The following is a 225029-nucleotide window of genomic DNA, read 5'->3' on the forward strand; positions in this document are numbered from 1 at the left end:
GAGGGCGCGAGGGCGCGAGGGCGCGAGGGCGCGAGGGCGCGAGGGCGCGAGGGCGCGAGGGCGCGAGGGCGCGAGGGCGCGAGGGCGTGAAGGCGCGCCGCGGTCGCGGCGGCGCGGGTCAGCCGCCGGCGGTGAAGGCGTCGAGGGCGAGGCGGAGCTCGCCGACGTGGTCGGCGAGGTCGTGGAGGGCGCCCGGCACGTCGGCCGCGGACTCGTCGGGCCGCAGGTGCGCGACGTCGTCCTCGACCCGCCTGAGGCGCTCGTCGAGGGCCTTGACCAGCCGGTCGCAGCGCGCCGACGCCTCCTCGCCGTCCTCCCCGAGGGTCCGCTGCAGCAGCGCCGCCTGCCGCCGCAGCTCCAGGTTGCGGCGGTGCAGCTCGATGAACACCGACACCTTGGCGCGCAGCAGCCACGGGTCGAACGGCTTGGTCAGGAAGTCGACGGCGCCCGCCGAGTAGCCGCGGAACGCCACCTCGCCGGTGTCGCCCGCCGCGGTGAGGAAGATGATCGGGACGTCCCGGGTGCGGGCCCGGCCCTTGATGTGCGCGGCCGTCTCGAACCCGTCCATCTCCGGCATCACGACGTCGAGCAGGATCAGCGCGAACTCGCCGTCGAGGAGCTCCTTGAGCGCCGCCTGGCCGGACGTGACCGTCACGACCTCCACGGGCAGCGCGTCCAGCACGGCCGCGAGCGCGGTCAGGTTCTCCTCGCGGTCGTCGACGGCGAGGATCCTCGTGTCGTTCGGCACCGGACTCCCTTGCTCGCTGACGGCGTCGCCGCGCGGCTCCTCCGCTTCCCATCCCTGCCCGCTCCACCCTGCCACGTCGGCGCGGTGGGGCGACAGCCAATCCCCAGGAAGTGAGAATTTACGGCAGCCAGCCCGGCTTGACGATCCCGGACTCGTAGGCGAACACGACGAGCTGCGCCCGGTCGCGCGCGCCGAGCTTCACCATCGTGCGGCTGACGTGCGTCTTCGCCGTCGCGGGACTGACGACGAGCCGCGCGGCGATCTCCTCGTTCGTCAGCCCCTCACCGACGAGGGCCATGACCTCGCGCTCCCGGTCGGTGAGCGCGTTCAGGCGCGGCGACGGCGCCGGCTCCTTGGCGCGCGCCGCGAACTCGGCGATCAGCCGCCGGGTGACGCTCGGCGACAGCAGCGCGTCGCCCGCCGCGACCGCCCGCACGGCGTGGATCAGCTCCACCGGCTCGGTGTCCTTCACCAGGAACCCGCTCGCGCCGCCGCGCAGCGCCTCGAACACGTACTCGTCGAGCTCGAACGTGGTCAGGATGACGATGCGGACGCCGTCCAGCCGCTCGTCCTCGGCGATCCGCCGCGTGGCGGCGAGCCCGTCGAGGCCGGGCATCCGGATGTCCATGAGGATCACGTCGGGGCGCAGCCGCTTCGCCTGCGCGACGGCCTCCTCGCCGTCGCTCGCCTCGCCGACGACCTCGATGTCGGTCTGCGCGTCCAGCAGCGCCCGGAATCCGGCGCGGACGAGGATCTGGTCGTCGGCCAGCAGCACCTTGATCACGGGGCGTCCCTCTCGTCCGGCGCGTCGCGGGGCAGCGCGGCGCGGACCGCGAACCCGCCGCCCGGCCGCGGACCCGCCTCGAACGTACCGCCCAGCGCCGCGGCCCGCTCCCGCATCCCGCGGATGCCGCTGCCCGCCGGACGGTCGTCCAGCAGCGACACCCCGCGCCCGTCGTCCTCGACCCGCACCTCGATCTCCTGCTCACGGTAGGCGATGCGGACCCGCGCCGTCACCGGGCCGGGCCCCGCGTGCCGCGTCACGTTCGTCAGGGCCTCCTGGACGATCCGGAACGCGGCCAGGCTCGTCCCGGCGTGCAGCGCGCCCCGGTCGCCGGTGACCTCCGCGTCGACGGTGAGCCCCGCCGACTCGGCCCGCGCCAGCAGCTCGTCCAGCCGGTCGAGCCCGGCCGTCGGCGAGCGCGGCGCCGTCTCGCCCTGCGCCCGCAGCGCCCCGATCACCGACCGCATCTCGGTCAGCGCCTCCTTGCTGGCCTCCTTGATCGCCGCGAGCGCCGTCCGCGCCTGGCCCGGATCGTCGTCGATCAGGTGCAGCGCGACGCCCGCCTGCACGTTGATCATCGAGATGTTGTGGGCCAGCACGTCGTGCAGCTCGCGGGCCATCCGCAGCCGCTCCTCGCTCGCCTGCCGGCGCTCCTCCTCGGCGCGCGTCCGCGCGCTCTCGGCCGCCCGCTGCGCGCGCATCCGCACCAGCTCGCCGCCGATCAGCACCACCAGCGCCCACCCGACGAAGATCGTCATGCCGCCGGCGGTCGGCTCCTCCACCGGGAACGCCGGGCCGGGCGCGCCGCGCTCCGCGAGCGGGACGCCGATGAGCGCGGTGAGCGTGAAGAACCCGGCCAGCCCGACCGCCGTCCCCGCCCACGCGGCGCGCCGGTGCCCCGCCATGACCGCGCCGAACGCCGCCACGCCCAGCGCCGTCGGCGCGGGCCCGTAGGTGTGGGCGCGCAGGAAGTACAGGGCCGTGACCGCGCCGACCGCCGCCAGCGTGAACACCGGGTACCGCCGCCGGAACAGCAGCAGCGCGGGCCCGCCGACGAGCAGCGCGAACCCGAGCGGGTCGAGCGGCGTGCTGCCGATGTCCATCGAGCCGTCCGCCCAGGGCGGCCCCTGGTCGCTCCACGGGCCGCGGTCCCGCGTCCCGTCCGACGGCCCGTGCTGCGCCCCGATCGACCCTGCGACCTGGAAGAACGCCAGGAACAGGGGCACGACCCACACCGGCCACCCGCTCGGCCGCGGCCACTGCCCCCGAACCGGCGCGTGCGGCTGAGTGCTCATGCCTGAACAGTAGGTCAGCGGCCCCGCCGCCACGTCGCCCCCCGGGAGACACCCCGCCTACGCCCCGGGACGTACCGCGCGCCCGCTCGAGCGCGGGCGAGGCCGGTCGCGCTCCCCGTCCGCCAGGCCATGGCGGCGGCCGTGCAGAGCAGGGGAGCGGCCGGGAGCAGATAGCGGTAGTCGAAGTCCGTGATGGCGGGCGGGACCGCCAGGAGCGCGACTCCGGTCGTCCACAGGAGCCCCGCTTCGAGGGACGTCCCGCGGCGCCGCAGCAGACCCGCCGCACCGGCGGCGGTGACGAGCCCGAGAACCGTACCGGGCATGCGGACGTGGCTCTGGTACCAGCGCAGCGGCGCGGCGTACGGTTCGACGACCCGCGTCCCCGCGGGGCCGTGCTTGTAGCGCCGGGCGGCGCCGGACGCGGTTCCGCCGCCGATGAGCGGGAAGCCGGCGTCGGGCCGCGACGCGCTCGGGAAATGGTAGAAGGACTCCGTCCAGGGGTGCGGGTAGCCGGACCTCGACCATGAGAAGCCGCGGACGAACACGTCGTAGAGGACCGTCTCCGCGTAGTCGCCCGGCTGGTTCGCGATGGCCCACAGCGCGAACCGCCTCGCGGTCGCGTCGGTCCGCTCCGGAAACGGCCGGCCGTGCCGCCAGCCGGTCGGCGAGCCCTCCTGCCAGATCTGCGTGGACAACGCCGCCCGCCGCCCCGGAGGTTCGCGGGGGCACATGGGGGCGAGTCGCGGAGGCGGCGGGTGCGCGGCGCAGTCGGCGAAGGCGGCGGTGCGTCCCCAGAGGTAGACGCCGCCGGCCCCGGCGAGTTCGAACCGTCCCGTGGCCGAGTGGTGCCACAGCACGGACCGCCGACGGCGGGGAACGCGATCTGCTCGAACGCCTGGTGCAGAACCTCGTCGACAACGGCCTGCGCCACAACCGGGCCGGCGGCGAACTCTGGGTGACCACCCGCAGGCGCGACGACCGCATCGAGCTGCTGGTCGCCAACACGGGCCTGCCGGTGCCCGCCTACGAGGTCCAGAACATCTTCGACCCGTTCCGCCGCCTGCACGGCGACCGCCTCGGCTCCGACCGCGGCAGCGGGCTCGGCCTGTCGATCGTGCGCGCCATCGCCGAAGCCCACGGCGGCCGGGTGGCCGCCTCCCCCCGCGCGGAAGGCGGCCTGACGGTGACCGTGGAACTACCCGCCCACGGGGACTGACCCGTGATCCACTCGCCGGTCCCGACGCCGGCGAGGCCGTGGCTGCGGGTGAGGCCCCGGGAGACACCCCGCCTCCGCCCCCGGACGGGTCAGGACGGCATGGGCTCCGCCGGCGGGGCCGGATCCGCGGCGGAGCCGGTGCGGGGGACGGCGAGGAACTCGATGACGGCGGCGGCCGCGTCGCGGTAGGCGTCGCCGAACCAGATGAGATGGCTCGGCGCCGTGCAGGGGACGAGCCGGGCGTCCGGGATGGCGCCGGCCAGGGACCGGGCGTGCGCGTAGGGCACCGACCCGTCGTCGCGCGAGGCGATCACCAGGGCCGGGCAGCGGAGCCGGGCCGCCTGGGAGGCCCTGCGGCCGACGCCGTCCGGGGCGGACATGACGTGCACGTCGTTGGCGAACCCCGAGCCCGAGCGCATCCGGCCGAACAGCCCCGCCAGAGCGGCCCGGCCGGGGCCGTCCAGTTCGCCGAGCACATCGGCGGCGCGGCGGGTCGTCAGGTCGGAAAGCAGCCCGCGGAGGACGAGGCCGGGGGCGCGCCGGGCGAGCGCGTGCACCAGGGACCAGGTGACGGCCTCGGTCCGGGGGTGGAAGACCGCTCCGGCGGCCAGGCGGGAGCGGCGGTCGGGCCACGGCAGCAGGCCGACGGCGCTCTCCAGGACGAGGCGCTCGACCAGGTCGGGGTGGCGGTCGGCCAGCGCGAGGGCGAAGGGCCCGCCCGCCGACTGGCCCACCACGGCCGCCAGGGAGCCGATGCCGAGCCGCGCGCACAGGTCGGCGAGGACGTCGGCGAACCGGTCGGGCGTCGTCCCGGTGGCCAGCGGCGTACGGCCGTAGCCGGGACGGGAGACGGCGAGGACCGTGTGCCCGGCGTCGGCGAACGCGGCCTCGCCCAGCGCGATCCCGGCGCGCATGTGCCCGCCGTGCAGCATCAGTACGGTGCGGGGCCCGCGTTCCTCCAGCCGGTACTCCACCCTTCCGGCGTCCAGGTCGATGAGTCGGGTCGGGCGTTCGGTCATGGCGCGGTCCTCGTCCAGTGGCCTGCAAGTGCCTGGATCAACGGATATCGCGTCGCCGAGGTGCCGACGGGGGCGGGGTCAGCCCGCGATCCACTCGCCGGTCTCGACCCTGACGAGGCCGTGGCGGGCGGCTTCGATGACGGCTTCGCGCTGCGAGTGGACGCCGAGCTTGCTGAGGACGCTCTGGACGTGGCTGCGGGCGGTGCTGCGGGTGACGCCCATGGCCTTCGCGAGGGCCTGGGTGGACTCGCCGCGGGCGAGGCGGGTGAGGACCTCCCGCTCGCGGGGAGTGAGGAACCGGGCGACGCGTTCGGCGTCGCCGCGGCGGCGCGCGTTCGGGCGGCCGAGGCCCTGGTCGACGACGGTCTCGCCGGCGGCGACGCGGCGCAGGACGTCGAGGACGTCGCCGGCCTGCTGCCCCTTGTGCGCGAAGCCGCGGACGCCCGCGGCGATGCCCGCGTCCAGGACCGGGCGTTCGAGGAAGCCGGTCAGGACGACGAAGCGGGTGTGCGGCGCGGCGGTGCGCAGGCGCGGCATCCAGTCGAGCGCGGTGCCGGACGGGAACCGCAGGTCGATGAGGCAGACGTCGGCCCCGCCGGCGCGCAGCAGCGGCAGCGCGTCGGCGGGGGAGTACGCCACGCCGACGACGGTGTGCCCGGCGTCGGCGAGGACGAGCGACAGCGAGTCGGCGAAGACGGCGTGGTCGTCGCAGATCAGCACTCTCATGGGTGGGGCCGCCAGTCGTCCGGGTCGGGGGCGGCGGGCAGCAGCATGCGGACGCGGGCGCCGCCCATCTCGCAGGTGCGGATCTCGAGGCTGCCGCCGTATCCGGAGATGAGGTCGTGGACGATGCCGAGGCCGAGGGACGCGAGGCCGCGGGACGCGGTGCCGCGGGAGCCGCCGGCGCCGAAGCCGGGGCCGTCGTCGTCGATCTGGACGGTCACCCAGTGCTGGTCGGCCGAGACGTGCACGTCGACGCGGCTCCGGGCGACGCGGCACGCGTTGTCGAGGACGTTGCGGACGGCGCGCCACAGGGCGACGGGGTCCATGTGGGCCCACGCCTCGCCGCCGTGGTAGCAGACCTCGTGGGAGGTGGCGAGCTTGATGCCGGTGACGACCTCGGCGGTGAGCTCGTCGACGCGGATGCGCTCGGGGCCGGGGAGGCGGTCGTCGTCGTCCCCGTCGAGCCGGCGCAGGAGGTGGTCGAGCCAGCGGGTCTCGCCGAGCAGCTGCTCGACGCGGGCCCGGCTGGCGTCGCCGATGTCGTCGGCCACGGCGACGGCCGAGGCCAGCATGATGATCGTCCCCAGTTCGTGCCGGATGTCGTGCCGCAGGCGCCGCCGCCGCAGCGCGTCGCCCTCGGCGGACGACGCCGCGCACGGGCGCGCGGAGCGGGCGGCGAAGTCCCGCACCTGCGCGCCGGTGAGCGTGGCGACGCCCGCGGGCGCGTCCATCGGAATTCCCCGAGACCGCCCGTCGCTCATGAAGGACCCCCGTCCGTTATCACCAGCACCGTATCGACGGTCACCCGGTGTACGCGCGGTGTCCAGTTATTTGGCCGCAACCGTCCCCTGGCTGACCGGTAGTGGTCATGCACATCTGTCGGTAAACGCGGCTGATTGGATCGGCGTCTCGGGCAAGATTGTCGGTTACCCGTATGACATTTCCGTCATGCCTACGGCGTAGCCGTATTGCGCATTACGCCGGGTGCGGGCGGGCGGCGGCGGGGGGACAGTCGCGGTATGCCGACGGTCACTTTTCTCGGACATGCGGGCGTGTCGCTGGACGCCCGGGCGTTCCGCCTGCTCGCGGACCCCTGGCTCGCACCGACGGGGGCGTTTCTCGGGGCCTGGCACCAGTATCCGAGAAACGATCACCTGGACGCCGACCGGTTCCTGGACGCCGACTGGGTCGCGGTCTCGCACGAGCATCTAGATCATTTCGACCCGTGGGTCATCCGCCGGCTGCCGGCGCGGACCCGAATCCTCATTCCGCGCTACCCCGGTCCCGCGTTCCGTGAACGGATGGCGGCCGTCGCGGGTGACCGAACGGTAATAGAGATAGAACCGTGGGAGACATTTCCACTCGACTCCCATGGGTCCTGGATGACGGTCATTCCGGAACTATCACCGATGTGCCATGACGCCGCTTTCCTGTTCGTCGTGGACGGACGGTCGGTGCTGCACGGCAACGACGCGCGGCTCACCGCGGCGCAGGCGCGCCGGGCGAAGCACATGGCGGGGGGCCGGCTGGACGTCATGGCCCTGCAGGCGTCCGGGGCGTCCTGGCATCCGATCTGCTACGAGTACCCGGCCGCCGAGATGGCGGAGATCTCGATGAGCAAGCGGGTGTCGAAGCTGCGGTCGGTGCAGCGGCTCGTCCGGCAGGCCGCGCCGGAGCTGGCCGTCCCGTTCGCCGGCCCGCCCTGCTTCCTGGACGCCGAGGTCGCGCCGCTGAACTGGGTGCTGGAGCAGAAGGACGGCGCGTTCTGCGACCCGGAGGCGGCGGCGGTGTGGCTGCGCGAGCACCTGCCGGGCCAGCGGTTCGACTGCTTCAAGCCGGGCGACTCCCTCGACCTCGACACCGGCGGGATCGTCCGGGACCCGGTGTCGGCCGGGTTCTCGTTCGCCGACGGCGCCCGCGCCGAGTACCTGGAGCGGTACGCGGCCGACCGCGCGCCGCACATCGCGCGGGTGTTCGCCGCGAACCCCGAGCCGGAGCCGGGCCTGTTCGACCGGTTCGCCGCCCACTTCAAGTACCTGGGCGGGCTCAGCGACTACTTCCTGCGGCAGATCGCGATGGTGGTGCGGTTCGAGGTCACCGGCCCGAACGGCGGGACGTGGGACGTGGACCTGTCCCCGGACGGGGTGTCGGTCGCCGAGGCCGCCGCGGACGTCCGCCCGCACTACCGGATCACGACGGCGGGCCGCTGGGTCGAGTCGGTCCTGGCCGGCCGGATGGCGTGGGAGGACCTGCTGATCTCGTTCCGGCTCAGCCTCTACCGGGACCCGGACGTCTACAACGACCACCTCGTGGGGCTGCTCAAGCACGCGAACGCGCCCGCCCTCCAGGCCGTCGAGGCGTACGAGACGGGGCGCGACTGGAGCGAGCGGATCACCGTGGAGTGGGACGGCGGCCGCTACGACATCCCCCGGTACTGCCCGCACGCGGGCGAGGACCTGGCGGTCGGCGCGATCGTCCGGGACGGGCGGGTCCACTGCCTCGCGCACAACTTCGCGTTCGACCTGGCGACCGGCGTGTGCGTCAACGCCCGCGCCGCGAACCTGACCAGCCGCCGCATCGGCTGACGTCCCGGGCACGCGCGCCCCGGACCCCCTTCCGTCCCGGGGCCCGCGTCGAGGGCCGGGCCCGGATGCTCGCCCGCGTGAGCGTCCGGGCTCGGCTTTGCCACTATTGTGGTGCTTTCGGTGATCGTTTGGGGGTTGATAGGGTGCGCGGCCTTAACCGCACCAGGCTCGGCCTGCTCATCGTCGGTCTCGTGTTCGTCGTCGGCCTCATGGAGTGGGCGGCCGTGACCATCGGCTCGGTCGAGGTCCCGCTGCCGAGCAACGCGCCGGAGGGCGCGGTGACCGACACCAACGGCGCCCCGGACGCCGCCCCCTAGCGGACGTTCGGGCTACGGGCGCCCGGTGTTGCGGGCCCGGACGATGCTCTGCAGGTCGGGATGCCCGCCGCCGGACGCGTCCACGAGGGTGGGGCACGCCCACTCCTCCTGCGGGCCCCACGTGTAGGTGATCTCCAGCGCGGGCGCGGGGACGAGCCGGTCCCAGCGGCGCAGCAGGGCGCGGAACTGGTCCTCGGTGGGCAGCCAGTACTGCTTGTCGCCGGACGAGCACTCCTGCCCGAACGCCTGCAGGACGGGCGCGACGCGGTCGCGCGGGATGCCCGCGCGGTCCGCCATCCGGACCATCCGGTCGATCGCCCCGATGTCGCACGTCCGCTTCGGCTCGACGGCCCCCCGGCACGGGTACGGGTCGAGGCCGACGATGTCGACGTTCACCTTCCCCGGCGTCACCGGCCCCATCGGCCAGTCGGTGAGCGAGATGAACGAGACCTGCCCGGGCGCGTGCTCCTCCAGGAAGTCGGCGCGCCGCTCGATCTCCGCGGCGACCCGCGGGCACGCGCCGGTGTTCGGCTCGTCCGACAGGTACCAGCCGTAGACGCGCGGGTCCCGCCCGTACGTCCGGACGGCCCGCGTGAACGCGTCGAAGTCGAGGGTGAAGTCGTCGCAGTGGAAGTTGCCGACCCACATCAGCGCCTGCATGCCGTGCGGGATCCCGGCGACGAGCGACGGGTCCGGCCGGATGTCCACCAGGTCGTAGCCGAGCTCCCGCAGCCGCGGGTAGTCGGCCGGTTCGGTGTTGAGCGCGATGCGGCGGGTCGGGTCGGGGTCGGCGGGGGACGTGCCGGGCGCCGCGGGCGGCCCCGTGTACGGGTCGTAGCGGTCCGCCGCCCGCACCGCCAGCAGCAGGCCGGCCGTCCCGAGCGCGACCGCGGCCACGGCCGCCCCGATCTTGTACCGCAGGTCCATTCCCTCTCCCCCGAGAGCGTCGAGCGGCGGTTCAGGCGGCCGGGCCCGGCTTCTCCGCGGCCCCGGCCGGCCGCGCCGGGTCGGCGAACGGCGTCGCGAGCGGCCCGGGCTCCGCGAGCGGCTCCGGCGCCCGGTCGTCCGGCGCCCGGTCGTCCGGCGCCCGGTCGTCCGGCGGCGGGACGGCGCGCGGGCGCCCGCCCTCCGGGGCCTCCCCGACGGCGCCGTCCGCGCCGACCCGCAGCGGCGGCAGCGTGAAGCCGAGGATGTGCCGGACGGTGTCCCACAGCGCCCGGAACGTCGCCCGCATCGACGGGTCCCGCAGGTAGACGGCGTCGATCGCGACCCGCGCGGGCACGATCTTCCGGATGTAGCCGCCGAGGTCGACCTCCTCGCCGGGCGGGAGCACGTCGAAGTCGCGGAACCGCACCTCCGACAGGCCCGTCAGGCCCGGCCGGTGGTCGAAGATCCACCGGCAGTGCGGGTCGTAGTGCACGGCGAGGTCGTAGGTCTCCGGGCGCGGCCCGACCAGCGTCATCTGCCCGCGCAGGACGTTCACGAGCTGCGGCAGCTCGTCCAGCGACCACTGCCGCAGCAGCTTCCCGACCCGGGTCAGCCGCGGGTCGCAGGTCGCGGTCACGGTGAGCCCGCCGACGCCCTGCCGCATCGTCCGGAACTTGTACATCGTGAACGGCCGCCCGCCCTGGCCCACGCGGGTCTGCCGGAACACCCCCGGCCCCCGGCTCGACAGCCGGACGAGCAGGTAGATCAGCAGCAGCGGAACGCTGAGGAGCAGCAGCCCGGCGAGCGCCCCCGCGACGTCCAGCACCCGGCGGGACCGGGACGGCGGGACGCCGTCGGACGGGTCGACGGGACTGCTCGGCAGGTCGGTGCGGTCCTCGGACATGGAGTCACCCCTTCTCTCCGGCGGCCCGCCGGTCCCGGACGTCCCGGTCCCTGACGCGCCGGAACCAGAGCAGCAGCGCGGCGGTGGTCGCGACGAAGGACACGGACGTGGCGATCGCGGCGCCCGTGGCTCCGTGCGACGGGATCAGCAGCACCCCGAGCACCACCACGACGGCGAGGCCGATGGCCTGCCCGGTGGACGCGGCGCCGGGCCGTCCGACCCCGTACAGGTAGGCCATGACCAGGCCGGTCACGCCGAACGTGACGACGCCCGCGAGGCGGATGTAGGTGGGGACCACCGCGTCGTCGAACACGTCGCCGAACACCCACGGCAGCGCCGTCCCCGCGACCAGCGCGAGCGGCAGCGCGGCCAGCGCGGACACGCCGAGCGCGGGCAGGACGAGCCGGGCGGTGCGCCGTGCGGCGGTCGCCCTGTCGTCCTTGGCGAAGTCGGGATAGAGGACGTAGTTCACGGCGAGTCCCGGGAGCTGCACCAGCTCGGCGAACTTGCTCGCGACCGTGTAGACGCCGAGGACGCTCGGCCCGGCGATCGCGCCGAGCAGCGCCATGTCGAACCGGAGTTGCAGCAGGTCGATGAGCTGCCCGACGTACCCGCGCAGCCCGTACCCGGCGATGCGGCGGCCGAGCCGCGCGTCCGGGCGGCCCCAGCCCGCGAAGAACCCGCCGCGGGCGAGCCGCCGGACGATCCACGCGGCGGCGGCGACGTCGGCGAGCACCAGCCCGGTGATCAGCGCGCCGGGCCCGTACCAGCCGATCAGGATGACCCCGTAGATCGGCAGGAACACGAACTCCTCGACGGCGATGGCGAGGCTCGCACCGGCCTGGTCGCCGGTGCCCTGCAGCAGGCCCTTCCCGACCGACACGAACGTCTGCGTGAACGCGGGCGCGGCGGCGGCGAGCGTGATCCAGAACCCGAACGACTGGAAGAACACCAGGTGGATCGCCGGGCTGAGCAGCAGCCAGCCGGCGCCCGCGACGACCGCGCCGAGCACCGTCAGCGCGGCGAGCGTCGGGCGGACGCGGCGCTGGTCCTCGGCGTCGCGCGCCAAGAAGTACGGTGCGGCGCCCGGCAGGCCCGCCGAGGACAGCTGGCACAGCAGCCCCGGCAGGATCCGGACGAGCGTGAACGCGCCGACCAGCGCGGGGCCGCCGATCCGCGCGACCATCACGGTCGCGACGCCGAGCGACGCGAGCGCCCCGACCCGGCCCGCCATGTTGCCCGCGACGAGCGCGACGAGCCGCCGCCGCAGCCGTCCGGCGTCCGCCCCGGCCGCGTCCCGCGGGGCGGGGTCGGGCGGGACGGCCGGTCCGGGCGTGCGGGTGTCGGTCATCGGCCGCCCCCGGTCGCGGCGAGCGGACGGTCCGCCGACTCCCGGCGCCCGAACAGGTGCAGGGCCGCGATCAGCCCGAACACCGCCCAGCCGTGCCGGTAGTGCAGGGTCTCGTAGAACATCCCGGAGATCAGGAAGACGGCGACGAGCGCGCCGAACAGCTCCGGGTGCGGGACGATCCGGGCGTACTCCCCGGTCAGCGCGCCGCGCCGCGCGATCCGCGCGCACGCCAGCAGCAGCGCGAACACGAGGGCGACCAGGGCGACGCCGCCGAGGAAGCCGCGTTCGAGCGTCGAGGCGATGTAGTCGTTGTGCGCCTCGCGGACGTACGTCTCCTGCCGGTCCCGCATCGCGTTCTCGGTCTCGCCGGGCCCGATGCCCCACGGGTGCGGCTGCTCGGCGATCATGTCGGCGGTGGTGGCGAACACGGTGCTGCGCGTCGCGGTGCTGGAGTCGGTCGTCCGGCCGATCGAGTCGCGCAGCACCGGGTGGACGGCGCTGATCCGGTGCAGGTAGGGCTGGATGTCGACGGTCGCGACGACCGCGGCGCCGGTGCCGCCGACGAGCGCGGCGAGGGCGCCGGTGGCGACCGCCCGGTACGCGCGGCCCTCGCGGAACAGCCGGAACAGGTGCCCGAGGACGAGCGCGACGAGCAGCGACAGCAGGCCGCCGTTGGAGCCGGTGAGCAGCTCGGCGGCCAGCAGGACGCCCAGCACCGCGTACCGGCGCCGCGCCGGGCGCGGCGTCCGCGTGGCCCGGACGATGAAGAAGACGCAGATGAACCAGTTCGACGCGTAGTTCGCGTCGCCGAACGTGAACATGGCGCGCATGCCGTCCGGCTGCTTGCCCGACAGCGCGTCGACGCCGAGGACGAACCCGCCGATCATCACGAGCGCGTAGCACGTCCCGAAGCCGACGAACGCGCGGACGGCGACCCGCAGCAGGCCCGGGTCGCGGCTGAGGTTCGCCACGCACACGCCCCAGAACAGGACGAACAGGTCCTTGGCGAGGGTCAGCAGCCCGGCCTGGTTCACGTACGCCGCGACGCCGCCCGCGATGATCGTCAGCAGGGTCGGCAGCAGGAACGGCCACCGCACCGGCACCTTCCGGGTGCCCGCCCACAGCAGCGTCGCGACCGTCAGGACGACGAGCATCAGGTCGGGCAGCCCGGTGTTGCCGGGGCCCGGCGGCAGCCCCGCCGGCATCAGCATCGGCAGCGACGCGATCCCGAGGGACAGCAGCACCGCCTCCGGCCGCCACCGGTTCCGCAGCGGCGCCGGGCCCGCGCCGCCGCCGGGGCCCGCGCCGCGCCCGTCCGGCCCGTCCGGCGCCGCCTCGACCGGCGGCCTGTCGGTGATCGTCGTCATGGGCGCCGCGAGCCCCCTCGGTACGTCTCGTCCAGCACTGTCCCGAGATGCGCGGGGGAGAACCAGTCGCCGACCCGGTCGCGGGCCCGCGCCGCCATCCGGGCGGCGGCGACCGGATCGTCCAGCAGCACCGCGGCCGCCGCCGCCAGCCCCGCCGGGTCCTCCGGCCGGACGAGCATCCCGGTCTCCCCGGCGAGCACCAGGTCCTGGTTGGACGGGACGGCCGTCGCGACCAGCGGGATCCCCGCGCCGATCGCCTCGACCAGCACGCACGGCAGCCCCTCCCAGCGGGACGCCATCGCCATCACGTCGAACGCGGGCAGCACCGCGGCGACGTCGTCGCGGTGCCCGAGCCAGCGCATCCGCTCGCCGATCCCGAGCCGGTCGGTCAGCCGCGCCAGCTCGCCCGCCATCGGCCCGCCGCCGACCCACAGCCCGAACACGTCGCCCGGCAGCCGCGCGATCGCCTTCGCGAAGACCTCCGGGCCCTTCTGGAACGTCAGCCGCCCCACCGACCCGACGACCTTCACCCCGAGCGGCAGGTCGAGGCGCCGCCGCGCCTGCGCCCGCGACCCCGGCGCCGCCGCGTACGCCGCGACGTCCACCGCCGGCCACGACAGCCGCACCCGCTCCGGCGTCGTGAGCCCCAGCCGCAGCGCCGTCGTCACCGTCTCGGACCCGATCGCGAGGAACGCGTCCGTCCGCTTCGCCGCGATCCGCTCCAGACCTATATACGCGCGGCGCCGCGCCCACGACTGGAACTCGTTGAACGGGAACCCGTGCCAGGTGTGCACGATGCGCGGCACGCCCGCCCGCGCCGCCGCGACCCGCCCGATGACGCCGCCCTTCGCGCTGTGCGTGTGGACGACGTCGTACCGGCCGTCGCGCAGCACCGCCTCCAGCGTGCGCAGCGCCGCCAGGTCGTCGCGCGGCGAGATCTGCGGGACCAGCGGCCCCACCTGCACGATCTCCATCCCCGCCGTGTGCGCGCGCGGGGTCAGGTCGCCCGCCGCCGCGTGCGCGACCGCGTCGTCCCCGTACCGCACCGCCGCGCGCCCGCCGCCGGACGCCTCGCTGTCGATGCCGACGCCGCCGGTGACGATCGCGCGCTCGTAGGCGCCGTCCGGCAGCGCCAGCATCCCGTTCAGCGCGACCTGCCCGGCGCCCCCGTTGAACCGGGTGATCACCGTGGCCACGCGCAGCTTCCGGTCCTTGCTCACGGGCACCTCACAGCCGAGGAGGGTCGGTACTCCGGCAGCAGCCGCCGCAGCAGCAGCCGCACGCGGCGCGCGTCGCCCGCGCCCGCCGCCGCCTCCAGCGCGTCCAGCAGCGCGGGGAGCCCGGCCGGAGGCGGCGCCGGCCGGGTCGCCCAGATCTTCGGGTGCACGGTGCGGATCCGGCGCTCGGAGTCGGCGAACGCCTTCTCCGCGAGCTTCTCGCCGGGGCCGAGGCCGCTGAACCGGATCGTCACCTCCGGCAGCCGCAGCTGCTCGGCGTACCGGTGCACCAGGTCCACGACCGGGACGGGGCGGCCGACGTCCAGCGCGAACGTCTCCGCCTCCTCCGCCAGCGCCGCCGCCTCCAGCAGCAGCCCCGCCGCCTCCTCCACCGTCATGAAGTTCCGCGTCGCCGCCGGATGCGGGACGGTCACCGCCTCGCCCGCCGAGATCCGCCGGGCCAGCCGGCGCAGCGGCGGCCCGCCGTCCAGCACGCTGCCGACGCGGACCGCCGCGAAGCACGTCCGGGTGCCCGTCGCCGCGTGCGGCAGCAGCTCCGCCAGCCGCAGCGTCGCGCCCAGCACCGACGTCGGGTCCGCGGCCAGCTCCGACGACACCAGCACCAGCCGCTCCACCCCGTGCCGCACCGCGCTGTCGACCGTGTGCCGGGTGCCGAGGACGTTCTCCGCGACGCCCCCGCACGGGTCCCGTTCGACCGCCGCCAGGTCCCGCCGCCCGGCCGTGTGGAACAGCAGCTCCGGGCCCGCCATCGCGACCACCCGGTCGACGCGGGCCGCGTCCCGCACGTCGGCGCGCGCGATCGTCACCGCCCCGTCCGGCAGCCCGGTGAACTCGCGGCCGAGCCGCTCCAGCCCGCCGCCGTCGGTGTCGACCAGGCACAGCGCCGCCGGACCGTACCGCCCGACCCGCCGGCACAGCGCCGCCCCGACCGGCCCGCACGCCCCGGTCACCAGCACCCGCCGGCCCCGCACCAGCCGCCGCCCGCGCGGGCCCGCCAGCACCACCTCGTCCCGGCCGAGCAGCAGCGCCATCGGGCTGGCCGGTCCCGGGACGGCGGGGACCGGACGGCGGCGCGGCAGGTAGCGACGCACGGTCAGCCCCGGGCCCGCAGCGCCTCGGTCAGCGCGGACACCACCCGGTCCACCTGGTCGGCCGTCAGCCCCGGGTACAGCGGCAGCGACAGCAGCTCCCCGGCGATCCGCTCCGTCACCGGCACCGACGCGCACTCCTCCGCGCCCAGGATCTCCTGGTAGGCGGTCATCTGGTGCGCCGGGATGAAGTGGACGGACGTCGCGACGCCGGCCTCCTCCAGTTCGGCGCTCACCGCGTCCCGGTCGGGCACCCGCACCTGGTACAGGTGCCACGCGTGCGTGATCCCGTCGAGGTCCCGCTGCGGCAGCGTCAGCCCCGGCAGCCCCGCGAGGGCCGCGTCGTACGCGGCGACGATCTCCGCGCGGCGCCGCTGCCAGCCCGGCAGCGCCGCGAGCTGCGCCCGCCCGATCGCCGCCTGGACGTCCGTCATGTTCGCCTTCAGCCCCACGGCCTTCACGTCGTAGCGCCAGCTCCCGCCCGGCAGGTAGCGGCGCCACGAGTCCTTCGACATGCCGTGCAGCCGCATCGCCCGCACCCGGTCGGCGAACTCCGGGTCGTCCGACGCGACCGCCCCGCCCTCGCCGATCGGCATGTTCTTCGTCGCGTAGAAGCTGAAGCACGCCGCGAACGACGCCGAACCCACCGGCGCGCCGCCGCGCGCCGCGCCCGGCCCGTGCGCGGCGTCCTCGACGACCCGCGTCCGGTCCAGCCCCGCCGCCTCGGCGAGCGCCGCGACGTCCACGGGGTAGCCGCCCTGGTTCTGCACGACCATCGCCGCCGCGCCCGCCCGCGACGCCGCCGCCGCGACCGTCCGCGCGCTCGGGACGAGCGTGTCCTCGTCCACGTCCACCAGCACCGGCCGGTGGCCCGCGTGCAGGATCGCGTTGATCGCCCCGCAGAATGTCAGGCTGGGCGTCAGCACCGCCGAACCGGGCGGCAGCCCGAGTGCCCGCAGGCTCAGCTCCAGCGCCGTCGTGCACGACGCCACCGCCACCACGTGCGGCGCGCCCAGGTAGTCGGCGAACTCCTGCTCGAACTGGGCCGTCTGCGGGCCCGTGGTGATCCACCCCGAGTCGAGGACCTTGACGACGGCGTCGGAGACCTCTCCGGCCAGCGACGGAACGGTGAAGGGAACGGAACTCATCTGCCCTACCTCTTGATCTTCCGGGTACCGACGACCCCCAGCAGCGGCCACCCCGACGCCGCCACCAGGTCACGCACCGCCTCCAGCCCCGACACCGCGGTGACCGGACCGACCACGACGACGACACCGGCGGACGCGTCCGCCCCCGGGTCGACGTCCTCGAACGCGTGCACGTGGCAGGGCTCCCGCGACGGCACCGGCGTCCGCCGCGCGACCTCGCCCGCCTTCTTCGCCATCACCGCGGTGCCCGCCCGCACCACCGACGTGCTCGTCTTCTTCGCCGCGGGCCCGCTGCTGTTCGCCGCCGGCCCGTCCCCGCCGTCGTCCGGCCGCTCCTCCTCCGGCTCCTCCGTCCGCGCGTCGACGAGCTTCGTCTCGTCCCCGTACACCGCGGACGCGACCGTCGACACCAGCTCGGCGGGCAGCGGGCCGGGCGCCCCGACCAGCGTGATCTGCGCGACGCCCTCCCGGCGCGCCGCGAGCCGCGTGCACCGGCCGAGGTCCGCCAGCTCCGCCGGGCCCCGGTCCGCCCAGCCCAGCAGCGGGACGCCCAGCCGCCGCGCCACCCGGCGCTGCCCCGGCACCGTCGGCCGCAGCATCTCCCACACCACCGCGACCAGGATCGCCAGCACCAGCCCGACCAGCCCCGCGATCGCCGCCAGCATCACCATCGGGTCCGACTCCGGCGCGAGCACCGCCGGCTGCACCACCGACGCCGAACCCGCCGCCGTCAGCTGCGACGTCAGCTCCGTCCGGCTCGACCGCAGGTCCGTCAGCTCCGCCTGGACGCGCTCCCGCTCGTTCATCGCCCCGACGTCGGGCACCGTCCCCGACGCCCGCCGCGCCAGCGGGGCGAGCTTCTCCTCCAGGTCCCGGATCCGGTCGTTGATCTCGTCGATCTGCTCCGTCAGCGCACCCCGGTTCGACTCGTTGATCTGCTCGACCACCGCGTCGCCGACGGCGTCCGCCAGCTTCCGCGCCGCCTCCGGGTCGGCGTCCTCGACCGCCAGCTCCACGATCGTGGCCGTGCCGAGGCCCGTCACCTCGATCTTCTTCGCCAGCTCCCGCGGGTCGCGGTCGATCTTCTGCTCCTTCAGCACCGCCGTCAGCAGGTTCCGGCTCGTCGCGTAGGCCGTCACCTGGCTGACCACGATGCTGACGCCCGCGTCCCCGACGGCCGCGTCGGTCACGCTGCCGCTCGCCTCGATCCGGGTCTGCGCGACCGCGGGCGGCTCCCGCCCGTTCATCACGAACCCCACGACCAGCACGGGGACAACGGTCAGGACCAGCAGGAGCGCCCAGTAGCGGCGCCCCACCCGCGCGGCGACCTCGTCGAGTTCCACGATCTTCCCTCCGCCCTCGTCAGGCCGAGCGTAAGAACGTCGTAACCGCGCGAAATCGCCCAAAAGACGACCCCGGCCTACGCCGTTTGCATCAGTCCCGCGGCCGCATCCCCGCCCGCATCGCGAGCGTGATCGCCTCCAGCGCCGAATGCATCCCGAGCTTGGCCAGCAGGTTCTGCGTGTGCGTCCGCACCGTGTTCGCCGACAGCCCCAGCCGGTCCGCGATCTCCGCGCGGCCCAGGCCGTCCACCATGCACTGCAGGACCTCCCGCTCCCGCGGCGTCAGCTCCGGCAGCCGCTCCTCCTCCGCCCCGCCCACGAGCCGGCGCAGCACCTCGCCCAGCACCTCCGGCGGCACCCACCCGCCGCGCCGCGCCGCCGACCGGATCACCCGCGCCACCAGCTCCGCGCTCTCCGTCTTCGACAGCCACCCCACCGCGCCCCGCCGCACCGCCTGCACCAGCACGTCGAGCTCGCTCATCGCCGTCAGCACCACCACCCGCACGTCCGGATGCGACTCCCGCAGCCGGTCCAGCACGTCCAGGCCGCTCTCCGCGCCGAGCGTCATGTCCAGCACCACCACCTGCGGGCGCTCGGTCGCGGCCAGCGCCAGCGCCCGCCGGGCGTCGGCGGCGATCGGCAGGATCACCAGGTCGGGCTCCCGCCCCAGCCGGGCGGCGAGCGCCTCGGCGAACAGCGTGTGGTCGTCCACGATGAGGACGCGGATGGGTCGCATCTCCCGACCATGCCGCGTCCGGCGCCCGTCCGGATCCCGCAAACGCTGTACTCGCCCCGCCTCGCGCGCCCGGAGGAACCGTGCGCGGACGCCCGCCGCCCCGCCCCGGTTGACGCCCGTCCGAACTCGGACACCGGCGTTGACCGCCCCCGTGACGCTGCGGATTCTGTGCGTGTCCAGGCACTGGCTTCAGGGGATGCCACATGAAAGTCCTGATCACCGGGGGAGCCGGCTTCATCGGCAGCACGATCGCGTCGGTCTTCGCCGAGCACGGCATCACGCCCGTCGTGCTCGACAGCCTCGTCACGGGGCGGCCGGAGTTCACCGCGGGGAAGATCTTCTACCAGGGCGACATCGGCGACGGGGACCTCATCGACGCGATCTTCCGCGAGCACCCCGACGTCATCGCCACCGTGCACTGCGCGGCGCTCATCGTCGTGCCCGACTCCATGCGGGACCCGCAGCGCTACTACCGGGTCAACCTCGCCAAGACCCTCGACCTCGCGGGGCACCTGCTCCGCAACGGCGCCGACCGGATGATCTTCGCCTCGACCGCGGGGATGTACCGGCCCGAACCCGACCTCTCGGTCACGGAGACCTCGGCCCTCGACCCGCAGAACCCCTACACCCGCTCGAAGATGATGGCCGAACTGCTCCTCCAGGACCTCTGCAGGGCCCACGGCCTCCGCGTCATCTCCCTCCGCTACCTCAACCCCATCGGCGCGGACCCCCAGCTCCGCTCCGGCCTGCAGAGCAGCAAACCCACCCACGCCCTCGGCAAGATGATCGAGTCCTACGAGCTCGGCGTCCCCTTCAAGATCACGGGCGTGGACTGGGAGACCCGCGACGGCACCGCCGTCCGCGACTACATCCACGTCTGGGACATCGCCCGCGCCTTCTACGAGGCCGCGACCCGCTTCGACGCGGTCGTCCCGCCCAAGTCCGACCACCCCGGCTACGAGGTCGTCAACCTCGGCACCGGCGGCGGCACCACCGTCCGCGAGCTCGTCACCGCCTTCCGCGAGGTCGTCGGCGACGCGTTCCGCGCCGAGGACGCGCCCGCGCGCCCCGGCGACGTCGTCGGCGCGTTCGTCCGTCCGGAGAAGGCGTGGGACCTGCTCCGCTGGAAGCCCGAGTACACGATCGAGGACGCGATCCGCCACTCCCTCAAGTGGGCCGAGCGCCGCCGGACCCTCGCCCCCTGACCGCGTGCGGCCCGTCCGGCGGAGCCGGACGGGCTCACAGCCGCGCGAACCGCCGCACCAGCAGGACACCCGCGACGGCCCCGGCGCCGACCAGCACGATCCACCGCGCGGTCTGCTCGGCGGGCGACAGCGGGATGAGCGGATGCGGCGCGCGGAACCAGAGCATCTCCGCAGCCGCCCCGGCGGGGACGACGAGCCCCGCGAGGAGCCCGAGCGGCCCCGGCCGTCCGACACACGCCCCGAGCGCGCCGAGCGGGGGCCCGAACACGGCGGCGGCGACGCCCCAGAACACCAGCGCGCCCGCGTGCCAGCCGAACGGCTCCTGGCGGAGCACCGGATCGAGCACGTAGTACGCCGCCGTGGCCGCGAAGAGCGCGCCCGTCCCGGCCGCGGCCCCGAGCGGCGCCCGCCGGGCGTACCACCCGGCGGCCAGGGCGAGCGCGGCCCACGACCACCCCACGCCCAGCAGCCGGCTCGCGACCTGAAGCACCGGCGCCGCCACCGTCCCGGCGAGCGGCTCCCCGATGCCGGTGTAGGGACTCGACAGCGCGTTCAGCAGCGACGTGACCGCCCCGAACACCGCCCCGACCGCCACGGCGACGACAACTTTGATCATGAAAGAACTATCCCAAATCCCCCATCCCTCTCCCGCGCCCGCGGTGCACGAGGCGCTGCCCGTCCGGCCCGACGGCGAGCCCGAAGTCCTCGACCCCCGGCCGTCCGTGCCCGATCCACCAGGCGTGGGCTTCCTCGACGCGCGTCCAGACGTCCGAGGGCCCGCCGTGCTCCACGTGCGCCGGGACGCGCTCCGACGCCTTCGCCCACGAGCCGTCCGGCGCCGTGATCTGCGCGCCGCCGGCCTCGGAGTAGGCGTTGATCCCCGGTAGCCGCTGCCAGATCAGCAACGACAGGCCCGGCGTGCGCAGCGCACCCGCGCCGACCTCGCTCGTCCGGCTCCGCACGGACGTCGCGTCGATGTGGACGGGCTCCGGCGCGCCGGGCCGCGACACGTCCGGACGCGCGGACATGAAGCCCCACGTACAGCTCACGAGCGGCCCACTCGCCGTCCCGTCCGCGCCCACGGTGAGGAGCGCCAGCGCGCCCGCCCAGGTCATGCCCCGTGGACGGACGTCGGCGAGGACGACCCCGCCCGGACGAACCTGCTCGATCCAGGCACGCGGGACGCGCTCGAAGGCGACGGTCGCGATGACCCGGTCGTACGGAGCCCGCCCCGGGCACCCGAGCGCACCATCGCGCGCCTCGAGACGAGGGACGTACCCCGCACCGGCAAGCCGTCCCCGAGCGGCCTCGACCAGCTCCGGGTCGATGTCGACCGACGTGACGTTCTCCGCTCCGAGCCGCTCGGACAGCAAAGCGGCGTTGTACCCGGTCCCGGTGCCGATCTCGAGGACGGTCATGCCGTCCGAGACGTCCAGAAGCTCCAGCATCCGCAGCATCAGGCTCGGCCGCGTGGTCGAACTCGTGGACCATGCGAACCCGTCGTGCTCCTTGCGCTGCGTCACCAGCGTGTCGTCGCTGTAGACCGCGTCGAGCCACCGAAGATCACCGGCGCGCACGACTCCGGCCTCATCGTCGTGGAACGCGGGCACGAAGACGTGCCGAGGCACCGCCGCGACGGCTTCGCGCCATGCGGAGTCGGTGATCGCGCCTTGCCGCGCGAGCCCATCGGCGAGGGCGGCCGCGCGGCCGCGCCAACCATCGAGGTCGTCGGTCATACGGCCGCTCCGAGAAGGGTGTCGGCGACGGCCTCCGCGATGGGAGCCCCTGTCTCGTCCTCCAGCCAGGCCCACTGGGAGCCCGGCCCGCACTCGAGGAACCACCATGCACCGTCCTCGGTCACGGCGAATGCCATCAGCTTCGCCCAGATCAACGCCCAGACCCCGGCTCGCTGGAAGCAGCGGAACAGCCGGTAGACCGACTGCCAGTGCCCGTAGCGTTCGGGCACGTCACGCCACGGTGCGCCGACCCGGGTCCGCCACCGGACGCCGTTCACCAGCTGCCGGCGCGACCATTTGGGCGGACGGCCACGTCCGCGCCCGTCCGGCAGCAGCGGCTCCAGGACCCGCCATTGCCGGTCGGTCAGGTCTTTGCGGGCTCCGATCGGTACGCTGGGCACGAGGTCTCCGGTGGTGATGGTCTTCTTGGTCGTTGATCCATCTACCGGAGACCTCACTCGTCTCCAGGCGCGACATGCCGCCCGAACCAGGACTTTCTAAACAGGACCTAACAGGACCGAGTCGCGCTCGCGCGTGAGCCGGACCCGCACCTTCCGATCCGGCGTACACCGCAGCGCGTTGGTGACGAGCTCGCTGGCAACAAGCTGCACGTCGTCCACGATGCCGAGCAGCCCCCACTCCGTGAGCCGAAACTCCACGAGCGTCCGCACCTGCCCAGGCGTCGTCCGAGTGACGACACAGGTCAGGTCCAAGTTCGCAGCGGCAGCGAGTCTGATGTCCATTACGTGCGCCCTTGTCTGGCTCGACCTTAGGAACTTCTCCGACCCCGTGGTCGAGCCGGTCGTGGTGATCCATGCCTGTAGGCGACGGCGGTCGTCGTAGGTTGGACGAGCGTCATCGGAGATTCCGGATCGCGTACCTGTGGTGCTCGCACGCCCTGTGGCTAGGGGGATAGCGGGTCTCGCTTCCGACATGCCGGGTACGTCTGTAGGGTGCGAGCGACGATCTCGGACGGTATTTGCTTCAACAAATCTCGTCCGAGCTTCATCGTCTCCATAGCCTGCAGGTCTGTCAATAAGCTTCAACAAATAGATGCGATGGGGTGGACACGTGGGGGCAGCTCGGTACAACGAGATCGCCGACGACCTGCTGCGCCGGATCGACGAAGGTGAGTGGCAGGCGGGCGAGACGCTGCCGCAGATGGAGAAGCTGGCGAAGCACTACGACGCGAGCCGGAACGTGGTGGCCCGTGCGGTCGGCAAGCTCGCGCAGGAGGGGCGGTTGGTGTCGGTGCCTCGGCGGGGCACGGTCGTCCGGCCGAAGCATCGGAAGACGGTCATGCGTACCGACTTGGTCAGGCGGAACACCCGGCACCTGAAGGACGGGCGGGAGTTCGCTGCGGGCTACAGCTTCCCGGCGGCCATGGGCAACGAGCTGTGGGTGCACCATATCGAGCCGGAGGTCGGTGAGGCGCCGATCGAGGACCCGCGGTTCGCGCACATGCTGAACGTGCCGGTCGGGACGACGGTCATGAGGCGTCTGCGCGTGACGGGGCCGGAGGGGGAGCCAGCCTTCCAGATTTCGACGACGTGGATCCACCCCAGGATCAGCAGAGAGGTGCCAGAGGTCGCGGAGCCGTTCGGGACGGGTCCGGGTGCGTGGGTCGACGCGATCGAGGCCGCGGGGCACGGGCCTCTGGAATGGCTGGAGAGGCGTCGGGTGCGGATGCCGACGGCAAGCGAGACCAAGTCGCTGCTGATTCCGGCCGAGCTTCCCGTCTGGGAGATCGCTCGCATCAGCTACAGCGCGAAGGACGAGAAGGCCGTTGAGGTGACTCAGGTCGTCATCCCGGGCGACCGTATGGAGGAGGTGTCGCGTCTGCGGCGGGACGAGTCCGCGCTGTGGCCGCACGCCGACGCCGGCCCCGACGGCCGTCCGGTGGCCCCTGCCGGGTAACGCTCGCCCTCAGACGAGAACCGGTGGACGGGAACGGACGAACACTCCCTTCCCGTGCTCCGCGACAGTCAGCCCTTCGCTTTGGAGTATCTGAAGAGCGTTTCGCACTGTCATGCGAGCTACTTCATAATGTGCGATCAAGTTGCTCTCGGAAGGAAGTTTTGCTCCGGGCGGGAACCCGTTGCTTTCGATTGCCACCCGAAGATGGTCCGCAATCTGCTTGAATACCGGCCGGTCGCTGAGTGGGTCCACTTCCGGAAGTTCAAGGCCAGCCACGTGAGGCAACTCCTCAACTCGTACGTACATGTACTACGGTGAGTGTAGCCACAGGCGGGAGAGCAATAGCGTTCGCGAGTAGCTGGCCAGTGGTTCCTTAGACTCGTACCAGGGGGCACGACATGCTGGACGGTCGTCACTCGGTCAGTGTTGCCGGGGTCGTCGTGGACGAGCGGGGCCGTGCGCTACTCATGCAGCGAAGAGACAACGGGCACTGGGAGGCTCCCGGCGGGATCCTCGAGCAGGGCGAAAGCATTGTCGCTGGAGTGCAGCGAGAAGTGCTGGAGGAAACGGGCCTGCTGGTGACGCCGGTCGGGCTTACCGGAGTGTACAAGAATATAGTTCGCAGTATTGTTGCACTGGTCTTCCGCTGCACGGTCGACGGTGGCGTGCTGACCCCGTCCGAGGAGAGCAAGGCATTCTATTGGGCCACCGTCGAGGAAGTTCGAACGCTGGCAAATGAAGCGTTTGCGGTCAGGGTAGTGGACGCCATGGCCCATCATGCGACCGTCCCCATTCGGCATCATGATGGCGTCCGGATCATCGGGTGACGGACGGGCAACGGGAACGAGTACTCATCGCGTTCGGTGAGGGCACGTCGTCGCACGCGTACTTCGTCGAGCCAATCCGCTGGCTCGAACGCCTTGCGGCGGGGGCCGTCCCCGGAGCCCTTGCTGAGCAAGGGCGTCCAGGTACGCCCGTTCGGAGACCCTCGGTCAGGCCCATGCGTCGAGGCTTCGGCAGCCCTCCGTGGTTTTCCCCTTGATCTTGCAGGCTATGACATTGAGATACATGTCCTCCGGCAGGTTCCCGCTCTTCCAGGACGTGCAGTACGGCGAATTGCGGCCCTGGGTGGTCGCGCTGCGAATGACCTGGCCTTCGTTGGTGACCAGCCAGCCGATGACCCCCCAGCCGTCGGCCTCGGTGTCGCAGACCCTCAATGCGTCGCCGGGGATGAGTGGGGTGGGGTCGGAATTGAAGTGCGCGTACCCTGCGCTGCCGCACCAGGTCATATCGCAGAGGCGCACGTGTACCACCGCATCCTGGCTGGCGTGCGCTGGGGACGCGGTAATGGTCATTGCCGCGGCCGCCGTTCCCGCCGCCACCAATATGGTGGAAATCTTTTTCATGCCCATGCTCCCGTCTGCTGGCGCCCGCTCCGGCTATTTGCGGTGACTTTCGCTGTCAGGGTGCCACACGGCGGTCAATGGTTATTGATCCTGGGTCCACAGCCGCATGACGATCCGTGAACCTGTCCCGTCCCGTCCATCGGTCGCCCCGGGGCGGGCGGCGGGAGAAGGAGCGTGCGGCCGGTGAGATCCGGCTCGACGCCCTGTACGGGGCGGACGGCCTCCGGTCGCCGCACATCGACGCGTCCGTCCTCTGCCGCTGGGAGTCGGGTGACCGGCGCCCGAGCGACGAGCGGACCGAGTACTTCTGCCGCCTGTACCTGAGCAATTATCTGACGGGAGAAGTCGCCGCCTACATTTCACTGAGTGCGATGGACATGAGCGCTACAGCGCACGAGAGTCCGCCGAGTAGAACGACCCCGGACGCCGCCAAAGCGAGCCCTGGTCGCAGCATGCGGCGCGCCACCAGGTAGGCCGCCCCGCACGCCAGAAACGCGGCCACCGCGAGGTAGAGCACGAATATGGACGCCAATCCCACGAGCACGGCGGCGCCCACCGCGGCCGCCACCCTGGCCCCACCTCGAAGGTCGCGACCGACGAGCAGGTAAGTGACGACCCCGGCGAAGCCGGCGCACCCGGCCAGCACTGCGACAATGGTCAGGTCACCGGCATTCATACGTTTTCCTTCGCTCCGGAAACATGATGGCATCACGTACGACTCGCTCCCACCCCGAAAAGTTCGCTCACCAATTCGCGTTGATGGAACGAGGCCCGTGCCAAGGCCGTGACGCTCCCGCACAGGGGACATGCGGTGCGCTCGTCGCCGGGCGGCTAGTCAGCCGGTGGGGCGGAGGGCGATCAGGGCGATGTCGTCGGTGCCGTCGGCGCCGAGGCGGATGAGGAGTTCGTCGCAGAAGACGCCGAGGGGGGCGCGGGCGAGGGCGCCGACGTGCTCGCGGAGGCGGTCGAGGGAGGCGCCGATGGATTCGTCGCGGCGCTCGATGAGGCCGTCGGTGTACAGCAGGAGGGTCGAGTGCGGGGGGAGCGGGGTGCGGGCCGCGGGGCGGGGCAGGTCGACGCCGGTGCCGAGCATGAGGCCGGAGCCGTCGTCGAGGTAGCGGGTGGCGCCGTCGGCGGTGGTCAGCAGCGGCGGGGGGTGGCCCGCGGAGGAGTGGAGGAGCTCGCAGTCCGCGCCGGAGCCCTTGACGACCCCGTAGATGCAGGTGGCGGTGGCCTCCTCGGCGAGGAGGCGGTTCGCGACGTCGAGGTGGTGCAGGACCGCCTCGGGCGGCTCCTGGCAGACGACGGCGGCGCCGCGCAGCATGCTGCTCAGCCGGCTCATGGTGGCGGTGGCGTTGATGTCGTGGCCCGCGACGTCGCCGATGGCGATGGCGAGGGCGCCGTTCGGGAGGACGAAGCCGTCGTACCAGTCGCCGCCGGCCTGCGCGGTGATGGTGGACGACGCGTAGCGCGCGGCGAGCTGGAGGTGCGCGGGGGACGGCAGCGGCGGGAGCAGGGTGCGCTGCAGGCTGTCGGCGATCCGGCGGGCGTGGTCGTACAGGCGCGCGTTCTCCACGCCGAGGGCGATCCCGTGGGCGAGGTCCTGGACGAACGCCAGGTCGTCCTGCGTGGGCGGGCCGGGCGGGACGCGGCCGAGGGTGATGGCGCCGAGGACGTCGCGGCGGGCCCGCAGCGGGGTGATGACGGCGTTGTCCGCGCCGAGCTGGTCGAACAGTTCGGCGTACCGGATGTCGAGGGGGCCGTCGCCCTCGACGGCGGCGCCGGTGAGCAGGAGGGGGCCCGCGCCGCGCAGCGCGCGGGCGAGGGGGCCGCGGGCGGCCTGGGTGAGCGGGGGGAAGCGGCCCTCGTAGACGGCGGGGGACGGCAGGTCCGGGTCGTGGTGGACGACGATGACGCGTTCGACCTCGCCTTGCTCGTCGAGGAGGTCGATCGCGCACCAGTCGACCAGCCGCCGGGTGAGCGCGCGGCCGACCTGGCGGAGGCCCTGGGTGAGGTCCTGGGCGCTGCTCAGCGCGCGTTCGCAGTCGGTGAGGAGGGACAGCCGTTCGAGGGGGGACAGGTCCATGCTCGGACGGCGGCCCCGGCGTACGGGCTCGCGGGGGCCTTCCGGCCAGCGGGTCTCGCCGGGTTCGGGGGCCTCGGGCAGGGGCGCGGCGGTCCGGGGGAAGAGCTGGGCGACGAAGACGGTGTGCCCGTCGTCCTTCTCCTGGCCCTGGATGAGGAGGCGGACGGGGACGGTGCGGCCGTCGCGGTGCAGGGCCGGGAGGGGCACGGCCCGGCCGAGGATGCGGGGGCGCCCGGTGAGCAGCAGCGACGTGAACGCGGCGACGTGCCGGTCGCGGAGGTGCTCGGGGATGAGGACGGTGAGGCGGCGGCCGAGGAGCTCGTCGGCGTCCCAGCCGAGGAGGTCCGCGGCGGCCTCGTTGACGGCGGTGATCCGGTGCCGGTCGTCGGTGGCGACGGTCGGGAGCAGGCTCTGCCGGATCTGGTCGGCGTCCCACGGCATGGGGGTGGGGTCGCGGGCCGCGACGGTCCACGCGGTGGGCGGCCGGTCCTCGTCGAGCCGGCCGATGAGTTCGTCGAGCAGCCAGTGCCTCAGGTCGGCGCTCTGGGGGAGCGGCGGGCGGCTGAGCAGGGCCTCGGTCCGGGTGGCGTCGTCGGCCCGGTCGAGGACGTCGCGGAGGGCGGCGAGCGCCGGCGCGGCGTCCGCGGGGACGGACAGGTCGAGCGTGCGGATGTCGGCGTCGGGGTCCCGGTCCGCCGCGGCGAGCCAGGCGCTGAGCATGTTGTTGGCGTCGTGGGCGGTGCGGAGGGCGTCCGGGGCGACGCCGAGGGGGTCGCCGGCGGCCGCGGAGAGCAGGAGTTCGCGCAGGACCGCGTGGCGGTGCTGCCGGGCGGCCATGCACAGCTCCCACGGCACGTCGACGAGCGTCACGGTGCGCCGGGCGCCGCCGGGCGGGTCGGGAGGCCCCCAGGAGGACGGCGCGGGCGCGCGGGGGCCGCCGACCTCGAACCACACCGTCTTGCCGTGCTCGTCGGTGTCGACGCCGTACCGGTCCGTCAGCCGCTCGATCAGGTACAGGCCGCGGCCGGTGTCGGTGTAGGGGTGGCGGCGCCACGGGACGAGCCCGCGGTGCGGCGCGCGGTCGGTGACGCGCGCGTGGACGGCGGCGCCGGTGCGGAGCGACACCTCGATCTCGGTGCGCGCGTGGAGCACCGCGTTGGTCACCAGCTCGTCGACCGCGAGCACGGCCGAGTCCACCGTGTCGGGGGCGGCCACGCCGGTGAGGCGGTCGCGGACGAACCGCCGGGCGAGCGCGGGGCTGTCCGGCCGCGGCGGGAGCAGCCGCCGTGTCGCCTCCATGGTGTCGGCATCGCTCATAGGCCCGATTCCTGCCCGGCGACGCGGGGGTCATGCGCGGGAACCCGCCGCGGACGTGCGGCGTCCCAGGGGCGGACGGCCGCGTGCGGCGTGGGGTTCGTGCCGAGGAGCGCATCATCGAAACCGCGGTGAAGGTCGCCGGGCTGGTGGTCTCCGGGCTGCTGGTGTGGTTCTTCTTCAGCATCGTCTACGAGGTGTCCGCCCACAACGGACGGTCCATCGGCGCGGTGTACGGACGGGCGGGGGAGCCGGGCACGCTGACCGTGACCGGCGACAGGCCCGCCGGGGGGCGGGGGAGCGGGCGGCGGTGCGTCGGGACGTTCGTGCCCGCGGGCGGCGGTCCGGCGGTGACGGAGATCCCCGTGGCCGTGGGCCGGGGGCGCTGCGAGGCGGGGCGCACGGAGCGGGCGCGGTTCGTCCCCGGCTACGACAGCCTGCTGCGGACCGAGCCGGACAAGGCGTACGGGCGGACGGCGGGCGCGGGCGGCCTGATCGTCGCGCTCGTGTTCGTCGACCTCTTCTGCGGGCTGCTCGGCCTCATGTTCGCGATCTACACGTTCGCGTTCGGTGGTTCGCTGGTCACCGGGCTGCGGCGGCGGGTCGGTTCGTCCCGCTGAAGGCCGGGCCCTACGGCTCGATGTCGAGGCCCGCCGCCTCGGCGAACGCCTCCAGCTGCTCGAGGTAGTGCGCCAGGGACTCGTGCCGGACCGTGAGGTTGATGTGGGTCGCGCCCGCCTCCGCGGCCTCGGCGATGACCTCGCCGACCCGGCCCGGGGCGCCGGCGGGGTCGAGGCGTTCGCCGGGGGTCAGGACGACGTCGAACCGCTCGGGCGCCTCGTGCCGGTCGAGCATCCGGCGCATCTCCTCGGGGGCGGGGCCGCCGAACGACCGCGGCGCCGGGCACCAGCCGTCCCCGAGGGTGACGGCGCGGCGCAGGGCCCGGTCGCTGTGGCCGCCGACCCACAGCGGGACGCGCGGCTGCGCGGCGTGCGGGTCGACGACCATGTCGCGGAACGCGTAGTAGGGGCCCTCGTACGACACGGTCCGGCCCGACAGGGCGGCCCGCAGGGCGCGGAGGGCGTCGTCGGCGCGCGGCCCGCGGTCGTCGAAGGGGGCGCCGAGCAGGTCGAACTCCTCCCGCAGGTTCCCGACGCCGAACGCGAGGGTCAGCCGCCCGCCGCTGAGGTGGTCGAGGGTCCCGTACCGCTTGGCGATCTCCAGCGGGTGGTAGAAGGGCAGGACGAGCACGTAGGGGAGGAAGCGGATCCGGCGCGTCCGGCCCGCCAGGAAGGCGAACGTCGCCAGGGGGTCGTAGAAGCGTTCGCCGCGCGGCAGCCCCGGGGGGACGGCCACGTGGTCGGGGCACGTCAGGAACGTGTAGCCGAGCCGGTCGGCGGCCTGCGCGACCCGGAGCAGTTCGGCCGTCCCCGCCTCGGCCTCCCAGGCCGGGCGCCGGCCGGAGAGCGCCACGATGGGCGAGCTGATTCCCACTTTCACGCGTCCGTCTCCGTTCCGTGCAGTTTCCGCTGGAGCCGGATCAGGGGGTCGTCGCCGTCCCTGGATCCGGCCGGTCCCGGGGCTTCGCGGGGCATCAGGCGTCCGGCGTCGGAGCGGGTCCACTCCCGGACGGCCCACCGCTCGGCGATCGCCCACCGGCCGTCCCGCAGGGCCATGTGGTCGACGAACCGGACGCCGCTGGTGAAGTTGGCGCGCGGGTCGTCGGCGGGTTCGCCCCAGTGCACCGACGTCCCGTACGTCTCGCTGATCGCGGTGTCGCCGAGCAGCTCGACGAGGTGGTTGGCGACGATGTGCATCGTGCCGCCGCGCCGGGCGCGCAGCCGGGGCTCGACCCAGGCGAGGTACTCGTCCACGGTGCCGTCGAAGCCGGTGTGGTGGTCGATCGCGTCCGGGTGGTAGGCCGACCGGACGAGCGCGAAGTCGAGCCGGTCGATGCCCCGGCAGTAGCGCAGGACGACGTCGTGGATCTGCCGGCGGTCGGACGCTTCGTCCCGTGGGGGGCCCATGGTGGGCGAGCGTGCAGCACGCGGCGTCCGTCCGGCGGCCGGGTCCCGCTGGACGGGACGGGCGGGGCGCCCGGCGCCCGTCCTGTGGGGGCGATGTTGCGCTGATCACACACCGTGTTAGCGAAAAGTACCGAGGGAACCCCTTATAGAAACCTGTGCGCAGGGCTAACGTTCGCCCTGAATGTCACGTTCGTGGCTGGTTGTCACGGAATGGAGTCTTCGGCATGCCGAACGTGACAACGGTACGTGTCCGACGAGTCGCTCAGAGTCCTATCGGGGGCCGTGCGCACAGGGAGGCAGACCGATTCAGCGTCAAGATTTCGGCGAGAACCCGACCGAGGTCCGCGACACCAACCACTACGAGAAGGAGTACGTCCACGGCTTCGTGGAGAAGTGGGACGAACTCATCGACTGGAGGAGGCGCTACGAGAGCGAGGGCACCTTCTTCATCGACCAGCTGAAGGCGCGCGGCGTCAAGCGGGTGCTGGACGTCGCCACGGGCACCGGGTTCCACTCGGTGCGGCTCGTGCAGGAGGGCTTCGACACCGTCAGCGCCGACGGCAGCCAGGAGATGCTGCGGAAGGCGTTCGAGAACGGCTTCACCTACGGCCAGTACGTCCTCAAGGTGGTGCAGGCGGACTGGCGCTACCTGAACCGGGACGTGCACGGCGAGTTCGACGCCGTCATCTGCCTGGGCAACTCCTTCACCCACCTGTTCTCGGAACGCGACAGGCGCAAGGCGCTCGCGGAGTTCTACGCGATGCTCAAGCACGACGGCGTACTGATCATCGACCAGCGCAACTACGACTCGATCCTGGACGACGGGTTCAGCAGCACGCACTCGTACTACTACTGCGGCGAGGAGGTCACGGCCGAACCCGAGTACGTCGACGAGGGGCTCGCGCGGTTCCGGTACCGCTTCCCGGACGGGAGCGACTACGCCCTCAACATGTTCCCGCTGCGGAAGAACTACATGCGGCGCCTCATGCGCGAGGTCGGCTTCCAGCGGATCGACACGTTCGGGGACTTCCAGAAGACCTACCACGAGGCCGACCCCGACTTCTTCATTCACGTGGCGGAGAAAATGTACCGGGAAGACGACGTGAGCGGCTCCTACTCGACCGCGGTGAGCACCGCGCGGGACTACTACAACTCCGACGACGCCGACGCCTTCTACCACTCGGTGTGGGGCGGGCGGCACATCCACGTCGGCGTCTACGAGGACGGCGACACCATCGACGCGGCGAGCGCCCGGACGGTCGAGCGGATGGCGGCGGGCCTGCGGCTGGCACCGGACGTCCACGTCCTGGACGTCGGCGCCGGGTTCGGCGGCTCGGCCCGGTACCTCGCCGGCACGTACGGCTGCAAGGTCACGTGCCTGAACCTGAGCGAGGTCGAGAACGCGCGCAACCGCGCGGCGAACAAGGAGGAGGGCCTCGACGACCTGATCGACGTGGTCGACGGCTCGTTCGAGGAGCTGCCGTTCCACGACAACGCCTTCCACGTCGTGTGGTCGCAGGACGCGCTGCTGCACGGCGGCGACCGCATCCGGGCGCTGGAGGAGATCGTCCGGGTCCTCAAGCCGGGCGGCGAGTTCGTCTTCACCGACCCGATGGCGGCCGACGACTGCTCGCGCGACGCGCTGCGTCCCATCCTGGACCGGCTCCACCTCGACACGATGGGCTCGCCCGGCTTCTACCGCCGGGAACTGGCCCGGCTCGGCCTGTCGGTCGAGTTCGACGACCTCACGCCGCACCTCGCCACGCACTACGCGCGGGTGCTGCGGGAGACCGAGGCGCGGGAGGCGGAGATCTCCCGGAAGATCAGCGCGGACTACCTCGACCACATGAAGACCGGCCTGCGGAACTGGGTCGACGGCGGCGCGCACGGCCGCCTGAAGTGGGGCGTCTTCCGCTGCGGGAACTGACCGCCGGACGCCGGACGACGGCCGGGCGGCGCGCGGGCGCCGTCCGGCCGCGGCCGTTCCCGGTCCGGTCGGCCGCGGAGTTCCGCTGGTGGGGGGCGGTGCGGGGCCCGGTCCGCGGTGCGGACCGGAGGCCGGTGATCGCGGCGGAACGTGATCTGCGGAACAATGGGGGCGATCTCGGCGAGGAGGCGTTGTGAGCGCGGAAGTGCGGTTCACCGTCACGCGGACGCTGACCAAGGACCAGCAGGCGCGGCGCGAGCGGCTGATCGACGCGGCGTGGACCCTGGCGGTGGAGGGCGGCTACCCGGCCGTCACCATGCACGACGTCGCGGACCGCGCGGGCGTCGCGCGCGCCACCGTCTACCGCTACTTCGCCACCAAGGACCACCTGCTCACCGAGGTCGCCGCGACCTGGGCGCACCGGGTCACCGACGACATCGACGCGCTCGCGGTCGGGGACACCCCGGTCGAGCGGCTCACCGCCCTGCTGGAGCGGATCGTGCACGTCGCGGCCGACAACGTCACCCTGACGTCGGCGATCATCCAGGCGGTGACGGCGGACGACTCCAGCGTCGACGACTCCCGCAACGTCGTGTTCCTGTTCCTGCGGGACCGGCTGTCGGCGGCCATCGGCGACCCGGTGCCGCAGCGCGAGGACGTCGAGATCGTGCTCGGGCACGTGCTGCTCGCCGCGCTGGTCAGCGTCGCGTCGCTGCACCGCCCCGCGGACGAGGTCGCGGCGATCGTCCGCACGTCCGGACGGCTCGTGCTCGCGGGCGCCCTCGCCGCCGGGGAGCGGCCCGCCGAGGCGAACGGGACGGGCGGCCTGTAGCGCGCGGCCGGTAGCGCGCGGCCGGTCGCGGGCGGCCGGTTGCGCGCGGCGGATAGCGCGTGCGGACCGATCGGCGCGGCCGTACCGGGCTTCGCGGCCGGACCGATTGTCACCGGAGTGACAACCGCCGCGGCGCATTGCGTTCCCGGCGGTACAGCCCCTTGCGCGTGTGGTCGGTAGCTTCCGGAGCGTCCCCTGGACACCGCGGGGGCGGGAGGTGGAACCGTGACCACGACCCTTCAGGAGCGTTCGCCGCTCAAGCCGTGGGCGGGCGTGCCCAGCGAGCTCTCCGAGGTCTTCCGGCCGCACCTGGACGGCCTGGCCGAGGAGATGATCGAGGAGATCCTGGCCGGGGTCCCCGAGTACTCCCGCCCGCAGGACGAGGAGTACGCGCGGCTCGTCCGGCTCGCCGTGGAGGGCGCGCTGCGCCAGTTCGTCGACCTGATCATGGACCCGGACAGCTCGTGGGAGCAGGTCGCGGCCGTCTACCGGGAGATCGGCTGGGCGGAGGCCCGGGAGGGGCGCAGCCTCGACATCCTGCAGACGTCGATGCGGCTCGGCGCGCGCGTCGCGTGGCGGCGGCTGGCGGTGGAGTCCGAGCAGCACAACATGTCGCGGCACACCCTCGCCAGCCTCGCCGAGGCGATCTTCGCGTTCCTGGACGAGATCGCCCGCGCGGCCACCGAGGGCTACACCAAGGCCCGCGAGCAGGAGGCCGGCGAGCTGGAGCACCGCCGCCGCCGGCTGCTCGACATGCTGCTGGCCGAACCGCCCGCGTCGTCCCGGGCGGTCGCCGACCTGGCGCGGCTCGCGCAGTGGCGGGTGCCGCGCACGGTCGCCGCGGTCGTCCTGTACGAGCGGGGGCGGCACCCGTTCTCGCACCCGTCGCTGCCGCCGGACGTCCTGTCCGACGTGAACCGGCGCGAGCCGTGCCTGCTGGTGCCGGACCCCGAGGGGCCGGGGCGGGGCCGGATGCTGGAGTCGGCGCTGCGCGACTGGGTGGCCGCGATGGGCCCGACGGTCCGCACCGAGGACGCCGCGAAGTCGCTGCGCTGGGCGCGGGAGGCGCTGCCGCTCGCGCGCCGCGGCATCCTGCCGTCCGACCGGCTGATCCGGTGCGCCGACCACATGCCGGCGCTGGTGGTGTTCAAGGACGAGGAACTGGTGCGGGCCGTCGCGGACCTGCGGCTCGCGCCGCTGCGGTCCGTCCGGCCCCGGCATCGCGAGCGGCTGATGCGGACGCTGCTGTCGTGCCTGCAGAACGGGTTCAACGCGACCGAGGTCGCCGCCCGCCTGCACGTCCACCCGCAGACCGTCCGGTACCGGCTGCACCAGCTCGAGGAGCTGTTCGGCGACCGCCTGTACGAGCCGGAGGCGCGGCTGGAGATGGAGATGGCGCTGACCGTCTGGCTCACCGCCCCGTCTCCATCAAGCGATTGACCAAGGCGCGCCGGAGGTCTACGGTCGGCGCATGACCAGCGACTCCGGCCGGGAGCGCATCCTCGACGTCGCCACCCGGCTGTTCGCCGCGCACGGCTACGACGGCACGTCCACCCGGCTCATCGCCGAGGCGGCCGGGCTCAACATCGCCACGGTCGCCTACCACGTCGGCGGCAAGCGCGACCTGTACCTGGCCGTCATGGAACGCGCCCACCGCGCCGAACGCGCCGCCCTGGAGGCGGCCGTCGCCGACCTCCTCGGCGACCCGCCGCCCGGCGGCCCGGGCGGGGCGGCGCTGCTCGCGCTCGTCGACCGGTACATCGACTTCTGCGCGGCGAACCCCGCGGTACCGGCGCTGTGGATGCACCGCTGGCTGTCGGACGCCGCCGACGTCGCGCACCTCGAGAACCTCTACGTCCGGCCGCTCATGGACCTCGTCGTGAGCGCCGTCCGCCCGTTCGCCGACGACGGCGCGGACGTCGAGTACGCCGTCTGGACGGTCATCTGGGCGACGCACGGGTTCGCGCGCGGCGGCGCCCTCGACGCGGACGGCCGCCGCCGCGGCATGGACGACCCCGCCGAACTCGCGCGGTTCCGCGCCCACCTGCACCGGCTCGTCACCGCCTCCCTGGGGCTCCCCGAGGGCGCGCGGTGAGCGCCCCGGCGACGACGGCGGCCCCGGCCCCGCTGACACGCGCGCGCCTGTTCGGCTACGGCGTCGGGTCGGTCGGCACGGGCGTGTTCTCGGCCGTCCCCGGGCTGCTCCTGCTCTACTACCTCACCGACGTCCTCGGCGTCGGCGCGGCCGTCGCGGGCGCCGTCCTCGTCCTGCCGAAGGCGTGGGACGTCCTGCTGAACCCCGTCGTCGGCGCCGCCAGCGACCGCGAAGCCGTCCGGACGGGGCGCCGCACCCGGCTGCTCCTCGCCGGCGCGTGCACCCTGCCCGTCCTGTTCGCCGCGATGTTCGCCGTCCCGGTGGACTCGCCCGGGTTCGCCGCCGCCTGGACGGGCCTCGCGTTCCTCCTCGCCGCGAGCGCCTTCGCCTGCTTCCAGGTCCCGTACGTCGCGCTGCCCGCCGAGATCTCGGCCGACCCCGCCGAACGCGGCCGCGCGATGGCCTGGCGCGTCGTCTGCCTCACCCTCGGCATCCTCGTCGCGGGCGGCGTCGCCCCCGCCGTCACCGACGCGGCGGGCGGCGGCCGCGCCGGGCACGCCCTGATGGGGCTCGCCGTCGGCGCCGTCATGGCCGCCGCCCTGCTCGGCAGCGCCCTCGCCACCCGCTGGATCCCGTCCAGCCCTGGCCCGCACGCGCTCGGCCTCCGCGCCGCGCTCCGCACCGCCCGCGGCAACCGCCCGTTCTTCGCCCTGCTCGCCGCGTACGTCCTGCACACCCTCGCGGTCGCGATCATGCTCGCGGGCGCCCCCTACGTCGCGGCCTACCGGCTGGACGACTACGCCCTCACCTCCGCGATGTTCGTCTGCATGGTCGCGCCGAGCGCGTTCGCGGTGCCGATGTGGCGGGCGCTCGCGCGCCGGTACGGGGCCGTGCCCTGCTACGCCGCCGCGCTCACCGCGTTCGCCGCCCTCGTCGCCGCGCTCTTCCCGCTGATCGCGTCGACGGCCGCGGTGCTCGCGCTCAGCGCCGCCGTCGGCGTCTGCTACGCGGCGACGCAGTTCCTGCCGCTCGCGCTGCTGCCCGAGACCGTCCACGCCGACGCCGGACGCACCGGGCACGCCCAGTCGGGCGCGTTCACCGGCCTGTGGACGGCCGCCGAGACCGGCGCGCTCGCCCTCGGCCCCGGCGTGTTCGCGCTGATCCTCGCCGCCTGCTCGTTCCGCTCGTCCGACTTCGACACCCCGGCCGTCCAGCCGGACACCGCGCTCACCGGCGTCGCCGCCGGGTTCACGCTCGTCCCCGCCGCCCTGCTCCTGCTCAGCGTCCCCCCGCTGCTCGCCTACCGGCGGCTCGCCGCCGCCCACGCACCGAGGACCCCCGATGCCCCTGCCTGAGGACGGCCGCCCCGCCGCCGACCTGCTCGACCGGCTCGCCGCCCTCCGCGGCGCCGACCTGCCCGTCCGCGGCGGCAAGGTCACCGCGTACGTCTACGACACAGGACGCGACGCCGTCCACGACCTCGCCGCCGCCGCCTACGCGGAGATGCTCGAAGTCAACTGCCTCGACCCGACCGCGTTCCCCAGCATCGTCGCCCTCGAACGCGAGGTCGTCGGCGCCGTCGCCGACCGGCTCGGCGGCGGCACCGGCGTGTTCACCAGCGGCGGCACCGAATCGATCATGCTCGCGGTGAAGGCCGCGCGCGACGCCCGCCCCGTCGCGGGACGGCCGCAGATCGTCCTGCCGGTCACCGCGCATCCCGCCTTCCACAAGGCCGCGCACTACCTCGGCATGGAGGCCGTGGCCGTCCCCGTGGACGACGGGTTCCGCGCCGACCCCGCGGCCGTCGCCGCCGCGATCACCCCGCGCACCGTCCTCGCCGTCGCGTCCGCGCCGTCCTACCCGCAGGGCGTCATGGACCCCGTCCCCGAGATCGCGGAGATCGCCGCGTCCGCCGGCGTCCTCTGCCACGTGGACGCCTGCGTCGGCGGCTGGGTGCTGCCGTGGCTGCGCGACACCGGACGCCCCGTCCCGCCGTTCGACCTCTCCGTCCCGGGCGTCACCTCGCTGTCGTGCGACCTGCACAAGTACGGCTACGCGCCCAAGGGCGCGTCCGTCGTCCTGTTCGCCGACCCGGCGCTGCGCCGCCGCGCCTACTTCGCGTCCGCCGAATGGCCCGGCTACACGGTCATCAACTCCGGCGTCCAGTCCAGCAAGAGCGCGGGCCCGCTCGCCGCCGCCTGGGCCACCCTCCACGCCGTCGGCGCCGCCGGCTACCGCGACCTCGCCGCCCGCGCGATGGACGCCGCCGAACGCCTCGCCGCCGGGCTCCCCGACGGGCTGCGGGTGCTCGGCGCGCCGGTCGTCCCGCTCGTCGCCGTCGCCTCCACCGACCCCGCGCTCGACGTGTTCGTCCTCGCCGACGAGGCCCGCGCCCGCGGCTGGTTCTTCCAGCCGCAGCTCTCGTACCGCGGCATCCCCGCCAACCTGCACTTCACCATCACCGGGGTGTCCGACACCGGCGCGCTCCTCGACGCCCTCGCCGCGTCCGCGGAAGCCGCCCGCGCCGCCGGACCGCCGCCCGTCCCCGACGGGCTCGCCGAAACCGTCGCCGGCCTCGACCTCGACGCCCTCACCGACGCCGGGTTCGCCGAACTGCTCGCGTCCGTCGGCGCCGAACCGTCCGGCGGGATGGCCGTCGTCAACACCGTCCTCGACGCGCTCCCCCCGGACACCCGGGAGGCCCTCCTGATCCGCTACCTGTCGGCGCTGTACGCCTGACCGGACGCGCCGTCCGCAATAGGGCCGATCGGGCATACCGCTGTGGCATCATGCGGGCGGGTAAGCAGTCCGTCGTGCCGTCGTGATCCGCCCTGCGCGCGGGGCATGGAAGGGTGTCCATGGCCGCATCTCCGCTCCGCGCCGACGACCCGGCCGCGCTCGGGCCCTACCGGCTGACCGGACGCCTCGGCGAAGGCGGCCAGGGAGTGGTGTACCTCGGCGAGGACGAGTCCGGGCAGCGCGTCGCCGTCAAAGTGCTCAAGACGTCCGACCCGGCGGCCCGCACCCGGTTCCTCCGCGAGATGGAGGCCGCCCGCCGCGTCGCCCCCTTCTGCACCGCCGCGGTGCTCGACTCCTCCACCCGCGGCGACCGGCCCTACGTCGTCAGCGAGTACATCGACGGCCCCTCACTGGCGCAGCGGGTGCAGGACCACGGCCCGCTGCACGGCGGCGCGCTCGTCCGGCTCGCCGTCAACACCGCCAGCGCGCTCGCCGCGATCCACTCCGCCGGGATCGTCCACCGCGACCTGAAACCGGCCAACGTGCTCCTCGGCCCGGACGGCCCCCGCGTCGTCGACTTCGGCATCGCGCGCGCCATCGACGCCGACACCAACACCCAGATGGTCGGCACCCCCGCCTACTTCGCGCCCGAATGGATCGACGGGCAGCCGCCGACCGAGCGGTCCGACGTCTTCGCCTGGGCGGGCACCGTCGTCTACGCCGCCACCGGCACGCCGCCGTTCGACTCCGGCCCCTCCTTCGCCGCGCTGATGAACCGCATCGCCAACGCGGAGCCGCGGCTCGACGGGGTGCCCGCCGCGCTGCGCCCCGTCATCGCCCGCTGCCTCGCCAAGGACCCCGCCCGGCGGCCCACCGCCCGCGAGCTGATCGACCTGCTCGTCAGCCCCGACGGCGACGCCCGTCCGTCGGCGGGCGACGCCCGTCCGCCGGCCGGGTTCGCCCACCCCGCCCCGCCGACCGGTGCGGCGCCCGTGCCGCCGCCGGGCCCGTCGTTCGTCCCGCCGCCGCGTCCGCCGTCCCCGCCGTCCACCGTCGAGCAGGAGCGGCCGCGCGCCTGGCGCCACCCGGGCGTGCTCGCGTCCGTCGGCGCCGTCGCGGTCGCGGCGGCCCTCACGATGGCGTTCGTCGCCGCGGTCGCCTGGCGGGCGGCGGGCAACGAGGAGGACGGCGCGTCCGGGGCGCGCGGCGCGTCGGTCACCGCGACCGACGCCTACGACAGCCCGCCGGCGTCCCCGACCGACGCGTACGACAGCCCGCCGCCGTCCCGGAACCTCATCTACGAGAGCGACTTCGTCCACGAGGCGACACTCCCCGAGAACCGCCGCAGATGGATGGAGAACGAGGAGATCCGGTACGTCCCCGCCGGCTACCGGTACGGCATCGCCGCCGAATCCGGATCGACGGTGGAGGCGAAGCACGCGCCCCTCGCGGACATGCTCGTCACGGCCCGGGGCGGCTTCCAGGGAGCGGCCCCCGGCGCCTCCGAGGTCGGCGTCACGTGCCGCAACGACGCCGACGCGTCCTCCACCGTCGGCTACGGATTCATGATGTCGCGCGACGGCAGGACGGAGATCGACCGGTACGGCACGGAGACCACGTCGCTCGGCTCCGCGCGCGTCCAGCCGAAGGACCGCGCCGACCACGAACTCAAGGCGCTGTGCAAGACCGTCGAAGGCGGCGTGCGGCTCGTCTTCTGGGTGGACGGCGTCAAGACCCTCGACGTCGTGGACCCCGACCCCCTCCCCGCCGGGGTCTCCGGACTCACCGTCGAGACCGACGGCGCCGCCTTCGCCGCGCTCTTCACCCGCTTCTCCGTCCACCGCGCCTGACGGCCCGGCTACCCCAGCCTCGTCAGCCGGTCCAGCAGCGCCGGGCCGCCGTAGGCGTCCCCGAACCGCAGCGGCACCCGCGCCGCGCCCGCCGTCAGCGCGCCCGTCTCCTCGCCCGCCGCGGCCTCCGCGGGCGGATCGCCCTCGGCGGCGACGCCCACCGTCAGCCCCGGCCACCCCACGACCGTCACCGCGGACGCCGCCCGCACCGGCGTCGTCCCGCCGAGCCCGTCGTCGACCACCGCGACCCGCTCGCCCGCCTGCGCCAGCGTCGCCGACGTCAACGCGCCCTCGGCCGCCCGCACCAGCTCACCGGCCGCCGACACCGCCCCCGCCGCGCTCGCCGTCCGCTGCCCCATCACCGCACCGACGATCAGCGTCGGGACCCCCGCCACGTCCTTGCGCGCCGCGAACACGAAGTTCCCGCCCGCCGCGTCCGTGAACCCCGTCTTGCCCCCGACGACCCCGAACTGCCCGAGCAGGAAGTTCCCGTTCGGCCGCGCCGCGCCGCCGTCCGCGGGCTCGAACGTCCGCTGGTTCACGATCTCCGCGAACGCCGGGAGGGCCATCGCGGCCCGCAGCAGCTTCACCTGGTCCGCCGCGGTGCTCACCGTCCCCGAGTCGTAGCCGCTGGGGTCGGTGTACGTCGTGTTCGCCATCCCCAGCTCGCGAGCCGCCGCGTTCATCTTCGCCACGAACGCCTGCACGCTGCCCGCGTCCCACTTCGCCAGCTCGTGCGCCACATCGTTCGCGGAGACGACCATCAGCGCCTCGAGCGCCTTCCGCTGCGTCAGCCGCTGCCCCTGCGTGATCCCCAGCAGCGACTCGCCCCGCTGCCGCCGCATCGGCATCTCCGCGACCCCCTCCGGCGACACCGCCAGCGTGGGCCCCGGCTCACCCGGCCGCAGCGGATGGTCCCGCAGGTACACGTACGCCGTCATCACCTTCGCGACGCTCGCCGTCGGCGCGGGCACCGCGTTCCCGGACGCCCCCATCGTCCCGAGCCCCTCGACGAACACCGCCGACTGCCCCGACCCCGGCCACGGCAACCGCGGCGCCGCGCCCGGGAACGTGTGCTCCGCCGCGATCGTCAGCCGCAGCTCCGGCTCCGGCACCGGCCGCAGCAGCTGCGCCGTCACGACCGCCAGCACTGCCACGAGCACCGCGACCAGCACCCACGGCCACGCGCGCCGCCCCGACCGCTCGTCCTCCGGCGCCCCCGCGACCTGCGGCACGTCCTGCCGCGTGACGTCCCCGACCGGCTCGTACCCGACGAACCGGACGAGCCCGCCCTCGCCCTCGGACACCTCCCCGCGGTACGCCTCCGGCACGGGCAGGTCCACGACCGTCCGCGCGGCCTCCGCCCTCCGCCCCGGCGGCGCCTCGAACCGCACCACCGCAGCCCCGGCCCCCTCCGCCGCGCCCCGCGCCACCTGCTCGACTTCGCGAGACGCCGTGCCGCTACCAGGCGCGCTCCCCGAGCCCCGCCCGGTGCCGTCCCCCGGCTCGGTAGCCCCGCCACGCCGTGCGGCCGCCGCGCCGTCGGCGGGTTCGGCCGTGTCGGGGGTGCGCCGCTCGGGTCCGCTGGGTGCCGTGCCGCTGCTGGGGGTGCTGGCCGCGCGCTGCTTGGCGTCGTCCGCGCGCTTCGGCGGTCCGTCATGCCGTGCGGCCGCCGCGTCGTCGCCGGGCTTGGACGTAACGTAGCCGCGCTGCCCGCCCTCGTCCGTCCGCCGCGTTGGGGCCTCGCGTTGTGCGGGGGCCGCGTCGTCGTCCGTCCAGTCGCTGGGCGCCGCCGTCCCGTCGGCGGGCTCGGCTGTGTCGGGGGTGCGTCGTGCGGGTCCGCTGGGTGCCGTGCCGCCTTCGGGCGTGCTGGCCGCGCGCTGCTTGGTCTCGTGCGCCTGCTTTGGCGGACCGTCGGACCGTGCGTCCGCCGCGTCGTTGTCGGGTTTGGACGTGTCGGTGGTGCGTTGCCCGGTTTGGTCCGGCCCCTGTGCCGGGGTCTCGCGTTGTGCGGGGGCCGCGTTGTCGTCCGTCCGGCCGCTGGGCGTCGCCGTCCCGTCGGCGGGTTCGGCCGTGTCGGGGGTGCGTCGTTCGGGTGTGCTGGCCGTGCGCTGCTTGGTGTCGTCCGCGTGCTTCGGCGGTCCGTCATGCTGTGCGGCCGCCGCGTTGTCGTCGGGCTGGTCGTTGGTGGGGCCGGACGTGTCGTGGGTGCGTCGTTCGGGTGCGCTGGGTGCCGTGGCGCTGCCGGGCGTGCTGGCCGCGCGCTGCCTGGCCTCGTCCGCTCGCTCCGGCGGGCTGTCGGGCTGTGCGGCTCCCGTGTCGTCGCCGGGCTCGTCGTTGGCCGGTGCCGTTTCGTCGGTGGGGGCGGACGGGGCGGGGGTGCTCTGCTCGGGCTCGCTCGGTGCCTGCGGGGCCGCCTTGGGCTTTGCGGTCTCGTCCGACTGCTTTGGCTGGTCGTCGGTCGGTGCGGTGTCGTTGGTGGGCTCGGACGGCTCGGGGGTGGGGGCGACCTCTTCTTGGCGTTCGGCTTCCTGGTCGTTGGGCTGCTCGGGGGCGGTCTTTGCCCGGGACTCCTCGGGCGGGGCGGGGAGGCGTTCGGCTCGGGTGGGCGCGGCGCCGGGGCGGCGGACGGCCATGTCGTCGCGGGTCTTCGTGACGTCCGGGACGCGGAACTCGGCCGTGGGCGTGCGGGCGGGCGCGCGGTCGGCCGGTTCGTCGGTCTTGGGCGCGTCCGGGGTGTCGGTCACGAGCCGCTCCTCCTTGAGTTGTGTTCCGGCGTGCGGGCGGAGCGGACGATCGCCGATGCCCCCGTGTAGTCATGAGGATGCCCGGACGAGCCGGAAGGTTCGGACGCGTTACGGATTAGTGATCGAGAACCGTGAACTCCTTTGCGGGGGTGCGGAGAGACGTCGTCGACAGAGCCCCCGCACGGGAAGGCCGGCATACATGTCATGGTTGCCGCGATGACCGCACCTCCAGCGGTTCAGAAGATCGACAGCGAGCTCATCGAGTCTTCGCTCACCGAGCCGGAATCGTTCGCTCTCCTCTTCGACCGCTACTCCGCGATGCTCTACCGGTACGTGTCCCGGCGGCTCGGGCCGCAGGCCGCCGAGGACGTGGTGGGGGAGACGTTCCTGGCCGCGTTCGGCAAGCGGCACCGCTACGACCTGTCGCGGCCGGACGCGCGCCCCTGGCTGTTCGGGATCGCGACGAAGCTGGTCGCGCGGCACCACCGGGCGGAGGCGGCGCGGTACCGGGCGCTGCGGCGGGCGCCGCTGGACGGGCCCGCGGAGGGGCCCGCGGAGCGGGTCGCGGACGGGGTGACGGCGCTGGCGGCGCGGCCGGCGCTGGCGGCGGCGCTGGCCGCGCTGCCGCGCCGGGACCGGGACGTCCTGCTGCTGGTGGCGTGGGGCGATCTCGAGTACGGGCAGGTCGCGCAGGCGCTGGGGGTGCCGGTGGGGACGGTGCGGTCGCGGCTGTTCCGGGCGCGGCGCAAGGTCCGCGCGGCGCTCGGCGACACCAACCCGATGCACGAGGAGGAGTGACCGTGGACGACATGGAGCTGATCCGCGGCCTCGGCCGGGATCTGGAGCACGAGCCGCCGGCGTCGCTGGTGCGGCAGCGGGAGCGGCTGCTGCGGGCCGGGGAGCGGCGGCGGCCGGTCCGGTGGGCGCTGCTCGGCGTGGTGGCGGCGGTGACGGCGGCGGCGGTGCTGGTGCCGGTGCTGTTCCTGCGGGGCGGCGACTCGGCGGCCCCGGCGGCGGAGCCGCCGGGGGCCGGGAAGGGCGCGTTCAACGTCCTGCTGGTCGGGTCGGACGGGCGGGGCGACGGGCGCCCGGCGAGGTCGGACACGCTGATGCTGCTGCACGTGCCGGAGGGGCGCGGCTCGGCGCGGGTCGTGAGCTTCCCGCGCGACATGCTGGTGGATCTCCCGCAGTGCGCCGGGGGCGCGCGGGGGCTGATCAACACGGCGTTCGGCGCCGGGGGCGCGGCGTGCAGCCGGCGGACGGTCGAGGAGCTGGCGGGCGTCCGGATCGACCGGACCGCGACGGTCGGGTTCGACGGGTTCCGGACGGTCGTGGACGCGCTCGGCGGCGTCGAGATGGTGATCCCGCGGGCGGTCGAGGACCCGAAGGCGGGGCTGTCGCTGCGGGCGGGCAGGCAGAAGCTGGGCGGACGGGACGCGCTCGCGTACGTCCGGTCCCGGTACAGCTTCGGGGACGGCTCGGACCTGCAGCGGATCGAGCGGCAGCAGGCGTTCCTGAAGGCGATGGCGGGGCAGGTGGCGGAGCTGCGGAAGGACCCGGTGCGGCTCGCGCGGTTCCTGGCGGCGGTCGCGGGCGCGGTCGAGACGGAGCCGGGAATGGACGTCCGGGGCCTGGTGGGGCTCGCGGACAGCATGGCCGGGATCGGGGCGGACGACGTCGTGTTCGGCACAGTCCCGGTGGCGGCGGCGCCCGGCGATCCGGCCCGGGTGGTCGCGGACGGGGAGCGGGCGGAGCGGCTGTTCGCCCAGCTCAGGCCCGATGAGTGAGCCCGGTTCTTGCGGGTAGGGGCCGAATCGTCCCGGATACGCGCGAGGTTCGAGGAGTAGAGGGATGGCCAGGAAGATTCGCGACATCATGACCGGTTCGCCGACCTCGGTGTCGCCGGAGCTCGACATCGTCACCGTGGCCCGTGCGATGCGCGACGAGGACATCGGCGCCGTGCTGGTCGCGGAGGGCGACGAGATGAAGGGCCTCGTCACCGACCGCGACCTGGTGGTCCGGGGGCTCGCCGCGGGCGGCGACCCGCGGGAGATGAAGATCGGCGGGCTGGCGAGCAGCGCCACGGCGACGATCGGCCCGGACGACTCGGTCGACAAGGCCGCGCAGATCATGCGGGAGCGGGCGGTCCGGCGGCTGCCCGTCGTCGAGGACGGCCGGCCGGTGGGCATCGTGTCCATCGGCGACCTGGCCGTGGAGAAGGACACCGACTCGGCGCTCGCCGACATCAGCGCGGCGCGGCCGAACACCTGAGGCCGGGGAGTCGCGCGCCCGGCGGGAGGCGGAAGGCCACCGCCGGGCGCGTCCCTGTTCAGGGGAGGGCCGCGAGCAGGCGGTCCAGGTCGTCCTCGGTGTTGTAGTAGTGAACGGACGCCCGGACGGCGGAGGGGACGGCGGCCGGGTCGTAGCCGTGCGCGGCGGGGCTGGTGACGTTCACGTTGACCCCGCGCTCCCGGGCGGCCCGCATGATGGCGTCCGGTTCATGCCCGTCCACGGTGAAGGTCACGATCCCTGACCGGTGCGTTCCCCGGTCCAGGACGGACGTGCCGGGGCGGGCGGCCAGCTCGCCGCGGAGCGCCGCCGCGAGCGCGACGACGCGCTTCTCGATCTCGTCCGGGCCGAGCGCGGCCGCGTAGTCGGCGGCGGCGGCGAGCCCGACCTGCCCGGCGACGAACCGCTCCCAGGTCTCGAAGCGGCGGGCGTCCGGGCGGGGCTCGTAGTCGGGGGCGCGCCACTCGGCGGCCCGGAGGTCGAGGAACGGGGGCTCCAGCGCGGTGACGATCTCCCGCCGGACGTACAGGAAGCCGGTGCCGCGGGGGCCGCGCAGGAACTTGCGGCCGGTCGCCGACAGCATGTCGCACCCGATCTCGCGGACGTCCACGGCGAGCTGCCCCACCGACTGGCAGGCGTCCAGCAGGTAGAGGACGCCGTGCTCGCCGCACAGCCGCCCCACTTCGGCGGCCGGGTTGACCAGCCCGTTGTGGGTGGGGACGTGGTTGAGCGACACGAGCCGGACGCCGCCCTTCGCCAGTTCGGCTTCGAGGGCCTCCAGGGAGATCGCGCCGTCCGGGCCGTCGGGGACGACCTCGACCCGCGCGCCCTTCGCGGCGGCGACCTGCCGGTAGGCGATCGCGTTGCTGGAGTACTCGCCGGCGGTGGTGAGGATGCGGTCGCCTTCGGCGAACGGGATCGCGTAGAACGCCATGTCCCAGGCGCGGGTGGCGTTCTCCACGTACGCGATCTCGTCCGCGCGCGCGCCGATGAGGCCGGAGACGGCGCCGTAGAAGTGCTCGATGGCGGCGGCCTCGCGCTCCGCGGCCTCGTAGCCGCCGATCGCGGCCTCCAGTGCGAGGTGTCCGTTCACCGCCTCGATCACCGGGCGCGGCGGCAGCGCGGCGCCGGCGTTGTTGAGATGCGTCACCTCCGCGCAGCCCGGTGTGTCGGCCCGCAGCGTCGCGACGTCCATGAACCGTCCCTCCGCGAAATGTCGGACCTCCGCGCGACACTGGACGCGGCGGCCGAGCTTGACCTCAACCTTTGTCGAGGTCTGATGATGTTCCGCAACGGAGCATCTCAGACGACGGGATAACACATGGACATGGAAGTCACTGCGTGGATGTCGCTGCACCACGCGGCCCACGCCGAGGACCGCAGGCCCTTCAACCGGGCGACGCTGCGCCGCATCGCCGCGTTCGCCGGCCCCCACCGTCGCACCCTCACCGCTTTCCTGCTGCTCAGCGTGGTCCTCGCGGTCCTCGCGGTGGCGACGCCCGTGCTCGCCGGGCGGGTCGTGGACGCGATCACCGAACAGGCGGGCACGTCCACCGTGGTGTGGCTCGCGGTGCTGATCGCCGTGCTGGCCGTCGCCGAGGGCGCCCTCGGGCTCGCCAACCGGTGGCTGTCGGCCCGCATCGGCGAGGGCCTCATCCTCGATCTGCGCACCTCGGTTTTCGACCACGTCCAGCGGATGCCGGTCGCGTTCTTCACCCGCACCCGGACGGGCGCGCTGGTCAGCCGACTCAACAACGACGTCATCGGCGCGCAGCGCGCGTTCAGCGACACGCTGTCGGGCGTCGTCAGCAACCTGGTGATGGTCGCGCTGACGTTCGGGGTGATGGTCGGGATCTCGTGGCAGATCACGCTGCTCGCGCTGGTGCTGCTGCCGCTGTTCCTGCTGCCCGCGCGCCGGATGGGCTCCCGCCTCGCCCGGCTGGAGCGCGAGGCCGTCGCGCACGACTCGGCGATGAGCACCCAGATGACCGAGCGGTTCTCCGCCCCCGGCGCCACCCTGATCAAGCTGTTCGGACGGCCGTCGCGGGAGTCCGCCGAGTTCGCCGCGCGGGCCCGCCGCGTCCGCGACATCGGCGTCCGCACCGCGATGGTGCAGCACGTGTTCATCACCGCCCTGACGATGGTGTCCGCGCTGGCCCTCGCGCTCGTCTACGGGCTGGGCGGCTACCTGTCGCTGCGGGGGAGCCTGGACGCCGGCGCCGTCGTCGCCCTCGCGCTGCTGCTGACCCGCCTGTACGCGCCGCTGACCGCCCTCGCCAGCGCCCGCGTCGAGGTGATGAGCGCGCTGGTCAGCTTCGAGCGGGTCTTCGAGGTGCTGGACCTGAAGCCGCTCGTCGCCGAGAAGCCCGCCGCGCGGGACGTCCCCGACGGGCCCGCCGCGATCGAGTTCGACGACGTCCGGTTCTCCTACCCGTCGCCCGACAAGGTGTCGCTCGCCTCGCTGGAGGAGGTCGCGACCCTCGACACCCGCGGCGGCGAGGAGGTCCTGCACGGCGTCTCGTTCAAGGCCGAACCGGGGCAGATGGTCGCGCTCGTCGGCTCGTCCGGCGCCGGCAAGTCCACGATCGCGCAGCTCCTCCCGCGCCTGTACGACGTCGACTCGGGCGCCGTCCGGCTCGGCGGCGTCGACGTCCGCGACCTGTCGTTCGCCGCGATCCGCGCGACGCTCGGCATGGTCACCCAGGACGGCCACCTGTTCCACGAGTCGATCCGGGAGAACCTGCTGCTCGCCCGCCCGGAGGCCACCGAGGACGACCTGTGGGACGTCCTGCGCCGCGCCCGGCTCGACGCGCTGATCGAGGGCCTGCCGGACGGGCTCGACACGATCGTCGGCGAGCGCGGCTACCGGCTGTCGGGCGGCGAGCGGCAGCGGCTCACCATCGCGCGGCTGCTGCTGGCCCGGCAGCGGGTCGTGATCCTCGACGAGGCGACCGCCCACCTCGACTCCACGTCCGAGGCCGCCGTGCAGGAGGCCCTCGCCGAGGCGCTGGACGGCCGCACCGCCGTGGTCATCGCGCACCGGCTGTCGACCGTCCGCGCCGCCGACCTGATCCTCGTGGTCGAGGGCGGCACGATCGTCGAGCGCGGCACCCACGACGAGCTGCTCGCCGCCGACGGACGCTACGCCGACCTCTACCGCACCCAGTTCAGCGACGACGCCCCGCCGACCCTGGAGCCCGTCGCCTGACCGGCGCGCGAGGGCCCGGACGGGACGGGCGGCGGCGAGACGTCTCGCCGCCGCCCGTCCCCGTCCCGTCCGGCGGCCTGCCGGGGGTGACGGTGAACGGCTTGCAGAAGCCGTGGGTGAAGCGGGCCGGCAGGGCGAACACCTGCCCGCCGCGGGCGGGTGCCGCAGTGGCGGCTGCGGTTATCGATATGCCCGGGACCGGGAGGGTATCGGCGGTGCGATGAGTTCCGCGCCGCCGGACGATCCGTATACGCGTGGACGAACGAAGGGAGACGGACATGCGGGACGCGGTGCGCCAGACGCTGGACGGGCACGTCGCGGCGGGGCTCGTGCCGGGCCTGGTCGCGCTCGTCCGGCGGGGCGGGGAGACGGGCGCGGTCGTGCTCGGCTCGACGGCGGTGGACGGCGGCGCGCCGATGCGGCGGGACGCGCTGTTCCGCGTCGCGTCGCTCACCAAACCGGTCGTCGCGGCGGCCGCGATGATGCTCGTCGAGGACGGCCGGCTGCGGCTCGACGACCCGGTGGACGGGCTGCTCCCCGAGCTGGCGGCGCCGCGCGTGCTGCGCCGCCCCGGCGGGCCGCTGGACGACACCGTCCCGGCAGAGCGCGCGATCACCGTCCGCGACCTGCTGACCTTCCGGCTGGGGACCGGGGCGGTGCCCGAGGACGCGCCGATCGGGCGGGCGATGGCGGCGGCGGGCGTCGCACCGGGGCCGGACGTGTCGCCGCTGCCGCCGGACACGTGGCTCGCGCGGCTCGCGGCGCTGCCGCTCGTCCACCAGCCGGGCGCCCGATGGCTGTACCACACCGGCTCCGACGTGCTCGGGGTGCTGATCGCCCGGGCGTCGGGGCGTCCGCTGGGCGACGTCCTGCGGGAGCGGATCTTCGAGCCGCTCGGGATGCGCGACACCGCGTTCCACGTCGCACCCGGCGACGCCGCCCGGCTCGTGCCGTCCTACCGGCCGGACGGCGCCGGCGGCCTGGCCGTGCGCGACGACCCGCGCGACCGCCCGCCCGGGTTCCCGTCCGGCGGCGGCGGGCTGGTGGGCACCGCCGACGACTTCCTCGCCTTCTTCGGGACGCTGCTCGGCGGGGGCGGCCCGATCCTGTCCCGGGAGTCGGTCCGGCTGATGACGTCCGACCGGATCACCGCCGCGCAGCGGGCGGCCGCCGCGCCGCTGCTCACGACCGGCTGGGGCTTCGGCGTCGGGGTCGACGTCCGCGACGACCCGCCGGAGTCCCGCCCCGGACGGTTCGGCTGGATGGGCGGCCTCGGGACGACCGCGTTCGCCGACCCGTCCGCGGACCTGGCGGGCGTGCTGTTCACGCAGGTCGCGGTGTGGACGCCCGGAGTGGGCGAGCTGATGACCGAGTTCTGGCGGTCGCCGTACGCTGAGTGACCGCCGCCCGGCCGGGCATGATGGCGGAGCGTCATGGGACCGACCGGACCGGTTCCGGCCGAGGAGGACTGCGATGGCACGGCAGGGGTGGCCGCGGCTGCGGGTGGCGGACTGGCACGAGACCCGCGACACGCTCCACATGTGGACGCAGATCGTGGGGAAGGTGCGGCTGGTGCACGCGCCGCTCGTGAACCACTGGTGGAACGTGACGCTGTACGTGAGCCCGCGCGGGCTGACGACGTCCGCGGTCCCGTACGGGACCGGCGCGTTCGACGTCGAGTTCGACTTCGTCGAGCACCGGCTGCGGCTGCGCGCCGACGACGGGACGGACGAGGGGTTCGCGCTCGCGCCGATGACGGTCGCGGAGTTCCACGAGCGGACGATGCGCGCCCTCGGCCGCCTCGGCGTCGAGGCGGCCATCCAGGGGCACCCGAACGAGGTGGACCCGGCGATCCCGTTCGCGGAGGACGACCGGCACGCGTCCTACGATCCGGACGCGGCGCACCTGTTCTGGCGCCAGCTCCTCCAGGCGTCGCGGGTGATGGGCGAGTTCCGGTCGCGGTTCGCGGGGAAGGTCAGCCCGGTGCACTTCTTCTGGGGCGCGATGGACCTCGCGTGCACCCGCTTCTCCGGGCGGACCGCGCCCGAGCATCCCGGCGGCGCCCCGAACTGCGGCGACTGGGTGATGGTCGAGGGGTACTCGCGGGAGCTGAGCAGCTGCGGGTTCTGGCCGGGCGGCGGCGAGGAGGGCGCGTTCTACGCCTACGCCTACCCGGAGCCGCACGGGTTCTCGGCCCGTCCCGTGCGGCCGGCCGCCGCCTTCTACAGCACGGAGAACGGGCAGTACCTGCTCCCGTACGAGGCGGTCGCCGATGACCCCGACCCCGACCGGGCGCTGCTGGACTTCCTCCAGGACACCTACGAGGCCGCCGCCGACCCGGCCGGCTGGGACCGGGAGACGCTGGAGGTCGACCCGGCCCGCTGGGCCCACAAGACGCGGGCCTGAGGGGGCCGCGAACGGCCGCCCGCCCTCACGTCCGCCAGTGGCCGACCAGCTCCGCGTAGAGCGGGCTGAGGCCGAGAAGGGTGCGGTGCGTGCCGGCGATCGGGCCCGAGGCGTCGAGCAGCAGGACCCGGTGGGCCCGCTCCGCGGAGCTGATCCGGTGGGCGATGACGATGAGGGTCCGGCCGCGGCCGGCCAGTGCCCGCTCGGCGCGGGCCTCGGCGGCGGGGGGCAGGTGGCACGTCGCCTCGTCGAGGATGAGGACGGGCGCGGCGGACAGGTACGCGCGGGCGAGCGTGACGAGCTGGCGCTCCCCGTGCGACAGCGTCCCGCCGCCGGGCGGGACGGCGGCGTCGTAGCCGCCGAACCGGCGCAGCGTCTCCTCCAGTCCCACGGCGGCGGCGGCCTCGTCGAGCCGGGCGGTGGTGGCGTCCGGGCGGAGGTAGGCGAGGTTCTCCCGCAGGGTCCCGGCGAAGATGTAGCTCTCCTGCGGGACGAGCGCCACGGCGGCCCGGAGCAGGTCCCCGTCGAGGTCGGGCAGCGGCACCTTGCCGAGCGTGACGGTGCCCCGCTGGGGACGGACGAGACCGGTGAGGACGTTCGCGAGCGTCGACTTGCCCGTGCCGCTGGGACCGACGACGGCCAGGTGGGTGCCCTCGGGGACGTGCAGGCTCAGGCCGGTGAGGACGGGTGCGGCCCGCGGCGAGTAGGCGAACGTGACGTCCTCCAGTTCGATGTCGGCCGAGGCGGGGACGAGCGCCGGTCTGGACGGGCGGACCGCACCCGTGCCCCCGCCCGTAACCGCGCCTGTACCCGTGCCCGCACCCGCGCCCGTCTCGGCGAGGCGGCCGAGGATCACCGCGAGGCTGAGCAGCAGGGTGCCGCCCGCGTCGACCAGCAGGACGATGCCCGGCTGCAGCCCGGTGACGAGGTAGCCCGCCGCGCCCGCCACCTCCCCGGTCGTGAGCCGCCCGCCGTCGATCAGGGCGGGGGACAGCGCGAGCAGCACGAGGAGCGGCAGGTGCACGCCGAGCGCCAGCACCGGGAGCCGGACGAGCCGGGAGCGGGCGAACGCGCGCAGCGCCGCCGCCTGCGCGTCGACGGACGCGCCGACCGCCGCGGCCGCACGGTCCTCGGCGGCGCACGCGACGACGTCCCGCACCCCCTCGACGATGGCGGCACCGGACTGCCCGATCCGTTCGGCGTGCCGCACGACGTCCCGGTACCGGCGGACCTGGACGCCCAGGAACGCGGCGAACACGCCCAGGGCGAGGGCGACCGACAGGGCGATGGCCAGGGCGAGCGGCGGGGACAGCAGCGCGAGCCCGATCAGTGCGGCGAGCCCGGCCGTGAGCAGCTGCCGGACGTTGCGCAGCGCGGTGCCGAGCAGCGCCCGGACGGCCTCGGCCTGCTCGGCGACCTGCGCGACGCCCGTGCCGCCCGCCGCGTCGTCCGCCGTGCCGCCCGTCCGGGCCAGGGAGGCGGTGACGACGTCGGTGACCAGGGAGTCGCGGAGCGGCTCGACGGTGGCGGCCAGCCGGGGGTAGACGCGCCGGGTCGCCTCGGCGCCGCACAGGTACAGGACCGCCAGCACCGCGAGCCAGGCCAGACCGGTGCCGGGGCGCCCGGCGAGGAACCCGCGGTCGATGGCGCGGGCGAGCAGCAGGCCCGCGGCGAACACGGGCACGCCCTCGACGGCGGACCACGCGGCGAGCCGGCGCAGCGCCGGCCCCCGCCCGCGCAGGTGGCGGCGCAGCAGCCGGGCCGCGGGCGGGACGTTCACGCGCCGACTCACGCGCCGGCCCGCGGGGCGGCGCCGAACACGGCCCGGTACTCGGGGTCCGGCCACAGGTCGGCGTGGGGCGCGAGCGCGCGGATCCGGCCGCCGTCGAGCCAGGCGACCAGGTCCGCGCGGGCCGCGGTGGCGGGCCGGCGCGCCACCACCAGGCTGGTGCGGCGGGCCAGCAGCCGCCGGAGCGCCCGGGTCACCTTCACCTCCGTGGCGGTGTCGAGGCTGCTGGTGGCGTCGTCGAGGACGAGGACCCGGGCGTCGGCCAGCGCCGCGCGGGCGAGCCCGAGGCGCTGCAGTTCGCCGCCCGACAGCGGCGCCCGGTCGAGCGGGGTGTCGTAGCCGTCCGGCAGCGCCCGGACGAAGTCGTCGGCGGCGGCCGTCCGGGCGGCCCGGCGGACCTCCGCGCGGGTGGCCCCGGGACGCGCGTAGGCGATCATGTCGTGCACCGTCGATCCGAGCAGCGCCGGACGCTCGAAGGCGTAGGCGACGGCCCGGCGCAGCTCCGGCGGCGCGACGGCGGCGACCGGGACGCCGTCGAGCTCGACGCGTCCCTCCTGGGGGTCGAGGAGCCGCCCGGCCAGCGACACCAGCACGCTCTTGCCCGTCCCCGACGCGCCGACGACGGCGACGCCGGCCCCGGCCGGGACCGCCAGGTCGAGCCGGTCGAGGACGGTGCGGTCGCCGATCCGGACGGTCACGCCGCGCAGGTCGAGCCGTCCGGGGCCGTCCGGCAGCGCGACCGGGCGCGGCGGCGGCGCGACGGCCGGGGCGGTGTCGAGCACCTCCTGGACCCGTCCGGCGCTCACCTCGCAGTTCAGCAGCGCGACGAAGGTGTCGAAGAGCGCGACGGCGCCGACGGCCAGGGCGGTGTAGGACACCGCCGCGACGAGCCCGCCGGGGGTGATCGCGCCGGTGGCGAGCCGCAGCCCGGCGACGCCGACGACCACGACCTGCAGCAGCGGCGCCAGCAGCGACAGCCGCCAGCCGACCCGGCCCTGCGCGGCCCAGGTGCGGTGCCCCGCCTCGCGCAGCAGCGGGAGCGGCCGCAGGACCCGGGCGGCCTCGCGGGCCGCGGTGCCGCAGGCGCGGATCGTCCGGATCCCCTGGTGCGCGTCCAGCAGCCGGGTCGCGATCGACGCCTGGTGGCGCTGGTAGTCCGCGAACGGCTCGCCCGCCTGGGCGACGAAGGCGCGCAGCACCACGACGGCCGGCGGCACGCCGAGCGCGAACGCCGCCGCGAGCGTCCAGTCGATGAGGGCCAGCGCGAGCACGGCGCCCGCGGTCGTCGCCAGGGTCGCCGCGACCGACACGAGCTGGACGGGGAACGCGGCGGGTCCGCTCGCGCTCTCGGTGAGCCGGGCCAGCACGTCTCCGGTGGGGAAGCGGCGGCGGCCGGGCACCCCGAGTTCCAGGACCCGCCCGATCAGGCGGTGCCGGAGCCACGCGGTGATGCGGCTGCCGCAGTAGGAGCCCGCCAGGTCCTCCCCGGCGTCGGCCAGGGCGGCGACGGCGAGGACGGACGCCAGCCGGGCCAGGGGGGCGCCCAGCGGTTCGCCGGTGTGGACGGCGTCGATCGCCTGGGCGAGCATGGCGGGCGTCGCGAGCGTCGCCAGGACGCGCAGCAGGGTGCACAGCACCAGCAGGCCGAGCAGGGCGCGCGTGCGGCCCAGCGCCGCGCGCAGCAGCCGCCGCCCTCCGGCGCGCAGCACGGCGGGGGAAGGGTGCGCTTCGGCGGCGGGTGCGGCCTCGTCGCCGCCGGCGGGCTCGGTCCGGACCACGCGGGTCGGCTCCCTTCCCTCCCGGCGGGGATTGGTTACAGTGGCGAGTGGGTCCGGTCACGGATCGGCCGGTTCAGCCGACCGATCCGTGACCGGTGTCTACGGGCCGGGGTCAAGCTCTGGTCCCGAACCGTGTCCGGGTGATCGGTGCTACGCGCAGGAGACGCCGACGCACACGGTGTTCAGCAGCGTCAGCAGACCGGCGCACGTGCACGTGCCGCCGAGCTGGACGCCGTCGATCTCGATCGGGTCGGTCTCGGGCAGGTCCTGCAGCTCCGCCACCAGGTCACCGTCGAAGATGTCCATCTGTTCTCACCTCCTCTCCTTTGCCGGAACCAAGGTCCGCCCCGCGCCGAGGCAGAAGCGGACCACAGCCGTCCGCAGGTCCGCGGGCCATGCCTGGACGACCGTTGTGTGGTCGCCGTCGACTTCGCGGTAGTCGAAGTCGGGCCCTTCGGTCCTGCCGAGTTCGAGGAGGCGCCGGCGCAGCGCGCGCGACTGCCCGACCGGGACGACCTCGTCCCGGGTGCCGTGCGCCACGAGCAGCGGCGCGGTGAGCGCGCCGCACAGGGCCAGGACGTCGCGCCGCGCGTCCCGTCCGGGGCCGCCCGGCCGGTGCAGGCGCGCCACCCGGTCCCGGACCGGGGCGGCGGCGTCGCGGTACAGGCTCGCGGCGGAGGTGAACGGCGCCAGCGCGACGCACGCCGCCCACAGGCCGGGGCTGCGGCAGGCCGCCAGCAGCGCCAGCCAGGCCCCGTAGCTGACGCCCAGGAGGATCGGGTCCCGCGCTCCGCCGGGGACGGCGCGGCGGCGGTCGGCGATGCCGCGGCCCAGGTGGACGACGTCCTCCAGGTCGGGGCCGCCCCAGTCGCCGACGACCGCCCGCAGATGCCGCTCGCCGTAGCCGGTGCTGCCCCGGTGGTTGGGCGCGACGACGGCGACGCCCGCGGCGGCGAGATGCTGGAACAGCGGGTCGAACTCCAGCCGCCACGCCGCCAGCGGACCGCCGTGCAGGGCGAGGACCACGCGGTCGCTCTCGTGCCAGCGGGGGCCGCCGTAGACGATCGCCTCGATGGGCCCCGCCGGGCCCGGCAGCTCGACCGGCTCGGCGCCCGCCCAGCGCGTCGCGGTGCCGGCCGGCCCGCGCGCGAGCGACCAGCCGGCGCGGTGCACGGTCGCGAGCGTCGGCGGCCGGTGCGGCGCCGAGAAGCGCAGGTGGATCCGCCCGCCGGTCCAGCAGGCGGGCGGCGACAGGACGCCCCGCGGCCCGGCCACCGGTTCGACGCGGTCGTCCGCCGCGGTGTGGATCAGGAGGCGGGACGCGGCCCCGGCGTCCTCGCGGACCAGCAGGCGCTCGCCGCCGAGGTCGAGGGCCAGCGGGACGCGGGCGCGGCCGGGCCGGTTGAGGGCCGCGGGGAACCGCACCCGGCCGCCGCCCGGCGACCACAGCCCGATCCCGGGGACCGCGCGCCCGGGGCCGCCGGTCGTCACGACCAGCCGCCCGGAGGGGCGGTCGCAGGCGACGATGCGGTCGGTCGACGTGCCGGAGACCGTCCAGACCCGGCGCCAGGCGCGGTCCCGCAGGTCCACGACGATCCCGTCCGTCCCGTGCCCGGCGCCGGCGTGGTCGAGCGCGAGCGTGCGCCCGTCGTCGAGCCAGACGCCGCCCGACAGCACGCCCGGGATCCGCACCACCGGCTCCGGCGGCGCCCCGGAGTCCGGCAGGACCCAGACGCGGGAGTGCCGCTCGTCCTCGACGGCCACGAGGACCAGGGTCTGCGGCGACCCCGGGCCGGCCAGCGGGTATCCGGCGAGCATCGGGGTGATCCGCCACGACCGGGCGGGGGCCGCGGTGCCGCCGCCCGGACGCACCGCGGTCACCGTCCCGTGGCCCGCGGGCGCCCCGTCGGCGCCGACCGCGGGCCGCGCCACCAGGACGCCGCCGTCGTCGAGCGGGATCGGGCGGCTGGACCGGTCGACGGCCGCGTCGGCGGCGGCGACCGTCCGGCAGGACGGCGCCGGGGTGGTCAGGTCCCAGCGCTCCAGGGCCACGCGGTCCTGGACGGCGCTCAGGCAGGCGGCCCACCGGCCGTCGCCCGAGAACGCGAAGCCGAACCGGGACGGGACGGCGGGAAGGGCGGGGACGGCGCTCATGACGCCCCGCTCGCGGCGGTCGCCCCGGTCGCCCCGCGCCGCTCGCCCGCGGCGGCGGCGTCGACCGTCCAGAGGCGCGGCGACCCGTACCGCAGCCGCAGCAGGAAGCCGAGCATCCCGCTCATGCCGTCGCCCCAGGTCACCGAGACCTCGCCCTGCTCGTCGGGGAGGACGAACCGGCCGTCGCGGTGCGCGCGCGACGCGACGATCGTCCGGCCGAGCCGCCACGCGGCCGCCCGGTGCCGGTCATCGCCGGTCAGGTCGGCCATGTCGAGCAGGAAGTCGCCGTTGCCCGACAGCCCGTGGCACTGGCCGAGCACCGAGCGCCAGGCGTGGTCGGTCACGGCCCGGGCGGAGAGGCCGGCGGCCTCCCGGAAGCACGCCTCGCCGGTGGCCGCGCCGAGCCGGAGCAGGAAGCCGCCGATGCCCGACGCGCCGTGGCACCAGTACGGGGCGGTCGGCGCGTCGCCGGTCCCGGCGCCCCACATCGCCGCGCCCCGCTCGATGACCACCGCGTCCAGGAGCTCCTCCCCGACGCGGCGGGCGAGCGCCCGGCAGTCGTCGCGCCCGGTCGCCTCCGCGCAGGCGAGCAGGAAGTAGCCGACGCCCGCGATGCCGTGCGCGAACCCGTGGTAGGACCGGCCCGCCAGCTTGGAGTCGACGTCGGCGGGAGTGCTCCACGCGAGCCGCCCGGCGCGCTCCTGGACCGTCCCGAGGAGCGCGTCGGCGGCGGCGTCCGCGCGCCGGGCGAACCGCTCCGCACCGGTGCGGGCCCACAGGTGCAGGGCGGTCAGGCCGAGACCGGCCGTCCCGTGGGTGACGTCGGGGCTGGCGACCGCGGCCGGAAGCCCGTCGGCCACGGCGACGGCGGCGTCGGCCAGGCGCTCGTCGCCGAGCGCGAGACCCGCGTCCAGCAGCGACCACGCGACCCCGGCGGTGCCGAAGTACAGGCCGGGCGGACGGCTCGTCCCGTCCGCCAGCCGCGCGCGGATCCACCGGGACGCCGCGCCGATCGCGTCCGGAAGGCGCGGATCGGCGGTCAGCTCCCAGTACCGGACGAGGGCGCCCAGGCATCCGGCGGCACCGTGCTGCAGGGTGCAGGGGTCGGGCGCGCCGTGGACGCACGACACCGGCCACAGCGCGTGCGGCGCGTCCGGGGCCATGGACGCGAGCAGCTCGCCGACGATCCCGTCGATGACGCGGTCGACCGTCTCCCGCGGCCACGGGGCCTCGGCGGCGTCGCGGGGCGGGGCCCCGCGCGGGGCCGGGTCCGCGAGCGCGTCGCGCGCCCGGTCCGTCGTCCAGCGGCGCTCCGGGGCGTCCGCCATCAGCCCGGTGAGCATCGCCCTCAGGTGCCCGGGGAGGTCCAGGCCCTGGGTCCGGGCCGCCAGCCACTCCTCCAGCCGGTCCCCCGGCGGCCTGCTCTCCGGCTCCTCGTCCAGGAGGTAGGGCGGGCTGCCGGTGAACAGGTAGCAGAGCGTCGCTCCGAGGCTGTAGTGGTCGGCCGACGCGTGCGGCGGCGCGCCGGCCAGCTGCTCGGGGGCGCCGAACGCGGGCGTGCCCGCCCGCAGCGGGCCGTCCTCCCCGTCGGCCACCGCGAGTTCGAGGTCGATGAGCACGGGGGCGCCGTCCGGGCGGACCATGACGTTGTTGGGGTTGAAGTCGCGGACGAGGAGGCCGGCGGCGTGCGCGCCGGCCATCAGGTCGACGAGTCGCCGCGCCATGTCCGCCGCGGCCGCGAGGTGGCCGCCCCAGCCCGCCTCGACGATCCGGTCGGCCGTCCACTCCCGCAGCGGGACGCCCTCGACCATCTCCTGCGCGAGGAACAGGTGCCCGCCCTGTGGGAACAGGTCGATGAGGCGCGGGGCCAGCCCGCGGCCGTCCAGCCGCTCCAGCGCCCGGGCCTCGGCGCGCAGCCGGTCCCGGGTGTCGCGCCCCGCCAGGTCGGCGGCGACGTGCGGGCGCGCCTCCTTGACCACGACGGGGTCGCCGGTGCGGCGGTCCACCGCGCGATAAACGCCGCCCTTGTTGGAGTGGCGGATCGCCTCCCGCACCCCGAACCGTTCTCCGAGCACTATTTCGCCGGATTCACGTGTCCGCCGGGTGCCGTTCAGGCCGTTGTCGGGGAAGGGAGATGTCACCCAGGAGGGAGGCGTATACGTGCCGACCCGCCGGTCTTCCACCGGCTTCCCGTCCGGGTCGAGGATCGTCCATGTGTAGAAGCCGTCGTTGGTGAGCCGCCGCTCTTCGACGAACGCGCCATAGCGGTAATGGACGAGACTGCCCGGCGCGTACGGCCGGTCGGAGAGGATCCGCGGCCCCGCGAGCCCTTTCGTCGCCTCGTGCAGGTCGCCCGCGAGGCGTACGGCCTCCGCGTCGCTTTCGGGATAAATCGTAATAAATTTCCCCGCATGCCCGCGGGAGGTGTTGCGCGCGTTCAGCGCGGCGACGAAGTCGACGCTCGCGGCGAACTTGAACGCCGAGCCGGCCTCCAGCAGCACCCGCAGCGCCCGTCCGAGCACCTCGTCCGCGGACGCCGGCGTGGCGGAGACGTGCAGCTTCCAGCCCTGCGGGCGCCGCGGCGCCTCCTCCGGGGCGACCGAGCACCAGATTCCGGAGCGGCCGACCCGCCACCGTCCCGGCGCGGCCGCGACGGCGCGCGTGAGGGTGTCGACCAGAGGGGTCTCTTCGGCATCCGCGGCCGTCACGGCCGTGAAAATGCTGAATGTGAAATCCGCCATGGAGATCTCCGCCGCCCACATCTGCCGGTGAATCACTTGCCGGAAGATCGAAACTGCTTCGATCTGTCGGTCCACCTCGAGCAGGCACAATGTAACCACGGACCGTGTGCGGAATCTACAGATCATTTTCTGCCGCCATGTCCACATCAGGACTGGCGCCGATGTTGACGCGAACCTAGATCTTGACATCCGAGTAAGATCAACTCGACAAGCGTCGACTCGGAGATGAGGGCGATGAGCTCGCCTTTCTCCGTGCGATCAGGGATGGCGTGTCCGGCGGCTCCGGCGTCGAGCCGGTTCGCTCGCTACTCGAGATTCTGAGATTTGTCCATATATGCGCAGAAAGTGTGTTGAGTGGCACGAAGGACATGGTCGTGTCGATCGAGCGGATCGACCGCGCGCGTCACCTCGCCCGGGGGCGCGCCGCCGGGGCGGAGCGCGGCGTCCCGCCCTCCGGCGTCAGCGGATCATGCGGGCGAGTTCCACGCGGGAGCGGATGCCGAGGCGGGTGAAGACGTTGCGCAGGTGGTGGTCGATCGTGCGGGGGCTCAGCAGCAGGCGGGCGGCGATCTCCCGGTTGGTGGCGCCCTCGGCGACGAGCCGGGCGATGTGCGCCTGCTGCGGGGTGAGGTCGCCGAAGCCGCCCGCCTGGACGGGACGCGGCGGGCGGGCCGGCGTTCCCGGGACGGCCGGGGGCTCGGCGGGCGGCGGGACGGGCAGCGGCGCCACGGTCTCGCCGGCGGCGCGCAGCTCGGCGCGGGCCCGGTCGGTCCAGGGGCGGGCGTCGTAGCGTTCGAAGATCCGCAGGGCGGTGCGCAGGTGCTCGCGGGCGGCGCGGGGCCGGCGGGCGCGGCGCAGCCGGTGCCCGTACAGCAGCTCGGTGCGGCCCTGCTCGAACACGGCGCCCGCGGTCTCGTGCAGGCGCAGGGCCGACTCGAAGTGGTCGGCGGCGTCGGCGGGGGCGTCGGCGAGGAGCGCGCGGCAGCGGTGCGCGAGCGCCCGGTGGACGGGCGACCCGGTGGCCTCCGACCAGCGCCGGAAGGCGTCGGCGGCGGCCGCGGCGCGGGCCCGGTCGCCGCCGCGGGCGAGCGCCTCGACGAGGTGCGGGGCCGCCGCCAGGGACGCGCGGGGGTGCGCGACGCCCGCGCCGCCGGGCAGCCGCAGCCGCGCGACCGCGTCCGCCGGCCGGTCGGCGGCGAGGTCGAGGCAGGCGCGCGCCCACGTGCCGAGCGCGGCGGCGCGGACGAGCCCGCGGCGCCCCGCGGACTCGGCGAGCCGGTCGAGGTGCCGTCCCGCCGCGCCGGCGTCGCCGTCGAACGCCGCGCCGAGCGCGAGGGTCGCGAGCTGCTCGGCGGCGTGCCCGTGCAGCCGGGTGGCCCGCGCGAGGCGGAGCCCGTCGTGGCCCGCGGCGACCGGCGCGGGCGGGCGGCCCAGCAGGACCTCGCAGCGGGCGGCGACGGCCAGCGCGTGCGACTCCAGCGGGACGACCCCGGCCCGCCGGGCGGCCGCGACGGCGGCGGACGCGAGCGCGGGCGCGAGGCCCGCGTCGCCGAGCGCGAGCGCGGACCGCGCGGCCCACGCCAGCGCGGCCGGGTCGGTGACGGACGAGCCGAGCCGGGTGGCGCGCGCGAGGCGTTCGGCGGCCTCGGCGTACCGGCCGGCGTGCAGGGCGGCGGTGCCGGCGAGGTGGTCGAGGACGAGCCGGGTGCGGGCGTCGCACCACGGCTCGTCCGGGACGGCCAGGGACGCGGCGCGCTCGGCGATCTCGGCGAGGGCGCGCACGTCGCCGGCGGCGTCGGCGGCCTCGGCGGCCCACCCGAGGGTCTCGACGGCGAGGCACGCGTCGGCGCCGGCGAACCGCTCGGCGGCGTCCCGCAGCAGGGGGACGGCGGCGGCCGGGTCCCCGGCGGCGGCGGCGATCTCGCCGCGCAGCCGGTCCGCGCGGGCCAGCCGGGTCCCCTCGCAGCGGAACGCGGCGAGCCGCCGCAGCATGGCGCGGGCGCGGCGGGGGGGGCCGCTGGCCCACGCGTCGGCGGCGGCGGACAGCAGCCGGTCGGGGGGGGGGGCGGGGGCGGGGTCAGCGCCGACGCCCGCCGCCACATCCGCCACGAGTCGGCGTACCGGCCGGACGCCTGGGACGCGACGGCGGCGCGGGCGAGTTCGGCGGCGGCGCCGTCGTCCGGGCCGCCCGTCACCGCCGCCCGGTGCCAGATCCGCCCGGTGTACTGCCAGTCGTGGACGAGGACCTCGGCGAGCAGCGCGTGCGCGGCGGTGCGCTCGGCGCGGGTCGCGTCCGCCCACAGCGACGACCGGACGAGCCGGTCCCGGACGGTGACCGCGTCCGTCTCGAACCGCAGCAGCCCCGACTCGCGGGCGGCCTCGACGTCGGACGCGCCGATCCCGGCGGCGCCCGCCGCCCGGTCGAGCGTGCCCGCGCCGACCCACTCGTCCGCGACGACGAGCAGCACGAGGCGCCGCGCCCCCGGCGGGAGCCGCAGGTAGCGGCTCCGGTGCAGCGCCCGCAGCGGGCTGCCGGGCGGCAGCGCCCGCGGCGGCGCGGCGGCACCGGACAGCTGGCCGGGGGTGAGCGCGGCGGCGAGGTCGCGGATCGCGCGGGGGCGGCCGTCGGCCAGGTCGGCGACCGCGTCGGCGAGGGGCCCGCCGACCGCGTCGCCGATCGCGTCGCGCAGCACCCGCAGGCTCGCGTCCTCGTCGAGCGGCCCCAGCCGCAGCAGGGGGATCCCGGCGAGCCGGTCCGCGACCCCGCGGTCGTCGCGGGCGGCGAGCAGCACCGCGACCGGCACGTCCTGCACGCGGCGCGCCGCGAACGCCAGCGCGTCCAGCGACACCTCGTCGAGCCACTGCACGTCGTCGACCCGGCACAGCAGCGGCCCGTCCCGGGACGCGAGGGCGAGCAGCTCGCACAGCGCGGCGTAGAGCGCGAACGGCTCGGCGCGGCCCGGCGCGCCCCGCACGACGGCGAGCGCCGCGCGGTGCTCGTCCGGGAGCCGCTCCAGGTCGTCCGCCAGCGGGCGCAGCAGCCGGTGCAGTCCCGCGTACGGGACGGCCGACTCGCGGGCGACGCCGGACGCGCCGATCGTCCGGACGTCCGGTCCGGCGCGGCGCGCGGCCTCGTCGAGCAGCGCGGTCCGGCCGAGGCCGGCGTCCGCGACGACCGCGAGGGCGCCGCCGCGCCCGTCGCGGGCGCGGGCGAGCAGGTCCCCGATGGCGGCCAGCTCGGGTACGCGTCCGTGCAACGGCTCTCGTCCCTGTGACACTGTCATGCCGGTTCTCCCTCTGGGCGGGGGCCCATAGGTCAACATGGAGTGACGGGACGGGTCCAGAGCGGCGTTCTGTTACAGGGCGCGGGCGCAATCCGGCGAGCTTCGCATTGTGCAATGGCACAGTCCGCGCGCACCATTGTGGTTTCGCGTGCGTTACGGATGGGACCATGATGCCCCCCCGTTCGGTCCTGGAGGTGACTCCCATGACGGCGGACGCCGACGGAGCCATCCTGCGCAAGGCCGTGCTCCGTATGGAGGACCGGCTGCCCGAGCTCGCCGACCGGCTCGCCGCCGAGATCCTCTCCGGCGAGGACGGCCGCGACCGCCCCGAAGCCGTCATCGGCGACATGTGGGAGGTGTGCCACACCGGGCTGGGGCACGGCTTCGAGGCCATCCTGGAGCCCGGCGGCGGCCGCGCCGACCTCGACTGGGCGCGCCGGCTCGGCGAGCGCCGCGCCCGGCAGGGCGAGCCGCTGGAGCACGTGCTGCGCGGCTACCGGCTCGCCGGGCGCGTGTTCTGGGAGGCGGTCGTGGAGGCCGTGGGCCGCCACGACCCCGAGCACATCCCGGCGCTCGTCCGGCAGGCCACCCGCACCTGGGACACCATCGACCAGCAGTCGGACGCCGCCGCCGACGCCTACCACCGCACCGAGTTCGCGCTGGCCCGCCGCAGCGAGGAGCGCGTTCACGCCATCGTGGACGCGCTGCTCGACGGGCAGGGCGCCGACGGCGGGCTGCTCGGCACCGCCACGACCGTCCTCGGCCTGCCGGTGAACGGCCGCTACGCCGTCGCGATGGTGCGCGCGGACGGCGGGTTCACCGGCGACGTGGACCCGCGGCCCCGCGAGACCGGCGGCATGCGGTTCCTGTGGCGGATGCGCGCGGACGCGCAGGTGGCGCTGGTCGCGCTCGGCGCCGCCGGCCTCGACGACCTGGTCGGCGCGCTGGCGCCCTGCACGCGCGGGCACGCCGGGGTCAGCCCCGTCGCGGAGAGCCTCGCCGACCTCGGCACCGCCCGCTGGCTCGCCGAGCTGGCGCTGCGCACCTGCCACGGGCCCGGACCGCAGATCGCGCGGCTGGACCGGCGGCTCCCGGACGCGCTGGTGCTGTCCCAGCCGCGCCTCGCGGGGCGGCTCGGGGAGGTCGCGCTCGGCGGCCTCGAGAACGTGGACCCCGCGTACCGGGAGGTGCTGCTCGGCACCCTCGACACCTGGCTCGACTGCGGCGGTTCCGCGGCCCGCGCCGCCGAGCGGCTGTTCTGCCACCGCAACACCGTCCTCAACCGGCTCCGCAAGATCGAGCAGCTCACGCGGCGGCGGCTCGCCCGCCCCGCCGACCTGGTGGAGCTCGTGCTCGCGCTCAGCGCCGTCCGCCTGCACGGCGCCGGGACGGACGCCGCCCCGGGCGCGGGCCCGTCGGGCCCGTCGGGCCCGCCCGGCCTCACCGCCCCGCCCGGGACGCACAGGGCGGGGCCGCCCGCGCGGGGAGGCGGGCGGCCCCTGAGGTAGGTCGGGGAGCGGTCGGGTCACATGGGGCAGGTGCTGCGGTACTCGGAGATGTCCGAGAACAGGCCCGTGTCGGGGCCGGGGCAGAGGAACTGCGTGTACCGGGTGTCGTTGTCGACGTAGCGCTTGAGCCACGCGATGCTGTACTTCGCGATCGGGGTGTTCGAGGTGTTCGGCGCGAAGTGCGAGGCGCCGTCGAGCTCGACGTACGCCTTCTCCGGCGGGAGGCTCTCGTAGAACGGCTCGGAGTGCGAGGACACCGAGGCGATCGTGTCGTTCTCGGCGCCGACGACGAGGGTCGGCACCCGGCTGTCGGACCAGTTCTTGCGCAGGTTCCAGCCGGTCAGCGGGATGGCGGCCTTCAGCGACGGCCGGTCCACCGACGCCTCCAGCGTGCCGCCGCCGCCCATCGAGTGGCCCATCACGGCGAGCCGGTCCGGGTCGATCAGGTCGGCGACGTCGCTGTCCTCGACCAGGTAGTCGAGGGCGGCGAGGAGCTGGTCGCCGCGGCTGTCGGGCTGGTCGAGGCGGGTGTTGGTGTCGATCGTCATGACGACGAAGCCGCGCGAGGCGAGCCGCGGCCCGTACCAGGCCATGCTGCTCTGGCCGGCGGTGAAGCCGGGCGCGATGGCGACCGCGCCGAACGTCTCGTCGGTGTCCTCGGGGTAGTAGATCGTGCCGCCGCCGAAGCCGCGGACGGCCAGGCTGGACACGCTGTCCTCGCCGACGTCGTAGGAGCCGCGCAGCGCCTCGATGCTCTGCTCCGTGGGGTCGGGCCCGCGCTCGTAGGGGTTCTCCTGAGCGAGCGCGGTCTGGGGAACGGCGCAGAGGCCGGCGGCGAGTGCGGCGCCCGCCAGCATCTGCACCGCACGTCTGGTTGCCTTCACGTCGATTCGCTCCTGTTCCGGGGGGGGAGGAGCCCGAACGGCTCCCGGATGACGATCATTGTCCGCACCCGCCCGCCGTCCCCACATCGGCGAAATCACCCGTCGTCCGCCCCCGTGCGCCCGGCGTGCGCGGCCGTCCCCCCCGGCGTGACGTCCCGTGGAGGGACGCTCTCAACCGGTCACGGTGGCTCTGGCCAGGCGGAAGAAATCGAACGGGTGCAGCGCGTCGGCGCGGTCCCACGTCTCCGGGGGGACGGCGTCCGCGAGGCGGACGTTCGCGACGACGTCCAGCCCGTGCCCGCGCAGCAGCCCGTCGACCTCGGCGGGCGCGAGCGTCGTCCGGTACGGCTCGCCGGCGTCCCCGACGACCCGCTCCGCGATCTCCGCGTACGCGCGGCCCCCGGCGTCCCGCAGTCCGGGCGGCAGCGCGTAGTCCATGACCAGCTCGGATCCGGCGGCGAGCGCGCCGACCCCGGCGAGGACGGCCGCGATCGCCTCCCGCGTCAGGAAGTAGCTCACCCCGAGCCAGCTCACCAGCGCGGGGCGCGCGGCGTCGAACCCGGCGTCGCGCAGCCGCGCGAACACGCCGTCCGTCCCGGTGTCCGTCCCGGCGGCGGCCTCGAAATCGGCGGGGACGAAGACCAGTCCGTCCGGGACGGGAATGCCGCCGTCCCGGACGAGGCCCTTCTTCCATTCCTGGGTCGCCGGAGCGTCGACCTCGAACACGCGCACGCCGGGAGCGGCCCGCAGCCCGTAGGTGTCGAGCCCGGCGCCCAGCACGACGTACTGCGGGAACCCGGCCGCCCGCTCCTCGGCGTACCGGGCGCGGACGGCGGTGACGGTGCGGGTCCCGGCGAGGACGAGGTGCTCGCCGTGCGTCCGGTGGTACCCGACGGCCTCGTCGGCGAGGCCGCCGAGCAGCCGCCGGACGAGCGGGTCCGCGAAGATGAGCGGCGGTGCGTCCACGATCGCGTGCGCCGTGCGCGCCGCCGCGGCGGAGAGCGCCGTCCGGCTCGGCCGTGCTTCGTTCATCGACCATTCCTCCTTCGTCGGGAAGGAGCCTAACGGCCGATTTCTCGATCATAACAGGGCGAAATAAATTATCGATATACGGAGCATTTAGATCAGTTTCCGATGCGCCGGGACGGAAGGGCGGCGCGAAGGGCGCCTTCGGCGGCGCGCAGGGCGCTGTTCATCGAGATCTCGCCGCGCATGCCGGGCGCCGCGACCATGTCGCCCGCGAGGAAGACGCCGTCGCCGCGGTCGATCGCGGGACGGTCCCGCCAGGTGCGGCCCGGCAGGTCGAGCGCGCCCGTGCGGCCCCGGGCCGTCGCGGTGCGCGACCAGGTCGTCCGCTCCCGGCGGCCGGGGACGGCGGCGTCGGCGAGGGCGTCGAGGCGGCGCAGCGCGTCGGCGCGGCGCTCGCCCGCGCGGACCGGCACCCCGAGTTGGAACAGCGACTCGCCCGCCGGGGCCGTACTCGGGTCCTGCATGGAGTACGACTCGTGAAAGCCGCCCTCGTCCAGGTCGAACACGATGAACGCGTCGCGGCGGTCGTCGCGGACGGCGAGGTCGAGCATCGCGTAGTGGCCGCTCTCCCAGGTCAGCGACGGGTCGCCGAGCAGGGCGCGGGCGGCCGCCAGCTCGGTCGCGACGATCGTGGGGGTGCCCGGCGGGTCCGTGACGCGGGAGCCGAGCTCGATGCGGACGCCCAGCTCGCGGGCGTGCGCGGCGAGCCGGTCCAGGACCGCCTGCCAGCCGCCGACCGGCCAGCGGACGGCCGGCCGCTTCGGCGCGAACACGCGGCCGATCAGCTCCCAGACGAACGCGGCCGACAGCCGTCCGGTGTCGCCGTCGTAGGTGACGACGGAGATCGCGCTCGCGGCCTGCTCGGCGGTGCGCTCGCCGAACCGCTCGGACGCCCACGAGCGGAAGTCGCGGTCCGCGGGCGCCCGCAGGAAGGGCGTCCGCGCGGCCATCCGCAGGAACCCGGCGGGCGGGACGCGCCGCAGCCGCCCGTCCGCGCGGAAGAAGGTGTGGGTCATCATGCGCGGGCTGTACCTGCCGAGGGGGCCGGCGAGCCCGCGGTCGGTGAGCCACGTCCAGTGCGGTCCGTCGGCGTAGAAGACGTGCGCGCCCTCGTGCGCGACGTAGGGCGCGGCCGTCGCGCGGCCCCGGCCGCCCAAGGTGCGGTGCGCCTCGTGCAGGGTGACGGACGCGCCGCCCTCCGCGCACGCGACGGCGGCGACGAGCCCGGCCAGCCCGCCCCCGACCACGGTGATCTCGTTGTTCATCTGGACCTCCGCCGTGCGGTCGTCCGGGTTCTCCGGACGTCGCCCGAACGACGGGACGGGCGGCGCTGCCGTGACATCGCCCGGATGTGGGCCCGGTCACACGCTCTCGACACGCTCGTCGAGGCGAGTAAGGCGTCTTGTCGTATATGTCGGGCAAATGCCGTCAAATGCAATTCTGCTGCCGGGTTCTTCGTGGAATTTTCCCGACCGACCCTTCATGCAAAGCATTCTCCTGCATCATGGTGGCCACCTCCCACCGAGGGCCGCACACGGCGGGTCCTCTTCCGGTCCGGTCCCATCAGCCGCCTCGAAAAAGGACATGATGGATGGCATTTCACGCAGACCGTTCCCGCATTGAACGCGCCGCGCTCGACCGCGCGCTCCAGGTCTGGCTCGCCGCGGTCCTCATCGCCGGCGCGGGCTGGCTCGCGGCCGTCCTGGCCGTCGCGCCCGACGACCGCGCGCTGGTCGCCGCGGGCGGCGGCGCGCTCGCCCTGGCGCTGTGCGTCGCCGTCGCGGCCGCCGCCCACTTCGCCGGCCTCGCCCGCCGCCTCGACGGCCACCTGGCCGTCGCCGAGGGCGAGGACGAGCGGCTGGAGCGGCGCCTCCGCGAGCTGGTCGGCGGGCCGCTGCCGCTGCTCATCGCCGGGGTCCGCGACGGCGTCGCGCCCGAGTCCGTCCTCGCCGACCTGCCCGAGACCCCCGACCCCGTCCTGGCCCGGCTGCTGCGCGTCGTCGTCGAGGGCGTCGCGGAGGCCCGCGCCGACGCCGACCGCGCGCGGGCCGAGACCGCCGCGCTCGAGGCCGACGCCGCCTGGCTGACCGGCACGGTCCTCCCGGAGCTGCGCGCCCGGATGCCCGAACGGGTCGACTTCGTCCACGAGATCCTCGCCGAACTCGACCGGCCCGCCACCGGCGCGTTCGCCCGCCTCGCGCACGAGGTCGGCCTCGCGATCGCCCACCAGCGGCGCTGGCAGTGGGGCGTCACCGCGAACTGCGCGCTCACCGCCGCGCGCCTCCAGGCCGCCGTCCGGCGCGTCCTCAAGCAGCTGTACGAGATGGAGTTCCGCTACGACGAGACCGACGTGTTCTGGGAGATCATGGACCTGGACCACCAGGTCTCCCAGATGGGGCGCCTCGCCGACAGCATCGCGACGATGTGCGACGGCCGGTCCGGGCGGCGCTGGCACAAGCCGATCCCGATGGAGCGGATCGTCCGCGCCGCGATGGGGCGCTGCGACGACTTCCGCCGCGTCCGCTACATCACCGACCACGACCGCGCCGTCCACGGCCCGCACGCCGAAGGCGTCATCCAGGCGCTCGCCGAGCTCATCGACAACGCGCTGATGTTCTCGCTGGACGACACACCCGTGCACGTCTACGTCGAGAAGGAGATCACCGGCGTCGTCATCACGGTCGAGGACGCGGGCATGGGGATGCGGCACCGGGAGCTGGCGCACGCCGAGTACCTGGTCGCCCGCCCGGACGACCGGACCGCCTGGACGGGCGAGGCCGTCGGCCTCGCGGTCGTCGGGATGCTCGCGAAGAAGCACAACCTGAAGGTGAGCTTCCGGCCGTCGTCGCGCGGCGGCGTCGCCGCGGTGCTGCTCGTCCCCGCCGAGATCGTCACCCGGCCGGTGGAGCGCTGGCCGTGGTCGGACGAGGGCGCGCCGGGCACCGAGGACGAGGTGCCGAGCGACCGGCGCACCGCCGGGCTGGCGGGCATGCCGCCGATCCCGGACGGACGGACGGTCCTAGCGCGCGAGCGCGAGAAGCAGGACGTGCGGGAGCGCGAAAAGGAGCACGCGCGCGAGCGCGAGAAGCAGGACGCGCGGGAGCGCGAGAAGCGGCAGGCGCGGGAGCTGGAGAAGGCGCAGGTGCGGGAGTGCGAGCTGGCGCGGGAGCGGGAGCTCGCGCGCGGCGGCGCCGTCGCGACCGCCCCCGCACCGGCTCCCGCACCGGCCCCCGTGCCCGCCGAGCCGTCCGCCCAGGCGTCCGCCGAGCGGTCCGCCGGGGGGAGCGAGGCGCACGCGGACGAGGCGCACGCGGACGAGGCGCACGAGGTCGTCGTCTGGGGCGGCACCGAACTGCCGAAGCGCCGCCGCGGCGCCACGATCACGCCGGAGGAGTGGGCGCTGATGGGCCTGCGGGCGCCGGAGCCCGAGAAGGAGGACGAGGGGGAGGCGTTCGCCGCCTTCATGGGCCCGTCCGGCGGCAGCACCCCACTCCACGACGGCGGGCCCGACGACGGCGCGGCCGCTCGCAGCGAGATGTCCGATGAGCCCGATGGAGGGGAACGATGACACCCGAGACGCGCGGCCTCGTCTGGCTCCTGGACGCACTGAAGGACAAGGTCCGCGGGGTCCGGCACGTCCTCGTCCTGTCCAGGGACGGCCTGCGGATCAGCCACACGCACGAGCTCGACGACGACCGGGCCGACCAGCTCGCCGCGCTCGCGTCGGGGGTGCAGAGCCTGTCGCTGAGCGCGTCCGCCGAGTTCGGCGACGGCGGCGGCGTCGCGGCGGGCCGGTCGATGGTCGAGTTCCACGGCGGCGTGCTGCTGATCATCCCGGCCGGGCAGGGCGCCCATCTGGCCGTGGTGACCGAGCCGAACACCGACGTGGGGCTCGCCGGGCGGCGGATGGAGGAGCTGGCCCGGCAGATCCGCGGCGAGCTGTACGCCGCGCCGCGCCGGCCCGAGCACGGCGCGCGGGCATGAGCGCGCCACCGGACGCCGGCGATCCCGACCGGCTCTTCGCGGTCGCCCGCGGCCGCGGCCGGACCGGCGGCGACCCGCCCGGCCGGCGGCCGCCGCCCGGCCCCGGCGGCCCGCCGCCCCGCCCGCCCGGCCGCGCCGCCGAACCGGACGTCCTCGACGTCGTCGCGCTGATCGTCGCGGAGGACGACCCGGGCGGCGGCCTGTCGGCCGAGGAGGTCGCGGTCCTGCGGATGTGCCGCGGCCGCCCGGTCGCGCTGGTGGAGCTCGCCGCCCGCCTCGAGATGCCCGTGCACGTCGCGCGGGTCCTGCTGCGCGACATGCGCGACACCGGGCGGGTCACCGTCCGGCACCCGTCCACGGCCGTCGCCCCCTCGCGCGCGGCCGACCTCGAGACACTGAAGCAGGTCCTCGTTGGACTCGAACACCTTTGATCCCCCCGCCGGGGGCGTCCCGCCCGTCGAGGCGCCGCTGCGGCGCACCGCCCGGGACGCCCTGAAGATCGTGATCGTGGGCGGTTTCGGCGCCGGCAAGACCACGCTGGTCGGGTCGGTCAGCGAGATCCGGCCGCTGAGCACCGAAGAGGTCATGACGGAGGCCGGGGAGGGCGTCGACGACCTCACCGGCGTCCACGCCAAGCGCGCCACCACGGTCGCGTTCGACTTCGGCCGCATCTCGCTGGACGAGAGCCGCGTGCTGTACCTGTTCGGCATGCCCGGCCAGGAGCGGTTCCGGTTCCTGTGGGAGCGGCTGTTCACCGGCAGCCTCGGTGCGGTCGCGCTCGTCGACACGCGCCGCCTCGCCGACTCGTTCCACTGCATCGACCGGCTGGAGGCGCAGGCCATGCCGTTCGTCGTGGCGGTCAACCGGTTCCCCGGGGCGCGGCCGCCGCTGGACCGCGTCCGCGACGCGCTCCGCCTGGACGAGCGCGTCCCGCTCGTCGAGTGCGACGCGCGCGCCCGCGAGTCGTCCAAGGGCGTGCTGATCGCGCTCGTCCGGTACCTGACCCGTCTCCGCGAGGACCCCGACGTCCGGGAGGGCACGCGATGATCGAAACGTCCGGGGCCGCCGCGCCCGCGCCGGGCCCGCCCGAGGCCGCCGACCTGCTCGCCCGCAAGGCGGTCGTGCGGGTGACGGGCGCCGACGCCGCCGACCCGGCGGAGTTCTACCGGTGGCTGCACCGCGAGCACGGGCCCGTCGTCCCGGTGCTGCTGGACGGCGGCGTCCCCGCCTGGTTCGTCATCGGCTACCGGGAGCTGCACCAGGTCACCGCGAACGACGGCCGGTTCGCCCGCGACTGCCGCCGCTGGAACGCGTGGCACCTCGTCCCGGACGACTGGCCGCTGATGCCGTACGTCGGCTGGACCCCGTCGCTGATGTTCGCCGAGGGCGACGCGCACCGGCGGCGGGCGGGGGCGGTCGGCGACGCGCTCGGCGCCGTCGACCCGCCCGTCCTCGCCGGGCTGTGCGCGCGCGAGTGCGACGGGCTCGTCGACGCGTTCGCCGGGGACGGCGCGGCCGACCTCGTGGAGCAGTACTCGCACCGCGCCCCGCTGCACGTCATCGCCCGGCTGTTCGGGCTGCCCGGCGACGAGATCCCCGACCTGGTGCGGGACGTCGCCGAGTCGCTCGACGCGGACGAGCGGGCCGCCCGCGCGCACGAGCGCATCCACGCGCGGATGCGGGGGCTCGTCGGCCGCCGCGAGCGCCGCCGCGCGCAGGACGTCCCGTCCGTGCTGCTGTCGCACGCGGCCGGGCTCACCCCGGACGAGATCACCATCGACCTGCTGGTGGTGCTGGCGGCCGCGCAGCAGCCCACGGGGAACTGGATCGCGAACGCGCTGCGGCTGATCCTGGAGGACGACCGGCTCAGCTCGTCCGTGCAGGGCGGGCGGCTCAGCGTCGACCAGGCGCTCCAGCGGGTGCTGTGGGACGACACGCCGACGCAGAACTTCATCGGCCGCTGGGCCGTGCAGGGCTGCGACCTGGGCGGGCAGCGGATCGGCGCGGGCGACCTGCTGGTGCTGGGGCTGGCCGCCGCGAACCGGGACCCGCGGGCGCGGCCCGCGGGCGGCCGGCGGGAACCGGCCACCCGCGCCTACCTGTCGTTCGGGCACGGCGAGCACGGCTGCCCGTACCCGTGCCCGCGGCTCGCGCTGATGATCGCCCGGACCGCGATCGAGGTGCTGCTCGACCGGCTGCCGGGCGTCGCGCTGGCCGTCCCGCCGGACGAGCTGCGGTGGCGGCCCTCGTTCTGGATGCGGGGGCTCCGGGAGCTGCCGGTCGTCTTCGACCCGGCGGGGGTCACGCCGCCGGGGTGAAGGCCATCCGCACCGCCGCCGGGCCGCGGGTGAACAGGCCCCGCTCGACGGGCGCGAACCCGGCGGCGGGCCGCAGTTCGGGCAGCGCGTCGAGGAGCAGGTTCGCGCCGACCTCGACCTCCGTCTTGGCGAGCAGCGCGCCGACGCAGAAGTGCCGGCCGAGCGCGAACGCCAGGTGGTCGGCGGCCGCGGAGAACGCGCTGGTGGTGGACAGGTCGTCCCGGAAGATGTCGAACCGGTCGGGACGGGCGTAGCGGTCGGGGTCGCGGTTCGCGGCCCCGATCAGGCACGTGACGGTGCTGCCCGCCGGGATCGTCCCGCCGCTCACCCGCACGTCCGCCGCGGGCTGCCGCATGATCATGTGGACGGGCGGGGTGTACCGGAGCGTCTCGGCGAGCGCGCGGGGGAGCAGGCTCCGGTCGTTCCGGACGGCGGTGAGCTGGGCGGGGTGCGTGAGGAGGTTGGCGAACAGCGCGGAGATCGCCTTGTCGGTCGTCTCGCCGCCCGCCGCGAGCAGCAGGCTGACGAACGCCTTGACGTCCTCGTCGCTCATCCGCGTCCCGTCGACCTCCGCGAGGCACAGCTTCGACAGCAGGTCGTCGCCGGGTTCGGCGCGGCGCCGCGCGATGATCGGCAGCAGGTGGTCGGCGAGTTCGGCGCGCGTCCGCAGCCCGGCCTCGGCGACGTCCGGGTCCTGGGCGAGGTTGCCGAGGAACGCGATGATCGAGGTGTACCAGCGCTGGAACAGCGCGTGGTCGGCGCGGTCGAGGCCGAGCATGTCGACGATGACGTTGATCGGGAAATGCGTGCTGAACTGTCCGACCAGTTCGACCGTTCCGGCCGTCCGGAATTCGTTGATCAGTTCGCGGGCGTTCCGTTCGATGATCGGCAGGAATCGGTCGCGCAGTTCGGTGCCGCGGAACGCGGGCGCCACCAGTCCCCGGCGGACGGCGTGCTCGCGCCCGCTGAGCTGGAGGATCGTCCGTCCGTGCACCGGTTCGAGCTGCCAGTCGTAGTTCGCGGTGGTGAACGCCGGGTCGCGGAAGGCGCGCTCGACGTCGGCGTACCGCGAGATCAGGTAGCTCTGCGTGGGTTCGTGCCAGAAGAGCGGCGCTTCCTCCCGCAGTGCGCGGTACCCGGTGTAGGGATCGGCGGCGAATTCGGGCGACAGGATGTCGGGAATCATGGTCGCTCCCGGTGCGCGGTCGTGGACGTACCGAGCTTAGGAAGCGGAATTCGCGCGGTCCAGGTGAATTGCCGACATTAATGGAATTATCGATGCCGAGCGATCATTTCATCGCCGCCGTCGGAACCGGGAGGGACGGGCGGTGGCCGCCCCGCGGGCGCCCGGAGCGGGTCAGGCGCGGGCGCGGGTGCGGCCGCCCGTCAGGTTCAGCGTCTGGCCGACCATGGTCGGCACCCGGGGGTCGGCGAGGAACGCGACGGACGCGGCGACCTCCGCGGCGGTCGGGGCGGGCCCGAGCGGCGTCGGCTCGTCCGCGGGCGCGACCGCGTTCACCGCGACGCCGAACGGCGCCAGCTCCCGGCCCAGCGACTTCGCCAGCGCGATCACGCCCGCGTGCGCCGCCGAGCACGCCGTGGCGTCCGCCCGGCCGGCCATGCCCGCCTCCGACGCCAGCAGCACGATCCGCCCGCCGCCCCGCTCCGCCATCCCCGGCAGGACGGCCTGCGCGCAGGCGAACGCCCCGCCGAGCGCGGTGTCGACGACGTGCCACCAGTCGTCCAGGTCGTGCTTGGGCAGCGGCGCGGTCGTCCGGCGGGCGGCCGCCGCGACCAGCACGCCGACGTGCTCGCCCGCCGCGCGCTCCAGCCGGTCGAGGATCGCGTGCACGCCGTCCGGGTGCGTGACGTCGCCCGGCGCGGCGAAACCGCCGATCTCCGCGGCGAGCCCGCGCAGGTCGACGTCCGGGAGGTCGTTCACCGCGACCCGGTGGCCGTCCGCGGCGAGCCGCCGCGCGATCGCGGTGCCGTACCCGCCGCCCGCCCCGGTCACGAGTGCGAGCGCCATCAGATCACCGCCCCGGCGTTCGGCGACAGGACCTCGCCGGTGCACGCCGTCGCGTCCTCGAGCAGGTACGCCGCCGCGAGCGCGACCTCCCGCGGCGACGTCAGCCGCGCCGCGGGCACCGACTGCAGGTGCGCGGGCCGCCGCAGCGCCGAGTTGTCCGGGACCAGCGGCGTGTCCGTGGGGCCCGGCGCGACCGCGTTCACCCGGACGCCGAACGGCGCGACCTCGGCGGCCAGCGACCGGACGAGCCCGAGGACCGCGCCCTTCGCCGCCGCGTAATGCGCCTGCGCGTCCGCCCCGCCGACCGCCGACGCCGCCGACACCGCCACCACGGACCCGCGCCCCCGGTTCGCCATGTCGGGCGCGACCGTCCGGCACACGTTCACGACGCCGCCGAGGTGCACCCGCAGCATCCGCCGCCAGTCGTCCCAGTGCACGTCCGGCACCGGGACGATCGCGTGGTGCCCGGCCGCGCACAGCGCGGCCTCGACGGGCCCGAGCGTCCGCTCGATCCGGCCGACCGCCGCGCTCACCTGCGCGGGGTCGGACACGTCCGCCACGATCGGCAGGTCCGCGCCCGGTGCCGGGCGCAGGTCCAGCCCCGCGGTCGTCCAGCCGCGGTTCGCCAGCTCGTCCACCACGGCGCTTCCGATCCCGCCGGCCGCCCCGGTGACGAGCGCGACTCTTCGATGCATCGCACCTCCTCCAAAGCCCAAACGCCCAGAGAAACCGACAAAACACCAGGTCGCAAGGGATATGACGGAATTTTGAACCGCGGATGACCTTCGGTTTGTTTACTTACCATGTGGTAGAAATTGGTGCAGGCCATGACGAGACCCTGGAGGGGCACGTGCCGGCACCCATCCCGCTCCCGCAACATCTGACGCCCCTCGACGGCCCGCCCGGACGCTTCGGGCCGCGGCTCCGCATCGCCGTCCCGTCCGAGTCCCTGCGCCCCCTCGGCGAGACGGTCGCCGAACTCCTCGCGCGCCTCCACGGCGCCGACGCCGCCGTCACCGCCGGCACCGACGGCGACCTCCGCCTCGCCCTCGGCGCCCCCGCCGGCCCCGGCCCCATCGCCCCGCCGCAGGGCACGGACCCCCGCACCGCCGCCCTCCGCCCCGCCCGCCCGGGCGGCGGACGGGAAGCGTACGGGCTGGTCGCGGACGGCGGCGGCGGATGCACCGTCACCGCCGGGGACGCCGAGGGACTGTTCCGGGGCGCGGTGACGTTCGCGCAGCTCCTCCGGCGGGACGGCGGCGGGTTCGCCGTCCCCCCGGTGCGGATCGCGGACGGCCCCGCGTACGCGTGGCGGGGCCTGTCCCTCGACGTGGTGCGGCGGTTCTTCACCGTCGACCAGGTGAAGAAGGTCATCGACCTCCTCGCCCTCTACAAGTTCAACGTCCTGCACCTGCACCTCAGCGACAGCCAGGCGTGGCGGCTCGAGATCGGCGCGTGGCCGCGCCTCACGGACCCGGAGACCTGGCCGGGGCGGCAGACGAACGCCGACGAGGGCGTCCGGCCCTACTACACGCAGGACGACTACCGCGAGATCGTCGCGTACGCGGAGGCCCGGTTCGTCACCGTCGTGCCCGAGCTCGACATGCCGGGCCACGTGCTCGCGGCCGTCCGCGCGTACCCCGAACTGCAGGGACCGGACGAGCCGATGCACAAGCTGCTCGCCTACCTGCATCCGCGCGGCGACGCGACGTTCCGGTTCGTCGAGGACGTCCTCGGCGAGGTCGCCGCCCTCACGCCGGGGCCGTTCCTGCACCTCGGCGGCGACGAGGCGTTCGGCATGCCGGACGAGCTGTACCGCGAGTTCGTCGCGCGGGCCCTCGAGATCGGCCGCGCCACCGGCAAGCGGGTCGTCGCGTGGCAGGAGGCGGCGCGGTCGGGCGCGCTGACCCCGGCGGACGTCGTCCAGGAGTGGGTGGGCGCGGGCGACGAGTTCGACCCCGACGCGGCCCGCGAGCGGATCCCCGCCGAGTACCACGCGCTCGTCGACGCGATGGCGGCGGCGTTCGCCGAGTCGGCGCGCGACGTGCCCGCCGCCGTCGCCGCCGGGACGCCGGTGCTCGCGTCGGCCAGCAGCGTGATGTACCTCGACCGCCGGTACGCCGAGGACTCGCGGGACGCGGCGCAGACCGCGCGGCGCACGCGGGTCGGGCACGAGTCGTACCCGCCGCGCACCTGCCGCGAGCTGTTCGACTGGACGCCGGGCACGCTCCCCGAGATCCCGGACGGCGCGGCCGTCGCGGGCGTCGAGGCGGCGGTCTGGTGCGAGACCGTCGAGAGCTTCGACGACCTCGCGTTCCTCGTCCTGCCGCGGCTCCCCGGCATCGCCGAGAAGGCGTGGACGCCCGCCCGCACCGGGTGGGACGGGTACCGGGGCCGCCTCGCGCCGCATCCCGCGTGGTGGGAGGCCCTCGGCTGGCACGACCACTACCGCTCCACGACCGCCTTCCCCGGGTAGCGGACGGCCGCGCCGGGGCACCGGTCCCGCCCGGGGACGGGCGTCACGGCGCGGCGCGTTCGCGTTCGAAGCGCTCGCGGCGGGCGCGCTGCTCGGCGACGTCCGCGACCGGCGCCGCCAGCAGCAGGCTCCGCGTGTACGGGTGCCGCGGGTCGCCGGTGACCCGCGCCGCGTCGCCCGTCTCGACGATCTCGCCCCGGTGCAGGACGGCGACGCGGTGGCTCATGGACCGGACGACCGCGAGGTCGTGCGAGACGAACAGGTAGGCGACGTCCGTCCGCTCCTGGATCTCGAGGAGGAGGTCGAGGACGGTGCGCTGCGTGGTGAGGTCGAGCGCCGAGACGGGCTCGTCGCACACGATCAGCTTCGGGCCGATCGCGAGGGCGCGGGCGATCGCGACGCGCTGCCGCTGGCCGCCGGAGAACTCGCGGGGCAGCCGGGCGGCGGCGTCGGCCGGCAGGTGCACCCGGTCGAGCAGTTCGCCGACGCGGCGGCGGGCGTCGCGGCGCCCCGTGCCCTGCGCGAGCAGCGGCTCGGCGAGGGTGTCGCCGACGGCGCGGGACGGGTTCAGCGAGGTGTACGGGTCCTGGAAGACGACCTGGAGGTCGCGGGCGAGCCGCCGCCGCTGCCGGGCCGGGGCCCGCTCGATGCGCTCGCCGGCGAACGTGATCGTGCCCGACCGGACGGGCGCGAGCCCGAGGACCGCGCGTCCGATCGTCGTCTTCCCGGACCCGGAGCCGCCGACCAGGCCGAGCGTCTCGCCGGGCCGCACCTCCAGCGAGACGCCCTTCAGCACCTCGGTGCGCGGCGCCCGGAAGCCCTTGCCCGGGAACGAGACCCGCAGGTCCTCGACGGTGAGCAGTGCGTCGTCCTTCACGCCGTCTCCTTCTGGGCGGGGCGCCACGGTGCGCGGGCGGGGACGCCGTCCAGGACGGCCCCGAGCAGGCGGCGCGTGTACGGTTCGGCGGGCTCGCCCAGGACCCGCTCGACGGGCCCCGACTCGACGATGCGCCCGTCGTGCATCACGGCGACGCGGTCGCACAGGTCGGCGACGACGCCGAGGTTGTGGGTGACGAGCAGGACGCCGAGGCCCCGCTCGGCTTGCAGGCGGCGGAGCAGCCCGAGGATCTCCGCCTGCACCATGACGTCGAGGGCGGTGGTCGGCTCGTCCGCGATGAGCAGGTCCGGGTCGCACGACATCGCGCCCGCGATGAGGACGCGCTGCGCCATCCCGCCGGAGATCTCGTGCGGGTACGACCCGAACGTCCGCTCGGGGTCGGGGATCTCGACCTGCCGCAGCAGGTCGAGGGCGCGCCGCTTCGCCTCCGCCTTGGAGACGCCCAGCTTGTACCGCATCGGCTCGACGAGCTGGGCGCCGACCGTGAACGACGGGTCGAGGTTGCTCATCGGCTCCTGCGGGACGTACGCGACGACGCCGCCGCGCAGCGCCCGGTGCTCCCGCTCGGGCAGCCCGACGGTCTCGCGTCCCGCGACGGTGACGCTGCCGCCGCTGACCCGCCCGCCCTCGGGCAGGATGCCGAGGATCGAGAACGTCGTCTGCGACTTGCCCGACCCCGACTCGCCGACGAGCCCGACGATCTCGCCCGCGCGGACGTCCAGGTCGATGCCGTGCACGACCTCCTTCGTCCCGTACGAGACGGCGAGCCCCCGGACGGAGAGCAGGCCGGCCCGTTCGGCGTCGCCGTCCGCACCCGCCGGAGCCGGAGCCGGGGCCGCCGGGGTCGCGGCCGGGGCGCGGCGGCGCGGACGGGCGGTGGCGGGGCGGTCGCCGCGGTCCTCCAGCGCGTCGCGCAGCGCGCTCGCGAGCAGCACGAGCGACGCGCTGGTCAGCCCGAGCGCGAGGCCCGGCCACACGATCATGGTGGGGGCCTGCTCCATGTTCTGGAACGCCTCGTTCAGCATCGCGCCCCAGGTCGGGGTGTCGCCGCTGCCGATGCCGATGCCGAGGAACTCCAGCCCGGCCTGCAGCCCGATCGCGAGCCCGGCGACGAGCGCGACCTGGATGATGATCGGGGCGCGGACGACGATGAGCACGTGGCGGGCGACGATCCGCGGGTCGGTGAGGCCCGACACCTTCGCCGCGTCCACGTACAGCTCGCCGCGGACGCCCGCGACGATGCCGCGCACCAGCCGGAAGAAGCTCGGCGCCACCAGCACGCCGAGGACGACCATCAGCACCCACACCGTGCTGCCGAGGATCGCGCGGGACGCGAGCAGCACGACCATCGCGGGCAGCGCCATGACGAGGTCGACGGTCCAGCTCGCGGCGGCGTCGAACCGTCCGCCCCGGTACCCGGCGAGCAGGCCGGCCGGGACGCCGAGCGCGAGCGCGACGGCCAGCGCGATGACCGCGCCGCCGAGCGTGAAGCGGCCGCCGTGCAGCAGCCGCGACAGCAGGTCGCGCCCGGCGGAGTCGAACCCGAGGGGGTGGCCGGGGGCGGCGCCGCCGAACGAGTCGGCGAGGTCGGCGGTGTTCGGGTCCTGCGGGCTGAGGACGGGCGCGAGCAGCACCGCGACGACGATCGCCGCGAGCAGCGCGGCCGGGACCAGGCCGAGCGGGTTGCGCAGCAGCCGCCGCGGCGCGCCGCCCGGCCGCCGGGCGGCCGCGGCCGGGGCCTTCTCGACGGTTCCGCTCACGAGACCCTCGCCTTCGGGTTGAGCCAGCCGATCAGGACGTCCACCAGCAGGTTGATCGCGATGACGCCGACCACGGTGACCATCACGATCGCCATGATCATCGGGATGTCGCCGCGGGTGGTGTAGGTGACGGTCATGCTGCCGATGCCCGGCAGGCCGAAGATCTGCTCGACCAGCACCGCGCCGCCGAGCATCCCGACGAACTGCAGGCCGAGGACCGTCAGCGGCGGGGCCGCCGCGTTGCGCAGCACGTGCCGGAACAGGATCCGGCCGGGCGGGAGGCCGCGGGCGCGCAGCGTCCGCACGTAGTCCTGCCGGAGCACGTCGATGACGGCGCCGCGCACCTGCTGGGACACGCCCGCGACGGCCGCGACCGACAGCGACGCGACCGGCAGCGTGATCGTCGACAGCCAGCCGGACGGCGACTCGGAGAACCCGGTGTAGCCGATGGCGGGGAACCAGTCCAGCCGCACCGCGAACACCACGACGATCACGAGCGTGACCAGGAAGCCGGGCAGCGCGTACCCGACCACGCCCAGGATCTGGACGAACCGGTCGATCGCGCCGCGCCGCACGCCGGCCCACACGCCGAGCAGCAGCGACAGGACGGCGCTGACCAGCGTCACCCCGGCCATCAGGCTGAGGGTGACGGGCAGCCGAGTGGTGATGGACCGCAGGACGTCCTCGCCGGTGAACCAGGACGTGCCGAAGTCGCCGCGCAGCGCGTGCGCGAGCCAGTCGGCGTACTGGGCGGGCACGGGGCGGTCGAGGCCCAGCTCGGCGTTCTTGGCGTCCACCAGATCCTGCGCGGCGCGATTGCCGAGCAGTTGGCGGCCCACGTCGTTGTCGGGGATCGACAGCAGCAGGTAGGAGAGGGCGGAGATCACGAACAGGAGCACGACCCCCGCCGCGGTCCTGCGCAGTACGAAGCTCAGCATCTGACTCGGCTTCTGTGGTGGGGAGGGCTGGTCCGGGGGCGCCGGACGGGAGCGGGCCGTCCGGCGCCCGCGCCGTCATCCGGCCGGCGCGTAGTTGTAGATCGACGGCAGGGCCATGCCGGACTGCGGCTCGATCGTCACGCCGCCGTCCGACACGTGCAGGTACGACAGCCGGTAGAACGGGACGAACCACGCCTCCTCGACGAGGTGCCGGTTCAGTTCGTGCAGCTGCGCCTCGGCCTGCTCCGGCTGGACGGCGCCGATCCGCGGCAGCAGTTCCCGCACGGTCGCGTCGGTGGTGCCGAAGAAGTTGAACGTGCCGGGGAGCACGAGCTCGCCGATCGCGACCCAGTCGTTGGCCGACTGGCCCATGTTCATGACCATGCCGGAGTACTCGCGGTCGGTGAAGATGCGCCGGACGGCCGACTGGTCCATGTCGTCCCAGGTCAGTTCGACGCCGATCGCCTTGAAGTACGTCTGCAGGGAGGCGGCGAGCGCGTCGGGGACGATCGCGGAGATGCGCGGCAGCTTCAGGTCGAAGCCGTCCGCGTACCCGGCCTCCTTGAGGAGCCGCTTGGCCTTCGCCGGGTCGTAGGAGTAGTAGGAGTCGAGTTCCTCCTGGTAGGCGACGCTCTCGGTGCCGAACACCTGGCTCGTCGCCTCGCCGCGGCCCTGCTGGATCTTGGCGAGCATCGTCGGGCGGTCGATGGCGTGGTTGAGGGCCTGCCGCACCTTCGGCTCGGCGAGCGCGGGCGTGATCTTCCCGCCGCGGTCGAACAGCAGGATGCCCTGGAAGTCGAACTCCTGCTTCCGCGTCTCGACGCCGGGGTCCTTCTCGATGCGGGCCTGCGCGTTGGCGGTCTGCAGGACGGCCGCGTTCACCTGCCCGGTCTTGAGCCCGTTGACGATCGCGGTCTCGTTGTCGAAGTACTGGAACGTGAGCTGCTTGTAGGGCAGTTCCGTGCCCCAGTAGCCGGTGTCGGCGGTGTAGACCCACTTCGTGCCGATGGCGGTCCGGCCGGAGTCGAGGTCGTACGGGCCGGTGCCGTCCGGCTTCGTCTTCAGCGGGTCGCCCGCGTCGTCGAACTTCGCCGGGTTGGCCATGAGCCCGGCGGCGTCGCTGAGGTAGAACAGCATCGCCGGGTTCGGCTGCTTCAGGTGCAGGACGACGTGCGTCGCGTCGGTGACCTCGATCTCCTCGACGTCCGCGAGCGTCTTGGCCATCCCGCCGCCGCCCGCGGCGAACCGCTCCATGTTCGCCTTGACGGCGGCCCCGTCGAACGGCGTGCCGTCGTCGAACTTCACGTCGCCGCGCAGGGTGAGCGTCAGCTCGGTGCGGTCGCCGTTGTACTCCCACTTCGTGGCGAGCATCGGGCTGTAGGCCCCGTCCGGTTCGCGCTTGACGAGCGTGTCGTAGGCCGCCTGGAAGAACGGCATCGCGCTGCCCGCCGCGTCCTTGGGGTCGAGGCTCTGCGGCAGGGTCATGGTCGCAACGGTGAGGGAGTCGGACGAGCCGCCCCCTTCGCCGGAGCCGCCGCACGCGCTCAGCGCGGCCGCCGCCGCGGCGCAGGCCGCGAGCGCCGCGACCCCCCTCGTGATCTTCTGCATCGTTACTCCGTTCTCCGAGCACAACGGCTGTTCCACGCACGGGCGGTCGGAGCTCCCGCCGGGGTGTCGGCGAGCATACACGCGGAACTAACCACGTGGTAGGTTTTGCTCGGTCGAAGGATGCGCTGAAGGATGAACCCGCCCAGCCCGCCATCCCAGGAAGGCCCGCACCCATGAGCGAACAGACCCCGCGCCGCGCGCCCGGCGGCACGTCCGGCCGCACGTCCGGCCGCGAGGGACCGACGGGTCGCAAGGGGCCGACGGGTCGCAAGGGGCCGACGGGTCGCAAGGGGCCGACGAAGGGCGAGCGCACCCGCGCGACGATCCTCGACTCGGCGACCGAGCTGTTCTCCCGGTCCGGGTTCCACGCCGTCTCCCTGCGCGACATCGCCGCGCACGCCGGGCTCACCCACGCGGGCCTGCTGCACCACTTCCCCGGCAAGGAGGACGTGCTGATCAAGGTGCTCGGCCGCCGCGACCGCGCCGACGCCGCGCTGATGTTCGCCCCGGGCACCGACGAGCGCCCCGAGGCGCTGCTGGACGCGACCGTCCGGATCGTCCACCGCAACATGCGGACGCCCGGCATGGTCGGCCTCTACGTCAAGATCTCCGGCGAGGCCGCCGACCCCGAGCACCCCGCGCACGACTACTTCGTCCAGCGCTACCGCCTGCTCCGCGAGCGGCTCACCGCCGCGTTCGCCGAGCTGTTCGCGCAGCCCGACCCGCCCCTGCACCACGACGCGGGCATCGTCGCCGGCCAGTTCCTCGCCCTCATGGACGGCCTGCAGACGCAGTGGCTCCTGGAACCCGAGGCCGTCGACATGCACGCGTCCGTCGTCGCGTTCCTCCGCCAGCTCGGGCTCGCCCTCGAACTGTCCCCGGAGCCCGCGCCGCCGACGCCCGCGGCGTCCGCGAGGGCCGCGGCGTCCGGCTCGTCCTCGCCCGATACCGGCTCCGCCGACCCGTCCCCGCCCGCGAAGGAACCGCATGACACAGACCGACCGTGACCCCGCGCGCCTCTCCCTGGAGGAGCGGGCGTCGCTCACCTCGGGCCGCGACACCTGGCACACCGAGGCCGTGCGGGACGTCCCCGCGATCACCCTCGCGGACGGCCCGCACGGCGTCCGCCGCCAGACCCGCGGGTCCGGCGACGCGCTCGGGCTGACCGACAGCGTGCCCGCGACGTGCTTCCCCCCGGCCGTCGCGCTCGGCTCCTCCTGGGACCCCGGCCTGGCCCGGCGCGTCGGCGAGGCCCTCGCCCGCGAGGCGGCCGCGCTGGGCGCCGACGTCCTGCTCGGTCCCGGCGTCAACATCAAGCGGTCCCCGCTGTGCGGCCGCAACTTCGAGTACTTCTCCGAGGACCCGCACGTCAGCGGCGTCATGGGGGCCGCGCTCGTCGCCGGGATCCAGTCCCGCGGCATCGGCGCGTGCGTCAAGCACTTCGCGGTCAACAACCAGGAGACCGACCGCATGCGGATCAGCGCGGACGTCGACGAGCGGACGCTCCGCGAGATCTACCTGCCCGCGTTCGAGCACATCGTCCGCGAGGCGTCCCCGTACCTGGTGATGTGCTCCTACAACAAGATCAACGGCGTGTACGCGAGCGAGAACCGGTGGCTGCTCACCGAGGTCCTGCGCGAGCAGTGGGGCTTCGACGGCGTCGTCGTGTCCGACTGGGGGGCCGTCAACGACCGCGTCGCCGCGCTCGCCGCCGGCCTCGACCTCGAGATGCCGCCCACCCGCACCGACCGCGAGATCGTCGACGCCGTCCGCGCGGGCCGCCTCGACGAGGACGCCGTCACCCGCGCCGCCGACCGCGTCGCCGCCCTCGCCGACCGCGTCGGCCGGGCCGAGCGGGCCGACGGCTGGGACGTCGACGCGCACCACGAGCTCGCCCGCGAGGCCGCGCGCGGCTCGATCGTCCTGCTGAAGAACGACGGCGTCCTCCCGCTGGCCGCCGGGCGGCGCGTCGCCGTCGTCGGCGAACTCGCCCGCACCCCCCGCTACCAGGGGCACGGCAGCTCCCACGTCGTCCCCACCCGCCTCGACAACGCGTGGGACGCCCTCCGCGCGGAGACCGGCGGCACGTTCGCCGCGGGCTACCGGCTGGACGGCGAACCCGACGAGGCGCTCGCCGCCGAGGCCGTCGCCGCCGCCGCGGCCGCCGACGTCGCCGTCGTCTTCCTCGGCCTGCCCGACCAGGCCGAGTCCGAGGGCTTCGACCGCACGAGCATCGACCTGCCCGCCGTCCAGACCGCCCTGCTGCGCCGCGTCGCCGCCGCCTGCCCCGAGGTCGCCGTCGTCCTCGCCAACGGCGGCGTCGTGTCCGTCGCCGAGTGGCAGGACGCCGCCGGCGCCGTCCTGGAGGGCTGGCTGCCCGGCCAGGCGGGCGGCTCCGCCATCGCCGACCTGCTGCTCGGCGTGCACAGCCCGTCCGGACGGCTCACCGAGACGATCCCGAACCGGCTCGCCGACGTCCCGTCCCACCTGCACTTCCCCGGAGCGGACGGCCACGTCGCCTACGGCGAGGGACGGTACGTCGGCTACCGCCACTACGACACGCTCGGCCGCGACGTCGCCTACCCGTTCGGCCACGGCCTGTCCTACACGCGGTTCGCCTACTCCGGCCTCGACGTCCGCGAGACCGGGACGAACGCGTGGACCGTCGAGGCCACGGTCACGAACACCGGCGAGCGCGCGGCGCACGAGGTCGTCCAGCTGTACGTGGCGTTCGACGAGGAGATCCCGACGCGTCCCCGGCACGAGCTGCGCGGCTTCGCGAAGGTCGGGACGGCGCCGGGGGAGAGCGTCCGCGTCCGGTTCGACCTCACCGCCCGCGACATCGCGCGGTGGTCGCCGTCCCTCGGCGACTGGCGCGTCGACCCCGGCGCGTTCACGGTCGAGGTCGGTGCGTCGTCCCGCGACATCCGCCTCCGCGCCGAGCTGTCCACGCCCGGGGACGGCCGCACCGCCGGGCTGGACCGCATGTCCACGCTCGGCGAGTGGCTGGACCACCCGGTCGGCTCGCGCGTGCTGAAGTCGCGGCTGCGCCGGGCGGACGGCCTCGCCTCGGCGGGGTCGCCCGCGCTGCTGGCGCTCGCCCGGGGGATCCCGCTGGCGAAGTTCGGCACCTTCGGCATCGGCCTGACCGGCGACGTCGTGGACGAGCTCGTCGCCGCCGTCCGCGCGGAGTCCTGAGACCGGTTCCCTGAGACCGGGGGTCGGCCGCACCGCGCCGCGGCCGGCCCCCTTCGCGTCAGTCCAGGACGCCCGTGCGGGCGACCTCGCCGAGCCACCGGGCGCTCGGCTTCACCGTGCGGGCGAACGTGTCCCGGTCGACCGCGACGAGCCCGAACGTCGGCGCGTACGTCCCCCACTCGTAGTTGTCGAGCAGCGACCAGTGCAGGTACCCGCGGACGTCGGCGCCGCCGGCCATCGCGTCCCGCAGGCCCGCGAGCGCGCCCCGCGTGTACTCGATCCGCTCGGCGTCGTCCCGGGTCGCGACGCCGTTCTCCGTCACGAGGATCGGCACCCCCGGGATCCGCGCCGCCGTGTGCCGGACCGCGCCGCCGAGCGCCGCCGGGTAGAACTCCCAGCCGGTGAGGGTGCGGCGCGCGCCGTCCGGCTCGGGCAGCGCCCCGTCCCTACCGATCCGCACCCGCGTGTACGCCTGCACGCCGATGAAGTCGTCGTCCGCGGCGGCGTCGAGGAACCGGTCCTCGCGCGACAGCGCCCACGCGTCGCGCTCGGCCTCCGCGCCGCCGGCGGCCTCGAAGTTCTGGTTCGCGACCGTCCACCCCGACTTCAGCGGACCGAGTTCCTCCCGCGCGGCGCGGTGCGCCTCCGTCAGCGCGTCGGCGACGGCCGGGTCGGGCGGGGGCATCGCGCCGGCGACGTTCTCGCTGCGCTCCCCGCGCCGCACCATGGCCGCCATCATCGCGAGCATGTTCGGCTCGTTGATCGTGCACACCCACGGGACGCCGTCCAGGATCGGCCGCACCGCCCGCACGTACCGCCGGAACCGCTCGACCGCGCCGGGGTCCGTCCAGCCGCCCGCCTTCGCGAACCACAGCGGGCTCGTGAAGTGGTGCAGCGTCACGACCGGGGTCAGCCCCCGCTCCAGGCAGCCCTCGACGACGCGCCGGTAGTGCGCCAGCGCGGCCCGCGACACCCGGCCCTCGACCGGCTCGATCCGCGCCCATTCGAGCCCGAACCGGTAGGCGTTCAGGCCGAGGCCGCGGACGATGTCGAGGTCCTCGGGCCACCGGTGGTAGGAGTCGCACGCGTCGCCGCTCCGCTCCGGCAGGAAGCCGTCCGGCCGGTTTTCCAGCGCCCAGAAGTCGCTCGCGACGTTGTTCCCCTCCGTCTGGTGGGCGCTGGTCGCCGCACCCCACAGGAACCCGTCCGGAAAGCCCACGTTCGTCCTCCTCGTTCGCGCTGACGAAGAGAACTTACCACCTGGTTAGTTTTCGCTTCAGGCCCAGAAGCCGCTGCCCATCACCGACCAGACGACGTACACGGCGACCCCGGCGGACACGGCCAGCCCGAGGGCGACGCCCACCGGCCGCCACACGCCCGACTCGCGGCGCACCAGCGCCCGCCGCGCCGCGAACCCGAGCACCGCGACCCCGGCGACGCCGAGCCCGGCCGCGCTCACGCCCTTCGCCCGGACGTTCGCGCGCCCCGTCGCGTCCGCCCGCGCGAGCCCGTCGGCGCCCGGCCCGTCCAGCAGCCGCGCCGGGAACGACTCCCCGACCCGCACGCCCTCCGCGTCGTGGCTGTTCGGGAGCGACACGTGCTCCCGCACGAGCCGTCCGTCGTCCGAGCGGAACGAGCCGCCGCAGTAGGTCTTCCCCCGGCGCTCGGCGCACTGCGCCAGCGTGAACGACCCCGGCGCCCCCTCCTCCAGGGCCTTCGCCGGTTCCAGGTAGTTGCTGCCGAACATCGTCCAGGCCAGCGGCAGCAGGAGCGCGCCGCCGCCCGCGGTGATCAGTGCCCGCTTCGCCGGGTTCTCGGTCCGCTGCGGGCCGCTCACCTGATTCTTCTCGCTCATATCCGCCATATCGTCGTGACCGATTTTCCGGTCTTCGACGGCCGAGCGGCACGCTCGGTTCCGGACGGTGCGCGGATCGTGAGCGGCCCGCGCCCCCTTGATCCGCCACCCCCGCCACGGCAGCGTGTCCGGCGACGCGGCACGGGCGAGTGCGGCACGGGCGAGGAGGACGGGCGATGGCGGAGCGGTCGTGGTGGGGCTGGGGCAACGTCGCGGACGCGGTGACGGGCCGGGAAGCCGAGGCGCTGACCGGGCGGGTGGCGACGCTCCTGCCGGACGCCGACCTGACCGAGCACCGGCCGCCCGCGATCGGCGACCTCGGCGTCCCCCGCCCGCGGGTGCGCGCCCCGCGGGCGCTGGAGCACCTCGCGTCCGGCGCGCCGGCGGACCGGGCGGCGCACAGCCACGGGCAGGCGTTCCGCGACGTCGTCCGGTGCCTGCTCGGCCGCCTCGACCGCTTCGTCGACCTGGTGGTGCGGCCCCGCACCGAGCAGGACGTCGCGGACGTCCTGGACTGGGCCGCCGGCGCCGGGATCGCGGTCATCCCGTTCGGCGGCGGCACCTCGGTCGTCGGCGGCGTCGAACCCCGCGACCTGGACGACCGCCCCGGCGTCGTCTCCCTCGACCTCACCGGACTCGACCGCGTGCTCGAGGTCGACCGCACCAGCCGCGCGGCGCGCGTCCAAGCCGGGATCCTGGGGCCCGCGCTGGAAGGGGCGCTGCGCCCGGACGGGCTGACGCTGCGGCACTTCCCGCAGTCGTTCGAGTTCTCGACGCTCGGCGGCTGGCTGGCGACCCGCGCGGGCGGCCACTTCGCGACCGTCTACACCCACATCGACGACCTGGTGGAGTCGATGCGGGTCGTCACCCCGGCCGGGACCGGGGAGTCGCTGCGGCTGCCCGGCTCGGGCGCGGGCCCCTCGCCGGACCGCATGTTCCTCGGCTCGGAGGGCGCGCTCGGCGTCATCACCGAGGCGTGGATGCGGCTGCGCGAGCGCCCGCGGTGGCGGACCGGCGCGGCCGTCGAGTTCGACGACCACGACGCGGCCGTCGCCGCGACCCGCGTCATCGCCCAGTCCGGGCTGTTCCCGGCGAACTGCCGGCTGCTCGACCCCGCCGAGGCGTTCCTCAACGCGGGCTCGCGCGCGCCCGGCGGCGTCCTGGTTCTCGCGTTCGAGTCGGCCGACCACCCGGTCGACGCGCCGATGGAGCGGGCGGCGGAGATCTGCCGCGACCACGGCGGCCGCATCCCGGACGGCGCGGCGCGCGGGGCGGGCCCGGGGACGGCGGAGCGGTGGCGCTCGGCGTTCCTGCGGATGCCCTACCAGCGGGACGCGCTGGCCGCCCGGTCGATGATCGTGGAGACGTTCGAGACCGCCTGCACCTGGGACCGCTTCGACGCCCTCCGCGACGCCGTCCGCACCGCCGCCGAGCGGGCCCTCGCGTCCGTCGCCGCGACCGGCGTCGTGACCTGCCGGTTCACGCACGTCTACCCGGACGGCCCGGCCCCGTACTTCGGCGTCTACGCGTCCGGTGCCCGGGGGCGGACGGTCGAGCAGTGGGACGAGGTCAAGGCGGCCGTCTCGGACGCGATCGCGGCCCACGGCGGCACGATCACCCACCACCACGCGGTCGGCCGCGACCACCGCCCCTGGTACGACCGGCAGCGCCCCGAGCCGTTCGCCCTCGCGCTCCGCGCGGCCAAGGCGGCCCTCGACCCCGCGGGCGTCCTCAACCCCGGCGTCCTGCTCGACCCCCCGCCCCGCTGACCGCGGCGGGGCCGGGGCAGGCCGTCCGGGCGCCGGCACGGGTGGTGGGCCCGGGGCCGCGCGGTCCGGCCGGGCCGTCGACGATCTCCGGCCGGGCGGCCTCGCGCGGCGGGCGCTCGCGGTCCGCGGGCACCGCGACCCGGGACGCCCGGCGGCCGTGCCCCCTTCGGGCGGCGGTGCCGGTCTAGTGGCCCGGGGTGCGTGCAGCGGTCGTCCACAGGGTGCGGAGCTGCTCGTTGACGGCGTCCGGACGCTCCGTGTGCGGGTAGTGGGCGGCGCCGTCGATCCGGACGAGACGTGCGCCGATGCGGTCGGCGGTCACCTCGGCGCACGCTCTCAGCGGCCCGCCGCCGCGCTCCCGGTACAGGGCGGGCGCGGTCTCCCACGTGCCGCCGAGGACGAGCTTCGGGAAGGGGGCGGCGGCCAGCTCGGCGACCGGGATCGGCGCCTCCCAGCACACGCGCTCGCGCAGGGCCGCGCCGGCGGCGCGGAGGCGCGCGGGGGTCGGGTCGAGCGGCGGCATGCCGACGGACTCGGTCGCGGCCCGCAGGTACGCCTCGGGCGCCAGGTCGCGGGGGAGGGCGGCGTGCGCCGCGCGGTTGGCGCGCAGCGCCGCGGCGACGGCCGGGTGGTCGGCGGCCGCCTGGTAGCAGCCGGGCTCGATCAGGGCGAGGGACAGGACGGCGTCCGGGCGCCGCGCGGCGGCGAGCATCGCGCCGACGCCGCCGTAGGAGTGCCCGACGAGGTGGGCGCCGTCGCCGAGCAGCCCGGCGATGTCGGCGGCGTCCAGTTCGTAATCGGAGGCGAACTGGGCGGAGCCGGTGCCCGGCCCGGCGCCGTGCCCGCGCCGGTCCATGGCGAGCAGGCGGAACCCGTCGTCGGCGAGGGGGCGCTGGGCGGCGAAGCCGAACTCGGGGTCGGCGCCCCACGAGGTCGAGCCGTGCACCAGCACGGCCGGGACGCCGTCGCCCCAGACGGTCACGTGGACGGGCTCCAACGCGGCTCCTTCCTTGAACACCGTTTAATGCCGTTGAACAACGTATATGTGTCTGACCGTGTTCGGCAAGTGGGTACGCTGAGCGCCGTGTCGGTGTTCCTGCGTCCCGAGCGGCCGTCGCGCGACCGGCGGCTCAGCCGCGCCCGGATCGTCGCCCGCGCCGTCGAGGTGCTCGACGCCGAGGGCGGGCGCGGGCTGTCGATGCGGCGCGTCGCGGCCGACCTGGGCGTGACCGCCGGGTCGCTGTACTGGTACGTCGCGACGAAGGACGAGCTGATCGAACTCGCGCACGACGCGGTCCTCGGCGAGGTGCTCGCGGAGGTCCGGACGGGCGGGACGCGCGGCGGCTGGCGCGCGGAGGTCGCCGGGCTCGCGCGGGCGAACCGGGCGATGCTGCTGCGGCACCCGTGGGTGCCGGCCGGTCTCGCCGACCTGCCGGCCCTGGGGCCGAACGCGCTCGCGCTCAGCGAGGCCGGGCTCGCGGCGCTGGCCCGCGCGGGGTTCACCGGGCCGGACGGCGACGCCGCCCTCGCCGCCGTCAACGACCAGGTCGTCGGGTCGGTGGTCGCCGAGACGGCCTGGCGCGCGTCGCTGCGGCACGCCGGGGACGCGGACGAGCGGGACGTCGGCGAGCACGTCCGCCGGGTCGCGCGGGAGCACCCGCACCTCGCCGCGCGGGCGGAGGCGCCGGGCCCGGTCGACGTCGACGCCGAGTGCGAGCGCCGCTTCGCGTTCGCGCTGGACTGCCTGCTCGACGGCCTCGCCGCCCGCCGCGCCTAGCCTGCCCGCCGCCGGCGGACGGGCGGCGATCGGAAAAGCGGATCCCGCGACCGGTCGTCATTCGCGAGAGCGATGGCCGATCGCAAGAGAGGCCCTTTCCGGTCGCTGAATTGCGCTGATTGTGGGCGACCAAAACGGCGGTTACCCAGAAGTGGTCGTGGTCACGCTGTCACCTGGCGTCCCTGGCGACCATTTTGTTCCGTTTTGGACACTATTGCCGTATATCGCGTTGTATGTTCCGATATTTAGCGCACTGTCCAGATCTTGGACGGACCCGATCCGACCCCCGGCCACCCACCCCCCGCAGCACCCCGTCACCACGCATGCCCCCCGAGCGACAGCGGAGGCCCGGATGCGCAAGGAGACGCTGGAGAGCTTCGTCCTCGGCGACGTTCTCCGGTCGCAGGCGCAGATTCACCGCAGGCAGACCTTTCTCAGATTCCGGGACGGCGACATCAGCTACGGCGAGGTCGACGCGTCCGCAGACCGGCTGGCGCGGGCGCTGTCCGGCGCCGGCGTCGCGCGCGGCGACCACGTGGCGCTGATGCTCCCGAACTGCCCCGACTTCGTCCCCCTCGTGTTCGCGCTGGCCCGGCTCGGCGCCGTCGCCGTCCCGGTCAACACCGGCTACCGGGGCGAGCTGCTCCGGCACGTGCTGACCAGCTCCGACTCCCGCTGGCTGATCATCGACGGCCCGTACGCCGAGCGGCTCCCCGACCTGGCCGAGCGGCTCCCGAAGCTGGCGGGCGTGCTCGTGCGGGACGCGGCCGGAGCCGGGATCCTCCTCGACGGGCTCGGCATACCGGCCCGCGAGCTGGGCGGCCTGCCGGACGACGGGGACGGCCCGGTGCGCGTCCCGGTCGGGTTCGGCGACCTGCAAGCGATCATGTACACGTCGGGCACCACGGGCCCGTCGAAGGGCGCGATGGTGCCGCACGCGCTCGCGTTGACCTGCGCGTACGACTCGCTCGACTTCCTCGACCGGTGGGGGAAGACGATCTACTGCCCGCTGCCGCTGTTCCACGCGGCGGCGCTGTGGGACGGGATGCTGTCGGCGCTCCTCGGCGGCGGGTCGATCGCGATCGTGGAGAAGTTCAGCGCGTCCCGGTTCTGGGACGACGTGCGCCGGTTCGACGCGCGGGTGTGCATGAGCGTGTTCTCGATGATCCCGATCCTGCTGAACCGGCCGCCGTCCCCGCGCGACCGCGACCACCGGCTCGAGACGTTCTACATGGGCAAGTCGAACCTGGACGAGCCGCTGCGCGAGCGGTTCGGGGTCCGGTCGGTCGAGACGTACACGAGCACCGAGGCGGGCATCGCGACGGGCAGCCCGTACGGGGAGTGGCGGACGGGCTCGTGCGGCACGGCGCACGAGGAGCGGTTCCACGTCGCGGTCGTGGACGAGCGGGACCGGGAGGTGGGGCCGGGCGAACCGGGCGAACTCGTGCTGCGGCCGAAGCAGCCGTTCGTCCTCACGACCGGTTATTACGGCGCCTGGGAGGCGACCACCCGTTGTTTCCGGAATATGTGGTTTCACACCGGAGACCGGGTATGGCGGGACGAGGACGGCTATTTCTTCTTCCTCGACCGGATGAAGGACGCCATCCGCCGGCGCGGCGAGAACATCTCGGCCTTCGACCTGGAGTGCGAGATCAACGATCATCCGGCGGTGCTGGAGTGCGCCGCGATCGGCGTGCCCTCCGAGCTGGAGGACGAGGACATCAAGGTGTCGGTCGTGGTGCAGCCGGACCTCGGCCTCGACCCGGCCGAACTGATCGCCTACTGCGAGGAGCGGCTGCCGCGCGCGATGGTCCCCCGCTACGTCGAGTTCGTGGACGCCCTGCCGCGCACCCCGACCGACAAGGTCGCCAAGTACCGGCTGCGCGCCCAGGGCGAGGGCGGCATCACCCCCACCACGTGGGACCGGGAGGCGGACGGCCGGTGAACTGGGACGACACACCGCAGCAGGCCGCGTTCCGCGAAGAGGTCCGGACGTTCGTCAGGGAGAACTTCCCCGCCGCGTACAAGCCCGCGTGGCGCGAGGAGCAGAGCCTCGAACCCGAGGACGTCGCGGGCTACAACTGGCCGGTCGACCGTGTATCGGACGATCCGGTAAGGCGGGACGGCGCGCGCGCGTGGGCACGCGCGCTCGCGCAACGCGGATGGATCGCACCCCACTGGCCGTCCGAATTCGGCGGTGCGGGCCTGTCTCCCATGGAGGAGTTCATCCTGCACGAGGAGATGATGCGCGCGCGCGTCCCGACTGTGAACGGCATCGGCGCGTTCCTCCTCGGCCCGACGCTCCTGGTGCACGGGACGGACGAGCAGAAGGCCGCGCACCTCCCGCCCATCGCGCGCGGCGAGGCGACGTGGGCGCAGGGGTTCTCCGAGCCCGGCTCCGGCTCCGACCTCGCGTCCCTGCGCACCCGCGCGGTCCGCGACGGCGACGTGTACGTGGTGGACGGGCAGAAGGTGTGGACGTCGCTCGGCCAGTACGCCGACTGGCTGTTCGTCCTCGTCCGCACCGACCCCGGCGCCGAGCCCCGCCACCGCGGCATCACGTTCCTGCTCGTCGAGGCGGACGCGCCGGGCGTCACGATCCGCCCCATCACCGACCTGCGGGGCGCCGCGCCGTTCTGCGAGATCTTCTTCGACGGCGTCCGGGTGCCGGTCGCGAACCGCGTCGGCGAGGAGAACCGCGGCTGGTACGTCGCGATGACCGCGCTCGGCTTCGAGCGGGCCGGGATCGGCGCGACGATCAAGTACGAGCAGGCGCTCGCCGGGCTCGTCGCGTACCTGCGCTCCCGGGACGGCGCCCGGTTCGCCCGCGCGGACGCGGACCTGCGGCGGGAGATCGCCCGCCGCCACACCGAGATCCGGGTGCTGTACAACCTCGCCCGCTACACCGTGTCGCGCCAGGCCGCGGGTGAAGAACCGGGATACGAGGCGTCCGTCAACCAGCTCTTCGGAGCGGAACTCCACCAGCGCCTGGCGCGTACCGGCGCGCGAGCGTTCGGACGGTACGCCGACCTCTGGGAACGCGACGACGCGCCCATGAACGCCTACTGGACCCATATGGCCCGCGACTCGGTCGCGTCCACCTTCCTCGGCGGCACCACCGAGATCCAGCGGAACGTCATCGCCACCCGGGGCCTGAACCTGCCCCGCTGACCGACCCCCACCAGGAGGAGCGAGAAGCGCATGCCCGACACCGGATACGGCGACTACGAGACCATCGACCTGAGGCTCGACGAACGGGTGGCCTGGCTGACCCTGAACCGGCCCGACAAGCTCAACGCGCTCACCCCCGCGACGATGCACGAGCTGCGGGACGTCTTCACCCGCGTCGACGACGACGAGGACGTCTGCGTCGTCGTCCTGCGCGGCGCCGGGGAGCGCGCGTTCTGCGCCGGGATGGACCTCGCCTGGTCCGAGAAGCTGACCCCGCGCGAGCGCGTCGAGCAGGGGCGCCTCGGCGAGAAGACGTTCGCGATGATGGAGCGCACGTCCGTCCCGGTCGTCGCGGCCGTGCACGGCTACGCCGTCGGCGGCGGCCTCGAACTGGCGCTCGCCGCGGACTTCATCGTCGCGTCCGACGACGCCAAGGTCGGCCTGGTCGAGATCACCCTGTCGGCGCGGCCCCCGTACCGCCCGAAGATGACCGAGGACGGTGACCCCGACCAGCCCGAGTACGGCGGGTCGGCGCCCGGCTGGGGCGGCGTCAAGCGGCTCCCGGAGCGGATCGGCAAGGCCCGCGCGAAGGAGCTGCTGTTCACCGGCGCCCGCATCGACGCCGAGCGCGCGCTGCGGCTCGGGCTCGTCAACGACGTGTACCCGGCGGCGGAGTTCGGCGAGCGGGTCGGCGAGCTGGCGCGGCGCATCGCGGCGATGAACCGCTACAACCTGCGCCTCGTCAAGGAACTCGTCACCAGTGGTTACGACTGGATCGAACCCCACCCGAGCTAGGAGGCACCCGTGCAGATCTACCGGATCGACCACGTCGCGCAGGTGACCACCGACCTCGACGCCCAGGTCGCGCTCCTGGAGGGCCTCTTCGGTTTCCGGCGCGCGCGCACATGGGACAACCCCGCCGAGGGCGCGCGCGGCGCCCGCCTGGAAATCCCCGGCAGCCACGGCCAGGCGTGGGAGGTCGTGGAGCCCGCCGGGGACGGCTCCGCCCTGCAGACGTTCCTCGACGACCACGGCGGGCGCCCCGGCCTGCACCACGTCGGCGCCGAGGTGCCCGACCTCGAAGCCGCCCGCGCCGAACTGGAGGTCCGCGGCATCAAACCCACCGCGGGCGAGCGCGGCCGCTGGCTGGAGGCGTCCCTCAGCCCGCCCGAACGCGGACCCGGCGTCCTCTGGCGCCTCCGCGGCCCCGGCGGCCTCGCCATGTGCGGCGACACCCCGGACGCCGCGACCGGCCCCTGGGACGCACCCGGCGGACCGTCCCTCGGCATCGTCGCGCTCGACCACGTCTGCCAGGCGTACCCCGACCGCGACGAGCTCGCCCGCTGGTACCGCGACCTCGCCGGGTTCGTCCAGGTCTGGCGCACCGCCGACGACGAGCACCCCGACATGGCCGACCTCGTCCTCAACATCCCCGGCTCGGCGGTCTGCTGGGAGGTGATCATGCCGCGCGGCGCGGACTCGTTCATCGAGCGGTTCTGGGACCGCAACGGCGCCGCCGCGCACCACGTCACGTTCGAGGTCGCCGACTGGGACCGCGCCATGGACGCCTGCCGCGACCGCGACACCCCCACGTTCGGCGAGAACGAGGGCGCCACCGACGGCGCCGCGTGGCGGGACGCGTTCATCCACCCGAAGCACACCGGCGGCGTCCTCGTCCAGCTGTTCTGGGAGGAACGGCCGGGCGTGTGGGTCCGCTCCGACAAGATCCCGCCATGGACCTGACCCGCACCGAGGACCAGGAGCTCATCGCCGCGACCGCCCGCGGGCTCCTGGCCTCCCGCGGCGCGGCCGCGGGGGCGCGGGCGGTGGACGGCGACCCGGCGGGGCACTCGGCGGACCTGTGGAAGGAGATGGCCGGGCTCGGCTGGACCGGCCTGCCCTTCCCCGCGGACGCCGGCGGCGCGGGCGGCGACTTCGTCGACGCCTGCCTGCTGTTCGAGGAGCTCGGGTACGCGCTCGTCCCGAGCCCGCTCGCCGCGTCCGTCGCCGCGTGCGGCATGCCGATCGCCCGGTTCGGCACCCCGGAGCAGCGGGAGCGGTGGCTCGGCGGGATCGCCGCCGGGCGCGTCGCGACCGCCGCGCCCCTCCCGTGGGACCGGCCCGGCGAGGGACCGGTCGCCCGCCCCGACGGGGCCGGGTACGTCCTCGACGGCGTCGCGACGTTCGTCCCGTTCGCCGCGTCCGCCGAGAACGTCCTCGTCGTGGCGCGGCTGGACGGCGAACCCCGCGCGTTCTGGGCCGACGCGTCGGCCGCGACCCCGCGCCCGGCGGGGACGCTCGGTTTCGACCGCCCGTGCCACCTCGACCTCGCGGGCGTCCGCGTCGCACCGGACGGCGTCCTCGGCGCCGACCGGGCCGCCGCGGACGCGGTCTCCCTGTTCGGCGCCGCGGCGGCCTGCGCGGAGATGGTCGGCGGCGCGCAGCGGGTGCTCGACATGACGGTCGCGTACGCGGGGGAGCGGCGCCAGTTCGGCCGCCCCATCGGGACGTTCCAGGCGGTGCAGCACCACTGCTCCGACATGGCCGTCGACGTCCTCGGCTCCCGCTTCATCGCCTACGAGGCGATCTGGCGGCTGTCGGCCGGACGGGAGGCCGCCGCGGACGTCGCGACCGCCAAGGCGTGGGTGAGCGAGGCGTACGAGCGGGTGTGCGCGCTCGGCCACCAGGTGCACGGCGCGATCGGCTTCACCCGGGAGCACGACCTGCACCTGTTCTCCCGCCACGCGATGTCGGCCGCCCTCGCCCACGGCGACGCGGCCCTGCACCTCGACCGCCTCGCGACCGCCCTCGACGTCCCCTGACCCGACGGGCCCCGGCCGCCCCGGCCGGGGCCCTCGCCGGGGCGCTCGCGGGCGGGCGTCACTCGCCGGGTTCCAGCCAGGTGTGGAGGGCCCACCACCAGCGCAGGGCGTCGAGGACCGTGCCTTCCGTGCCCGGCGACGCGCCGACGACCTCCTCCAGCCGCCCCAGCCGGTACCGGACGGTGTTCGGGTGGACGTGCAGCGCCGCGGCCGTCCGGTCCAGCCGGCGCTCGTGGTCCAGGTACGCCAGCGCGGTCGCCGCGAGCTCCCGGTGGAACGAGTCGTCCGGGTTCAGCGGGCCCAGCAGCGTCCGGTTCAGCAGCCCCGCCAGCGCGGGCTGCGCCGCCAGCGCCGTCACGCCCGCGAGATCCGTCAGCTCCCGCAGCCCGCGCAGCCCCCGCGCCTCCGCCGCCTCCAGCGCGGACCCGCACAGCGCGTACATCCCGGCGGCCTCGCCGAGCCGTGCCGGCGGCGCGCACACCACGAGCACGTCCGCGTCCAGCCCGTCCGGAAGCCGCGGCGTCAGGCCCGACAACCGCCCGTCCACCAGCCCGAACACGCCGCCGCACACCGCGAGCCGCCGCTCCACCGCCCGCACCTGCACCGGGTCGGCGACGTTCGACGCCAGGCACCGGTACAGCCCGTCCGGCCGCAGCCCCGCGTGCAGGACGTCCTCCTCCGCCGGGACCTCGCCGTGCAGCAGCCGCCGCAGCACCTGGAACCGGACGTCCCGCGCCGTCCCCGCCAGCTCCAGCTCGGCCGTCCGGTACCCGTTCACCACCGCCCGCTCCAGCGCCCCCACCCGCGGTTCGAGCTCCAGCAGCGCCGTCAGCATCACCCGCTCCGGCACGCCCGCCGCCCGGCCCCGCACCACCGCGATCTGCGCCGCGCGGCTCCGTCCCGCCTGCACCCCGTGCAGCAGCGCCGTGATCGGCACCCCCTGCGCCGCGCGGTCCGCGCCCAGCCGCGCCGCCGCCGCCAGGTCGCCCTCCCGCGCGAGCACCACCGGCAGCACCAGCGCGACGTGCCGCCGCGTCTCCTCCTCCGGCAGCCGCGCCACCGGCGGCGACTGGCTCCGCGCCGCCCGGACGATCTCCTCGATCACGCTCGCGTCCGCGGCCATCCCGCGCAGCACCGAAGCGAACTCCTCGTGCACGATCACCGCCGGGGTTGTGGGCCGGTTCCAACCAACATGCACCGTGTTGTCCGCCGCGCCCTATCCGGAGCGGACGGGCGCTTGCTTTCCTATCGGCTACCGAAAAGTAACACCGCGAGGAGCGGCCATGAAGCCCCGGACGATCAGCTGCGGCCTCGCCGCCGCGGCCCTCACCGCCACACTCGCCGCCGCCCCCGCCGACGCGGCGGAGCTCCGCGAGGTGATGTTCGTCGGCAACAACTGGGACGGCACCGCCCACGTCATCGAGGCGCGCGGCGACTTCGAGGCCATCGGCCGGATCAACGTCGTCCCCGACAAGGAGGAGCGCCTCCAGGAGATCTACAGCGACCCGGTCAAGCTGGTCTTCTTCCTCGGCATCCGCATCACCGTCGGCGAGGGCCACGACCAGTACGTCGACGACATGTACTCCACCCCCGACGGCCGCTCCATGGTCGTCTCCCGCCCCAGCTTCGCCGACGTCGTCTCCATCGACCTCGAGACCGGCGACCTCAACTGGCGCTTCCCCGTCTCCGGCCACCGCGCCGACCACATGGCCGTCTCGCCCGACGGGAACTCCGTCGCCGTCTCCGCCTCGACGTCCAACACCGTGCACGTCCTCGACATCGAGACCGGCGAGCAGCTCGGCTCGTTCGCCACCGGCGACAAGCCGCACGAGAACGTCTACACGCAGGACGGCCGCTACCTCTGGAACATGTCGATCGGCGAGGTCAACAACGACCTGGACGCGCCCTGGCTCGACTTCACCAAGGGCGACCGGAAGATCACCATCGTCGACACCACCACCTTCGAGACCGTCCGCACCATCGACATGCGCGACCGCCTCGACGCCTTCGGCCGCGAGGACCTCTCCGACTCCGTCCGCCCCGTCGCGTTCACCCCCGACGAGTCGAAGCTGTACTTCCAGGTGTCGTTCTTCAACGGCTTCCTCGAGTACGACGTCGAGTCCGACACGATCACCCGCGTCAAGGAACTTCCGAAGAACCCCGAGACCAGCGACGACCGCACCACGTTCGTCAACGACTCCCGCCACCACGGCATGTCGATGAGCCCCGACGGCTCGAAGCTCTGCATCGCGGGCACGATGGACGACTACGCCACGGTCGTCGACCGCGCCACCCTGCAGGAAGGCCCCCTGGTCACCGCGTCCAAGCCCTACTGGGCCACCGTCAGCGGCGACGGGAAGTCGTGCGTCATCTCCGAGAGCGGCACCGACCAGGTCACCGCGATCAGCTTCGCCACCGGCCGCAAGATCGCGTCCGTCCCGGTCGGCGACCACCCCCAGCGCGTCCGCCTCGCCCACATCCCCGCCGACTGGACGCCCCCGGCCGGCTGATCACCGCCACCGGAGCGCGAGCCGCCTGACCGGCCACAACCACCACGGACGCGACAGCCCGAGCACGATCGCGTCCCGGATCCCCCGCCGCACCGGTTCCGCCGCCGCCCACCCCCGGACCAACCCGATCACCGCATCGGACCCGGGCCGGCGAGCTCCGCCTTGCGGAGGGTGTTGGCGGCGTGGCGCATGTGGGCGGCGTCGACGAGCCGGCCGTCGCGGCCGATGGCGCCCGTGCCGGAGTCGGACGCGCCCCGGTAGACCTCCATCGCCTCCCGGGCCTCCGCCACCTCCTCGGGGGTGGGGGAGAAGACGTCGTTGGCGATCGGCACCTGGGACGGGTGGATCGCCCACTTGCCGTCGAAGCCGAGCAGCGCGGCGTGCCCGGCGGCGCGGCGGTAGCCGTCCGGGTCGCGGTACGCCGGGTACGGGGCGTCGATCGCGTCGACGCCCGCGGCGCGGGCCGCGGTGAGGACCTGGACGCGCGCGTGGTGCCAGAAGTCGCCCGGGTAGTCGCCGAGCGGGTCGAAGTTGCCGTCGACGCGGGCGCGCAGGGACGCGGACAGGTCGCCCGCGCCGAAGATGACGGCTTCGAGGCGGGACGAGGCGCGGGCGATCTCGGCCGCGTTCGCGAGGCCCTCGGCCTCCTCGATGAGCACTTCGAGCCCGATGCGCTTGGAGAGCGCGAGCTTCTCCTCGAGCTGGGTGAGCAGGACGTCCACCCACCAGACGTCGCGGGCCGTGCGGGCCTTCGGGACGATCAGGACGTCGAGGGCGTCGCGGGCGCCGGTGACGATCTCGATGACGTCGTCGTGGCACCAGCGGGTGTCGAGCCCGTTCACCCGGACGGCGCGGGCGGTGCGCCCCCAGTCGAGGCCGGTGAGCGCCGCGACGGCGGTCGCCCGCGCGGCCTCCTTCGCGGCGGGGGCGCACGCGTCCTCCAGGTCGAGGAAGACGAGGTCGGCGCCGGACTTCGCGGCCTTCTCGCACATGTGCCCGCTGCTCGCGGGCGTCGCCAGTTCCGACCGTCTCGGCCGCATCAGATGATCCCTTCCGCTTCGAGGGCGTCGATCTCGCCGGGGGCGAGGCCGAGCAGTCCTCCGTACACGTGGTCGTTGTCGGCGCCGAGCGGGCGGCCGAGGTGCGCGACGCGTCCGGGCGTGTCGCTGAGCCGGGCGACGGGGGCCTGCACGGTGACGCGGCCGAAGTCGGGGTCGTCCACGGGCAGGAACGTACCGCGCGCCCGCAGGTGCTCGTCGGCGAGCAGGCGCGGCGCGTCGCAGACGGGCGCGGCGGTGACCTCGGCGGCCTCGAACACCGCCATGGCCTCGTCGAGCGTCCGCGTCCCGACCCACGCGGCGACCAGCCCGTCCACCTCGACGGCCCGGTCCTGCCGGCGCACCGGGTCGGCGTAGTCGGGGTGCTCGGCCAGGTCGGGACGGCCGATGGCGCGGAACACGCGGACCGCGATGCTCGGCGACGCGCTGGAGATCGCGAGCCACTCGCCGTCGGACGTCCGGTAGGCGTTGCGCGGCGCGCTGGCGTCGAGCCGGTTGCCCGCCCGGCGCTTGACGACGCCGAGCTGGTCGTAGGCGAGCGTCGAGGTCTCCAGGAGGCGGGTCAGCGGTTCGAGGAGGCTGACGTCGACGAGCTGGCCGGGGGCGTCGTGGACGTCGCGGTGGTACAGCGCCATCATCACCGCGTACGTGGCGGCGAGGCCCGCGACGCCGTCGGCGAGCATGAACGGCGGCAGCGTCGGGGGGCCGTCGGGCTGCCCGGTGAGGTGCGCGAACCCGCTCATCGCCTCGGCGAGCGTGCCGTACCCCGGACGGTCGCTCTTGGGGCCGCCGCCCCCGTAGCCGCTGATGTGCGCGTACACGATGTGCGGGTGCGCGGCGTGCACGGACGCGTAGTCGACGCCCCACCGTTCGAGGGCGCTGGGCCGGTTGCCGACGACGAGGACGTCCGCGGTGGCGAGCAGCTTGTGGAGGAGCCGCTGCCCCTCGGCGCGGCGCAGGTCGAGCGTCGCGCACTTCTTGTTCCGGCTGATGCTCTTCCACACCAGCCCGATCCCGTCGCGGCGCTCGCCCCACGTGCGCATCGGGTCGCCGGTGCCCGGCTGCTCGATCTTGACGACCTCGGCGCCGAACTCGCCGAGCGCGGTGGCGACCATCGGGCCCGCGGCGAGCGTGGCCGCCTCGACGACCCGCACGCCGGTCAGGGGGCCGGGCATCTCAGCCCTCCGCCGCGAGCGAGATCGACTTCGGCTCCAGGTAGCCGTCGAGGCCCTCGGGGCCGAGTTCGCGGCCGATGCCGCTGGCCTTCACGCCGCCGAACGGCGCCGCGGGGTCCATGCTGTACGGCTGGTTGACGCCGAACGATCCGGTGCGGACGCCCCGCGCGGCGCGCAGCCCCCGGTCGGTGTCGGCCGTCCAGACCGAGCCGGACAGCCCGTACTCGGAGTCGTTCGCGATCGCGACGGCGTCGTCGTCGCCGTCGTGGGCGATGACGGACAGGACGGGCCCGAAGATCTCCTCGCGGGCGATCCGCATCGAGTTGGCGACGTCGGCGAACAGGGTCGGGCGGACGTACCAGCCGCGGTCGAGCCCGTCCGGCACGCCGTCGCCGCCGACGACGATCCGCGCGCCCTCGGCGCGGCCCGCCGCGATGTACCCCCGGACGCGCTCCCGCCGGCGGCGCGCGACGAGCGGCCCGATTTCGGTGGCCGGGTCGGACGGGTCGCCGACGCGGAGGGACGCGACCATGTCCGCGAGGGCGTCGACGTGCTCGGCGTACCGGCCGCGGGGGACGAGCACGCGGGTCTGCGCGACGCACGCCTGCCCGCTGTTCATCAGCCCGGCGACCTTGATCCCTTCGGCGACGGCGACGGCGGCGGGGTCGGCGTCGTCCAGGACGATCGCGGCGGACTTCCCGCCGAGTTCGAGGCTCGCCCGCTTCAGCGCGGCGCCGCACGCCTGCGCGACGTCCCGTCCGGCGGCGGTGGACCCGGTGAACGACACCTTGTCGACGCCGGGGTGCGACACCAGGTGCCGCCCGACGTCCGGTCCGGCGGGCAGGATGCTCACGACGCCGGGCGGCAGGCCCGCCTCGGCGACGAGCTCGGCGAGCAGCAGCGCGTCCAGCGGCGTCTCCGGGGACGGCTTCACGACGACCGAGCACCCGGCGACGAGGGCCGGGGCGAGCTTCCCGACCAGCAGGAACTGCGGCATGTTCCACGGGACGATCCCCGCGACGACGCCGACCGGCTCCTTGCGGACGAGCACGTCCGTCCCGAACATGCCGGGCCGGGCCCGCTCCCACGCGACGGTCCCGGCGATGTCGGCGAACGCGTTCAGCAGCACCATCGGCAGCGTGGCCTGCGAGAACTTCGAGAACGTGATCGGCGCGCCCATCTCCGCCGTGATGAGCCGCGCCATCTCCTCGCGCCGCCCCTTGTAGAGGCCGGCGAGCCGCCGGACGGCCGCGGCGCGTTCGGCCGGGTCGAGCCGGGGCCAGGGGCCGTCGTCGAACGCGGCGCGGGCGGCCGCGACGGCGCGGTCGGCGTCCGCGGGGGCGGCGCCCGCGACGGACGCGATGACCTCCCCGGTGTGCGGGGAGACGACGTCGATGGCGCCGTCCGTGCTCGGTGCGGCCCACTCCCCGCCGATGAACAGCCGTTCCCGCTCGACTCCGATGCCTGCCAGCGCGGTCGCGCCGTGCTCGCCCATGTGTCCCTCTCCTATCTGCCCGCGAGGCGGGCGTTCCTACCTGCCCGCGAGGCGGGCGCCCCTACCTGCCCGCGAGGCGGGCGACGACGGGCGCGAACCGCTCCATCTCCCGCTGCTGGACGCTGATGTAGTTCGCGCCGAACGCCGCGCGGCGCTCGGTGAGCCGGTCGGCGACCTCGTCGAGCGAGCCGACCAGGACGTTCGGGTGGTCGGGCAGGCCGTCCGGCGGGACGCCCATGAGGTCGGCGACCCGCCGGACGGCCGCGTCCGGGTCGTCGGTGACCGCGGTGAAGAACGGCGACGCCTCGATCTCGAGGTCCGCGAGCCGCGCGCCCGCCGCCTCCCGGACGAGGCCGAACCGGTGCGCGGCCTCCTGCGGCGGCGTCCGTCCGGCCTCGTTGACGGCGTCGAACGGGACGTTGTTGACGCTGACGATGTCGGCCTCGCGGGCCGCGAGGGACAGCACGCGCCGCCGCGCGCCGCCGATCATGATCGGCGGCCGGGGGCGCTGCACCGGCGCGGGCAGCCCCGCGTACCCGGTCGCGACGGCGTGCGCGCCGCGCAGGTCGAGCGGCTCGCCGCCCCAGTGCGCCTTGACGAGCGCGACGACCTCCTCGAGCTTGTCGACGCGGCGTCCGGGCGGCGCGAACTCCAGGCCCATCGCCGCGTACTCCAGGGGGCTCCAGCCGGCGCCGACGCCGAACTCGAGGCGTCCGTCCGACAGCAGGTCGAGGGTCGCGGCCTCCTTCGCGAGGACGGCCGGGACGTGGTAGTCGACGCAGAACACGCGGCAGCCGACGCGCAGCGTCGTGGTCGCGGCGGCGGCGGTCGCCATCGCGGCGATCGGCGCGAGGTGCTGCGGCGGGAGCCGCGACGCGCGGGCCGCCCGTCCCGGCCCCAGGTAGTGGTCGGACACGAACAGCGTCGCGTACCCGAGGTCCTCGGCCGCGCGGGCGAGGTCGCGCCACTCCGCTCCCGAGGTCGCCTTCGTCGCCTGGACGGCGAAGCGAAAAGGATGCATATTTGGCACCGTACATCAGAAGTCTGTCGCATAACAGAGAGGACGGCGCGATGGTGAAGCGCGCGCGGTACGCGGAGTACAAGGACAGCTACCCGAACTACCGGTTCGAGCTGAGCGACGACGGCATCCTGCTCATGCAGTGCCATACGAACGGCGGCAGCCTCGTGTGGGACTGGAAGTCGCACGACGACATGGCGGACGCGTTCGCCGACGTCGCCGGCGACCGGGAGATCAAGCTGCTCATCCACACCGGGACCGGCGAGAACTACAACGCCGACTGGGGGCTGCTGCCGGACGGCGGGCTGCCGGACCCGCCGGTCTACGACGCGATGCCCGGGACCAGAGGCCTGCACAAGCTGGACGAGAAAGCCTGGTACAACCGCAACCTGCAGTGGAACGTCCTCGACGTCGACGTGCCGATGATCAGCGTCGTCAACGGCCCGTGCAACATCCACTCCGAGGTGCCGCTGATGGGCGACATCGTGCTGGCCTCGGAGGACGCCTACTTCCAGGACGTCTCGCACTTCCCGCGCGGCCAGGTGCCGGGCGACGGGCAGCACGTCATCTGGAACCACGTCGTCGGCCCGAACCGGGCGCGCTACCTGCTGCTGACCGGCAAGAAGCTGTCCGCGCGGGAGGCGCTGGAGTGGGGCGCGGTCAACGAGGTGCTGCCGAAGGACCGGGTGCTCGACCGGGCGTGGGAGCTCGCCCGCGAGCTGGTCAAGCGGCCCCCGCTCGTCCTGCGGTACACGCGGCAGCTCTTCACCCAGAACCTCAAGCGCGCCTACCTGGACGAACTGGGCCACGGGCTCGCGCGGGAGACGTACGCCCAGCAGGAGTTCTTCCCGTTCGGCGGCGGGATGGCGCCCCTCGACCGCGCGTGGGACGACCGGCCGTGGACGTGACCGCCGGCCCGCCCGGCGCGCGAAAGGAGACAGAAGTCTATTCTAAAGACAAAAAACTGATTACTATCGGCCTCATGCCAAGGCAAGGAGACGGGTGATGACGGAGCTGCAACAGCGCCTGGCCACGGGGAAGGGCAAGTTCACGCCGCTGTACGACGACCTCGACACCGGGCCGGTCGACTACGAGGACTCGATCTCGCCGGAGTTCTTCGAGGCCGAGCGGGAGGCCGTGTTCCGGCGGTCGTGGCTGTACGTCGGGCGGTCCGAGCGGCTCCCGCGCCCGGGCACGTTCTTCACCCGCGAGCTGAACGGCCTGGCGTCGATCGTCGTCGCGCGCCGCAAGGACGGCGCCGTCAACGCCTTCCACAACGTGTGCGCCCACCGCGGCAACAAGGTCGTCTGGCAGGAGCACCCGCAGGAGGAGTCGAAGGGCTCGTGCCGCGAGTTCTCCTGCAAGTACCACGGCTGGCGGTACGGGCTGGACGGCCGCGTCACGCACGTCACGAACGAGGAGGAGTTCTTCGGCCTCGACAAGGACGCGCTGCGGATGCCGCCGGTCCACTGCGAGGAGTTCGCCGGGTTCGTCTTCGTGAACCTCGCGCCCGACCCCGTCCCGCTGCGCGCCTACCTCGGCGACCGCCTCCGCGAACTCGAGGCGTACCCGTTCCACGAGATGACGCAGCACTACGGGTTCTCCGCGCCGATCCGCGGCAACTGGAAGCTCGCCGTCGACTCCGTCTGCGAGTGGTACCACCCGCCGTACGTCCACGCGCGGTTCATCGACAAGGACGTCGCCAAGGCGGAGAAGATGGTCCCGCCGCCGGACTCCTACCACTACGACCTGTTCACGCCGCACATGCTGACGTCCGTGCCCGGCCCGCCGCCGCTCCCGCCGCGCGAGCCCGGGACGGCCGGGCCCGCGGCGCGCGACCAGAAGTGGGTGTACCGCCTGTTCCGGGCGGGCCTGTTCGGTCCCGACGACGTGCCCGACCTCGGCCCGCTCCCCGGGTTCCTCAACGCCGGGAACATCAGGTCGTGGGGCAACGACCAGTTCTGGCTGTTCCCCAACCTGTCGGTGCAGATCTGGGCCCGCGGGTTCTACATCACCTACACGTACTGGCCGGAGGCCGTCGACCGGCACACCTACGACATCGACCTCTACTTCGTCCCGCCGAAGAACGCCCAGGAGCGGCTGGCGCAGGAACTCGTCGTCGACAGCACGATCGAGTTCGCCATGCAGGACGTGAACACCATCGAGGCGACGCAGCAGGGGCTGTCGACCCGCGCCAACCAGCGGTTCCACCTGAGCGACCAGGAACTGCTCATCCGCAAGTTCCACAAGACCGTCCGCGACACCGTCGCCGCCCACGGGGCCCGCGACGCGGAGGAGGGCCGATGACGACCGCGACGTCCGCCGGAGCCGGCGCCCGCACCCTGCCCGAGCGGTTCGCCGACCTCGAACGGTGGGTCGCCGACTGGGCGCGCCCCACCCGGCAGGAGCGCTACGACATGCGCCTGTCGAAGAAGTACGACGAGCTGGAGGAGTTCTACGACGCGATCGCCCCGCGCGCCGAGGAGGCCGTCGAGTACCTCAACGGCCGCGACCTCGACGACCTCGCGGACGACGACGCCCGCCTGCTGCAGCTCCTCTACTCGATGATCCTCGTCTCGTACGCGGTCAACGTGTTCATGCAGCCGCGCATCCCGGACTCGGGTGCCGCGTTCTTCGACACGACCGCCGAACCGGCCGTCTGACCGGGGCCGCTCATGTCGATCACCGAAACATCACCCGGGCCCGGCGGCGGCGGGGCGCGCGTCGCCGTCGTCACCGGCGGGGGCTCCGGCATGGGGCGGGCCATCGTGCACCGGCTCGCGCGGGACGGCCTCGCCGTCGCGGTCCTCGACATCGACGCGGCGAACGCGGAGCGGGCCGCCGCGGAGGTGCGGGAGCGCGGCGGCACGGCGCTCGCGGTCGGCGGCGCCGACGTCGCCGACCGGGCCCGCGTGGACGCGGCGGTCCGGCGCGTCCGCGCGGAGCTCGGCCCGGTGCTCGTCCTCGTGAACAACGCCGGGATCACCGCCTTCCGCGAGTTCCCGTCGATCACGGAGGAGAAGTGGCGCCGCGTCATGGCGGTGAACCTCGACGGCCCGTTCCACTGCACGCAGGCGGTGCTGCCCGACATGCTCGCCGCCGGGTGGGGCCGGATCGTGAACATCTCGTCGTCCAGCGCGCAGGGCGGGCAGGAGTACATGGCCCACTACGTGGCGTCGAAGGCGGGGCTGATCGGGCTCACCAAGTCGCTCGCGCTGGAGTTCGGCCCGCGCGGGATCACCGTCAACACGATCCCGCCCGGGTTCATCGACACGCCGATGCTGCGGGAGTCGGAGCGGCGCGGCATGTTCGGCGGCACCGTCGACGACCACGCGCGGCGCACGCCCGTCCGGCGGCCCGGCACGCCGGAGGACATCGCGGCCGCGTGCGCGTTCCTGGTGTCCGAGGAGGCGGGGTACGTCACCGGCCAGGTCATCGGCGTGAACGGCGGGCGCAACACCTGATGGACGCACCGGTGCGCCGGGCCCGCGCGGATAGCCTTCCCGCGTGATGGATGCCCAGATGGAGACCGCCGGCGGGACCGCCGCCGAAGCGGTCCTGGAGACCGGGGCCGAGACCGCCGTCGACCTGCCGCGCGTCCAGGTCGGGTCGAACCCGCAGCACCTCGTCCTCGGGCTCTTCATGGACTACTGGCCCGACCGCGAGGAGTACCTGCCGTCCGCGGCGATGGTCGAGCTGCTCACCGAGTTCGACAACACGGCGCCGAGCGCGCGCGCCGCGATCGCGCGCCTCGCCCGGCGGAACGTCCTGGAGGCGGCCAAGAAGGGGCGCCGGACGTACTACCGGCTGACGGCGACCGCGGCGGGCTCGCTCGGCCGGGTGCAGGAGCGGGTGGTGCGGTTCCGCGCCGAGGAGCGGCCGTGGGACGGGGCGTGGACGACCGTCATGTTCTCCGTGCCCGAGGAGCGGCGCGACCTGCGGCACGTCGCGCGGACGCGGCTGCGCTACCTCGGCTACGCCCCGCTCTACGACAACGTGTGGGTGTCGCCGCGCGCCGACCGCGACCAGACCGTCGAGCTGTTCGAGAGCGTCGGGGTGGCGGACGCGACGGTCCTGCGCGCGGAGGTGACGTACGCGGCGGGCGGCGGCGACCCGCTGTCGGCGTGGGACGTCGACGCGATCGGCGCCCGCTACGCGGAGTACATCGCGGCGTTCGCGCCGCTGCTGGAGCGGGTCGAGCACGGCCGGGTGGGGGCGGCGGAGGCGCTCGTGGCCCGCACGGAGGTCAAGGAGAGCTGGCGCGACCTGCTGAGCGTCGACCCCGAGCTGCCCGCGGACCTGCTGCCGCCCGGCTGGCCGGGGCGCCGGGCGCGGCGGATCTTCGCGGGCGTCTACGACGGGCTGGGGCCGCTCGCCGAGGCGCGCGTCCGGCAGCTCATCGCCAAGCACGACCCGGAGCTCGCGCGCAGGGCGCGGCACCGGACCACCGCCACGGGAACGTAGGGACGAAGGGGAGGGCGCCATGGAGTCCGGACACGAGCGGCTCGCCGGGAAGGTCGCGATCGTCACCGGGGCGGGCGCGGGGATCGGGCGGTCCATGGCGGCCCTGTTCGCCGCGCACGGCGCGCGGGTCGTGTGCGCGGACCGCAGCGGCCGGCAGGACGACGTCGCGGCCGAGATCGGTGCTGCTGCCGCCGCCGTGCACTGCGACGTGGCGCGGGCGGACGACGTCCGGGCGATGGTCGCCGCCGCGGAGGAGCGGTTCGGGCGGCTGGACGTGCTGTGCAACAACGCGGGGTTCGGCGGCCCGCGCAGGCCGGTCACCGAGCAGGACGAGAGCACGTTCGACGACGTCGTGGCGGTGAACCTCAAGGGCGTGTTCCTCGGCATGAAGTACGGCATCGCCGCGATGCTGCGGTCGGGCGGCGGCTCGGTCGTGAACACGGCCTCCGCCGCCGGCCTCGTGGGCTGGAAGAACCACTCCGTCTACGCGGCGGCCAAGGGCGGGGTCGTCCAGATGACGAAGAGCGCGGCGCTGGACCACGCGGAGGACGGCATCCGGGTGAACGCGATATGCCCGGGCCTGACGTGGACCGACCTCGCGGGGGCCTCCGCGGAGCGCCCGGCGCCGCCGCCGGACGCGAAGATGCCGCTGCAGCCGATGAACCGCTGGGGGCTGGCGTCCGAACTCGCCGCCGCCGCGCTGTTCCTCGCGTCCGACGAGTCGTCGTTCGTCACGGGCGCCGCCCTCCCGGTGGACGGCGGCTACGTGGCGCGCTGAACGATCGCCGGGAATCCCGGACGAACGGACAGCCCCCATTTTTCGGGTGTTTGGGGCTTATGGGAAATATGGGACCCGAATACGGTTCTGTATCGGTCCTTTCCTGGCCGAATCCGGTCAGGGTCCGAGAACGGCCGGGAGAGTAGGTAAATCGACCTAGACAGTCCCTCTTCGGCGCGACGAAAATCGCACTCCGGATCAGCCGTGATCGGGAGGAACGCACCGGATGGGACGCTTCGTCGGGGGAAGCCGGGGCGCGCTCCGGCAATGGCGGTACCCCCCGGAATTCCGGATCGCGGCGCCCGCGTGGCCCGCCGACGCGCTCGCCGCGCTCACCGAGTCGGCGCGCCTGGAGGCCGCCGCCGCGGAGCCGCCCCCGCCACCGCCGGCCGCCGACACCGTCACCGACACCGTCACCGACGTGCCCGCCCCGGCCGCCCCCGGGCCCGCCGGACCCGCGGAGCCCGCCGGGCTGGGCGGACGGTCGCTCGCGGACGTGGCGACGAGCCTGTGGCGGCTGCGCGCGCGCATCGAGCGGATGGACGACCCGCCGCGCGCGCTCGTCCGGCACCTGGAGTCCGCCTGGGACGCCTTCGCCGACGCGGGGGTCGAGATCAAGGACCACGCGGGCGAGCCGTTCGACCACGGGCTCGCGATGTCCGTGGCGGCCTACCAGCCCACCCCGGGGCTGCACCGGGAGCAGATCATCGAGACCGTGCGGCCGGGCGTCTACCTCGACGACCGCTCGATCCAGATGGCGGAGGTCATCGTGGGCACCCCGGAACGGACCGAGGAACCGGGCGCCGCCGGACCGGCCTCCGGAGCGATGGAGGAGACGCGCGGACGATGACCAGGACCACGATCGACTTCGGTATCGACCTCGGCACCACCAACAGCGCGATCGCGATGCTGAGCGGCGTCGGCGCGGAGGTCATCAAGAACAACGTCAGCTCCGACACGACCCCGTCGGCGGTGATGCTCGACCGGCGCGGCAGGCTCCAGGTCGGGATGCGGGCCAAGCAGCGCAGCGAGGACGACCCGGACAACACGTGCGTCGAGTTCAAGCTGCGGATGGGCACCACCGGCCGGCCCAAGGAGTTCCCCGCCGCCGGGCGCACGATGACGCCCGAGGAGATGTCGGCCGAGGTGCTGCGGTCGCTGCGGCACGACGTCGTCCAGCACCACGGCGAGGAGATCGGCGCGGCGGTCATCACCGTGCCCGCCGCCTTCGAGCTCAGCGCCTGCGACGCCACCCGGCGCGCCGCCGAACTGGCCGGGCTGCCGTACGCCCCGCTGCTGCAGGAGCCCACCGCGGCCGCGTCCGCGTACGGGTTCCAGACCGACACCGACAACGCGTTCTGGCTCGTCTACGACATCGGCGGCGGCACCTTCGACGCCGCCGTCGTCAACGTGCGCGACGGCGAGTTCACCGTCGTCAACCACTGCGGCGACAACTACCTCGGCGGCAAGCTGCTGGACTGGGCCATCGTCGAGGAAGTGCTGGTCCCGGCGGTCGCCGCGGAGTTCCGCGTCGACGACCTGCGCCGCGGCAACCCCGCGCAGCGCCGCAACATGGCCAAGCTGAAGTGGGCCGCCGAGGCCGCCAAGATCGAGCTGTCCCGGGCCGACGAGGCGGCGATCACGGTCGAGATCGCCGACGCGGCCGGCGAGCCCCGGGACTTCATCTACGACCTGGCGCGCGCCGAGGTGGAGCGGCTGATGGAGCCGCTGATCGTCCGGTCGGTCAACCTGAGCCGCAAGGCGCTGGCGGAGAGCCGCCTCGGCCCCGGGGACATCGAGAAGGTCCTGCTGGTGGGCGGCCCGACGCTGATGCCGTACCTGCGGGAGCGGCTCGCCGACCCGCGCGAGGGCCTCGGCATCGCCCTCGACCACAGCCAGGACCCGCTCACCGTCGTCGCGCGCGGCGCCGCGATCTTCGCGGGCGGGCAGCGGCTCGACGCCGTCGACGCGCCGCCGCCCCCGGCGGCGAGCGGCGAGTACGCCGTCGAGCTGGAGTACCGCCCGGTCGGACCGGACATCGAGCCGTTCGTCGGCGGCCGGGTGACCGGCGCGGACACCGCGGGCTGCTCCGTGGAGTTCGTCAACCCCGACGCCAAGCCGCCCTGGCGCAGCGGTCGGGTCCCGCTGGCGCCGGACGGCACGTTCACCGCGACGCTCTGGGCGGAGAAGGGGCGCGCGAACACGTTCCGGATCGAGCTGACGAACGCGACCGGCGACCGCCGCCCGATCGAGCCCGGCACGCTCACCTACACGGTCGGGATCGTCGAGACGCAGCCGCCGCTCACCCACTCCATCGGGATCGGCCTCGCCGACAACGAGGTCGAGTGGCTGTTCCGGAAGGGCACGCCGCTGCCGGCCCGCCGCCGCACCAAGCTGAGCACGACCGTCACCGTCAGCCGGGGCAGCGGCGACGGCATGATCCGCATCCCGGTGGTGGAGGGCGAGCACCACCGCGCCGACCGCAACCGCCGCATCGGCCGGCTGGAGGTCGACGCGGAGCAGGTCACCCGGGACGTCCCCGAGGGCAGCGACGTCGAGATGACCATCGCGATCGACGAGTCGAGGCTCGTGGTCGCGCGCGCGTACGTCCCGATCCTGGACGAGGAGTTCGAGCACGTCCTGAACCTGCGGACAGAGTCGGTGCCGGCGGCCGCCGACCTCGCCCGCGACGCCGCCGCCGAGAAGCGGCGGCTGGCCGCGGTGCGCCGCCGCGTCGACGAGTTCGGCGACGCGCGCGCCGCCGCGGTGCTCGCCCGGATCGACGCCGAGCGGATCGTCCCCGACCTCGACGCCGAGGTGGACGCCGCCCAGGTCGACCCGGACGCGGCCGCCGCCGGCGCGCGGCGGCTGCTCGACCTGCGGGCCGCGGTGGACGAGGCCGAGGACGAGCTCGAATGGCCGCAGCTCGTCCAGGAGGCCCGCGAGGCGGTCCCGGTGCTGCGGGAGATCGTCCGGGAGCGCGGCCGTCCGGGCGACCAGCCGATGCTGGACGCCGCCGAGGACGCCGTCCAGGAGGCGATCACCGCGCACGACGCCGACCTGCTGCGGCAGCGCATCGACGAGCTGCGGCTGCTCGCGATGCGGGTGCTGGACGCGTCCGGCGACCTCGCGTTCATCGCGTTCAACGAGCTGGAGACGCTCCAGCCCGAGATGCGCGACCGGGAGGAGGCCGGCCGGCTGGTGGCCGCCGGGCGGCGGGCCGCCGAGTCCGGCGACGTCGACACGCTGCGGCAGGTCAACGCGGCGCTGGGCGAGATGCTGCCGTCGCCGCCGCCCCCGCCCGACCCATTCAGCACGGTGCGGCGCGGCCGATGAGCGGCCCCGCGCGCGCACCGGACCCGGCGTCGCCGCCCGCGCCGCCGTCCGCGTCCTTCGCGGCGCGGGAGGCGGCGCTCGCCCAGGCCCGCGTCCTCGCCCGCGCCGGACGGTACGCGGAGGCCGCGGCGCTGCTCGACGGCGAGCACGGCGCGGACGTCCTCGACCTGCGGGCCCGCATGTACGCGCAGCAGGGCCGGCTGGACGACGCCGACCGCTGCTGGGCCGAGGCCGCCGCGCTGTCCCCGGGCGACGCCGGCGCCGCCCGGGGCCGCGCCCGGATCGCCGAGCTGCGCGCGCGGTCGGCCGCCACCGGCCCCGGCCGGGCGCTCACCGCGCGCGTCCTGCTCCGCGCGGGCGGCGCGGCCGCGGCGCTGCTCGCGCTCGTCCTGCTCGCCGCGCTCTGGGCGGACGACGACGCGCCCGCGGCCCTCCCGGCCGCCCCGGCGCCCGCGGCGTCGGCGCCGGCCGCGCCGCCGGCGTCCGCCGACCCGCTCACCGGGCTGGACCTGGACGTCCCCGGGGTGCGGGCGGAACGCCGCGCCGGGGAGATCGCGGTCACCTTCGACCGCGGCCTGTTCGGCGCGGGCGCGGAGCTCACCCCGGACGGACGGGCGGCGCTCGCCGCGCTCGGCGAGCGGCTGCGCCCGCACGCCGGGCGGCTCGCGGTCGCGGTCGTCGGCCACACCGACCGCACGGCCGTCCGTCCCGGCGGCGAGTACGCGAGCAACGTCGAGATCGGGATGATGCGGGCCACGGTCGCCCGGGAGGCGCTGCGCGCGTCCGCGGGGATCCCCACGGCCCGGTTCACGCTGTCGACGCTCGCCGGCCTGGACCCGCCGCACGGCGGCGACGCGGTCCCCGGCGACCCCCGCGACCGCACGGTCAGCCTGCGCGTTTCCGCAGTGGAGGGACGATGAGCACGCGGGACCGGAACGCGGCGGCGTTCTTCGCGAACGCCGGAACCGACCTGTACCGGCGCAACGCGTTCCGGGTCGCCGGCCTCTCCGTCCACGCGACGGCCCGCGACATCCGGCGCCGCGCGGAGGAGCTGCGGGTCAAGGCCCGGCTCGGCGCGGGCGCGGGCGGCGCCCCGGGACCGCTGCCGCTCCGCCCGCCGCCCGAACCGGACGCCGTCCAGGAGGCGCTGCAGCGGCTGCGCGACCCGGTCCGCCGCCTCGAGGACGAGCTGTTCTGGTTCTGGCCCGCGCACAACGCGGCCGTCGAGGGCGCCCGCGACGAGGCCCTCGACGCCCTGCGGGATGGGCGCCCGCACGACGCCGAACGGCTGTGGGCCGACCCCGCGCCCGGCCGCGCCGCCGCCGTCGCCGCGCACAACCTCGCCGTCCTCGCCCACGCCCAGGCCCTCGACGGCTACCTCGACGCCGACACCGCCGCAGACGGTCCCGGCGGCCGCGACCTGTGGAAACCGGCGCTGCGGCACTGGCGGACCGTCCTCGACACCGACGCGTTCTGGGACCTGGTCGCCGCCCGCGCCCGCGCCGCCGACGACCCGCGCCTCGGCCCCGGCACGGCCGGCGAGCTGCGTGAACGGCTGCCCGCCGTGCTGCTGCGGATCGCCGCCGAGGCCGCCGTCGGGACGTCCCTGGGCGGCGACGCGAAGGGCGGGGTCGCGCTCGCCGGGGTGATCCGCACGTCCGGGTTCGACGAGGCGGCCGTCGACACCGCGTTCCGCGCGGCGGCCGCGCCCGAGCTGAACCGGCTCCGGGCGCTCGGGGATTCCGCGCTCGACCGCGCCCGGACGTCCCCGGACACCGCCCGCGACGAGGCCGTCCACATCCTCGACCACTCCCGTGCCGCGCTGGAGGCGCTCGGCGAGATCCTCACCCCGGCCCACCCGCTGCTGGAGGGCGTCCGGGACGAGATCGCCGAACGCGTCCAGCAGTGCACGGTGCTGTACGGCAACACGACCAAGGACTGGGCGACGGCCGAGGAGATCCTCGAACGCGCCGAGCCCGTCGCCGCGACGGTGACCGTCCGGTCCCGGATCCGCGCGAACATCGAGACCGTCGGCGAGAACCGGCTCTACGCGACCTGCTGGTTCTGCCGGGAGAACCCCGCCGACGACGACGCGACGTACGAGAAGCGGATGCACGGCGACGTCCAGCAGCAGGTCGTCGGCTACTACCCGGCGCGCCAGATCCAGACCACCTGGCGGAAGCTGACCGCCCGGGTGCCGCGCTGCGCCGCCTGCGCCGCCGCGCACCGGTCCCGCGGCCGGAACGTGACGGGCTTCGGCTGCCTCGGCACCGCCGGGACGCTCGCCCTCGGCATCGCGCTGATCGTCGCGGGCGCGCCGCCCGTCCTGCCGTTCCTGCTGATCTTCGCGGCCGTCATCGGCTTCTTCGTCGTCATGGCCTCCGGGAACGTCGACGGCCTGCCGAAGAAGGCGCACGCGACGCTGGGCGACTGGCCGCCGATCAGGGAGCAGCTCGACGCGGGCTGGGCGTTCGGCGAGAAACCCCCGACCGCGGGCTGACCGGTCCGGCCGCTCAGGGGCGCCGGGCGGTCAGGACGGGGACGACGGGCGGCCCGCGACCAGATCGGCGAGCGCGGTGGCCCAGCGCTGGACGGGCCCCCGCAGCCGGGCGTCGCGGGCGGCGGCCCGCGCGAGCTTGCGCTCCCCGTACCGGCGGCGCGCCCACGGCGACTCCGGACGCGCCAGCCGGACCGCGCCCACGATCGCCACCACGCCGACGAACAGGCCGATCAGCCCCGTCCACACCTTGCCCTTGACCAGGGCGACCAGCGCGACGAACAGGTTGAACAGCAGCGTCAGCGCGACCGCCCACGCGGCCTCGCCCTCGTCGCGCTCGTCCCCGATCCCCAGCGGGCGCAGCCCCAGCAGCGCCAGCCCGCACAGCGCGATCGCGATGAACACCACCTCGACCGACAGCTGCCCCTGCCGCGTCCAGTAGACGTCCTTCAGGTGCAGCACGAGCGCGAACTCGTCCAGGACGAGCGCGGTCCCGACCCCGAACACGCCCGCGAGCACCCCGGCCGCCGCCGACGAGCCGTCCTCCACCAGCAGCCCGCCGACACCGCCCACGCACATGAACACCAGCCCGAACACCACGTGGTGGATGTGGTGGCCGCCCGGCGTGACGTTCCCCGGCCACCACCGCACCCCCGCCCGGATCATCCGCACGCTGAACCGGATGAACAGGAACGCCGCGATGAACGCCACCAGGAACACGAACAGGCGCAGCCGTCCGGTGTCGACGATCTCCCGAGTGAACCAGCCCCCCATGCCCCGGACATGCCCCGGCCCGCGCCGCCCACCCGTCGCGGCCGGGGCGTTCTCTCCGGGCCCGGGACGTTCTATCGTGGGCGGATGCCCGAACCGCAGACCCGCCGCCTGCCCCGCGGCCGCCACGCCCTGGCGCGCGAGGAGGTGCGGCGCATCCAGCGGGCCCGGCTGTGCCGGGCGATGGCCGAGGTGATGGCCGAGAAGGGGTACGTCGACACGTCCGTCGCGGACGTCCTGCAGCGGGCGACCGTGTCGCGGCAGAGCTTCTACGAGCTGTTCGACTCCAAGCTCGACTGCTTCATGGCCGCCTTCGCGGGCGCGGGCGAGATCCTGCTGGAACGGCTCGCCGCCGAGGTCGGCGTCGCCCGCGGCGCCGCGGCCGGCGGGACGCCCGCCGACCGGCTCGCGCTGTGCGAGCGCGCGGTCGGCGCCTACCTGCGGGCGCTCGCCGCCGAACTGCCCTACGCGCGGCTGTTCCTCGTCGAGGTCTACGCGGCCGGCCCCGAGGCGATCGACCGCCGCGCCCGCACCCAGGAGATCATCACCGGTGCGCTCGCCGACCTGGTGGGCGCCGAGGACGAGTCCGTCCGGTTCGCCTGCCGGACGATCGTCGCGGCGATGAGCGCGATGGTGACCCCGCCGGTCGCCGAGCAGGACGCGGACGCGCTGCTCGCGCTGGGCCCGCCGCTGATCGACCACATCCGGCTGCTGTGGTCCGCGGGCGTCCTCACCGGAGAGCCGCCCGGCTAGCGTCCGATCTGCGTCCGGTGGATCGCCGCCGGGCGGCGTCTTTGCCATGCTACGGCGATGGCCCGCAATCCCTCGATCACCGGCATTTCGTGTTATCCGCCGCGTCCCGGGGCGTCTCCTGAGGAGCTCTCGGAAGGACGGTGAAGCCCGTGCCCAAGGACGTGGCCCCGCTCGTGCGGGCGGCGCAGGACGGCGACCCCGCCGCCAGGAACGAACTGGTCGCCGAACACCTGCCGCTCCTCTACAACGTGGTCGGCTGGGCCCTCGACGGCCACGCCGACGTGGACGACGTCGTGCAGGAGTCGCTGCTGCGCGCGCTCGGCGGCCTCGACGGCCTCCGCGAGCCCGCCAGCTTCCGCTCCTGGCTCGTCTCCATCGCGATGAACCAGGTCCGCAGCCGGTGGGCGGCGCTGCGCCGCCGCGCCCCCGTCGACCCGGACGCCCTCGCGCGGCTGGCCGAACCCGCCCCGGACTTCGCGGAGACGGCCGTCCTGCGCCTCGAACTCGCCGGGCAGCGCCGCGAGGTCGCCGACGCCACCCGCTGGCTCGACCCCGGCGAGCGCGACGTCCTCGCCCTCTGGTGGCTGGAGGCGTCCGGCCACCTCGCCCGCCGCGAGCTCGCCGACGGGCTCGGCGTGACCCCCGCGCACGCCGCCGTCCGGGTGCAGCGCATGAAGGCGCAGCTCGCGACGTGCCGCGCCGTCGTCCGCGCGCTCGCACCGCCGCGCTGCGCCGACCTCCCCCTCGACCGCTGGGACGGCCGCCCGTCTCCGCTGTGGCGCAAGCGCATCGCCCGGCACCTCCGCGCGTGCCCCGCGTGCGCCGACCGGGGCCGCGACCTCCTCCCGCCCGAGGCCCTCCTCGCCGGCCTCGTCATGATCCCCCCGCCCCCGACCCCGTTCGACCTCACGTCCGCAGCGACCGCGAGCGGCGAGCCCGGCGGGTCCGGCGAGGCTGCCGGAGCCGGCGCCGGCGAGCCCGGCGGGTCCGGCATGTTCGACTCGTCCGGGGCGGAGGGGGCCGGGCGCGGGGCGGCGCGGGCCGGGTGGGCGGCGGCGGGTGCGGCGCTCGTGATCGCCGCCGCCGTGACCGTCTGGAGCCTGCGGGACGCGCCGCCTCCGGCGCCCCGCGCGCTCGACCCGGCGCCCGTGCAGCGCGCGCCGTCCCGCACGCCCGTCCCCGAGACGGCGCCCGCGACGACGCCCGCGAAGGACCACCTCGACCGGCCCGAGTCCGAGGCGCCGCCGACGGTCGAGGAGCAGGTCGTCCGGCTGGTCAACGCCGAGCGCGCCCGCGCGGGCTGCCGTCCGCTGACCGTCGCGCCCGCCCTGAGCGAGGCCGCACGCGCGCACTCGTCCGACATGGCCGCCCGCCGCGCCCTCGACCACCGCGGCGCCCGCGGCGACGGGCCCGGCGACCGGATCACCGCCGCCGGGTACCGCTGGAGCGCGTGGGCCGAGAACATCGCGCACGGCCAGCCGACGCCCGCCCGCGTCGTCGCGTCGTGGATAGGGAGCCCCGGGCACCGCGCGAACATCGTCAACTGCGACCTCCGGCAGATGGGCGTCGCGGTGTCGCAGGGGCCCGGCGGCCCCTGGTGGACGCAGGTGTTCGCGACCCCGCGCTGATCAGCGGGCGCCGAAGACCTGCGTCCAGTACGGGCCGCCCGACTCGACGACACCGACGCCGATCTCGTCGAATTTGCAGTTCAGGATGTTCGCGCGGTGCCCGGGGCTGTTCATCCACGACTTCATCACGCTCTCCGGGCCCGACTGTCCCTTCGCGATGTTCTCCCCGTACGTCGACCACCGGTAGCCCGCCGAGGTGATCCGGTCGCCCGGGCCGTCCCCGTCCGGGCTCGTGTGGTCGAAGAAGCCCCGCGCCGCCATGTCCGCCGAGTGCCCCTGCGCCGCCCGAACGAGCAGCGCGTTGCTCCGCACCGGCCCGCAGCCCGCGCCGGCGCGCGCGTCGTTCACGAGCGCCACCACCCGCGCCGCGACCGTCCCGCCCGCCGGGACCGGACGCGCGGACCGCCGGGGCTCGCTCGTCCGCGTGGGACGGGCGGGCGCGGACGTCCGCGCCCGCTCGGGCGCCCGCGACTCCCTCTGCACGGGCTCCCGCGTCTTCCGCGACGTCGGCTCCGGCGCCGTCCGCGACGGCTGCGGCGACGCGGGGGCGGTCGAGCGCGGCGCCGTCGGCGCGGGCGACGGCGTGCCCGCGTGCCCCGCGAGCGTCCTGTCCGGTTCGTCCCGCACCAGGCCCACGACCGTCCCGGCTACCGCCCCGGCCACGAGCAGCCCCGCCGCGCCCACGGCCGTCCACACGACGACCCGCTCCGACGCCCGGCGCGGCCCGCGCCCGTCCCGTTCCCTCATCGCTTCCACGTCCCTTCCGTGTACGGATCACGAGGCAGACCCGCCACGGAGGGGGCGATAACGAAAAATCCGGAAGCTCCTTCGAAGCCCGGAGTGGGGCATGGCGGGACGCGGCGTGCGGGCGGCGCGCCAAGAGGCGACCAAGGTTTCCGAGCGCAGTGTTTGCCGCGTCCTCGGCGATGTGCGAGGTATCGCGGGAATTCCCTGCCTGCGGACGGACCGATCCCCAAAGGGAAACATCAGGAAGGTCTGAAATGTCCTCGGGACTGAACACCGGCGATTCCGCCTGGCTGCTGGTGAGCACCGCGATGGTGCTCCTCATGACGCCGGGGCTCGCCTTCTTCTATGGCGGGATGGTCCGCTCCAAGAACATGCTGACGATGCTCTACATGAGCTTCATCTGCATCAGCCTGGTGACGATCCTGTGGTTCCTCTACGGGTACGGCATCGCGTTCGGCAAGGACGCGGGCGGGCTGGGGCTCATCGGGTGGGGCGACTGGCGCCTCGGCAACGTGGGCCCGGACACCCTGCAGGGCCGCATCCCGGAACAGATCTACGCGTGCTTCCAGCTCACCTTCGCGATCATCACCGTCGCGCTGATCAGCGGGTCCATCGCCGGACGGGCGCGGTTCGGCCCGTGGATCCTGTTCGTCGTCGTGTGGGTGACGCTGGTCTACCTGCCCATCGCGCACTGGGTGTTCGCGCCGTCCGGCTGGCTGAGCGAGTGGGGCGTGATGGACTTCGCGGGCGGCCTGGTCGTGGAGCTCAACTCCGGCATCTCGGGTCTCGCGATGGCGCTGGTGCTGGGCCGCGGCGTCGAGTTCCGGCGCGGCGAGGGGCCGCGGCCGGGCAACATCCCGTTCGTCATGCTGGGCCTCGGCCTGCTGTGGTTCGGCTGGTTCGGCTTCAACGCGGGCTCGGCGCTCAACGACGGGGCGCTCGCGACCCGCGCGTTCGTCAGCACGATGATCGCGGGCTGCTCGGGGATGCTGACCTGGCGGCTCCTGGAATGGCTGCGCACCCGGCACCTCACCCGGCTCGGGTCGGCCAGCGGCGCGCTCGCCGGGCTGGTCGCCATCACCCCGTCGTGCGCGTTCGTCAGCGTCGAGGGCGCGTTCCTCATCGGCGTCGTGGCGGCGGCGGTCTGCACGTACGCGGTGCAGTTGAAGCTCGTCGCCGGTTACGACGACACCCTGGACGTCGCCGGGATCCACGGGGCCGGCGGGATCGTCGGCGTCCTGTCGCTCGGCTTCCTGGCCACCGGCTGGGAGAAGGGCACGGCGGGGCTCTTCTACGGCGGCCCGGCGTCGGTGCTGGGCAAGCAGGCGGTCGCGGTGCTCGCCGTCGGGGCGTACGCGTTCGCCGTCACCTTCGTCATCGGCACGGTCATCGACCGGCTGTTCCGCATGCGCATGACCCCGGAGGAGCAGGCGGAGGGGACGGACGCGAGCTTTGCCGACGAGTGACGCCGCGCCGGGGAGGCGTGAGCACGGGCCGCTGCCCGCGTTCCTCATCCTGCTGACGGGCATCACCGGGCTGATCGACGCGGTCAGCTACCTGGAGTTCGGCAACGTCTTCGTCGCGAACGCCACCGGCAACGTCATCTTCCTGGGCTTCCGCCTCGGCGGCAGGGGAGAGGCGACGGGCGCGTTCGTCGCGACGACCATCTCGACCGTGTTCTTCTGCGTCGGCGCCGCCGTCGGCGGGCGGGTGCGCTTCGGCGGGCTCGACCACCGCGGGCTGCTGCTCGCCGCGGGCGTCACGGTGCAGGCCGCCGCCCTCGCGGTCGCGGCCCTGATCACCACGGTCCTCGGCCACACCCCCGCGCTCGAGCGGCAGGCGCTGATCCCGCTGCTGGCGGCGTCGATGGGCTGGCAGTTCGCGATCGTGCGGCGCGTCGACGTCCCCGGTCTCCGGACGATCGTGATCACCACCGCGCTCACGTCGCTGGTCGCCGACCGGGGCGGGCCCGTGAAGCAGGTCGTGGGCAAGGCGCTGTCGATCGTGGCGCTGCTGGTGGGCGCGATGGCCGGCGCCCTGCTCATCCGGCACCTCGGGGTGGCCGCCCCGCTGTGGACGGCGGCCGCGGTGCTGCTCGGCATCGGGGCCCTCGGCACGTCCCGCGCCCGTGGTCCCGGATCCGAGCGCTGGGCCTGACCCGGGGATCTTTCCGTTACTTGGCCAACTGTTGATGAATGGCCAATTTTGCGGCCGAGCCTCCAGGAAAGAGGCCACATGTCGTCACCGAACGGGCGCTAGCCCGGACAGTCGGAACCATTCATGCCATTTCGCCGCGAGGAGGGTGTCCGTGCCGTCACCGTCATCGGACGCGCCGGACACCGGGAGCCCGGAAACGTCACAGCGCTCGCTGGTCGCCGTCCAGACGATTCCGCGCGGCGTCGCCCAGGTCGACTTCCAGTCCAGCGACTGGACCGGTCTGCTGTTCATCATCGCGCTCTTCGTCGGCGGCTGGCAGTTCGGCGTCTTCGGCCTGCTCGGCACCCTCACCGCCACCGTGACCGCCTCCCTGCTCGGCGTCGACCGGAACCGCATCTCGCTCGGGCTCGAAGGGTTCAACGGGACGCTCGTCGGCGTGGCGCTGGTGCTCTACCTCGGCGTCACCTGGACCACGGTGGCCCTGGTCATCGGCTCGGCGGTCGCCGCGAGCGTGCTCACCGCCGCCATGCGGACCGTCCTCGACCCGTACGGCCTGGCGACGTTCACCGCGCCGTTCTGCGTCGTCACGACGGTGATGGTGATCGGTGCGCCGTCGTACGAGCGGGTCTGGGCGGACCACGCCAACACCGCCGCGCCCTCGGCGACCGACCCCGGAACCGCGATGACCTGGCACGACTTCTGGCGCGGCTGGTTCAACGGCGTCGGGCAGGTGTTCTTCCAGGACGAGTGGTACGTCGGCCTGATCTTCCTGGTCGGGCTCGCGGTGGCGAGCCGGCTCGTCGCGGCCGCGGCGGCCGCGGCGAGCCTGATCGGGCTGCTCGTCGGCTGGTGGCTGGGCGCCCAGGCCGCCGACCTCGGCGCCGGCCTGTACGGCTACAACGCCGTGCTGACCGGGATCGCGCTGACCGGGACGTTCGTCGCGCTGAGCCCGGTCGGCGTCGCGTACGCGGCGATCGGCGCGGCCACCGCCGCCGCGCTGACCGCCGGCATGACCGTGCTGTTCGACACGGTCGGCGGACACACCCTGACCTGGCCGTTCGTGCTGGTCACCTGGGTGTTCCTCGCGGCCGTCCCGCTGCTGTCCAGGCTGCGGCGGGCCGATTGAGCACCGACCCCGGCACCGAACCGCGCACTGGACCGCGTCTCCAGAGAGGACTCAGATGAACCTGTCACCACGAGAGATCGACAAGCTGCTCGTCTTCACGGTCGCGGAGATGGCGGAGCGGCGCCGCAAGCGCGGCCTGAAGCTCAACTACGGCGAGACGGTCGCGCTGATCAGCGCGGCGATCGTGGAGGCGGCCCGGGACGGCCGGACGGTCGCCGACTGCATGGAGCTCGGCAAGCAGGTGGTCGGACCGGACGAGGTGCTCCCGGGCGTCCGCGGGATGCTGAAGCTGATCCAGGTCGAGGCCACGTTCGACGACGGCACCAAGCTCGTCTCCTGCCACGACCCCGTGGGCGGCGGCAAGTGACCGGACCACCCGCCGGCACCGGACCGCCCACCGAACGGGACCGCGCCGTCCTGCGGGTGGGCGGGCACGAGTGCCCGCCCGGGACCGGCGGCGTGCTCGGCCCGGGCCGCGACCTCGCCCGCGCGCTCGCCGCGCACCCGCGCGCGGTCGTCGTCCCGATGACGCTCGGCCGCGATCCGGGCCTCGCGGCGGCGGCCGCGCAGACGATCGGGTGGGCGGCGCGCGGCGCGGCCCCCGGCGACCTGCTGCTCGCCGCGCCGCTCGGCACGACGACGCACCTGGTCGGCTGGCTGCGGGCGGCCGTGGCGCGGGCGCTGCCCGGCGGCGGCGACCGGGCGGCGCTGCTGGTGGCGCCGCCGGGCGGACCCGAGGACGACGCCGAGCTGTACAAGGTCGCGCGGCTGGTCTGGCGGCACCTGCGCGTCCCGTGGGTGGAGGTCGCCTTCCTCGGCGGCGAGCCCGGCGTCGCCGAGGGCGTCGACCGCTGCCGCCGGCTGGGCGCCCGCGACGTCGTGCTCGTGCCCGCGGCGCTCGTCCCGCCGCCGCGCGGCGCGGGGACGGGCGCCGCCGGGACGCCGCTCGGACCCGCCGCGCTCGCGGCGCTCGTCCGGCGGCGCGCCGCCGAGGCGGAGGCGCGGTGGCTCCGGGACGGCGACGACGGCCTCGCCGCTCCGGCGCACCACCACGACCACGACCACGACCACCACGACGACCACGACGACGACCACCACCACGGGCACGACCACCGCCGGCAGGCGCCGCCGGGGCACGCGCACGGCCCGCTGCCGGAAACCGAGGAGACCCTGAAGGAGGCGGCCGCCCATGGCCGATGACGTCTACATGTTCGCGGACGGCTCGATCGAGCTGAACGCCGGGCAGCGCAGAGAGTCCATGACCGTGCACAACACCGGCGACCGGGCGGTGCAGATCGGCTCGCACTTCCACTTCTTCGAGGTCAACCGGGCCCTGCGGTTCGACCGGGAGAGGGCGTTCGGGATGCGGCTGGACATCCCGGCGGGCACCGCCGTCCGGTTCGAGGCGGGCGACACCAAGGAGGTGCGGCTCGTCGAGTACGGCGGCGGGATGCGCATCGTCGGGTTCGGCGGACTGCTCGACGGCAGCATCCGGTCCGGGGCCGCGAAGGCCAGGGCCCTGGAGCGGATGCGCGCCCGCGGCTACCTCGACGAGCCCGAGGAGCCCGGCAAGGGCGGCGGCGCCGGCAAGAAGAAGCAGTCGAAGACCCGGACCGCCGCGGCGGGCCGCGGGTCGCGGTCGAAGAAGGGCTGACGCCGATGGCGACGACGATCTCTCGCGCGCAGTACGCGAGCATGTACGGCCCCACCGTGGGCGACCGGATCCACCTGGCCGACACGAACCTGGTCGTGGAGGTCGAGAAGGACCACACCGAGGGCCACTACGGCGACGAGGCCCAGTACGGGGGCGGGAAGACGGCCCGGGACGGCATGTCGGCCGACCCCGCCTCGCGGAACGCCACCACGGCCCTCGACACCGTGATCACCAACGCGGTGATCATCGACCCGGTGCTCGGCGTCGTCAAGGGCGACATCGGGATCAAGGACGGGCGGATCGCCGGGGTCGGCAAGGCCGGCAACCCGCACACCCAGAACGGGGTGGACCGGCGCCTCATCATCGGCGCCGGCACCGAGGTGATCTCCGGCGAGAACCTCATCGCCACCGCGGGCGCGATCGACACGCACGTCCACTTCATCGCGCCGCAGCAGGCCCAGCACGCGCTGAGCAACGGGATCACCACGCTGGTCGGCGGCGGCACCGGCCCCGCGGACGGCACCCGCGGCACCACCTGCAGCCCCGGCCCGTGGAACATCTCCCGCATCCTGCAGGCGTACGAGGACATCCCGATCAACATCGCCGTCTACGGCAAGGGCAACAACAGCCTGCCCGGACCGCTGGACGAGCAGATCCGCGCGGGCGCCGCCGGGCTGAAGGTGCACGAGGACTGGGGCTCGACCCCGGCGGCCATCGACTGCGCGCTGCGCGTCGCCGACGACCACGACGTGCAGGTCACCATCCACACCGACACCCTGAACGAGGCCGGGTTCGTCGAGGACACCATCGACGCGATCAACGGCCGGGCGATCCACACCTACCACTCCGAGGGCGCCGGCGGCGGGCACGCCCCCGACATCCTGCGGATCACCTCGGAGCCGAACGCGCTGCCCGCGTCCACGAACCCGACGCTGCCGTACACCCGCAACTCGGCGGACGAGCTGCTGGACATGACGATGGTCTGCCACCACCTCAGCTACGACGTCCCCGAGGACCTGTCGTTCGCCGAGAGCCGCGTCCGCGCCGAGACGATCGCCGCCGAGACCGTCCTGCACGACCTCGGCGTCATCAGCATCATCGGCTCCGACTCGCAGGCGATGGGACGGGTCGGCGAGTCCTTCACCCGCGCGTTCCAGGTCGCCCACCACTGCAAGGACAAGCGCGGCCCGCTGCCCGAGGACTCCGCCCGCAACGACAACCACCGGGTGCTGCGCTACCTGGCGAAGCTCACCATCAACCCGGCCCGCGCCAGCGGGATGGCCGACACGATCGGCTCGCTGGAGGACGGCAAGCTCGCCGACATCGTGCTGTGGCAGCCGCACTCGTTCGGGGCGAAGCCGTTCATGGTCGTCAAGGGCGGCCTGATCAGCTGGGCGCAGATGGGCGACCCGAACGCCTCGCTGCCCACCCCGCAGCCGGTCTACCTGCGGCCGACGTACGGGTGCTTCGGCCGGGCGCTGCGCGAGACCTGCGTGACGTTCATGTCGGACGCGGCCATCGCGGAGGGCGTCCCGGAACGGCTCGGCCTGGAGCGCCTCATCCGCCCGGTGCGGCAGTGCCGGACCGTGGACAAGCGGCACATGCTGCGCAACTCGACGCTCGCCGAGATCGCCGTGGACCCGGAGACGTACCGGGTGACCGTGGACGGCGAGCCCGCGTCCATCGAACCGGCCACGAGCCTGCCGCTCAACCGGCTGTTCTTCATCGCGTGACGGGCGGACCGAGCGACGGGCGGACGCGCATGACGATCGGACGCGCATGAGAGGCGGGCTCCCATGACGGACGGCCTGGAGCCGCTGCTGGCCGGGCTCCAGCTCACCGACTCCGGCTTCCCCAGCGGGCTCTACACCCTGTCGCACGGGCTGGAGGGGCACTTCCAGCTCGGCGCGGTCCCCGCGGCGGGCCCGGCCGCCCTGGTGCGCGACCTCGTCCGCGCCGCCGGCACCGGCGACGCCGCCGCGCTCGCCCTCGCGCACCGGGCGGTCACGGCCGGGGACTGGGACCGGGTCGCGGAGGTCGACCGCAGGCTGCACGCGATCAAGCTCGGCAGGGAGCAGCGGACGGCGTCCGTGCGCACGGGCCGGCAGGTGCTGGACACCGCCGGCCCGGCGTTCGGCTCGGCCCCCGCCGCGCGGCTCGCCGCCCTCGTCACGGACGGCGCGACGCCCGGCACCCACGCCGTCGTCGTCGGCGCCGTCCACGCGGGCCTCGGCACGCCCGTCCGGGACGCCGTCGCCTGCGACCTGTACGCGTTCGCCGCGAGCTGCGCGGCGGCGACGGTGCGGCTCGGCCGCGTCGACTTCCGGGACGCCCAGCGGCTCCTGCGGGAGGTGCGCCCCGAGCTGGTCCGCGCGACGGCGGCGGCGCTGGCCGCCCGCGGCCCCGGGGACCTGCACTCCTCGACGCCGGCGGCGGACGCCGTCTCCGCCCTGCACGAACGGGCCGAGGCCCGGCTGTTCATCACCTGACCGGAGGACGCATGGAACTCGAACACGTCTACAAGATCGGCATCGGCGGCCCGGTGGGGTCGGGCAAGACCGCCCTCATCGAGGCGCTGGTGCCGCTGCTCGTCGCGCGGGGCCGCCGCCCCGGCGTCATCACCAACGACATCTACACGCAGGAGGACGCCGAGCACGTCCGCCGCACCCTCGCGGGCACGCTCGACCCCGAACGCGTCGCGGGCGTCGAGACCGGATCGTGCCCGCACACCGCCGTCCGGGACGACCCCACGATGAACCTCGCCGCCGCCGCGGAGATGCTCGACCGGTTCCCCGACATCGACGTCCTGCTGTTCGAGAGCGGCGGCGACAACCTGACGCTCACCTTCAGTCCCGCCCTGGCCGACGTCTACGTGTTCGTCCTGGACACCGCCGAGGGCGAGAAGATGCCGCGCAAGCGCGGCCCCGGCACCACCGACTCCGACCTGCTGGTCATCAACAAGATCGACATCGCGCCCTACGTGCGCACCGACCTCGCGGTCATGGAGCGGGACGCGCGCGCCGTGCGCGGCGACCGTCCGGTCGTCCTGACCGACTGCCTGGCCGGAACCGGGATCGGCGAGGTCGCCGACTTCGTCCTGCAGCGCCGGGAGGCGACGTGCTCGCCGACGGGCTGACCGCCGCGCCGCCCCCGGACGCCGCGCCGCCCGAGGCCGTCGCGCGGCACTCGTCCGTCCCGGACACGCTCCCGGTCGGCGCGCCCGGCAAGGACGGCGTGCTCGACCTGGAGTTCGCCGTCCGCGGCCGCACCGAGCTCGTCCGCCACTTCCAGCGGGCGCCGCTGCACACGACCCGCCCCCTGTACCCGGAGCCCGACCTTCCGGACATGCCGCACGTGCTGTTCATGTCGTCCGGCGGCGGCGTCCTCCAGGGGGACCGGTACCGCATCCGGCTGCACTGCGGCCCCGGCACGTTCGTGCACTTCACCACCCAGACCGCCACGCGGCTCTACCGGATGGAGCACGACTACGCCGCCCAGACGATCGACCTGCACGCCGCCGCCGACGCCTACGTCGAGTACCTGCCCGCCACCACGATCCCCTTCGAGGACTCGCGGTTCTACCAGCGCACGACCGTCACCGCCCACCCCGACGCGACCGTCCTGCTGGGGGAGAAGCTGATGGCGGGACGGCTCGCGCGCGGCGAACGGCACGCCTACACCGCCTACTGCACCGACCTGGAGGTGCGGGACCCCGACGGCCGCACGCTGTTCGCCGACCCGCTCCGGCTCGTCCCCGCCGAGGCCCCGGTGACCGGCCCCGCCGTCATGGACGGCTTCGGGCTGGCGGCGTCCCTCCACGTCGTCACCCAGCGCGCCCGCGAGGCCGCCGACGCCATGCACGCCGCGATCGCCGGCACGGGCCTGCGCGGCGGCGCGAGCGTCCTGCCCGGCGACCACGGCGCGTGGGCGCGGATCCTCGGCGCCCGGTCGCCCGAGGTGGAGACCGCGTTCCACCGCACCTGGGACGCCGTCCGCCGGCTCCTGCTCGGGACGCCCGCCCCGGACCGGAGGCACCCGTGAAGGGCCGCCTGGGGCACCGCGAGCACGCCGAGGCGGCCGTCCTCCACCCGAGCGCCCGCGCCCGGGCCCTCGTGGAGATCGCGTTCGGGGGCGCGCTCGGCGCGCTCGTCCGGTACCTGCTCGGCGAGGCGATCCCCACCGACCCGACGGGCTTCCCCTGGGACACGTTCACCGTCAACATGCTCGGCTGCCTCGCCATGGGCGTCCTGACGTCGTACCTGCTCGGCGGCCGGCCGCACCCGTTCGTCCGGCCGTTCGCGATCACCGGCTACCTCGGCGGGTTCACGACGTTCTCGCACCTGATCGACGACCTGCACAGCCTCGACGGCGAGCCGGGGCTGGCCGCCGTGTACGCGGTGGCGAGCGTGGTCCTCGGCTGGGTCGCGGTGGCCGCGGGCCTGGTCCTCGGCCGTCGGATCCGGCGCGGCCGCCCGGCGAAGGAGGCGTGATGCCGGCGATCCTGGTCCTGGTGGGCGGCGCGGTGGGCGCGACGCTCCGCTACCTCATCGACGGCTACGTCAAGGCGTCCGCGGGGAAGTCGTTCCCCTGGGGCACGCTCGCCGTCAACCTCCTCGGCTCGGCGCTCCTCGGCGCCCTGCACGGGGCCGGTTCGGGGACGCACGTCGAGGCGCTGCTCGGTACCGGCCTGTGCGGCGCCCTCACGACGTTCAGCACGTTCGAGCTCGACACCGTCCACCTGATCCAGGACGGCGCCTACGGCAAGGCGGCCGTCAACGCGATCGGCAGCCTGCTGCTCGGGCTCGCCGCCTTCGTCGCCCTCTACACCCTCGCCAAGGCCGTCTGATCCGGGCGGTGTCACCCGTCTCACCTGCGGGCCATACCATTCCGTATGGTATGTTCCGGAGAAACGACCAAGGCGGTGGCATGGCGGGCAAACGGGACTGGCTCGACGCGGGGATCGGGATTCTGGCCGAGGACGGTGCACCCGCACTGACCCTCGAACGGCTGACCGAACGCCTCAACCTGACCAAAGGGTCCTTCTACCACCACTTCAAGGGCATGGCCGGCTACAAGACCGACCTGCTCGCGTACTACGAGAACGAGCACACCAGCCGCTTCATCGAGAACGCGGAGCGCGCCGGTGAAGCGGCCGGCGCCAAGCTCGAACGACTGATGGAGCTGGTCCTGGCGAGCAAGGACCAGAGCGACGACCTCGAGAACGCCATGCGCGCCTGGGCGCTGCAGGACGATGAGGCCCGCGCGCTCCAGGAGCGCGTCGACCGGCTGCGCATCGACTACCTGCGATCACTGGTGGGCGACCTCGGGGCCGAAGACCGCGACCGGGGGCCGCTGGCCGGCCTGTTCTACCTGCTCCTGGTCGGAGCCCAGCAGGTCGTGCCGCCGGTGCCCGGCGACGAACTGCGAGAGATCTACACGCTGGCGCTGCGCCTGGCGCCGCGAGAGAACGGACGGATTTCATGAGCGCACTCGCCCGGTGGACCCCCCGACTCATCATCGCGACCGCGATCCTGCACTTCGTCTGGGCCTTCGCCCAGCCCAACGCCTGGGCGGACATCGTCGCGGACGGCTTCGTCCGGACCGCGGTCGACACCGACGCGCCCGGCTACTTCGAGCGCGAGGCCAGCATCTGGTTCATGGGCGCCGGCATCGCACTGCTCGCGCTGGGCACGCTGACCCGGCAGGCGCTCCGGACGACCGGCCGCGTCCCGGCCCAGGTCGGCTGGTACCTGCTGGCGCTCGGCGTCCCGCTCAGCGTCATCTACTTCCCGGTCACCGGAAGCTGGGCGCTCGTCGTCATCGGCGTGCTCGCGCTCCTCGCCGCCCGCCGCCCCGCGGCCGTGGACTGATCGCCCCGAGCCCGGACGGCCCGGCACCGATTCCCATCCTCCTCCCGCGGGACGCGGCCCCCGACGGCGCCGTCGGGGGCCGGCGGCGTCAGCCGAGCGCGTCGACCTCCGCCGAGGCCAGCGGCACCGGCGTGAACATCGGCGGCTCCTCCGCCGGATGCAGCGCCGTCGGCCCGTAGAGCCAGTCCACGAACGCGTAGTCGTAGGTGTCGCGCTCCCGCAGCAGCACGTTCCGCTGCAGCCGGGGCCGTCCGTCGAGATGCCACAGCTCGCCCCACGCCCGCGACGTGGTGAGGACGCGGCGGCAGTGCTCCGGGCGGACCGCGTCGTAGGCCGCGAAGACGGCCGCCCAGTCCACCGACCCGTCGCCCGCCCGGTGCCGCGCGACGTGCTCGCCGAGCACCCAGCTGTCCTCGATCGCCATGATCGCGCCCTGGGCGATGTACTGCAGCGGCGGATGCGCCGCGTCGCCGAGCAGCGCGATCGCGCCGTCCACCCACGTCATGATCGGGTCGCGGTCGTACATCCGCCACCACCTGTCGCGCCACATGTCCGGCAGGCCGTCGCGGACGAACGCGCAGGTCCCCGCGAACGCCGCGTCCAGTTCGTCCGGCGTGCCCCAGTCCTCCTCGCCGGCGCGGGCCTTGGGCGACTCGAACACCGCCACCTGGTTCAGCAGCTCGCCGCCCCGCAGCCCGTAGTGGACGAAGTGGCAGCGCGGGCCGACGTACACGGCCACCTCGGACAGATCGACCCGCGCCGCCCGCCCCGCCGCCGTCGGCGTCGTCCCCCGGTAGGCCACGTACGCCGACGACACCGGCCGGTCGTCCACCAGCAGCCCCCGCGCCACCGAGTGCAGCCCGTCCGCCGCGATGACGACCCGCGCCTCCTCAGTCCCGCCGTCCGCGAGCGTCACCCGCGCGCCGCCGTCCGTGTTGGCGTACCCGACCACGTGCCGCGACGTCACCAGCTCGACGCCCGCACGCTCGCACGCCCGGACGAGCATGGCGTGCAGGTCGCTGCGGTGGATCACCAGGTACGGGAAGCCGTAGCGGCGCTCCAGATCGCGCAGGTCGAGACGGGTCAGCTCCGACCCGTCGACGGCGTCGCGCATGATCATCGTGTCGGGTGCGACGCCGCGGCTCCGGGCCTCGTCCAGCAGCCCGTAGTCGTCCAGGATGCGGGTGCAGTTGGGCGCGAGCTGGATGCCGGCGCCGACCTCGCCGAACGCCGCGGACCGCTCCAGCAGCCGCACCGCGAGGCCGCGCCGCGCCAGCGCGTACGCGGCGCCCAGCCCGCCGATCCCCCCGCCGACGACGAGCACATCAGGGTTGGTCATGATCTCCACTCCGCAGTGCTTCACAGCCAGGGGCCGAGCGGGGGAGCGCCGGCGAGCGCGTGCGGCCGTCCGGTCAGCCACGCCGCGACCTCGGGCCGCGGCCCGTCCGGCAGCGCCGCCGCGTCCAGCCCGCGCTTCGCGGCCGCATCGGCGACGAGGGCGCGCAGGAAGCCGTCCGGCAGATCGCCGAAACCGACCCCGACCCCCAAATCGACGGTGTGGACGAACACCTCCCGCGACCGCAGCCAGGGCACCTCGGACGCTGGCACGGAACGGCCCTGCGCCGTCACCACCTCCCGCCCCCACTGCTCCCCGGACAGCCCGTCCATCCCCGCGCGCAGCGCGGCGCACGCCCGCGCCAGCCACGCGGTCAGCTCCGCGCCGCCCATCCGCGCGCCCCGCTCGATCCCGGCCGCGCGCTCCTCGGGCGACGCGTACATCGGGGTCGGCTCCCCGGTCGCCGCCCACCGAACCAGGTTGCCCAGCGCCTCGGCGTTCGCCGCGACGTGCGCCACCAGATGCCCCCGCGTCCAGCCCGGCAGCCCGCAGGGCGCGCCGAACCCCCGATCGTCCAGGCCGCGGACGCCGTCCAGGAACATCCCGGTGCCCTCCTCCGTCCAGCGGAGCGCGTCCGCGAGCGTCCGGGCCATCACGCGCCCCCGACGACGCGGTTCGTGCAGGCGCCGATGCCCTCGACCTCGGTCACCACCGTCTCCCCGCCGGTCAGGTAAACCTTCGGGTCGCGGGCGTGCCCCACCCCCGCCGGCGTGCCGGTCGCGATCAGGTCGCCGGGACGCAGCCGCACGATCGTCGACACGTACTTGACCAGGAACACCGGGTCGAACAGCAGCGTCCCCGTGTCGTCGGACTGCATCACCCGGCCGTCCACGACCGTCCGCACCCGCAGCGCCGGACGGACGCCGCCGACCTCGTCCGGGGTGACCAGGAACGGCCCGACCGGGGTCGAGGAGTCCCAGATCTTGCCCTGCGTCCACTCGATGGTGCGGAACTGCCAGTCCCGCACCGACACGTCGTTCATGACCGTGAACCCCGCGATCGCCGCCTCCGCCTCCGCGTCGTCCGCGCGGCGGACGTCCCGCCCGATCACGACGGCGAGCTCCACCTCCCAGTCGAGCGCCTCCGTCTCCGGCGGCTTCACGACGTCGTCGCGGGCGCCGATCAGGGTGTCGGCGAACTTCGGGAACAGCGTCGGGTACGCCGGGAGCTCCCGGCCCATCTCCTTGATGTGGTTCGAGTAGTTGTGGCCGACGCAGATCACCTTCGACGGCCGGGGCACGACCGGCGCGAAGTCGGCGCCCTCGGCGTCGTGCACCTCGCCGGAGGCCGCCGCCCGCTCCCGCCAGTCCGGCTCGGCCAGCAGGGCGCCCAGGTCGGCGAAACCGACGTCGACGAGCCCGCCGTCGTCGAGACGGACGGCGCGCGTGCCGTCGGCGGTGCGGATGGTGGCGAGCTTCATCAGGCGTCCTTCGCGAATCGGTCGAGCTCGAGCGCCTCGAACACGGGCGCGTCACTGAAACGGAACAGATCCAGGGCCCCGGAGTCGGAGTCCGACGAACCGGCCTCGGACCGCACCGAGAGCGGCGTCCACGACGGGACGACGAACAGGTCCCCGCGGGCCACCGACCACGCGCGGTCCCCGACCGTCACCGTCCCGGAACCGTCGAAGACCTGGAAGACGCTGGACCCCGTCTCCCGGACCGGAGCCGTCTCGGCGCCCCGGGCGATCCGGTGGAACTCCGCGCGCATCGTCGGAAGCACATCGCCCCCGTCGACCGGGTTGCTGTAGCGCACCGCCGCGTGGCCCGGCTCCACCACCCCGCCGTACCCCTCCCGCTCGAGCGCGAGCTGGTCGGCCAGGGCCCGGTCGGTGTACTCCCACTTGTACGAGAGCAGCGGCGACCCCGGACCACCGCGGCCCACCCCGACCGGCCGCAGCCCCGGGTGCCCCCACAGCCGCTCCGCGCGGGACCGCTCCGGCGTCGTCCGCTCGGTCACTTCCTCGCGCCCGAACTCGAAGAACTGCGACTCCGCCATGTACTGGAACGGGATGTCGAGGCCGTCGATCCAGGCCATCGGCCGATCGGCCGCGTTGTGGTGGGCGTGCCAGCTCCACCCCGCCTGCGGCAGGAAGTCGCCGCGGTTCATCGGCACCGGGTCCCCGCCCACGACCGTCCACACACCGGACCCCTCCACCACGAACCGGAAGGCGTGCTGCGTGTGCCGGTGCTCCGGCGCGTCCTCCCCGGGCATGAGGTACTGGATCGCCGCCCAGAGCGTCGGCGAGGCGAACGGACGTCCCCCCAGCCCGGGGTTGGCCAGCGCGATCGCGCGCCGCTCGCCCCCGCGCCCCACCGGCACGATCCGTCCGGCCTCCTCCGCCAGGCGCGCGAGCCTCTCCCACCTCCACACGTGCGGGACGGCCCCGGACCGCGGATGCACCGGCATCAGGTCGCCGATCTCCGTCCACAGCGGCACGAGCAACTCGGCCTCGAACCCGCGATAGAGACTCTCGAGCTCCGGCGTGACGTCCGGCTGCCCGGGCGCGTCCACGGCCCGGAGCCGCACAGGGGTACTGGTCATGGGCACGATCGTCCCGCCCGTACCCTCTACAGAAAAGGAAATTCTGCCCTACAGAAAAAGCAAGCAATGGACAAACCACTCAAGACACCACCGCCGTACGCCATCACGAGCGTCGACAACGCCCTCCGCATCGCGACGATGCTCCAACTGGAGGGCCCCCTCACCGTCACCGAGGTCGCCCAGCGCCTCGGCGTCGCCGGCTCCACCGCCCACCGCCTGCTCGCGATGCTCGTCTACCGCGACTTCGCCGTCCGCCAGGCCGACCGCAGCTACCGCGTCGGCCCCGTCCTCGAACTCGCCGCCCACTCCCAGTCGACGACCGCCAGGCTCCGCGCCGCCGCCCTGCCCCACCTGCACCGCCTCGTCGACATCCTCGACGAGTCCGCCAACCTCACCATCCGCACCGGCACCACGGTCCGCTTCATCGCCAGCGTCGAGTCACGCCAGGCCCTCCGCGTCGGCTCCCGCGAAGGCATGGTCTTCCCCGCCCACCGCACCACCGCCGGCCTGCTCCTCCTGGCCGAACTCCCACCCGACCAACTGGACGAGCTCTACACCGACCACGACCTCGACACCCTCCGCGCCGACCTCGCCCGCGTCCGCCGCAACGGCTTCGCCCTCAACGAGGGCCGCTCCGAACGCGGCGTCGTCGCGGTCGGCGTCCCCGTGACGTCCCCCGACGGCGAAGCCGCCGCGGGCCTCTCGATCTCGATGCCCAGCGCCCGCTACGAAAAGCACCGCCTCCCCACCCTGGTCACCACCCTCCGCACAGCCGCCCGATCCCTAGAACACGACCTGAAAAACTGAGCCGCCGACGACACCTACGGATCACCGCCCCGGAACCGATGAGTCCCACGGCCGGACCGAGTCGTTACAGGGAACCGGCAACCAAAGGAGACACGATGGGCAAGGTGCTCACCCATATGACGATGTCGCTGGACGGGTTCGTCGCGGACCCCAACGACCAGGTAGGAGAGCTGTTCGACTGGTACGAAACGGGCGAGATCAACGTGCCGAACCCGAACGAGACCGTCTCGTTCCAGGTCGACGAAGCCGGCGCTCAAATGCTGCGGGACCTGACCGAGAACTGCGGCGCGCTCGTCGCGGGCCGCCGCCTGTTCGACATCGCGGACGGCTGGGGCGACAAGCACCCGGCCGGCGCCCCCGTCGTCGTGGTCACGCACCGACCCCCCGAAGACGCCGCCACACGATGGCCCACGACAACGTTCGTCGACGGAGTCGAAGCCGCGATCTCCAAGGCGAAGGAGATCGCCGGCGACCAGGACGTCACGATCGCGAGCGCGTCGATCATCCAGCAGGCACTCGATCTCGACCTGGTGGACGAGGTGTGCGTCAGCCTCGTGCCCGTGCTGTTCGGCGAGGGCATCCCCTACTTCTCCAAGCTGACCCAGGGCCACCGCCTCCTCGACGACCCCACCGTCGTCCAGGGCAACCGAGCACTCCACCTGCAATACCGAGTCCGCCGCTAACCACCCCCCGGGCCGGAGACGTGCAACATGAAGCGCTTCTTCGCACAGAGAACGTCAGCAGACGCTCAAGTCGTGCAGACCGCCCATGAACTACAGAAACCGGCCGATCGCTCCTTCGCGCTTCGCTCTGCGAAATCGACCCCGCACACACGGCTCGTTCCAGATCGCGGCTCCTCGGCTAGCCTGCTGTGATCCCTTGTTGGAGGAGTTGAGCCGTATGGACGCCTACGCCGCCGAGCCCCCAGACCTCGGCCATCCCGAAAACGAGACCCCACTCAACTGGTCGGGTCTCGTCTCACACATCGCCGATCAGGTAGGCGGCATCATCGCGCTCGCCCAGGTCGTCAGTCTGGCCATGGCCGGGGCAATCCTGCTGACCTACTTCATAAAGAGGCGGCACTTAAACAGCCCCAACTAGCCGCCCACCCGTCGCCCCTGACGATTTCCGCCAGCGCCCGCCTGCCAACATGCAAAACCCCGGCCCACAGGTCAACTGGAGCCCGACTGATCATCTGAGGTGCTGCCCGCAAATTCGAACCTGCGCACACGGCTCCGGAGGCACGTACCTGATCAGTGCGAACAACCCTGCTGACCTGCGAACGAACACTCTGGATCGCCCCGCCCGCCACCTGGCATTCCGCACATATTCCGCAGCGCGTGTTCTGGCTGGGGCTGTCAGCTCGGGAAGTCTCGTCCCTTGATCAACGGTCACCAGCCGATCTGCTGACCTTGTGAAGACACTCGGGCGGCTGTCGGCACTTGACGTTCAGACGGGCCAGTTCTCAAGGCAGATCGGGCATCGCTCCACCATGACTACCTCTGGCCTAGGATCCGTCCATGCGCACCCCTGAGGCACCATCGCCCGGTGAGTCGTCCCGCACATCGGCGTAATGCTTCCAGGGCGTACAGCATGGGCCAGGAACAGGCTGAAGTTCACTACCTCCACGTTGTCGTGGTAGTTGCCATCCGAGTTGAGCAGCATCGGCCGCGCCGGGGCCTTCGGCCGCATCTCGGTGTCGTGCCCGAACCACATCTCATACTCCACTGTCGGAGTGTAGATCGAGGATCATCCCTGGTCACCGCTAGGCCAGGCTTCGTGCCTACTGCTGCATTCCCTCCGTGTTCACCGTCCCCAGGGGAAGGGGAGCATACAGACGCACTCACGTTCCGAAGTGCTTCGCGCGGGCGGCCCTAACCCGGCAAGGGCGGCATTGCGCGAATGAGTACTTCGGGTCCCGGGGGTCCATGGGGGCGGTAGCCCCCTGGTAGCGCACGCTCGATCTCCGTGACGCAGCGACCAGCGGCCGCGCTGCGACGGGCTCCGCCTACGGCCGTCCGCCGGATGGGTCGGGCAAACGTTCGACAATCGCGGCCCGGCGGTTCGCCGACCGGGGACCGGCGCCCACGCCGCATGCCCCGGGCGGCGTAGCCGCCGAACCTGCGGCGCCGCGAAGCGGCGCCGCCTTGACGCATGGACTCGGCGCGTGGTCGCTGACGAGACGAGAGCCCCGGTTCCGCACCGGGGCTCTTTCGCTCCGGTTGACCTGCACGGATGCCGCCGGACCCATTTCGTAAATATTCCGTGGATGCTGACAGACGGCGGCTCACGGTGGCACATGGCTGCACACGCACGAAACCCCGGCGACTGCCGTTCTGGCAGGTCAACCGGGGTCTTGGCTGATCATCTAAAGGTGCCCCCTGCAGGATTCGAACCTGCGCACACGGCTCCGGAGGCCGTTGCTCTATCCCCTGAGCTAAGGGGGCGTGCGCCCTGTGTTGGGCGCGGTAGAAGGTTACCAGGGTTGGCGGGGTGACGCGCACCTGGAATGTTCGCCGTGCGTCGAGGGGTGGAGTGGGCTAACTTCGTGGCCGTGACCGAGCCACTGGGACGCGTGCTGGTCGTCGATGATGACGAGGTGATCCGCCAGCTCATCGCCGTGAACCTGCAGTTGGAGGGGTTCGAGGTGTCGACGGCGGTGGACGGTCAGGACTGCCTCGACAAGGTGGGCGAGGTCAGGCCGGACGTCATCACGCTGGACGTCATGATGCCGCGGCTGGACGGGTGGGTGACGGCGATCCGGCTGCGGGAGGACCCGGCGACGGCGCACATCCGGGTCGCGATGATCACCGCGCGGGCGCAGGAGCACGACGTCCGGCGGGGGCACGAGATCGGTGTCGACGCTTATGTGACGAAGCCGTTCGATCCGAACCAGATGATCCAGACGGTCCGGAAACTCGCGGCTGTGTCCAGATAGTGGTCAGATAGTCTCATCCGGGTGACTCCTGCCGATGTGAGCGCCGCCCTGGTGGCGGGGTTGCGCGATGCCGCGGCCCGGGGGGAGTTCGCGGGGGACGTGCCCGCGGACGTGCCCGTGTTCGCTCGGGGGCCCGGGGTGTTCGAGAGCCCCGTGGCGCTGCGGCTGGGGCTCGATCCGGAGGTCGTCGCGCGGTGGGTCGGTGGTGTCGTTTCGCGGGGGTTCGTCCGGGTCAGTGTGGGCGTGGACGAACTGGTGGAGCGTGTCCGGAGTGATCCTGGTTACGGGGTCGCGCGGGTGCCGGCGTTCCGGTGGGACGAGTGGCCGCGGACGTTCGAGAATCCCGGGTTCGTCGTGCGGTACGCGTATGCGCGGGCGTGCTGGGCCGTCCGGTGGGCTCGCGAGGTAAAGGTTCCGGAGGGTTCGCTGGTGCGGGCGGAGCCGGAGGAGTTGGCGGTGGTCTCCTTGTTGGGAGACTTCCCTGGGCGTGCGGCTCAGGCGGAGCGGGAACGGGACGCCAGGCCGCTGGTGTTGTGTCTGGAGAAGGTTGCCGGGGCGTACCACGACGTGCATGAACGTTGTCCCGCCGCGGACGGAGGACGGGTCGCCTTGGCCGAGGCGGTGTCGCGCGTCCTCGGCAACGGCCTGAACATGATCGGTGAGACCCCTAGAGAGCGAATATGAGCCGTGTACATCCTGCCGGTCCCCGGCATGCCGACGTCCTGCCCGAAGACCACCCGGCGGGGCCGGCTGAGGATCTGAACGCACTCGATGTGCGGGTGTGGCCCCGGAACGCCGCCCGGGAGGACGGCGCCATGACCGTGGGCGGTGTGGACGTGCGGGATCTGGCCCGGGAGTACGGGACGCCCCTGTACGTCTACGACGAGGACGACGTGCGGGGCCGGATGCGCGAGTACGCGGCGGCTTTCCACGACGGTGACGTCCACTATGCGGGCAAGGCGTTCCTGTGCGGGGCCATGGTCAAGTGGCTCAACGAGGAGGGGCTCGGTCTGGACGTGTGCAGTGGCGGGGAACTCGCGGTGGCGCTGGCCGCTGGGTTTCCGACCGAGCGCATTACCTTGCACGGAAGCAACAAGGCCACGTGGGAACTGGAGAAGGCCCTCGAAGTGGGGGTCGGACGGATCGTGCTCGATTCGTTCGAAGAGATCGCGCGGTTGGGCTATCTGGCCCGTGAGCGCGGGGTTCGGCCCAAGGTGATGGTGCGTGTGACCACGGGGGTGGAGGCGCACACGCACGAGTTCATCGCGACGGCCCACGACGACCAGAAGTTCGGGTTCTCCCGGAGTTCGGGCGCCGCGCTGGAGGCGGTTCGGCGGGTGCTGGCGCTCGAGCAGCTGGAACTGGTGGGGCTGCACAGCCACATCGGCTCGCAGATCTTCGACGTGGACGGGTTCGAGGTCGCGGCGCACCGGCTCGCGGAGCTGCTCGTGGCGATCCGGGACGAGCACGGCGTCGAGCTCCCGGAACTCGATTTGGGCGGCGGGTACGGGATCGCGTACCTGCCGGACGAGGAGCCGCACGACCCGAAGGCGATCGCGGACGGGCTCCGCGAGATCGTCGCGCGGGAGTGCCGGGCGTACGGGCTGGCGATGCCGCGGCTGACGGTGGAGCCGGGGCGCGCGATCGCCGGTCCGGGGGGCGTCACGCTGTACGAGGTCGGCACGGTGAAGGACGTCGAGGGGCTGCGCACGTACGTGTCGGTCGACGGGGGGATGAGCGACAACCTCCGCACCGCGCTGTACGGGGCCGAGTACACCGGCGTGCTGGCGAGCCGGTCGTCCGATGCCCGGCCGATGCTCAGTAGGCTTGTCGGCAAGCACTGCGAGAGCGGCGACATTGTGGTGCGCGACCTGTGGTTCCCCGAAGATATTGCGGCGGGGGACCTGGTCGCGGTCGCGGCGACGGGTGCGTACTGTCGTTCGATGGCCAGTAACTACAACCACGTCCCGAAGCCCGCCGTGGTGGCGGTGCGGGACGGCAGGTCGCGCGTGATCGTCCGGCGGGAGGGCGTCGAGGACCTGCTGCGGCTGGATGCGGAGGTCGAAGCGTGAAACGCCGACTGCGGGTGGCGCTGCTCGGGTGCGGCGTCGTCGGCACGGAGGTCGTGCGGCTGCTGCACGAGCAGGCGGACGACCTGGCCGCGCGGGTGGGCGCGCCGCTGGAGCTGGCCGGGGTCGCCGTTCGGCGGCCCGACCGGGTCCGCGCGGGCGTCCCGGCGGAGCTGGTCACGACGGACGCGCAGGCGCTGGTCACCCGGGACGACATCGACATCGTCATCGAGGTGATCGGCGGGATCGAGCCGGCGCGGACGCTGCTCCTCGAGTCGATGAAGTCGGGCAAGTCCGTCATCACGGCCAACAAGGCGCTGCTGGCGGAGGACGGCGCGACGCTGTTCGCCGCCGCGCGCGAGTACGGCGCGGACCTGTACTACGAGGCGTCCGTCGCGGGCGCCATCCCGCTGCTGCGCCCGCTGCGGGACTCGCTGGTCGGCGACCACGTGCACCGGGTGCTGGGCATCGTGAACGGCACCACGAACTACATCCTCGACCAGATGGACACGCATGGCGCGGGGTTCAACGACGCTCTGGAAGAGGCCCAGACGCTGGGGTTCGCGGAAGCGGATCCCACGGCCGACGTGGAGGGGTTCGACGCCGCGGCCAAGGCCGCCATCCTGGCGCAGCTCGCTTTCCACACGCCCGTCACCGCGGCGGACGTGCACCGGGAGGGCATCACGGAGGTCAGCCCGGGCGATGTGGCGGGCGCCAAGGGCATGGACTGCGTCGTCAAGCTGCTGGCCATCTGCGAGCGGATCCCCTCCGAGGACGGACGCAACGGGCGCGGGGTGTCGGTGCGGGTCTATCCCGCGATGATCCCGCGGTCGCACCCGCTGGCGAGCGTCCGGGACGCCTACAACGCGGTGTTCGTGGAGGCGGAGTCGGCCGGGTCGCTGATGTTCTACGGCGCGGGCGCGGGCGGCGCCCCGACGGCGTCGGCGATCCTCGGCGACCTGGTCGCGGTGGCGCGCAACGTCGCCGGGGGCACGCCGGGCCCGGTCGAGGTGACGTACGCGAAGCTGCCGGTGCTGCCGATGGGCGAGACCGTCACCCGCTACTACATCCAGCTGGACGTGGCGGACGAGGCGGGCGTCCTCGCGACCGTGGCGGAGGAGTTCGCCCGGCACGGGGTGTCGATCCAGGCCGTCCGGCAGGTCGGGACGGGCGAGGACGCGCAGCTCGTCGTGGTGACGCACCGGGCGCCGGACGCGGCGCTGTCCGCGACGGTCGAGGGCCTGCGGGGGCTGCCGATCGTCCGCGAGGTGGCGAGCGTCATGCGCGTCGAGGGCGAGGACTGACGCGGGGCGCGTCCGGCGCGTCCCGCACGCACTAGAATTCGCACGACATCGCAGGTCGTGCGGCGGTCTGGGTAGGGACCGCAGGTCGGCAAGGAGAACGACGTGAACCCCAACGCCCGCGCGTGGCGCGGCCTCATCGAGGAGTACCGTGACCGGCTCCCGGTGACGGAGAAGACCCCCGTCGTCACGCTGCTGGAGGGCGGCACGCCGCTCGTCCCGGCCCACCGGCTGTCCCAGCTGACCGGCTGCGAGGTGTACCTGAAGGTCGAGGGCGCGAACCCGACCGGCTCGTTCAAGGACCGCGGCATGACGGTCGCGATCAGCAAGGCGGCCGAGGAGGGCGCGAAGGCGGTGATCTGCGCGTCCACCGGCAACACCTCGGCGTCGGCGGCGGCGTACGCGGTGCGGGCCGGGATGACCTGCGCGGTGCTGGTGCCGCAGGGCAAGATCGCGATGGGCAAGCTGGCGCAGGCGCTGGTGCACGGCGCGCGGCTGCTGCAGGTCGACGGCAACTTCGACGACTGCCTCGAGCTGGCGCAGAAGCTCGCGGTGGACTACCCGGTCGCGCTGGTCAACAGCGTGAACAAGTACCGGCTGCAGGGGCAGAAGACGGCCGCGTTCGAGATCGTCGACGCGCTCGGCGACGCCCCGGACGTCCACTGCCTCCCGGTCGGCAACGCCGGCAACATCTCGGCCTACTGGATGGGCTACAAGGAGTACGCGGAGGGCAGTGAGGCGTCGCGGCGGCCGCGGATGCTGGGCTTCCAGGCGAGCGGCGCGGCGCCGTTCGTCAAGGGCGAGCCGGTGCTGAAGCCGCAGACGATCGCGACCGCGATCCGCATCGGCAACCCGGCGTCGTGGGACCTCGCGGTCAACGCGCGGGACGAGTCGGGCGGCGCGATCGACTCGGTCACCGACCGGCAGATCCTCGCCGCGTACCGGCTGCTGGCCCGCGAGGAGGGCGTGTTCGTCGAGCCGGCGTCCGCGGCGAGCGTCGCGGGACTGCTGCAGGCGAGCGAGCGGGGCGGCGTCGAGCGCGGTGCGAAGGTCGTCTGCACGGTGACCGGAAACGGCCTCAAGGACCCCGACTGGGCGATCTCCGGGGCGCCCGCCCCGACGACCGTGAAGGTCGACGCGCACGCCGCCGCCTCCGCGCTGGGCCTGACCTAGATGGGGCGGCCGCAGGCGCCGGTGACGGTGCGGACGCCCGCGACCAGCGCGAACCTGGGGCCGGGCTTCGACTCGCTGGGCCTGGCGCTGACGCTGCACGACGACGTCGAGGTCGCGCCGACCGACGACGCGACGGCCATCGAGGTGGACGGCGAGGGCGCCGAGGTCGCCGACCGGGGCGAGCGGCACCTGATCGTCTCGACGCTGCGGGCCGGGTTCGACCGGATCGCCGAACTGGGCGCGTCCGGTCCGGGCCAGCCGAAGGGCTTCCGGCTGCGGTGCCGCAACCGGATCCCGCACAGCCGGGGGCTCGGGTCGTCGTCGGCCGCCATCATCGCCGGGCTGGTCGCCGCGCGCGCGCTGCACCCGGACGGTTCCGTGCTGGACGACGACGAAGTGCTTCGGCTCGCGACCGAGATCGAGGGGCACCCCGACAACGTCGCGCCGTGCCTCGCGGGCGGGCTGACCGTCGCGTGGACGACACCGGACGGTCCGCGCCTCGTGCGGCTCGACCCTCGGATCGACCAGGCCGTGGCGTTCGTCCCGGAGCAGCGCCTGGCCACCGAGCGCGCGCGCGGGCTGCTGCCCGAGACCGTCCCGCACGCGGACGCGGCCGCGAACGCCGGACGGTCCGCGCTGCTCGTCGCCGCGCTCACCGCGGGCCTCGACGGCGCACTCCTGGACGCCACGGAGGACCGGCTGCACCAGGATTACCGGGCCCCCGCGATGCCGGAATCCGCGGCGCTCGTGGCGCGGTTGCGCAACGCGGGCGTCCCCGCCGTGATTTCCGGGGCAGGTCCTACTGTCCTGGCCTTCACAACTGCATCACAAGTTGATTCGATGGGGCTTGAAGTGGGTAATGGGTGGCACGAACACCCGTTGCAGGTCGCGGTCCGCGGCGCACGCGTCGTGGCCGGTGAACCGCCCGTCCGGCCCTGACCCCCGGCACCGCTGGAGCGCGCCCGCACACCGCTCCCGCCGGTACCGGATCCGGCGAGATCCACCGAGGTAAAATGCGAAGACATCGACCTCTGGGGAATAGCAGTGCGCCCTGGTGATGTTAGGCTGAATGCCGCACCAGATGCCCCGTTCGGGGCAGCGTGCTCGTCAGCCGCGCGTCGCCAGATCGGCCCTTCGGCCGTGTCGGTCCCGCGTACTAGGCTTCCCGAGACCGTGACATCCCGATGTCAGGCATTCCAGCGAAACTTCGGACGTGGCGGGACCCGGGACACGCACGAGCGAACCGTCCCGACCATCATCTGGCTGTGCCCAGACATCGCGGCTCGCGACCCCATCGTGAGCAGCGGAGCCCGACTCGGCGCCCCCGCCGGGCCGCACTACCGGGTTGACTGGCCGAACGCCGGCCAACACCCGCTCCCTGGGAAGGACCCTTAGTGAGCGAATCCAGCGAACTCCTGACGGACGCATCCGGCACGACCGCCGTCGAGGCCGGCGCGGAGCCCGCCGCCACCCCCCGGCGCCGCCGGCAGGGCACCGGCCTGTCGGCCAAGGTGCTTCCTGAGCTGCGGCAGATCGCGTCCGAGCTCGGCATCACCGGCACGACCGGGATGCGCAAGAGCCAGCTCATCGCCGCCATCCAGGAGAAGCAGGGCGGGGCCCAGGAGCAGGGCTCGGCGGGGAGCGAGCAGGGAGCCGCTGCCCCGGCCAAGACCGAGCGTCCCCGGCGCACCCGCACCGCCGCCAAGCGCGACGCGTCCGACGACGCGGCCACGGCCACGGCGGCGCCCGAGCAGGCGCCCGCCGACAAGCCCGCCGACCGCGGCGACAAGGCCGCCGACCAGGCCGAGCAGCCGCAGAAGGCCGCCGACAAGGGCGACAAGGCGGAGAAGGCCGAGCAGCCGCAGAAGGCCGCCGACAAGCCCGAGCGCGGCGACAAGGGGGAGCGCGGCGGCCGGCAGAACGGGCGCGCGGCGTCCGCCGGCAGGTCCGACCGCGCCGAGCGGCAGGGCCGCGACGAGCGGCAGAGCCGCGACGGCGACGACGACACCCAGGGCGGACGCGAGCGCGGCGAGGGCCGCGACGGCCAGCGCGACCGCGGTGAGAACCGCGAGGGCGGCGGCCGCCAGCGGCAGCGCGGCCGCGACCGCGACCGCGACGGCCAGGGCGGCCGGCAGCGCGGCGAGGGCCGCGACCGCGACGGCGGCCGCGACCGCGACGGCGGGCGCGACGGCCAGGGCGGCGGCCGGCACGACGACGACGACGGCGGCGGCCGCGGCCGGCGCGGGCGCCGGTTCCGCGAGCGCAACCGCGGCCGCGGCCGCGAGCGCTACGAGGAGCCGGTGATCAGCGAGGACGACGTCCTCATCCCGGTCGCGGGCATCCTCGACATCCTGGACAACTACGCGTTCGTCCGGACGACCGGCTACCTGCCGGGGCCGAACGACGTGTACGTCTCGCTGTCGCAGGTCCGCAAGAACGGGCTGCGCAAGGGCGACGTCATCACCGGCGCCGTCCGGCAGGCCCGCGAGGGCGAGCGGCGCGAGAAGTTCAACGCGCTCGTCCGGCTCGACACCGTCAACGGCATGGAGCCGGAGCAGTCGAAGGGCCGCGTCGACTTCTCCAAGCTGACCCCGCTGTACCCGCAGGAGCGGCTGCGCCTCGAGTCCGACCCGGGCGTCCTGACGACCCGGATCATCGACCTCGTGTCGCCGATCGGCAAGGGGCAGCGCGGCCTGATCGTGTCGCCGCCGAAGGCCGGCAAGACGATGGTGCTCCAGGCGATCGCCAACGCGATCACCAAGAACAACCCGGAGTGCCACCTGATGGTCGTCCTGGTGGACGAGCGTCCGGAAGAGGTCACCGACATGCAGCGGACGGTGAAGGGCGAGGTCATCCACTCGACCTTCGACCGTCCCGCCGAGGACCACACCACGGTCGCCGAACTGGCCATCGAGCGCGCCAAGCGGCTCGTCGAGCTCGGCCACGACGTCGTCGTCCTGCTCGACTCGATCACCCGCCTCGGCCGCGCCTACAACCTGGCGGCCCCGGCCTCCGGGCGGATCCTGTCCGGTGGTGTCGACTCGACCGCGCTGTACCCGCCGAAGCGCTTCTTCGGCGCCGCGCGCAACATCGAGAACGGCGGCTCCCTGACGATCCTCGCCACCGCCCTGGTCGAGACCGGGTCGCGGATGGACGAGGTCATCTTCGAGGAGTTCAAGGGCACCGGCAACATGGAGCTCAAGCTCAACCGGCAGCTCGCGGACAAGCGGATCTTCCCCGCGGTGGACGTCGACCAGTCCAGCACCCGCAAGGAGGAGATCCTCATGGCCCCCGAGGAGCTGCGGGTCGTCTGGCAGCTCCGCCGGGTGCTGCACGCGCTCGACACCCAGCAGGCGCTGGAACTCCTCATCGAGAAGATGAAGGAGACCAAGTCGAACGCCGAGTTCCTCCTGCAGGTGCAGAAGACCACGGTGTCCGACGACCGCTGACGCGTCGCACGTCGCCCCCGTCCGGCTCGTCCGGGCGGGGGCGACGCGCGTCCGGGCCCCCATGGTGGGGTTTTCCCCACCCCTGAACTACAGGTGGACGTCATGGCGGCCCGACCCCCCGTCGAGCACTCTTGAACCGTACGGAGAGCGAACCGCGGAGGGTGACATGGGCGGGTTGAGCACGGTGCCGGGCGGCGGCGCCGCAAGGCCGGGACGGTCGGTGGTGCGCGCGTCCTGGCGGCCGCTGGACATGGCGCGTTCGTCCATCACGTGGCGGGCCGCGGCCTACCAGCTCGTCGGCCTCGCGTTCGGCGTCGCCTGGTTCATGGTGCTGGTGACCGGCGTCGCGCTGTCCGCGGGCCTCCTGATCATCTGGGTCGGGGCGCCGCTGGCGGCCCTGCTCCTCCTCCTGTGGCGCGCCGGCGCGGTCTTCGAGCGGGCGCTGATGAAGGGCGCCTACGGCGTCACGATCCCGAGCCCGTACCGGCCGATGCCCGAGGGCAACCTGTTCCGGAAGCTGAAGTCCATGGCGGGCGACCCCGCCACCTGGAAGGACTTCGCGTACTTCGCGCTCCTCTTCCCCGTCACGCTCATCGAGTTCACCGTCTCGGTGATGCTCTGGACGGCGACCGGGGTGCTCCTCGCCGCGCCGGTGGTCGTCCTCCTCGGCGAGGACATGCGCATCCAGATCGGCGACCTCGTCTACTTCCCGCAGAACCTCTTCGAAGCGCTGCCCGCCTTCGCCGCCGGCTGCGCCCTGCTCGTCCTGGCCATGTACGTGACGCGGGCGATGGGCATCGGGCACGCCCTGTACGCGGTGTTCCTCCTCGGCCCGAACGCGTCCCAGACGGAGGCCCGCCGGCAGCAGGCCCGCGCCGACCGCCTCCAGGCCAGCCGCGCCCGCGGCGTGGACGCCGCCGAGGCCGAGCGCCGCCGCATCGAACGCGACCTGCACGACGGCGCCCAGCAGCGCCTGCTGGCCGTCGCGATGGACATCGGCCGCGCCCGCTCCAAGCTCGAGGACGACCCCGAGGGCGCCCGCGCCCTGATCGAGCAGGCCCACACGGGCACCAAGGAGGCCATCTCCGAACTGCGCGACCTGGCCCGCGGCATCTACCCCGCCATCCTCACCGACCGCGGCCTCGACCCCGCCCTGTCGGGCCTCGCCGCCCGCGCCCCCGTCCCCGTCGAGGTCGACGTCGACCTCCCGGAGCGTCCCCCGGCCGCGGTCGAGAGCATCGCGTACTTCATCGTCGCCGAGTCCCTCGCGAACATCGCGAAGTACGCCCGCGCCACGCGCGCGTCCGTCCGGGTGGCGCGCGAGGACGCCTGGGTCGTCGTCGAGGTCATCGACAACGGCGTCGGCGGTGCCGTCGCCGCCCCCGACGGCGGCCTCGCCGGCCTCGCCGACCGGGCCGCCACCATCGACGGCATGCTGATCGTCGACAGCCCGCCCGGCGGCCCCACGATCATCCGTGCCGACCTCCCCTGCACCTGGTAACCGCCCCCACCGACACCCCCGCCCACCCGCCCCGCCCGCAACCCGCGGCCGGGGCGCTTCCCACCCGTCGGCAGGTCGTGGGCCGGGATGTCTTCCGACGGCAGGCCGCAACCGGGGTGCCCCTCGACGGCAGGTGGTGGGGCTGGGGATGCGGGTGGTTTGGGGTGGTGTTGGTCAGGGGGTTGTGGGTTGGGGGGTGCGGAGGGCGGTCAGGGGGGTGGCGAACATGGTGGTCTTGATCGCGGCCAGGGTGGTGCGGTCCTTGCCGGCCAGGGGGCGGACGCGGGCGTCGGCGGTGGAGGTGAGCCGGTCGAGGTCGGCGATGTCGTCGATCAGGCCCAGGTCGCGGGCCTGCGGGGCGCCGAAGCGGTGCCCGGTGGTCATGGACGCGATGGCGGCGGCCGGGGTGAGCTTGGCCTGGATGAGGGCGGCCATGCCGGGGGTGAAGGGGATGTGGATGTCGACCTCGGGCAGGCAGAGGTAGCCGCGGTCGGCGCGCATCACGCGGTAGTCGTGGGCGAGGGCGAGCATCGTCCCGGCGCCGAAGGCGTGGCCGTTGACCGCCGCGATCGTGGGGACGGGCAGCGCCAGCACCCGGGCGAGGAGGTCCTGCACCCGCTCGACGTAGGGGATCAGTTCCTCGGGGTGGTCCCCGAGCCAGTCGAGGTCCAGGCCGTTGGAGAAGAACTTGCCGCGGCCGGTGGTGACGAGCGCGGCGGGGCCGGGGTGGTCGACCACGGTGTCGAGGTGTTCGTGGACGGTGGTGATCCAGTCCGGGGAGAAGCGGTTCTCGTCCTGGCCCAGGTCGAGAACGAACACCGGGCCGTCGTTGCGCAGTTCGGGCATGGTCAATCCTTGGTCGGAGCGGAAGGCCGGGACGGTGGCGGGATGGTCAGGACGGCGCGGACGGCGGCCTCCAGCCGCTGCCGGGCGTCGGTGTCGACGGGCGTGCGGGCGGACGCCGGGGCGGTGAGGGCGCGCCGGAACGCGGCGGTGGGCAGGTCGACGACGCACAGGGTGATGACCGCGACGGCCGCCGCGTCGGCCCGGCCCCACATGTCGCGGGACAGCCGGGTCAGCAGGTCCAGCAGCCGGCGGTCGAGGGCGAGCAGGTCGGCGGTCAGGCGTTCGGGCAGGTCGGGGCCCAGCAGTTGTTCGCGGCGGACACCCATCAGCATGCGGGCGGCGGCGGGACGGCGCTGGGCGAACGCCGCCGGTGCGTCGGCCGCCGCCACCACCGCGTCGACCGCCGACGCGGACTCGCGGACCGCGGTGGTCTGCCGGTCCAGGAAGGCGTCGGCGGCCCGCAGCCACACCCGTCCCAGCAGGACGGGCAGGGAGCCGAACGCGTGGTAGATCGCCCCGTTCGACACGCCGGTCGCGGCGGCCAGGCCGCGGACGGTGACGCCGTCCGGCCCCGAGTCGGCCACCAGCCGTTCGGCGGCGTCCATGATCAGCTCGGGGTCGTACCTGCGGGGGCGTGCCATGACCGCGAGAGTAACAGAGCGCCTGCTCTGTTACTCCGCCCCCTGCCGGTTACGCCGGTTCGGGCCAGTGGACGGTGCCGTGGACCGGGACGACGGCGTCGATGCGGCAGCCCATGGCCTCGATCGCGGGGAGCAGCGCGCCGCGTACCTGCGCGTCCGCGGCGGGTGGGTAGGCGACCCGGATCTGGTGGCCGTAGGCCGTCTCGTAGGTCAGCTTCCACCGGCCGTCGGCGGTGGCGAAGTGGTCCTGCCGGGCGCCGCCGTTGGCGAAGCCGCCGCGGGCGCGGGTCGGTGCCAGGCTCCGGCGCAGGATGCGGAGGCGCTCCTCGTAGGGCGGTGCGCCGTCCGCCTCGGCCAAGCGCAGATAGACGTGGACGTCACTGCGGCGGGGATCGAACCAGGGGCCGTCGACGTCCGCGCCGCGGTCCCGCATGCTCGCGGTCCGGCGTTCGATGAGCGCGGTGAGCACGGCGGCGACGCCGCCGTCCGGGTACTCGAAGTCGTCGTCGCGCGTCCAGTACACGGTCTTCCAGTGCCGGGGAGAGCCGGCGGGGTCGGTGAGCCAGGCGAGTGTCCCGCCGACCGAGTCCGAGCCCCAGGCGACGAGCCCTCCGGGCTCGGGGTGGACGGGGTGGGGGCAGTGGCCGAGCATGAGCCGCAGGTCTTCGAGCCGGCCGGGATTCTCCTCGATCGCTTTCTCGGGGGACCAGAGGGAGAACTCGTCGCAGAACGTACCGGGCCCGTACCGCCGGACGATCGCGGTGAACTCGGGCGGGAGGGCCAGCCCGAGCGCCTCCTCCGCCCGCGTCCAGTCGGTCTCCGCCGGAGAAGGGGGAGGCGGGACGAGCGCGAGCAGCCTTTCGAGCTCCGTCATGGGCGCCGACTCTAACCGCGGCCCGCCCGGGACGTCCCGAACGGGTGGAGGTCCCCGGATAATGGACGGATGCGGGTTGTGATCGCCGAGGATTCGGTGCTGTTGCGCGAGGGGCTCGTCCGGCTGCTCGACGACGCCGGGATCGGGACCGTCGCGACGGTGGGGGACGGGCCCGGGCTGCTCGGGATCGTCGAGGAGCACAAGCCCGACCTCGCGATCGTGGACGTGCGGATGCCGCCGTCGTTCACGGACGAGGGGCTGCGCGCGGCGCTCGCGGTGCGCGAGCGGCGGCCGGAGACGCCGATCCTGGTGCTGTCGCAGTACGTGGAGGAGCGGTACGCGACCGACCTGATCGGCGGCGGCGCGGAGGGCGTGGGCTACCTGCTGAAGGAGCGGGTCGCGGACGTCGCCGAGTTCATCGACGCGGTGCGGCGGATCGCCGCGGGCGGCACCGTCATCGACCCCGAGGTGATCGGCCAGCTGCTGGGGCGGCGGCGGGACGGGGACCCGCTGGAGGCGCTCACGCCGCGGGAGCGCGAGGTGCTCGGGCTGATGGCGCAGGGACGGGCGAACGGTGCGATCGCCGCGGACCTGGTCGTCACCGAAGGGGCCGTGGAGAAGCACATCTCCAACATCTTCGCGAAGCTGCGGCTGCAGCCCGCGCAGGGCGAGCACCGGCGGGTCATGGCCGTCCTCACCTACCTGGGCCGCGCCGGCGGCTGAAGGGGACGCGGGGGAATGCCCGGTGACCTCGGCACGTTCTGGTATCTGGCACACTTGGAGTGCAACCGCTGCGGTACCGGTTCACGCCTCCCACACCTTCCATGGTTCGGCCATGCGTGTCGGGGGCGCCCGGCGACCGCCCCAGGCGAGGAGAAACCCATGAAGGCCGACATTCACCCCGAGTACGTCGTCACGACCGTGACGTGCACGTGCGGCAACACCTTCGAGACGCGCAGCACCGCCCCGAACGGCGTCATCCACGCGGACGTGTGCTCGAACTGCCACCCGTTCTACACGGGCAAGCAGAAGATCCTGGACACCGGCGGCCGGGTGGCGCGCTTCGAGCAGCGCTTCGGCAAGAAGAAGGCCGACAAGTAGGACGAGCGCGCACCAGCGACCAGGGACAGCCCGGGGACCCGAGCGGGCTCCGGGCCGTCCGAAGCCTGCATCCGGAGGCCGCCACGGGTCCCCGGGCCGGAACGGCCAGGACACAGCGTGAATCTCGACGATCTGATCAGCGAATACGCGGGCATCGAAGAGCGGCTCGCGGACCCGTCCGTGCACGCCGACCAGGCGCTCGCGCGGCGGCTCGGCAAGCGGTACGCCGAACTGAAGCCGATCGTCGAGACCTACCGGGACTTCACCGCCACCGAGGACGACCTGGCGGCCGCGCGGGAGCTCGCGGGCGAGGACGAGACGTTCGCCGCCGAGGCGACCGAGCTGGAGAAGCGCCGCGAGGAGCTCGAGGAGCGGCTGCGGCGCCTGCTGGTGCCCCGCGACCCGAACGACGCCAAGGACGTCATCCTCGAGGTCAAGGCCGGTGAGGGCGGCGAGGAGTCGGCGCTGTTCGCGGGCGACCTGCTGCGCATGTACCTGCGGTACGCGGAGCGGGTCGGCTGGAAGACCGAGGTCCTGGACTCGCACCCGTCCGACCTGGGCGGGTACAAGGACGTGACGGTCGCGGTGAAGGCGCGCGGCTCCCAGGAAGAGGGGGTCTGGACGCGCCTGAAGTTCGAGGGCGGCGTGCACCGGGTGCAGCGGGTCCCGGCGACGGAGTCGCAGGGGCGGATCCACACGAGCGCGGTCGGTGTCCTGGTGACGCCCGAGGCCGAGGACGTGGACGTCCAGATCGACCAGAACGACCTGCGGATCGACGTTTACCGTTCGTCCGGTCCCGGTGGGCAGAGCGTCAACACGACCGACTCGGCCGTGCGCATCACGCACGTCCCGACGGGCGTGGTGGTGTCGTGCCAGAACGAGAAGAGCCAGCTCCAGAACAAGGAGCAGGCGCTGCGCATCCTGCGGTCCCGGCTGCTGGCGATCGCGCAGGAGGAGGCGGACGCGGCGGCGGCGGCCGAACGCAAGAGCCAGGTCCGCACGGTGGACCGCTCGGAACGGGTCCGCACCTACAACTATCCGGAGAACCGGATCTCCGACCATCGCGTCGGATACAAGGCGTACAACCTCGACCAGGTGTTGGACGGCGACCTGCACAACGTGACGCAGGCGCTCGTCGACGCCGACATGGAACGCCGGCTGGCCGAAGCCCAGGAATCATGACGCTGCTGCTCGACGAGATCGCCAGGGCGACCGCGCGGCTCGCCGAGGCGGGGGCCGCCTCCCCCCGCGCCGACGCCGAGGAGCTCGCCGCGGCCGTGCACGGCGTCAAGCGGTCCGAGTTGCACGGCGTCCCGGACGGCTCGTTCGACGCGCGGTTCTGGGAGTTCGTCGCCCGGCGCGAGGCCGGCGAGCCGCTGCAGCACATCACCGGCCGCGCGTTCTTCCGCTACCTGGAGCTGAAGGTCGGGCCAGGCGTGTTCGTGCCCCGCCCCGAGACCGAGGTGATGGTCGGCTGGGCGCTGGAGACGCTGCGGGACATGGACGTCCGCGACCCCCTCGTCGTCGACCTCGGCACGGGATCGGCGGCGATCGCCCTGTCGATCGCCCTGGAGGCCCCCCGCGCGCGCGTGCACGCGGTAGAGAAGGACCCCACGGCGTTCGTCCACGCCACCCGCAACATCGAGGAACTGGACGAGCGCGGCCGCGTCCGGCTGCACCTCGGCGACTTCGGGTCCGCGCTGCCGGAACTGGACGGCACGGTCGACCTCGTCGTCAGCAACCCCCCGTACATCCCGATGAGCGAGTGGGAGTACGTCCCGCCGGACGTCCGCGACCACGACCCGGCCGCGGCCCTGTGGGGCGGCGGGGACGACGGGCTCGACGCCATCCGCGTCGTCGAGCGCACCGCGCGCCGCCTGCTGCGGCCGGGCGGCCACGTCGCCGTCGAGCACAGCGACCTGCAGGGCAACGCCGTCTACTGGACGTTCCCCGAGGAGAACGGCTGGCGCGACGTCCGCAACCGCCGCGACCTCACCGACCGGGACCGGTTCGTCACGGCCCGCATGGTCGCCGACTGACGCCTCCGCGCGGCGCGGCGGGCCGGGGCCGCCGCGGCGGCGGACGCGGCCCGAGCCGGAAGCCGGGCGTGGGAAACTGGGGTCGTGAGCCGACGTTATGACTGCGCTGAGCCGATGGAGCGGACGCGGGGGATCGCGGAGGCGGTCTCGGCGGTGCGACGCGGAGAGCTGATCGTCCTGCCGACGGACACGGTGTACGGCATCGGTGCCGACGCGTTCACGCCCGCGGCGGTCTCGGCGCTGCTGAAGGCCAAGGGCCGGGGGCGGGAGATGCCCCCGCCCGTCCTGGTCGGGTCCGTGCGCGCCGCCACCGCCCTCGTCGAGGACCTCGGCCCCTACGGGCAGGACCTGATCGACGAGTTCTGGCCGGGCGGGCTGACGCTGGTGTGCCGCGCCAACCGCAGCCTCATGTGGGACCTCGGCGAGACCAAGGGCACGGTCGCGGTGCGGATGCCGATGCACGAACTCGCGGTGGAGCTCCTCAAGGAGACCGGCCCGCTGGCGGTCAGCAGCGCGAACCTGAGCGGCTCGCCCGCCGCGCGGAACGCCGAGGCGGCCGAGGAGATGCTCGGCGACTCCGTCGAGGTCTACCTGGACGGCGGCGCGTCCGGGCACGGCGACCCCTCCACGATCATCGACCTGACCGGCTCGGTGCCGCGCCTGCTGCGCGCGGGCGCCGTCCCGGTCGAGAAGATCCGCGCCGTCGTCGGCATCCTGCTCACCGACGACGAGGACGACGCGAAGGACGAGGACGAGCCGGACGGCGCGTCGGCGCCCCTGTCGCTCACGAAGGACACGCACGCGAAGGACGCGGCCGAGCCGTCCGACGCCCCCGCGCCGCCGTCCCTGCAGAAGGACGCATCGCCGGCAGACGAGCCGAAGGACGGCGACGTCCCGTCCCTGACCAAGGACGAGCCGGCGAAGGACGCCACGGAGCCCGGGGACGTCCCGTCCTTGACGAAGGACGAACCCGCGAAGGGTGCCGCCGAGCCCGAGGACGTCCCGGAGGGTGGCGACGTCCCGTCCCTGACGAAGGACGAACCCGCGAAAACCGCCGACGAGCCCGCGAAGGTCGCGAAGGTCGCGAAGGACGCGGAGGACGGCGCCGCGAAGACCACGGACTCCTCCCCGGCCGACGAGAAGCGCTAGCAAACCCCCGCCCGCACACCCCAGCCGTCCCTGCCACCCGCGTTCCCGCCGTCCGCGCGCCCGCACGGCGCACGTGACGGCGTGAACGGACGGCCCGTCCGTGCGCGTCCCCGCACGGGCCAGAGGCCCCTCCGGGGCCGGGCCCGCGTGGGGTCCTGGCGGCGCCCTGGAGGCTTCGAGGCGGGCGGGGAGTGTGGGGCCTCCCGTACCCGCGAGGTGTCGGGGAACGTGCGGGACGGGCGCGCTCACGGCCCTGCGGGGGCGCCCTGGGGCGGGCGCCCGGCTGCCCGTCGGGCGGTGCGGCGTGCCCTCGCGGCAATTCCGGGGCATCCCGGACGCAACCCCGGAGCCAGGGGGTTCGTCCAAAACCCGGGGATTCTCGGCATCGGTGCGTTGGGCCCGCGGACGCCGGGTAGCGATGCGACGATGCGAGACGTGCGTGGCCGGGTCCGGGGGCCCGCGATCGGGGCGGGCGTGCTGCTGGTGGCGCTGCTGGTCGTGCCCGCCGCGGCCGATCCGGCGGTGCGGCCGCGGATCCCGATCTACGACGTGGTGCTGGCCCTGCGCGCGGACGGGGTCCTGCACGTGCGGGAGACGATCACGTTCGACTTCGCCGACGGCGGGCGCGGGATCGTGCGGCGCCTGCGGTACCGCGTCGGCGACCGCCTGTACGAGGTGCGGGACGTGCGCGCCAGTTCGTCCACCGGGGCGCCGGCCCGGGTGCGGACGACGAAGCTGGGGCACGAGCTGCGGATCGGGGTCGGCACCCGGGGGCCCGAGGTGCGCGGGCGGCAGGCGTACGTGATCGAGTACGACGTGCTGCGGGCGTTCACGCCGCGCGCGGGGTTCGACGAGCTCGGGTGGGACGCGATCGGCACGGGCTGGGACGTCCCGATCGAGCACGCGGCGGTCCGGGTGGAGGCGCCGGTGCGGCTGCGGGACGTGCGGTGCCGCGCGGGCAGGCCGGGGGCGAGCGTCGGCTGCGCGGGGGACCGGGACGGGCGGTACGCGATCGACTTCACGCAGGACGGGCTGGCGGCGGGCGAGGGGATGCGGGTGCGGGTGCGGCTGCCCGACCGGGCGGTCACGGCGCCGCCGCCCGCGTACGCGCGGCCGCACTGGGCGGGGACGTGGCTGGGGACGGCGGTGCTCGCGTTGGCGGTGGCCGCGGCGGGGCTGGCGGTGCGGCGGCCGCCGCGGCGGCGGTCGGGGACGGGCCTGGCGGCGGCGGGCGCGCTGCTGGTCGCCGCGGACGCCGCGGACGACGTCGTCGCGGGCGGACCCTGGGCGTTCTCGCTGGGAGACGCGTCGCTGGCGGGGCTCGCGCTCCTCACGGTGGGCGTTGGAATCGTTTTCGCCCACAGGGTAGGAGAGCCGTAAGGCACGCGGGCGGTCGCGGGTTGGGATTACAGTTGGTCGGTCTCGGGGCGAACTGATCGCCCGGGAGGGCCGTCTACGTATCAAGGGACGTGTGCCGGCTGGACGCGCGCGTCCGTTCGGTGGCGGCGCGGAGACCGGTGAGGGGAGGCGCAAGGGCGTGCGGGAGTACCTGCTGACCATGCTGGTCGCCGCTCTCGTGTCCTACGTGCTGACTCCCTCGGTGCGCAGGTTCGCCGTCTGGTTCGGGGCGCAGGCCGTCCCGCGCGACCGGGACGTGCACGTGATCCCGACGCCCCGGCTGGGCGGGCTCGCGATGTTCGGCGGGATGGTCGCCGCGCTGGTCGTGGCGACGGGGCTGCCGGAGATGCGCAAGGTCCTGCAGGACGGCGACATCACGGTCGCGAAGGCGCTGCTGATATCGGGCGGGCTGATCGTGCTGGTCGGCATCGCCGACGACCGGTGGGAGGTCGACGCCCTCACCAAGTTCGCCGGGCAGGTCGCCGCCGCCGGGATCTTCATCATGCAGGGCATCCAGATCTACGTGATCCCGCTGCCGAACGGGGAGTCGCTGTCGCTGCCGCCCGCGTACGGGGTGCCGCTGACGGTGTTCGTCGTGGTCGCGACGATCAACGCGGTCAACTTCATCGACGGGCTGGACGGCCTGGCGGCGGGCGTCGTGGGCATCGCGGCGCTCGCGCTGTTCTCGTACGCGTACCTGCTGTCGAAGGCGAACGGCATGACGACGCTGACGAGCGCGACGCTGACGGCGGCGGTGCTGTTCGGGATCTGCGCGGGCTTCCTGCCGCACAACTTCAGCCCGGCCCGGATCTTCATGGGCGACACCGGGTCGATGCTGATCGGGCTGCTGCTCAGCGCGTCGACGATCATGCTGACGGGGCAGTTCGACCCGGCCGTCCTCGCGAACGGGCTGTTCCCGTTCTGGGTGCCGCTGCTGCTGGTCCCGGCCGTGGCGGCGGTGCCGTTCATGGACATGCTGCTCGCCGTGTGGCGCCGCACGAACCAGGGCCGGTCGCCGTTCTCGCCGGACAAGCAGCATCTGCACCACCGGCTGCTGCAGCTCGGCCACTCGACCCGCCGCGCCGTGCTGATCATGTACTTCTGGGTGGGGCTGCTGGCGTCCGGGCTGGTCGGGCTGGCGATCTTCGACGCGGCCTGGCTCACCCTCGGCATCACCCTGGTCGTGGCGGTCGCCGGCGTGGTGCTGGTGCTGGCCGGCCCGGGGCGCGGACGGCGCCGCGGGCGGAAGCGCGCGTCCGGTGCGGACGACGCCGAGGGCGGCGCCGAACCCGCGGTGCGCACGGAGATGCCGGTCTGACGGCCCGTCCGGCCGCGGCACCCGACTCCCCGTAACCGAATCCGGTTCCGTGATTTGCGCCACTCGAAGGCGAACGCAGCCCCCCGGGCGGGGGGCCCGAAGGCGACTCGCCGGTAACGATCAGACGTCCGAGGACATGTCACTCGGCGTGTTCGCTTAAGGTCGGCTCTGTCCGCACCGTCCGGGCATCGCATTACCTAGAGGGTAATTGTGGACATTCCGGACGCTTGTGATACCTTTCACGAACAAGAGACGAACACTCAACGTGACCAGCCGGAGCCCTCATGCAACCTTCCGACGCCCGGATGCTCCGCGGCGCCGCGATCCCGACCGCAGCGGTCGGCGTGGGTGCCGTCCTGATCGGCCTGCTGACCGCGGGCACCAAGGGACTCTTCGGTGCGGCGCTGGCCGCGGTCGTGGTGATCGCCTTCTTCTCCCTCAGCGCCGTGGTGGTGTCGTGGGCCGGCCGCATCTCCGCGCAGACGATGATGCTCGCCGCGCTCGCCAGCTACGTCGTCAAGATCCTCGCGGTGATGGTGCTGGTCACGCTCATCGACGGGGTGTCGCTCTGGAACACGACGGTCTTCGCCTGGTCGGTCATCGGACTGGCCCTGACGTGGATCGCGGCGGAGTTCCGGGTCACGCTGCAGCGGGGGAGGCCCTACATTGACGAGCCCGAGGGCGCCCTGGACAAGGTTCCGTGATGAGCCCGTCACGGACGGTGCCGGCCGGAGGGGCGGCGCCGCGACCGATCGCCAGGGACTACTCCAATATGACCACCGCCATGGTGGCCTGCTATCGTCCGGAGCGCGATGAGCGAGCAGAAGCGTCGGCCGGAGGACGGTCAGAAGGAATTCGCCGACGCCGCCTGGTCCACACCCAGCTACCTCCTGTCCGGGATGATCATCTGGGGCGGTCTCGGCTGGCTGCTGGCCAAGTGGACGGGACAGGTGTGGTTCACCCCGGTCGGCGTGGTCATCGGCATCGGGCTCGCCATCTACCTGATGTACGTGAAGTACGGTCGCCATTCCGCCTGAGCGGCCCCGCCGCCGAGGAAGCCTTCGTGATCCATCGCCACATTGATGAAGGGAACGCCGCGTGAACGCGCAGACGGTCCTCGCCTCCACCGGTGGAGGGGAGTTCCAGGCCCCGGGGCCGGAGCTCTTCGATTTCCCGCCCCTGTTCGCCGGCGGCCCCGAGTGGCTCACCAAGCCGGTGCTCTTCGCGATCGTCGGCGCGCTCGTCGTCTGCGTCTTCTGCTGGAGCGCGTTCGCCAAGCCGAAGCTGGTGCCGCGGGGCGTGCAGAACGTCGGCGAGATCGGCTACGTGTTCGTCCGCGACGAGATCGCCCGCCCGTTCCTCGGCAAGAACACCGAGCGGTGGATGCCGCTGCTCATGTCGGTGTTCCTGCTGATCTGGGTCTGGAACATCTTCGCGGTCATCCCGGTGATCCAGTTCCCGATCGCCTCGCACATCGCGTTCCCGATCGTGATGGCGCTGTTCATCTACTTCATCAAGGTGTACCTGGGCATCAAGCACCAGGGGCCGGGCAAGTACTTCACGGACATGATCCCGAAGGGGCTGCCCCTCCCCGTCTACTTCCTGCTGGTGCCGATCGAGTACCTGTCGACCTTCATCCTGGCGCCCTTCACCCACGCGGTGCGGCTCTTCGCCAACATGTTCGCCGGTCACATGATCCTGGCGTTCTTCAGCCTCGTCGGCTTCTGGTTCCTGTTCGAGAAGCCCACGGCCATGGGGTTCGGAGTGGGCATCATCGGCGTGCTCGTCACCATCCTGCTGACCGCGTTCGAGCTGCTCATCCAGTTCCTGCAGGCGTTCCTGTTCACGATGCTGGCCGCCATGTACATCCAGAGCGGCCTGCACGCGGACCACTAAAGGCCACACGGTGTCGCTCTGCCCCCCGGCGGAGCGTCCCAAACAGACAACCTCGATAAGCCAGACCGGCGGACACTCCGCCGGCCGACAGAAAAGGAAAGAACCCATGACGGGAGTGCTCGCCGCCGTCGAAGGCAACGTCACCGCGATCGGGTACGGCCTCGCCGCCATCGGCCCCGGCATCGGCATCGGCATCATCTTCGGCCAGGGCGTCAACGCGATCGCCCGCCAGCCGGAGCTGACCGGCGTCATCCGCACCAACATGATGCTGGGCTTCGTCCTCACCGAGGCGCTGGCCCTCATCGGTCTGGTCGCGCCGTTCATCTTCCAGGGCATCTGATCCGGGCTTCAACCTGAGGAGGGGCTGTAGACATGATCACAGCGACTTCCGTCCTCGCGGCGGAGGAGAACAACCCTCTGCTTCCGCACCCCTACGAGCTGGTCGTCGGGATCTTCTCGTTCCTCGTCGTCCTCATCGTCGTCGGCAAGATCCTCACCCCGCGCATCCAGAAGACCCTCGAAGAGCGGTCCAATGAGATCGAGGGGGGCCTGAAGCGGGCCGAGGAGGCCCAGGCCAAGGCCAGGGCGACGCTCGAGGAGTACAAGGCCCGGGAGAAGCAGGCCGCGGTCGACGCGTCCGAGGCGCGCCGGAAGGCCGAGGAGCAGGCCGCCGCGATCATCGCGGAGGCCAAGGAGCGGGCTCAGGTCGAGGCGAACCGCATCACCGAGGCCGCCAAGGCCGAGATCGAGGCGGAGCGCCAGCAGGCCCTCGCGGCGCTGCGCGCCGAGATCGGCACGCTGTCGGTCGACCTCGCCGGGCGGGTCGTGGGCGAGTCCCTCGAGGACAGCGCGCGCCAGAGCCGGGTGGTCGACCGGTTCCTCGAAGAGCTCGAGGACCGTGCTCGCACGCAGGAGCAGATCACATCATGACCATCACGGGAGCGGTGAGCAGGGCGTCGCTGGCCGAGGCCGGGGAGCGGCTGGAGGCGGTCATTGCCTCCGGTGACGCCGACCTGGCCCGGCTGGGCGGCGACCTGTTCTCGGTGCTGCACCTGATCGACCGCGAGCACGGGCTGCGGCGGGCGGTGTCCGACCCCTCGCGGGACGGCGCCGACAAGGCGCAGCTCGTCCGGATCCTGCTGGAGGGCAAGGTCACGCCGGCCGCTCTCGGGCTGGTCGCCGACGTCGTCGCGCTGCGCTGGTCGACGTCCTCGGAGCTGGCGGACGCGGTGGAGGTCCTCGCGGTCTCCGCCGAGGCCGCCCGCGCCGAGGCGGACGGGCGGATCGACGACCTGGAGGACGAGCTCTTCCGGTTCTCCCGGCTCGTCGAGGGCGAGGCGGAACTGCGCGCCGCGCTGACGAACCGCGCCCTGCCGGACGACCGGAAGACCGGGCTGCTCGGCGCGCTGCTGGACGGCAAGGTCACCGCGGCCACATCGGCCCTGGTCACCGAGGTCGTTCTGCGGCCGCGAGGACGTAGCCTGGAGAGCGGGCTGGCCGAGTACGGCAAGCTCGTCACCCGGCGCCGGCAGCGGCTGGTGGCCCTGGTCCGCACGCCGGTCGAGCTTTCCGAGGCGCAGCGCACGCGGCTCGCGGCGGTGCTCGCCGCCGCGTACGGCCACGAGGTACACCTGAACATCGAGCTCGACCCGTCCACGATCGGCGGTCTGTCGATCCAGATCGGGGACGAGATCATCGACGGCACGATCGCCGGACGGCTGGACGACGTCCGCCGGCGGCTCGGCACCGGCTGAGGCCGGCAGAGCTGACCCCAAAGGGAGCAAGAGAGGAATCATGGCGGAGCTGACGATCCGTCCGGATGAGATCCGGAACGCGCTGGAGCGCTTCGTCCAGTCGTACGAGCCCGAGGCCGCCGCGCGCGAAGAGGTCGGCACCGTCGTCGATTCGGGCGACGGCATCGCCCACGTCGAGGGGCTGCCCTCCGCGATGGCGAACGAACTCCTGGAGTTCGAGGACGGCACCCGCGGCCTGGCTCTGAACCTGGACGTGCGCGAGATCGGCGCCGTCGTCCTGGGTGACTTCAGCGGCATCGAGGAGGGCCAGAAGGTCCGCCGGACCGGCGAGGTCCTCTCGGTCCCGGTCGGCGACGGCTACCTCGGCCGCGTCGTCGACGCACTGGGCAACCCGCTGGACGGCAAGGGCGCGATCGAGACGACCGAGCGTCGTGCCCTGGAGCTGCAGGCGCCCACCGTCGTGCAGCGGCAGTCGGTGAGCGAGCCGCTGCAGACCGGCATCAAGGCGATCGACGCCATGACGCCGATCGGCCGCGGCCAGCGCCAGCTGATCATCGGTGACCGGCAGACGGGCAAGACGACCGTCGCCGTGGACACCATCATCAACCAGAAGGAAGCCTGGGAGTCGGGCGACGAGAGCAAGCAGGTCCGCTGCATCTACGTCGCGGTCGGCCAGAAGGGCTCCACGATCGCCAACGTGCGCCGCTCCCTGGAGGAGGCCGGCGCGCTGGAGTACACCACGATCGTGGCGGCCCCGGCGTCCGACCCGGCCGGCTACAAGTACATCGCCCCCTACACCGGGTCGGCGATCGGCCAGCACTGGATGTACCAGGGCAAGCACGTCCTGATCGTCTTCGACGACCTGTCGAAGCAGGCCGAGGCGTACCGCGCGGTGTCGCTGCTGCTGCGCCGCCCGCCGGGCCGCGAGGCGTACCCGGGCGACGTCTTCTACCTGCACTCGCGTCTGCTGGAGCGCTGCGCGAAGCTGTCGGACGACCTGGGCGCCGGTTCGATGACGGGTCTGCCGATCATCGAGACCAAGGGCAACGACGTGTCGGCGTACATCCCGACGAACGTCATCTCGATCACCGACGGGCAGTGCTTCCTGGAGACGGACCTGTTCAACCAGGGCGTCCGGCCGGCCATCAACGTCGGTATCTCGGTGTCCCGAGTCGGCGGTTCCGCGCAGATCAAGGCGATGCGCAAGGTCGCCGGTTCGCTGAAGCTGGCGCTGTCGCAGTTCCGTGACCTGGAGGCGTTCGCCGCCTTCGCGTCCGACCTCGACGCCGCGTCCCGCGCGCAGCTGGACCGGGGCGCGCGCCTGGTGGAGCTGCTGAAGCAGCCGCAGGGCAACCCGTTCCCGGTCGAGCAGGAGGTCGTGTCGGTGTGGGCCGGCACGTCCGGCCAGCTGGACGACGTCCCCGTCGCCGACATCCGCCGCTTCGAGCGCGAGTTCATCGACCACGTCCAGCGCGAGGAGGGCGGTCTGCTGACCTCCATCCGCGAGACGGGTCAGCTCTCGGACGACGGCCTGGGCGCGCTCGAGCGCACGATGGCCTCCTTCAAGAAGGGCTTCCAGACCAGCGAGGGTGAGCTGCTGGCGACGGAGGAGAACGTCGAAGCGATCGACGAGGAGGCCGTCGGCCAGGAGACGATCACCCGCGTCAAGAAGGGCTGACGGGCGATGGCCCAGGTTCGCCAACTCCGGCAGAAGATCAGGTCGGTCAAGTCGACCGCCAAGATCACTCGTGCCCAGGAGATGATCGCCACCTCGCGGATCGTCAAGGCCCAGCAGGCGGTGGCGGCGTCCAAGCCGTACGCCGACCAGATCACGCAGGCCCTGTCCGCGCTGGTGAGCCATCACGTGGGCGTCGACCATCCGCTGCTCCAGGAGCAGCCGACCGACAACCGCAGCGCCGTGCTGATCGTCACCAGCGACGGCGGCTTCTGCGGCGCGTACAACGTCAACGTCATCCGCGAGGCGGAGGCGCTGATCAAGCGGCTGCGGGACGAGGGCCGCGAACCGGTCCCGTACGTGGTCGGAAACAAGGGCATCACCTGGTACCGGTTCCGCGACCGGCACATCCAGGAGCAGTGGGCGGGCTTCACCGACCGGCCCGACTTCGCCTCGGCGGAGCGGATCGGCCGGCGGCTGACCGAGGACTTCCTGAAGACGGACGCGGAGGGCGGCGTCGGTGAGATCCACGTGGTCTACACCGAGTTCGTCACGCGGCTGACGCAGGAGGTCCGGGTCACGCGCCTGATGCCGCTGGAACTCGACGAGGTCACCAGCGACAAGGTGCCGCCGGCGTACGAGTTCGAGCCGTCGGCGCAGGCCGCGCTGGACCTGCTGCTGCCCAACTACGTCGAGAGCCGCATCTTCCACATGCTGCTCCAGTCTGCGGCGTCCTTCCAGGCGTCGAAGCAGCGGGCGATGAAGTCGGCGACCGACAACGCGAACGAACTCGTCGAGGTCTACACGCGCCAGATGAACCAGGTGCGGCAGGCCATGATCACCCAGGAAATCAGCGAGATCGTCGGTGGCGCTGACGCGCTCGCCGATTCTGGCGGGGAGTAGACAATGACTGCACAGGTAGAGACGGCGACCGCGACCGGGCGCGTCGCCCGTGTCATCGGCCCGGTCGTCGACGTGGAGTTCCCCGCCGACGCCATCCCGGAGATCTACAACGCCCTTCGCGTCGACGCGAACATCGGCGGCGACGTCCAGACCCTGACCATGGAGGTCGCGCAGCACCTCGGCGACAACATGGTGCGGGCCATCTCGATGAAGCCGACCGACGGCGTCGTCCGCGGCGCCCCGGTCATCGACACCGGCGAGTCCATCTCGGTGCCGGTCGGCGACGTCACCAAGGGCCACGTGTGGAACGCCCTCGGCGACACGCTGGACGTTCCGACGGCCTCCCTGGAGATCAACGAGCGCTGGGGCATCCACCGCAAGGCGCCGGCGTTCGACCAGCTGGAGTCCAAGACCGAGATGCTGGAGACCGGCATCAAGGTCATCGACCTCCTCTGCCCGTACGTCAAGGGCGGGAAGATCGGCCTGTTCGGCGGCGCCGGCGTGGGCAAGACGGTCCTCATCCAGGAGATGATCCGCCGTGTCGCCCGCAACTTCGGCGGCACCTCGGTGTTCGCGGGCGTCGGCGAGCGCACCCGTGAGGGCAACGACCTCTGGGTGGAGATGGACGAGGCGGACGTCCTCAAGGACACCGCGCTCGTGTTCGGCCAGATGGACGAGCCGCCGGGCACCCGTCTGCGGGTCGCGCTGTCGGCGCTGACGATGGCCGAGTACTTCCGGGACGTCCAGAACCAGGACGTGCTGCTGTTCATCGACAACATCTTCCGGTTCACCCAGGCCGGCTCGGAGGTCTCCACGCTGCTCGGGCGCATGCCGTCCGCGGTGGGCTACCAGCCGACCCTGGCGGACGAGATGGGCGTGCTGCAGGAGCGGATCACCTCGACGCGCGGTCACTCGATCACCTCGATGCAGGCGATCTACGTGCCCGCCGACGACATCACCGACCCGGCGCCGCACACCACGTTCGCGCACCTGGACGCCACCACGACGCTCTCCCGGGCCATCACCGAGAAGGGCATCTACCCGGCGGTCGACCCGCTCGACTCCTCCTCGCGGATCATGGACCCGCAGGTGCTGGGCAACGAGCACTACGAGGTCGCCCAGGAAGTGATCCGGATCCTGCAGAAGTACAAGGAGCTGCAGGACATCATCGCGATCCTCGGTATCGACGAGCTCTCCGAAGAGGACAAGGTCACGGTCAACCGGGCGCGGCGCATCGAGCGCTTCCTGTCGCACCCGATGTACGTGGCCGAGCAGTTCACCGGCCAGCCCGGTGTGACCGTGCCGAAGGACGAGACGGTCGCGTCCTTCAAGGCCATCGCGGAGGGCAAGTACGACCACATCCCCGAGCAGGCGTTCTTCATGTGCGGTGGCATCGAGGACGTCGAGAAGAAGGCCAAGGAGCTGGAGAAGTAGTCCGCTCCGGTGCGGCCGGGTTCCGGACTCCGGGGCCCGGCCGCACCGGAACCGCGGCAACCGATCCGGTAATCGGAGGATTGTGACGTGGCAACCCTGAAGGTCGGGCTGGTCTCGCCGGAGCGCGAGATCTGGTCCGGCGATGCCAAGATGGTGGTCGCGCAGACCATCGAGGGCGCGCTCGGCATCCTGCCCGGGCACGCCCCGGTGCTCGGCGTCCTCCTCGACGGCAGCGTGGTCAAGATCGAGCCCGCCGACGGCGGCGAGCCGGTCACCGCGATGGTCGGCAGCGGCTTCTTCTCCGTCGCGGCCGACGAGGTGTCGGTCCTGGCCGAGCAGGCCGAGCTGAGCCACGAGGTCGATGTGGACGCGGCGAAGCGCGCGCTCGAAGAGGCGGAGGCGTCCGGCGACGAGGACGGCACGGCGGAGCGGCGGGCGCGCGCCCGGCTGCGCGCGGCGGGCATCGAAGCCTAGTATCGAGGCCGGACGGAACGGCGGGGGGACTTGGGCGAGCACCTGGCAGTGGACGTCGGCGCGGTGCTCGCCGCCCTCGCCGCGGTGTGCGCGCTCGTGTTCCTCGCGATGGCGGTACGCCGCCGCCTGTTCGTGCGCGGCGGCGGCGCGGTCGAGTGCAGCCTGCGGGAGCTGCCGGCCGAGGAGGGCGGCGCCCCGGGAGTGTGGCGGCTGGGCATCGGCCGCTACAAGGGCGATGTCCTGCACTGGCACCGCGTGTTCGGCTTCAGCAGACGGCCCCGGCAGGTGATCCACCGCCGGGGCCTCGTCGTGTCCAACCGCAGGCGCCCGGACCCGGAGGAGGCCGACGGCCTGCTGCCGGACGTGGGCATCATCGAGGTCCGCGACGGCGACCTGCGGGTCGAGCTCGCGATGGGCGCGTCGGCGCTGACCGGCTTCCTGGCGTGGCTGGAGGCGGCGCCCCCCGGCTTCCCGGTGGACCTGCACGTCCCGGAGTAGCCGTTCGGCACGGGCGGGTAAGGGCGCGGTATCGGTTCTCCCCGCGTCCGGCCGGGCGGCTTGCCGGTCACGGAGCGTGCGGAGATGATCGCTGCTGGTCAGCTGTCTCTTCCCGTTCGCAGGAGTCCAAGTGCGCAAGCTGCTCAGTGGGTCGGCCGTGCTGTTGCCCGCCGCGACCGTGTCCCTCCTGGCGTTGTCCGCGGTCCCGCCCGCGGGCGCGGCGCCGGCCCGCCCCGACCTCGCCGAGCTGGTGACGGTCGAGGACGTGCGGCGCCACCTGGAGGCGTTCCAGGAGATCGCCGACTACAACGGCGGCAGCCGCGCGGCCGGCACGTCCGGGTACGACCTGTCGGTGAAGTACGTCGTCGGGCGGCTGCGCAAGGCGGGCTTCTCGCCGACCGTGCAGAAGTTCACCTACCCGTACTGGGAGCAGCGTTCGGAGCCGGTGATGGCCCGGACGGGCGGCAAGAGCAAGAAGAAGGCGTACAAGGCGGGCGTGGAGTTCGCCTCGATGATGTACTCGGGGTCCGGTGACGTCACCGCCCGCGTGATCGCCGTGGACGTCCCGGCGAAGGGCGAAGAGGGCACCAGCGGGTGCGAGAAGAAGGACTTCAAGGGGTTCGAGAAGGGTGCGATCGCGCTCATGCAGCGCGGGAAGTGCTCGTTCGAGACGAAGGCGGAGCGGGCGCGGAGCGCGGGTGCGGCCGCGGCCGTCATCTACAACAGGCCCGATGAGAAGGGCCCCATCAACGGGACGGTGTCGAAGCCGGCGAAGCTGCCGGTGCTGTCCACGAGCCACGAGATCGGCGCGGCGCTCGCGAAGGCCGCGGCGAAGGGCGGGCTGACGCTGCGGGTGAAGACGGACACCGAGCACGGGAAGCGGTCGTCCAGCAACGTCGTCGCCGACACGAAGCGGGGCCGCGAGGACAACGTGGTCGTCGTGGGCGCGCACCTGGACAGCGTGCCGGACGGCGCGGGCATCAACGACAACGGGACGGGTTCGGCGGCGGTGCTCGCGGTCGCCGAGGAGATCGGCGCGCTCGGCGAGAAGGGCCTGCGGAACCGGGTGCGGTTCGCCTGGTGGGGCGCCGAGGAGGAGGGCCTGCGCGGGTCGACCCACTACGTCGAGAAGATGGACCCGTCCGACCGGCGGCACATCGCCGCGAACCTCAACTTCGACATGCTCGGCTCGGTGAACGGCATCCGCGGCGTGTACGACGGCGACCACTCGCTCGCCCAGGGCACCGTCCCGCCGGCCGGGTCGGCGGCGATCGAGCGGATGTTCCGCGAGTACTACAAGGGCCGCAAGCTGGCGACGGCCGAGAGCGTCTTCAACGGCCGCTCCGACTACGGCCCGTTCATCGAGCACGGCATCCCGGCGGGCGGGATCGCGACCGGCGCGGACGGCGTGAAGACGGCCGCGGAGGCGAAGGCGTACGGGGGGCGCGCGGGCAAGACCTACGACCCGTGCTACCACGAGAAGTGCGACCGGATGAAGAACGTGAACATGAAGCTGCTGGACACGAACGTCGACGGCGTGGCGCACGTGACGCAGCTCCTCGCGGCCAGCACGGTCGCGGTGAACGGCGACGCCCGGCTGCTGCCGGCGGCGCCGGGCCAGGCGGCTTCGCTGTGGAGCGGCGGCCGCCTGCTGCGCTGACCCGCCGACCGGACGTTCGGCAAGGAACGGGGCGGGGCCGACGATCGGCCCCGCCCCGTTCGCATGCCCGGTCGTCCTAGCGTTCGCCGCCGGGCTTCCACAGGACGTCGCCGTGGTCGAGGTTCGCGACCCGGCAGAGGATGAACAGCAGGTCCGACAGGCGGTTCAGGTACTTCACGGCCAGCGGGTTGACGCCGCCCGCCGCGGCCTCGGGGTCGTCCGGGGCGGCGGCGCCGTGCGCCTCGACGGCCGCCCACGCGGAGCGTTCGGCGCGCCGGGCGACCGTCCGCGCGACGTGCAGCAGCGCGGCGCCGGGCGTCCCGCCGGGGAGGATGAAGCTGCGGAGCGGCTTCAGCTTCTCGTTCTGCTCGTCGCAGGCCGCTTCGAGCTGCTCGATGTAGGACGCGTCGATGCGCAGCGGCGGGTACTCCGGGTCGGGGACGACCGGGGCGCACAGGTCCGCGCCGACGTCGAACATGTCGTTCTGCACGCGGACGAGGAGCGCGGCGACGTCCTCGGGGAGGGAGCCGAGGGCGAGCGCGGCGCCGATCGCGGCGTTGGCCTCCTCGACGTCGGCGTAGGCGGCCAGGCGCGGGTCGGTCTTGGGGGTGCGGGACGCGTCGCCCAGCGCGGTCGTCCCGTCGTCGCCTGTCCGGGTGTAGATCCGGGACAGGACGACGGGGTTCTCCCTGTTCTTCGCCATGCCGGCCACCCTAGCGCCGGGCTCCGCGCCGAAGGGCGTTCGGTAGTGTGCGACGACATCGTCCGTCAGGTGCCGGGGGGTGGGGTCGTCCGCCCGCGGGAGGCAGGTGCGCCGTGTTCGACTACATCATCGTGGGAGCGGGCAGCGCGGGGTGCGTGCTCGCCGCCCGGCTGACCGAGGACCCGTCCGTCACGGTGCTGCTGCTGGAGGCGGGCCCGCCCGACGACGCCCCCGAGATCCATGTCCCGGCGGCCGTCGCGTCGCTGGCCAAGGGCCCGTACGACTGGGACCACGCGACCGTCCCGCAGGAGCACGCCGCGGGCCGCGGCGTGTCCTGGCCGCGGGGGCGGACGCTCGGCGGCAGCTCGTCCACCGACGCGATGGTCTACACGCGGGGCGCCCCGGCCGACTACGACGCCTGGCGGGACGAGCACGGCTGCGCCGGCTGGGGCTACGCGGACCTCCTGCCGTACTTCCGCCGGGCCGAGGACCAGCAGCGCGGCGAGACCCCGTACCACGGCGTCGGCGGCCCGCTCCGCGTCGAGGACCCGCGCTTCAAGCACCCGCTCACGCAGGCGTGGGTGAAGTCGGCGAAGGCGCACGGGCTCGCCGCCAACCCCGACTTCAACGGCCCCGCCCAGGACGGCGTGGGCTTCTACCAGGTCACGCAGAAGCGCGGGCGCCGCTGGTCGGCGGCCGACGGCTACCTGCACCCGGTCGAGCACCGCCCGAACCTGACCGTCCTCACCGACGCGCTCGCGACGCGCGTCCTGGTGGAGGACGGGCGGGCGGCGGGCGTGACGTACGAGGCGCGCGGGGAGTCGCTGACGGCACGCGCCGACCGGGAGGTGGTGCTGTCGGGCGGGGCGGTGAGCAGCCCGCAGCTCCTCATGCTGTCGGGGATCGGGCCGGCCGACCATCTCCGCGAGCACGGCATCAGGGTGCTCGTCGACGCGCCCGTCGGCCGGAACCTGCAAGACCACCCGTTCGTGAACGTCATGTTCGCCACGCCCCGGACCAAGAACCTGTGGGAGCAGACGAACGCCCGCGCGTTCGCGCTGTACTCCGCCCTGGGGCGCGGCCCGTACGCGTCGAACGTCGCGGAGGCGGGCGGGTTCGTCCGGACGTCCGAGGGGCTTCCCGCGCCGGACCTGCAGTACCACGTGCTGCCGACCCCGTTCATCGGCCAGGGGCTCGTCGAGCCGTCGCAGCGGCTGCTGTCGGTGCTGGTCGGCGCGGTCGCGGTCCGCAGCCGGGGGACGCTCGCGCTGCGCTCGGCGAGCCCGCACGCCAAGCCGCTGATCGACCCCGCGTACCTCGCGGACGACGCCGACCTCGCCATTCTGGTCGCGGGGGTGAAGCAGGCCCGCGCGATCGCCGACACCGGCCCGCTCGCGTCGCTGCTCGGCGGCGAGTTCGCCCCCGGCGAGCAGGTGTCGGACGACGCGGCGATCGCCGCGTTCGTCCGCCGCGAGTGCGCGACGCTGTTCCATCCGACGAGCACGTGCGCGATGGGCGCGGTCGTGGACGGCGAGCTGCGCGTGCGGGGGGTCGAGGGCCTGCGGGTCGTCGACGCGTCCGTCATGCCGTCCGTCCCGCGCGGCGGCACCGGCGCCCCGACGGTCGCGATCGCCGAGCGCGCGGCCGACCTGATCCGCGGGAAGGCGCCGCTGGAGCCCGCGGCGGTCGGCTGAGGCGCCCGTCCGGAACGAGGAACGCCCCCGTCCGTCCGGACGGGGGCGTTCTGTGCGGGACGCGCGCCGTGCGCGTACAACCCGCGGCGGTCAACGCTTCAGGGCCTTCGCGAGCCGGACGCGGCGGGCCCGGCGGGCCTCGCGCCGGCGCTGCAGGACGCGGTCGTCGATGAAGTCCCGGGTGATTTCCGGACGGATCATGTCGTTCTCCTCGTGTTCCGCCGGGCCCTCGCGGCCCGACATCTACGAGGTTCGTCCTAAGGCGGGGGCCGCCGCATCGGGACGAAGGCTTATCCCAGGGCCTCAGGACCGCCTTAGACGGCTCGGACGGCTTATCCGCGGGGGGTAGGACTCGTGGAGACGCGGCATAAGGTGCTTTACTAACGAGTACTACGCATGCAAGCGAGCACTTACTGCCTCCCGGGAGGTTCCCATGTCCGTGGCCACGGAGAGCACCGAGAAGACGTTCGCGTCGCTGAACCCGGCCACCGGCGAGGTCGTCGCCGAACACCCCGTCCACGACGGGGCGGACGTCGCCGCCGCGATCGACCGGGCCCGGGAGGCGTCGCGCTGGTGGGGCGAGCTGGGCTGGCGCGAGCGCCGGCTGCGGCTGCTCAACATCAAGGGGTCCCTCGCGCGCAACCTCAACCGGATGGCGGAGGTCATCCACCAGGAGACCGGCAAGCCGGTCGCCGACGCGCAGCTCGAGACCATCATGGCGATCTCGCACCTGGACTGGGCGGCCCGCAACGCGCAGAAGGTGCTCGGGCCGCGCACCGTCTTCCCCGGCATGATCGCGATCAACCAGAAGTGCACGCTGGAGTACCAGCCGCTCGGCGTCGTCGGCGTCATCGGCCCCTGGAACTACCCGATCTTCACCCCGATCGGCTCGATCGCGTACGCGCTCGCCGCCGGGAACGCCGTCGTGTTCAAGCCGTCCGAGTTCACCCCGGGCGTCGGGACGTACCTCGCCGAGCTGGTCGCCGGGGTCGTCCCCGAGCATCCGGTCCTCCAGGTCGTGACCGGGTACGGCGCGACGGGCGCCGCGCTCGCGTCGTCCCCGCACATCGGCAAGCTCGCCTTCACCGGCTCCGCGCCCACCGCCCGCAAGGTGATGGCGGCCTGCGCCGAGAACCTCACCCCGATCGTCGCCGAGTGCGGCGGCAAGGACGCCTGCATCGTGGACGGCGACGCCGACCTCGACGCCGCCGCGGACGCCGCGCTGTGGGGCGCGATGTCGAACGCCGGGCAGACGTGCATCGGCGTCGAGCGGGTCTACGTCGTCGACCGCGCCTACGACGCGTTCCTCGGCAAGCTCACCGAGAAGGCCCGCGAGCTGCGCCCCGGCTTCGACCGCGAGGCCGCCTACGGCCCGATCACGATGCCCGGCCAGCTCGACATCATCGAGCGGCACATCAAGGACGCCCTCGACAAGGGCGGCAAGGCCGTCGTCGGCGGGCCCGAGTCCGTCCGCAAGCCGTACGTGGAGCCGGTCGTCCTCACCGACGTCCCGGACGACTCCGCCGCCGTCTGCGAGGAGACGTTCGGCCCGACGATCACCGTGCACCGGGTCGCGTCGCTGGACGAGGCCGTCGAGAAGGCGAACCGCACCAGCTACGGGCTCGCCGGGACGATCTTCTCCGGCAGCAAGTCGCGCGCGATGGAGGCGGCCCGCGCGATGCGGTCCGGCATGACGTCCATCAACGCGTTCGCCGCGTTCGCGCAGGTCGCCGCGCTGCCGTTCGGCGGCGTCGGGGAGTCCGGCTTCGGCCGCATCCACGGCGCGGACGGGCTGCGCGAGTTCGCCCGGCCGAAGGCGATCACCCGGCAGCGGTTCGCGACCATGAACCTGACGTCGTTCGGCCGCTCCGAGAAGGAGATGGCGCGCGTCCTCGGCCTCATCAACATGCTGCACGCCAAGCGCTACAAGCGGTGACCATGGACGGCGGTTTCGCACCGGTGCGCAGCGGCTGGCGGGCCGCGCTGCGCCCGGTGCCGCCGCCTCCGGAGGGGTTCCGCCCGTTCGCCGACGCGGACCTGCCCGTCCTCGCCGCCCTCATGTGGGACGCCTACCGCGGCACCCCCGACGAGGGCGACGTGGGCGGCCCCGACGGCGCCCTGCGGGAACTGCGGCGGACGCTGGCCGGCGAGTACGGCACGTTCCTGCCGGGCGCGTCGTTCGTCGCCGAACCGGACGGACGTCCCGTCGCCGCGGCCCTCGTGACCGTCTACCGGGACGAGCCGCTGCTCGCGTTCCTGTTCACGGCGCCGTCCCACACCGGCCGCGGGCTCGGCCGCGAGCTGGTCCTCGCGGTCATGCACGCCGTCGCGGAGCGGGGCCACGGCACCCTCACCCTCGCCGTGACCCGCCGCAACCGCCGCGCCCGCCTCCTGTACCACCGGCTCGGCTTCGTCGAGATCGCCTGACCCCGCCCCCGCGAGGCGTCAGGCGTCGGGGAACCAGTTCCCGTGGAACCCGGCCGGGACCCGGCGGGGCAGCCGGACGGACGCGACGGCCCGGGTGACGTCCGTCGCGTCCAGGACGAGGAGGTCCGTGGCGGACGCGCCGGAGACGATCGACAGCAGCCAGCCCTCGTCCTCTGCGCGCGCGCCCTCGGCCGGGACGAACACGGCCTCGCCGACGTGCACGTCGCCGTCGAACTCGTGCGCGGTCGACGAACCGTCCCGCACGTCGTACTTCACGATGGCGTTGTCGGCCACGGTGTAGAGGTACCGGTTCGGCAGGCCCGTCCGGGTTTCGTCGTGGGTGGGGAACTCGACGGCCCGGTCGTCGAGCCGCTCCTCGGCGACGCGTCCGGTCGCGGGGTCGAGCGTCCAGCGGTGCAGGCGGGCGCTGTCGAACAGCGCCGCCGCGCGGACCGGGTCGGCGGAGCCGCCGATCCGCTCCCACAGGGCGGTGAACCCGCCGGGGGCGTACCGCACGGCGTCGAGGACGATCCGGCCCGCCGCGTCCTCGTGCGCGTTCCCGACGTGGAAGACGTAGCACGGGTCGATGTCGAACCATCGGACGTCCCCGGCGGAGTCCCGGCGCATGACGCCGAGCCGCGCCCGGTACCCGTCGTCCCAGCGGTACGGCATGGGCCGCCCGGCCATCGCCAGGTCGAGGTCGAACACGACGGGCAGGTCGAGCCAGACGACGTGGTTCTCGGTGACGGCGAAGTCGTGCATCATCGTCCCCGCGGGCACGTCGATCTCGCGGCTCTCCACGAGCCGTCCGTCCGCGGCGAGGCGGTGGTAGGTGAGGTACGGCGGGAGGAAGCCGTAGCCGAAGAACAGCAGCTCGCCGGTCGCCGGGTCCTGCTTGGGGTGCGCGGTCATCGCGGTGGTGAGGCGCCCGCCGAAGTCGCGGGGGCCGAGCGTCTCGAGGTCGGGGGTCACCGCGTGCGGGAGCCCGGCCTCCACCAGCGCGAGGATCTCGCCGGCGTGCCGGACGACGTGGGTGTTGGCGGGGACGGCGGCGAGGTCGAGCGTCCCGTCCTTGTGCACGTACGGGGCGTCCTCGGTGAACTCCCGGGTCCGCACCCAGCGGTTGCGGTACCACTCGGCGCGGCCCGCGCGGAGCCGGACGCCGTGCAGCATCCCCGGGCCGGTGAACCAGTGGCCGCTCGGCCGCCCCGGCGGCGGGTTGGGGCCGTTGCGGAAGTAGCGGCCGGTCAGGTCGGGCGGGAGGGTGCCCGTGACGGGGAGGTCGGTCGCCTCGATCTCGTCCGGGACGGGGGCGAGATGCCCGTCGAGCCACATGCCGGTGTCCCGGGTCGTGCCGGTGTCCTGGGTCGTGCCGGTGTCCTGGGTCATGGTGGGGCCTGCCTTTCGTCGGACGGCTCCGGCGCGGTCCGGGGTCGCCTCGGGGGAGCACATTCCACTATTGACAGGTCGAACGTAGACATTCCAGTTATGACATGTCAAGACGGGAAGGTAGGGTGGACGCCATGAGCCTGCGACACGCCGTGCTGGGACTGATCGCCGAACTGGACGGGGCCAGCGGCTACGACCTGCTGAAGATGTTCGAGATCTCGCTCGCGAACGTGTGGCCGGCCACGCAGAGCCAGGTCTACGGCGAACTCGGGAAGCTCGCCGACGCGGGGCTCATCGACGCGGCGGTCGAGGGGCCGCGCGGCCGCAAGGAGTACGCGATCACCGACGCGGGGCGGGCCGAGCTGCACCGCTGGCTCGTGGAGGCCGAGCCCAAGAAGCCGATGCGCGACGAGACGCTGCTGCGCGTCTTCCTGCTCGGCAGCGCCACCCCGCAGGAGGCGCAGGAGTACATGCGGGCCGAGACCGACCGGCTCGACGGCGCCCTGGACGAACTCGCCGCCCTCGACGGGAAGGTCGACTGGGACGACGACGACCTCTCGCGCTACGGGCGGCTCGTCATCGAGTACGGCAGGCGGTCCCTCGCGATGCGCCGCGACTGGTTCGAGTGGGCCCGCGCCGAGATGCGGTCGTTCGACGAGCCCGCCCGCTAGCGCGGGCCCTCCGGGCCGGGCCGCCGCCCTCGGGGGCGCGGCGGCCCGGCCGTCCGGCCGTCAGCGGAAGTCGTCGGCGTGGTCGGCGGCCCAGTCGGCGAACGTGCGCGCCGGACGTCCGGTGATGCGCTCGACCTCGCCGGTCGGCTCCGCGGGGGCGTCCACGGAGCCCGCGCGCAGGCGGAGCAGGACGTCCACCAGGCCCTCCCGCATGTAGGGCAGCGCCGACATCTCCTCGCGCGCCTCCTCCGGGGTGATCTCCTCGAAGACCGCCGGGAGGCCGGTCGCCTCGGCGATGGCGCGGACCTTCTCCGGGTCCGTCAGCGCCTCGGGGCCGCTCAGCACCGGACGCGCGCCGAGCAGCGCGTCGGTGAGCAGGGCGCGGCCCGCGACGGCGGCGACGTCGCGCTCGTGGACCGGCGCCGACCGGCCCGCCGCGTACGGCGCCCGCACCGGGCGCCCGGCGCGGATCGCGTCCCGCCAGCCCAGCGCGTTGGACGCGAACTCGCCGGGGCGCACGAACGTCCACTCGAGCCCCGAGTCCTCGATCGCGGCCTCGAACGCGAGGTGGTGGGCGGCGAGGTCGTTGGCCGGGTCGGGGTCGAGCGCGGCGGCCGACGACAGCAGGACGGCGCGGCGGACGCCGTGCCCGGCGGCGCGGGGGAGCAGGTCGCCGAGGCCGTCCCGGAACGCCGCGGGGTTGATGAAGATCGCCGTGACGCCGTCCAGCGGCATGTCGGCGGTGCGGGCGACCTCGACCTCGGTGGGCAGCCGCGCGGTCGCCGGGTCGCGGGTGAGCGCGCGGATCTTCGCGCCCGCGCAGAGCAGCTCGCCGACCACGTGGCGGCCGACGTTACCGGTGGCACCGGTGACGAGGAACATGGCGGTTCTCGCTTTCCGTGGGGAACCGCACCAGGTTCATCCAAGTGGATGAACTTGTCAACCGAATGGATGAAGCGGTGGGCGCGCGGCTACGATGGCCGCGTGACGGAACGCAGGGCACGGGCGCGGCGGGCGCCGGAACCGGACGAGCGCAGGCTCGACGCCGAGCGCACGCGCAGGCTCCTGCTGGAGGCGGCGCTGGACGAGTTCGCCGCCAAGGGGTACGCGGGCGCCCGCGTGCAGGACATCGCCGACCGGGCCGGCGTCAACAAGCAGCTGATCAGCTACCACTTCGGCGGCAAGGCGGGCCTGTACCGCGAGCTCGGCCGCCGCTGGCTGGAGCGGGAGGCCGAGTTCAACGACCCCGGCGTGCCGCTGCACGACCTCGTCGTCCGGTACCTGCGCAACGCGCTGGACGACCCGCGCGGCTCGCGGCTCGAAGCGTGGCGCGGCCTCACCGAGGACCCCGGGGAGGGCCCGTCCCACCCGCCCGAGGACCTGTCGGACATGGCGCGCCGCAAGGCCGCCGGCGAGATCGCCGGCGACCTCGACCCCGGCTACGTCATGCTCGCGCTGCACGCGCTGGTGTCACTGCCGATCACCCGGCCGACCGTCGTCCGGGACGTCCTCGGCGAGGACCCCGCGTCGCCCGCGTTCCGCGAGCGCTACGCCGAGCAGCTCGCCCGGATCGTCCGCCACCTCGCGGGCTGAGGCCCCGGGTCAGTCCTGCCAGAACTGGAACAGGGCGTGGCCGATCGCGATCTGGAGCTCCTCCAGGCCGATCGCGTCGGTGATGGAGTAGACGAGGTTGAAGAAGCCCTCGTTGATGGGGCCGAGCCACAGCAGCGCGACCAGCACCAGGAACGCGTACCCCGCGTACTGGCTCGCCTGCCGCACCCAGCTCCGCGGCAGGTACGGCTCGATGATCCCGAAGCCGTCCAGGCCCGGGATCGGCAGCAGGTTCAGGATCGCGGCCGTCACCTGGAGGAACGCCAGGAACGCCACGCCCACCCAGAAGACGCTGTGGGAGTCGTCGGCGAGGGTGTTGAGCAGGACGGCCAGGACGACGGCGAACAGGATGTTCGACAGCGGGCCCGCCGCCGAGATGAGGCTGTGCCGGATCTTCCCGCGGATCGAGTGCCGGTCGATCCACACCGCGCCGCCCGGCAGGCCGATGCCGCCGAGCAGGATGAACAGCACCGGGATCGCGAAGCTCAGCACCATGTCGGCGTACTTGAACGGGTTGAGCGTCAGGTAGCCCTTGGTGGCGACGCTGTGGTCGCCCGAGCGGAACGCCGTGTAGGCGTGCCCGAACTCGTGCAGGCACAGCGACAGGATCCACCCGGCCAGCACGAACACGAACAGCGCGATCCGGGCCGGCTGTTCGGTGATCTGCCCGTACCGCCACGTCACCAGCCCCGCCAGGGCGGTCGCCGCCACGATCAGCAGGAACACCGGGCTCGGCCGGACCGCCGAACCTCCCCGCGTGCCGTGCGCGATGTCCGTCATGTCATGCCCTTTCCGCCGCGATGGCGGGCACGACGTAGGTGCGCAGGAAGCGGCGCAGCCCGTCGGCGTCCCGGTCGCGGTCCATCACGATCAGCGAGGTGATGATCCGGAAGAGGAACTCCACCGTGCCCTCCACCTCGATGTCCGGCCTGAGCGTCCGCTGCCGCTGCGCGCGCTCGAAGTGGGGCCGGACGTACTCGCAGCACAGGTCGAGGACGTGCTCGGCCGCCCCCGCCACGGCCGCCTGCATGTGCCCCGCCGCCTCCGGCACGAGGAAGTGCGCGATCGTCGGCGCGCCGCGGACGTACTCGACCGCGTCCAGCGTGCCCTCGACGATCGCCTCCGGGACCGACCGCTCCTTGCGGAGCCGCTCGGTGAGGTAGTCGAGGAAGCGCAGGAGGTCGCGCACGACGACGGCGAGGATCAGTTCGTCGCGTCCCCCGGTGACGGCCCGGTAGACCGTCGCCCGGGACAGCTTCGCCGCGGCCGCGATGTCCTCGACCGTGGTTTTCGCCACTCCGAACCGGCCGAAGCACTCTTCGGCGGCGTCGATGATGCGCTCACGGGTGGCGTCGGAGGCGACCGGGGGCATGCCCTGAACACTACCGGGCGCCCGCGCCTGCCCGTGATGCGCAGGAAGTCGCCCGTGCGGGAGGCCCGGCCGTCAGCCGAAGTAGTGGCCGTCCTCCAGGTCGGCGAGCAGCGAGACCTCCTCGGGCTTCCAGCCAAGCCGCTCGCGGGTCAGCGCGCTCGACGCCGGAAGGTCGAGCGACGCCATGAAGCCGATCCAGCCGAAGTGCGCCGCCGCCTCCCCGCGCGGGACCCCGACGACCGGCACGTCCAGGCGGCGCCCGATGACGGACGCGATGTCGCGCAGCGGCACCCCCTCGTCGTCCGCCGCGTGCAGCCGCGTGCCCGGCGCCGCGCCCTCGAGCGCCAGCCGGAACAGCCGCGCCGCGTCCAGCCGGTGGACGGACGGCCAGCGGTTCGCCCCGTCCCCCACGTGGCCCGCGACGCCCCGCTCCCGCGCGCAGGCGATCAGCGCCGGGACGAACGCCCGGTCGCCGTGCCCGTGCACGGACGGCGGCAGCCGGACGATCGACGACCGCACCCCCCGGTCGGCCAGCGCGAGCGTCGCCGCCTCCGTCGGCGCCCGGTGCGACATCGGTCCGTCGGGGTCCGCCTCGTCCTCTTCCGTCAGAATCTGCCCCGGGGCTTTCGCCACCATTCCCGACGTGACCGCGAACGGCTTCCCGGAGCCCTCCAGCGCGGCCCCGATCGCCTCGACGGCGCGCAGGTCGAGCGCGCCCGCCGAACCCAGGTCCGTGAAGTCGTCGTGCCGGAACGCCAGGTGGGCGACGCCGTCGGCCGCCCGCGCCGCCGCGGCGAGCCCCTCCGGGTCGTCCAGCGAGCCCCGGTGCACCTCGGCGCCCGCCTCCTCCAGTTTCGCGGCGGCCGCGTCCGAACGGGCGAGGCCGACGACCCGGTGCCCGGCCCCGATGAGTTCGCGGACGACGGCGGAACCGACGAAGCCGGTCGCGCCGGTGACGAACACGCGCATGATCCACTCCTTCGATGGGAATCGGTGCGCCCATCGTCGGAAGCGCGGGCGGCCCGCGTCCAACGCCTCTTCCGCAAGGCGCAATACGTTTCAGGCATCACTCCTGGCTAGGCTGCCGGTATGGCCGACCTGGACCTCCGTCTCGTCCGCTACTTCACGGCCGTCGCCGAGCACCGCCACTTCGGCCGCGCCGCCGAGGCCCTGCACATCACGCAGCCGTCCCTCAGCCGCCAGGTGCGCGCCCTCGAACGGCGGCTCGGCGCCCGGCTGCTGGACCGCACGCCCCAGGGCACCCGGCTCACGGAGGCGGGCGAGGTCTTCCTGCCCCGCGCCCGGGCCCTGCTGCGCTCGGCCGAGCAGGCCGCCGCCGCGACCCGCGCCGCCGCCGAGCCGTCCCGGATCACCATCGGCTACACGAGCGTCATCGTCACCCCGGCCGTCCGCGAACTGCGCCGCCGGCACCCGGACGCCGACGTCCGCACCGTCCACGTCGCGTGGAACGAGCCCCGCTCCGCCCTGCTCGACCACCGCGTCGACGCGGTGGTCGCCTGCCTCCCGTTCCCGACGGACGGGCTGCACGTCACCGTCCTCTACGACGAGCCGCGCGTCCTGGTCGTCCCCCTCGACCACCGCCTCGCCGGGAAGGAGTCGGTCACCCTCGACGACATCGCCGACGAGCCCATGCCGCGGGTGCCCGATCCCGACCCGGACTGGGAGGCGTTCTGGCGGCTCAACCCCCGCCCCGACGGGCGCCCCGCCCCGGACGGCCCCCTCATGGAGGCCATCGAGGACAAGTTCGAGTTCGTCGCCGCCGGCGAGGCCGTCGCCATCATGCCCCGCCCGCGCCACCACGCCCTCCGCCCCGACCTCACCACGGTCCCCATCGAGGGCCTCGCCCCGGGCCACGTCGCCCTGGCCGCCCGCGCCGGCGACCGCAACCCCCTCGTCGCCGACTTCCGCAAGATCGCCCGGTCCCGCCTGCCGGGCGGCTCGGGTCAGGCCGCGACGGCCGGTCGCAGGACGTCCTCGCACCACTCGCGGAACCCGGTCGGCGACCGCTTGACGTCCGGCCCCACGTCGTAGATGCCCCGGTTCTGCGCGTCCGCCATGTCGATCACGGCCTGCGCGGTGCCCTCGGCCGCCCCGTTCCGCAGCAGCGCGGCCCTGTACTCGGCGAGCCCCGTCTCCACGTACCGGACGGGACGTCCCAGCACCTCCGCCATCGTGCGCGCCATGTCCACGGGGGTGAGGTCGCCGGGCGCGAGCACCGGGACGCCGTCCCGCCCGTCCCACGTGCCGTCGAGCAGCAGCTCGGCCGCGGCGGCGGCGATGTCGCGGACGGCGCACAGGGCGAGCGTCCGGTCCGCGCCGGAGGTGAGGCGGAACTCGCCCGCCCCGATCGAGGCGGTCTGGCCGAGCAGGTTCTCCATGAAGAACGGCATCCGGAGCGCCCGGAAGCCGGCGCCGGTGCTCTCCAGCATGCCCTCCATCGCGTGCGCCGCCGCGAGGTGCCCCGTGGGGCCGGGGAAGCCGCGGCCCAGGCTCGACACCGCGACGACCCGCTCGACGCCCCGCCGCTCGATCGCGTCGCACGCGGCGGCGGTGAAGTCCGCGTAGTACCGCCGGACGTCCGCGACGGAGAAGTCCGGGGGGACGAGCCAGAACACGCGGTCGGCGCCCGCGAACGCCCGCGAGACGACCTCGGCGTCGGCGTGCGATCCCCGCACGGTCTCGACGCGCCCGCGCACCGCTTCGGGCAGCCGCGCGGGATCCCGCACGATCACGCGGACGTCCTCCCCGGCGTCCAGCAGGAGGTCCAGGAGCAGGCGGCCGATCCGGCCGGTGGGGGCGGTGACGACGATCATGGGATCTCCAGTTCGGAAGGGGAGCGCCCGGAACCGGGCGCCTCCGACGATGCCCGCCCGCGCGGCGCGGCTGAAGGATCGCTTCGGACGCGCGCATTACCCTGAGGGCAATACCGATCGGAGGACGTCCGTGGAGTCCAGGCCGCTGCGCTACTTCGTCGCCGTCGCCGAAGAACTCAACTTCACCCGCGCCGCCGAACGCCTCGGCATCTCCTCCCCGCCCCTCTCCCGGGCGATCCGCGCACTCGAGAGGGAACTGGGCGTCGCCCTCTTCGAGCGGTCGACGCACCACGTCGCGCTCACCCCGGCGGGGACCGTCCTGCTCGCCGAGGCCCGCGCCGCCCTCGACGCCCTGGACGCGGCCGGGCGCCGGGCGCGGCGCGCCGCCGCCCCCGAACTCGTCCTCGCCGCCAAACCCGACGGCGACGCGGGCCTCCTGGAGACCCTCCTGGAGAAGTACGCGACGGAACCGGACGCCCTCCCGGTCGCCGTCCGCCTGTGCGGCTGGGGCGACCAGACGCGGCTGCTGCACACCGGCGAGGCCGACGCGGCCCTGATCGGCGAGCCGTTCGACCGCACCGGGCTCGACACCGAACCGGTGTCCGCCGAGCCCCGCGTGGCCGCCCTCCCGGCCGCGCACCCCCTCGCCGCGCGCGACCGGACCGCCCTCGCCGACCTCGCCCTGCCCGGCGTCGAGCCGTCCCGTCCGGACGGGCTGCGCCGCTTCCTCGACGGCATCGTCGAGCGGCACGGCGTCCGCGACCTGCCCCACCTGCTGAAGCTCGTCGAACTCGGCGAGGTCGTCACGCTGCTGCCCGCGTCCGTCGCCGCCCGGTACCCGCGCCCCGGCGTCGCCTACCGTCCCGTCCCCGACGCGCCTCCCGCGGTGCTCGTCATCGCGTGGCCGCGGCAGTCCCGTTCGAGGGCCGTCGCCGCGCTCGTCCGCGCCGCCGCGTCCCTCGCGACGAGCGACCATATGCCTTCCCATATCGAGTGCTGAGCAATATCAATATTGGACACGCTCGAACGGTCGGTGATCTTCTAGCCCGCATGACCCGACCCTTTCTCCGGCTGGGCGCCGCGGCACTGACCACCGGCGCGCTGCTCGGCGGCGCGGCCTGCGGGGCCGCCCCGACCGAGCCCCGCGTCGCGATCCCGGTGGCTGAAACCGGCAAGATCGCCCCGAAAACCGCCCTGGACGAGACGCTGGCGGAGATCGAGAAGTCCCGCGGCGTGCGCATCGGCGCGGCGGGCATCGACCTCGCCACCGGCAAGGCCGTCGGCTACCGCGCCGGCGAGCGCTTCCCGTTCAACTCGATGTTCAAGGTGTTCGCGTGCTCCGCCGTCCTGCACAAGGCGCGCACCGACAGCCCCGGGCTCATGGACAAGGTGGTCCGCTGGACGCCCGGCGACATGACCGGGCTCACCGGGAACTCGCCGGAAACCACCGAGTACACCGACACCGGCATGACGCCCGCGCAGCTGTGCCGCGCGGGGATCACCAAGTCCGACGGCTTCGCGGGCAACAAGCTGCTGGACCAGATCGGCGGACCGTCCGGCCTGACGCGGTTCTTCCGCACCAACGGCGACCGGGTGAGCCGCCTCGACCGTCCCGAGCCGCACCTGACCGAGTGGGAGCCCGGCCAGGTCCGCGACACGACCACCCCCGCGGCCGCCGCCCGCACCTTCACCGGCCTCACCACCGGCAACGCCCTGCACCCGAGCGACCGGGCGCGGCTCGTCGGCTGGCTGAAGGCGAGCCTCACCGGCGCCGACCGCATCAAGGCCGGGCTGCCCTCGGACTGGACGGTCGGCGACAAGACCGGCACCGGCGGCGCGTCCAACCACGGGACGGCGGGCGACATCGCGCTCGTGTGGTCGCCCGGAACGGAGGAGCCGATGGTCCTGGCCGTCCTCACGAACCGCACCACCGACGACACCCCGCACGACGACAAGGCCATCGCCGAAACCGCGACCGCCCTCGCCCGAGCCCTCGGCCGCCTCTGACCGCGCCGAAAACCGGTTGGCCGGCCGCGTACGCCGCGCATATTTTCCGATCATGGACGAGCATGAGCTCCTCGAGCGCTCCGGCGGCCCGGTCACCCGCAGCGGACTCGTCCGCGATCTGCGCGCGTTGGGCCTGGCCGAAGGCGACATCGTCATGTTCCACACCCGGATGTCGGCCTTGGGGTACGTCGCGGGCGGCCCCCCGACGGTCATCAACGCGCTGCGGGACGCGGTCGGCGCGGCGGGCACGCTGATGGTCACCTGCGGCTGGAACGACGCCCCGCCCTACGAGTTCACCGACTGGCCCGCGGAGTGGCAGGCGGCCGTGCGCGCCGAGCACCCCGCCTACGACCCGCGGGTCAGCGAGGCCGACCACCACAACGGCCGCCTCGTCGAGGCACTGCGCCGCTGGCCGGGCGCGGTCCGCAGCCGTCACCCCGACGCCGGCTTCGCCGCGCTCGGCCCGGCGGCCCACGCCCTGATGGACGACCACCCGTGGGACGACCCGCACGGCCCCGGCAGCCCGCTGGCCCGCCTCGCCGCCCGGGGCGGCCGGGTGCTGCTGCTGGGCGCACCGCTCGACACCCTGACGCTCCTGCACCACGCGGAGGCCCTCGCCGACGCGCCGGGGAAGCGGTTCGTCGACTACGAGCAGCCGATCACCGTGGACGGCGAGCGCGTCTGGCGGCGCTTCCACGACATCGACTCCGAGAACGGCGCCTTCGACTACACCCCGGTCGTGCCCGAGGGGACGGACCCCTTCGAGGCCATCGCCCGCGACATGATCGCCGCCGGGCACGGACGCCACGGCCGAGTCGGCGCCGCGACCAGCCACCTCTTCGAGGCCCCCGACGTCGTGACCTTCGGCGTCGACTGGATCGAGCGCAAACTCGGACGGCCGGACGGCTCCGCCTAGGGAAGCCGCGCCCCCAGCGCCCGCACCGACCAGTCGAACACCTCCGCCAGGCTCTCCGGCGGCGACCAGCCGTTGACCACGGAGAGGAGCGCGAAGCAGCGCTCGCGGCGCGGGTCGCCGGCGGTCTCCAGGCGCTCCAGCAGTCGACGGCGGAGTTCCACGCCGTCGGGCCGACCCAGGAGGCGCGCGTAGTGGGCCGTGAGGGCGGCGACGACCGCGTCGGCCTCGGGCGACAGCGGGTCCGTCCCGGCCTCCAGGGCCGGGGCGACCTCGGCGCGGACGAGCGCCCCGAGGTCGGGCCGCGGCACGGTCCCCTCGCCGCGCTCGGCCGCCTCGTCCGTCACCAGCCGCCGCACGACCGCGCGGAACCCCGGGTCCTGGGACGGCTCGGCCGGCTCCGCCCACGCGCGGACCTGCTCGCCCGTCGGATTCTCGGGCGGCTCGGGGGTCATCGTGCGGCCGAGCCCGGGGCCGACGCCGTATACGGCTCACACGACCTTCATCTCTGACCACTCCAGGCCACGTCCCGTCCGCAATAGCACGCCCCCCACCGGGCCCGCCTTCTGCCACGGTGATCACCATGGCGCCCACCGCGACGGACTACCAGTGGATCAGCGAGTACCGGGAACTGGTCGAGGGGTACTGCGCAACCCTGGTCAGAGGGATCACCGTGCAGCAGTTCCTGCAAGGCTTGCAGGCCGAGCCCCTGGGAGACCTCTCCGGCTATGAGGACCTGGACCAGCGGACCACGGAATTGTTCACCGAGTTCCGGCGAAACCGCGCCGTCGGTCGCCGATACCTGATCGGGGCCACCGGCGTCTCTGGGGACCAGGACGAGTGGGTTCTTGGCTTGGAACGGCACGGTGGCCTAGGTGTTACGGACCGGCTCGCGGCGCCGCTGTCGCGAGGCACCCGCCTGGTCTCCCACTTCCGCAACGTCAACGCGGTCGACCGGTTTCACTGGTACGAGGACGGCGAACCCCGGACCCGGTTCGAGCCGATCTTCGCGACCCGTCGGGAAGGATCCACACCGGACGAACTCGTGGAAGTGATGACAGAGGTGGGCTTCGACCTGCCGAGCGGGGACGAGCCCGACTCCTCCGTGCACACCGCGGCCACGTTTGCCCTGGCCGAGCGGCTAACCGGGGTCCGCCTCACCCCGGACCTGCTCGACAAGGCGACCTTCACCGCCGGGCTCGTGCCGCAGAACGCGGTCAGGAAGCCCTGACCGCATCCTCGAACGCGCCAGGGGAGCCGAAAAACCGCGTCACCCGTTCCGCCGCGGCAGGTTCCGCCACGGCGAGCATCTCCAGCAGGCCGTCACTGGAGGACGCCGAGATGTGGACGCGACCCGTCGCGCGCCACACGCCGTCCCGGTCCCGTGCGATCGTCCACTCGGGGAAAAGCCGCCGGAGGAAGAGCAGCAGCACGTCCTCGCTCACGCGGGCACCGGTTCGAGTTCGGCCCACACGACCTTCCCGCCCTCGCTCAGCGGACGGGTGCCCCAGCGGCGCACGAGCGCCTCGACGAGCAGCAGCCCGCGCCCCGACTCGGCGGCGAGGTCCACCGGACGGACGACGGGCGGTTCGTCCGACACGTCCCACGCCTCGACCACGGCCGCGCCGTCGTCCCGCCGGTAGGCCCGCACGACGACGGGGTCGCCCGCCCGCGACCCGTGCCGGATCGCGTTCGCCGCCAGTTCGCCGACCACCGTCCGCGCGACGCAGTCGTCCAATCTCCATGCCCCGAACGTCACCGCGACGAAGTCGCGCACCTGCTTCACCGCCCCCGGATTCGCCTTGATCACGAGGATCGCCGACTCGGACATACAACCGTCACCTCCGATTTTCTGTGACTCCAAGCACAGGATTCGCTGCGGTGAGTAGCGTCACCAGGGAAGTGGCTGGTCACAAACGCATCGGTGTCATGCGCTGTCCCCCTGGAGGTTCTCCATGGCTACGAGGAAGCCCACCCCCCAGACGCTCGCCTTCGGGGCGGAGGTCGCCCGCCAGCGCAAGGAGCGCGAACTCTCGCGGGTCGAACTCGCCAAGCTCGCCGCCGTGACCCGCTCGTACATCGCCCAGGTGGAGCTCGGTACGACCCGGTGCCGCCAGGACTTCGCGGAGCGGCTGGACGCGGCCATGAAATGCGCGCCGACTCTGGTGGACGCCTGGACCGATCTCCTGAGTTCGGCCTCGTATCCCAAGTTCTTCGTGGACTACCCCAAGGCCGAAGCCACCGCCGTCCTCCTGCGCGCATACGAACTCACGGTGGTGTACGGGCTCTTCCAGACCGAGGCGTACATGCGTGCGCTGCTTGACACGGAACAGGCCGTCGAAGCCCGTCTCAAGCGCCAGGCGATCTTGAAGCGGCAGCATCCACCCAAGGTGAGCGTGGTACTCAACGAACTTGTTCTGCACACCGAGGTTGGTGGCCCGGCCGTGATGAAAGAGCAGTGCGAGCGGCTCATCGAAGTGGCGGCGCTCGAGAATATCGTCCTGCAGGTCGCGCCTACCGGGCGTTACTGGGATTTGGATGGCTCATTCAACTTGGCTACTCAGGCAACGGGGGAGGAGTTGGCCTACATGGCCGCTGCGCGGGGTGGGCTGACTACCAGCGATCCCGCCGATATCTTGTACGTCGTCAGCGCGTTCTCCTCTATTCAGGCACACGCGTTGAGTCCCAGCGAGTCCATTGAGTTAATCCGAAAGGTGGCCGCCCGATGGAACTGATCAACTGGCGGAAGTCGCGGCAGAGCGGATCGCAGGGTGACGCGTGCGTGGAGGTTGCTGCGCTGCCTGACGGCGTCGGAGTCCGGGACAGCAAGGATCCGGGGGGTGGGTATCTCGTGCTCGGTCGTGTTGCGTTTCGGAACTTGCTCGACGGGCTGAAGCGGTGAGAGCGCGTAGTTCCGCAGGTGGCGGAGCGCGAGGGCGGCGTGCGGGCCCTCGGTGACCAGCGTGGAACGGCCGGCGGAAAGGATCTCGTCGAGCCGGTCGGACTCCGTCGAAGACGTCCATGGCCGCCCTTTGGCCGGACCACAGTCGGTTCGGCCAAAGGGCGGCACCGGTTTGTGCGGGCGGGTGCTGTGCCGCCCCTTGGCGGCTGTCAGATGCGGGTCGAGGTGGAGGCGTAACCGCCGCCGCCGGGGTAGACCCACTCGCCGGTGAGGGTGTTGCCGTCGGCGCTGAAGGTGCCGTCGTAGTAGGCGGGGCTGCCCTTGGCTCCGGCCCAGATGGTCAGCTTGTCGCCCTCCAGTTCGTAGACGTAGTCGAAGGTGTTGCCCGCCGAGTCGTAGTACCGCGACACCACGTCGGTCCCCGTCGGCTCACCGAACGGGCGCAGGTTGCCGATGACCTCCATGCCGGTGACGGGCTCGCCGAACTGGGTGAGCTCGACGTGCTGGAGCAGGAAGAACCCGCCGGGCATCCACTCGTAGCGGACGGTCCCCTCCGCGCCGCCGGTGACGTCCCAGGTGCCGACCAGGCGGTCGAGGGCCTTCACTGCGGTGCTGGGCTGCTGCGTCTCGGTCATGTCGTCCTCCTGTGCGGTTGCTTGCCGGTACCTCGGAGCCCCCAGCCGGGCTTTGACGTCCAATGGGTGTGATCTGAATCACAGTCGGACGGCGTCAAGAAGTTCGGTGCGGGTCCGAGGTAGCGGGCGAGAACCCACCGACAAGGGAGGACGTCATGACCGCCACCGCCGTTCCCGTCCGCGAGACCGTTCGGACGTCCGGGCGCCTGCTGCTCGCGGGAGCGCTGGCCGGGCCGCTCTTCTTCGCCTCGGCGATCGCGCAGATGCTCACCCGCGAGGGCTTCGACATCACCCGGCACCCCATCAGCCAGCTGTCCACCGGCGACTTGGGGTGGATCCAGATCCTCACCTTCGTCCTGGCGGGGGCGGGCGCGCTGGGGCTGGCCGCCGGCGTCCGGCGCACGCTCACCGAGGGGCTCGGACGGCGGGCGCTGCCGATCCTGGTGGGCGTCTTCGGCGCCGGGCTGGTGGCGGCCGGGGTCTTCACCATGGACCCCGAAAAGGGCTTCCCGGCCGGTACCCCCGAGGGGCTGGTCGCGCAGATGTCCTGGCACGGCGTCGCGCACTCGGCCGCCGCGGCGGTGGCGTTCGCCGCGCTGGCCGCCGCGGCGATCGTGCTGGCGGTCCGGTGCGCCCGCCGCCGGGCCACGGCTCCCGCCGTGCTGAGCGGTGTCGCCGCGCTGGTGCTGCTGGTGCCGATGACGCCCGCCCACATGAGCATCCAGATCGCGGTGAACGGCGCGGTCGCCTTCACCTGGACGACCGTGCTCGCGGTGTGGCTGCGGCGCGCCGCCTGACGCGACCGTAACGTTGCCCGCGACGACCGATCGAAGGATTCACGATGAAGTACCTGCTGCTGGCCTACACTCCGGCCGCCGCGTGGGACGCCGCCACCGCCGACGTCCCCTCGGAGGAGGCGCTGGCCGCGTTCGCGACCTACCGGAAGCTGGAGGAGGAGCTGATCGCGTCCGGTGAGTTCGTGACCAGCGAGGGCCTGGGGCATCCGGCGGTCAGCACCACCGTCCGCCGCGACGGCGGCACGGTGGTCGCCACCGACGGCCCCTTCGCCGAGCTGAAGGAGGTCCTGGCCAGCTTCGCCGTGATCGACGTGACGGGCCGGGAGCGCGCCGTCGAGATCGCCGCGCGCATCGTCGAGGCGCTCGGCGAACCGATCGAGATCCGCCCGATCATGGGCGAGGACTTCGGGGCGTGAACCGGGAGCTCGAGCACCTGCTGCGCACCGAGGCGCCGCAGGTGCTCGGCGCGCTCGTCCGCCGCTTCGGCCGGTTCGACGTCGCCGAGGACGCGGTGCAGGAGGCGCTGCTGGCAGCGAGCCGCAGTTGGCCGGACGAGGGCGTCCCGGAGAACCCGCGGAGCTGGCTCATCCGTGTCGGGTACCGGCGCATGGTCGACCTGATCCGCTCCGACCATGCCCGCCACCGCCGCGAGCGGGAGGTCGGCGCGGCAGAGTCGGCGATGCAGGCACCCGAGCGCCGGGCGGGCCCCGTCCGCGAGACCGACGACAGCCTGACCCTGCTGCTGCTGTGCTGCCATCCGGTGCTGGAGCCAGCCTCCCAGGTGGCGCTCACGCTGCGGGCGGTCGGCGGCCTGACCACCGCCGAGATCGCCCGCGCCCACGGGACGACCGAGTCCACCATGGGCGCCCGGATCAGCCGCGCCAAGCAGCGGCTGGCCCGCGCCGGAGCGCGCTTCGCGCCGCCCACCGACGCCGACCGCGACGGACGCATCGCCGCCGTGATGCGGGTGCTCTACCTGGTCTTCAACGAGGGCTACACCGCCACCTCCGGCGACCGGCTCGCCCGGGTCGACCTGACCCGCGAGGCGATCCGGCTGACCCGCATGCTGTGCGCCGCGCTGCCCGGCGACGCCGAGGCGACCGGTCTGCTGGCGCTGATGCTGCTCACCGAGTCCAGGCGCACCGCCCGCACCGACGGCGGCGACCTGGTCCCCCTGCACGAGCAGGACCGCACCCGGTGGGACCGCGACCTGATCGCCGAGGGCACCGCCCTCATCGACGGCGTCTGGAACCGCGACCGGCCGGGGCCCTACCAGATCCAGGCCGCCATCGCCGCCGTGCACGCCGCGGCGTCCTCGCCCGACGAAACCGAATGGGCCCAGATCGCCGTGCTGTATCTGTGGCTCGAACGGCTCACTCCTACGGCGCCGGTCCGGCTCAGCCGCGTGGTGGCGGTCGCGCACGCCTACGGTCCGGCCCGCGGTCTGGCGCTCCTGGACGACCTGGTCCGGCGCCACCGCCTGGACCTGGATCCGCTCGCCGGGCAGCGCGAGCACGCGGTCCGCGCCCACCTGCTCCAGATGACCGGCGACACCGCGCGCGCGGCCGACCTCTACCGCCGGGCGGCCGACCTGACCGGGAACGAGGTCGAGAAGCGCTACCTGCTCGGCAAGGCCGACGGCCTCGGCTGAGCGGCAGGGACGCCGGCCCGCGGTGACCGCGTGCCGCTCCGAAGGGGACGGGCGGGGGAGCGGCACCGGCCCGGGCGGAGCGGCCGCCGGGCTCGGTGCCGCGCCAGGTCAGGTCCAGGAGGTGCCGGCGGGCTCCTTGATGGCCGCGTTGAGACGGTTGAACATGTTCGTCACGCCGATCAGCAGGATGAGCGCGGCGAGCTGCTTCTCGTCGAAATGGTCGGCGACCCGGTCCCACAGTTCGCCGTCCACGGCGTCGCCGGAGCGGTCGGCGAGCCGGGTGACCGCCTCGGTCAGCTCCAGCGCCGCCCGCTCGCCGTCGTCGAAGAACGGCGCCTCCCGCCACGCGGCGACCGCGGCGATCCGCTCGGCGGGCTCCCCGGCCTTCACCAGGTTGGCGTGGTGGGCGTGGACGCACGCCGAGCAGCCGTTGATCTGGCTGGCGCGCAGGCCGACGATCTCCTGCAGTTCGTGGGAGATACCGCCCTGGTTCACGGCCTTGAAGATGGCGCCGATGCCCTTCATGCCGTCGGGCAGCACGAAGGCGGGATTGGTCATGCGCGCTTGCATTGTCGGGTCCTTTCGCGGGGGTGGCACGGCCCCCGAAGGGGCGGGTCGGTGAAGAACCGCCGGCGGCATCACCAACCTTCGCCGGGGCGCGGGCCGCGATCAACGTAAACTTCGCGCACATGCCGATAACGCAGGGGTTATGACCCGAGAGGGACGCCGGTGGAGCTGCGTGACATCGAGATCTTCCTGACGCTGGCCGAGGAGCTGCACTTCGGGCGCACCGCCGACCGCCTCCACGTGTCCCAGGCGCGGGTCAGCCAGGCGATCGCGCGGCAGGAGCGCCACCTGGGCGGGCGGCTGTTCGACCGCTCCAACCGCCGCCGGATCCGCCTGACCGCGCTGGGCCGCCAGCTCCACGACGACCTCCGGCCCGTCTACGTGAGCCTGCTCGACGGCCTGGAACGCGCCCGGCTGGCCGCCCGCGGCGTCACCGCCGTCCTGCGCGTCGGCATGCTGCCGTTCAACACCGCCGACCTGCACCCCTTCTGGGACGCCTTCCGCTCCCGGCACCCGCAGTGGCGGCTGCAGATCCGCCGCGCCCCGTTCACCGACCCGTTCGCGCGGCTCCGCGCCGGTGAGCTGGACGCCCTGATCGTGTGGCTGCCCGTGGAGGAACCCGACCTGGCGGTGGGCCCGGTCCTGTTCACCGATGCGCGGCTGCTCGCCGTGTCCGCCGAGGACGAACTGGCCTCGCGCTCGTCGGTGCCGCTGGAGGCGCTCGCCGGGCGCCGGCACGCCACCGCCCCCGCCATGCCGGACTACTGGGAGGACCGCTACCTGCCGTTCCAGACGCCGCGGGGCCGTCCCATCGAGCGCAGCCAGATCGTCACCAACGGCGACGACCTCATCCACCTGGTCAGCACGGGCGAGATCGTCCACGGCTTTCCCGCCCACGTCACGAAGTACTGGTCCATGCCGCACATCCGGTGGCTGCCCCTGCCGGACACGCCGCCCCTGTCGTACGCGCTGGTCTGGCGCCGTGAGGCCGAGAACGACGCCGTCCGCGCCCTCGCCGGAACCATCCGCGACCTCGGCCCCCGCCCCTGACCGACCGGACGGGCGCCAGGCGACGGCGTAGGGCGCTGCGGGCTGCGGGCCCGTGCCCTTGCGGGCGGTGATCCGGGCGCCCGACGCGAGGCGCGCCTTGACCTTCGTGCCCGGGACGACGACGTGCTCGGGCCCCTCGGGCGTGCGGACGCGCTCGTCGTGGCGGTCGACCCATTGGACGTCCAGGCCGCGCGGCGACCCGGGTCTCCTTGCGCAGCAGGACGAACGAGTACGGCGCGGGACCTCCGCGTCGAGCTGTTCGAGGCAGGTTCCGGCGAGGCCGTCGCCCGGGTCGAGGCGCAGTGCCTCGCGGTAGGCGGCGGTCGCCCCGTCGCGGTCGCCGAGCCAGGCGAGGGCGTGGCCGAGGTGGATCGGCACCAGCGGGTCACCAGGGTCGGCGTCGATCGCCGCGCGGGCGGCGTCGGCGGCGCGTTCGGCGGCCGGGGCGGTCACCGTCCCTGTCCTCGACGCCGTTGAAGGGCGGGCCGTCCCAGTCGTGGTCCCAGCCGGAGTTCACCTCGTGCTCCACGTCGGTGCACAGGCGGAACTCGAAGGACGCGACGAGGGAGCGGCCGATCGCGACCGTGGCGGGATCGGCGTCCCCCCGGTGCCGCGGTCGTCCCAGAAGCGGTAGGCACAGTCGCGGAGGAGCCGGAGGGCTTCACTCGGCAACCTCGGCACGACCGGGCCCGTGGCGGGTCAGTCGCCGGCGGGGTCGAGGACGCAGTCGTCGCCGCTGACGTCGACGTCGTCCGGGGCGGGCTCCCAGCGGAGGGTCTCGGGGCGGACGTCCAGGGTCACGTACGTCTCGCCCTCTTCGAGGCAGTAGTCGTGGTCGCGTCCGACGCGGACGCCGCCCAGGTCGGTGACGACGAAACCGCGCCTGCGGTCGAGCTGCACTTCGACGGTGAAGCCGTTGCTCCGGGAGTTGCGGAATTCCGCGTCCCGGGGGATCACCCACATCTGCGAGGTCTTCTGCTCGACCAATGCCTGGTCGCCCACCTCGTTGTCCTGGTCCCATCCGTCGATGTAGACGGTCATGCCCGGCTGGATCTGCCAAAGCGCGTTCAGGGGCTCGTTCGGGCAGGCCGCGGCCATAGTCAGGACGGGCAGACACGCCGCGGCCGCCCGGATCTTGCGGGACATGGGGGGACCCTTTCGATTGGTCGGACGGTCGCAGTTTCGCAGCAGGGACGGCGCTTCGCGTTAACGCCTCCGGTCCGTTCGCCGAACAATTCAGTTCTCGGCGGAACCCGTCCGAAGGCAGGGCGCGTATTCGTGCATTTTCTGTTCGGCCACGGCCTGCCGCACGGTCCGGGTGGCGGTGCCGAGCCCGGCGCCGAGAACGATCAGGACGGACGTGCCGAGGTGCGGCGCGCCGACGCCGAGGAGGGCGAGCGCGGCGTGCGGCAGCACGGCGAGGAGCCCGAGGACGAGCGGTGCGGTGAAGCCGACGCGTGACCGCACGTACGCGAGGTAGTCGGCGGTCGGGCGTCCGGGGCGGATCCCGGGGACGAACGCGCCTTCGCGCGCGAGCCGGTTCGCGGTGCCGGCGACGTCCAGGGTCCCCAGCGAGGAGGCGGACCTCGCGAGGACGGCGAGCGTGAACAGGGCGAGCAGGAACCAGGCGCTGCCGTGCAGGGGCGCCGTCCAGAGGCCGTCGGGAAGCCCGCCGCCCGGCCAGAGGCGGGCGGCGAGCGCGGGCACGTGCAGGACGGCGAGGGCGATCAGCACCGCGCGGAGCCCGGTGCGGTGGAGCGGGACGGGGATGTGGACCTTCCCGCCGCGGGGCGCGCGGACGCCGACCATCCGGCGGGCGTACTGGACGGGCACCCGCCGTTCGGCCTGCGTGAGGGCGGTCAGCGCGGCGACGGTGAGCAGGGCCGTGAGCAGGACGACGGCGAGCGCGGCGGCGAACGCGCCGGTGCCCCCGGTGTCCCGCACGTCCGCCAGGAGGCGGGGGAAGACGGCGCTGACCTGCGTGAAGAACAGGAGTGCGAGGCCGTGGCCGAATCCGCGTGCGTCGATCAGCCGGAGCAGGAGCACGGTGACCGCCGTCCCGGCCGTCAGGGACGCCGCGACGGCGGCGGGGCCCGCGCCGGTCAGGACGTCCCCGCCGGGGAGGCGTCCCCGGGAGGCCGCGGCGGCCGCGGCGGTGCCCATCGCGGCGCCGGCCGCGACGGCGAGGACATCGGTGTACCGGCGGATCCGGGCGGCGCCGCCGGGCTCGGCGGCGAGCGCCCGCAGGCGGGGCACGGCGCCGGTGAGGAGACCCATCGTGACGGCGGCGGCGACGTGCGGGAGCACGCCGAGGCCGAGGACGGAGAGGTGCAGCAGCGCGCCGCCGGTCAGCAGGTCGAACAGCGCGTACACCGGGTCGTCGCGGACGGCCGCGGCGGCGGCGTCGCGGAGCGCCGCGACGTCCGCGCCGGGGCTCGGCGCGTTCTGCCCGATCCGGTAGAGCAGCACGGCCACGACCGTGACGAGCAGTTTCGTCCGCACGCGGGGGGTGCGCAGGAGGGCCCTCACCCGGTTACTTGTACACGATTGTTCTTTAGATGTCGGCGCCGCCCGGGTGAACGCCCGGTGACGGCTCCCAGTCGAGTTCCCACACCCGGACGGTTCCGTCGCGGTGGCCCGCGACCACGAACCGGCCGTCGGCGGGCGCCGCGACGCAGGAGGCGTCATCCTCTTCGTCGAGAATCCGGAGATGCCCGCCGCCGGAGACGTCCCACACGTGGACGCCGTCCCAGTGGGCCGACACGGCGAACCGGTCGCCCGCGACGAACGCGAGATCGTTCGTCCACGGGGTGGGCCCCTCGACCGTCCGCACGTGCCGGCCGGAAGCGACGTCCCACAGGTGCAGGCGGGCCGTGTACTCGGCACCGGCGAGCGCGTACCGTCCGCCGGCGCTCAGGCACAGCGACGCCACGGACGTGCGGGGCCCGCCGAACGTGCGCAGCAGGGCGCCGGTCCGGGGATCCCACAGCCGGATCGCGGCGTCGCCGCCGCCCGCGCGCCGCGCAGGCCGACCCGGTCCGTCATCCGTCCACCCGGTTCGTCCGCGTGCACGTCGGCGCACAGCCTGGCGAACGAAGGTGTCTTTCTGGTGAAGCGGCGCGCGGCCCTAGAAGAGGGTGCCCTCGTGCTCGATGCCGCGGAGCGCGTCGTAGTCGAGCGTCACGCAGTGGATGCCGCGGTCGGTGGCGAGGACGCGCGCCTGCGGCTTGATCTCCTGCGCGGCGAACACCCCGCGGACGGGCGCGAGGTGCGGGTCGCGGTTGAGGAGTTCGAGGTAGCGGGTGAGCTGCTCGACGCCGTCGATTTCGCCGCGGCGCTTGATCTCGACCGCGACCGTGGCGCTGTCGGCGTCCCGGCAGAGGATGTCGACCGGGCCGATCGCGGTCGGGAACTCGCGCCGGATGAGCGTGTAGCCGTCGCCGAGGGTGGTGATGTGCTCGGCGAGGAGCTCCTGGAGGTGGGCCTCGACGCCGTCCTTGCGCAGGCCCGGGTCCAGCCCGAGCTCGTGGCTGCTGTCGTGCAGGAACTCCTCGATCGTGAGGATCAGCCGCTCGCCCGACTTGCCGTGCGTGACCGTCCAGCGCGCGACGGCGCCGTTCTCGGTGTACGGCTCCTCGCGCAGGGAGCAGGGCGGGTTCATCCAGTTCAGCGGCTTGTAGGCGCGATCGTCGGCATGGATGCTCACGCTCCCGTCCGCCTTGATCAGGACCAGGCGGGGGGCCATCGGGAGATGGGCGGTGAGCTTGCCGGCGTAATCGACGCTGCAGCGGGCGATGACGAGACGCACCCGCCCGAGCTTAGTGCGGACGGCGGGTGCGGGCGCCCGGTTCAGCCGTGCACGGCCAGGTGGATCACCGCGGCGATCAGCCGGTCGAGGTCGCCCTCGTGCGTGCCGTCGTCGCTGATCAGGTGCCGCTCGACCAGGCCGTCGAAGCCGTTGAGGAAGAACCGGGCGAGGGCGTCGGCGTCGGTGGCGAGGGCGACGCCGGTCTCCGCGGCGAGGCCGGTGACCAGGTCGGCGGCGGTGCGCTCCATGGCGAGCTGGTGCTCGCGCAGCGCCTCCCGGATGTCGGGGTCGCGGGAGCCGATGACGGTCAGCTCGTCGAACACGCGGAACCGTCCGGGCCGCTCGGCGTAGGCGTCCCACAGCGCCCGCGCCATGATCCGGACGGACGTCGCGAACCCCGCCGCGCCCGGCGCGGCCTCGGCGGGCGCGGCGGCGCACACCCGGTCGACCATCTCGCCGGCGAGCCGCTCGACGATCGCGCCGTACAGGTCGCGCTTGGTGCCGAACGTGTAGTGGACGGTCGCCTGCGCGACGCCCAGTTCGGCGGCGATGGCCCGCGTGCTACCGGCCTCGACGCCCTTGCGCGCCATCAGGTCGATGGCCGCCTCGACGAGCTGGGGACGCCGCTCGGCGGCGGGGACGTGCGCCATGGCCCAAGGTTACCGACGCCCGGGGACGTGGCGTCGCTCACCTTGTCACCCGACTTGTTCGAGTGACTAAGTCGCACGTACAGTCTGCGGCGGGACCACCGACGTTCAAGGGGGACGACCGCATGACGAACCTGCTGCACCGGCTGGGGCGCCTCGCCTACCGGCGGCGCGCCGCCGTGCTCGCGTGCTGGCTCGCGCTGCTCGCCGCGCTCGGCGGCGCGGCCGCCGCCTACTCGGGGCAGGTGAGCGAGGAGTACCGCGTCCCCGGCACCGAGGCCCAGCAGACCCTCGACCGCATCGCCGGGACCCTCCCCGAGTACGCGAACGCCTCCGGACGCGTCGTCGTCGCGGCGCCGCACGGCGAACGGCTCGACCCGCGCGACGTCCGCCCGGTCGTCCAGGCGGTCGGGCGGGTCCCGGACGTCGCGGAGGCCGTCGACCCGTTCGCCGCGCGGGCGGTCTCGCCGGACGGGCGCATCGCGATCGTGCAGGTCGTGTTCGACCGCCGTGTCGACGACCTCGGGGAGGCGCCCCGCGAAGCGGTGCGGGACGCGGCGCGGGCCTCGTCCGGTGACCTGCGCGTGGAGTTCGGCGGGGACGCCTTCATGCCGGCGGTCGAGGTCGGCGGGGCCGGCGAGGCCATCGGCGTCGGCGTCGCGGTCGTCGTCCTGCTGATCACGTTCGGCTCGCTGGTCGCCGCCGGGCTGCCGCTGCTCAGCGCGCTCGCCGGCGTCGGCGCCGGAATGGCCGGGCTGTACGCGCTCACCGGACCGCTGGAGATCATCTCGACCGCGCCGGTGCTCGCCCTGATGATCGGGATGGCCGTCGGGATCGACTACGCGCTGTTCGTGCTGTCCCGGCACCGGCAGAACCTCGCCGCCGGGCTCGACCCCGAGGACGCCGCCGCGCTCGCCGTCGGCACGGCGGGCGGCGCCGTCGTGTTCGCGGGCGCCACCGTCGTGGTCGCCCTCGCCGGGCTCGCCGTCGCGGGCGTCCCGTTCCTCACCGTGATGGGCCTGTCGGCGGCCGGCGCGGTGGTCGTCGCGGTGCTCGCCGCCGTCACCCTGCTGCCCGCGCTGCTCGGCTTCGCGGGCCGCGCCGTCACCCGGTTCCGCGTCCCCGGGCTGCGCGGGGGCGCCCCGGACGGCGCCGGGCTCGGCGCGCGCTGGGCGCGGCTCGTCGTGCGCCGCCCGGTGCCCGTCCTGCTCGGCGGCCTCGCGCTCGTCGGCGTCCTCGCCGTCCCCGCGCAGGACCTCCGGCTCGGCCTGCCCGGCGCCGGCTCCTTCCCCGCGAGCACCACCGCCCGCCAGGCCGACGACCTGACGGCCGAGGGGTTCGGGCCCGGCTTCAACGGCCCGCTGATCGCCGTCGTGGACGGCGGCCCCGACGCGGCGCGGCGGGCGGTCGCGCGCATCTCCGCGCTGCCCGGCGTCGCGGCCGTCCTGCCGCCCGGCGCCTCACCGGACGGACGCACCGCCGCGGTCACCGTCATCCCCGAGCACGGCCCCGACACCGCGGCCACCGAGGACCTCGTCGAGGCGATGCGGGCCGAACCGGGCGTCGCCGTCACCGGCACGACCGCCGCGAACATCGACGTCTCCCGGAAGCTGGGCGACGCGCTCCCGCCGTTCCTCGCCGTCATCACCGTGATCTCGCTGGCCCTGCTGACCCTCGCGTTCCGCTCGGTGCTCGTCCCGCTCAAGGCCGTCGCGGGCTTCCTGCTCAGCGTCGCCGCGTCCCTCGGCGCCGTCGTCGCGGTCTACCAGTGGGGGTGGCTCGCCGGCCTCGTCCCGGTCAACAAGGTCGGGCCGGTCGCGAGCTTCCTGCCCATCCTGCTGATCGGCGTGCTGTTCGGCCTCGCCATGGACTACCAGGTGTTCCTGGTGTCGCGGATGCGCGAGGAGTACGCGAAGGGCGCGGACGCCCGCACGGCCGTCGTCTCGGGGTTCGCCGGCGGCGCCCGCGTCGTGACGGCCGCCGCGCTCATCATGATCGCGGTGTTCGGCGGGTTCGTCGCCTCGCCCGACCCGATCGTCCAGGCGATGGGGTTCGCGCTCGCGGTCGGCGTCGCCGTCGACGCGTTCGTCGTCCGGATGGGCCTCGTGCCCGCCGCCATGGCGCTGCTCGGCCGCGCCGCCTGGTGGTTCCCGCGCCCGCTCGACCGGATCGTCCCGCGCATGGACCTGGAGGGCGCCGACCTGGAGGCCGCGGACCCGGAGCAGGCGCGCGCGACGCCGTCCGCGGAGTACGCGTCCCGGCCGTAAGGGGCCGGGACGCGGCTAAGGCGTCCGGTGGTGCGGAAGTAAGGCGTCGTGCCGATGCGGGGGCGGGCGCCTTAGGACGAACCTTTTGGATGTCGGGCCGGACACGCGGCCCGGCGGACGGAGGGAACGTCGTGTACCACAACGACATCATGTACGCGCTCATGCGGGAGCGGGCGCGGGACATGCGGGCCGAGGGCGACGCCGCCCGCGCCGGACGGGCGGCGCGCCGGGCCCGCGAGTACTGGGCGGACCGGATGCCGGTCCCCGGCCGGATCCGCAGGCCGCGCGCCGCCGCGCCCCGCCGCGGCGGCGCGGCGCCCGCGCGCTGATCGTCCGGCACGCGCAAGTCAGGGCCGCTGTCAAGCCTGGAAATTGCCGGAACGCGTGATTAGCGTCGAGCACCGGTGTCATCCGTCTGCGAAAGGACCCCAGAATGTCCCTTGACGTGACCCCGGAACTCCTCGAGACGGCCCGGCGCGGCGAGGTCGACGACGCCGCGTTCGTCGAATGCATCAGGACGTCCCTCCCGTACGCGTGGGAGATGGTCAGCGGCCTGGTGGCGCGGCTCCAGGTCGACGGCGGCGACTTCGCCGACAACCTGACGCCGCCGCCGGACGAGCAGGCGCGCGGCCAGCTGCTGCGCGTCCTCGCCAGCGACGCCATGCGCGGCGCCCTGGAGCGCTACTACGGCGTGAAACTCGCGTTCCAGAACTGCCACCGCGTCGCCGTGTTCCCCGCGGACGGCGACCCGGCGGCGCTCGCCGCGTTCGTCACCGCGCGCGAGCAGATCCTCAACCAGTCGCCGGAACTGCGCGACTGCTGAGGCCGCGGCCCCGCCGCGGCGGCCCCGCCCGACCCGCGTCGGGCGGGGCCGTCCGCGCTCAGCGGAGGCGGGGGAGGACCTCGGCGCCGAGGCGCGCGATGTTCTCCAGCGTCGCGCGGTGCGAGCCGGCGGCCTCGACGAGCAGGACGACGTGGTCGATGCCGGTGCGCTCCGCGGTGGCGGCGAGCGCCGCCGCGCAGTCGTCCGGGGACCCCACCGGGTGCAGGTCGCACATGCGGCGCGTGTAGCCCACCGGGTCGCGGGACGGGCGCGGACGATCGTCCACCGGGACGTACCCGTCCAGACCGGGCCCGAGCCACGGCGGCATCCCGTCGAGCAGCAGCCCCACCGCCTCGTCCCGCGTGTCCGCGACCTGCGCGAGGTGCACCGAGACGTGCGGGACGTCCGGGACGCCGTGGCGCTCGACCGCCGCGGCCTTCTCCGCGTCGCCCACGTGCATGCCCAGCAGCATCGGCAGCCCGCGGGACGCCGCCAGCCGCTCGGTCTCGCGCGACGTGCAAGCCACCGCCACCGGCGGCGGGGCGAGCGCGCGCGGGACGACCGGCACCTCGCGGAACCGGAAGTGCTCGCCGTCCCACGCCACCCGCTCCGAGCGGAGCCACTCCAGCAGGAGATCGAGCGACTCGGCGAAGCCGCCCTCGTAGCGGGGGAGCCCGGTCCCGAACACCTCCAGGTCCCGCCACGGGCCGCCGCGCCCGACACCGAGCCGGAACCGGCCGCCCGACACCAGCGACAGCAGCGCCGCCTGCTCCGCGAGCGCCACCGGGTGCTGCGTGGACAGCACGCTCACGGCCGTCCCCACATGGATCCGCCGCGTCACCCCCAGCAGATGCCCGGCCATGACCGTCGCGGACGGCACGACCCCGTACGTCATGAAATGGTGCTCGGCCAGCCACACGTCGTCGAAGCCGGCCCGTTCCGCGGCGACGGCCGCGTCGACCGTCCGGGCCAGGGCGGCGGCGTCGTCCTGGCCGGGGAAGCGGGCGGCGAGAAGGAAGATTCCGAAGCGCACGTCCCGGTCGTACCCGGCATCGGCCCCGGCGGAGCCCTCTGCCAGACTGCGAACCATGACGAGTGGTTCGTTCAGCAAGGTCGGGGTCGTCGGACTGGGCACCATGGGCGCGGGCATCGCCGAGGTGCTGGCCCGCGGCGGCCTCGCGGTCGTCGGCATCGAGATCAACGCGGACGCGCTGGCGCGCGGGCGCGGGCACCTGGAGTCCTCGACCGGACGCGCGGTCAAGCGCGGCCGGCTGACCGAGGACGCGCAGCGCGAGATCCTCGACCGGATCGCGCTGTCCACCGACTTCGCCGACCTCGGCGACTGCGACCTCGTCATCGAGGCCGTCCCCGAGCGGCTCGACCTCAAGCGGACCGTGTTCGCCGAACTCGACCGCGTGTGCCGCGCCGACGCCGTCCTCGCCACCAACACCTCGTCCCTGTCGGTCACCGACATCGCCGTCACCACCGGACGCCCCGACAAGATCGTCGGCGTGCACTTCTTCAACCCCGCGCCGGTGATGAAGCTGGTCGAGGTCATCCGCACCGTCCGCACCGAGCCGCAGGCCGCCGAGCGCGTCGCGGCGCTCGTCCAGAGCCTCGGCAAGACGCCCGTCAGCATCGGCGACCGCGCCGGGTTCGTCGCGAACCGCCTCCTGTTCGGCTACCTCAACCAGGCGGCCGGCATGCTCGAGTCCGGGCACGCCACCCGCGACGACATCGACACCGCGATGACCGCCGGCGCCGGGCTGCCGATGGGCCCGTTCACCCTCATGGACCTCATCGGCCTCGACACCTGCCTCGAGGTCCTCGAGGCGATCTACGCCGAGTCCCGCGACCGCCGCCACGCCCCCTCCCCGCTGCTGCGCGAACTCGTCACCGCCGGGCTGCTCGGCCGCAAGACCGGCCGCGGCTTCTACGACCACGCGAACCCCGCCGCCCCCGCCGCGGACGCCCCCGCGGCCGCCGCACCCGTCGTCGGCGTCCTCGGCACCGGCCCGCTCGCCGACGCCGTCGCCGCCCGCGCCGACCGCGCGGGCGCGCAGGTCCGCACGTCCGCCGACGGGCTCGCCGACTGCGACCTCGTCGTCGAGGCCGCGCAGGACGCCGAGACCGGACGCGCCCTCCTCGCCGAAGCGACCGCGAACCTCAAGGACGGCACCGTCCTCGCCGTCACCTCCGCCGCCGGGCAGGCCGTCGAGCACGCCGTCGCGTCCGGACGCCCCGGCGACGTCGTCGGGCTCCGCCTCCCCGAACCCGACGGCGACCTCGCCGAGATCGCCGCGACCGTCGCGACCGCCCCCGGCACCGCCGACCGCGCCGCCGCGCTCCTCGCCGCCCTCGGCCTCACCACCGTCCGCTGCCGCGACCGCGCCGGATTCATCGTCGACGCGCTCCGCTTCCCCTACCTCAACGACGCCGCCGCCATGCTCGGCGCCGGATACGCCGACCCCGACGCGATCGACGCCGCCATGACGCTCGGCTGCGGCTACCCCACCGGCCCCATCGCCGACCTCGACCGGCTCGGCCTCGACCGCGCCGTCGGCGCCCTGCGCGCCCTGCACGCCGAAACGCGCGAACCCGCCCTCGCCCCGACCCCCCTGCTCGTCGAGCACGTCACCGCCGGGCGTCCGCTCCGCTGACACCCGGCCCTACCCTGGAAGCATGAGCCCCCGCAAGAACCGCCGCTCCGCCCCCGGACCCGCGCCGCGGGGCGGCGGCGGCATGTGGGCTCAGGACACCGAGGACGGGCCGGACGGCACCTGGATCGTCCGCAACGTCGCCGGGACGAACGCGGCCAAACCGTACCGCTGCCCCGGCTGCGACCAGGAGATCCCGCCCGGCGTCGGGCACGTCGTCGCCTGGCCCGCCGACGAGCGCGGCGGCGCCGACGACCGGCGGCACTGGCACCGCCCCTGCTGGCGGGCCCGCACCCGCCGCTCGCCCCGCGTCCAGCGGAGCCGCAACGCCCCGCGCCACTGACCGAAGGAGACCGATGGCGGAGATCCGGGCCGCGACCGTCCTGCCGGCGCGCCGCGAGGACATCACCCTGCACACCTCCGACGGGCTCGAACTCGTCGGCGAACTCGCGCTGCCCCCCGAGAACCCCCCGGCGGCCACCCTCGTCTGCCTGCACCCGCTGCCCACCGCCGAAGGCATGATGGACAGCCACGTCCTGCGCAAGGCGTCCTACCGGCTGCCCGCGCTCGCCGACCTCGCCGTCCTGCGGTTCAACACCCGCGGCACCGCCTCGGCGCGCGGCACCAGCCAGGGCGAGTTCGGCGAGGGCCAGACCGAGCGGTTCGACGTCGCCGCCGCCCTCGAGTACACCGAGTACCACGACCTGCCCCGCCCCTGGCTGCTCGGCTGGTCGTTCGGCACCGAACTCGCGCTCAAGTGGGGCCGCGACCCGCTCGTCGAGGGCGCGATCCTGCTGTCGCCCCCGCTGCACCGCGCGACCGACGCCGACCTCGACGCGTGGGGCGCCGACGGACGCCCCGTCCTCGCGCTCGTCCCCGAGTTCGACGACTACCTCCGGCCCGACGAGGCCCGCGAACGGTTCAAGCGCGTCCCGCAGGCAGAGGTCGTCGGCGTCGACAAGGCCAAGCACCTGTGGGTCGGCGAACCCTACGTGCGCACCGTGCTCAACGAGATCGTCCGCCGCGTCGCGCCCGCCGCCCACCCGCTGCCCACCGAATGGGACGGCCCCGCCGCGTAATCGCGAGCGGCCGATGACGGCCAGACCTGATCATCTCGGGCGCGATGCGGGTACCCATTACCGGGAACCCGACCCGAGGTGAGGAACCCGCATGACCGTGCAGCTCTACGCCAGAGACGTCGGTTCCGGCACGCCGCTGGTCCTGCTGCACGCCTTCCCCCTCTCGTCCGCGATGTGGCTCGAGCAGCGGCAGGGCCTCGCCGGACGGTTCCGCGTCATCACCCCCGACCTGCGCGGCTTCGGCGGGTCTCTGCTCGGCACCGGCGAACCGTCCATCGACGCGATGGCCGACGACGTCGCCCGCATGTTCCGCGCCCAGGGCGTCCGCCGCGCCGTCGTCGGCGGCCTGTCCATGGGCGGCTACGTCGCCATGGCGCTCTGCCGCCGCCACCCCGACCTCGTCCTCGGGCTCGTCCTCGCCGCCACCCGCGCGTCCGCCGACACCGACGCCGTCCGCGCGAACCGGCTCCGGCAGGCCGAGGCCCTCGACGGCGGCGGCGTCCAGGTGCTCATCGACGAGGTGCTCCCCGGCCTCGTTGGCCCCACCACCATGCGGCAGCGCGCCCTCGTCTACGGGCGCGTCCGCGGGCTCGTCCAGGCCACCCCGGCGCGCGCCGCCGCCTGGGCGCAGCGCGCCATGGCCGCCCGCCCCGACTCCTTCGCCACCCTCCGCGAGCTGCGCGTCCCCACCCTCGTCATGGTCGGCGACGAGGACGCCCTCGCCACCGAGACCGACGCCCGCGCCATGGCCGACGCCGCCCCCGACTCCGAACTCCTCGTCATTCCCCGCGCCGGGCACCTGTGCGCCGTCGAGCAGCCCGACCTGTTCAACCAGGCCGTCGCCGAGTTCACCGCCGCCCTCGCCCGGACGGCTAAAGGGTCTCCTGACGGGGCAGGACGACCTCGCGGATGAGCAGCGACACCGCCGCGGCCGTCGGGATCGCCAGCAGCGCCCCCACCACCCCGAGCAGCGCCGCCCCCACCAGCGCCGCCACGATCGTCACCGCCGGCTGGACGTCCACCGTCCGCTTCATCACCCGCGGATAGATCAGGTAGTTCTCCACCTGCTGGTACGCGACGTAGAAGACCACGCAGGCGATCACGTCCGTCAGCGACCCCGTCAGGAACGCGATCAGGCACACGACCACCGCGCCGATCGTCGCGCCCACCAGCGGGATCAGCGCCGTCACCGCCACGATCAGCGACAGCGCCAGCGCGTACTTCACCCCCACGATCGACAGGAAGACGTACGACGCCGCGCCCGCGATGAACCCGATCATGAACTGGCCCGCGACGTACCCGCCGATCCGGTCCAGAATCTCGTCGCCGAGCAGCGCCACGCGCGCGCGCCGCGTCCGCGGGGCGAGCTTGTAGAAGAACGTCTTGATCTGCGGCAGCGACCCCAGGAAGTACAGCGTCAGGATCAGAATGGTCACGGTCTGGACCACACCGTTTATGGCGACCCGGCCGATTCCCGTGGCCGCGTCCGTGACCTGCTTCTGGAAGTCCTCGCCGTTCACGAACGTCTCGGCCCGCTCCAGCAGCCCGTACCGCTTGTCCCATTCGACGAGCTGGTCGTTGTTCTGGAGTTGCTCGACGAACTGCGGAATGCTCTCCCGGAGTTCGTTGACCTGCTCGGTCACCGGCTGCACCAGCGACGCGACGAAGCCCGCGAAGAACAGCAGGACCCCGAAGAACACCGCCCCGACCGCCAGCCCCCGGGGGAGCCCGATCCGCCTCAGCCGCTCCACCGCCGGGTTCAGCCCGATCGCGAGGAACAGCGCCACGACGATCATCACGATCGTCGACCGCGCGCTCGTCGCCGCCTGCACCAGCATCCACGCCGTGATCACGCCGAGGGCCGCGGTGAACCCGAACACGAACGGGTGGTGCCGGCCGAGCGGCTGCCCCGGCCGCCCGAACGGGAACCGCTGGTCGACCCCCGCCTCCCGCCGCCGCTGCTCGACGTCCATCGCGGGGTCGGGCGTCACCTGCACCGGCGCGCCCTGCTCCGCGGCGAGCGCCCCGCCCGCCTTCGCGAGCCCCGCCGCCGGCTCCGCGGGCTCCGCCGCCGGCTCCCCGTCCCCGGGTGGGGGCGGGGACGGGGACGGCGGGGCGTCCAGGACGTCCGTGTCCTGCGGCCGCGTCTCCGTGGGCCCGCTCTGCGCGGCGCCTTCCTTGCCGTCCGTGTCAGGCTTTCCACCATCGCCGGATGCGGGGGCGTCGTCGTCGGTCGGGTCGGTTGAGGCGGACGCCTCGGTGTCTGCGCCCGCGTCGGCCGAGGCAGGCGCCTCGCCGGTGGAGGGCTCGGCGGGGGAGGGTTCGGCGTCAGTTGCGTCCCCGTCCCCGTCCCCGTCCGTGGCGGACGAGTCGGGGACGGTCGTGGCCTGCTCGTTCACCGTGGCGGGTTCGCCGGTCGTCCCGGCGTCGTCCTGCTCGGTGTCCGGCTCGTCCCGCGCGGGTGTTCCGGCGGTCGTCCCGGCGGTGTCGTCGGGGGGCGGAGTGGGGGCGGGGACCTGGGCGGGGCCGGGCGGCGCGGCGGAACCGTCCTCGCGGGGGGTCTCGTCGGGCACGCCGGTCTCCTCTGTCTCCTGCCGCGATCGGCTTCGAGTGGTGCTCGTGATGTAGACGACGGAAAGCCTAGAGGCGTTCACTCCGCCTCTAGGCTTTCCGTCGGTGACGCGCGGGTGAACGCGTCAGGAGGTCACTCCTGCCACCAGTCCTCGTCGTCCTCGTCGGACTTCTTGGCTTCGGCGGGCTTGGCCGGGGCGGCCTTCGCCGCGGCCGGCTTCGGGGCCGGCTTGGGCGCGGGCGGCTCCTCCTTGGGCTCGGCCGCGGGGATGGCGGGCTTCTCCGGCGGCGCGGCGATCTCGTCGGCGCCCATGCCCGGGGAGACGCCGCCGATGAGCTGGCGGAGCTGGTTGAGGTGGCTGGTGATGCTGTCGCGCTGGCGGGTGAGCTCGTCGACCTGGCGCTGCGCGTTGGTGCGGACGCGGTCGGCTTCGGCCTTGGTCTCGGCGAGCAGCTGCTCGGCCTGGGCCTTGGCCTCGGCGATGACGTTGTCGCTGTTCTTGCGGGCGTTCGCGACGAGCTGCTTCGCGTGCGAGTCGGCCTCGCGGCGGGTCTGCTCGGCCTGCTGGGTGGCCTTGGCGGCGCGCTGCTCGGCGGACGCGGCGCGCTGCTCGGCCTCGGCGACGAGCTTCTGCGTCGCGGCCTGGGCGGCGGCGTGGCGCTCGGCGTCCTGGCGGTCGGCCTCCTCGCGGCGGGCGGCGAGCTGGATCTCGAACTCGGCCTCGGCCTGGGCGCGCTGGGCCTCGCTCTCCTCGAGGATGCGCTGCGCCTGGGCGCGCATCTCGTCGGCCTGCCGCTTGGCGGTGGTGAGGATCTCGTCGCGCTCGCGCTTGGTGGACGCGCGCAGCTGCGCGACCTCGCGCTCGGTGGTGGTGCGGAGCTTGGCGATCTCCCGCTCGGCGGCGGCGCGCTTCTCGGCGACCTCGTGGTCGGCGGTGGCGCGGAGCTTGGCGACCTCGCGCTCGGTGGTGGAGGTCAGCTCGTCGGCCTCGCGGCGGGCGGACGTGCGCACCTCCTCGGCCTCGCGCTCGGCCGCGTTGCGCATGTCGTCGCCCTCGCGCTGGGCGGTGGCGCGCAGCTCGGCGGCGTCGTTCTCGGCGGTGGCGCGCAGCTCGGCGGCGTCGACCTTGGCGGCGGCCTTGATCTCGTTGGCCTCGGAACGCGCCGCCTGGACGAGCTCGGTGGCCTGCTCCTCGGCGAGCCGGAGCAGCTGCTCGATGCGGGCGCCCAGGCCGGAGTAGGTGGGGCGCTCCTGCTCCTGCAGCTGGCGGTGCGCGTCGGACAGCTCCCGCTGCATGGCCTGGGTCGACTCGCGGGTCTGCCGGACCTCGCTTTCGAGCTGTTTGATGTGCTCGTCGACTTGGTGCCGGTCGTAGCCGCGGAGCACCACGTCGAACTCGCGTGGGGGCGTTTCTTCGAAGAAGTTGGTGAGCTGGGCGTCGATGTCGGACTGCATGTGGCTCAATCCTGATGTGACGGGGCTACGGGTGGTTCCGGGGACCGGTTGATCGCCTGGCGGGAACGGCGCAGCGCCCCAGACCTCTTCCGGCGAATGAAGCCTACTCCGGACACTGCCGTGTTGGGGGCTCATCTTGACGCGCTGCGTGTTTTGTCCCGTTTTGGCATGTCGCTCCGTGAAGTCGCGGCTGCCCAGGTACGGGCCCCACAAATGCACCAGACGCGACCGAATGGTCACAGAGCGGCAGTCTGTACCCCGTTCCCCGTCCCGGTGTCCCGAATGCGTCACGATCCGGTCACGGTGCGGCGCCGCTCCGTGACCGGTCGTCCGCCGCCGTCAGCGCTTCTGCACCAGCTCGGTCAGGACGCCGTGGCAGTCCTTCGGGTGCAGGAAGTTGATCAGCGAGCCCATCGAGCCCTGACGCGGCTCGTCGTACAGGACCCGGACGCCCTTCGCGCCGATGTTCGCGGCCTCCTCGGACACCGTGCCGTCGGTGCCGAACGCGATGTGGTGCACCCCCTCGCCGTTCTTGGCGAGCCACTTGGCGACGGCCGAGTCGTCGCGGATCGGCTGGATCAGCTGGAGGTAGCTGGCGGCGCCGTCGCCCGTCTCGTTGATCTTGAGCATGGCCTCCCGGACGCCCTGCTCCTCGTTCACCTCGAAATGCACGTCGGAGAAGCCGTAGGCGGACTTGTAGAACTCGACGGTTGCCTCGAGGTCGTGGCAGGCGATGCCGATGTGGTCGATGCGGGTCAGCATGGGCGGGTCTCCCTCGAAGGCGTGCCGATACTCCTGGGTATGGTGGCAAACGTCGGCGCAGCACCACTCTGGAGGGCCCCCTCATGACCGCCACATCCGTGATCGTCGCCGGAGCGCGCACGCCCATCGGCCGCCTGATGGGCTCGCTCAAGGACTTCTCCGCGGCCGACCTCGGCGCGCACGCGATCCGGGCGGCGCTGGAGCGGGCCGGGGTGTCCGGCGACCAGGTCCAGTACGTGATCCTCGGGCAGGTGCTGCAGGCGGGCGCGGGGCAGATCCCGTCGCGGCAGGCGGCGGTGAAGGCCGGCATCCCGATGAACGTCCCGTCGATCACCATCAACAAGGTGTGCCTGTCCGGCCTGGACGCCATCGCGCTCGCCGACCAGCTCATCCGCGCCGGCGAGTTCGACATCGTCGTCGCCGGCGGCATGGAGTCGATGACGCGGGCCCCGCACCTGCTGCCGAAGTCGCGCGGCGGCTACAAGTACGGCTCGGTCGAGATGCTCGACCACATGGCCTACGACGCGCTCACCGACGCGTTCGACGGCATCCCCATGGGCGAGTCGACCGAGCGGCACAACGCGAAGCTCGACATCTCCCGCGAGGAGCAGGACGAGTTCTCCGCGCGGTCGCACCGGCGCGCCGCCGAGGCGATCAAGAACGGCGTGTTCGACGACGAGATCGCCCCCGTCGAGATCCCGCAGCGGCGCGGCGAGCCGATCGTGTTCGCCGCGGACGAGGGCGTGCGGGGCGACACCACCGTCGAGGGCCTCGCCAGGCTGCGTCCGGCGTTCAGCGCGGACGGGACGATCACCGCGGGCTCGTCCTCGCAGATCAGCGACGGCGCCGCGGCGGTCGTCGTGATGTCGAAGGCGAAGGCCGAGGAGCTCGGGCTGGAGTGGCTCGCCGAGATCGGCGCCCACGGCAACGTCGCGGGCCCGGACAACTCGCTCCAGTCGCAGCCCGCCAACGCGATCAAGCACGCGCTCGGCAAGGAGGGCCTGGACGTCGCCGACCTCGACCTCGTCGAGATCAACGAGGCGTTCGCGGCGGTCGGGATCCAGTCGATGCGCGACCTCGGCGTCGGCCCCGAGAAGGTCAACGTGAACGGCGGCGCGATCGCGCTCGGCCACCCGGTCGGCATGTCGGGCGCCCGCATCGCGCTGCACCTGGCCTACGAGCTGAAGCGCCGCGGCGGCGGCGTCGGCGCCGCCGGCCTCTGCGGCGGCGGCGGCCAGGGAGACGCGCTCGTCCTTCGCGTGCCCAAGGCGTGACGCGGGCCCCCGCGCCCGCCCGGGGCGGGCGCGGGGGTCACTGCGCGGGCTCGGTGAACTTCACCGACGCGAAGCCGAGGGCCTGCAGCATGTTCGTGAGCATCGACCTCGTGTTGGCGTCGGCGCGCTCCCGCAGGCCGCTCTCCGCGGCCGCGTCCTGGATCTTGCGGCTCGCCAGGACGTAGAGCTGCTGCTGGTCGTTCGGGTTGTCGCTGAAGAAGTCGCCGAACCGGTCGAACAGGCCGCGGTCGGTGGCGTGGACGTAGCTGTTCTCGGTGTCGAGGTTGGTCTTGTCCAACCGCGCGGGCGGCAGCGCGATCGTCGCGGCCGTCCGGTCCGCGTTCACCTTGATCGCGCCCTCGCCGAACTTCGAGAAGTCGACGTAGGCGTCCACGGTCCCGTTGCCGACGAACAGGGTGCGCTTCCCGCGCAGCGAACCCGGCAGGAACTTCGCGTCCTGCTCCAGGTCCACGATGACCTGGAAGGACCCGCTCGCGGCCTCGTAGCGCCGCAGGTCCTGGATCGACTTGACCAGGACGGGCCCGCTGCGGTCCTTCGTCTCCGTCTCGAACGGGTTCGCCCAGTCCGGCAGCCCCAGCCCGCGAAGGACTTGCAGGCCCGCCACCACGACCACGGCCGTCACGACGACCAGCAGCACCGGACCGCGCAGGAACCGGAGCGGGCGGAGGGATCGGGGGGCCGCGCTATTCGGTTTTTCGCTCGCCATACACCCGGCATGCCCCGCCGCGCCGCCCGTTCACGCCACTTGTTGCTGTCCGGGCGATGTGATCAGGGCCATACCCCGGGCTGAAACCTCCCGCGGGCGGCGGCCGTTGACCGGACGTGGACATTGTTCGTGCGTTCCGGGTCGTCTCCATCGCGGAGGCCGTCTCGTTCCTCCTGCTGCTGCTCGTGGCCATGCCGCTGAAGTACATGGCGGACATGCCCGCGGCGGTGTCGCTGGTGGGCGCGATCCACGGGGCCCTGTTCGTCGCCTACATCGGCGCGGCGGTCCTCGTGCGGCAGCAGCTCGGCTGGAACCTGACGCGGACCGTCCTCGCGATGGGCGCCGCGGTGCTGCCCGTCGCCCCGTTCTTCGTCGAACGCCACTGGACCAAGCCCGCGCCGGTCGCCGAACCGGCCGGCCGGGCTTAAGGCTCCTGCGCGGCCGCGCCGGGCTGGGGGTCCCGGCGCGGCCGTGCAGGGGAACCCTGCGCGCCGTTCCCCGCCTCGTGCGGAGAGCGGCGCGTCGCCGTTCCCGGACGGCCCGCCGCGCCCGCCCGGTCGTCCAGGCCCGGCGCGTGCGCCGCGCGGACGTCCGCCGCGGTGCGGAAGTCGTGGGGGCCGAGCGTGCACGTCCGGTAGTCCGCGAAGTGCCGCCCCAGCCACGCGCGGCGGCGGTCCTCGCTCCACGAGCCGAACAGCCGCGCCGTGCGCTCGTCCCCGATCGCGGGCGGCGCTTCGCCGACCAGCCACGCGTCCACCAGCGCGCCGTACCCGCGCGGCGCCGGGCACGTGCGCGCGTCGCGCAGGCCGTCCCGGATGCGCCGGACGGCCCGCTCCTCGAACCCCGGCGGCAGCGCGGCGTCCAGGTGGACGCCCGCGACGCCGTCGCGCACCCCGCCGGGCTCCCACCCGGGGCGCTGCTCCACGCGGGTGAACGCGCCGGGCGTCCCCTCCAGCCGCGCGGCGAGCGGCAGCACCGCGGACGTCAGCGCGGGCAGCGCTTCGCGCAGCGCCGGATGCACGCACACGGTCAGCGGCCACTCCCGGCACACCTGGTCGGTGCGGGCGGGCGCGACCGTCCCGCCCGCGGTGCCGTGCAGCCCGAGCGTCGCCGCCGCGGACGCCGCGAGCGCCACGGCGAGCGGGACGCCGACCAGCGCGCGGCGGGTCGCCCACAGCACGTACCCGAGGATCAGCGCGGCCGTCGCGCCCACCGCCCACACGACCTGGTCGGCGAGCACCTGCGGGCGCAGCGTGGTGAACAGCGCGACCTGGTTCAGCGCGGCCGGGGGCAGCAGGCTCCACCAGGACATCCCGGGCACCCGGAGCGCCGCCCACAGCCCGGTGGCGGCGAGGACGAGCGGCGCCGTCGCCCGGTGCGGCGCCACCCGTCCGGCCAGGTAGCCGGCCACCACGTGCAGGACGAGCGCGCCCGCGCCCGCCGCGAACCCGAGCGGGTGCGAGCGTCCGGTGCCGTCGTGCAGGAGGGTGACGGCGACGATCACGGCGGTGACCGCGCCGTACGAGACGAGCGCGGCGGCCGACAGCAGCAGCAGGTCGAACAGCACGCCGGTGGCGGGGGAGCGGGCGGTGAGGTTGCGCAGGTAGTCCATCGGGCGCTCCCGGACGGCCGTCCAGGCGGCGAGCGCGGCGGCGACCGGGCCGAGCAGCCGCACCGCGTTCACCAGGGCGACGACGGTGTTGTCCCGGTAGGCGTGCGGCGGGCACATCGACAGCGCCGCCGCGGCGGTCCCGACGGCGGTGAGCAGCGGCACCGCGACGAGCAGCGCCGTGCGGCGGGCGTCCAGCCGGAGCACCCGCCCGAGGTCAGACACCGGCGGTGCTCCGCACCGGCGTCCGGCGGGCCCGCGGCCGGACCGGCTGCTGCAGCGCGGGCAGCGGCGGCCGGCGGCCGAGGCGCCGGGGCCGGCCCGTCCAGGGCAATGCCGACCATGGACGGGCCGGCCACAGCCACCGGCGCGGCACCGGATCCTCGCCGCGCCGGTGCGCGCCGGGCACCGCGTCCCGCCCGCCGGCCGCGTCGGGCCATCGGCGGTCGGCGGCGGAGCGGCCCCGGCGGGTCGTGGCCGAACGGGTGGGCTGCTCGGTGAGCTTGCCGCGGGTCAGCGTGAACAGGCGGTCGCACCAGCCGGTGAGCGGGTCGCAGCCGTCCGCGGTGATCACCACGGTCGGGGCGAGGGCGCGCAGCACCGGGATCAGCTCGGCGATCGCGGCGGACGCGTCGCCGCCCGGCCCGGCCGCGCCGGTCGGCCAGGGCTCGGCGGCGGCGCACAGCTCGCCGAACGGCTCGTCGAGGAGCACCAGCTCGGGTTCGTGGACGCACGCCGCGGCGAGGCCGGCGCGCAGCCGGACGTCCGGCGGCAGCAGCGCGAGCTCGGTGCCGGCGGCCTCGGTGAGGTCGAGCCGCTTGACCATCGCGCGCGCGGCGGCGGTGCTCGTCCGCTTGAAGTAGGCGGCGTACTCGACGAACTCGCCCGCCGTCATGTTGCCCGTCCGGGAGAACCGGGACGGCAGGTAGCCGATCCGGGCCCGCGCGGCGCGCAACTCCGTACCGTTCGATATGTCCCTTCCGAGAACGTGCAGCGCACCGGCGTTCGGTCGGCGCAAGGTCGCGAACGTGGCCAGCAGAGTGGATTTACCGACACCAGGTGGACCGGCGAAGCCGACCACGCCTTCGGCAAGGCCGAAGGTCACCGGGCGCAGGAGCCACCGCCCCCCGCGGCGGACACCCATTCCTCGGGCCACGATCGCGGAATACTCCGCGATCACTGTTTCCCCCCGTTGTTCGCCATGCGCTCGCTGCGGCCGTGTCTGGCGCGCCGGTGGCCTCCCCCGTCACCACGCGGCGCGCGCCCGGCTCCCGGCACCGGCCGAACCGGTGTCCAGGGCGTCCGGAGCTCTTTTGCCGCGCCACGATGCATCGACATCGCGACTATAACCGGGCTTGGCGATGGCTGTCAGCAATCTTTTTGCCTTTACGGCGGGACCGCTGGAATCTTTGCCTCATAGCGTGACTGGAACGAAACAAGATATATGGACAATCGGCATATGCCCGCTAAAAGGCATTTCGCAAACGGGGTGCGGCTCCGCCCCGGATGACGCGAACGGTCACGCCACCGCCGCCTCCGGTCCGGCCGCGCCGCGGTCCCGGTAGGGCGACGTCGCCATGCGGCGCTCGGCCGAGTCGATCAGGTCGCTCAGCACCTGCCGGGACCGGACGACCGACTCGATGCACGCGTCGAGCTTGTGCAAGCGCCCGCGCAGCGCGTCCAGGAGTTCGGGACAGGGCTCGAACTCCGGGCCCGGGCCCTCCGCGCAGGGCAGCAGGTACGCGATCTCCTTCGTCGGCAGCCCCGCCTCCAGGAGCCTGCGGATCTGCGCGACGGTCACGACGGCGTCGGCCGCGTACTCGCGGTAGCCGTTCGCGCCCCGGTGGGCCTGCAGCAGCCCTTGGGACTCGTAATAGCGCAGCTGGTGCGCGTTGACCCCGGTCCGCCGGCTCAGCTCTCCGATCAGCATGGCGCTCGCCCCTTGACCTTCATATCAGTGTGAACGTTCAAGATTCTGCCATGACCGCTAACGCACCCCAAGACACGACATCGACCCACAACGACGGCGCCGCCCGCACCCCCGTGACCGTCCTCGGCCTCGGCCGGATGGGACGGGCGCTCGCCGAAGCGTTCCTGCGCGCCGGGCACCCCACCACCGTCTGGAACCGGACGGCCGCCAAGGCCGAACCGCTCGCCGCCCAGGGAGCGGTGATCGCCGCGACCCCCGCCGAGGCCGTCGCGGCCGCCCCGCTCGTGGTCGTCTGCGTCGCCGACCACGCGTCCGTCCGCGCGACCCTCGACGCGGCCGGCGCCGCCCTCGACGGCCGCACGGTCGCGAACCTGACGTCCGGATCGTCCGGCGAGGCCCGCGAGACCGCCGCGGCGGTCTCGCGGCACGGCGCGACCTACCTCGGCGGCGCCGTCATGGCCGTCCCCGAGACGGTCGGGACCGCCGCCGCCATGCTCGTCTTCAGCGGGCCCCGCGCGGACTACGACCGGCATGAACCGGTTTTGCGGAGCCTCGGCGCGGGAACGTCGCACCTCGGCGACGACCACGGCCTGGTGTCGCTGAACGAGATGGCCGTCCTGAGCGTCATGTGGAACCTGCTGAACGGATTCCTGCACGGTGCCGCACTACTCGGCGCGGCGGGCGTGGGCGCCGCCGCGTTCGCCCCGCTGGCGAAGGTGAGCGCCGAGACCGTCGCCGACTGGCTTCCCGCGTACGCGCAGCAGATCGACGACGGCGCCTACCCCGTCCTGGACGCCGCCATCGACCAGCAGCGCCACACGATGCGGGAGCTCGTCGGCGAGAGCGCCGCGCTCGGCGTCTCCACCGAGCTCCCCGCGCTCGTCCTGGCGCTGGCGGACCGGGCCTCGGCCGCCGGGCGCGGCGGCGACGGCTACGCCGCACTGATCGAGCAGTTCCGCAAGCCTTCGGAAGGGTAGGGACACCACCATGACCACCGCCACGCGGTTCGACCCGCGCGCCCTGCTCGCCGAGAGCCGGCTCGGGGTCCTCGCGACGATCAAGTCCGACGGGCTCCCGCAGCTCTCGCCCGTCATGCCGTACTACGACCGCGACGCCGGCGTCCTGTACGTGTCGATGACCGAGGGGCGGGCCAAGACCGCCAACCTGCGCCGCGACCCGCGCGCCGCGCTGGAGGTCACCTCGCCGGACGGCCGCGCGTGGGCCACCGCCGAGGGCCCGGTGACGCTCACCGGGCCCGGCACCGACCCGGACGGGCCGGAGGTCGACGCCCTCGTCGACTACTACCGGCGCGCCGCCGGGGAGCACCCCGACTGGGCCGAGTACCGGTCGGTCATGGTGTCCGACCGCAGGGTGCTCATGACCATGGCGGTCGACCGCGTGTACGGCGAACGGCTCGGCTGACGCCGGCCGGACGCCTCCTCGACCCGTCCCCGCACTCCGCTGGGAGCGTACGGGCGCACAGCCGGTGCGGGGATGGGGCAGGATGGAGCCATGTCTTCTCGGGACTTTTCGTTGCACGGGGCCATCGACCTGGGTGCCCGCCAGGCGGCCACCAGGAAGCAGCAAGAACGCCGGGCGCAGGCGCAGGCGGGCGGCGGCTCCGCGTCCGCGGGGGCGGCCGGCGGGCAGTACGTCCTCGACGTGACCGACGAGACGTTCAACACCGACGTCGTGGAACGCTCGCAGAGCGTGCCCGTCCTCGTCGACTTCTGGGCCGAATGGTGCGGGCCCTGCAAGCAGCTCGGGCCCATCCTGGAGAAGCTCGCCGCCGAGGCGGCCGGCACCTGGGTGCTCGCCAAGGTCGACGTCGACGCGAACCCGCAGCTCGCCGCGTACATGCAGCAGATGGGCGTCCAGGGCATCCCGTTCGTCGCCGCGGTCGTCGCCGGGCAGCTCCTGCCGTTCCTCAACGGCGCCGCGCCCGAGCCGCAGGTCCGGCAGGCCATCGACCAGCTCTTCGACGTGCTCCGCAAGGAGGGCCTCCTGCCCGACGCGCCCGCCGGCGAGCCGGGCGCGGAGCAGCCCGCCCAGCCGCAGATCGACCCCGGGCTCGCCGAGGCCGAAGCGGCCCTGCAGAGCGGCGACCTCGACGCGGCCAAAGCGGCGTTCGAGCGGCTGCTCGCGCAGAACCCGCGCGACCCGCAGGCCAAGCAGGGCCTCGGGCTCGTCGAGCTGAGCCTGCGCGTCCAGGCCCTCGGCGACCCGCAGCGCGCGCTGCAGGAGGGCCGGGCCAAGCCCGGCGACGTGCCCGCCCAGATCGGCGCGGCCGACGTCGAGATGATGTCGGGCCGGGTCGACGAGGCGTTCGCGCGGCTGATCGCGGCCGTCCGGGCCAGTGCCGGCGACGACCGCGACGCGGCGCGCAAGCACCTGCTGTCGCTGTTCGACCTGCTCCCGCCGGACGACCCGCGCGTGGGCAAGGCGCGCCGCTCGCTGCAGTCCGCCCTGTTCTGACCGGGACGTCCCCGCCCCGCCGGCACCGCCCCGCCGTTCCGGCGGCCGGGCACGGTGACGTCCGTCCGGAACGGGCATGAACCGTCCGTGACCGCCCGGACCGTGACCATCTCCGCCGCGTTCGGCGCGGCCGGCGCGCTCGTCGGCCCCGCCGTGGCGGAGCGCCTCCGCCTGCCGTTCGTCGACCGCGCGATTCCCGAGGTCGTCGCGAGCGAGATCGGCTGCACCCTCGAGGAGGCGCTCGCCCACGACGGGCGCGCCGAGAGCGGCCTCGGCCGCATCCTCGCCGGCGCCGCGCGGCTGCCCGGCGTGTCGCTGAGCGGCATGGACGTCCGGCCGCCGAACCGCGGCGCCGTCCCGCCCGAGGAGTTCACCGCGCGCACCGAGGAGGCGATCCGCCGCGCCGCCGAGGACGGCTGCGTCGTCCTCGGCCGCGCCGCCGCGCTCGTCCTCGCCGACCGGCCGGGCGCCCTGCACGTCCGGCTGGACGGGCCGCGCGAGCGCCGGATGGTCCGCGCGGCCGCCGAGATGCCCGCGAACTGGGACGCGAGTGGGGCGAGCGGGACGCCGTACCGCGAAGTGGAGCGTATGCTCGTGGACAACGACCGCGCCCGAACGGCCTACGTGAAGCACTTCTACGGGGCCGACCCCGCCGATCCGCGGCTCTACCACCTCGTGATCGACACCACGAGGCTGCCCGTACCCGCCGCCGTCGACCTCGTCGTCGCCGCGGCGGGGGCGATCTGAGCCCGCGGGGCCGTCCGGGCACGGCCCCCGGCGTGCCACGCCGACCGCGCGCACGTCCGGGACACGGACATACCCGGTTACAGAGGGAGCATCTGTCGTGGCGAGCGTGCCGAGCGTTTCGTACTCCATCACCGTCCGGCTGGAGGTCCCCGCCGGCGGCAGGGCCGTAAGCCAGATCACCCACGTGGTGGAGAACGCGGGCGGCATCGTCACCGCGCTCGACGTGAACACCGCCGGGCACGAGACGCTCCGCATCGACGTGACGATCGCCACCCGCGACACCCAGCACGCCGAGGCCATCGCCGCGGCGCTGGAGCAGCTCGACGCCATCAAGATCCACAAGGTCAGCGACCGCACGTTCCTGATGCACCTCGGCGGCAAGATCGAGATGTCGTCGAAGGTCCCGCTGCGCAACCGCGACGAACTCTCCATGGCCTACACGCCCGGCGTCGCCCGCGTCTCCCTCGCGATCGCCCGCAACCCCGAGGACGTCCGGCGGCTGACGATCAAACGCAACAGCGTCGCCGTCGTCACCGACGGCTCCGCCGTCCTCGGCCTCGGCAACATCGGCCCCGAAGCCGCCCTGCCCGTCATGGAGGGCAAGGCCGCGCTGTTCAAGCGGTTCGCCGGCATCGACGCCTGGCCGATCTGCCTCGACACGCAGGACACCGACGAGATCGTCCGGACCGTCCAGATCCTCGCCCCCGCGTTCGGCGGCATCAACCTCGAGGACATCTCCGCCCCCCGCTGCTTCGAGGTCGAGGCCCGCCTCCGCGAACTCCTCGACATCCCCGTCTTCCACGACGACCAGCACGGCACCGCGATCTGCGTGCTCGCCGCCCTCACCAACGCGCTCCGCGTCGTCGGCAAGGACCTGTCGTCCGTCCGCATCACGATGGCGGGCGCGGGCGCCGCGGGCAGCGCCATCCTCAAGCTGCTCATGCACGCGGGCGCCCGCGACCTGATCGTCTGCGACTACCGCGGCGCCGTCCACGCGGGCCGCGACGACCTCGACGACTCGCTCCGCTGGATCGCCGAGCACACGAACACCGCCGGCTACGCGGGCGACCTGCGCGGCGCCGTCAAGGAGGCCGACGTCTTCATCGGCGTCTCGGCCCCCGGCATCCTCACCGGCGACGACATCGCCACCATGAACGACGACGCGATCGTCTTCGCCCTCGCCAACCCCGAGCCCGAGGTCTCGCCGGACGAGGCACGCGAGCACGCCGCCGTCGTCGCCACCGGCCGCAGCGACTACCCGAACCAGATCAACAACGTCCTCGCGTTCCCCGGCGTGTTCCGCGGCCTCCTCGACGCCCAGGCGGACGTCGTCACCCTCGACATGCTCGCCGCGGCCGCCGCCGCGCTCGCCGAAGTGGTCACCCCGGAGGAGATCGGCCCGAACTACATCATCCCGAGCGTGTTTCACCCGGACGTGAGCTCCCGCGTCGCGGGCGCCGTCCGCGAGGCCGCCGGCGGCCGCCCCCGCACGGAGGCGTGACCGTCACTTCTGCAGCATCTTCTCCTTGCGGCGGGGCCACACGCCCCCGTACCAGAAGATGACCCCGCCGGTGACCAGGGCGGCGAGGGCGGTGGCGCCGCGCGCCCACAGCACCCCGTCGTCCTGGCCGGTGTAGGGCAGCTCGGACGGCCCGTCGCCCGGCGCCCCCGCACCGGCGCAGTTCGCCTCGACGGTCTCGGACGCGACCCGCTCGTTCGCCCACGCGACCTGCACCCGCGTACGCCGGTCCTCCCGCACCTCGACGTCCACCGTGCGCGACTCGCCGCCGCCCAGCCGCCCGGGGATCGCGGCCGTGTCGTCGTTCTTCTCGATGCTGAAGTCCGCGGGCCGCGACCCGGTGTTCCGGACGCGCACCGGGACCGTCCGCCCCGGGCACGACACCGACCCGATCTCCGCCGTCAGCGCCGCCTTGCCCGACGCCGACGGCGCGGGCGACTCGCGCGGCGACTCCGAACCGGACCCGGACGCCGACGGGGACGGCGAGGTCGTCCCGTTCGACGCGGGCGTCGCCGCCCTGGAGTCGTCCCCTCCCAGCAGCGGGGGGATGGCGATGAACGCCGCGAGGGCGAAGAACACGGCGGCGATGACGACCCTGGGCAACTGCATCGCTGTCCTCCCCGGGCCCGCGGGCGCGGGCGTCCGATGGTCCGAGAGATCATTCTCAACCTGTGCTGTTGTGCTGCCGATATCCCCGTCGATAGGTGTACGTACCAAGGTAACGAGAAGGGGGGCGTGCCGCCGAGGGTCGGCGCAACGCATGATGGAACCCATGGAAGACGGCATCAGGGTGGGGCTACTGCTCGTCGCGACCCCTCAGCTGGAGGATCCCAACTTCAAGCGCAGCGTGGTCCTGCTGGTCGAGCACGACATGGACGGGGGGACGCTCGGCGTCGTCCTCAACCGGCCGACCGAGGTTCCGGTCGACCGGGTGCTCCCGCCGTGGGCCGAACTCGTCACCGGGCCGTCCGTGGTGTTCCAGGGCGGGCCCGTGGCGCTCGACAACGCGCTCGCCCTGGCCCGCCTTCCCGGCGAGGACGAACCGCTCGGCTGGCGCGCTCTGGAGGGCGGCGCCGAGGTGTCCCGGGTCGGCCTCGTCGACCTGGAGGCGCCGCCCGGGCTGCTGGCGGCCGAACTGCTCCAGTTCCGGGTGTTCGCGGGCTACGCCGGGTGGTCCGCGGGGCAGCTGCGCACGGAGATCGAGGAGGGGGCGTGGTACCTGGTGCCCGCCGAGGCGGGCGACGTGTTCGCCCCCGACCCCGACCGCCTCTGGTCCGACGTCCTCCGCCGCCAGGGCGGCGACCTGGCGTTCGTCTCGACGTACCCTGAGGACCCGACGCTGAATTAAGGTGTGATGACGTGAGCACGAAGATCCTTCCCGATGGCGACACCCGGACGGACGTACGGCCGGATCTGTCGCACGGTGACGGCGACCACGAGCGGTTCGCCCACTACGTGAAGAAAGCGAAGATCACCGAGAGCGCGGTGAGCGGCACGCCGGTGATCGCGCTCTGCGGCAAGGTGTGGGTGCCGAACCGCGACCCGAAGAAGTACCCCGTGTGCCCGGAGTGCAAGGAGATCTACGAGTCCATGCAGTCGGGCGGCGACAAGAACGACGGCTGAGTCCGCCGATGCGGGACGGCGCGGCGCCCCGGGGTGCCGGCCGTCGTTTTCGCGTGCCGTCGTGAAGGGGCGGACACGCCCGGGATGCGGCGCGGGCGTGTCGGCTGGTCGCGGTGTGGATCGCGGCACAGGTTGGGCTCGGAGGGCACGATCTGTCGGTCCCGGTATGTAGCCTGCTATGACCGTGAGCACCTTCGCCGCACCGAGCATGCCCCCCGCGTTCCCCGAACGGGCCGCCTGGGGGACGGCGTCGTCCCTGCGCGCCTGGCAGCAGCAGGCGCTCGAGGCGTACTTCGGGACGGACGGGCAGCAGCCGGGCCCGCGCGACTTCCTCGCCGTCGCGACGCCCGGCGCGGGCAAGACGACGTTCGCGCTGCGGCTCGCGCGGGAGCTGATGGAGCGGCGGGCCGTCGCGGCGGTGACGGTCGTGTGCCCGACCGAGCACCTGAAGCGGCAGTGGGCCGAGTCGGCGGCGCGCGTGGGGATCAAGCTCGACCCCGAGTGGCAGAACAGCAGCGGCCCCGTCGGCAAGGACTTCCACGGCGTCGCGGTGACGTACGCGACGGTGGCGGCGCGGCCGGCGCTGCACCGGAACCGGACGGAGTCCCGCAAGACGCTCGTGATCTTCGACGAGGTGCACCACGCGGGGGACGGCCTGTCCTGGGGCGACGCGGTCCGGGAGGCGTTCGAGCCGGCGGCGCGGCGGCTGTCGCTGTCGGGCACGCCGTTCCGGACCGACATCAACCCGATCCCGTTCGTGGAGTACGAGGAGGGGCCGGACGGCGTCCGGCGGAGCCGCGCGGACTACACGTACGGGTACGGGCCCGCGCTGGCCGACGGCGTCGTGCGTCCGGTGATCTTCCTGGCGTACGCGGGGGAGATGCGGTGGCGGACGCGGGCGGGCGACGAGATCACCGCGACGCTCGGCGAGCCCCTGACGCAGGACCAGACGTCGCAGGCGTGGCGGGCGGCGCTCGACCCGAAGGGCGACTGGATCCGGCAGGTGATCGCGGCGGCGGACCGGCGGCTGACCGAGCTGCGGCGGGTGATCCCGGACGCGGGCGGGCTGGTGATCGCGACCGATCACGAGACCGCGCGGGCCTACGCGAAGATGCTGCGCGCGGTGACGGGCGAGGGCGCGACGATCGTCCTGTCGGACGACCCGTCGGCGTCGAAGAAGATCAAGCAGTTCAGCGACACCGAGGACCGGTGGATGGTCGCGGTCCGGATGGTGTCGGAGGGCGTCGACATCCCGCGGCTGTGCGTGGGCGTGTACGCGACGTCGACGAGCACGCCGCTGTTCTTCGCGCAGGCGATCGGGCGTTTCGTCCGGGCGCGCAAGCGGGGCGAGACGGCGTCGGTGTTCCTGCCGTCGGTGCCGACGCTGATGGGGCACGCGGCGGAGCTGGAGGAGGAGCGCGACCACGTGCTCGACCGTCCGGTCCGCGAGGACGGCCTGGACGACGACCTGATCGCCGAGGCGAACAAGCGGCAGGACACCCCCGACGTGGGGGAGGAGCTGCCGTTCGAGACGGTCGAGGCGTCCGCGACGTTCGACCGGGTGCTGTACGACGGCGGCGAGTTCGGCATGCACGCGACGCCGGGGTCGGCCGAGGAGGAGGAGTACCTCGGCATTCCGGGGCTGCTGGAGCCCGACCAGGTGTCGGCGCTGCTGCGCAAGCGGCAGGCGGAGCAGCTCGCGGGGTCGCGGAAGAAGACGGGTGATCCGCGCGCCGACCGGACCGCCGCCGAGGACATCGCGGCCCTGCGGCGGGAGCTGAACGGCCTGGTCAACGCGTGGAACCACCGGACGGGCCAGCCGCAGGGCGTGATCCACAACGAGTTGCGGCGGCAGTGCGGCGGCCCGGCGGTGCCGCAGGCGAGCGCGTCGGAGATCCGGGCGCGGATCACGAAGATCCGCGAGTGGGCGGCGCGCCGCCGGGGCTGAGGGTCAGCGGCCGACGGCGGCGCGGATGCGGTCGACGATCGCTTCGGGCGTGTCGTCGGCGGGGACGGTGAGGACGTCCTCGCCGGGGCCGGGGCGCTCGTAGTCGGCGAACTGGCTGTCGAGCAGGTCGGCTTTGAAGAAGTGGCCCTTGCGTTCGCGCATGCGTGCGGCGATCGTGTCGCGGTCGCCGTCCAGGAGGACGAGCCGGACGCGGTCGGCGCGGCCTTCGAGGAGGATGTCGCGGTAGGCGCGCTTGAGGGCGGAGCAGGTGACGACGCCCGGTTCGCCCGTGCGGATGCGCCCGTCCATCCAGGTGCCGATGGCGCGCAGCCACGGCATGCGGTCGGCGTCGGTGAGGGGGACGCCGGAGCGCATTTTGGCGATGTTCTCGGGGGAGTGGAAGTCGTCGGCCTCGGCGTAGTCCCAGCCGAGGCGTTCGGCGAGGAGCGTGCCGACGGTCGTCTTGCCGCTGCCGGACACGCCGCCGACCACAATGATCTCGGGAGGCTTCACGTCATTCGTCACGGTTCAGGATTTCACCACCGGGGTGCCGGAGAGCGCGACGCCCTCCCGCGCGAGTTCGTCGAGGGCGCGGTCGGTGGTCGCGCGGGCGACCCCGGCCGTGAGGTCGAGCAGGACGGTCGTGCGGAGGCCGCCGCGGGCGGCGTCGACGGCGGTGGCGCGGACGCAGTGGTCGGTGGCGATGCCGACGATGTCGACGGTGTCGACGCCGTGGGCGGTGAGCCAGTCGGCGAGCGGGACGTCGTCGTCGGTGGCGCCTTCGAAGCCGCTGTAGGCGGCCGTCTCGCGGCCCTTGCTGAACACGGCCTCGATGTCGGCGAGCGCGAGGTTGTCGTGGAAGTCGGCGCCGGGGGTGCCGATGACGCAGTGCGGCGGCCAGGTGTCGACGTAGTCGGGTTCGGCGGAGAAGTGCCCGCCCGGGTCGAGGTGGAAGTCGCGGGTGGCGACGATGTGCGCGTAGTCGGGGCGGTTGGCCGAGACGTGCCCGGAGATGGCCGTGGCGACGTCCGCGCCGCCGGCGACGGCCAGCGAGCCGCCCTCGCAGAAGTCGTTCTGCACGTCCACGATGATCAGAGCCTTCTTGCCCATGACCGCTCCCGTCGTCGTTCCGCGGGGCTCCACCCCGGCGTGTCCCCCACCTTGGACGCTATCCCAGTCCGGGGCGCGGAGGAACCTGCCGGTCAGGGGCGCGCGGCGTCGTCGACGAACTCGGTGGGCAGCGCGGGCTCGCCGCGGGACAGCTGGAGGGCCGTCGGGGGCAGCTCGCCGACGGCGCGGGCGTGCCGGTCGCGGGCGTCCCGCAGCGGCTCGCGCCCGACGATCTCGCCGTCCCGGACGAGCGGGACCTGGAGCACGCGGTCGCGGGGGCCGTGCGCGGGCTCCCCGGTGGTGACCGTCTCGGCGTAGGCGGTGCCGTGCGGGTCGACGCGCCGGACGGCGGCCTTGCGCCCGCCGCGGCTGGGCTTGCCGGTCGACCGCTTGGCGACCGGGCGCATCGGCGCGCCGGGGCCGGGCGCGTCGGCGCGGGCGACGAGCTTGTAGACGAGGGAGGCGGTGGGCGCGCCGGACCCGGTGACGAGGGACGTGCCGACGCCGTAGCCGTCGACGGGCGCGGCGGCGAGGGCGGCGATGCCGTACTCGTCGAGGTCGCCGGTGACGACGATGCGGGTGTCGCGGGCGCCGAGGGAGTCGAGCTGGTCGCGGACGCGGCGGGCCATGACCGCGAGGTCGCCGGAGTCGATGCGGACGGCGCCGAGCGCGGGTCCGGCGAGTTCGACGGCGGTGCGGACGGCGCGTTCGACGTCGTAGGTGTCGATCAGAAGCGTCGTGGATTCGCCATGGGAAGCGAGCTGCGCTTCGAACGCGTGGCGTTCGCTGTCGTGCAGGAGCGTGAACGAGTGCGCGCTCGTCCCCGCCGTGGGCACACCGTAAAGCCGTCCGGCCTCGAGGTTCGATGTGGTGGCGAACCCCGCGACGTAGGCTGCGCGCGCCGACGCCACGGCCGCGCGTTCGTGTGCGCGCCGCGAGCCCATCTCGATGAGGGGACGGCCCTGCGCGGCCTGCACCATGCGGGACGCGGCGGACGCGATGGCGCAGTCGTGGTTGAGGATCGACAGCACGACGGTCTCGAGCAGGACGGCCTCGGCGAACGTGCCCTCGACCCGCAGGATCGGCGATCCCGGGAAGTAGCAGTCGCCTTCGGGGTAGCCCCAGACGTCTCCGGTGAAGCGGTACTTCTCCAGCCATTGCGCCGTGGGCTCGTCGACGACGCCGTTCGAGGCGAGCCAGTCCAGTTCGTCCGTCCCGAAGCGGAACGCCTCGATCGCGTCGAGGAGGCGCCCGGTCCCGCCGACGACGCCGTACCGGCGCCCGGCCGGGAGGCTGCGCGCGAACACCTCGAACACGGCGGGCCGGTCGGCCGTTCCGCTGCGCAGCGCCGCCTGCAGCATGGTGAGCTCGTACCGGTCGGTCAGCAGCGCGGTGCCGCCCGTTCCTTCACCTGTGTCCACAGGTGGCAGCCTAAGCCCCGGTGCGGGCACCATGGACCTGGAGGCCGGTGCACCTAGCATCGGATGCGAGGGCGGACCGATCTCGCGGGCGAGAGGGGGAGACGCAGGCCATGAGCGCCATGAGCACGGCGCCCGCACCGGTCGAGCTGGAGCGGCCGGACGTCGAGGAGGAGGCGCGCGCCGACCGGCCCTGGCTGGCGATCGTCTGGAACGACCCCATCAACCTCATGTCGTACGTCACGTACGTGTTCCAGACCGTGTTCGGCTACGCGAAACCCAAGGCGGAGAAGCTGATGCTGGACGTCCACCACAAAGGGCGGGCCGTCGTGGCCAAGGGCACCCGCGAGGAGATGGAGCGGGACGTCGAGATTCTGCATTCCTACGGGCTGTGGGCGACCGTGAAGCGGGACGACTGATGGCGGACGTCCGCCGGACGCGGGCCGGCGTGCGGGTGCGGCTGGCGGCCGAGGAGTCGGGGCTGCTGGCGTCGCTGATGGAGCAGATGCTCGCGCTGATCGAGGGGTCGCCGGACGCGGGCGGCGCGGCCGGGTCGGGCCCGCCGGACGATCCGCTGGCGTCCATCGGCATCGCCGAGAAGGCCGAGAAGCCCGACGATCCGGTGCTCGCGCGGCTGTTCCCGGACGCGTACGGCGATCCGGGCGCGGAGGCGGGCCGCGAGGAGGCCGAGGCCGCCGGCGACTTCCGCCGCTACACCGAGATGGGGCTGCGGGACGGCAAGCGCGACGCGGCCGCGACGGTGCTGAAGACGCTTCCCGGCGGGGGCGGCGGGGTGGTGCTGGACGACGAGCAGGCGCAGGTGTGGCTGCGCGCGCTGAACGACGTCCGGCTGGCACTGGGCACCCGGCTGGACATCAGCGAGGAGTGGTACGACGAGGCGGTGCGCCTCGATCGGGACGATCCGCGCACGCCGATGTTCGCGGCGTACGACTGGCTCACGATGCTGCAGGAGAGCCTCGTCCAGGCGCTGTGGTGAACGGGGCGGCGGCGGGTCGTCCACAGTGCGGGCTCGGCGCGGAGCGCCGCCGCGCGTCCGGGTAGCCTTCGGGACATGCTGACGATCGAGCGTTCCCTGGTCGACAGGATCGTCGCGCACGCGCGCGCCGACCACCCCGACGAGGCCTGCGGGGTCATCGCCGGCCCGATCGGGTCCGACCGTCCCGTCCGGTTCGTCCAGATGGTCAATGCCGAGCGCTCGCCGACGTTCTACCGGTTCGACTCCCAGGAGCAGCTGAAGGTGTGGCGGGAGATGGACGACCGCGACGAGGAGCCGGTGGTGATCTACCACTCGCACACGGCCACGGAGGCGTACCCGTCGCGCACCGACATCTCCTACGCGCAGGAGCCGAACGCGCACTACGTCCTCGTCTCCACCCGCGAGGAGGACGACGTGGAGTTCCGCTCGTACCGGATCCTGGACGGCGAGGTGACCGAGGAGGAAGTCGTGATCGTCGACTCCTACCCGGGCTCCGCGCCGGGCTCCGCGCAGGTGTGATGGGCGCTACGGAGAGCGATGGTCGGGACAGGTAAAGTGGGCCTCATGTGGACGAGCGGGAGCAGAACGGGCGCGCGGCGCCGCGTCCCGCCCGCCGTGGTGCCCCCCGTGCAGAGCTTCCTGTTCGGGCACTCGCGCGCCGAGGTCGTCTACGACTGTTCGCCGACGCGCTGATCCTCACCTGGAATTCCCGCGTTCCCCGCCCTGTTGCAACGGCTTGGGCGGGGAGCCCCCGTACGACCAAAAGGAGATCATCGCGATGGCGATCGAGGTCCGGATCCCGACGATCCTGCGCAATCTCACCGACGGCGCCAAGTCCGTGGAGGGCAAGGGCGGCACGCTCGACGAACTGTTCACCGACCTGGACTCGCGGCACGCGGGCCTGCGCGACCGCCTGGTCGACGACAAGGGCCTGCGGAAGTTCGTGAACGTCTACCTCAACGACGAGGACGTGCGCTTCCTCGGCGGGCTGGACACCGCCGTCTCCGACGGCGACAGCGTGACCATCCTCCCAGCCGTCGCCGGCGGCTGACCGGCCGGACGACAACGGAGACGACGAACGACATGCGTTTCGAGTCGCTGCTGGACTCGGTCGGCGGCACGCCGCTGGTCGGGCTGCCGCGCCTGTCGCCGAGCGGGGACGTCCGGCTCTGGGCCAAGCTTGAGGACCGCAACCCGACCGGTTCGGTGAAGGACCGGCCCGCCTTCTACATGATCGACAAGGCGGAGAAGGACGGGCTGCTGACGCCGGGCTGCACGATCCTGGAGCCGACGTCGGGCAACACCGGCATCTCGCTCGCCATGGTCGCGAAGCTGCGCGGCTACCGGATGGTGTGCGTGATGCCGGAGAACACCTCGGCGGAGCGGCGGCAACTGCTGGAGATGTGGGGCGCGGAGATCATCCCGTCGCCCGCGGCGGGCGGGTCGAACGAGGCCGTCCGCGTCGCGAAGGGCCTGGCCGCGGAGCACCCGGACTGGGTGATGCTCTACCAGTACGGCAACGAGGCCAACGCGCTGGCCCACTACGAGACGACCGGCCCGGAGATCCTCGCCGACCTGCCGACGGTGACGCACTTCGTCGCGGGCCTCGGCACCACCGGCACGCTGATGGGCGTCGGCCGGTACCTGCGCGAGCAGGTGCCCGACGTGAAGATCGTCGCGGCGGAGCCCCGCTATGGGGAGCTGGTGTACGGGCTGCGCAACATCGACGAGGGGTTCATCCCCGAGCTGTACGACGACTCGGTGCTGACGACGCGGTTCTCGGTGGGGTCGGCGGACGCGCTGCGCCGCACCCGCGAGCTGCTGGAGCAGGAGGGCATCTTCGCCGGCATCTCGACCGGCGGGGCGCTGCACGCCGCGATCGGGATGGCGCGCAAGGCCGTCAAGGCCGGGGAGCGGGCCGACATCGTGTTCATCGTGGCCGACGGCGGGTGGAAGTACCTGTCGACGGGCGCGTACGGCGGCACGCTGGAGGAGGCCGAGGCGGCGCTGGAGGGCCAGCTCTGGGCCTGAGGCCGGCGGCCGGTGCCCGCGGGACGGGGCCGGTCCCCGGCCCTCGCGTGTCAGTAGCGTGATGCTACTCATAGGGGCGGTCCGCCCGGCGGACGGTAGGGTTCGGTTCC

General features: G+C 73.9%; 222 protein-coding genes, 1 tRNA gene and 2 pseudogenes. 132 read left to right on the top strand and 93 right to left on the bottom strand.

Going from position 1 to position 225029, the window contains the following annotated elements:
- Positions 1 to 118: 118 nt before the first annotated feature.
- The 4 genes from H505_RS0112935 to H505_RS51000 form a co-directional block, all read right to left on the bottom strand.
- Positions 119 to 748 carry a response regulator gene (locus H505_RS0112935; protein ID WP_026402335.1) on the bottom strand — a complete coding sequence of 210 codons (630 nt, stop codon included), beginning with the start codon at positions 746 to 748 and terminating at the stop codon, positions 119 to 121.
- A 118-nt stretch (positions 749 to 866) separates the two neighbouring features.
- The gene (locus H505_RS0112940) at positions 867 to 1532 is read right to left on the bottom strand and encodes a response regulator (RefSeq protein ID WP_026402336.1); all 666 of its coding nucleotides are present in this window, start codon (positions 1530 to 1532) and stop codon (positions 867 to 869) included.
- A complete protein-coding gene (locus tag H505_RS41545; RefSeq protein WP_084550185.1) occupies positions 1529 to 2827 on the bottom strand; it encodes a sensor histidine kinase in 1299 nt (432 codons plus the stop codon). The genes H505_RS0112940 and H505_RS41545 overlap by 4 nt, the downstream gene beginning before the upstream one ends.
- A 14-nt stretch (positions 2828 to 2841) precedes the next feature.
- Positions 2842 to 3684 carry a hypothetical protein gene (locus H505_RS51000; protein WP_051300613.1) on the bottom strand — a complete coding sequence of 281 codons (843 nt, stop codon included), beginning with the start codon at positions 3682 to 3684 and terminating at the stop codon, positions 2842 to 2844.
- A 26-nt stretch (positions 3685 to 3710) separates the two neighbouring features.
- On the opposite strand from H505_RS51000, the gene H505_RS51005 reads away from it, so the two are divergent.
- Entirely contained in the window at positions 3711 to 4043 is a 333-nt protein-coding gene (locus tag H505_RS51005) for a sensor histidine kinase (protein ID WP_084550232.1), read from the top strand.
- A gap of 89 nt (positions 4044 to 4132) precedes the next feature.
- On the opposite strand, the gene H505_RS41555 is transcribed toward H505_RS51005, so the two are convergent.
- The 3 genes from H505_RS41555 to H505_RS47590 all read right to left on the bottom strand — a co-directional run bounded on the left by H505_RS41555 (position 4133) and on the right by H505_RS47590 (position 6516).
- Complete coding sequence (locus H505_RS41555; RefSeq protein WP_051300614.1) at positions 4133 to 5062, bottom strand: alpha/beta fold hydrolase; 930 nt, start codon at positions 5060 to 5062, stop codon at positions 4133 to 4135.
- Between the two features lie 78 nt (positions 5063 to 5140).
- Positions 5141 to 5788 carry a response regulator transcription factor gene (locus H505_RS0112965; protein WP_034517810.1) on the bottom strand — a complete coding sequence of 216 codons (648 nt, stop codon included), beginning with the start codon at positions 5786 to 5788 and terminating at the stop codon, positions 5141 to 5143.
- A complete protein-coding gene (locus H505_RS47590; protein WP_051300616.1) occupies positions 5785 to 6516 on the bottom strand; it encodes a sensor histidine kinase in 732 nt (243 codons plus the stop codon). Before H505_RS47590 ends, H505_RS0112965 begins: the two co-directional genes overlap by 4 nt.
- Positions 6517 to 6804: 288 nt before the next feature.
- Between H505_RS47590 and H505_RS0112975 the strand changes: the two genes are divergently transcribed.
- Positions 6805 to 8370, top strand: coding sequence for a Rieske 2Fe-2S domain-containing protein (locus H505_RS0112975; RefSeq protein ID WP_026402339.1), 1566 nt, complete (start codon positions 6805 to 6807; stop codon positions 8368 to 8370).
- A gap of 143 nt (positions 8371 to 8513) precedes the next feature.
- Positions 8514 to 8687, top strand: a complete 174-nt coding sequence (locus H505_RS49810) for a hypothetical protein (RefSeq protein ID WP_157432984.1) — start codon at positions 8514 to 8516, stop codon at positions 8685 to 8687.
- 12 nt (positions 8688 to 8699) lie between these two features.
- Here H505_RS49810 and H505_RS0112985 read toward each other — a convergent pair whose 3' ends face one another.
- The 9 genes from H505_RS0112985 to H505_RS0113025 form a co-directional block, all read right to left on the bottom strand.
- Positions 8700 to 9614, bottom strand: coding sequence for a hypothetical protein (locus H505_RS0112985; protein ID WP_026402340.1), 915 nt, complete (start codon positions 9612 to 9614; stop codon positions 8700 to 8702).
- A gap of 31 nt (positions 9615 to 9645) precedes the next feature.
- The gene (locus H505_RS41565; protein WP_051300617.1) at positions 9646 to 10518 is read right to left on the bottom strand and encodes a sugar transferase; all 873 of its coding nucleotides are present in this window, start codon (positions 10516 to 10518) and stop codon (positions 9646 to 9648) included.
- A gap of 4 nt (positions 10519 to 10522) precedes the next feature.
- Complete coding sequence (locus tag H505_RS0112995) at positions 10523 to 11869, bottom strand: lipopolysaccharide biosynthesis protein (RefSeq protein WP_026402341.1); 1347 nt, start codon at positions 11867 to 11869, stop codon at positions 10523 to 10525.
- On the bottom strand, positions 11866 to 13236 hold the full coding sequence (locus H505_RS0113000; protein ID WP_026402342.1) for an O-antigen ligase family protein: 1371 nt from the start codon (positions 13234 to 13236) through the stop codon (positions 11866 to 11868). The genes H505_RS0112995 and H505_RS0113000 overlap by 4 nt, the downstream gene beginning before the upstream one ends.
- Complete coding sequence (locus tag H505_RS0113005) at positions 13233 to 14456, bottom strand: glycosyltransferase (RefSeq protein WP_026402343.1); 1224 nt, start codon at positions 14454 to 14456, stop codon at positions 13233 to 13235. The genes H505_RS0113000 and H505_RS0113005 overlap by 4 nt, the downstream gene beginning before the upstream one ends.
- Complete coding sequence (locus H505_RS41570) at positions 14453 to 15565, bottom strand: polysaccharide biosynthesis protein (RefSeq protein ID WP_051300618.1); 1113 nt, start codon at positions 15563 to 15565, stop codon at positions 14453 to 14455. Before H505_RS41570 ends, H505_RS0113005 begins: the two co-directional genes overlap by 4 nt.
- 2 nt (positions 15566 to 15567) lie before the next feature.
- Complete coding sequence (locus tag H505_RS0113015; protein ID WP_026402344.1) at positions 15568 to 16710, bottom strand: DegT/DnrJ/EryC1/StrS family aminotransferase; 1143 nt, start codon at positions 16708 to 16710, stop codon at positions 15568 to 15570.
- Between the two features lie 5 nt (positions 16711 to 16715).
- Entirely contained in the window at positions 16716 to 18053 is a 1338-nt protein-coding gene (locus tag H505_RS0113020) for a YveK family protein (RefSeq protein WP_026402345.1), read from the bottom strand.
- A 91-nt stretch (positions 18054 to 18144) separates the two neighbouring features.
- Positions 18145 to 18789: a response regulator gene (locus H505_RS0113025; protein ID WP_026402346.1), complete on the bottom strand. Its 645-nt coding sequence runs from the start codon at positions 18787 to 18789 to the stop codon at positions 18145 to 18147.
- A gap of 203 nt (positions 18790 to 18992) precedes the next feature.
- Here H505_RS0113025 and galE point away from each other — a divergent pair, with 203 nt between their 5' ends.
- On the top strand, positions 18993 to 19994 hold the full coding sequence (gene galE, locus H505_RS0113030) for a UDP-glucose 4-epimerase GalE (protein WP_026402347.1): 1002 nt from the start codon (positions 18993 to 18995) through the stop codon (positions 19992 to 19994).
- A gap of 34 nt (positions 19995 to 20028) precedes the next feature.
- Here the strand turns inward: galE and H505_RS47595 are convergent, their stop codons facing one another.
- The 4 genes from H505_RS47595 to H505_RS0113050 form a co-directional block, all read right to left on the bottom strand.
- A complete protein-coding gene (locus H505_RS47595; RefSeq protein ID WP_051300619.1) occupies positions 20029 to 20610 on the bottom strand; it encodes a hypothetical protein in 582 nt (193 codons plus the stop codon).
- A 7-nt stretch (positions 20611 to 20617) separates the two neighbouring features.
- A complete protein-coding gene (locus H505_RS47600; protein ID WP_051300620.1) occupies positions 20618 to 21730 on the bottom strand; it encodes a methyltransferase domain-containing protein in 1113 nt (370 codons plus the stop codon).
- A complete protein-coding gene (locus H505_RS48900; RefSeq protein WP_158642338.1) occupies positions 21727 to 22131 on the bottom strand; it encodes a transposase in 405 nt (134 codons plus the stop codon). The genes H505_RS47600 and H505_RS48900 overlap by 4 nt, the downstream gene beginning before the upstream one ends.
- Before the next feature lie 96 nt (positions 22132 to 22227).
- Positions 22228 to 22473: a sensor histidine kinase gene (locus tag H505_RS0113050; protein WP_026402349.1), complete on the bottom strand. Its 246-nt coding sequence runs from the start codon at positions 22471 to 22473 to the stop codon at positions 22228 to 22230.
- 328 nt (positions 22474 to 22801) lie between these two features.
- Here H505_RS0113050 and H505_RS41585 point away from each other — a divergent pair, with 328 nt between their 5' ends.
- A complete protein-coding gene (locus H505_RS41585; protein ID WP_026402350.1) occupies positions 22802 to 23647 on the top strand; it encodes a GntR family transcriptional regulator in 846 nt (281 codons plus the stop codon).
- Between the two features lie 9 nt (positions 23648 to 23656).
- On the opposite strand, the gene H505_RS48905 is transcribed toward H505_RS41585, so the two are convergent.
- Positions 23657 to 23953: a GntR family transcriptional regulator gene (locus tag H505_RS48905; protein WP_084550200.1), complete on the bottom strand. Its 297-nt coding sequence runs from the start codon at positions 23951 to 23953 to the stop codon at positions 23657 to 23659.
- Between the two features lie 92 nt (positions 23954 to 24045).
- On the opposite strand from H505_RS48905, the gene H505_RS0113060 reads away from it, so the two are divergent.
- A complete protein-coding gene (locus H505_RS0113060) occupies positions 24046 to 24474 on the top strand; it encodes an NUDIX hydrolase (RefSeq protein ID WP_026402351.1) in 429 nt (142 codons plus the stop codon).
- A 165-nt stretch (positions 24475 to 24639) separates the two neighbouring features.
- Here H505_RS0113060 and H505_RS49815 read toward each other — a convergent pair whose 3' ends face one another.
- The 3 genes from H505_RS49815 to H505_RS0113075 all read right to left on the bottom strand — a co-directional run bounded on the left by H505_RS49815 (position 24640) and on the right by H505_RS0113075 (position 28456).
- Positions 24640 to 25053, bottom strand: a complete 414-nt coding sequence (locus H505_RS49815; protein WP_157432985.1) for a hypothetical protein — start codon at positions 25051 to 25053, stop codon at positions 24640 to 24642.
- Positions 25054 to 25405: 352 nt separating this feature from the next.
- On the bottom strand, positions 25406 to 25729 hold the full coding sequence (locus H505_RS0113070; protein WP_026402353.1) for a hypothetical protein: 324 nt from the start codon (positions 25727 to 25729) through the stop codon (positions 25406 to 25408).
- Positions 25730 to 25888: 159 nt separating this feature from the next.
- Positions 25889 to 28456, bottom strand: a complete 2568-nt coding sequence (locus H505_RS0113075) for a SpoIIE family protein phosphatase (protein ID WP_026402354.1) — start codon at positions 28454 to 28456, stop codon at positions 25889 to 25891.
- Between the two features lie 83 nt (positions 28457 to 28539).
- Between H505_RS0113075 and H505_RS0113080 the strand changes: the two genes are divergently transcribed.
- Positions 28540 to 29073, top strand: a complete 534-nt coding sequence (locus tag H505_RS0113080; RefSeq protein ID WP_157432986.1) for a hypothetical protein — start codon at positions 28540 to 28542, stop codon at positions 29071 to 29073.
- Between the two features lie 10 nt (positions 29074 to 29083).
- Here the strand turns inward: H505_RS0113080 and H505_RS0113085 are convergent, their stop codons facing one another.
- Positions 29084 to 29953 carry an LLM class F420-dependent oxidoreductase gene (locus H505_RS0113085; RefSeq protein ID WP_026402356.1) on the bottom strand — a complete coding sequence of 290 codons (870 nt, stop codon included), beginning with the start codon at positions 29951 to 29953 and terminating at the stop codon, positions 29084 to 29086.
- Positions 29950 to 30480, bottom strand: a complete 531-nt coding sequence (locus H505_RS0113090) for a nuclear transport factor 2 family protein (protein ID WP_026402357.1) — start codon at positions 30478 to 30480, stop codon at positions 29950 to 29952. The genes H505_RS0113085 and H505_RS0113090 overlap by 4 nt, the downstream gene beginning before the upstream one ends.
- A gap of 304 nt (positions 30481 to 30784) precedes the next feature.
- Here H505_RS0113090 and H505_RS41590 point away from each other — a divergent pair, with 304 nt between their 5' ends.
- From H505_RS41590 to H505_RS47605, 7 genes are all read left to right on the top strand, one after another.
- Entirely contained in the window at positions 30785 to 32407 is a 1623-nt protein-coding gene (locus H505_RS41590) for a glycine/sarcosine N-methyltransferase (RefSeq protein WP_034517865.1), read from the top strand.
- 193 nt (positions 32408 to 32600) lie between these two features.
- Positions 32601 to 33239 carry a TetR/AcrR family transcriptional regulator gene (locus H505_RS41595; protein WP_034517812.1) on the top strand — a complete coding sequence of 213 codons (639 nt, stop codon included), beginning with the start codon at positions 32601 to 32603 and terminating at the stop codon, positions 33237 to 33239.
- Positions 33240 to 33464: 225 nt separating this feature from the next.
- On the top strand, positions 33465 to 34679 hold the full coding sequence (locus tag H505_RS0113110) for a PucR family transcriptional regulator (protein WP_026402359.1): 1215 nt from the start codon (positions 33465 to 33467) through the stop codon (positions 34677 to 34679).
- A 31-nt stretch (positions 34680 to 34710) separates the two neighbouring features.
- Positions 34711 to 35334: a TetR/AcrR family transcriptional regulator gene (locus H505_RS0113115; RefSeq protein ID WP_026402360.1), complete on the top strand. Its 624-nt coding sequence runs from the start codon at positions 34711 to 34713 to the stop codon at positions 35332 to 35334.
- The gene (locus H505_RS41600; RefSeq protein ID WP_034517814.1) at positions 35331 to 36689 is read left to right on the top strand and encodes an MFS transporter; all 1359 of its coding nucleotides are present in this window, start codon (positions 35331 to 35333) and stop codon (positions 36687 to 36689) included. Before H505_RS0113115 ends, H505_RS41600 begins: the two co-directional genes overlap by 4 nt.
- Complete coding sequence (locus H505_RS0113125; RefSeq protein ID WP_026402361.1) at positions 36676 to 38073, top strand: pyridoxal phosphate-dependent decarboxylase family protein; 1398 nt, start codon at positions 36676 to 36678, stop codon at positions 38071 to 38073. Before H505_RS41600 ends, H505_RS0113125 begins: the two co-directional genes overlap by 14 nt.
- 119 nt (positions 38074 to 38192) lie before the next feature.
- Positions 38193 to 39923, top strand: a complete 1731-nt coding sequence (locus tag H505_RS47605; protein ID WP_051300622.1) for a serine/threonine-protein kinase — start codon at positions 38193 to 38195, stop codon at positions 39921 to 39923.
- Positions 39924 to 39931: 8 nt separating this feature from the next.
- Here the strand turns inward: H505_RS47605 and H505_RS51010 are convergent, their stop codons facing one another.
- Positions 39932 to 42670, bottom strand: a complete 2739-nt coding sequence (locus tag H505_RS51010) for a D-alanyl-D-alanine carboxypeptidase (protein WP_051300623.1) — start codon at positions 42668 to 42670, stop codon at positions 39932 to 39934.
- A gap of 216 nt (positions 42671 to 42886) precedes the next feature.
- Here H505_RS51010 and H505_RS0113145 point away from each other — a divergent pair, with 216 nt between their 5' ends.
- The 3 genes from H505_RS0113145 (at position 42887) to H505_RS0113155 (ending at position 44941) form a co-directional block, all read left to right on the top strand.
- Complete coding sequence (locus H505_RS0113145; protein ID WP_026402362.1) at positions 42887 to 43468, top strand: RNA polymerase sigma factor; 582 nt, start codon at positions 42887 to 42889, stop codon at positions 43466 to 43468.
- 11 nt (positions 43469 to 43479) lie between these two features.
- A complete protein-coding gene (locus H505_RS41620; protein WP_245592509.1) occupies positions 43480 to 44457 on the top strand; it encodes an LCP family protein in 978 nt (325 codons plus the stop codon).
- Between the two features lie 64 nt (positions 44458 to 44521).
- A complete protein-coding gene (locus H505_RS0113155; RefSeq protein ID WP_026402363.1) occupies positions 44522 to 44941 on the top strand; it encodes a CBS domain-containing protein in 420 nt (139 codons plus the stop codon).
- 58 nt (positions 44942 to 44999) lie between these two features.
- Here the strand turns inward: H505_RS0113155 and H505_RS0113160 are convergent, their stop codons facing one another.
- Positions 45000 to 46154 (bottom strand): aminotransferase class V-fold PLP-dependent enzyme, encoded by a 1155-nt coding sequence (locus tag H505_RS0113160; protein ID WP_026402364.1) that lies wholly within the window; start codon positions 46152 to 46154, stop codon positions 45000 to 45002.
- Positions 46155 to 46280: 126 nt separating this feature from the next.
- Between H505_RS0113160 and H505_RS0113165 the strand changes: the two genes are divergently transcribed.
- The 3 genes from H505_RS0113165 (at position 46281) to H505_RS0113175 (ending at position 50573) form a co-directional block, all read left to right on the top strand.
- Positions 46281 to 48167, top strand: coding sequence for an ABC transporter ATP-binding protein (locus tag H505_RS0113165; protein ID WP_026402365.1), 1887 nt, complete (start codon positions 46281 to 46283; stop codon positions 48165 to 48167).
- 278 nt (positions 48168 to 48445) lie between these two features.
- On the top strand, positions 48446 to 49567 hold the full coding sequence (locus H505_RS0113170) for a serine hydrolase domain-containing protein (protein ID WP_026402366.1): 1122 nt from the start codon (positions 48446 to 48448) through the stop codon (positions 49565 to 49567).
- A 73-nt stretch (positions 49568 to 49640) separates the two neighbouring features.
- The gene (locus H505_RS0113175) at positions 49641 to 50573 is read left to right on the top strand and encodes a DUF5996 family protein (RefSeq protein WP_026402367.1); all 933 of its coding nucleotides are present in this window, start codon (positions 49641 to 49643) and stop codon (positions 50571 to 50573) included.
- 25 nt (positions 50574 to 50598) lie between these two features.
- Here H505_RS0113175 and H505_RS0113180 read toward each other — a convergent pair whose 3' ends face one another.
- The 7 genes and pseudogenes from H505_RS0113180 to H505_RS52700 all read right to left on the bottom strand — a co-directional run.
- Positions 50599 to 52353 carry an ATP-binding cassette domain-containing protein gene (locus H505_RS0113180; RefSeq protein WP_051300625.1) on the bottom strand — a complete coding sequence of 585 codons (1755 nt, stop codon included), beginning with the start codon at positions 52351 to 52353 and terminating at the stop codon, positions 50599 to 50601.
- A gap of 8 nt (positions 52354 to 52361) precedes the next feature.
- Complete coding sequence (locus tag H505_RS41625; RefSeq protein ID WP_157432987.1) at positions 52362 to 54140, bottom strand: ATP-binding cassette domain-containing protein; 1779 nt, start codon at positions 54138 to 54140, stop codon at positions 52362 to 52364.
- 150 nt (positions 54141 to 54290) lie between these two features.
- Positions 54291 to 54446: a VenA family class IV lanthipeptide gene (locus tag H505_RS50590; protein WP_169528823.1), complete on the bottom strand. Its 156-nt coding sequence runs from the start codon at positions 54444 to 54446 to the stop codon at positions 54291 to 54293.
- 6 nt (positions 54447 to 54452) lie between these two features.
- Entirely contained in the window at positions 54453 to 56294 is a 1842-nt protein-coding gene (locus tag H505_RS41630) for a S9 family peptidase (protein WP_051300626.1), read from the bottom strand.
- Positions 56291 to 59002, bottom strand: coding sequence for a class IV lanthionine synthetase LanL (lanL, locus tag H505_RS41635; RefSeq protein WP_211238463.1), 2712 nt, complete (start codon positions 59000 to 59002; stop codon positions 56291 to 56293). The genes H505_RS41630 and lanL overlap by 4 nt, the downstream gene beginning before the upstream one ends.
- A 492-nt stretch (positions 59003 to 59494) precedes the next feature.
- Entirely contained in the window at positions 59495 to 61144 is a 1650-nt protein-coding gene (locus tag H505_RS48910; protein WP_157432988.1) for a helix-turn-helix domain-containing protein, read from the bottom strand.
- A 740-nt stretch (positions 61145 to 61884) separates the two neighbouring features.
- Positions 61885 to 62358 (bottom strand): annotated as a pseudogene (locus tag H505_RS52700) (AAA family ATPase); the annotation flags it as partial.
- A 164-nt stretch (positions 62359 to 62522) separates the two neighbouring features.
- On the opposite strand from H505_RS52700, the gene H505_RS41645 reads away from it, so the two are divergent.
- Complete coding sequence (locus tag H505_RS41645) at positions 62523 to 63827, top strand: PucR family transcriptional regulator (protein ID WP_064743618.1); 1305 nt, start codon at positions 62523 to 62525, stop codon at positions 63825 to 63827.
- Positions 63828 to 63844: 17 nt separating this feature from the next.
- Here the strand turns inward: H505_RS41645 and H505_RS0113215 are convergent, their stop codons facing one another.
- The 3 genes from H505_RS0113215 to H505_RS0113225 all read right to left on the bottom strand — a co-directional run bounded on the left by H505_RS0113215 (position 63845) and on the right by H505_RS0113225 (position 67005).
- Entirely contained in the window at positions 63845 to 64684 is an 840-nt protein-coding gene (locus H505_RS0113215; protein ID WP_034517884.1) for a dienelactone hydrolase family protein, read from the bottom strand.
- Between the two features lie 198 nt (positions 64685 to 64882).
- Complete coding sequence (locus H505_RS0113220; RefSeq protein ID WP_026402370.1) at positions 64883 to 65743, bottom strand: class I SAM-dependent methyltransferase; 861 nt, start codon at positions 65741 to 65743, stop codon at positions 64883 to 64885.
- A gap of 92 nt (positions 65744 to 65835) precedes the next feature.
- Positions 65836 to 67005 carry an FAD-dependent oxidoreductase gene (locus H505_RS0113225; protein ID WP_026402371.1) on the bottom strand — a complete coding sequence of 390 codons (1170 nt, stop codon included), beginning with the start codon at positions 67003 to 67005 and terminating at the stop codon, positions 65836 to 65838.
- A gap of 326 nt (positions 67006 to 67331) precedes the next feature.
- On the opposite strand from H505_RS0113225, the gene H505_RS47625 reads away from it, so the two are divergent.
- Genes H505_RS47625 through H505_RS0113250 form a run of 5 tightly spaced genes read left to right on the top strand, consistent with a single transcriptional unit; the run spans position 67332 to position 72042 of the window.
- Positions 67332 to 69308, top strand: a complete 1977-nt coding sequence (locus H505_RS47625) for an ATP-binding protein (protein ID WP_051300629.1) — start codon at positions 67332 to 67334, stop codon at positions 69306 to 69308.
- Positions 69305 to 69724 carry a roadblock/LC7 domain-containing protein gene (locus tag H505_RS0113235; protein ID WP_026402372.1) on the top strand — a complete coding sequence of 140 codons (420 nt, stop codon included), beginning with the start codon at positions 69305 to 69307 and terminating at the stop codon, positions 69722 to 69724. Before H505_RS47625 ends, H505_RS0113235 begins: the two co-directional genes overlap by 4 nt.
- Entirely contained in the window at positions 69721 to 70155 is a 435-nt protein-coding gene (locus H505_RS0113240; RefSeq protein WP_026402373.1) for a DUF742 domain-containing protein, read from the top strand. Before H505_RS0113235 ends, H505_RS0113240 begins: the two co-directional genes overlap by 4 nt.
- Complete coding sequence (locus H505_RS0113245; RefSeq protein ID WP_026402374.1) at positions 70136 to 70771, top strand: GTP-binding protein; 636 nt, start codon at positions 70136 to 70138, stop codon at positions 70769 to 70771. Before H505_RS0113240 ends, H505_RS0113245 begins: the two co-directional genes overlap by 20 nt.
- Entirely contained in the window at positions 70768 to 72042 is a 1275-nt protein-coding gene (locus tag H505_RS0113250; protein ID WP_026402375.1) for a cytochrome P450, read from the top strand. The genes H505_RS0113245 and H505_RS0113250 overlap by 4 nt, the downstream gene beginning before the upstream one ends.
- Here the strand turns inward: H505_RS0113250 and H505_RS0113255 are convergent.
- The 3 genes from H505_RS0113255 to H505_RS0113265 all read right to left on the bottom strand — a co-directional run bounded on the left by H505_RS0113255 (position 72026) and on the right by H505_RS0113265 (position 74766).
- Complete coding sequence (locus H505_RS0113255) at positions 72026 to 73228, bottom strand: cytochrome P450 (protein ID WP_034517817.1); 1203 nt, start codon at positions 73226 to 73228, stop codon at positions 72026 to 72028. The genes H505_RS0113250 and H505_RS0113255 overlap by 17 nt on opposite strands.
- 171 nt (positions 73229 to 73399) lie before the next feature.
- On the bottom strand, positions 73400 to 74071 hold the full coding sequence (locus H505_RS0113260; RefSeq protein WP_026402377.1) for an SDR family NAD(P)-dependent oxidoreductase: 672 nt from the start codon (positions 74069 to 74071) through the stop codon (positions 73400 to 73402).
- The gene (locus tag H505_RS0113265; protein WP_026402378.1) at positions 74071 to 74766 is read right to left on the bottom strand and encodes an SDR family NAD(P)-dependent oxidoreductase; all 696 of its coding nucleotides are present in this window, start codon (positions 74764 to 74766) and stop codon (positions 74071 to 74073) included. Before H505_RS0113265 ends, H505_RS0113260 begins: the two co-directional genes overlap by 1 nt.
- A 155-nt stretch (positions 74767 to 74921) precedes the next feature.
- Between H505_RS0113265 and H505_RS41655 the strand changes: the two genes are divergently transcribed.
- Complete coding sequence (locus H505_RS41655) at positions 74922 to 76547, top strand: family 20 glycosylhydrolase (protein ID WP_051300630.1); 1626 nt, start codon at positions 74922 to 74924, stop codon at positions 76545 to 76547.
- 43 nt (positions 76548 to 76590) lie between these two features.
- Here the strand turns inward: H505_RS41655 and H505_RS0113275 are convergent, their stop codons facing one another.
- From H505_RS0113275 to H505_RS0113290, 4 genes are all read right to left on the bottom strand, one after another.
- Entirely contained in the window at positions 76591 to 77424 is an 834-nt protein-coding gene (locus H505_RS0113275; RefSeq protein WP_245592503.1) for an ABC transporter ATP-binding protein, read from the bottom strand.
- On the bottom strand, positions 77421 to 79205 hold the full coding sequence (locus tag H505_RS0113280; protein WP_051300631.1) for a dipeptide/oligopeptide/nickel ABC transporter permease/ATP-binding protein: 1785 nt from the start codon (positions 79203 to 79205) through the stop codon (positions 77421 to 77423). The genes H505_RS0113275 and H505_RS0113280 overlap by 4 nt, the downstream gene beginning before the upstream one ends.
- Complete coding sequence (locus H505_RS0113285; RefSeq protein ID WP_026402381.1) at positions 79202 to 80143, bottom strand: ABC transporter permease; 942 nt, start codon at positions 80141 to 80143, stop codon at positions 79202 to 79204. The genes H505_RS0113280 and H505_RS0113285 overlap by 4 nt, the downstream gene beginning before the upstream one ends.
- 75 nt (positions 80144 to 80218) lie before the next feature.
- The gene (locus H505_RS0113290) at positions 80219 to 81751 is read right to left on the bottom strand and encodes an ABC transporter substrate-binding protein (RefSeq protein WP_026402382.1); all 1533 of its coding nucleotides are present in this window, start codon (positions 81749 to 81751) and stop codon (positions 80219 to 80221) included.
- Between the two features lie 173 nt (positions 81752 to 81924).
- On the opposite strand from H505_RS0113290, the gene H505_RS41660 reads away from it, so the two are divergent.
- Both H505_RS41660 and H505_RS0113300 read left to right on the top strand, forming a co-directional pair.
- The gene (locus H505_RS41660; protein WP_084550205.1) at positions 81925 to 82758 is read left to right on the top strand and encodes a TetR family transcriptional regulator; all 834 of its coding nucleotides are present in this window, start codon (positions 81925 to 81927) and stop codon (positions 82756 to 82758) included.
- Positions 82739 to 84949, top strand: a complete 2211-nt coding sequence (locus tag H505_RS0113300) for a glycoside hydrolase family 3 C-terminal domain-containing protein (protein WP_026402383.1) — start codon at positions 82739 to 82741, stop codon at positions 84947 to 84949. Before H505_RS41660 ends, H505_RS0113300 begins: the two co-directional genes overlap by 20 nt.
- 58 nt (positions 84950 to 85007) lie before the next feature.
- Here H505_RS0113300 and H505_RS0113305 read toward each other — a convergent pair whose 3' ends face one another.
- Positions 85008 to 86168, bottom strand: a complete 1161-nt coding sequence (locus H505_RS0113305; protein WP_026402384.1) for a glycoside hydrolase family 1 protein — start codon at positions 86166 to 86168, stop codon at positions 85008 to 85010.
- A 57-nt stretch (positions 86169 to 86225) separates the two neighbouring features.
- Entirely contained in the window at positions 86226 to 86804 is a 579-nt protein-coding gene (locus H505_RS0113310; protein WP_026402385.1) for a hypothetical protein, read from the bottom strand.
- Positions 86805 to 86980: 176 nt separating this feature from the next.
- Between H505_RS0113310 and H505_RS0113315 the strand changes: the two genes are divergently transcribed.
- A complete protein-coding gene (locus tag H505_RS0113315; RefSeq protein ID WP_026402386.1) occupies positions 86981 to 88573 on the top strand; it encodes an FAD-binding oxidoreductase in 1593 nt (530 codons plus the stop codon).
- Positions 88574 to 88757: 184 nt separating this feature from the next.
- On the opposite strand, the gene H505_RS0113320 is transcribed toward H505_RS0113315, so the two are convergent.
- Entirely contained in the window at positions 88758 to 89570 is an 813-nt protein-coding gene (locus H505_RS0113320; protein WP_051300632.1) for an alpha/beta fold hydrolase, read from the bottom strand.
- A gap of 87 nt (positions 89571 to 89657) precedes the next feature.
- Between H505_RS0113320 and H505_RS0113325 the strand changes: the two genes are divergently transcribed.
- From H505_RS0113325 to H505_RS0113350, 6 genes are all read left to right on the top strand, one after another.
- Positions 89658 to 90350 carry a TetR/AcrR family transcriptional regulator gene (locus H505_RS0113325; protein ID WP_026402388.1) on the top strand — a complete coding sequence of 231 codons (693 nt, stop codon included), beginning with the start codon at positions 89658 to 89660 and terminating at the stop codon, positions 90348 to 90350.
- Between the two features lie 352 nt (positions 90351 to 90702).
- A complete protein-coding gene (locus tag H505_RS0113330; protein ID WP_026402389.1) occupies positions 90703 to 92295 on the top strand; it encodes an AMP-binding protein in 1593 nt (530 codons plus the stop codon).
- Positions 92292 to 93521 carry an acyl-CoA dehydrogenase family protein gene (locus H505_RS0113335; RefSeq protein WP_026402390.1) on the top strand — a complete coding sequence of 410 codons (1230 nt, stop codon included), beginning with the start codon at positions 92292 to 92294 and terminating at the stop codon, positions 93519 to 93521. The genes H505_RS0113330 and H505_RS0113335 overlap by 4 nt, the downstream gene beginning before the upstream one ends.
- 30 nt (positions 93522 to 93551) lie before the next feature.
- Positions 93552 to 94316 (top strand): enoyl-CoA hydratase/isomerase family protein, encoded by a 765-nt coding sequence (locus H505_RS0113340; protein WP_034517820.1) that lies wholly within the window; start codon positions 93552 to 93554, stop codon positions 94314 to 94316.
- A gap of 9 nt (positions 94317 to 94325) precedes the next feature.
- Positions 94326 to 95264: a VOC family protein gene (locus H505_RS0113345; RefSeq protein ID WP_026402392.1), complete on the top strand. Its 939-nt coding sequence runs from the start codon at positions 94326 to 94328 to the stop codon at positions 95262 to 95264.
- Positions 95255 to 96343 (top strand): acyl-CoA dehydrogenase family protein, encoded by a 1089-nt coding sequence (locus H505_RS0113350; protein WP_026402393.1) that lies wholly within the window; start codon positions 95255 to 95257, stop codon positions 96341 to 96343. Before H505_RS0113345 ends, H505_RS0113350 begins: the two co-directional genes overlap by 10 nt.
- A 58-nt stretch (positions 96344 to 96401) precedes the next feature.
- On the opposite strand, the gene H505_RS0113355 is transcribed toward H505_RS0113350, so the two are convergent.
- Positions 96402 to 97505, bottom strand: a complete 1104-nt coding sequence (locus H505_RS0113355) for a helix-turn-helix domain-containing protein (protein WP_026402394.1) — start codon at positions 97503 to 97505, stop codon at positions 96402 to 96404.
- Positions 97506 to 97626: 121 nt separating this feature from the next.
- Between H505_RS0113355 and H505_RS0113360 the strand changes: the two genes are divergently transcribed.
- The gene (locus tag H505_RS0113360; RefSeq protein ID WP_026402395.1) at positions 97627 to 98853 is read left to right on the top strand and encodes a YncE family protein; all 1227 of its coding nucleotides are present in this window, start codon (positions 97627 to 97629) and stop codon (positions 98851 to 98853) included.
- A gap of 128 nt (positions 98854 to 98981) precedes the next feature.
- Here the strand turns inward: H505_RS0113360 and H505_RS0113370 are convergent, their stop codons facing one another.
- From H505_RS0113370 to H505_RS0113385, 4 genes are all read right to left on the bottom strand, one after another.
- Positions 98982 to 99893: an HpcH/HpaI aldolase/citrate lyase family protein gene (locus tag H505_RS0113370; protein ID WP_034517822.1), complete on the bottom strand. Its 912-nt coding sequence runs from the start codon at positions 99891 to 99893 to the stop codon at positions 98982 to 98984.
- Positions 99893 to 101086, bottom strand: coding sequence for a CaiB/BaiF CoA transferase family protein (locus H505_RS0113375; protein ID WP_026402397.1), 1194 nt, complete (start codon positions 101084 to 101086; stop codon positions 99893 to 99895). Before H505_RS0113375 ends, H505_RS0113370 begins: the two co-directional genes overlap by 1 nt.
- A gap of 1 nt (position 101087) precedes the next feature.
- Complete coding sequence (locus H505_RS0113380; RefSeq protein WP_051300633.1) at positions 101088 to 102581, bottom strand: aldehyde dehydrogenase; 1494 nt, start codon at positions 102579 to 102581, stop codon at positions 101088 to 101090.
- Between the two features lie 61 nt (positions 102582 to 102642).
- Positions 102643 to 103602: a TIGR03621 family F420-dependent LLM class oxidoreductase gene (locus tag H505_RS0113385; protein WP_034517823.1), complete on the bottom strand. Its 960-nt coding sequence runs from the start codon at positions 103600 to 103602 to the stop codon at positions 102643 to 102645.
- A gap of 50 nt (positions 103603 to 103652) precedes the next feature.
- On the opposite strand from H505_RS0113385, the gene H505_RS0113390 reads away from it, so the two are divergent.
- The 10 genes from H505_RS0113390 to H505_RS0113435 all read left to right on the top strand — a co-directional run bounded on the left by H505_RS0113390 (position 103653) and on the right by H505_RS0113435 (position 114677).
- The gene (locus tag H505_RS0113390) at positions 103653 to 104507 is read left to right on the top strand and encodes an enoyl-CoA hydratase/isomerase family protein (protein ID WP_026402400.1); all 855 of its coding nucleotides are present in this window, start codon (positions 103653 to 103655) and stop codon (positions 104505 to 104507) included.
- Between the two features lie 97 nt (positions 104508 to 104604).
- The gene (locus tag H505_RS0113395) at positions 104605 to 105906 is read left to right on the top strand and encodes an aromatic ring-hydroxylating oxygenase subunit alpha (protein ID WP_026402401.1); all 1302 of its coding nucleotides are present in this window, start codon (positions 104605 to 104607) and stop codon (positions 105904 to 105906) included.
- Positions 105903 to 106262, top strand: coding sequence for a hypothetical protein (locus tag H505_RS0113400; RefSeq protein WP_051300634.1), 360 nt, complete (start codon positions 105903 to 105905; stop codon positions 106260 to 106262). The genes H505_RS0113395 and H505_RS0113400 overlap by 4 nt, the downstream gene beginning before the upstream one ends.
- 12 nt (positions 106263 to 106274) lie before the next feature.
- The gene (locus H505_RS0113405) at positions 106275 to 107063 is read left to right on the top strand and encodes an SDR family NAD(P)-dependent oxidoreductase (RefSeq protein WP_026402403.1); all 789 of its coding nucleotides are present in this window, start codon (positions 106275 to 106277) and stop codon (positions 107061 to 107063) included.
- A 46-nt stretch (positions 107064 to 107109) separates the two neighbouring features.
- The gene (locus H505_RS41665) at positions 107110 to 108063 is read left to right on the top strand and encodes a PaaX family transcriptional regulator (RefSeq protein ID WP_084550208.1); all 954 of its coding nucleotides are present in this window, start codon (positions 107110 to 107112) and stop codon (positions 108061 to 108063) included.
- 19 nt (positions 108064 to 108082) lie between these two features.
- Positions 108083 to 108841, top strand: coding sequence for an SDR family NAD(P)-dependent oxidoreductase (locus H505_RS0113415; RefSeq protein ID WP_026402404.1), 759 nt, complete (start codon positions 108083 to 108085; stop codon positions 108839 to 108841).
- Between the two features lie 226 nt (positions 108842 to 109067).
- Positions 109068 to 109691 (top strand): nucleotide exchange factor GrpE, encoded by a 624-nt coding sequence (locus H505_RS0113420; protein WP_026402405.1) that lies wholly within the window; start codon positions 109068 to 109070, stop codon positions 109689 to 109691.
- Complete coding sequence (locus H505_RS0113425; RefSeq protein ID WP_026402406.1) at positions 109688 to 112177, top strand: Hsp70 family protein; 2490 nt, start codon at positions 109688 to 109690, stop codon at positions 112175 to 112177. Before H505_RS0113420 ends, H505_RS0113425 begins: the two co-directional genes overlap by 4 nt.
- A complete protein-coding gene (locus H505_RS41670; protein WP_051300636.1) occupies positions 112174 to 113097 on the top strand; it encodes an OmpA family protein in 924 nt (307 codons plus the stop codon). The genes H505_RS0113425 and H505_RS41670 overlap by 4 nt, the downstream gene beginning before the upstream one ends.
- On the top strand, positions 113094 to 114677 hold the full coding sequence (locus tag H505_RS0113435) for a hypothetical protein (protein ID WP_026402407.1): 1584 nt from the start codon (positions 113094 to 113096) through the stop codon (positions 114675 to 114677). The genes H505_RS41670 and H505_RS0113435 overlap by 4 nt, the downstream gene beginning before the upstream one ends.
- A gap of 30 nt (positions 114678 to 114707) precedes the next feature.
- On the opposite strand, the gene H505_RS41675 is transcribed toward H505_RS0113435, so the two are convergent.
- Complete coding sequence (locus tag H505_RS41675; RefSeq protein WP_034517825.1) at positions 114708 to 115448, bottom strand: hypothetical protein; 741 nt, start codon at positions 115446 to 115448, stop codon at positions 114708 to 114710.
- A gap of 84 nt (positions 115449 to 115532) precedes the next feature.
- Here H505_RS41675 and H505_RS0113445 point away from each other — a divergent pair, with 84 nt between their 5' ends.
- Both H505_RS0113445 and H505_RS0113450 read left to right on the top strand, forming a co-directional pair.
- On the top strand, positions 115533 to 116198 hold the full coding sequence (locus H505_RS0113445) for a TetR/AcrR family transcriptional regulator (protein WP_026402408.1): 666 nt from the start codon (positions 115533 to 115535) through the stop codon (positions 116196 to 116198).
- 149 nt (positions 116199 to 116347) lie between these two features.
- Positions 116348 to 117826, top strand: a complete 1479-nt coding sequence (locus H505_RS0113450; RefSeq protein ID WP_034517826.1) for a sigma-70 family RNA polymerase sigma factor — start codon at positions 116348 to 116350, stop codon at positions 117824 to 117826.
- Here H505_RS0113450 and H505_RS51610 read toward each other — a convergent pair whose 3' ends face one another.
- On the bottom strand, positions 117827 to 118573 hold the full coding sequence (locus H505_RS51610; RefSeq protein ID WP_084550241.1) for a CAP domain-containing protein: 747 nt from the start codon (positions 118571 to 118573) through the stop codon (positions 117827 to 117829).
- Between the two features lie 254 nt (positions 118574 to 118827).
- Here H505_RS51610 and H505_RS41685 point away from each other — a divergent pair, with 254 nt between their 5' ends.
- The 14 genes from H505_RS41685 (at position 118828) to H505_RS0113525 (ending at position 129380) form a co-directional block, all read left to right on the top strand.
- Positions 118828 to 120039: an ammonium transporter gene (locus H505_RS41685; RefSeq protein WP_034517828.1), complete on the top strand. Its 1212-nt coding sequence runs from the start codon at positions 118828 to 118830 to the stop codon at positions 120037 to 120039.
- Positions 120026 to 120730, top strand: a complete 705-nt coding sequence (locus H505_RS0113465) for a YoaK family protein (protein ID WP_026402411.1) — start codon at positions 120026 to 120028, stop codon at positions 120728 to 120730. The genes H505_RS41685 and H505_RS0113465 overlap by 14 nt, the downstream gene beginning before the upstream one ends.
- A 151-nt stretch (positions 120731 to 120881) precedes the next feature.
- Entirely contained in the window at positions 120882 to 121856 is a 975-nt protein-coding gene (locus H505_RS0113470) for an urea transporter (RefSeq protein WP_245592504.1), read from the top strand.
- Between the two features lie 55 nt (positions 121857 to 121911).
- On the top strand, positions 121912 to 122223 hold the full coding sequence (locus H505_RS0113475; protein WP_026402413.1) for an urease subunit gamma: 312 nt from the start codon (positions 121912 to 121914) through the stop codon (positions 122221 to 122223).
- Positions 122220 to 123056, top strand: a complete 837-nt coding sequence (locus H505_RS41690) for a sirohydrochlorin chelatase (protein WP_051300637.1) — start codon at positions 122220 to 122222, stop codon at positions 123054 to 123056. Before H505_RS0113475 ends, H505_RS41690 begins: the two co-directional genes overlap by 4 nt.
- On the top strand, positions 123046 to 123510 hold the full coding sequence (gene ureB, locus H505_RS52705; protein ID WP_084550210.1) for an urease subunit beta: 465 nt from the start codon (positions 123046 to 123048) through the stop codon (positions 123508 to 123510). Before H505_RS41690 ends, ureB begins: the two co-directional genes overlap by 11 nt.
- Positions 123511 to 123515: 5 nt before the next feature.
- The gene (gene ureC, locus H505_RS0113490) at positions 123516 to 125243 is read left to right on the top strand and encodes an urease subunit alpha (RefSeq protein WP_034517829.1); all 1728 of its coding nucleotides are present in this window, start codon (positions 123516 to 123518) and stop codon (positions 125241 to 125243) included.
- A 63-nt stretch (positions 125244 to 125306) separates the two neighbouring features.
- Positions 125307 to 125999 carry an urease accessory protein UreF gene (locus H505_RS0113495; protein ID WP_026402415.1) on the top strand — a complete coding sequence of 231 codons (693 nt, stop codon included), beginning with the start codon at positions 125307 to 125309 and terminating at the stop codon, positions 125997 to 125999.
- A gap of 11 nt (positions 126000 to 126010) precedes the next feature.
- Positions 126011 to 126646 (top strand): urease accessory protein UreG, encoded by a 636-nt coding sequence (ureG, locus tag H505_RS0113500; RefSeq protein ID WP_026402416.1) that lies wholly within the window; start codon positions 126011 to 126013, stop codon positions 126644 to 126646.
- A complete protein-coding gene (locus tag H505_RS0113505; protein ID WP_245592505.1) occupies positions 126628 to 127551 on the top strand; it encodes an urease accessory protein UreD in 924 nt (307 codons plus the stop codon). The genes ureG and H505_RS0113505 overlap by 19 nt, the downstream gene beginning before the upstream one ends.
- Complete coding sequence (locus tag H505_RS0113510; RefSeq protein WP_051300638.1) at positions 127548 to 128000, top strand: fluoride efflux transporter FluC; 453 nt, start codon at positions 127548 to 127550, stop codon at positions 127998 to 128000. Before H505_RS0113505 ends, H505_RS0113510 begins: the two co-directional genes overlap by 4 nt.
- Positions 128000 to 128356: a fluoride efflux transporter CrcB gene (crcB, locus tag H505_RS0113515; protein WP_026402419.1), complete on the top strand. Its 357-nt coding sequence runs from the start codon at positions 128000 to 128002 to the stop codon at positions 128354 to 128356. Before H505_RS0113510 ends, crcB begins: the two co-directional genes overlap by 1 nt.
- Before the next feature lie 80 nt (positions 128357 to 128436).
- Complete coding sequence (locus H505_RS0113520) at positions 128437 to 128994, top strand: TetR/AcrR family transcriptional regulator (RefSeq protein WP_026402420.1); 558 nt, start codon at positions 128437 to 128439, stop codon at positions 128992 to 128994.
- Positions 128991 to 129380 carry a DUF6463 family protein gene (locus H505_RS0113525; protein ID WP_026402421.1) on the top strand — a complete coding sequence of 130 codons (390 nt, stop codon included), beginning with the start codon at positions 128991 to 128993 and terminating at the stop codon, positions 129378 to 129380. Before H505_RS0113520 ends, H505_RS0113525 begins: the two co-directional genes overlap by 4 nt.
- 88 nt (positions 129381 to 129468) lie before the next feature.
- On the opposite strand, the gene H505_RS0113530 is transcribed toward H505_RS0113525, so the two are convergent.
- Genes H505_RS0113530 through H505_RS0113545 form a run of 4 tightly spaced genes read right to left on the bottom strand, consistent with a single transcriptional unit; the run spans position 129469 to position 133320 of the window.
- Positions 129469 to 130719 carry an FAD-dependent oxidoreductase gene (locus H505_RS0113530; protein WP_245592506.1) on the bottom strand — a complete coding sequence of 417 codons (1251 nt, stop codon included), beginning with the start codon at positions 130717 to 130719 and terminating at the stop codon, positions 129469 to 129471.
- 20 nt (positions 130720 to 130739) lie between these two features.
- Entirely contained in the window at positions 130740 to 131369 is a 630-nt protein-coding gene (locus tag H505_RS0113535) for a maleylpyruvate isomerase N-terminal domain-containing protein (protein WP_034517831.1), read from the bottom strand.
- Positions 131369 to 132196 (bottom strand): fumarylacetoacetate hydrolase family protein, encoded by an 828-nt coding sequence (locus H505_RS0113540; protein WP_026402423.1) that lies wholly within the window; start codon positions 132194 to 132196, stop codon positions 131369 to 131371. Before H505_RS0113540 ends, H505_RS0113535 begins: the two co-directional genes overlap by 1 nt.
- Positions 132196 to 133320: a cupin domain-containing protein gene (locus H505_RS0113545; RefSeq protein WP_034517832.1), complete on the bottom strand. Its 1125-nt coding sequence runs from the start codon at positions 133318 to 133320 to the stop codon at positions 132196 to 132198. The genes H505_RS0113540 and H505_RS0113545 overlap by 1 nt, the downstream gene beginning before the upstream one ends.
- 66 nt (positions 133321 to 133386) lie before the next feature.
- Here H505_RS0113545 and H505_RS0113550 point away from each other — a divergent pair, with 66 nt between their 5' ends.
- The 3 genes from H505_RS0113550 to H505_RS0113560 all read left to right on the top strand — a co-directional run bounded on the left by H505_RS0113550 (position 133387) and on the right by H505_RS0113560 (position 135228).
- Positions 133387 to 134127, top strand: a complete 741-nt coding sequence (locus H505_RS0113550; protein WP_026402425.1) for an IclR family transcriptional regulator — start codon at positions 133387 to 133389, stop codon at positions 134125 to 134127.
- Positions 134128 to 134222: 95 nt separating this feature from the next.
- Positions 134223 to 134810 (top strand): dihydrofolate reductase family protein, encoded by a 588-nt coding sequence (locus H505_RS0113555; RefSeq protein ID WP_026402426.1) that lies wholly within the window; start codon positions 134223 to 134225, stop codon positions 134808 to 134810.
- 217 nt (positions 134811 to 135027) lie between these two features.
- Positions 135028 to 135228, top strand: a complete 201-nt coding sequence (locus H505_RS0113560) for a hypothetical protein (RefSeq protein ID WP_026402427.1) — start codon at positions 135028 to 135030, stop codon at positions 135226 to 135228.
- A gap of 348 nt (positions 135229 to 135576) precedes the next feature.
- On the opposite strand, the gene H505_RS0113565 is transcribed toward H505_RS0113560, so the two are convergent.
- Both H505_RS0113565 and H505_RS0113570 read right to left on the bottom strand, forming a co-directional pair.
- Positions 135577 to 135855 carry a hypothetical protein gene (locus tag H505_RS0113565; protein WP_026402428.1) on the bottom strand — a complete coding sequence of 93 codons (279 nt, stop codon included), beginning with the start codon at positions 135853 to 135855 and terminating at the stop codon, positions 135577 to 135579.
- A gap of 647 nt (positions 135856 to 136502) precedes the next feature.
- A tRNA-Arg gene (locus tag H505_RS0113570) sits at positions 136503 to 136574 on the bottom strand.
- Between the two features lie 128 nt (positions 136575 to 136702).
- Between H505_RS0113570 and H505_RS0113575 the strand changes: the two genes are divergently transcribed.
- From H505_RS0113575 to H505_RS0113610, 8 genes are all read left to right on the top strand, one after another.
- Positions 136703 to 137065 (top strand): response regulator transcription factor, encoded by a 363-nt coding sequence (locus tag H505_RS0113575; protein ID WP_026402429.1) that lies wholly within the window; start codon positions 136703 to 136705, stop codon positions 137063 to 137065.
- A 21-nt stretch (positions 137066 to 137086) separates the two neighbouring features.
- Positions 137087 to 137749, top strand: coding sequence for a DALR anticodon-binding domain-containing protein (locus tag H505_RS47630; protein ID WP_125618091.1), 663 nt, complete (start codon positions 137087 to 137089; stop codon positions 137747 to 137749).
- Complete coding sequence (lysA, locus tag H505_RS0113585) at positions 137746 to 139137, top strand: diaminopimelate decarboxylase (protein ID WP_026402430.1); 1392 nt, start codon at positions 137746 to 137748, stop codon at positions 139135 to 139137. The genes H505_RS47630 and lysA overlap by 4 nt, the downstream gene beginning before the upstream one ends.
- Positions 139138 to 139151: 14 nt before the next feature.
- Positions 139152 to 140438: a homoserine dehydrogenase gene (locus H505_RS0113590; protein WP_026402431.1), complete on the top strand. Its 1287-nt coding sequence runs from the start codon at positions 139152 to 139154 to the stop codon at positions 140436 to 140438.
- Between the two features lie 102 nt (positions 140439 to 140540).
- Complete coding sequence (gene thrC / locus H505_RS0113595) at positions 140541 to 141608, top strand: threonine synthase (protein ID WP_026402432.1); 1068 nt, start codon at positions 140541 to 140543, stop codon at positions 141606 to 141608.
- Complete coding sequence (gene thrB / locus H505_RS0113600; RefSeq protein WP_026402433.1) at positions 141609 to 142547, top strand: homoserine kinase; 939 nt, start codon at positions 141609 to 141611, stop codon at positions 142545 to 142547.
- A 455-nt stretch (positions 142548 to 143002) separates the two neighbouring features.
- Entirely contained in the window at positions 143003 to 145057 is a 2055-nt protein-coding gene (gene rho / locus H505_RS0113605) for a transcription termination factor Rho (protein ID WP_026402434.1), read from the top strand.
- Positions 145058 to 145223: 166 nt separating this feature from the next.
- Positions 145224 to 146558 carry a sensor histidine kinase gene (locus tag H505_RS0113610; RefSeq protein ID WP_084550212.1) on the top strand — a complete coding sequence of 445 codons (1335 nt, stop codon included), beginning with the start codon at positions 145224 to 145226 and terminating at the stop codon, positions 146556 to 146558.
- Between the two features lie 174 nt (positions 146559 to 146732).
- Here the strand turns inward: H505_RS0113610 and H505_RS0113615 are convergent, their stop codons facing one another.
- The 3 genes from H505_RS0113615 to H505_RS0113625 are packed head-to-tail and all read right to left on the bottom strand — an operon-like array spanning position 146733 to position 148919.
- The gene (locus H505_RS0113615; protein WP_026402436.1) at positions 146733 to 147404 is read right to left on the bottom strand and encodes an enoyl-CoA hydratase-related protein; all 672 of its coding nucleotides are present in this window, start codon (positions 147402 to 147404) and stop codon (positions 146733 to 146735) included.
- Positions 147405 to 147406: 2 nt separating this feature from the next.
- On the bottom strand, positions 147407 to 148045 hold the full coding sequence (locus H505_RS0113620) for a TetR/AcrR family transcriptional regulator (protein ID WP_026402437.1): 639 nt from the start codon (positions 148043 to 148045) through the stop codon (positions 147407 to 147409).
- Between the two features lie 49 nt (positions 148046 to 148094).
- Positions 148095 to 148919: an SMI1/KNR4 family protein gene (locus H505_RS0113625; RefSeq protein ID WP_026402438.1), complete on the bottom strand. Its 825-nt coding sequence runs from the start codon at positions 148917 to 148919 to the stop codon at positions 148095 to 148097.
- Between the two features lie 69 nt (positions 148920 to 148988).
- On the opposite strand from H505_RS0113625, the gene H505_RS0113630 reads away from it, so the two are divergent.
- The 19 genes and pseudogenes from H505_RS0113630 (at position 148989) to H505_RS41715 (ending at position 166218) form a co-directional block, all read left to right on the top strand.
- Entirely contained in the window at positions 148989 to 149642 is a 654-nt protein-coding gene (locus tag H505_RS0113630; protein WP_026402439.1) for a response regulator transcription factor, read from the top strand.
- 159 nt (positions 149643 to 149801) lie between these two features.
- Complete coding sequence (rpmE, locus tag H505_RS0113635) at positions 149802 to 150020, top strand: 50S ribosomal protein L31 (RefSeq protein WP_026402440.1); 219 nt, start codon at positions 149802 to 149804, stop codon at positions 150018 to 150020.
- Between the two features lie 117 nt (positions 150021 to 150137).
- The gene (prfA, locus tag H505_RS0113640) at positions 150138 to 151202 is read left to right on the top strand and encodes a peptide chain release factor 1 (protein WP_026402441.1); all 1065 of its coding nucleotides are present in this window, start codon (positions 150138 to 150140) and stop codon (positions 151200 to 151202) included.
- Complete coding sequence (gene prmC, locus H505_RS0113645) at positions 151199 to 152059, top strand: peptide chain release factor N(5)-glutamine methyltransferase (RefSeq protein ID WP_026402442.1); 861 nt, start codon at positions 151199 to 151201, stop codon at positions 152057 to 152059. Before prfA ends, prmC begins: the two co-directional genes overlap by 4 nt.
- Before the next feature lie 84 nt (positions 152060 to 152143).
- Positions 152144 to 152771: pseudogene (locus H505_RS51615) on the top strand (L-threonylcarbamoyladenylate synthase); the annotation flags it as partial.
- Positions 152772 to 153634: 863 nt separating this feature from the next.
- A complete protein-coding gene (locus tag H505_RS0113655; RefSeq protein WP_084550216.1) occupies positions 153635 to 154588 on the top strand; it encodes a DUF2207 domain-containing protein in 954 nt (317 codons plus the stop codon).
- Between the two features lie 91 nt (positions 154589 to 154679).
- On the top strand, positions 154680 to 155924 hold the full coding sequence (locus H505_RS41710) for a glycosyltransferase family 4 protein (protein WP_233617556.1): 1245 nt from the start codon (positions 154680 to 154682) through the stop codon (positions 155922 to 155924).
- Positions 155925 to 156208: 284 nt separating this feature from the next.
- The gene (locus H505_RS0113665; RefSeq protein WP_026402444.1) at positions 156209 to 156628 is read left to right on the top strand and encodes a Cg1360 family ATP-synthase-associated protein; all 420 of its coding nucleotides are present in this window, start codon (positions 156209 to 156211) and stop codon (positions 156626 to 156628) included.
- Positions 156629 to 156736: 108 nt separating this feature from the next.
- Positions 156737 to 156961, top strand: a complete 225-nt coding sequence (locus H505_RS0113670; RefSeq protein ID WP_034517835.1) for an AtpZ/AtpI family protein — start codon at positions 156737 to 156739, stop codon at positions 156959 to 156961.
- 61 nt (positions 156962 to 157022) lie between these two features.
- Positions 157023 to 157820, top strand: coding sequence for a F0F1 ATP synthase subunit A (gene atpB / locus H505_RS0113675; protein ID WP_026402446.1), 798 nt, complete (start codon positions 157023 to 157025; stop codon positions 157818 to 157820).
- A 106-nt stretch (positions 157821 to 157926) separates the two neighbouring features.
- Positions 157927 to 158160 (top strand): ATP synthase F0 subunit C, encoded by a 234-nt coding sequence (gene atpE / locus H505_RS0113680; protein ID WP_026402447.1) that lies wholly within the window; start codon positions 157927 to 157929, stop codon positions 158158 to 158160.
- A gap of 32 nt (positions 158161 to 158192) precedes the next feature.
- Positions 158193 to 158750: a F0F1 ATP synthase subunit B gene (locus H505_RS0113685; RefSeq protein ID WP_026402448.1), complete on the top strand. Its 558-nt coding sequence runs from the start codon at positions 158193 to 158195 to the stop codon at positions 158748 to 158750.
- The gene (locus H505_RS0113690) at positions 158747 to 159574 is read left to right on the top strand and encodes a F0F1 ATP synthase subunit delta (RefSeq protein ID WP_026402449.1); all 828 of its coding nucleotides are present in this window, start codon (positions 158747 to 158749) and stop codon (positions 159572 to 159574) included. The genes H505_RS0113685 and H505_RS0113690 overlap by 4 nt, the downstream gene beginning before the upstream one ends.
- Before the next feature lie 40 nt (positions 159575 to 159614).
- A complete protein-coding gene (atpA, locus tag H505_RS0113695) occupies positions 159615 to 161252 on the top strand; it encodes a F0F1 ATP synthase subunit alpha (protein ID WP_026402450.1) in 1638 nt (545 codons plus the stop codon).
- A gap of 6 nt (positions 161253 to 161258) precedes the next feature.
- Entirely contained in the window at positions 161259 to 162152 is an 894-nt protein-coding gene (locus tag H505_RS0113700) for a F0F1 ATP synthase subunit gamma (protein WP_026402451.1), read from the top strand.
- A gap of 3 nt (positions 162153 to 162155) precedes the next feature.
- Positions 162156 to 163586, top strand: a complete 1431-nt coding sequence (gene atpD / locus H505_RS0113705; protein ID WP_026402452.1) for a F0F1 ATP synthase subunit beta — start codon at positions 162156 to 162158, stop codon at positions 163584 to 163586.
- A gap of 87 nt (positions 163587 to 163673) precedes the next feature.
- Positions 163674 to 164060, top strand: coding sequence for a F0F1 ATP synthase subunit epsilon (locus H505_RS0113710; protein ID WP_026402453.1), 387 nt, complete (start codon positions 163674 to 163676; stop codon positions 164058 to 164060).
- 30 nt (positions 164061 to 164090) lie between these two features.
- A complete protein-coding gene (locus H505_RS0113715) occupies positions 164091 to 164558 on the top strand; it encodes a DUF2550 domain-containing protein (RefSeq protein WP_034517838.1) in 468 nt (155 codons plus the stop codon).
- A gap of 130 nt (positions 164559 to 164688) precedes the next feature.
- Positions 164689 to 166218, top strand: a complete 1530-nt coding sequence (locus tag H505_RS41715) for a M28 family peptidase (RefSeq protein ID WP_051300641.1) — start codon at positions 164689 to 164691, stop codon at positions 166216 to 166218.
- A 76-nt stretch (positions 166219 to 166294) separates the two neighbouring features.
- Here the strand turns inward: H505_RS41715 and H505_RS0113725 are convergent, their stop codons facing one another.
- The gene (locus H505_RS0113725; RefSeq protein ID WP_026402455.1) at positions 166295 to 166921 is read right to left on the bottom strand and encodes a cob(I)yrinic acid a,c-diamide adenosyltransferase; all 627 of its coding nucleotides are present in this window, start codon (positions 166919 to 166921) and stop codon (positions 166295 to 166297) included.
- A gap of 113 nt (positions 166922 to 167034) precedes the next feature.
- Here H505_RS0113725 and H505_RS0113730 point away from each other — a divergent pair, with 113 nt between their 5' ends.
- From H505_RS0113730 to H505_RS47635, 3 genes are all read left to right on the top strand, one after another.
- Positions 167035 to 168615 (top strand): GMC family oxidoreductase, encoded by a 1581-nt coding sequence (locus tag H505_RS0113730; protein ID WP_026402456.1) that lies wholly within the window; start codon positions 167035 to 167037, stop codon positions 168613 to 168615.
- A 433-nt stretch (positions 168616 to 169048) separates the two neighbouring features.
- The gene (locus tag H505_RS0113740; protein ID WP_026402457.1) at positions 169049 to 170551 is read left to right on the top strand and encodes an aldehyde dehydrogenase family protein; all 1503 of its coding nucleotides are present in this window, start codon (positions 169049 to 169051) and stop codon (positions 170549 to 170551) included.
- Between the two features lie 2 nt (positions 170552 to 170553).
- Positions 170554 to 171042: a GNAT family N-acetyltransferase gene (locus H505_RS47635; RefSeq protein ID WP_051300642.1), complete on the top strand. Its 489-nt coding sequence runs from the start codon at positions 170554 to 170556 to the stop codon at positions 171040 to 171042.
- 18 nt (positions 171043 to 171060) lie between these two features.
- On the opposite strand, the gene H505_RS0113750 is transcribed toward H505_RS47635, so the two are convergent.
- A complete protein-coding gene (locus tag H505_RS0113750) occupies positions 171061 to 172431 on the bottom strand; it encodes a carotenoid oxygenase family protein (protein ID WP_051300643.1) in 1371 nt (456 codons plus the stop codon).
- 134 nt (positions 172432 to 172565) lie between these two features.
- On the opposite strand from H505_RS0113750, the gene H505_RS0113755 reads away from it, so the two are divergent.
- Positions 172566 to 173102, top strand: coding sequence for a PadR family transcriptional regulator (locus tag H505_RS0113755; RefSeq protein ID WP_026402459.1), 537 nt, complete (start codon positions 172566 to 172568; stop codon positions 173100 to 173102).
- Positions 173103 to 173162: 60 nt separating this feature from the next.
- Here the strand turns inward: H505_RS0113755 and H505_RS0113760 are convergent, their stop codons facing one another.
- Positions 173163 to 173984: an NAD(P)H-binding protein gene (locus H505_RS0113760; protein WP_026402460.1), complete on the bottom strand. Its 822-nt coding sequence runs from the start codon at positions 173982 to 173984 to the stop codon at positions 173163 to 173165.
- Positions 173985 to 174086: 102 nt separating this feature from the next.
- Between H505_RS0113760 and H505_RS0113765 the strand changes: the two genes are divergently transcribed.
- Entirely contained in the window at positions 174087 to 174695 is a 609-nt protein-coding gene (locus H505_RS0113765; protein ID WP_026402461.1) for a TetR family transcriptional regulator, read from the top strand.
- A gap of 9 nt (positions 174696 to 174704) precedes the next feature.
- On the opposite strand, the gene H505_RS0113770 is transcribed toward H505_RS0113765, so the two are convergent.
- From H505_RS0113770 to H505_RS0113780, 3 genes are all read right to left on the bottom strand, one after another.
- Positions 174705 to 175493 carry a site-2 protease family protein gene (locus tag H505_RS0113770; protein WP_034517839.1) on the bottom strand — a complete coding sequence of 263 codons (789 nt, stop codon included), beginning with the start codon at positions 175491 to 175493 and terminating at the stop codon, positions 174705 to 174707.
- A 1-nt stretch (position 175494) separates the two neighbouring features.
- Entirely contained in the window at positions 175495 to 176085 is a 591-nt protein-coding gene (locus tag H505_RS0113775) for a TetR/AcrR family transcriptional regulator (protein ID WP_026402463.1), read from the bottom strand.
- A 72-nt stretch (positions 176086 to 176157) separates the two neighbouring features.
- Complete coding sequence (locus H505_RS0113780) at positions 176158 to 177054, bottom strand: SDR family oxidoreductase (RefSeq protein WP_026402464.1); 897 nt, start codon at positions 177052 to 177054, stop codon at positions 176158 to 176160.
- A 120-nt stretch (positions 177055 to 177174) separates the two neighbouring features.
- On the opposite strand from H505_RS0113780, the gene H505_RS0113785 reads away from it, so the two are divergent.
- Positions 177175 to 178137: a LysR family transcriptional regulator gene (locus tag H505_RS0113785; RefSeq protein ID WP_026402465.1), complete on the top strand. Its 963-nt coding sequence runs from the start codon at positions 177175 to 177177 to the stop codon at positions 178135 to 178137.
- Here the strand turns inward: H505_RS0113785 and H505_RS0113790 are convergent.
- Positions 178050 to 178919 (bottom strand): NAD(P)H-binding protein, encoded by an 870-nt coding sequence (locus H505_RS0113790; RefSeq protein WP_026402466.1) that lies wholly within the window; start codon positions 178917 to 178919, stop codon positions 178050 to 178052. The genes H505_RS0113785 and H505_RS0113790 overlap by 88 nt on opposite strands.
- 130 nt (positions 178920 to 179049) lie before the next feature.
- On the opposite strand from H505_RS0113790, the gene H505_RS0113795 reads away from it, so the two are divergent.
- Genes H505_RS0113795 through aac(3) form a run of 3 tightly spaced genes read left to right on the top strand, consistent with a single transcriptional unit; the run spans position 179050 to position 181842 of the window.
- Entirely contained in the window at positions 179050 to 179919 is an 870-nt protein-coding gene (locus H505_RS0113795) for a LysR family transcriptional regulator (protein WP_026402467.1), read from the top strand.
- Positions 179920 to 179969: 50 nt separating this feature from the next.
- Positions 179970 to 180926, top strand: a complete 957-nt coding sequence (gene bla, locus H505_RS0113800; RefSeq protein WP_026402468.1) for a class A beta-lactamase — start codon at positions 179970 to 179972, stop codon at positions 180924 to 180926.
- 52 nt (positions 180927 to 180978) lie between these two features.
- Positions 180979 to 181842, top strand: coding sequence for an aminoglycoside 3-N-acetyltransferase (gene aac(3) / locus H505_RS0113805; protein ID WP_026402469.1), 864 nt, complete (start codon positions 180979 to 180981; stop codon positions 181840 to 181842).
- Here the strand turns inward: aac(3) and H505_RS41725 are convergent.
- Entirely contained in the window at positions 181839 to 182294 is a 456-nt protein-coding gene (locus H505_RS41725) for a hypothetical protein (protein WP_051300645.1), read from the bottom strand. The genes aac(3) and H505_RS41725 overlap by 4 nt on opposite strands.
- A gap of 128 nt (positions 182295 to 182422) precedes the next feature.
- On the opposite strand from H505_RS41725, the gene H505_RS41730 reads away from it, so the two are divergent.
- Positions 182423 to 183070, top strand: a complete 648-nt coding sequence (locus tag H505_RS41730) for a DUF6461 domain-containing protein (RefSeq protein WP_051300646.1) — start codon at positions 182423 to 182425, stop codon at positions 183068 to 183070.
- Here H505_RS41730 and H505_RS0113820 read toward each other — a convergent pair.
- Positions 183057 to 183284, bottom strand: coding sequence for a hypothetical protein (locus H505_RS0113820; RefSeq protein WP_026402470.1), 228 nt, complete (start codon positions 183282 to 183284; stop codon positions 183057 to 183059). The two genes, H505_RS41730 and H505_RS0113820, sit on opposite strands and share 14 nt — an antisense overlap.
- Positions 183281 to 183670, bottom strand: a complete 390-nt coding sequence (locus H505_RS41735) for an ATP-binding protein (protein WP_034517841.1) — start codon at positions 183668 to 183670, stop codon at positions 183281 to 183283. Before H505_RS41735 ends, H505_RS0113820 begins: the two co-directional genes overlap by 4 nt.
- A gap of 124 nt (positions 183671 to 183794) precedes the next feature.
- On the opposite strand from H505_RS41735, the gene H505_RS0113830 reads away from it, so the two are divergent.
- Together H505_RS0113830 and H505_RS48925 are read left to right on the top strand one after the other, a co-directional pair.
- Entirely contained in the window at positions 183795 to 184574 is a 780-nt protein-coding gene (locus H505_RS0113830; RefSeq protein WP_026402471.1) for a helix-turn-helix domain-containing protein, read from the top strand.
- Positions 184565 to 184741 (top strand): DUF397 domain-containing protein, encoded by a 177-nt coding sequence (locus H505_RS48925; protein ID WP_084550218.1) that lies wholly within the window; start codon positions 184565 to 184567, stop codon positions 184739 to 184741. The genes H505_RS0113830 and H505_RS48925 overlap by 10 nt, the downstream gene beginning before the upstream one ends.
- Positions 184742 to 184950: 209 nt before the next feature.
- Here H505_RS48925 and H505_RS0113835 read toward each other — a convergent pair whose 3' ends face one another.
- Positions 184951 to 185376: a hypothetical protein gene (locus tag H505_RS0113835; protein ID WP_026402472.1), complete on the bottom strand. Its 426-nt coding sequence runs from the start codon at positions 185374 to 185376 to the stop codon at positions 184951 to 184953.
- Positions 185377 to 185531: 155 nt separating this feature from the next.
- Here H505_RS0113835 and H505_RS0113840 point away from each other — a divergent pair, with 155 nt between their 5' ends.
- The 3 genes from H505_RS0113840 to H505_RS0113850 are packed head-to-tail and all read left to right on the top strand — an operon-like array spanning position 185532 to position 187824.
- Positions 185532 to 186173 carry a DUF998 domain-containing protein gene (locus tag H505_RS0113840; protein ID WP_026402473.1) on the top strand — a complete coding sequence of 214 codons (642 nt, stop codon included), beginning with the start codon at positions 185532 to 185534 and terminating at the stop codon, positions 186171 to 186173.
- A 44-nt stretch (positions 186174 to 186217) separates the two neighbouring features.
- On the top strand, positions 186218 to 186589 hold the full coding sequence (locus H505_RS0113845) for a YciI family protein (RefSeq protein ID WP_026402474.1): 372 nt from the start codon (positions 186218 to 186220) through the stop codon (positions 186587 to 186589).
- Positions 186586 to 187824, top strand: a complete 1239-nt coding sequence (locus tag H505_RS0113850) for an RNA polymerase sigma factor (protein ID WP_026402475.1) — start codon at positions 186586 to 186588, stop codon at positions 187822 to 187824. Before H505_RS0113845 ends, H505_RS0113850 begins: the two co-directional genes overlap by 4 nt.
- 108 nt (positions 187825 to 187932) lie before the next feature.
- Here H505_RS0113850 and H505_RS0113855 read toward each other — a convergent pair whose 3' ends face one another.
- On the bottom strand, positions 187933 to 188382 hold the full coding sequence (locus tag H505_RS0113855) for a carboxymuconolactone decarboxylase family protein (protein WP_245592507.1): 450 nt from the start codon (positions 188380 to 188382) through the stop codon (positions 187933 to 187935).
- A gap of 171 nt (positions 188383 to 188553) precedes the next feature.
- Between H505_RS0113855 and H505_RS0113860 the strand changes: the two genes are divergently transcribed.
- A complete protein-coding gene (locus H505_RS0113860) occupies positions 188554 to 189441 on the top strand; it encodes a LysR family transcriptional regulator (RefSeq protein WP_026402477.1) in 888 nt (295 codons plus the stop codon).
- Between the two features lie 699 nt (positions 189442 to 190140).
- On the opposite strand, the gene H505_RS0113865 is transcribed toward H505_RS0113860, so the two are convergent.
- The 5 genes from H505_RS0113865 to H505_RS0113885 all read right to left on the bottom strand — a co-directional run bounded on the left by H505_RS0113865 (position 190141) and on the right by H505_RS0113885 (position 193899).
- Complete coding sequence (locus H505_RS0113865; protein ID WP_034517843.1) at positions 190141 to 190587, bottom strand: hypothetical protein; 447 nt, start codon at positions 190585 to 190587, stop codon at positions 190141 to 190143.
- 90 nt (positions 190588 to 190677) lie between these two features.
- Entirely contained in the window at positions 190678 to 191970 is a 1293-nt protein-coding gene (locus tag H505_RS0113870; protein ID WP_026402479.1) for a preprotein translocase subunit SecY, read from the bottom strand.
- A gap of 25 nt (positions 191971 to 191995) precedes the next feature.
- On the bottom strand, positions 191996 to 192523 hold the full coding sequence (locus tag H505_RS0113875) for a WD40 repeat domain-containing protein (RefSeq protein WP_084550220.1): 528 nt from the start codon (positions 192521 to 192523) through the stop codon (positions 191996 to 191998).
- A gap of 45 nt (positions 192524 to 192568) precedes the next feature.
- Positions 192569 to 193249 (bottom strand): endonuclease NucS, encoded by a 681-nt coding sequence (gene nucS / locus H505_RS0113880; RefSeq protein ID WP_026402481.1) that lies wholly within the window; start codon positions 193247 to 193249, stop codon positions 192569 to 192571.
- A 41-nt stretch (positions 193250 to 193290) separates the two neighbouring features.
- On the bottom strand, positions 193291 to 193899 hold the full coding sequence (locus H505_RS0113885) for a TetR/AcrR family transcriptional regulator (RefSeq protein ID WP_026402482.1): 609 nt from the start codon (positions 193897 to 193899) through the stop codon (positions 193291 to 193293).
- Positions 193900 to 194021: 122 nt separating this feature from the next.
- Between H505_RS0113885 and H505_RS0113890 the strand changes: the two genes are divergently transcribed.
- The 3 genes from H505_RS0113890 (at position 194022) to H505_RS0113900 (ending at position 196986) form a co-directional block, all read left to right on the top strand.
- Positions 194022 to 196163 (top strand): MMPL family transporter, encoded by a 2142-nt coding sequence (locus tag H505_RS0113890; RefSeq protein WP_026402483.1) that lies wholly within the window; start codon positions 194022 to 194024, stop codon positions 196161 to 196163.
- A 131-nt stretch (positions 196164 to 196294) separates the two neighbouring features.
- Positions 196295 to 196492: a hypothetical protein gene (locus H505_RS0113895; RefSeq protein WP_157432990.1), complete on the top strand. Its 198-nt coding sequence runs from the start codon at positions 196295 to 196297 to the stop codon at positions 196490 to 196492.
- A 104-nt stretch (positions 196493 to 196596) separates the two neighbouring features.
- Positions 196597 to 196986 carry an SCO5389 family protein gene (locus H505_RS0113900; protein WP_026402485.1) on the top strand — a complete coding sequence of 130 codons (390 nt, stop codon included), beginning with the start codon at positions 196597 to 196599 and terminating at the stop codon, positions 196984 to 196986.
- A gap of 58 nt (positions 196987 to 197044) precedes the next feature.
- Here the strand turns inward: H505_RS0113900 and H505_RS0113905 are convergent, their stop codons facing one another.
- Entirely contained in the window at positions 197045 to 198019 is a 975-nt protein-coding gene (locus tag H505_RS0113905) for an LLM class flavin-dependent oxidoreductase (RefSeq protein WP_026402486.1), read from the bottom strand.
- Between the two features lie 55 nt (positions 198020 to 198074).
- Here H505_RS0113905 and H505_RS0113910 point away from each other — a divergent pair, with 55 nt between their 5' ends.
- From H505_RS0113910 to H505_RS41740, 4 genes are all read left to right on the top strand, one after another.
- The gene (locus tag H505_RS0113910) at positions 198075 to 199646 is read left to right on the top strand and encodes a 3-hydroxyacyl-CoA dehydrogenase family protein (RefSeq protein WP_026402487.1); all 1572 of its coding nucleotides are present in this window, start codon (positions 198075 to 198077) and stop codon (positions 199644 to 199646) included.
- A 22-nt stretch (positions 199647 to 199668) separates the two neighbouring features.
- The gene (locus tag H505_RS0113915) at positions 199669 to 199986 is read left to right on the top strand and encodes a hypothetical protein (protein ID WP_026402488.1); all 318 of its coding nucleotides are present in this window, start codon (positions 199669 to 199671) and stop codon (positions 199984 to 199986) included.
- A 13-nt stretch (positions 199987 to 199999) separates the two neighbouring features.
- Positions 200000 to 200722: an alpha/beta hydrolase gene (locus H505_RS0113920; protein WP_026402489.1), complete on the top strand. Its 723-nt coding sequence runs from the start codon at positions 200000 to 200002 to the stop codon at positions 200720 to 200722.
- A 91-nt stretch (positions 200723 to 200813) separates the two neighbouring features.
- Complete coding sequence (locus tag H505_RS41740) at positions 200814 to 201635, top strand: alpha/beta fold hydrolase (protein ID WP_051300647.1); 822 nt, start codon at positions 200814 to 200816, stop codon at positions 201633 to 201635.
- On the opposite strand, the gene H505_RS51620 is transcribed toward H505_RS41740, so the two are convergent.
- The 3 genes from H505_RS51620 to mce all read right to left on the bottom strand — a co-directional run bounded on the left by H505_RS51620 (position 201595) and on the right by mce (position 205511).
- Positions 201595 to 203295 (bottom strand): AI-2E family transporter, encoded by a 1701-nt coding sequence (locus H505_RS51620; RefSeq protein ID WP_026402490.1) that lies wholly within the window; start codon positions 203293 to 203295, stop codon positions 201595 to 201597. The genes H505_RS41740 and H505_RS51620 overlap by 41 nt on opposite strands.
- A gap of 131 nt (positions 203296 to 203426) precedes the next feature.
- Positions 203427 to 204749, bottom strand: a complete 1323-nt coding sequence (locus tag H505_RS0113935; protein WP_026402491.1) for a DivIVA domain-containing protein — start codon at positions 204747 to 204749, stop codon at positions 203427 to 203429.
- Positions 204750 to 205088: 339 nt separating this feature from the next.
- A complete protein-coding gene (gene mce / locus H505_RS0113940) occupies positions 205089 to 205511 on the bottom strand; it encodes a methylmalonyl-CoA epimerase (protein WP_026402492.1) in 423 nt (140 codons plus the stop codon).
- A gap of 83 nt (positions 205512 to 205594) precedes the next feature.
- Between mce and H505_RS0113945 the strand changes: the two genes are divergently transcribed.
- The gene (locus tag H505_RS0113945) at positions 205595 to 206785 is read left to right on the top strand and encodes an acetyl-CoA C-acetyltransferase (protein ID WP_026402493.1); all 1191 of its coding nucleotides are present in this window, start codon (positions 205595 to 205597) and stop codon (positions 206783 to 206785) included.
- 37 nt (positions 206786 to 206822) lie between these two features.
- Here the strand turns inward: H505_RS0113945 and H505_RS0113950 are convergent, their stop codons facing one another.
- A complete protein-coding gene (locus H505_RS0113950) occupies positions 206823 to 207443 on the bottom strand; it encodes a DUF4230 domain-containing protein (protein WP_051300648.1) in 621 nt (206 codons plus the stop codon).
- Between the two features lie 185 nt (positions 207444 to 207628).
- Between H505_RS0113950 and H505_RS0113955 the strand changes: the two genes are divergently transcribed.
- Positions 207629 to 207940 carry a DUF3817 domain-containing protein gene (locus H505_RS0113955; protein ID WP_026402495.1) on the top strand — a complete coding sequence of 104 codons (312 nt, stop codon included), beginning with the start codon at positions 207629 to 207631 and terminating at the stop codon, positions 207938 to 207940.
- On the opposite strand, the gene H505_RS41745 is transcribed toward H505_RS0113955, so the two are convergent.
- The 3 genes from H505_RS41745 to H505_RS0113970 all read right to left on the bottom strand — a co-directional run bounded on the left by H505_RS41745 (position 207937) and on the right by H505_RS0113970 (position 211051).
- A complete protein-coding gene (locus H505_RS41745) occupies positions 207937 to 209346 on the bottom strand; it encodes a hypothetical protein (RefSeq protein WP_084550222.1) in 1410 nt (469 codons plus the stop codon). The genes H505_RS0113955 and H505_RS41745 overlap by 4 nt on opposite strands.
- Entirely contained in the window at positions 209339 to 210265 is a 927-nt protein-coding gene (locus H505_RS47640; RefSeq protein ID WP_233617770.1) for an ATP-binding cassette domain-containing protein, read from the bottom strand. Before H505_RS47640 ends, H505_RS41745 begins: the two co-directional genes overlap by 8 nt.
- A gap of 375 nt (positions 210266 to 210640) precedes the next feature.
- On the bottom strand, positions 210641 to 211051 hold the full coding sequence (locus H505_RS0113970) for a MerR family transcriptional regulator (protein WP_026402496.1): 411 nt from the start codon (positions 211049 to 211051) through the stop codon (positions 210641 to 210643).
- Between the two features lie 50 nt (positions 211052 to 211101).
- Between H505_RS0113970 and H505_RS0113975 the strand changes: the two genes are divergently transcribed.
- The 5 genes from H505_RS0113975 (at position 211102) to H505_RS0113995 (ending at position 215774) form a co-directional block, all read left to right on the top strand.
- Positions 211102 to 212028, top strand: coding sequence for an NAD(P)-dependent oxidoreductase (locus tag H505_RS0113975; protein WP_034517845.1), 927 nt, complete (start codon positions 211102 to 211104; stop codon positions 212026 to 212028).
- 10 nt (positions 212029 to 212038) lie between these two features.
- The gene (locus H505_RS0113980) at positions 212039 to 212473 is read left to right on the top strand and encodes a PPOX class F420-dependent oxidoreductase (protein WP_026402498.1); all 435 of its coding nucleotides are present in this window, start codon (positions 212039 to 212041) and stop codon (positions 212471 to 212473) included.
- Positions 212474 to 212584: 111 nt separating this feature from the next.
- Positions 212585 to 213526 carry a tetratricopeptide repeat protein gene (locus H505_RS0113985; protein WP_026402499.1) on the top strand — a complete coding sequence of 314 codons (942 nt, stop codon included), beginning with the start codon at positions 212585 to 212587 and terminating at the stop codon, positions 213524 to 213526.
- A gap of 87 nt (positions 213527 to 213613) precedes the next feature.
- Positions 213614 to 214273: a cytidylate kinase-like family protein gene (locus H505_RS0113990; RefSeq protein ID WP_026402500.1), complete on the top strand. Its 660-nt coding sequence runs from the start codon at positions 213614 to 213616 to the stop codon at positions 214271 to 214273.
- A 97-nt stretch (positions 214274 to 214370) separates the two neighbouring features.
- Positions 214371 to 215774 (top strand): NAD-dependent malic enzyme, encoded by a 1404-nt coding sequence (locus tag H505_RS0113995; protein ID WP_026402501.1) that lies wholly within the window; start codon positions 214371 to 214373, stop codon positions 215772 to 215774.
- A 3-nt stretch (positions 215775 to 215777) separates the two neighbouring features.
- Here the strand turns inward: H505_RS0113995 and H505_RS0114000 are convergent, their stop codons facing one another.
- Positions 215778 to 216401 (bottom strand): hypothetical protein, encoded by a 624-nt coding sequence (locus tag H505_RS0114000; protein ID WP_026402502.1) that lies wholly within the window; start codon positions 216399 to 216401, stop codon positions 215778 to 215780.
- A gap of 163 nt (positions 216402 to 216564) precedes the next feature.
- Here H505_RS0114000 and H505_RS0114005 point away from each other — a divergent pair, with 163 nt between their 5' ends.
- From H505_RS0114005 to H505_RS0114015, 3 genes are all read left to right on the top strand, one after another.
- Positions 216565 to 217140, top strand: coding sequence for a YqgE/AlgH family protein (locus H505_RS0114005; protein ID WP_026402503.1), 576 nt, complete (start codon positions 216565 to 216567; stop codon positions 217138 to 217140).
- Positions 217141 to 217151: 11 nt separating this feature from the next.
- Positions 217152 to 217415, top strand: coding sequence for a DUF3039 domain-containing protein (locus H505_RS0114010; RefSeq protein WP_026402504.1), 264 nt, complete (start codon positions 217152 to 217154; stop codon positions 217413 to 217415).
- A gap of 208 nt (positions 217416 to 217623) precedes the next feature.
- Positions 217624 to 219363, top strand: a complete 1740-nt coding sequence (locus tag H505_RS0114015) for a DEAD/DEAH box helicase (RefSeq protein WP_051300659.1) — start codon at positions 217624 to 217626, stop codon at positions 219361 to 219363.
- 3 nt (positions 219364 to 219366) lie between these two features.
- On the opposite strand, the gene H505_RS0114020 is transcribed toward H505_RS0114015, so the two are convergent.
- The 3 genes from H505_RS0114020 to H505_RS0114030 form a co-directional block, all read right to left on the bottom strand.
- Positions 219367 to 219888: a gluconokinase gene (locus tag H505_RS0114020; protein WP_026402506.1), complete on the bottom strand. Its 522-nt coding sequence runs from the start codon at positions 219886 to 219888 to the stop codon at positions 219367 to 219369.
- Between the two features lie 3 nt (positions 219889 to 219891).
- The gene (locus H505_RS0114025) at positions 219892 to 220473 is read right to left on the bottom strand and encodes an isochorismatase family protein (RefSeq protein ID WP_026402507.1); all 582 of its coding nucleotides are present in this window, start codon (positions 220471 to 220473) and stop codon (positions 219892 to 219894) included.
- A gap of 92 nt (positions 220474 to 220565) precedes the next feature.
- Positions 220566 to 221927: a nicotinate phosphoribosyltransferase gene (locus tag H505_RS0114030; protein ID WP_051300651.1), complete on the bottom strand. Its 1362-nt coding sequence runs from the start codon at positions 221925 to 221927 to the stop codon at positions 220566 to 220568.
- Between the two features lie 86 nt (positions 221928 to 222013).
- On the opposite strand from H505_RS0114030, the gene clpS reads away from it, so the two are divergent.
- From clpS to H505_RS0114060, 6 genes are all read left to right on the top strand, one after another.
- On the top strand, positions 222014 to 222310 hold the full coding sequence (gene clpS, locus H505_RS0114035; RefSeq protein ID WP_026402509.1) for an ATP-dependent Clp protease adapter ClpS: 297 nt from the start codon (positions 222014 to 222016) through the stop codon (positions 222308 to 222310).
- On the top strand, positions 222310 to 222888 hold the full coding sequence (locus H505_RS0114040) for a DUF2017 domain-containing protein (protein ID WP_026402510.1): 579 nt from the start codon (positions 222310 to 222312) through the stop codon (positions 222886 to 222888). The genes clpS and H505_RS0114040 overlap by 1 nt, the downstream gene beginning before the upstream one ends.
- Before the next feature lie 75 nt (positions 222889 to 222963).
- Positions 222964 to 223407, top strand: a complete 444-nt coding sequence (locus H505_RS0114045; protein ID WP_026402511.1) for a M67 family metallopeptidase — start codon at positions 222964 to 222966, stop codon at positions 223405 to 223407.
- A gap of 45 nt (positions 223408 to 223452) precedes the next feature.
- The gene (locus H505_RS52360; RefSeq protein ID WP_267898570.1) at positions 223453 to 223581 is read left to right on the top strand and encodes a hypothetical protein; all 129 of its coding nucleotides are present in this window, start codon (positions 223453 to 223455) and stop codon (positions 223579 to 223581) included.
- A gap of 85 nt (positions 223582 to 223666) precedes the next feature.
- A complete protein-coding gene (locus tag H505_RS0114055) occupies positions 223667 to 223939 on the top strand; it encodes a MoaD/ThiS family protein (RefSeq protein ID WP_026402512.1) in 273 nt (90 codons plus the stop codon).
- A gap of 32 nt (positions 223940 to 223971) precedes the next feature.
- Positions 223972 to 224919 carry a PLP-dependent cysteine synthase family protein gene (locus H505_RS0114060; protein ID WP_026402513.1) on the top strand — a complete coding sequence of 316 codons (948 nt, stop codon included), beginning with the start codon at positions 223972 to 223974 and terminating at the stop codon, positions 224917 to 224919.
- Positions 224920 to 225029: the final 110 nt, after the last annotated feature.

Source organism: Actinomadura rifamycini DSM 43936 (assembly GCF_000425065.1).
GTDB lineage: Bacteria > Actinomycetota > Actinomycetes > Streptosporangiales > Streptosporangiaceae > Spirillospora > Spirillospora rifamycini.

Bases quoted from the DNA above. Each gene is read 5' to 3' on its own strand.
- H505_RS41545 (WP_084550185.1), bottom strand. From the start codon at position 2,827: ATGAGCACTCAGCCGCACGCGCCGGTTCGGGGGCAGTGGCCGCGGCCG.
- H505_RS41555 (WP_051300614.1), bottom strand. From the start codon at position 5,062: ATGACCGAACGCCCGACCCGACTCATCGACCTGGACGCCGGAAGGGTG.
- H505_RS0112965 (WP_034517810.1), bottom strand. From the start codon at position 5,788: ATGAGAGTGCTGATCTGCGACGACCACGCCGTCTTCGCCGACTCGCTG.
- H505_RS47590 (WP_051300616.1), bottom strand. From the start codon at position 6,516: ATGGACGCGCCCGCGGGCGTCGCCACGCTCACCGGCGCGCAGGTGCGG.
- H505_RS0112975 (WP_026402339.1), top strand. From the start codon at position 6,805: ATGCCGACGGTCACTTTTCTCGGACATGCGGGCGTGTCGCTGGACGCC.
- H505_RS0112985 (WP_026402340.1), bottom strand. From the start codon at position 9,614: ATGGACCTGCGGTACAAGATCGGGGCGGCCGTGGCCGCGGTCGCGCTC.
- H505_RS41565 (WP_051300617.1), bottom strand. From the start codon at position 10,518: ATGTCCGAGGACCGCACCGACCTGCCGAGCAGTCCCGTCGACCCGTCC.
- H505_RS0112995 (WP_026402341.1), bottom strand. From the start codon at position 11,869: ATGACCGACACCCGCACGCCCGGACCGGCCGTCCCGCCCGACCCCGCC.
- H505_RS0113000 (WP_026402342.1), bottom strand. From the start codon at position 13,236: ATGACGACGATCACCGACAGGCCGCCGGTCGAGGCGGCGCCGGACGGG.
- H505_RS0113015 (WP_026402344.1), bottom strand. From the start codon at position 16,710: ATGAGTTCCGTTCCCTTCACCGTTCCGTCGCTGGCCGGAGAGGTCTCC.
- H505_RS0113025 (WP_026402346.1), bottom strand. From the start codon at position 18,789: ATGCGACCCATCCGCGTCCTCATCGTGGACGACCACACGCTGTTCGCC.
- galE (WP_026402347.1), top strand. From the start codon at position 18,993: ATGAAAGTCCTGATCACCGGGGGAGCCGGCTTCATCGGCAGCACGATC.
- H505_RS47595 (WP_051300619.1), bottom strand. From the start codon at position 20,610: ATGATCAAAGTTGTCGTCGCCGTGGCGGTCGGGGCGGTGTTCGGGGCG.
- H505_RS47600 (WP_051300620.1), bottom strand. From the start codon at position 21,730: ATGACCGACGACCTCGATGGTTGGCGCGGCCGCGCGGCCGCCCTCGCC.
- H505_RS0113050 (WP_026402349.1), bottom strand. From the start codon at position 22,473: ATGGACATCAGACTCGCTGCCGCTGCGAACTTGGACCTGACCTGTGTC.
- H505_RS48905 (WP_084550200.1), bottom strand. From the start codon at position 23,953: ATGTACGTACGAGTTGAGGAGTTGCCTCACGTGGCTGGCCTTGAACTT.
- H505_RS0113060 (WP_026402351.1), top strand. From the start codon at position 24,046: ATGCTGGACGGTCGTCACTCGGTCAGTGTTGCCGGGGTCGTCGTGGAC.
- H505_RS49815 (WP_157432985.1), bottom strand. From the start codon at position 25,053: ATGAAAAAGATTTCCACCATATTGGTGGCGGCGGGAACGGCGGCCGCG.
- H505_RS0113070 (WP_026402353.1), bottom strand. From the start codon at position 25,729: ATGAATGCCGGTGACCTGACCATTGTCGCAGTGCTGGCCGGGTGCGCC.
- H505_RS0113075 (WP_026402354.1), bottom strand. From the start codon at position 28,456: ATGAGCGATGCCGACACCATGGAGGCGACACGGCGGCTGCTCCCGCCG.
- H505_RS0113090 (WP_026402357.1), bottom strand. From the start codon at position 30,480: ATGGGCCCCCCACGGGACGAAGCGTCCGACCGCCGGCAGATCCACGAC.
- H505_RS0113115 (WP_026402360.1), top strand. From the start codon at position 34,711: ATGACCAGCGACTCCGGCCGGGAGCGCATCCTCGACGTCGCCACCCGG.
- H505_RS0113125 (WP_026402361.1), top strand. From the start codon at position 36,676: ATGCCCCTGCCTGAGGACGGCCGCCCCGCCGCCGACCTGCTCGACCGG.
- H505_RS47605 (WP_051300622.1), top strand. From the start codon at position 38,193: ATGGCCGCATCTCCGCTCCGCGCCGACGACCCGGCCGCGCTCGGGCCC.
- H505_RS0113145 (WP_026402362.1), top strand. From the start codon at position 42,887: ATGACCGCACCTCCAGCGGTTCAGAAGATCGACAGCGAGCTCATCGAG.
- H505_RS41620 (WP_245592509.1), top strand. From the start codon at position 43,480: ATGGAGCTGATCCGCGGCCTCGGCCGGGATCTGGAGCACGAGCCGCCG.
- H505_RS0113155 (WP_026402363.1), top strand. From the start codon at position 44,522: ATGGCCAGGAAGATTCGCGACATCATGACCGGTTCGCCGACCTCGGTG.
- H505_RS0113160 (WP_026402364.1), bottom strand. From the start codon at position 46,154: ATGGACGTCGCGACGCTGCGGGCCGACACACCGGGCTGCGCGGAGGTG.
- H505_RS0113165 (WP_026402365.1), top strand. From the start codon at position 46,281: ATGGACATGGAAGTCACTGCGTGGATGTCGCTGCACCACGCGGCCCAC.
- H505_RS0113170 (WP_026402366.1), top strand. From the start codon at position 48,446: ATGCGGGACGCGGTGCGCCAGACGCTGGACGGGCACGTCGCGGCGGGG.
- H505_RS0113175 (WP_026402367.1), top strand. From the start codon at position 49,641: ATGGCACGGCAGGGGTGGCCGCGGCTGCGGGTGGCGGACTGGCACGAG.
- H505_RS50590 (WP_169528823.1), bottom strand. From the start codon at position 54,446: ATGGACATCTTCGACGGTGACCTGGTGGCGGAGCTGCAGGACCTGCCC.
- H505_RS41630 (WP_051300626.1), bottom strand. From the start codon at position 56,294: ATGAGCGCCGTCCCCGCCCTTCCCGCCGTCCCGTCCCGGTTCGGCTTC.
- H505_RS41645 (WP_064743618.1), top strand. From the start codon at position 62,523: ATGACGGCGGACGCCGACGGAGCCATCCTGCGCAAGGCCGTGCTCCGT.
- H505_RS0113215 (WP_034517884.1), bottom strand. From the start codon at position 64,684: ATGCTGGCGGGCGCCGCACTCGCCGCCGGCCTCTGCGCCGTTCCCCAG.
- H505_RS0113220 (WP_026402370.1), bottom strand. From the start codon at position 65,743: ATGAACGAAGCACGGCCGAGCCGGACGGCGCTCTCCGCCGCGGCGGCG.
- H505_RS0113225 (WP_026402371.1), bottom strand. From the start codon at position 67,005: ATGAACAACGAGATCACCGTGGTCGGGGGCGGGCTGGCCGGGCTCGTC.
- H505_RS47625 (WP_051300629.1), top strand. From the start codon at position 67,332: ATGGCATTTCACGCAGACCGTTCCCGCATTGAACGCGCCGCGCTCGAC.
- H505_RS0113235 (WP_026402372.1), top strand. From the start codon at position 69,305: ATGACACCCGAGACGCGCGGCCTCGTCTGGCTCCTGGACGCACTGAAG.
- H505_RS0113240 (WP_026402373.1), top strand. From the start codon at position 69,721: ATGAGCGCGCCACCGGACGCCGGCGATCCCGACCGGCTCTTCGCGGTC.
- H505_RS0113250 (WP_026402375.1), top strand. From the start codon at position 70,768: ATGATCGAAACGTCCGGGGCCGCCGCGCCCGCGCCGGGCCCGCCCGAG.
- H505_RS0113255 (WP_034517817.1), bottom strand. From the start codon at position 73,228: ATGATTCCCGACATCCTGTCGCCCGAATTCGCCGCCGATCCCTACACC.
- H505_RS0113260 (WP_026402377.1), bottom strand. From the start codon at position 74,071: ATGGCGCTCGCACTCGTGACCGGGGCGGGCGGCGGGTACGGCACCGCG.
- H505_RS0113265 (WP_026402378.1), bottom strand. From the start codon at position 74,766: ATGCATCGAAGAGTCGCGCTCGTCACCGGGGCGGCCGGCGGGATCGGA.
- H505_RS0113285 (WP_026402381.1), bottom strand. From the start codon at position 80,143: ATGCTGAGCTTCGTACTGCGCAGGACCGCGGCGGGGGTCGTGCTCCTG.
- H505_RS0113290 (WP_026402382.1), bottom strand. From the start codon at position 81,751: ATGCAGAAGATCACGAGGGGGGTCGCGGCGCTCGCGGCCTGCGCCGCG.
- H505_RS41660 (WP_084550205.1), top strand. From the start codon at position 81,925: ATGAGCGAACAGACCCCGCGCCGCGCGCCCGGCGGCACGTCCGGCCGC.
- H505_RS0113300 (WP_026402383.1), top strand. From the start codon at position 82,739: ATGACACAGACCGACCGTGACCCCGCGCGCCTCTCCCTGGAGGAGCGG.
- H505_RS0113310 (WP_026402385.1), bottom strand. From the start codon at position 86,804: ATGAGCGAGAAGAATCAGGTGAGCGGCCCGCAGCGGACCGAGAACCCG.
- H505_RS0113315 (WP_026402386.1), top strand. From the start codon at position 86,981: ATGGCGGAGCGGTCGTGGTGGGGCTGGGGCAACGTCGCGGACGCGGTG.
- H505_RS0113330 (WP_026402389.1), top strand. From the start codon at position 90,703: ATGCGCAAGGAGACGCTGGAGAGCTTCGTCCTCGGCGACGTTCTCCGG.
- H505_RS0113340 (WP_034517820.1), top strand. From the start codon at position 93,552: ATGCCCGACACCGGATACGGCGACTACGAGACCATCGACCTGAGGCTC.
- H505_RS0113350 (WP_026402393.1), top strand. From the start codon at position 95,255: ATGGACCTGACCCGCACCGAGGACCAGGAGCTCATCGCCGCGACCGCC.
- H505_RS0113360 (WP_026402395.1), top strand. From the start codon at position 97,627: ATGAAGCCCCGGACGATCAGCTGCGGCCTCGCCGCCGCGGCCCTCACC.
- H505_RS0113370 (WP_034517822.1), bottom strand. From the start codon at position 99,893: ATGCGGCCGAGACGGTCGGAACTGGCGACGCCCGCGAGCAGCGGGCAC.
- H505_RS0113375 (WP_026402397.1), bottom strand. From the start codon at position 101,086: ATGCCCGGCCCCCTGACCGGCGTGCGGGTCGTCGAGGCGGCCACGCTC.
- H505_RS0113380 (WP_051300633.1), bottom strand. From the start codon at position 102,581: ATGGGCGAGCACGGCGCGACCGCGCTGGCAGGCATCGGAGTCGAGCGG.
- H505_RS0113385 (WP_034517823.1), bottom strand. From the start codon at position 103,602: ATGCATCCTTTTCGCTTCGCCGTCCAGGCGACGAAGGCGACCTCGGGA.
- H505_RS0113390 (WP_026402400.1), top strand. From the start codon at position 103,653: ATGGTGAAGCGCGCGCGGTACGCGGAGTACAAGGACAGCTACCCGAAC.
- H505_RS0113395 (WP_026402401.1), top strand. From the start codon at position 104,605: ATGACGGAGCTGCAACAGCGCCTGGCCACGGGGAAGGGCAAGTTCACG.
- H505_RS0113400 (WP_051300634.1), top strand. From the start codon at position 105,903: ATGACGACCGCGACGTCCGCCGGAGCCGGCGCCCGCACCCTGCCCGAG.
- H505_RS0113405 (WP_026402403.1), top strand. From the start codon at position 106,275: ATGTCGATCACCGAAACATCACCCGGGCCCGGCGGCGGCGGGGCGCGC.
- H505_RS41665 (WP_084550208.1), top strand. From the start codon at position 107,110: ATGGATGCCCAGATGGAGACCGCCGGCGGGACCGCCGCCGAAGCGGTC.
- H505_RS0113415 (WP_026402404.1), top strand. From the start codon at position 108,083: ATGGAGTCCGGACACGAGCGGCTCGCCGGGAAGGTCGCGATCGTCACC.
- H505_RS0113420 (WP_026402405.1), top strand. From the start codon at position 109,068: ATGGGACGCTTCGTCGGGGGAAGCCGGGGCGCGCTCCGGCAATGGCGG.
- H505_RS0113425 (WP_026402406.1), top strand. From the start codon at position 109,688: ATGACCAGGACCACGATCGACTTCGGTATCGACCTCGGCACCACCAAC.
- H505_RS41670 (WP_051300636.1), top strand. From the start codon at position 112,174: ATGAGCGGCCCCGCGCGCGCACCGGACCCGGCGTCGCCGCCCGCGCCG.
- H505_RS0113435 (WP_026402407.1), top strand. From the start codon at position 113,094: ATGAGCACGCGGGACCGGAACGCGGCGGCGTTCTTCGCGAACGCCGGA.
- H505_RS41675 (WP_034517825.1), bottom strand. From the start codon at position 115,448: ATGGGGGGCTGGTTCACTCGGGAGATCGTCGACACCGGACGGCTGCGC.
- H505_RS0113445 (WP_026402408.1), top strand. From the start codon at position 115,533: ATGCCCGAACCGCAGACCCGCCGCCTGCCCCGCGGCCGCCACGCCCTG.
- H505_RS51610 (WP_084550241.1), bottom strand. From the start codon at position 118,573: ATGAGGGAACGGGACGGGCGCGGGCCGCGCCGGGCGTCGGAGCGGGTC.
- H505_RS41685 (WP_034517828.1), top strand. From the start codon at position 118,828: ATGTCCTCGGGACTGAACACCGGCGATTCCGCCTGGCTGCTGGTGAGC.
- H505_RS0113475 (WP_026402413.1), top strand. From the start codon at position 121,912: ATGAACCTGTCACCACGAGAGATCGACAAGCTGCTCGTCTTCACGGTC.
- ureB (WP_084550210.1), top strand. From the start codon at position 123,046: ATGGCCGATGACGTCTACATGTTCGCGGACGGCTCGATCGAGCTGAAC.
- ureC (WP_034517829.1), top strand. From the start codon at position 123,516: ATGGCGACGACGATCTCTCGCGCGCAGTACGCGAGCATGTACGGCCCC.
- H505_RS0113495 (WP_026402415.1), top strand. From the start codon at position 125,307: ATGACGGACGGCCTGGAGCCGCTGCTGGCCGGGCTCCAGCTCACCGAC.
- ureG (WP_026402416.1), top strand. From the start codon at position 126,011: ATGGAACTCGAACACGTCTACAAGATCGGCATCGGCGGCCCGGTGGGG.
- crcB (WP_026402419.1), top strand. From the start codon at position 128,000: ATGCCGGCGATCCTGGTCCTGGTGGGCGGCGCGGTGGGCGCGACGCTC.
- H505_RS0113520 (WP_026402420.1), top strand. From the start codon at position 128,437: ATGGCGGGCAAACGGGACTGGCTCGACGCGGGGATCGGGATTCTGGCC.
- H505_RS0113525 (WP_026402421.1), top strand. From the start codon at position 128,991: ATGAGCGCACTCGCCCGGTGGACCCCCCGACTCATCATCGCGACCGCG.
- H505_RS0113530 (WP_245592506.1), bottom strand. From the start codon at position 130,719: ATGACCAACCCTGATGTGCTCGTCGTCGGCGGGGGGATCGGCGGGCTG.
- H505_RS0113535 (WP_034517831.1), bottom strand. From the start codon at position 131,369: ATGGCCCGGACGCTCGCGGACGCGCTCCGCTGGACGGAGGAGGGCACC.
- H505_RS0113540 (WP_026402423.1), bottom strand. From the start codon at position 132,196: ATGAAGCTCGCCACCATCCGCACCGCCGACGGCACGCGCGCCGTCCGT.
- H505_RS0113545 (WP_034517832.1), bottom strand. From the start codon at position 133,320: ATGACCAGTACCCCTGTGCGGCTCCGGGCCGTGGACGCGCCCGGGCAG.
- H505_RS0113550 (WP_026402425.1), top strand. From the start codon at position 133,387: ATGGACAAACCACTCAAGACACCACCGCCGTACGCCATCACGAGCGTC.
- H505_RS0113555 (WP_026402426.1), top strand. From the start codon at position 134,223: ATGGGCAAGGTGCTCACCCATATGACGATGTCGCTGGACGGGTTCGTC.
- H505_RS0113560 (WP_026402427.1), top strand. From the start codon at position 135,028: ATGGACGCCTACGCCGCCGAGCCCCCAGACCTCGGCCATCCCGAAAAC.
- lysA (WP_026402430.1), top strand. From the start codon at position 137,746: ATGAGCCGTGTACATCCTGCCGGTCCCCGGCATGCCGACGTCCTGCCC.
- thrB (WP_026402433.1), top strand. From the start codon at position 141,609: ATGGGGCGGCCGCAGGCGCCGGTGACGGTGCGGACGCCCGCGACCAGC.
- H505_RS0113610 (WP_084550212.1), top strand. From the start codon at position 145,224: ATGGGCGGGTTGAGCACGGTGCCGGGCGGCGGCGCCGCAAGGCCGGGA.
- H505_RS0113615 (WP_026402436.1), bottom strand. From the start codon at position 147,404: ATGCCCGAACTGCGCAACGACGGCCCGGTGTTCGTTCTCGACCTGGGC.
- H505_RS0113620 (WP_026402437.1), bottom strand. From the start codon at position 148,045: ATGGCACGCCCCCGCAGGTACGACCCCGAGCTGATCATGGACGCCGCC.
- H505_RS0113625 (WP_026402438.1), bottom strand. From the start codon at position 148,919: ATGACGGAGCTCGAAAGGCTGCTCGCGCTCGTCCCGCCTCCCCCTTCT.
- H505_RS0113630 (WP_026402439.1), top strand. From the start codon at position 148,989: ATGCGGGTTGTGATCGCCGAGGATTCGGTGCTGTTGCGCGAGGGGCTC.
- rpmE (WP_026402440.1), top strand. From the start codon at position 149,802: ATGAAGGCCGACATTCACCCCGAGTACGTCGTCACGACCGTGACGTGC.
- prmC (WP_026402442.1), top strand. From the start codon at position 151,199: ATGACGCTGCTGCTCGACGAGATCGCCAGGGCGACCGCGCGGCTCGCC.
- H505_RS0113655 (WP_084550216.1), top strand. From the start codon at position 153,635: ATGCGAGACGTGCGTGGCCGGGTCCGGGGGCCCGCGATCGGGGCGGGC.
- H505_RS0113665 (WP_026402444.1), top strand. From the start codon at position 156,209: ATGCAACCTTCCGACGCCCGGATGCTCCGCGGCGCCGCGATCCCGACC.
- H505_RS0113670 (WP_034517835.1), top strand. From the start codon at position 156,737: ATGAGCGAGCAGAAGCGTCGGCCGGAGGACGGTCAGAAGGAATTCGCC.
- atpE (WP_026402447.1), top strand. From the start codon at position 157,927: ATGACGGGAGTGCTCGCCGCCGTCGAAGGCAACGTCACCGCGATCGGG.
- H505_RS0113685 (WP_026402448.1), top strand. From the start codon at position 158,193: ATGATCACAGCGACTTCCGTCCTCGCGGCGGAGGAGAACAACCCTCTG.
- H505_RS0113690 (WP_026402449.1), top strand. From the start codon at position 158,747: ATGACCATCACGGGAGCGGTGAGCAGGGCGTCGCTGGCCGAGGCCGGG.
- atpA (WP_026402450.1), top strand. From the start codon at position 159,615: ATGGCGGAGCTGACGATCCGTCCGGATGAGATCCGGAACGCGCTGGAG.
- H505_RS0113700 (WP_026402451.1), top strand. From the start codon at position 161,259: ATGGCCCAGGTTCGCCAACTCCGGCAGAAGATCAGGTCGGTCAAGTCG.
- atpD (WP_026402452.1), top strand. From the start codon at position 162,156: ATGACTGCACAGGTAGAGACGGCGACCGCGACCGGGCGCGTCGCCCGT.
- H505_RS0113725 (WP_026402455.1), bottom strand. From the start codon at position 166,921: ATGGCGAAGAACAGGGAGAACCCCGTCGTCCTGTCCCGGATCTACACC.
- H505_RS0113740 (WP_026402457.1), top strand. From the start codon at position 169,049: ATGTCCGTGGCCACGGAGAGCACCGAGAAGACGTTCGCGTCGCTGAAC.
- H505_RS47635 (WP_051300642.1), top strand. From the start codon at position 170,554: ATGGACGGCGGTTTCGCACCGGTGCGCAGCGGCTGGCGGGCCGCGCTG.
- H505_RS0113750 (WP_051300643.1), bottom strand. From the start codon at position 172,431: ATGACCCAGGACACCGGCACGACCCAGGACACCGGCACGACCCGGGAC.
- H505_RS0113755 (WP_026402459.1), top strand. From the start codon at position 172,566: ATGAGCCTGCGACACGCCGTGCTGGGACTGATCGCCGAACTGGACGGG.
- H505_RS0113760 (WP_026402460.1), bottom strand. From the start codon at position 173,984: ATGTTCCTCGTCACCGGTGCCACCGGTAACGTCGGCCGCCACGTGGTC.
- H505_RS0113770 (WP_034517839.1), bottom strand. From the start codon at position 175,493: ATGACGGACATCGCGCACGGCACGCGGGGAGGTTCGGCGGTCCGGCCG.
- H505_RS0113775 (WP_026402463.1), bottom strand. From the start codon at position 176,085: ATGCCCCCGGTCGCCTCCGACGCCACCCGTGAGCGCATCATCGACGCC.
- H505_RS0113780 (WP_026402464.1), bottom strand. From the start codon at position 177,054: ATGCGCGTGTTCGTCACCGGCGCGACCGGCTTCGTCGGTTCCGCCGTC.
- H505_RS0113785 (WP_026402465.1), top strand. From the start codon at position 177,175: ATGGCCGACCTGGACCTCCGTCTCGTCCGCTACTTCACGGCCGTCGCC.
- H505_RS0113790 (WP_026402466.1), bottom strand. From the start codon at position 178,919: ATGATCGTCGTCACCGCCCCCACCGGCCGGATCGGCCGCCTGCTCCTG.
- bla (WP_026402468.1), top strand. From the start codon at position 179,970: ATGACCCGACCCTTTCTCCGGCTGGGCGCCGCGGCACTGACCACCGGC.
- H505_RS41725 (WP_051300645.1), bottom strand. From the start codon at position 182,294: ATGACCCCCGAGCCGCCCGAGAATCCGACGGGCGAGCAGGTCCGCGCG.
- H505_RS41730 (WP_051300646.1), top strand. From the start codon at position 182,423: ATGGCGCCCACCGCGACGGACTACCAGTGGATCAGCGAGTACCGGGAA.
- H505_RS41735 (WP_034517841.1), bottom strand. From the start codon at position 183,670: ATGTCCGAGTCGGCGATCCTCGTGATCAAGGCGAATCCGGGGGCGGTG.
- H505_RS0113830 (WP_026402471.1), top strand. From the start codon at position 183,795: ATGGCTACGAGGAAGCCCACCCCCCAGACGCTCGCCTTCGGGGCGGAG.
- H505_RS48925 (WP_084550218.1), top strand. From the start codon at position 184,565: ATGGAACTGATCAACTGGCGGAAGTCGCGGCAGAGCGGATCGCAGGGT.
- H505_RS0113835 (WP_026402472.1), bottom strand. From the start codon at position 185,376: ATGACCGAGACGCAGCAGCCCAGCACCGCAGTGAAGGCCCTCGACCGC.
- H505_RS0113840 (WP_026402473.1), top strand. From the start codon at position 185,532: ATGACCGCCACCGCCGTTCCCGTCCGCGAGACCGTTCGGACGTCCGGG.
- H505_RS0113845 (WP_026402474.1), top strand. From the start codon at position 186,218: ATGAAGTACCTGCTGCTGGCCTACACTCCGGCCGCCGCGTGGGACGCC.
- H505_RS0113855 (WP_245592507.1), bottom strand. From the start codon at position 188,382: ATGACCAATCCCGCCTTCGTGCTGCCCGACGGCATGAAGGGCATCGGC.
- H505_RS0113865 (WP_034517843.1), bottom strand. From the start codon at position 190,587: ATGTCCCGCAAGATCCGGGCGGCCGCGGCGTGTCTGCCCGTCCTGACT.
- H505_RS0113885 (WP_026402482.1), bottom strand. From the start codon at position 193,899: ATGGCGCACGTCCCCGCCGCCGAGCGGCGTCCCCAGCTCGTCGAGGCG.
- H505_RS0113890 (WP_026402483.1), top strand. From the start codon at position 194,022: ATGACGAACCTGCTGCACCGGCTGGGGCGCCTCGCCTACCGGCGGCGC.
- H505_RS0113900 (WP_026402485.1), top strand. From the start codon at position 196,597: ATGTCCCTTGACGTGACCCCGGAACTCCTCGAGACGGCCCGGCGCGGC.
- H505_RS0113910 (WP_026402487.1), top strand. From the start codon at position 198,075: ATGACGAGTGGTTCGTTCAGCAAGGTCGGGGTCGTCGGACTGGGCACC.
- H505_RS0113915 (WP_026402488.1), top strand. From the start codon at position 199,669: ATGAGCCCCCGCAAGAACCGCCGCTCCGCCCCCGGACCCGCGCCGCGG.
- H505_RS0113920 (WP_026402489.1), top strand. From the start codon at position 200,000: ATGGCGGAGATCCGGGCCGCGACCGTCCTGCCGGCGCGCCGCGAGGAC.
- H505_RS41740 (WP_051300647.1), top strand. From the start codon at position 200,814: ATGACCGTGCAGCTCTACGCCAGAGACGTCGGTTCCGGCACGCCGCTG.
- H505_RS0113935 (WP_026402491.1), bottom strand. From the start codon at position 204,749: ATGCAGTCCGACATCGACGCCCAGCTCACCAACTTCTTCGAAGAAACG.
- mce (WP_026402492.1), bottom strand. From the start codon at position 205,511: ATGCTGACCCGCATCGACCACATCGGCATCGCCTGCCACGACCTCGAG.
- H505_RS0113945 (WP_026402493.1), top strand. From the start codon at position 205,595: ATGACCGCCACATCCGTGATCGTCGCCGGAGCGCGCACGCCCATCGGC.
- H505_RS47640 (WP_233617770.1), bottom strand. From the start codon at position 210,265: ATGGGTGTCCGCCGCGGGGGGCGGTGGCTCCTGCGCCCGGTGACCTTC.
- H505_RS0113970 (WP_026402496.1), bottom strand. From the start codon at position 211,051: ATGCTGATCGGAGAGCTGAGCCGGCGGACCGGGGTCAACGCGCACCAG.
- H505_RS0113975 (WP_034517845.1), top strand. From the start codon at position 211,102: ATGACCGCTAACGCACCCCAAGACACGACATCGACCCACAACGACGGC.
- H505_RS0113980 (WP_026402498.1), top strand. From the start codon at position 212,039: ATGACCACCGCCACGCGGTTCGACCCGCGCGCCCTGCTCGCCGAGAGC.
- H505_RS0114000 (WP_026402502.1), bottom strand. From the start codon at position 216,401: ATGCAGTTGCCCAGGGTCGTCATCGCCGCCGTGTTCTTCGCCCTCGCG.
- H505_RS0114005 (WP_026402503.1), top strand. From the start codon at position 216,565: ATGGAAGACGGCATCAGGGTGGGGCTACTGCTCGTCGCGACCCCTCAG.
- H505_RS0114015 (WP_051300659.1), top strand. From the start codon at position 217,624: ATGCCCCCCGCGTTCCCCGAACGGGCCGCCTGGGGGACGGCGTCGTCC.
- H505_RS0114025 (WP_026402507.1), bottom strand. From the start codon at position 220,473: ATGGGCAAGAAGGCTCTGATCATCGTGGACGTGCAGAACGACTTCTGC.
- H505_RS0114030 (WP_051300651.1), bottom strand. From the start codon at position 221,927: ATGGTGCCCGCACCGGGGCTTAGGCTGCCACCTGTGGACACAGGTGAA.
- clpS (WP_026402509.1), top strand. From the start codon at position 222,014: ATGAGCACGGCGCCCGCACCGGTCGAGCTGGAGCGGCCGGACGTCGAG.
- H505_RS0114040 (WP_026402510.1), top strand. From the start codon at position 222,310: ATGGCGGACGTCCGCCGGACGCGGGCCGGCGTGCGGGTGCGGCTGGCG.
- H505_RS0114045 (WP_026402511.1), top strand. From the start codon at position 222,964: ATGCTGACGATCGAGCGTTCCCTGGTCGACAGGATCGTCGCGCACGCG.
- H505_RS52360 (WP_267898570.1), top strand. From the start codon at position 223,453: ATGTGGACGAGCGGGAGCAGAACGGGCGCGCGGCGCCGCGTCCCGCCC.
- H505_RS0114055 (WP_026402512.1), top strand. From the start codon at position 223,667: ATGGCGATCGAGGTCCGGATCCCGACGATCCTGCGCAATCTCACCGAC.
- H505_RS0114060 (WP_026402513.1), top strand. From the start codon at position 223,972: ATGCGTTTCGAGTCGCTGCTGGACTCGGTCGGCGGCACGCCGCTGGTC.